At 66.5% G+C, this 227,334-nt stretch carries 198 protein-coding genes, 3 tRNA genes and 3 pseudogenes (2 of these 204 running past the window's edge); 92 read left to right on the forward strand and 112 right to left on the reverse strand.

Translation table 11 applies throughout. The features are described 5' to 3' along the window. From leuB to accD, 9 genes are all read left to right on the forward strand, one after another. Positions 1 to 944: the 3' portion of a 3-isopropylmalate dehydrogenase gene (gene leuB, locus A9976_RS16090; protein WP_012207037.1), read on the forward strand. The gene continues 127 nt to the left of window position 1, outside the view; the window shows 944 of its 1,071 coding nt (coding positions 128–1,071); its start codon lies beyond the left edge, outside the window; it ends in the stop codon at positions 942 to 944. A gap of 76 nt (positions 945 to 1,020) precedes the next feature. Next, on the forward strand, positions 1,021 to 1,233 hold the full coding sequence (locus A9976_RS16095; RefSeq protein WP_183020053.1) for a hypothetical protein: 213 nt from the start codon (positions 1,021 to 1,023) through the stop codon (positions 1,231 to 1,233). 99 nt (positions 1,234 to 1,332) lie between these two features. Continuing rightward, complete coding sequence (gene asd / locus A9976_RS16100) at positions 1,333 to 2,445, forward strand: aspartate-semialdehyde dehydrogenase (protein ID WP_013801017.1); 1,113 nt, start codon at positions 1,333 to 1,335, stop codon at positions 2,443 to 2,445. A 388-nt stretch (positions 2,446 to 2,833) separates the two neighbouring features. Then, positions 2,834 to 5,713 (forward strand): FimV/HubP family polar landmark protein, encoded by a 2,880-nt coding sequence (locus A9976_RS16105; protein ID WP_409049546.1) that lies wholly within the window; start codon positions 2,834 to 2,836, stop codon positions 5,711 to 5,713. A gap of 113 nt (positions 5,714 to 5,826) precedes the next feature. Beyond that, positions 5,827 to 6,675, forward strand: a complete 849-nt coding sequence (gene truA, locus A9976_RS16110; RefSeq protein WP_034396664.1) for a tRNA pseudouridine(38-40) synthase TruA — start codon at positions 5,827 to 5,829, stop codon at positions 6,673 to 6,675. A 32-nt stretch (positions 6,676 to 6,707) separates the two neighbouring features. Next, a complete protein-coding gene (locus A9976_RS16115) occupies positions 6,708 to 7,430 on the forward strand; it encodes a phosphoribosylanthranilate isomerase (RefSeq protein ID WP_013801014.1) in 723 nt (240 codons plus the stop codon). Beyond that, a complete protein-coding gene (gene trpB / locus A9976_RS16120; protein ID WP_183019830.1) occupies positions 7,408 to 8,664 on the forward strand; it encodes a tryptophan synthase subunit beta in 1,257 nt (418 codons plus the stop codon). The genes A9976_RS16115 and trpB overlap by 23 nt, the downstream gene beginning before the upstream one ends. Beyond that, positions 8,661 to 9,470: a tryptophan synthase subunit alpha gene (gene trpA / locus A9976_RS16125; protein WP_183019831.1), complete on the forward strand. Its 810-nt coding sequence runs from the start codon at positions 8,661 to 8,663 to the stop codon at positions 9,468 to 9,470. Before trpB ends, trpA begins: the two co-directional genes overlap by 4 nt. A gap of 65 nt (positions 9,471 to 9,535) precedes the next feature. Further along, the gene (gene accD / locus A9976_RS16130; protein ID WP_013801012.1) at positions 9,536 to 10,411 is read left to right on the forward strand and encodes an acetyl-CoA carboxylase, carboxyltransferase subunit beta; all 876 of its coding nucleotides are present in this window, start codon (positions 9,536 to 9,538) and stop codon (positions 10,409 to 10,411) included. Between the two features lie 78 nt (positions 10,412 to 10,489). Here the strand turns inward: accD and A9976_RS16135 are convergent, their stop codons facing one another. Beyond that, positions 10,490 to 11,047 carry a YggT family protein gene (locus A9976_RS16135; RefSeq protein ID WP_013801011.1) on the reverse strand — a complete coding sequence of 186 codons (558 nt, stop codon included), beginning with the start codon at positions 11,045 to 11,047 and terminating at the stop codon, positions 10,490 to 10,492. 90 nt (positions 11,048 to 11,137) lie between these two features. Here A9976_RS16135 and A9976_RS16140 point away from each other — a divergent pair, with 90 nt between their 5' ends. The 5 genes from A9976_RS16140 (at position 11,138) to A9976_RS16160 (ending at position 16,701) form a co-directional block, all read left to right on the forward strand. Next, positions 11,138 to 11,812: an LON peptidase substrate-binding domain-containing protein gene (locus tag A9976_RS16140; RefSeq protein ID WP_183019832.1), complete on the forward strand. Its 675-nt coding sequence runs from the start codon at positions 11,138 to 11,140 to the stop codon at positions 11,810 to 11,812. Positions 11,813 to 12,060: 248 nt separating this feature from the next. Then, positions 12,061 to 13,620: a lysine--tRNA ligase gene (lysS, locus tag A9976_RS16145; RefSeq protein WP_012207047.1), complete on the forward strand. Its 1,560-nt coding sequence runs from the start codon at positions 12,061 to 12,063 to the stop codon at positions 13,618 to 13,620. A gap of 92 nt (positions 13,621 to 13,712) precedes the next feature. Then, entirely contained in the window at positions 13,713 to 14,729 is a 1,017-nt protein-coding gene (locus A9976_RS16150; RefSeq protein ID WP_183019833.1) for a hypothetical protein, read from the forward strand. A gap of 110 nt (positions 14,730 to 14,839) precedes the next feature. Next, entirely contained in the window at positions 14,840 to 15,922 is a 1,083-nt protein-coding gene (locus tag A9976_RS16155) for a diguanylate cyclase domain-containing protein (protein ID WP_183019834.1), read from the forward strand. 110 nt (positions 15,923 to 16,032) lie between these two features. Further along, the gene (locus A9976_RS16160; RefSeq protein ID WP_183019835.1) at positions 16,033 to 16,701 is read left to right on the forward strand and encodes a mechanosensitive ion channel family protein; all 669 of its coding nucleotides are present in this window, start codon (positions 16,033 to 16,035) and stop codon (positions 16,699 to 16,701) included. Between the two features lie 69 nt (positions 16,702 to 16,770). On the opposite strand, the gene purT is transcribed toward A9976_RS16160, so the two are convergent. The 25 genes from purT to A9976_RS16285 all read right to left on the reverse strand — a co-directional run bounded on the left by purT (position 16,771) and on the right by A9976_RS16285 (position 39,439). Next, positions 16,771 to 17,988, reverse strand: coding sequence for a formate-dependent phosphoribosylglycinamide formyltransferase (purT, locus tag A9976_RS16165; RefSeq protein WP_183019836.1), 1,218 nt, complete (start codon positions 17,986 to 17,988; stop codon positions 16,771 to 16,773). A 110-nt stretch (positions 17,989 to 18,098) separates the two neighbouring features. Continuing rightward, positions 18,099 to 18,761, reverse strand: a complete 663-nt coding sequence (locus A9976_RS16170; protein WP_183019837.1) for an N-methyl-D-aspartate receptor NMDAR2C subunit — start codon at positions 18,759 to 18,761, stop codon at positions 18,099 to 18,101. An 18-nt stretch (positions 18,762 to 18,779) separates the two neighbouring features. Further along, positions 18,780 to 19,439, reverse strand: a complete 660-nt coding sequence (locus A9976_RS16175; protein ID WP_183019838.1) for a cold shock and DUF1294 domain-containing protein — start codon at positions 19,437 to 19,439, stop codon at positions 18,780 to 18,782. Between the two features lie 7 nt (positions 19,440 to 19,446). Continuing rightward, entirely contained in the window at positions 19,447 to 20,550 is a 1,104-nt protein-coding gene (locus tag A9976_RS16180; protein WP_183019839.1) for a 6-phosphofructokinase, read from the reverse strand. 111 nt (positions 20,551 to 20,661) lie between these two features. Beyond that, positions 20,662 to 21,753 carry a beta-N-acetylhexosaminidase gene (gene nagZ / locus A9976_RS16185; protein ID WP_183019840.1) on the reverse strand — a complete coding sequence of 364 codons (1,092 nt, stop codon included), beginning with the start codon at positions 21,751 to 21,753 and terminating at the stop codon, positions 20,662 to 20,664. A gap of 59 nt (positions 21,754 to 21,812) precedes the next feature. Continuing rightward, a complete protein-coding gene (gene acpS / locus A9976_RS16190) occupies positions 21,813 to 22,208 on the reverse strand; it encodes a holo-ACP synthase (RefSeq protein WP_013801000.1) in 396 nt (131 codons plus the stop codon). Positions 22,209 to 22,228: 20 nt separating this feature from the next. Beyond that, positions 22,229 to 23,008 (reverse strand): pyridoxine 5'-phosphate synthase, encoded by a 780-nt coding sequence (locus A9976_RS16195; protein ID WP_183019841.1) that lies wholly within the window; start codon positions 23,006 to 23,008, stop codon positions 22,229 to 22,231. Further along, positions 23,005 to 23,775, reverse strand: a complete 771-nt coding sequence (recO, locus tag A9976_RS16200) for a DNA repair protein RecO (RefSeq protein ID WP_012207058.1) — start codon at positions 23,773 to 23,775, stop codon at positions 23,005 to 23,007. Before recO ends, A9976_RS16195 begins: the two co-directional genes overlap by 4 nt. Positions 23,776 to 23,802: 27 nt before the next feature. After that, on the reverse strand, positions 23,803 to 24,837 hold the full coding sequence (era, locus tag A9976_RS16205) for a GTPase Era (protein WP_183019842.1): 1,035 nt from the start codon (positions 24,835 to 24,837) through the stop codon (positions 23,803 to 23,805). Next, positions 24,834 to 25,517 carry a ribonuclease III gene (rnc, locus tag A9976_RS16210; RefSeq protein WP_012207060.1) on the reverse strand — a complete coding sequence of 228 codons (684 nt, stop codon included), beginning with the start codon at positions 25,515 to 25,517 and terminating at the stop codon, positions 24,834 to 24,836. Before rnc ends, era begins: the two co-directional genes overlap by 4 nt. Continuing rightward, entirely contained in the window at positions 25,518 to 25,880 is a 363-nt protein-coding gene (locus tag A9976_RS16215; protein WP_183019843.1) for a DUF4845 domain-containing protein, read from the reverse strand. Positions 25,881 to 25,950: 70 nt separating this feature from the next. Then, positions 25,951 to 26,928: a signal peptidase I gene (gene lepB, locus A9976_RS16220; RefSeq protein WP_183019844.1), complete on the reverse strand. Its 978-nt coding sequence runs from the start codon at positions 26,926 to 26,928 to the stop codon at positions 25,951 to 25,953. Beyond that, positions 26,928 to 28,736: a translation elongation factor 4 gene (lepA, locus tag A9976_RS16225; RefSeq protein ID WP_183019845.1), complete on the reverse strand. Its 1,809-nt coding sequence runs from the start codon at positions 28,734 to 28,736 to the stop codon at positions 26,928 to 26,930. Before lepA ends, lepB begins: the two co-directional genes overlap by 1 nt. Before the next feature lie 427 nt (positions 28,737 to 29,163). Beyond that, positions 29,164 to 30,636 (reverse strand): DegQ family serine endoprotease, encoded by a 1,473-nt coding sequence (locus tag A9976_RS16230; protein WP_183019846.1) that lies wholly within the window; start codon positions 30,634 to 30,636, stop codon positions 29,164 to 29,166. A gap of 304 nt (positions 30,637 to 30,940) precedes the next feature. Further along, the gene (locus A9976_RS16235; RefSeq protein ID WP_183019847.1) at positions 30,941 to 31,657 is read right to left on the reverse strand and encodes a sigma-E factor negative regulatory protein; all 717 of its coding nucleotides are present in this window, start codon (positions 31,655 to 31,657) and stop codon (positions 30,941 to 30,943) included. A gap of 75 nt (positions 31,658 to 31,732) precedes the next feature. After that, entirely contained in the window at positions 31,733 to 32,362 is a 630-nt protein-coding gene (gene rpoE, locus A9976_RS16240) for an RNA polymerase sigma factor RpoE (RefSeq protein WP_043783676.1), read from the reverse strand. Positions 32,363 to 32,400: 38 nt separating this feature from the next. Beyond that, on the reverse strand, positions 32,401 to 32,922 hold the full coding sequence (locus A9976_RS16245; protein WP_183019848.1) for a hypothetical protein: 522 nt from the start codon (positions 32,920 to 32,922) through the stop codon (positions 32,401 to 32,403). 85 nt (positions 32,923 to 33,007) lie between these two features. Continuing rightward, entirely contained in the window at positions 33,008 to 34,252 is a 1,245-nt protein-coding gene (fabF, locus tag A9976_RS16250; protein WP_183019849.1) for a beta-ketoacyl-ACP synthase II, read from the reverse strand. A gap of 39 nt (positions 34,253 to 34,291) precedes the next feature. Next, positions 34,292 to 34,531: an acyl carrier protein gene (gene acpP / locus A9976_RS16255; protein ID WP_003058049.1), complete on the reverse strand. Its 240-nt coding sequence runs from the start codon at positions 34,529 to 34,531 to the stop codon at positions 34,292 to 34,294. Positions 34,532 to 34,680: 149 nt separating this feature from the next. Next, positions 34,681 to 35,427 carry a 3-oxoacyl-ACP reductase FabG gene (fabG, locus tag A9976_RS16260; RefSeq protein WP_013800993.1) on the reverse strand — a complete coding sequence of 249 codons (747 nt, stop codon included), beginning with the start codon at positions 35,425 to 35,427 and terminating at the stop codon, positions 34,681 to 34,683. Further along, positions 35,424 to 36,368 carry an ACP S-malonyltransferase gene (gene fabD, locus A9976_RS16265; RefSeq protein WP_183019850.1) on the reverse strand — a complete coding sequence of 315 codons (945 nt, stop codon included), beginning with the start codon at positions 36,366 to 36,368 and terminating at the stop codon, positions 35,424 to 35,426. The genes fabG and fabD overlap by 4 nt, the downstream gene beginning before the upstream one ends. A gap of 56 nt (positions 36,369 to 36,424) precedes the next feature. Then, positions 36,425 to 37,402, reverse strand: a complete 978-nt coding sequence (locus A9976_RS16270; RefSeq protein ID WP_012207070.1) for a beta-ketoacyl-ACP synthase III — start codon at positions 37,400 to 37,402, stop codon at positions 36,425 to 36,427. Between the two features lie 5 nt (positions 37,403 to 37,407). Further along, positions 37,408 to 38,448 (reverse strand): phosphate acyltransferase PlsX, encoded by a 1,041-nt coding sequence (plsX, locus tag A9976_RS16275; RefSeq protein WP_013800990.1) that lies wholly within the window; start codon positions 38,446 to 38,448, stop codon positions 37,408 to 37,410. 113 nt (positions 38,449 to 38,561) lie between these two features. Then, positions 38,562 to 38,744, reverse strand: a complete 183-nt coding sequence (gene rpmF / locus A9976_RS16280; protein ID WP_012207072.1) for a 50S ribosomal protein L32 — start codon at positions 38,742 to 38,744, stop codon at positions 38,562 to 38,564. Between the two features lie 137 nt (positions 38,745 to 38,881). Beyond that, positions 38,882 to 39,439 (reverse strand): DUF177 domain-containing protein, encoded by a 558-nt coding sequence (locus A9976_RS16285; protein ID WP_183019851.1) that lies wholly within the window; start codon positions 39,437 to 39,439, stop codon positions 38,882 to 38,884. Between the two features lie 25 nt (positions 39,440 to 39,464). Between A9976_RS16285 and A9976_RS16290 the strand changes: the two genes are divergently transcribed. Together A9976_RS16290 and A9976_RS16295 are read left to right on the forward strand one after the other, a co-directional pair. Then, complete coding sequence (locus A9976_RS16290) at positions 39,465 to 40,085, forward strand: Maf family nucleotide pyrophosphatase (protein WP_183019852.1); 621 nt, start codon at positions 39,465 to 39,467, stop codon at positions 40,083 to 40,085. Beyond that, entirely contained in the window at positions 40,082 to 40,873 is a 792-nt protein-coding gene (locus tag A9976_RS16295; RefSeq protein WP_183019853.1) for an SAM-dependent methyltransferase, read from the forward strand. Before A9976_RS16290 ends, A9976_RS16295 begins: the two co-directional genes overlap by 4 nt. An 85-nt stretch (positions 40,874 to 40,958) precedes the next feature. Here A9976_RS16295 and A9976_RS16300 read toward each other — a convergent pair whose 3' ends face one another. The 5 genes from A9976_RS16300 to A9976_RS16320 are packed head-to-tail and all read right to left on the reverse strand — an operon-like array spanning position 40,959 to position 44,409. Beyond that, entirely contained in the window at positions 40,959 to 42,005 is a 1,047-nt protein-coding gene (locus A9976_RS16300; RefSeq protein WP_183019854.1) for a S49 family peptidase, read from the reverse strand. Between the two features lies 1 nt (position 42,006). After that, complete coding sequence (locus tag A9976_RS16305; RefSeq protein WP_183019855.1) at positions 42,007 to 42,375, reverse strand: Rieske (2Fe-2S) protein; 369 nt, start codon at positions 42,373 to 42,375, stop codon at positions 42,007 to 42,009. A 49-nt stretch (positions 42,376 to 42,424) separates the two neighbouring features. Further along, on the reverse strand, positions 42,425 to 43,111 hold the full coding sequence (locus A9976_RS16310) for an HAD family hydrolase (RefSeq protein WP_183019856.1): 687 nt from the start codon (positions 43,109 to 43,111) through the stop codon (positions 42,425 to 42,427). Between the two features lie 24 nt (positions 43,112 to 43,135). Continuing rightward, positions 43,136 to 44,197: an RluA family pseudouridine synthase gene (locus A9976_RS16315; protein WP_183019857.1), complete on the reverse strand. Its 1,062-nt coding sequence runs from the start codon at positions 44,195 to 44,197 to the stop codon at positions 43,136 to 43,138. Beyond that, a complete protein-coding gene (locus A9976_RS16320) occupies positions 44,155 to 44,409 on the reverse strand; it encodes a hypothetical protein (RefSeq protein WP_230355005.1) in 255 nt (84 codons plus the stop codon). The genes A9976_RS16315 and A9976_RS16320 overlap by 43 nt, the downstream gene beginning before the upstream one ends. 323 nt (positions 44,410 to 44,732) lie before the next feature. Between A9976_RS16320 and A9976_RS16325 the strand changes: the two genes are divergently transcribed. From A9976_RS16325 to A9976_RS16420, 20 genes and pseudogenes are all read left to right on the forward strand, one after another. Next, positions 44,733 to 47,855 carry an Rne/Rng family ribonuclease gene (locus A9976_RS16325; RefSeq protein WP_183019858.1) on the forward strand — a complete coding sequence of 1,041 codons (3,123 nt, stop codon included), beginning with the start codon at positions 44,733 to 44,735 and terminating at the stop codon, positions 47,853 to 47,855. Positions 47,856 to 47,960: 105 nt separating this feature from the next. Further along, entirely contained in the window at positions 47,961 to 48,746 is a 786-nt protein-coding gene (gene yaaA, locus A9976_RS16330; RefSeq protein WP_183019859.1) for a peroxide stress protein YaaA, read from the forward strand. Positions 48,747 to 48,824: 78 nt separating this feature from the next. Next, entirely contained in the window at positions 48,825 to 49,709 is an 885-nt protein-coding gene (locus A9976_RS16335; protein WP_183019860.1) for a 2OG-Fe(II) oxygenase, read from the forward strand. Between the two features lie 155 nt (positions 49,710 to 49,864). Continuing rightward, a complete protein-coding gene (gene queF, locus A9976_RS16340; protein WP_183019861.1) occupies positions 49,865 to 50,713 on the forward strand; it encodes an NADPH-dependent 7-cyano-7-deazaguanine reductase QueF in 849 nt (282 codons plus the stop codon). Between the two features lie 750 nt (positions 50,714 to 51,463). Continuing rightward, complete coding sequence (locus tag A9976_RS16345) at positions 51,464 to 51,730, forward strand: Flp family type IVb pilin (RefSeq protein WP_183019862.1); 267 nt, start codon at positions 51,464 to 51,466, stop codon at positions 51,728 to 51,730. Between the two features lie 12 nt (positions 51,731 to 51,742). Further along, positions 51,743 to 53,224 (forward strand): pilus assembly protein TadG-related protein, encoded by a 1,482-nt coding sequence (locus A9976_RS16350; RefSeq protein WP_183019863.1) that lies wholly within the window; start codon positions 51,743 to 51,745, stop codon positions 53,222 to 53,224. Further along, positions 53,221 to 54,033 (forward strand): TadE/TadG family type IV pilus assembly protein, encoded by an 813-nt coding sequence (locus tag A9976_RS16355; RefSeq protein ID WP_183019864.1) that lies wholly within the window; start codon positions 53,221 to 53,223, stop codon positions 54,031 to 54,033. Before A9976_RS16350 ends, A9976_RS16355 begins: the two co-directional genes overlap by 4 nt. Positions 54,034 to 54,047: 14 nt before the next feature. Continuing rightward, on the forward strand, positions 54,048 to 54,779 hold the full coding sequence (locus tag A9976_RS16360) for a hypothetical protein (RefSeq protein WP_259649225.1): 732 nt from the start codon (positions 54,048 to 54,050) through the stop codon (positions 54,777 to 54,779). Beyond that, positions 54,776 to 54,955: a hypothetical protein gene (locus A9976_RS16365; RefSeq protein ID WP_016447814.1), complete on the forward strand. Its 180-nt coding sequence runs from the start codon at positions 54,776 to 54,778 to the stop codon at positions 54,953 to 54,955. The genes A9976_RS16360 and A9976_RS16365 overlap by 4 nt, the downstream gene beginning before the upstream one ends. A gap of 73 nt (positions 54,956 to 55,028) precedes the next feature. Further along, a complete protein-coding gene (cpaB, locus tag A9976_RS16370) occupies positions 55,029 to 55,982 on the forward strand; it encodes a Flp pilus assembly protein CpaB (RefSeq protein ID WP_259649226.1) in 954 nt (317 codons plus the stop codon). A 219-nt stretch (positions 55,983 to 56,201) separates the two neighbouring features. Continuing rightward, entirely contained in the window at positions 56,202 to 58,262 is a 2,061-nt protein-coding gene (locus A9976_RS16375) for a pilus assembly protein N-terminal domain-containing protein (protein ID WP_259649227.1), read from the forward strand. Next, a complete protein-coding gene (locus tag A9976_RS16380) occupies positions 58,259 to 60,016 on the forward strand; it encodes an ATPase, T2SS/T4P/T4SS family (RefSeq protein ID WP_183019868.1) in 1,758 nt (585 codons plus the stop codon). The genes A9976_RS16375 and A9976_RS16380 overlap by 4 nt, the downstream gene beginning before the upstream one ends. After that, positions 60,013 to 60,882: a type II secretion system F family protein gene (locus A9976_RS16385; protein ID WP_183019869.1), complete on the forward strand. Its 870-nt coding sequence runs from the start codon at positions 60,013 to 60,015 to the stop codon at positions 60,880 to 60,882. The genes A9976_RS16380 and A9976_RS16385 overlap by 4 nt, the downstream gene beginning before the upstream one ends. Before the next feature lie 10 nt (positions 60,883 to 60,892). After that, on the forward strand, positions 60,893 to 61,825 hold the full coding sequence (locus A9976_RS16390; protein ID WP_183019870.1) for a type II secretion system F family protein: 933 nt from the start codon (positions 60,893 to 60,895) through the stop codon (positions 61,823 to 61,825). Between the two features lie 5 nt (positions 61,826 to 61,830). Beyond that, complete coding sequence (locus tag A9976_RS16395) at positions 61,831 to 62,211, forward strand: DUF192 domain-containing protein (protein ID WP_259649228.1); 381 nt, start codon at positions 61,831 to 61,833, stop codon at positions 62,209 to 62,211. Between the two features lie 203 nt (positions 62,212 to 62,414). Next, positions 62,415 to 63,536: a hypothetical protein gene (locus A9976_RS16400; protein WP_259649229.1), complete on the forward strand. Its 1,122-nt coding sequence runs from the start codon at positions 62,415 to 62,417 to the stop codon at positions 63,534 to 63,536. 59 nt (positions 63,537 to 63,595) lie between these two features. After that, positions 63,596 to 64,525, forward strand: a complete 930-nt coding sequence (locus tag A9976_RS16405; RefSeq protein WP_183019872.1) for a TadE/TadG family type IV pilus assembly protein — start codon at positions 63,596 to 63,598, stop codon at positions 64,523 to 64,525. Then, positions 64,525 to 69,609 (forward strand): DUF6765 family protein, encoded by a 5,085-nt coding sequence (locus A9976_RS16410; RefSeq protein ID WP_259649230.1) that lies wholly within the window; start codon positions 64,525 to 64,527, stop codon positions 69,607 to 69,609. Before A9976_RS16405 ends, A9976_RS16410 begins: the two co-directional genes overlap by 1 nt. 656 nt (positions 69,610 to 70,265) lie before the next feature. Continuing rightward, positions 70,266 to 70,514: pseudogene (locus A9976_RS31895) on the forward strand (right-handed parallel beta-helix repeat-containing protein); the annotation flags it as partial. Between the two features lie 287 nt (positions 70,515 to 70,801). Further along, positions 70,802 to 71,662: a hypothetical protein gene (locus tag A9976_RS16420; RefSeq protein WP_183019873.1), complete on the forward strand. Its 861-nt coding sequence runs from the start codon at positions 70,802 to 70,804 to the stop codon at positions 71,660 to 71,662. Positions 71,663 to 71,745: 83 nt separating this feature from the next. On the opposite strand, the gene A9976_RS16425 is transcribed toward A9976_RS16420, so the two are convergent. The 5 genes from A9976_RS16425 to A9976_RS16445 all read right to left on the reverse strand — a co-directional run bounded on the left by A9976_RS16425 (position 71,746) and on the right by A9976_RS16445 (position 77,504). Next, positions 71,746 to 73,305 (reverse strand): methyl-accepting chemotaxis protein, encoded by a 1,560-nt coding sequence (locus A9976_RS16425; RefSeq protein ID WP_183019874.1) that lies wholly within the window; start codon positions 73,303 to 73,305, stop codon positions 71,746 to 71,748. Positions 73,306 to 73,496: 191 nt separating this feature from the next. Continuing rightward, positions 73,497 to 74,810, reverse strand: a complete 1,314-nt coding sequence (dinB, locus tag A9976_RS16430; RefSeq protein ID WP_183019875.1) for a DNA polymerase IV — start codon at positions 74,808 to 74,810, stop codon at positions 73,497 to 73,499. 20 nt (positions 74,811 to 74,830) lie between these two features. Continuing rightward, a complete protein-coding gene (locus tag A9976_RS16435; RefSeq protein WP_183019876.1) occupies positions 74,831 to 75,769 on the reverse strand; it encodes a DMT family transporter in 939 nt (312 codons plus the stop codon). Positions 75,770 to 76,054: 285 nt separating this feature from the next. Beyond that, the gene (locus A9976_RS16440; RefSeq protein ID WP_183019877.1) at positions 76,055 to 76,882 is read right to left on the reverse strand and encodes an anti-sigma factor domain-containing protein; all 828 of its coding nucleotides are present in this window, start codon (positions 76,880 to 76,882) and stop codon (positions 76,055 to 76,057) included. Between the two features lie 37 nt (positions 76,883 to 76,919). Beyond that, complete coding sequence (locus A9976_RS16445; protein ID WP_012207088.1) at positions 76,920 to 77,504, reverse strand: RNA polymerase sigma factor; 585 nt, start codon at positions 77,502 to 77,504, stop codon at positions 76,920 to 76,922. A 324-nt stretch (positions 77,505 to 77,828) separates the two neighbouring features. Between A9976_RS16445 and A9976_RS16450 the strand changes: the two genes are divergently transcribed. Beyond that, a complete protein-coding gene (locus A9976_RS16450; RefSeq protein ID WP_183019878.1) occupies positions 77,829 to 78,377 on the forward strand; it encodes a DUF3455 domain-containing protein in 549 nt (182 codons plus the stop codon). Between the two features lie 14 nt (positions 78,378 to 78,391). Here the strand turns inward: A9976_RS16450 and A9976_RS16455 are convergent, their stop codons facing one another. Beyond that, positions 78,392 to 79,252: a helix-turn-helix transcriptional regulator gene (locus A9976_RS16455; protein WP_183019879.1), complete on the reverse strand. Its 861-nt coding sequence runs from the start codon at positions 79,250 to 79,252 to the stop codon at positions 78,392 to 78,394. Between the two features lie 296 nt (positions 79,253 to 79,548). Here A9976_RS16455 and A9976_RS16460 point away from each other — a divergent pair, with 296 nt between their 5' ends. Further along, positions 79,549 to 81,249 carry a 2-isopropylmalate synthase gene (locus A9976_RS16460; RefSeq protein WP_183019880.1) on the forward strand — a complete coding sequence of 567 codons (1,701 nt, stop codon included), beginning with the start codon at positions 79,549 to 79,551 and terminating at the stop codon, positions 81,247 to 81,249. A gap of 63 nt (positions 81,250 to 81,312) precedes the next feature. Here A9976_RS16460 and A9976_RS16465 read toward each other — a convergent pair whose 3' ends face one another. Then, positions 81,313 to 82,488, reverse strand: a complete 1,176-nt coding sequence (locus A9976_RS16465) for an alpha-hydroxy acid oxidase (protein WP_183019881.1) — start codon at positions 82,486 to 82,488, stop codon at positions 81,313 to 81,315. Between the two features lie 219 nt (positions 82,489 to 82,707). Here A9976_RS16465 and A9976_RS16470 point away from each other — a divergent pair, with 219 nt between their 5' ends. Then, the gene (locus A9976_RS16470; protein ID WP_183019882.1) at positions 82,708 to 84,366 is read left to right on the forward strand and encodes an L-lactate permease; all 1,659 of its coding nucleotides are present in this window, start codon (positions 82,708 to 82,710) and stop codon (positions 84,364 to 84,366) included. Between the two features lie 155 nt (positions 84,367 to 84,521). Continuing rightward, positions 84,522 to 85,529 carry a helix-turn-helix domain-containing GNAT family N-acetyltransferase gene (locus tag A9976_RS16475; protein ID WP_183019883.1) on the forward strand — a complete coding sequence of 336 codons (1,008 nt, stop codon included), beginning with the start codon at positions 84,522 to 84,524 and terminating at the stop codon, positions 85,527 to 85,529. Between the two features lies 1 nt (position 85,530). Here A9976_RS16475 and A9976_RS16480 read toward each other — a convergent pair whose 3' ends face one another. Together A9976_RS16480 and A9976_RS16485 are read right to left on the reverse strand one after the other, a co-directional pair. After that, positions 85,531 to 86,082, reverse strand: coding sequence for a cupin domain-containing protein (locus tag A9976_RS16480; RefSeq protein WP_012207095.1), 552 nt, complete (start codon positions 86,080 to 86,082; stop codon positions 85,531 to 85,533). Positions 86,083 to 86,107: 25 nt separating this feature from the next. Then, positions 86,108 to 87,052 carry a tripartite tricarboxylate transporter substrate binding protein gene (locus A9976_RS16485; protein ID WP_012207096.1) on the reverse strand — a complete coding sequence of 315 codons (945 nt, stop codon included), beginning with the start codon at positions 87,050 to 87,052 and terminating at the stop codon, positions 86,108 to 86,110. Between the two features lie 128 nt (positions 87,053 to 87,180). Here A9976_RS16485 and A9976_RS16490 point away from each other — a divergent pair, with 128 nt between their 5' ends. Next, positions 87,181 to 87,849, forward strand: coding sequence for a TetR/AcrR family transcriptional regulator (locus A9976_RS16490; RefSeq protein WP_183019884.1), 669 nt, complete (start codon positions 87,181 to 87,183; stop codon positions 87,847 to 87,849). Positions 87,850 to 87,866: 17 nt separating this feature from the next. On the opposite strand, the gene pbpC is transcribed toward A9976_RS16490, so the two are convergent. From pbpC to A9976_RS16560, 14 genes and pseudogenes are all read right to left on the reverse strand, one after another. Beyond that, positions 87,867 to 90,203 carry a penicillin-binding protein 1C gene (pbpC, locus tag A9976_RS16495; protein WP_183019885.1) on the reverse strand — a complete coding sequence of 779 codons (2,337 nt, stop codon included), beginning with the start codon at positions 90,201 to 90,203 and terminating at the stop codon, positions 87,867 to 87,869. Between the two features lie 33 nt (positions 90,204 to 90,236). Then, positions 90,237 to 90,797 (reverse strand): HdeD family acid-resistance protein, encoded by a 561-nt coding sequence (locus A9976_RS16500; protein WP_183019886.1) that lies wholly within the window; start codon positions 90,795 to 90,797, stop codon positions 90,237 to 90,239. Positions 90,798 to 90,891: 94 nt separating this feature from the next. After that, a pseudogene (locus A9976_RS16505) lies at positions 90,892 to 91,760 on the reverse strand (endonuclease). Further along, positions 91,757 to 92,146 (reverse strand): VOC family protein, encoded by a 390-nt coding sequence (locus tag A9976_RS16510; protein WP_183019887.1) that lies wholly within the window; start codon positions 92,144 to 92,146, stop codon positions 91,757 to 91,759. Before A9976_RS16510 ends, A9976_RS16505 begins: the two are co-directional and overlap by 4 nt. 48 nt (positions 92,147 to 92,194) lie before the next feature. After that, the gene (locus A9976_RS16515; RefSeq protein ID WP_183019888.1) at positions 92,195 to 93,043 is read right to left on the reverse strand and encodes a carbohydrate ABC transporter permease; all 849 of its coding nucleotides are present in this window, start codon (positions 93,041 to 93,043) and stop codon (positions 92,195 to 92,197) included. Further along, positions 93,040 to 93,936: a carbohydrate ABC transporter permease gene (locus tag A9976_RS16520; RefSeq protein WP_183019889.1), complete on the reverse strand. Its 897-nt coding sequence runs from the start codon at positions 93,934 to 93,936 to the stop codon at positions 93,040 to 93,042. The genes A9976_RS16515 and A9976_RS16520 overlap by 4 nt, the downstream gene beginning before the upstream one ends. 21 nt (positions 93,937 to 93,957) lie before the next feature. Next, on the reverse strand, positions 93,958 to 95,253 hold the full coding sequence (locus A9976_RS16525) for an ABC transporter substrate-binding protein (protein WP_183019890.1): 1,296 nt from the start codon (positions 95,251 to 95,253) through the stop codon (positions 93,958 to 93,960). 91 nt (positions 95,254 to 95,344) lie between these two features. Next, positions 95,345 to 96,412, reverse strand: coding sequence for an ABC transporter ATP-binding protein (locus tag A9976_RS16530; RefSeq protein ID WP_183019891.1), 1,068 nt, complete (start codon positions 96,410 to 96,412; stop codon positions 95,345 to 95,347). 66 nt (positions 96,413 to 96,478) lie between these two features. Beyond that, positions 96,479 to 97,879 (reverse strand): amidase, encoded by a 1,401-nt coding sequence (locus A9976_RS16535; RefSeq protein ID WP_183019892.1) that lies wholly within the window; start codon positions 97,877 to 97,879, stop codon positions 96,479 to 96,481. A 131-nt stretch (positions 97,880 to 98,010) separates the two neighbouring features. Further along, a pseudogene (locus A9976_RS31755) lies at positions 98,011 to 98,115 on the reverse strand (helix-turn-helix domain-containing protein); the annotation flags it as partial. Positions 98,116 to 98,306: 191 nt separating this feature from the next. Next, positions 98,307 to 100,403: a BCCT family transporter gene (locus A9976_RS16545; RefSeq protein WP_183019893.1), complete on the reverse strand. Its 2,097-nt coding sequence runs from the start codon at positions 100,401 to 100,403 to the stop codon at positions 98,307 to 98,309. Positions 100,404 to 100,589: 186 nt separating this feature from the next. Then, entirely contained in the window at positions 100,590 to 100,886 is a 297-nt protein-coding gene (locus tag A9976_RS16550; RefSeq protein WP_084027320.1) for a hypothetical protein, read from the reverse strand. 39 nt (positions 100,887 to 100,925) lie between these two features. Then, positions 100,926 to 101,453: a DUF2867 domain-containing protein gene (locus A9976_RS16555; RefSeq protein ID WP_183019894.1), complete on the reverse strand. Its 528-nt coding sequence runs from the start codon at positions 101,451 to 101,453 to the stop codon at positions 100,926 to 100,928. Positions 101,454 to 101,542: 89 nt separating this feature from the next. Then, positions 101,543 to 107,605, reverse strand: a complete 6,063-nt coding sequence (locus tag A9976_RS16560; RefSeq protein ID WP_183019895.1) for an alpha-2-macroglobulin — start codon at positions 107,603 to 107,605, stop codon at positions 101,543 to 101,545. A gap of 426 nt (positions 107,606 to 108,031) precedes the next feature. Between A9976_RS16560 and A9976_RS16565 the strand changes: the two genes are divergently transcribed. Then, positions 108,032 to 109,357: a tol-pal system YbgF family protein gene (locus tag A9976_RS16565; protein ID WP_183019896.1), complete on the forward strand. Its 1,326-nt coding sequence runs from the start codon at positions 108,032 to 108,034 to the stop codon at positions 109,355 to 109,357. On the opposite strand, the gene A9976_RS16570 is transcribed toward A9976_RS16565, so the two are convergent. The 4 genes from A9976_RS16570 to A9976_RS16585 all read right to left on the reverse strand — a co-directional run bounded on the left by A9976_RS16570 (position 109,358) and on the right by A9976_RS16585 (position 114,266). After that, positions 109,358 to 110,854, reverse strand: coding sequence for a rhomboid family intramembrane serine protease (locus tag A9976_RS16570; protein ID WP_183019897.1), 1,497 nt, complete (start codon positions 110,852 to 110,854; stop codon positions 109,358 to 109,360). It abuts the gene before it with no gap. Positions 110,855 to 110,875: 21 nt separating this feature from the next. Next, a complete protein-coding gene (locus A9976_RS16575; RefSeq protein WP_183019898.1) occupies positions 110,876 to 111,874 on the reverse strand; it encodes a Bug family tripartite tricarboxylate transporter substrate binding protein in 999 nt (332 codons plus the stop codon). A gap of 25 nt (positions 111,875 to 111,899) precedes the next feature. Beyond that, positions 111,900 to 113,381, reverse strand: a complete 1,482-nt coding sequence (argH, locus tag A9976_RS16580; protein ID WP_183019899.1) for an argininosuccinate lyase — start codon at positions 113,379 to 113,381, stop codon at positions 111,900 to 111,902. A 129-nt stretch (positions 113,382 to 113,510) separates the two neighbouring features. Beyond that, entirely contained in the window at positions 113,511 to 114,266 is a 756-nt protein-coding gene (locus A9976_RS16585; protein ID WP_183019900.1) for an IclR family transcriptional regulator, read from the reverse strand. Positions 114,267 to 114,392: 126 nt separating this feature from the next. Between A9976_RS16585 and A9976_RS16590 the strand changes: the two genes are divergently transcribed. From A9976_RS16590 to A9976_RS16610, 5 genes are all read left to right on the forward strand, one after another. Further along, positions 114,393 to 115,646, forward strand: a complete 1,254-nt coding sequence (locus A9976_RS16590; RefSeq protein WP_183019901.1) for a thiolase family protein — start codon at positions 114,393 to 114,395, stop codon at positions 115,644 to 115,646. Further along, positions 115,643 to 117,163 carry a class I adenylate-forming enzyme family protein gene (locus tag A9976_RS16595; protein WP_183019902.1) on the forward strand — a complete coding sequence of 507 codons (1,521 nt, stop codon included), beginning with the start codon at positions 115,643 to 115,645 and terminating at the stop codon, positions 117,161 to 117,163. Before A9976_RS16590 ends, A9976_RS16595 begins: the two co-directional genes overlap by 4 nt. 29 nt (positions 117,164 to 117,192) lie before the next feature. Then, positions 117,193 to 118,176: a tripartite tricarboxylate transporter substrate binding protein gene (locus A9976_RS16600; RefSeq protein WP_183019903.1), complete on the forward strand. Its 984-nt coding sequence runs from the start codon at positions 117,193 to 117,195 to the stop codon at positions 118,174 to 118,176. 122 nt (positions 118,177 to 118,298) lie between these two features. Beyond that, positions 118,299 to 119,408: a histidine kinase gene (locus A9976_RS16605; protein ID WP_183019904.1), complete on the forward strand. Its 1,110-nt coding sequence runs from the start codon at positions 118,299 to 118,301 to the stop codon at positions 119,406 to 119,408. Continuing rightward, positions 119,389 to 120,150, forward strand: a complete 762-nt coding sequence (locus A9976_RS16610; RefSeq protein WP_183019905.1) for a LytTR family DNA-binding domain-containing protein — start codon at positions 119,389 to 119,391, stop codon at positions 120,148 to 120,150. The genes A9976_RS16605 and A9976_RS16610 overlap by 20 nt, the downstream gene beginning before the upstream one ends. A 157-nt stretch (positions 120,151 to 120,307) precedes the next feature. On the opposite strand, the gene A9976_RS16615 is transcribed toward A9976_RS16610, so the two are convergent. From A9976_RS16615 to A9976_RS16625, 3 genes are all read right to left on the reverse strand, one after another. Beyond that, positions 120,308 to 121,795 carry an aminotransferase class V-fold PLP-dependent enzyme gene (locus A9976_RS16615; RefSeq protein ID WP_183019906.1) on the reverse strand — a complete coding sequence of 496 codons (1,488 nt, stop codon included), beginning with the start codon at positions 121,793 to 121,795 and terminating at the stop codon, positions 120,308 to 120,310. A 27-nt stretch (positions 121,796 to 121,822) separates the two neighbouring features. Further along, positions 121,823 to 122,293 (reverse strand): Rid family detoxifying hydrolase, encoded by a 471-nt coding sequence (locus A9976_RS16620; RefSeq protein ID WP_183019907.1) that lies wholly within the window; start codon positions 122,291 to 122,293, stop codon positions 121,823 to 121,825. A gap of 232 nt (positions 122,294 to 122,525) precedes the next feature. Next, on the reverse strand, positions 122,526 to 122,738 hold the full coding sequence (locus A9976_RS16625) for a hypothetical protein (protein WP_183019908.1): 213 nt from the start codon (positions 122,736 to 122,738) through the stop codon (positions 122,526 to 122,528). Between the two features lie 212 nt (positions 122,739 to 122,950). Between A9976_RS16625 and A9976_RS16630 the strand changes: the two genes are divergently transcribed. Together A9976_RS16630 and A9976_RS16635 are read left to right on the forward strand one after the other, a co-directional pair. Then, on the forward strand, positions 122,951 to 124,363 hold the full coding sequence (locus A9976_RS16630; RefSeq protein WP_183019909.1) for a cache domain-containing protein: 1,413 nt from the start codon (positions 122,951 to 122,953) through the stop codon (positions 124,361 to 124,363). After that, complete coding sequence (locus A9976_RS16635) at positions 124,360 to 125,022, forward strand: response regulator transcription factor (protein ID WP_183019910.1); 663 nt, start codon at positions 124,360 to 124,362, stop codon at positions 125,020 to 125,022. Before A9976_RS16630 ends, A9976_RS16635 begins: the two co-directional genes overlap by 4 nt. 22 nt (positions 125,023 to 125,044) lie before the next feature. On the opposite strand, the gene A9976_RS16640 is transcribed toward A9976_RS16635, so the two are convergent. From A9976_RS16640 to polA, 3 genes are all read right to left on the reverse strand, one after another. Next, positions 125,045 to 125,860: a ZIP family metal transporter gene (locus A9976_RS16640; RefSeq protein WP_183019911.1), complete on the reverse strand. Its 816-nt coding sequence runs from the start codon at positions 125,858 to 125,860 to the stop codon at positions 125,045 to 125,047. A 346-nt stretch (positions 125,861 to 126,206) separates the two neighbouring features. Continuing rightward, the gene (locus tag A9976_RS16645) at positions 126,207 to 127,103 is read right to left on the reverse strand and encodes a dienelactone hydrolase family protein (protein WP_183019912.1); all 897 of its coding nucleotides are present in this window, start codon (positions 127,101 to 127,103) and stop codon (positions 126,207 to 126,209) included. Positions 127,104 to 127,160: 57 nt separating this feature from the next. Beyond that, a complete protein-coding gene (gene polA / locus A9976_RS16650) occupies positions 127,161 to 130,004 on the reverse strand; it encodes a DNA polymerase I (protein ID WP_183019913.1) in 2,844 nt (947 codons plus the stop codon). A gap of 72 nt (positions 130,005 to 130,076) precedes the next feature. On the opposite strand from polA, the gene A9976_RS16655 reads away from it, so the two are divergent. From A9976_RS16655 to A9976_RS16675, 5 genes are all read left to right on the forward strand, one after another. Continuing rightward, entirely contained in the window at positions 130,077 to 130,448 is a 372-nt protein-coding gene (locus A9976_RS16655; protein ID WP_013800945.1) for a hypothetical protein, read from the forward strand. A 125-nt stretch (positions 130,449 to 130,573) separates the two neighbouring features. After that, on the forward strand, positions 130,574 to 131,530 hold the full coding sequence (locus A9976_RS16660; protein ID WP_183019914.1) for a homoserine kinase: 957 nt from the start codon (positions 130,574 to 130,576) through the stop codon (positions 131,528 to 131,530). A gap of 146 nt (positions 131,531 to 131,676) precedes the next feature. Continuing rightward, positions 131,677 to 132,537 (forward strand): BPSS1780 family membrane protein, encoded by an 861-nt coding sequence (locus tag A9976_RS16665; RefSeq protein ID WP_183019915.1) that lies wholly within the window; start codon positions 131,677 to 131,679, stop codon positions 132,535 to 132,537. A 258-nt stretch (positions 132,538 to 132,795) separates the two neighbouring features. Then, a complete protein-coding gene (locus A9976_RS16670; RefSeq protein WP_183019916.1) occupies positions 132,796 to 134,748 on the forward strand; it encodes a PhoX family phosphatase in 1,953 nt (650 codons plus the stop codon). A gap of 276 nt (positions 134,749 to 135,024) precedes the next feature. Continuing rightward, positions 135,025 to 135,660, forward strand: coding sequence for a hypothetical protein (locus tag A9976_RS16675; protein ID WP_183019917.1), 636 nt, complete (start codon positions 135,025 to 135,027; stop codon positions 135,658 to 135,660). A gap of 24 nt (positions 135,661 to 135,684) precedes the next feature. Here the strand turns inward: A9976_RS16675 and A9976_RS16680 are convergent, their stop codons facing one another. Further along, a complete protein-coding gene (locus A9976_RS16680) occupies positions 135,685 to 138,162 on the reverse strand; it encodes a UvrD-helicase domain-containing protein (protein ID WP_183019918.1) in 2,478 nt (825 codons plus the stop codon). A 341-nt stretch (positions 138,163 to 138,503) separates the two neighbouring features. Here A9976_RS16680 and A9976_RS16685 point away from each other — a divergent pair, with 341 nt between their 5' ends. The 4 genes from A9976_RS16685 (at position 138,504) to A9976_RS16700 (ending at position 139,992) form a co-directional block, all read left to right on the forward strand. Then, positions 138,504 to 139,481: a GMP reductase gene (locus tag A9976_RS16685; RefSeq protein WP_183019919.1), complete on the forward strand. Its 978-nt coding sequence runs from the start codon at positions 138,504 to 138,506 to the stop codon at positions 139,479 to 139,481. Positions 139,482 to 139,663: 182 nt separating this feature from the next. Then, a tRNA-Lys gene (locus tag A9976_RS16690) sits at positions 139,664 to 139,739 on the forward strand. A gap of 55 nt (positions 139,740 to 139,794) precedes the next feature. Then, positions 139,795 to 139,870: transfer RNA gene (locus tag A9976_RS16695), tRNA-Lys, on the forward strand. A gap of 46 nt (positions 139,871 to 139,916) precedes the next feature. Further along, positions 139,917 to 139,992: transfer RNA gene (locus A9976_RS16700), tRNA-Lys, on the forward strand. A 36-nt stretch (positions 139,993 to 140,028) separates the two neighbouring features. On the opposite strand, the gene A9976_RS16705 is transcribed toward A9976_RS16700, so the two are convergent. After that, on the reverse strand, positions 140,029 to 141,027 hold the full coding sequence (locus A9976_RS16705) for a TRAP transporter substrate-binding protein (protein WP_183019920.1): 999 nt from the start codon (positions 141,025 to 141,027) through the stop codon (positions 140,029 to 140,031). A 266-nt stretch (positions 141,028 to 141,293) separates the two neighbouring features. On the opposite strand from A9976_RS16705, the gene A9976_RS16710 reads away from it, so the two are divergent. Further along, a complete protein-coding gene (locus tag A9976_RS16710) occupies positions 141,294 to 142,526 on the forward strand; it encodes a multidrug effflux MFS transporter (protein ID WP_183019921.1) in 1,233 nt (410 codons plus the stop codon). Between the two features lie 22 nt (positions 142,527 to 142,548). On the opposite strand, the gene A9976_RS16715 is transcribed toward A9976_RS16710, so the two are convergent. From A9976_RS16715 to orn, 3 genes are all read right to left on the reverse strand, one after another. Next, on the reverse strand, positions 142,549 to 144,018 hold the full coding sequence (locus A9976_RS16715; RefSeq protein WP_332259033.1) for a sensor domain-containing diguanylate cyclase: 1,470 nt from the start codon (positions 144,016 to 144,018) through the stop codon (positions 142,549 to 142,551). Positions 144,019 to 144,169: 151 nt separating this feature from the next. Beyond that, complete coding sequence (locus tag A9976_RS16720) at positions 144,170 to 146,233, reverse strand: DEAD/DEAH box helicase (protein ID WP_183019922.1); 2,064 nt, start codon at positions 146,231 to 146,233, stop codon at positions 144,170 to 144,172. Between the two features lie 325 nt (positions 146,234 to 146,558). Next, complete coding sequence (orn, locus tag A9976_RS16725) at positions 146,559 to 147,173, reverse strand: oligoribonuclease (protein WP_259649233.1); 615 nt, start codon at positions 147,171 to 147,173, stop codon at positions 146,559 to 146,561. A 30-nt stretch (positions 147,174 to 147,203) separates the two neighbouring features. Between orn and A9976_RS16730 the strand changes: the two genes are divergently transcribed. From A9976_RS16730 to rsgA, 3 genes are read left to right on the forward strand one after another with little or no spacing between them, the layout of a single operon-like run. Next, positions 147,204 to 148,505 (forward strand): M48 family metallopeptidase, encoded by a 1,302-nt coding sequence (locus A9976_RS16730; RefSeq protein WP_183019923.1) that lies wholly within the window; start codon positions 147,204 to 147,206, stop codon positions 148,503 to 148,505. Positions 148,506 to 148,521: 16 nt separating this feature from the next. Beyond that, positions 148,522 to 148,854: a 4a-hydroxytetrahydrobiopterin dehydratase gene (locus A9976_RS16735; RefSeq protein ID WP_013800932.1), complete on the forward strand. Its 333-nt coding sequence runs from the start codon at positions 148,522 to 148,524 to the stop codon at positions 148,852 to 148,854. Positions 148,855 to 148,872: 18 nt separating this feature from the next. Continuing rightward, positions 148,873 to 149,841 carry a ribosome small subunit-dependent GTPase A gene (gene rsgA / locus A9976_RS16740; RefSeq protein WP_183019924.1) on the forward strand — a complete coding sequence of 323 codons (969 nt, stop codon included), beginning with the start codon at positions 148,873 to 148,875 and terminating at the stop codon, positions 149,839 to 149,841. A gap of 89 nt (positions 149,842 to 149,930) precedes the next feature. On the opposite strand, the gene A9976_RS16745 is transcribed toward rsgA, so the two are convergent. The 6 genes from A9976_RS16745 to rpsP all read right to left on the reverse strand — a co-directional run bounded on the left by A9976_RS16745 (position 149,931) and on the right by rpsP (position 154,035). Beyond that, positions 149,931 to 150,920, reverse strand: a complete 990-nt coding sequence (locus tag A9976_RS16745; protein WP_183019925.1) for a CobD/CbiB family protein — start codon at positions 150,918 to 150,920, stop codon at positions 149,931 to 149,933. Positions 150,921 to 150,988: 68 nt separating this feature from the next. Next, a complete protein-coding gene (locus A9976_RS16750) occupies positions 150,989 to 151,717 on the reverse strand; it encodes a CoA pyrophosphatase (protein ID WP_183019926.1) in 729 nt (242 codons plus the stop codon). A gap of 87 nt (positions 151,718 to 151,804) precedes the next feature. Then, entirely contained in the window at positions 151,805 to 152,185 is a 381-nt protein-coding gene (gene rplS, locus A9976_RS16755; RefSeq protein WP_013800930.1) for a 50S ribosomal protein L19, read from the reverse strand. Positions 152,186 to 152,295: 110 nt separating this feature from the next. Beyond that, on the reverse strand, positions 152,296 to 153,066 hold the full coding sequence (gene trmD, locus A9976_RS16760) for a tRNA (guanosine(37)-N1)-methyltransferase TrmD (protein WP_183019927.1): 771 nt from the start codon (positions 153,064 to 153,066) through the stop codon (positions 152,296 to 152,298). A gap of 12 nt (positions 153,067 to 153,078) precedes the next feature. Then, positions 153,079 to 153,648, reverse strand: a complete 570-nt coding sequence (gene rimM, locus A9976_RS16765; RefSeq protein WP_183019928.1) for a ribosome maturation factor RimM — start codon at positions 153,646 to 153,648, stop codon at positions 153,079 to 153,081. A gap of 132 nt (positions 153,649 to 153,780) precedes the next feature. Then, positions 153,781 to 154,035 carry a 30S ribosomal protein S16 gene (rpsP, locus tag A9976_RS16770; protein ID WP_012207143.1) on the reverse strand — a complete coding sequence of 85 codons (255 nt, stop codon included), beginning with the start codon at positions 154,033 to 154,035 and terminating at the stop codon, positions 153,781 to 153,783. A gap of 146 nt (positions 154,036 to 154,181) precedes the next feature. Here rpsP and A9976_RS16775 point away from each other — a divergent pair, with 146 nt between their 5' ends. Both A9976_RS16775 and A9976_RS16780 read left to right on the forward strand, forming a co-directional pair. Beyond that, entirely contained in the window at positions 154,182 to 154,706 is a 525-nt protein-coding gene (locus A9976_RS16775) for a GNAT family N-acetyltransferase (protein ID WP_034364110.1), read from the forward strand. A 7-nt stretch (positions 154,707 to 154,713) separates the two neighbouring features. Then, the gene (locus A9976_RS16780; RefSeq protein WP_088163932.1) at positions 154,714 to 155,220 is read left to right on the forward strand and encodes an NINE protein; all 507 of its coding nucleotides are present in this window, start codon (positions 154,714 to 154,716) and stop codon (positions 155,218 to 155,220) included. Positions 155,221 to 155,287: 67 nt separating this feature from the next. On the opposite strand, the gene A9976_RS16785 is transcribed toward A9976_RS16780, so the two are convergent. From A9976_RS16785 to A9976_RS16815, 7 genes are all read right to left on the reverse strand, one after another. Next, complete coding sequence (locus A9976_RS16785; protein WP_012207146.1) at positions 155,288 to 156,298, reverse strand: inorganic phosphate transporter; 1,011 nt, start codon at positions 156,296 to 156,298, stop codon at positions 155,288 to 155,290. Positions 156,299 to 156,320: 22 nt separating this feature from the next. Then, complete coding sequence (locus A9976_RS16790; RefSeq protein WP_012207147.1) at positions 156,321 to 156,968, reverse strand: DUF47 domain-containing protein; 648 nt, start codon at positions 156,966 to 156,968, stop codon at positions 156,321 to 156,323. 142 nt (positions 156,969 to 157,110) lie between these two features. Further along, the gene (locus A9976_RS16795) at positions 157,111 to 157,473 is read right to left on the reverse strand and encodes a DMT family protein (protein WP_012207148.1); all 363 of its coding nucleotides are present in this window, start codon (positions 157,471 to 157,473) and stop codon (positions 157,111 to 157,113) included. A 252-nt stretch (positions 157,474 to 157,725) separates the two neighbouring features. Continuing rightward, positions 157,726 to 158,472, reverse strand: coding sequence for an ABC transporter ATP-binding protein (locus tag A9976_RS16800; protein WP_012207149.1), 747 nt, complete (start codon positions 158,470 to 158,472; stop codon positions 157,726 to 157,728). 3 nt (positions 158,473 to 158,475) lie between these two features. Next, a complete protein-coding gene (locus tag A9976_RS16805; RefSeq protein ID WP_012207150.1) occupies positions 158,476 to 159,270 on the reverse strand; it encodes an ABC transporter ATP-binding protein in 795 nt (264 codons plus the stop codon). A gap of 17 nt (positions 159,271 to 159,287) precedes the next feature. Continuing rightward, a complete protein-coding gene (locus tag A9976_RS16810) occupies positions 159,288 to 160,367 on the reverse strand; it encodes an ABC transporter permease subunit (RefSeq protein WP_013800924.1) in 1,080 nt (359 codons plus the stop codon). Between the two features lie 10 nt (positions 160,368 to 160,377). Next, entirely contained in the window at positions 160,378 to 161,307 is a 930-nt protein-coding gene (locus A9976_RS16815) for a branched-chain amino acid ABC transporter permease (protein ID WP_012207152.1), read from the reverse strand. A 305-nt stretch (positions 161,308 to 161,612) separates the two neighbouring features. On the opposite strand from A9976_RS16815, the gene A9976_RS16820 reads away from it, so the two are divergent. After that, positions 161,613 to 161,960 carry a GFA family protein gene (locus A9976_RS16820; protein ID WP_183019929.1) on the forward strand — a complete coding sequence of 116 codons (348 nt, stop codon included), beginning with the start codon at positions 161,613 to 161,615 and terminating at the stop codon, positions 161,958 to 161,960. Here the strand turns inward: A9976_RS16820 and A9976_RS16825 are convergent. After that, positions 161,939 to 162,574: a 2-hydroxychromene-2-carboxylate isomerase gene (locus tag A9976_RS16825; protein ID WP_183019930.1), complete on the reverse strand. Its 636-nt coding sequence runs from the start codon at positions 162,572 to 162,574 to the stop codon at positions 161,939 to 161,941. The genes A9976_RS16820 and A9976_RS16825 overlap by 22 nt on opposite strands. Positions 162,575 to 162,654: 80 nt before the next feature. Next, a complete protein-coding gene (locus A9976_RS16830) occupies positions 162,655 to 163,383 on the reverse strand; it encodes an SDR family oxidoreductase (RefSeq protein ID WP_183019931.1) in 729 nt (242 codons plus the stop codon). A 90-nt stretch (positions 163,384 to 163,473) separates the two neighbouring features. Here A9976_RS16830 and A9976_RS16835 point away from each other — a divergent pair, with 90 nt between their 5' ends. Then, entirely contained in the window at positions 163,474 to 163,923 is a 450-nt protein-coding gene (locus A9976_RS16835; RefSeq protein WP_183019932.1) for a helix-turn-helix domain-containing protein, read from the forward strand. A 32-nt stretch (positions 163,924 to 163,955) separates the two neighbouring features. Here the strand turns inward: A9976_RS16835 and A9976_RS16840 are convergent, their stop codons facing one another. Beyond that, positions 163,956 to 165,260 (reverse strand): replication-associated recombination protein A, encoded by a 1,305-nt coding sequence (locus A9976_RS16840; protein ID WP_012207157.1) that lies wholly within the window; start codon positions 165,258 to 165,260, stop codon positions 163,956 to 163,958. A 442-nt stretch (positions 165,261 to 165,702) separates the two neighbouring features. Here A9976_RS16840 and brnQ point away from each other — a divergent pair, with 442 nt between their 5' ends. After that, complete coding sequence (gene brnQ / locus A9976_RS16845) at positions 165,703 to 167,016, forward strand: branched-chain amino acid transport system II carrier protein (RefSeq protein ID WP_183019933.1); 1,314 nt, start codon at positions 165,703 to 165,705, stop codon at positions 167,014 to 167,016. Here brnQ and A9976_RS16850 read toward each other — a convergent pair. The 3 genes from A9976_RS16850 to A9976_RS16860 form a co-directional block, all read right to left on the reverse strand. Then, positions 167,003 to 168,529: a methyl-accepting chemotaxis protein gene (locus A9976_RS16850; protein WP_183019934.1), complete on the reverse strand. Its 1,527-nt coding sequence runs from the start codon at positions 168,527 to 168,529 to the stop codon at positions 167,003 to 167,005. The genes brnQ and A9976_RS16850 overlap by 14 nt on opposite strands. A gap of 169 nt (positions 168,530 to 168,698) precedes the next feature. Beyond that, the gene (gene lolA / locus A9976_RS16855; protein ID WP_183019935.1) at positions 168,699 to 169,334 is read right to left on the reverse strand and encodes an outer membrane lipoprotein chaperone LolA; all 636 of its coding nucleotides are present in this window, start codon (positions 169,332 to 169,334) and stop codon (positions 168,699 to 168,701) included. A gap of 29 nt (positions 169,335 to 169,363) precedes the next feature. Beyond that, positions 169,364 to 171,727 carry a DNA translocase FtsK gene (locus A9976_RS16860; protein WP_183019936.1) on the reverse strand — a complete coding sequence of 788 codons (2,364 nt, stop codon included), beginning with the start codon at positions 171,725 to 171,727 and terminating at the stop codon, positions 169,364 to 169,366. Between the two features lie 261 nt (positions 171,728 to 171,988). On the opposite strand from A9976_RS16860, the gene trxB reads away from it, so the two are divergent. The 3 genes from trxB (at position 171,989) to rpmG (ending at position 173,634) form a co-directional block, all read left to right on the forward strand. Beyond that, on the forward strand, positions 171,989 to 172,942 hold the full coding sequence (trxB, locus tag A9976_RS16865; RefSeq protein WP_034396780.1) for a thioredoxin-disulfide reductase: 954 nt from the start codon (positions 171,989 to 171,991) through the stop codon (positions 172,940 to 172,942). 267 nt (positions 172,943 to 173,209) lie between these two features. Further along, on the forward strand, positions 173,210 to 173,443 hold the full coding sequence (rpmB, locus tag A9976_RS16870) for a 50S ribosomal protein L28 (RefSeq protein WP_012207163.1): 234 nt from the start codon (positions 173,210 to 173,212) through the stop codon (positions 173,441 to 173,443). Positions 173,444 to 173,463: 20 nt separating this feature from the next. Continuing rightward, complete coding sequence (rpmG, locus tag A9976_RS16875) at positions 173,464 to 173,634, forward strand: 50S ribosomal protein L33 (protein WP_012207164.1); 171 nt, start codon at positions 173,464 to 173,466, stop codon at positions 173,632 to 173,634. A gap of 75 nt (positions 173,635 to 173,709) precedes the next feature. Here rpmG and A9976_RS16880 read toward each other — a convergent pair whose 3' ends face one another. After that, complete coding sequence (locus A9976_RS16880; RefSeq protein ID WP_183019937.1) at positions 173,710 to 175,194, reverse strand: PLP-dependent aminotransferase family protein; 1,485 nt, start codon at positions 175,192 to 175,194, stop codon at positions 173,710 to 173,712. A 212-nt stretch (positions 175,195 to 175,406) separates the two neighbouring features. On the opposite strand from A9976_RS16880, the gene A9976_RS16885 reads away from it, so the two are divergent. Beyond that, positions 175,407 to 175,775 (forward strand): hypothetical protein, encoded by a 369-nt coding sequence (locus A9976_RS16885; protein ID WP_183019938.1) that lies wholly within the window; start codon positions 175,407 to 175,409, stop codon positions 175,773 to 175,775. Here the strand turns inward: A9976_RS16885 and A9976_RS16890 are convergent. After that, positions 175,750 to 176,973 (reverse strand): fatty acid desaturase, encoded by a 1,224-nt coding sequence (locus A9976_RS16890; RefSeq protein WP_183019939.1) that lies wholly within the window; start codon positions 176,971 to 176,973, stop codon positions 175,750 to 175,752. The two genes, A9976_RS16885 and A9976_RS16890, sit on opposite strands and share 26 nt — an antisense overlap. Positions 176,974 to 177,088: 115 nt before the next feature. Next, on the reverse strand, positions 177,089 to 178,417 hold the full coding sequence (locus A9976_RS16895; protein WP_183019940.1) for an RsmB/NOP family class I SAM-dependent RNA methyltransferase: 1,329 nt from the start codon (positions 178,415 to 178,417) through the stop codon (positions 177,089 to 177,091). 92 nt (positions 178,418 to 178,509) lie between these two features. Between A9976_RS16895 and A9976_RS16900 the strand changes: the two genes are divergently transcribed. Next, on the forward strand, positions 178,510 to 178,782 hold the full coding sequence (locus tag A9976_RS16900; protein WP_183019941.1) for a DUF1653 domain-containing protein: 273 nt from the start codon (positions 178,510 to 178,512) through the stop codon (positions 178,780 to 178,782). Between the two features lie 7 nt (positions 178,783 to 178,789). Here the strand turns inward: A9976_RS16900 and purN are convergent, their stop codons facing one another. Then, on the reverse strand, positions 178,790 to 179,368 hold the full coding sequence (gene purN / locus A9976_RS16905) for a phosphoribosylglycinamide formyltransferase (protein ID WP_012207170.1): 579 nt from the start codon (positions 179,366 to 179,368) through the stop codon (positions 178,790 to 178,792). A 98-nt stretch (positions 179,369 to 179,466) separates the two neighbouring features. Between purN and A9976_RS16910 the strand changes: the two genes are divergently transcribed. From A9976_RS16910 to A9976_RS16920, 3 genes are all read left to right on the forward strand, one after another. Further along, on the forward strand, positions 179,467 to 180,150 hold the full coding sequence (locus tag A9976_RS16910) for a YceH family protein (protein ID WP_183019942.1): 684 nt from the start codon (positions 179,467 to 179,469) through the stop codon (positions 180,148 to 180,150). 114 nt (positions 180,151 to 180,264) lie between these two features. After that, positions 180,265 to 181,446, forward strand: a complete 1,182-nt coding sequence (locus tag A9976_RS16915; RefSeq protein WP_096913863.1) for an acyl-CoA dehydrogenase family protein — start codon at positions 180,265 to 180,267, stop codon at positions 181,444 to 181,446. Positions 181,447 to 181,515: 69 nt separating this feature from the next. Then, the gene (locus A9976_RS16920; RefSeq protein ID WP_183019943.1) at positions 181,516 to 182,631 is read left to right on the forward strand and encodes an acyl-CoA dehydrogenase family protein; all 1,116 of its coding nucleotides are present in this window, start codon (positions 181,516 to 181,518) and stop codon (positions 182,629 to 182,631) included. Between the two features lie 109 nt (positions 182,632 to 182,740). Here the strand turns inward: A9976_RS16920 and uraD are convergent, their stop codons facing one another. Beyond that, on the reverse strand, positions 182,741 to 183,289 hold the full coding sequence (gene uraD, locus A9976_RS16925; RefSeq protein ID WP_183019944.1) for a 2-oxo-4-hydroxy-4-carboxy-5-ureidoimidazoline decarboxylase: 549 nt from the start codon (positions 183,287 to 183,289) through the stop codon (positions 182,741 to 182,743). A gap of 79 nt (positions 183,290 to 183,368) precedes the next feature. Beyond that, complete coding sequence (locus tag A9976_RS16930; RefSeq protein WP_183019945.1) at positions 183,369 to 184,301, reverse strand: LysR family transcriptional regulator; 933 nt, start codon at positions 184,299 to 184,301, stop codon at positions 183,369 to 183,371. Between the two features lie 130 nt (positions 184,302 to 184,431). Here A9976_RS16930 and A9976_RS16935 point away from each other — a divergent pair, with 130 nt between their 5' ends. Genes A9976_RS16935 through A9976_RS16950 form a run of 4 tightly spaced genes read left to right on the forward strand, consistent with a single transcriptional unit; the run spans position 184,432 to position 187,253 of the window. Continuing rightward, complete coding sequence (locus tag A9976_RS16935) at positions 184,432 to 185,772, forward strand: MFS transporter (RefSeq protein ID WP_183019946.1); 1,341 nt, start codon at positions 184,432 to 184,434, stop codon at positions 185,770 to 185,772. A gap of 11 nt (positions 185,773 to 185,783) precedes the next feature. Further along, entirely contained in the window at positions 185,784 to 186,335 is a 552-nt protein-coding gene (locus A9976_RS16940) for a hydroxyisourate hydrolase (protein ID WP_232245728.1), read from the forward strand. 51 nt (positions 186,336 to 186,386) lie between these two features. Further along, positions 186,387 to 186,722: a hydroxyisourate hydrolase gene (gene uraH, locus A9976_RS16945; protein WP_183019947.1), complete on the forward strand. Its 336-nt coding sequence runs from the start codon at positions 186,387 to 186,389 to the stop codon at positions 186,720 to 186,722. 24 nt (positions 186,723 to 186,746) lie between these two features. After that, a complete protein-coding gene (locus A9976_RS16950; protein ID WP_183019948.1) occupies positions 186,747 to 187,253 on the forward strand; it encodes a nucleoside deaminase in 507 nt (168 codons plus the stop codon). 12 nt (positions 187,254 to 187,265) lie between these two features. On the opposite strand, the gene A9976_RS16955 is transcribed toward A9976_RS16950, so the two are convergent. The 3 genes from A9976_RS16955 to A9976_RS16965 all read right to left on the reverse strand — a co-directional run bounded on the left by A9976_RS16955 (position 187,266) and on the right by A9976_RS16965 (position 190,960). Next, on the reverse strand, positions 187,266 to 188,213 hold the full coding sequence (locus A9976_RS16955) for a bestrophin family protein (RefSeq protein WP_183019949.1): 948 nt from the start codon (positions 188,211 to 188,213) through the stop codon (positions 187,266 to 187,268). Positions 188,214 to 188,336: 123 nt separating this feature from the next. Further along, a complete protein-coding gene (locus A9976_RS16960) occupies positions 188,337 to 190,082 on the reverse strand; it encodes an IPTL-CTERM sorting domain-containing protein (protein WP_183019950.1) in 1,746 nt (581 codons plus the stop codon). 176 nt (positions 190,083 to 190,258) lie between these two features. Then, complete coding sequence (locus A9976_RS16965; protein WP_183019951.1) at positions 190,259 to 190,960, reverse strand: response regulator transcription factor; 702 nt, start codon at positions 190,958 to 190,960, stop codon at positions 190,259 to 190,261. A 168-nt stretch (positions 190,961 to 191,128) separates the two neighbouring features. Here A9976_RS16965 and A9976_RS16970 point away from each other — a divergent pair, with 168 nt between their 5' ends. The 4 genes from A9976_RS16970 to A9976_RS16985 all read left to right on the forward strand — a co-directional run bounded on the left by A9976_RS16970 (position 191,129) and on the right by A9976_RS16985 (position 198,050). Beyond that, positions 191,129 to 193,135, forward strand: coding sequence for an ATP-binding protein (locus A9976_RS16970; protein WP_183019952.1), 2,007 nt, complete (start codon positions 191,129 to 191,131; stop codon positions 193,133 to 193,135). Continuing rightward, a complete protein-coding gene (locus A9976_RS16975) occupies positions 193,123 to 195,192 on the forward strand; it encodes an ATP-binding protein (RefSeq protein ID WP_183019953.1) in 2,070 nt (689 codons plus the stop codon). Before A9976_RS16970 ends, A9976_RS16975 begins: the two co-directional genes overlap by 13 nt. A 113-nt stretch (positions 195,193 to 195,305) precedes the next feature. Next, a complete protein-coding gene (locus A9976_RS16980; protein WP_183019954.1) occupies positions 195,306 to 196,625 on the forward strand; it encodes a methyltransferase domain-containing protein in 1,320 nt (439 codons plus the stop codon). 111 nt (positions 196,626 to 196,736) lie between these two features. Continuing rightward, complete coding sequence (locus A9976_RS16985; protein ID WP_183019955.1) at positions 196,737 to 198,050, forward strand: tetratricopeptide repeat protein; 1,314 nt, start codon at positions 196,737 to 196,739, stop codon at positions 198,048 to 198,050. Positions 198,051 to 198,061: 11 nt separating this feature from the next. Here A9976_RS16985 and A9976_RS16990 read toward each other — a convergent pair whose 3' ends face one another. Beyond that, positions 198,062 to 198,619 carry an HNH endonuclease gene (locus A9976_RS16990; RefSeq protein WP_183019956.1) on the reverse strand — a complete coding sequence of 186 codons (558 nt, stop codon included), beginning with the start codon at positions 198,617 to 198,619 and terminating at the stop codon, positions 198,062 to 198,064. A gap of 157 nt (positions 198,620 to 198,776) precedes the next feature. On the opposite strand from A9976_RS16990, the gene A9976_RS16995 reads away from it, so the two are divergent. The 4 genes from A9976_RS16995 (at position 198,777) to A9976_RS17010 (ending at position 205,246) form a co-directional block, all read left to right on the forward strand. Then, positions 198,777 to 199,826 (forward strand): bifunctional riboflavin kinase/FAD synthetase, encoded by a 1,050-nt coding sequence (locus A9976_RS16995; protein WP_183019957.1) that lies wholly within the window; start codon positions 198,777 to 198,779, stop codon positions 199,824 to 199,826. Positions 199,827 to 199,931: 105 nt separating this feature from the next. Further along, positions 199,932 to 202,787, forward strand: coding sequence for an isoleucine--tRNA ligase (gene ileS, locus A9976_RS17000; protein WP_183019958.1), 2,856 nt, complete (start codon positions 199,932 to 199,934; stop codon positions 202,785 to 202,787). Between the two features lie 20 nt (positions 202,788 to 202,807). Then, positions 202,808 to 203,323 (forward strand): signal peptidase II, encoded by a 516-nt coding sequence (gene lspA / locus A9976_RS17005; protein ID WP_183019959.1) that lies wholly within the window; start codon positions 202,808 to 202,810, stop codon positions 203,321 to 203,323. A 258-nt stretch (positions 203,324 to 203,581) separates the two neighbouring features. Continuing rightward, the gene (locus tag A9976_RS17010) at positions 203,582 to 205,246 is read left to right on the forward strand and encodes a Na/Pi cotransporter family protein (RefSeq protein WP_183019960.1); all 1,665 of its coding nucleotides are present in this window, start codon (positions 203,582 to 203,584) and stop codon (positions 205,244 to 205,246) included. Positions 205,247 to 205,252: 6 nt separating this feature from the next. Here A9976_RS17010 and A9976_RS17015 read toward each other — a convergent pair whose 3' ends face one another. Further along, positions 205,253 to 206,086, reverse strand: a complete 834-nt coding sequence (locus A9976_RS17015) for an NUDIX domain-containing protein (RefSeq protein WP_183019961.1) — start codon at positions 206,084 to 206,086, stop codon at positions 205,253 to 205,255. Continuing rightward, positions 206,083 to 207,063, reverse strand: coding sequence for a quinone oxidoreductase (locus tag A9976_RS17020; protein ID WP_183019962.1), 981 nt, complete (start codon positions 207,061 to 207,063; stop codon positions 206,083 to 206,085). The genes A9976_RS17015 and A9976_RS17020 overlap by 4 nt, the downstream gene beginning before the upstream one ends. Positions 207,064 to 207,202: 139 nt before the next feature. Here A9976_RS17020 and A9976_RS17025 point away from each other — a divergent pair, with 139 nt between their 5' ends. Then, complete coding sequence (locus A9976_RS17025) at positions 207,203 to 208,114, forward strand: DMT family transporter (protein ID WP_183019963.1); 912 nt, start codon at positions 207,203 to 207,205, stop codon at positions 208,112 to 208,114. Here the strand turns inward: A9976_RS17025 and A9976_RS17030 are convergent. The 9 genes from A9976_RS17030 to A9976_RS17070 form a co-directional block, all read right to left on the reverse strand. Beyond that, positions 208,089 to 210,839 (reverse strand): EAL domain-containing protein, encoded by a 2,751-nt coding sequence (locus A9976_RS17030; protein WP_183019964.1) that lies wholly within the window; start codon positions 210,837 to 210,839, stop codon positions 208,089 to 208,091. The two genes, A9976_RS17025 and A9976_RS17030, sit on opposite strands and share 26 nt — an antisense overlap. A gap of 186 nt (positions 210,840 to 211,025) precedes the next feature. After that, positions 211,026 to 211,823 carry an SDR family oxidoreductase gene (locus A9976_RS17035; RefSeq protein WP_183019965.1) on the reverse strand — a complete coding sequence of 266 codons (798 nt, stop codon included), beginning with the start codon at positions 211,821 to 211,823 and terminating at the stop codon, positions 211,026 to 211,028. A gap of 162 nt (positions 211,824 to 211,985) precedes the next feature. Continuing rightward, the gene (locus tag A9976_RS17040) at positions 211,986 to 213,302 is read right to left on the reverse strand and encodes a DUF3422 family protein (protein ID WP_183019966.1); all 1,317 of its coding nucleotides are present in this window, start codon (positions 213,300 to 213,302) and stop codon (positions 211,986 to 211,988) included. A gap of 152 nt (positions 213,303 to 213,454) precedes the next feature. Next, positions 213,455 to 214,966, reverse strand: coding sequence for a tripartite tricarboxylate transporter permease (locus A9976_RS17045; protein WP_183019967.1), 1,512 nt, complete (start codon positions 214,964 to 214,966; stop codon positions 213,455 to 213,457). 15 nt (positions 214,967 to 214,981) lie between these two features. Further along, positions 214,982 to 215,470, reverse strand: coding sequence for a tripartite tricarboxylate transporter TctB family protein (locus A9976_RS17050; RefSeq protein ID WP_183019968.1), 489 nt, complete (start codon positions 215,468 to 215,470; stop codon positions 214,982 to 214,984). A gap of 196 nt (positions 215,471 to 215,666) precedes the next feature. Further along, the gene (locus A9976_RS17055) at positions 215,667 to 217,469 is read right to left on the reverse strand and encodes a GspE/PulE family protein (protein WP_183019969.1); all 1,803 of its coding nucleotides are present in this window, start codon (positions 217,467 to 217,469) and stop codon (positions 215,667 to 215,669) included. Positions 217,470 to 217,539: 70 nt separating this feature from the next. Continuing rightward, positions 217,540 to 218,340 (reverse strand): hypothetical protein, encoded by an 801-nt coding sequence (locus A9976_RS17060; protein WP_016445733.1) that lies wholly within the window; start codon positions 218,338 to 218,340, stop codon positions 217,540 to 217,542. 19 nt (positions 218,341 to 218,359) lie between these two features. Beyond that, complete coding sequence (locus tag A9976_RS17065; protein ID WP_183019970.1) at positions 218,360 to 218,905, reverse strand: DNA-deoxyinosine glycosylase; 546 nt, start codon at positions 218,903 to 218,905, stop codon at positions 218,360 to 218,362. A 75-nt stretch (positions 218,906 to 218,980) separates the two neighbouring features. Further along, entirely contained in the window at positions 218,981 to 219,802 is an 822-nt protein-coding gene (locus A9976_RS17070; RefSeq protein WP_183019971.1) for a TatD family hydrolase, read from the reverse strand. 213 nt (positions 219,803 to 220,015) lie between these two features. Between A9976_RS17070 and A9976_RS17075 the strand changes: the two genes are divergently transcribed. Continuing rightward, positions 220,016 to 221,482 (forward strand): methyl-accepting chemotaxis protein, encoded by a 1,467-nt coding sequence (locus tag A9976_RS17075; protein WP_183019972.1) that lies wholly within the window; start codon positions 220,016 to 220,018, stop codon positions 221,480 to 221,482. Positions 221,483 to 221,503: 21 nt separating this feature from the next. On the opposite strand, the gene lolD is transcribed toward A9976_RS17075, so the two are convergent. The 3 genes from lolD to A9976_RS17090 form a co-directional block, all read right to left on the reverse strand. After that, positions 221,504 to 222,220: a lipoprotein-releasing ABC transporter ATP-binding protein LolD gene (lolD, locus tag A9976_RS17080; protein WP_013800885.1), complete on the reverse strand. Its 717-nt coding sequence runs from the start codon at positions 222,218 to 222,220 to the stop codon at positions 221,504 to 221,506. Then, the gene (locus tag A9976_RS17085; protein WP_026062761.1) at positions 222,213 to 223,466 is read right to left on the reverse strand and encodes a lipoprotein-releasing ABC transporter permease subunit; all 1,254 of its coding nucleotides are present in this window, start codon (positions 223,464 to 223,466) and stop codon (positions 222,213 to 222,215) included. Before A9976_RS17085 ends, lolD begins: the two co-directional genes overlap by 8 nt. 61 nt (positions 223,467 to 223,527) lie before the next feature. Next, entirely contained in the window at positions 223,528 to 223,998 is a 471-nt protein-coding gene (locus A9976_RS17090; RefSeq protein WP_183020046.1) for a MarR family winged helix-turn-helix transcriptional regulator, read from the reverse strand. Positions 223,999 to 224,177: 179 nt separating this feature from the next. On the opposite strand from A9976_RS17090, the gene A9976_RS17095 reads away from it, so the two are divergent. The 3 genes from A9976_RS17095 to A9976_RS17105 all read left to right on the forward strand — a co-directional run. Continuing rightward, the gene (locus A9976_RS17095) at positions 224,178 to 225,200 is read left to right on the forward strand and encodes a tripartite tricarboxylate transporter substrate binding protein (RefSeq protein WP_183019973.1); all 1,023 of its coding nucleotides are present in this window, start codon (positions 224,178 to 224,180) and stop codon (positions 225,198 to 225,200) included. Positions 225,201 to 225,244: 44 nt separating this feature from the next. Beyond that, positions 225,245 to 226,570 carry a sulfatase gene (locus A9976_RS17100; protein ID WP_183019974.1) on the forward strand — a complete coding sequence of 442 codons (1,326 nt, stop codon included), beginning with the start codon at positions 225,245 to 225,247 and terminating at the stop codon, positions 226,568 to 226,570. Positions 226,571 to 226,636: 66 nt separating this feature from the next. After that, a protein-coding gene (locus A9976_RS17105; RefSeq protein ID WP_183019975.1) for a phosphoglycerate mutase crosses the window boundary here: on the forward strand, positions 226,637 to 227,334 show its 5' portion. 301 nt of this gene lie beyond the right edge of the window; only the first 698 of its 999 coding nucleotides appear in the window; its start codon is at positions 226,637 to 226,639; its stop codon lies off the right edge, out of view.

The following is a 227,334-nucleotide window of genomic DNA, read 5'->3' on the forward strand; positions in this document are numbered from 1 at the left end:
AAGCTGCCGGCCATCCGCTGCCCGAATCCACGCTGAAGCTGGCCATGGAGTCCGACGCCGTGCTGTTCGGCGCCGTGGGCGACTGGAAGTACGACACGCTGGACCGCCCGCTGCGCCCCGAGCAGGCCATCCTGGGCCTGCGCAAGCACATGGGCCTGTTCGCCAACTTCCGCCCGGCCATCTGCTATGCGGAACTGACCCACGCCTCCAGCCTCAAGCCCGAGCTGGTCGCGGGCCTGGACATCCTGATCATCCGCGAGCTGACCGGCGACATCTACTTCGGCCAGCCGCGCGGCCGCCGCGTGGCCACCGATGGCCACTTCCCCGGCGCCGAGGAAGCCTTCGACACCATGCGCTACTCCAAGCCCGAGATCGAGCGCATCGCCCATGTCGCCTTCCAGGCCGCGCAAAAGCGCAGCAAACGCGTGACCAGCGTGGACAAGGCCAACGTGCTGGAAACCTTCCAGTTCTGGAAGGACGTGGTCACCGAAGTGGGCCAGCAGTACCCCGATGTGCAACTGGACCACATGTACGTGGACAACGCCGCCATGCAGCTGGTCAAGGAACCCAAGCGCTTTGACGTGGTGGTCACGGGCAACATGTTCGGCGACATCCTGTCAGACGAAGCCTCCATGCTGACCGGCTCCATCGGCATGCTGCCCTCGGCATCGCTCAACTCCAGGGGCCAGGGCCTGTACGAGCCCAGCCACGGCTCGGCCCCCGACATCGCCGGCAAGGGCATTGCCAATCCGCTGGCCACCATCCTGTCGGCCGCGATGATGCTGCGCTTCTCGCTGAACCAGGAAGCCGCCGCACAGCGCATCGAAGCCGCCGTGCAAAAGGTGCTGGCCCAGGGCCTGCGCACGGCCGATATCTACAGCGAAGGCACGACCAAGGTCTCCACCCGCGAGATGGGCGATGCCGTGGTGGCCGCACTGGCCTGATGTCCATGACGGCCGCCAGCCTCCAGGCTTGCGGCCGTCCCTGTGGCGGGCAGGTGCTGCCCTGCTCTGCCACAACATGGCAAAACGTCAAAATAGACGTCTACTTTTCGCCGATTCGACGAATATATTCATCAAAACAGACATTCTCTTTCCTGGCGTATTCGCTAGAATGACGTCTCTTATGTTTGCCGCCCACCCGTTCCTCCTGCTGAACATTGCACCCGCCGCCCTGGCTGGTGCGGCTGCGCGCGCGATCACCTCCACAACCATTACGACAATCAAAGGCTGACCCAGCCCGGTTCGTCGTGCGCCCTCACCTGGCCCAGACGAGCCGGGCGACAACAGTCTTGATCAAGCACTGTTTTCACACTGAAAGGGCGTTTCAAAAATGAGCAAGCAATTGGTAGGCCTCGTCGGCTGGCGCGGCATGGTCGGCTCCGTGCTGATGGACCGCATGCAGGCAGAGGGCGACTTCGACCTGATCGAGCCCGTGTTCTTCTCCACCTCCAACGCCGGCGGCAAGGCCCCGGCCATGGCGAAGACCCACACCGAGCTGCGCAATGCCAACGACATTGCCGAGCTGTCCAAGTGCGACATCATCATCACCTGCCAGGGCGGCGACTACACCAAGGAAGTCTTCCCCCAGCTGCGCGCCTCGGGCTGGAACGGCCACTGGATCGATGCCGCGTCGTCGCTGCGCATGGAAGGCGATGCCGTCATCGTGCTCGACCCCGTCAATGAAGGCCTGATCCAGTCCAAGCTCGCCGCGGGCGGCAAGAACTGGATTGGCGGCAACTGCACCAACTCCATCCTGCTGATGGGCCTGGGCGGCCTGTTCAAGGCCGGTCTCGTGGAATGGGTCAGCTCCATGACCTACCAGGCAGCCTCCGGTGGCGGCGCCAACCACATGCGCGAACTGCTCAAGGGCATGGGCGTGGTGCACGCTGCCGTGGCCGACGAACTGGCCACGCCCGCATCCGCCATCCTGGACATCGACCGCAAGGTGGCCCAGACCATCCGCACCGACGTGCCCACCGAATTCTTCGGCGCACCGCTGGCCGGTGGCCTGATCCCCTGGATCGATGCGCAGCTGGACAACGGCCAGTCCAAGGAAGAGTGGAAGGGCCAGGCCGAGGTCAACAAGATCCTGGGCACCGAGCAGACCATCCCTGTCGACGGCCTGTGCGTGCGCATCGGCGCCATGCGCTGCCACAGCCTGGCGCTGACCCTCAAGCTCAAGAAGGACCTGCCCCTGGAAGAGCTGGAAGCCATCATCAAGTCCGGCAACCCCTGGGTGAAGTGGGTTCCCAACGACCGCGCCATCACGGTCAAGGAACTGACCCCCGCCGCCATCACCGGCGGCCTGGAAGTCGGCGTGGGCCGCGTGCGCAAGCTGAACATGGGCCCCGAATACCTGTCGGCCTTCGTGATCGGTGACCAACTGCTGTGGGGCGCCGCCGAGCCGCTGCGCCGCATGCTGCGCATCCTGCTCGCCGCCTGAGCATCGCCGGCTTGAGCCAGCACAAAAAGCGCCATGTCCCGGGCCGGGACATGGCGCTTTTTTCGGCTTTAAGCCCTGTGCAATTGGGCACAATGCCCAGGTCTCTTGTCCATTGGCTGTAGGTGGTTGCCTACAATCACCAAAGATACATTGTGTTTCTTCTCGTTGCCGTTCGACAACAACTATTGGCGTTCGCCGGCAACCAGACGCTTGCGATCCTATAGCGTGGCCGACAATGCGACCCAAGCACCTTGGTAGATGGCGTGCCATCTATCCCCGGGTAAATTTCAATTACATGTGCAAGCGCAGGCATTCCGACAATAACAATAGTGCCTGCCCAATTGCATCCACACAGGTTTGACGCTTTATGCATCGTTGGAAACTCTCTGTGCTGGCCACTGCGGCCGTCGTCTCGGTCGCACTGCCCGCCTCCGAGGCCTGGGCACTGGCTCTGGGCCGGGTGAACGTGCAATCGGCCCTGGGCGAGCCCCTGCGTGCCGAAGTCGAAATCCCCCAGATCACCGCCGCTGAAGCCGAAGGCCTGCGCGTGGGCGTGGCCTCTCCCGGCGTCTTCCGCACCCAGGGCATGGAGTACAACGCCACCGCCAGCCAGGTGCGCGTCAGCGTGCAGCGCCGCGCGGATGGCTCGGCCGTGCTGCGCCTCACAAGCACACAGCCCGTCAACGAACCCTTTGTCGATCTGGTGATCGACGCCAGCTGGGCTTCGGGCAACCTGCAGCGCAACTACACCCTGCTGCTGGACCCGCCCACCCTGCAAAAGCTCCCGCCTGCCGTGACGGCTGCAGCCCAGGCCTCGGCACCCGAGCCTGCCGCCGCGCCGCGCCGCGCAGCAGCCCCCGCCCCATCGCAAGCCGCGGCGGGCAACACCGAGGAAAGCCGCCCTGCGCCAGCAGCCCAGCGCCGTGCCGCCCCGGCGGCCCGCGAGCGCGCCGCAGCGGCCCCCGCGCCATCCGAGGCCTCCGAAGTCCGCATCAAGACCGGGGACACGGCAGGCCGCATCGCCGCCGCCCACCTGCCAGCCGGCGTTTCGCTGGACCAGATGCTGGTGGCCATGCTGCGCACCAACCCCAAGGTCTTCATCAACGGCAATGTGAACCGCATGCGCTCCGGCGCCGTGCTCACCGTGCCGGACGAAGCCACGGCCCAGGCCACCTCGCCGCGTGAAGCGCGCCAGATCGTTGCCGCCCAGTCCCGCGATTTCAACCAGTTCCGCCGCCAGTTGGCCAGCGCCGCGCCGGCCGCGCCCGTGGCATCGGCCAATCGTGAAGCATCGGGCAGCGTCCAGGCCCAGGTCGAAGACCGCAAGCCGTCCACCGCAGCGCCCGACAAGCTCACCCTGTCCAAGGGCGCCGTCAAGGGCGTGGAGGCCGACGAGCGCCTGGCCAAGCAAAAGCAGTCCGACGACCAGGCATCGCGCACGGCCGAGTTGCAGCGCAACATGTCCGAGCTGAGCCAGATCGCCGCCGCCACCAAGCCCGCCGAAGGTGCTGCTGCAGCACCTGCCTCGGCAGCCAGCGGCACGGCAAACGGCGTCGCTGTGCCGGGCGCGCCGACCGTGCCTGCAGCGCCTGAAGCTGCAGCACCCCAGACAACTCCCGCGGCCCCGGCAGCGCCTGCCGATGCAGCTGCTGCGGCCGCTGCGCCCACCGCTGCTCCAGACGCCGCAGCCAATGCCGCCGGCTCGGCAGCGCCCGCAGCAGAAACCGCGCCCGCCACACCCGCTCCAGCCGAGCCACCCAAGCCCAAGCCGGCACCCGCTCCCGCAGCACCGATCGCCGAGCCCAGCTTCATCGATACGCTGCTGGAAGATCCCGCCATCCCGCTGGCCGGTGCTGCCCTGCTGGCCCTGCTGCTGGGCTATGGCGGCTACCGCGTCATGCAGCGCCGCCGCGCCGCTGCCGCCTCCAGCGAAAGCGCCTTTGGCGACAGCCAGCTTGCAGCCGACTCCTTCTTTGGCGCCAGCGGCGGCCAACGCGTGGACACCGGCACATCGAGCCAGCTGTCAGGCACCTCCATGCATTACTCGCCCAGCCAGCTTGATGCGGGCGATGTGGACCCTGTGGCCGAAGCCGACGTCTACCTGGCCTATGGCCGCGACCTGCAGGCCGAGGAAATCCTCAAGGAAGCCCTGCGCACCGACCCCAACCGCACCGCTCTGCACCAGAAGCTGGCCGACATCTACGCCAAGCGCCACGACCGCAAGGCCTTCGAGGCCGTTGCGCAGACCCTGCATGGCCTGACCCAGGGCAAGGGCGTGGACTGGCAGCGCCTGGCCGACCAGGGCCGCATCCTGGACCCGGAAAACGCCCTCTACCAGCCTGCGGGCTCCGCGCCCCTGTCTGCTGCCGCCGTTGCCGGTGGCGCCACGGTGGCTGCTGCCGGACTGGCTGCCGCCTCGCTGGCCACCAGCCGCCCCCTGGACATGGATGTGCATCGCGAAGGCCCTGCCACCCTGCCCATGGACCTGGACATGGACCTCAACATGGACCTGCCTGGCGGCCTGGCCGATGCCAGCCTGCCGGCGCAGCACGCCAGCCCCCTGCCCGCACCGGCCCCCATGCCCAGCGAACAGGACTTCGCAGCGCTGGAGCCCACGCTGCGCGCGCCGCTGGAAGCCACGCCCTCCGCAAAGGACGACACACCTCGCATCGAGCCCCGCGTCGAGCCGCCCGTTGCATCGCTGGACATGCCCGGCTTCCAGCCCACGGCCCACGCCTCGCTGACGGACGCCCTGAACCACAGCAACGCCATGGACGACATGCGGCCGACCGAGATGCTGTCGCTGGACATGCCCGGCTCGCAGGCGACCGACAGCTTCCCGGCCACCGAGCCCTCGCCCCTGACCAGCTCCACCACGGACGACAGCCACGCCAAGACCGAGCTGCTGTCGCTGGACGCCATGGAGTTCAACCTGGAAGGGCTGAGCACGGCGACGCCTGCCCCAACACCGGCAACGCCACAGGCAGGCGGCGTGCTGGAGACGGCGGCCGAGGCCAAGCCCGAACCGGCCGAGTCGCTGGAATTCGACCTGGGCAGCCTCTCCCTGGACCTGGGCAACGACACCCCTGCCGTCGCAACCCCGCCATCGGCCCCTGAAGACCCGCTGGCCACCAAGCTCGCACTGGCCCAGGAGTTCAACGCCATCGGCGACAGTGACGGAGCCCGTACACTGATCGAGGAAGTGATCGCCGAGGCCCACGGCGATCTCAAGGCCAGGGCCCAGCGCCTGCTGGCCGAGATAGACTGAAGCCCGGCGGTGCCTGCCCAGGCGCCGCGCCGGTTTCGTGTGACAGCGTGGTGCAAGCCGCCATGGAAAACTGACAACTTGATGCACACCCAACACATGCCGGAGGCCTCGCCATGCGCGTAGCCCTCGGCGTCGCCTACAACGGCCAGCGCTACAGCGGCTGGCAAAGCCAGCTGTCTGGCAACACCATTCAAGACCATCTCGAAGCGGCCCTGGGCCGCTTTGCCGCTCAGGAGGTGCACACCCTCTGCGCGGGCCGCACCGATGCAGGCGTGCACGGTCTCATGCAGGTCGTCCACTTCGATACGCCGCTGGACAGGGCCCCGTTCTCCTGGGTCCGCGGCACCAACACTTTCCTGCCGCCGGACATTGCCGTGCAATGGGCCCAGCCCGTGCCCGATGCCTTCCATTCGCGCGCCTGCGCCACGGCAAGGCGCTATGCCTATGTGCTGCTGCAATCGCCCGTGCGTCCCAGCGTGGAGGCTGGGCGCGTGGGCTGGGTGTTCCATGCGCTCGATGGTGATGCCATGCAGGCCGCCGCCCGGCACCTGCTGGGCGAGCACGACTTCAGCTCGTTCCGCGCATCGGGCTGCCAGGCCAAATCCCCCGTCAAGACGCTGCACCGCCTGTCCATCACCCGCCGCATGGCAGGCGATGGCGCCCAGATGGCCGCAGCCAGCTCCATGCGGCCCGGCGACGCGGCCATGGAATGCTGCTACTGGCGCTTCGAGTTCGAAGGCAGCGCCTTCCTCCACCACATGGTGCGCAACATCATGGGCTGCCTGATCGCCATCGGCCAGGGCGCGTATGCGCCGCAGTGGATGCAGCAGGTACTGGACGCCCGTTCCCGCGATGCCGCCGCGCCCACCTTCTCGCCCGACGGCCTGTATTTTCTGGGCCCCGTATACGATCCTTCATGGGGCCTTCCTTCGCGCAGCCCGGCCTATGATTGGCTCCCGTGAACGGAGAAGACCTCCCCCATTCTTCAGCACCCATGCAGCGCACTCGAATCAAGATCTGCGGACTTACCCGCGAACAGGACGTGGACGCCGCCGTGGCTGCAGGCACCGATGCCGTGGGTTTTGTGCTCTACGCCCCCAGTCCGCGCGCCGTGACGGTGCAGCGCGCTGCAGAACTGGCGCGGCGCCTGCCGCCTTTCGTGACCCCGGTGCTGCTGTTCGTCAATGAAAGCGCCGCCAACGTGATGGCGGCCTGCGCCGCCATCCCGGGCGCCTGCGTGCAGTTCCACGGCGACGAGTCCCCCGAGGACTGCCTTGCCGCCACATCGGGCGGCACCCGTGCCTTCCTGCGCGCCGCACGCATTCCCCTTGGTCCCGATGCCGCGCGCTTCGACCTCGTAGAATATGCCCAGCGTTACTCGAAAGCCCAGGCCATACTGCTCGACGCCCATGTCGACGGCTATGGTGGTGGCGGAAAAGCATTCAATTGGTCACTCCTTCCACCAAACGTCGCCTCTCACCTCGTTTTGTCTGGTGGACTCACGCCTGCAAACGTGACCGATGGCATCTTGCAAGTGCGCCCGCGAGGACTCTCGCTGGCCGTTGATGTCAGTTCCGGCGTCGAGGCCGATGGTCCCGACGGCAAGCCCCTCAGGGGCATCAAGGACGCCGGCAAGATACACCGTTTCATCGCCGCCGTGCGCGCGGCCGATGACCAACTTTTGCAGACAAGCCATGTTCGAATACCAGTACCCTGACGCATCTGGCCACTTTGGCCGCTTCGGCGGCAGCTTTGCCAGCGAAACCCTGACACACGCTCTGACCGAGCTGCGCGACGCCTACGCCAAGTACCAGAACGACCCGGAATTCGTTGCCGAATTCCAGTCCGAGCTGGCCCACTTCGTCGGCCGCCCCTCGCCCGTCTACCACGCGGCACGCATGTCGCGCGAGATGGGCGGCGCGCAGATCTACCTCAAGCGCGAAGACCTCAACCACACGGGCGCGCACAAGATCAACAACGTGATCGGCCAGGCCATGCTCGCCCGGCGCATGGGCAAGCCGCGCATCATTGCCGAGACCGGCGCAGGCCAGCACGGCGTGGCCACGGCCACCATCTGCGCGCGCTACGGCCTCGAATGCATCGTCTACATGGGTGCCGAGGACGTGAAGCGCCAAAGCCCCAACGTCTACCGCATGCGCCTGCTGGGCGCCACCGTGGTGCCGGTGGAGTCGGGCAGCCGCACGCTCAAGGACGCGCTCAACGAGGCCATGCGCGACTGGGTGGCCAACGTGGACAACACCTTCTACATCATCGGCACCGTGGCCGGCCCCCATCCCTACCCGGCGATGGTGCGCGACTTCCAGAAGGTCATCGGCGAGGAGTGCCTGACGCAGATGCCCGAATTCCTGGGCGTCGACCGCCAGCCCGATGCCGTGGTCGCCTGTGTGGGCGGCGGCAGCAATGCCATGGGCATCTTCCACCCCTACATCCCGTTCGAGAACACGCGCCTGATCGGCGTGGAGGCGGCCGGCGAAGGCCTGGACAGCGGCAAGCACTCGGCTTCGCTGCAGCGCGGCAGCAGCGGCGTGCTGCACGGCAACCGCACCTTCATCCTGCAGGACGAGAACGGCCAGATCACCGAGACGCACAGCATCAGCGCCGGTCTCGACTACCCCGGCGTCGGCCCCGAGCACGCCTGGCTGCAGGAACTGGGCCGGGCCCAGTACGTGGGCATCACCGACCAGGAGGCGCTGGACGCCTTCCACTACCTGTGCCGCACCGAAGGCATCATTCCCGCCCTGGAGTCCAGCCATGCCGTGGCCTATGCCATGCAACTGGCCAAGACCATGCGCGCCGACCAGTCCATCCTCGTGAACCTGTCCGGTCGCGGCGACAAGGACATCGGCACCGTGGCCGACCTCTCGGGCGCCGATTACTACGACCGCCCCTCCATGCGCGGGCTCACGGTCAAGGGAGGAGCAGCTCAATGAGCCGCATCACCACAACTTTCGCCAAACTCCAGGAAGACGGCCGCAAGGCCCTGATCCCGTACATCACCGCGGGCTTCCCGTTCGCGGCCATCACGCCCTCGCTGATGCACGGCATGGTGGAGGCCGGCGCCGACGTGATCGAGCTGGGCGTGCCCTTCTCGGACCCCATGGCCGACGGCCCCACCATCCAGAAGGCAGGCGACCGCGCCATCGCCAATGGCGTGGGCCTGGTGCAGGTGCTGGCCTATGTGCGCGAGTTCCGCCAGAAGAACCAGACCACGCCCGTGGTGCTGATGGGCTACGCCAACCCGGTGGAGCGCTACGACCAGATCCACGGCAAGGACCGCTTCGTGGACGATGCGGCCGAGGCCGGCGTCGACGGCCTGCTCATCGTGGACTACCCGCCCGAGGAATGCGAGGCATTCGCCGCGCAACTGCGTGCGCGCGACATGGACCTCATCTTCCTGCTGGCGCCCACCTCCACCACCGAGCGCATGCAGCAGGTGGCGCGCGTGGCCAGCGGCTATGTCTACTACGTCTCGCTCAAGGGCGTGACCGGGGCGGGCACGCTCGACACGGCGGCCGTGGAAGCCATGCTGCCGCGCATCCGCGAGCATGTGAGCATTCCCGTGGGCGTGGGCTTCGGCATCCGCGACGCAGCCACGGCCCAGGCCATTGGCCGGGTGGCCGACGCGGTGGTCATCGGCAGCCGCATCATCGAGATGCTGGACGGCCAGCCCCACGAAAAAATCGTCCCCCTGACCATCGACTTCCTGCGCGGCGTGCGCAAGGCACTCGACGCGTAGGTCGCATAATGCAGCCCTTGCATGCGGCCCGGTGCCGCATGCCCTGCGCCTGAAAAGGAAACACCATGTCCTGGCTTGAAAAACTCCTGCCTGCCAAAATCCAGCAAACCAACCCCACGGATCGCCACCAGCAGATCCCCGAGGGTCTGTGGATCAAGTGCCCGAGCTGCGAGACCGTGCTCTACAAGGCCGATCTGGAGAAAAACCAGAACGTCTGCCCCAGCTGCAGCCACCATCACCGCATCGGCGCCCGCGCCCGCCTGAACCATTTCCTGGATGCCGAAGGCCGCTATGAAATCGGCCAGGAAGTCATTCCCGTCGACGCCCTGAAGTTCAAGGACAGCCGCAAGTACCCCGAGCGCCTCAAGGAAGCGCTGGAGAACACCGGCGAGACCGATGCCCTGGTCGTCATGGGCGGCGCCATCAAGAGCGTCAACGTGGTCGCAGCCTGCTTCGAGTTCGAGTTCATGGGCGGCTCCATGGGCTCCGTGGTCGGCGAGCGCTTCGTGCGTGGTGTCGAGACCGCCATCGAGCAAAAGGTCCCCTTCATCTGCTTCACCGCCACGGGCGGTGCGCGCATGCAGGAAGGCCTGCTGAGCCTGATGCAGATGGCCAAGGCCAATGCCGCGCTCACGCGCCTGGCCAAGAAGGGCCTGCCCTACATCTCGGTACTGACCGATCCCACCTTCGGGGGTGTCTCCGCCAGCTTCGCCTTCGTGGGAGACATCGTCATTGCCGAGCCCAAGACCCTGGTCGGCTTCGCCGGCCCCCGCGTGATCGAGACCACCGTGCGCGTGAAGCTGCCCGAAGGCTTCCAGCGCGCCGAGTTCCTGCAGGACAAGGGCGCCGTGGACATGATCGTGGACCGCCGCGAGCTGCGCGACCGCATCGCCGCATCGCTTGCCATGCTGCAGCGCCTGCCGGCCGACGCGGTCCAGTAAAGCCTCGCGCAGACACAAAAAAAGCCGCCGCAGGTTGATGCCTGCGGCGGCTTTTTCACGTCCGGGAAACTGGGGAAATCAGGCCAGCAGCATCAGTCCCGAGCCCTGGATATAGCCCAGCACCATCAGCGCGATCTGCAGCAGCACCAGAGCCACCAGCGCCGACAGATCGATACCTCCGATCAGCGGAACAACACGGCGGATGGGCCGCAGCATGGGCTCGGACAGGCGCTGCAGCACGCCATACATCGGCGACTGCGGCTGCACCCACGACAAGATGGCATAGATCAGCAGCACGCCCACCATGCCCGACAGCGCCACGCGCGCCAGGCCGCACAGCGCCAGCCAGGGCAGGGCAACCACGGTGGACTGTCCTCCCATCAGCAGCCACAGCAGCACGAACTGCAGCATCTGCAGCAGGAAGGCGGCGATCAGGCTGGACATATCCCAGCGTCCGGCCGGCTTGATGATGCGGCGCAGCGGCATCACGATCCAGTCGGACAGCGCAAACACCAGTTGGCCGACCGGGTTGCCGAAGGGTACGCGCTGGGCCTGCATGTACATGCGCAGCAGGCAGACGCCGGTCAACAGGCCAACGACCACGTCGAGCAAAAAGGAAACGATCTGAAAAAGCATGGCGTTGTAGGACTGCGGGAGGAAGATCGGACCACGGCCATCCGGCCTTGGCACAGCATGGGATGATAGCTGCCGCATCCCGCCCATCACATGACCGTCCCTACCGCACTGCACTCCCTGCCGCTGTTCCCCCTGGGCAGCGTCCTCTTTCCCCAAGGCCTGCTGAGCCTTCGCGTCTTCGAGGTCCGCTACCTGGACATGATCCGCAAGTGCGAGCGCACGGGCGCTCCCTTCGGCGTGGTGGCGCTGCAGGCCGGCAGCGAAGTGCGCAAGGCCGGCGCGGCCGCCGAGCAATTGCACGCCGTGGGCACGCTGGCCCGCATCGTCCGGTTGCAGCAGCCCCAGCCCGGCCTGCTGCACCTGCAGTGCGAGGGCACGCAGCGCTTTCGCCTGCAGGAGCACCGCCAGCTGCCCCACGGCCTCTGGGTGGCCGATGTGCAGATGCTGCCTGCCGATGCCGCCGTGCCCATCCCCGGCCACCTGCTCGCCACCGCCCAGGCTCTGGCCCAGGTGCTGATGCAGCTGCATGCGCGCTCCACCGACGCCGACCATGCCCGACTGCCCAGCGCCGAACAGATGGGCGACTGCGGCTGGGTGGCCAATCGCTGGACCGAACTGCTGCCCATGCCGGTCTCCATCAAACAGCAGCTGATGGCGCTGGACAGCCCGCTGGTGCGGCTGGAGCTCGTGGCCGATGTGCTGGAGCGCAGCGGCATAGGCCATGCCCAGGGCCCGGCACCCGGCTCCTCGTCCGCCGGGCACTGACGAATTGGCAGGACTGCGGCGTCATACCGCAGCGGAGTCCGGCACATTGGCAGCACTGCGCACCGAAAGCGCGCCAAAAAACTTAAAATCGCCGATTCAGCCCGCCAGCTGCGGGGCTTGCCGGTGGCATTTGCTGCCGCCGCTGCACCGTCCAGCCCCTGCCTCCTGGCTTTTTTTCGGCTTCCCCCGGCTTTTTCCCCTCCGGCTTTTTTCCGGCCCCTCGGCGTTTTGCGCTGGTGCTCATTGTCATGACCGAACACAACACCCCTTCCGCAGCGGACCAGACCGCTCCCCAGGACGAAAACCAACTCATCGCCGAGCGCCGCGAAAAACTCAAGGCCCTGCGCGAACAGGTCCGTGAACAGGGCGGCGTGGCCTTCCCCAACGACTTCAAGCCCGCCGACCGCGCCGAGGCACTGCAGCAGGCCCATGCCGACAAGAGCGCCGAGCAGCTTGACGCCGAAGCCGTGCAGGTCAGCCTGGGCGGCCGCATGATGCTCAAGCGCGTCATGGGCAAGGCCAGCTTTGCCACCATCCAGGACGGATCGCTGGGCCCCACGCACGGCCGCATCCAGCTGTACATCACGCGCGACACCGTGGGCGAAGAGGTCTATGCGGCCTTCAAGCGCTGGGACCTGGGCGACATCCTGGGCGCCGAGGGCACGCTGATGAAGACCAAGACCGGCGAGCTGTCGGTCAAGGTTCAGACGCTGCGCCTGCTCACCAAGAGCCTGCGCCCCATGCCCGACAAGTTCCACGGCATGGCCGACCTGGAGCAGAAGGTGCGCCAGCGCTACGTGGACCTGATGATGGACGAGCAGGCCCGCCGCCGCTTCATCGCACGCAGCAAGGCTGTCTCGGGCATCCGCGAATTCATGGTGGAGCACGGCTTCCTGGAAGTGGAAACGCCCATGCTGCACCCCATTCCCGGCGGTGCGAACGCCAAGCCCTTCGTCACCCACCACAATGCGCTGGACCAGGAGATGTACCTGCGCATCGCGCCCGAGCTGTACCTCAAGCGCCTGGTGGTCGGCGGCTTCGAGCGTGTGTTCGAGATCAACCGCAACTTCCGCAACGAAGGCATCTCGGTGCGCCACAACCCCGAGTTCACCATGATGGAGTTCTACGCGGCCTACTGGAACTACCGCGACCTGATGGACTACACCGAGGCCCTGGTGCGCGACGCCGCGCAAAAGGCCGTGGGCACGCTGCAGCTGACCTATGGCGGCAAGCCCGTGGACCTGTCCCAGCCTTTCCAGCGCCTGACCATTCCCGAGGCCATCGTCAAGTTCACCGAAGCCGGGGACAAGGTGGCCGACCGCGAATGGCTGACCAATGCCCTGCGCAAGCTGGGCATGACGGAAGAAAAGGACCGCCTGTCCACCCGCACCCTGGCCAGCCTGCAGGTGCTGTACTTCGAGGAAGTGGTGGAAGAAAAGCTCTGGCAGCCCACCTTCATCATGGAGCACCCCACCGAGATCTCGCCGCTGGCACGTGCCAATGACGAGCGCCCCGAGGTCACCGAGCGCTTCGAGCTGTACATCACGGGTCGCGAATTCGGCAACGGTTTCTCCGAGCTCAACGACGCCGAGGACCAGGCGGCGCGCTTCAATGCCCAGGTCCAGGCCAAGGACGGTGGCGACGACGAGGCCATGTACTTCGACCACGACTTCGTGCGTGCCCTCGAGTACGGCATGCCCCCCACGGGCGGCTGCGGCATCGGCATCGACCGCCTGATGATGCTGCTGACCGACAGCGCCAGCATCCGCGACGTGATCCTGTTCCCCGCCCTGCGCCGCGAACAGTAAAGCCCACGGCGTCCAGCGCCCGTGCGCGTTGCCGGCTCAAGCCGCCTGCGTTCCCTTGGGAGCCCGGCGGCTTTTCCCTATACTGGCTCGCCATGCACATCCCCACCTACTGGGCGCAGGCGCGCCTGCGGCATGAAAGCCGCCCCACCCACGGCATCACCGTCCAGCGCTGGGGATGGTCCGACACCAGCCAGGAAGCCGCCCAGGCCCACGCCCAGGAGCGTGCCGCCAAGGCCCTGGAAGACGCCCGCAATGCGGCGCTGCCCCCTGGCGAGCCCCGCATGGAATGGAAGAACGAGTACGCGCTCGACGGCTTCACCACCCCCATCCGCGAAGAAGTCCTGCAGCGCCGCGACGGCACGGTGATGACGCGCAACAGCTACGGCGCCCACTGCCTGAACACCGAGCGCGTGGCCATCGCCGATATCGACCTGCCCGAGCCGCCGAGCGCCGTGCGCTTTCCCGTCGTGACCCTGTTGTTGCTGGCTTCGGCCGCCATCTGGCTGGCCCGGCTGGCACCGTACAAGAACAATTCGCGGATGGTGGCCACGGCCCTGGTCGTGCTGCTGCTGTTCCTGGCCATGCGGCGCGTGCAGCGCTGGTGGGAAGCACGCCAGGCGCGCCGGCGTGCGGCCACGGACTCGCCGGCCACGCGCGCCATGGAGCGCGTCCAGGCCTTCCACCAAACCCATCCCGACTGGGGACTGCGCGTCTACGAAACACCCAAGGGCCTGCGCGTCATCGTCACGCATGCCGAATTCTCATCGGACGATCCGGCCGTCGAGCAGTGGTTCGGCGCCTTGCAGGTGGACCCGCTCTACGCCCTGCTGTGCGAGCGCCAGCGATGCTTTCGTGCGCGTGTTTCGGGCAAGCCCTGGCGCATGGGGCTGACCGGCCTGTCCACTTCGCTGCGCAGCTGGCCCGTTCCAGAAGACCGGCAACAGGAGCGCCGCCAGTGGGCACTTGCCTATGACAGGAAAGCCCAGGGCTTTGCGGCCTGCAGGCTGCTGCAGCAACTGGGCAATCCCCGTATCTGCCCAGGCGCCCAGGCCTTTGTGCAGTGGCATGACGAAGCCAGCCACGCCGGCACGGATCTGCCGCTGGCCTGACAAAGGCCCCGCACACACAATCGCACACGGAAGCGACACCAGAATTACACTGGCGCCATCCCCACGCCGCGCACTGCGCGGCCCCTTGATCCATTCCTGGTTTCGCAGCCATGAAGGCCATGCCCCCCGCCCCACCACCCCTGCCCACCGACAGCGCCGACTCCCCCGCCATCGAGCCCAGCGGAGCGCGCTTCGCCAAGCCAACGGACGAGTCCGCGCCCTTTTGCGTGCTGGTCGTGGAGGACCAGGCCTCGGTGCGCACCAGCCTGGTCAGCGAGCTGCTGCACGCGGGCGTGACCCGCGTGCTGGAGGCTGCCGATGGCCCCAGCGCCCTGGAGCTGTTCCGCGAGCAGCGTCCTGACCTGGTGCTGCTGGACATACGCCTGCCCGGCGAGGATGGCTACTGGGTAGCCCGCCAGCTGCGCGAGGCCGAGCCCGGCGAATGGACGCCCGTGATCTTCCTGTCAGGCCTGGACAACGACCTGGACGTGTGGCGCGGCATCGAGGCCGGAGGCGACGACTACCTCGTCAAGCCCGTCAAGCCCATCGTGCTCGTGGCCAAGCTGCGCGCCATGCGCCGCTTGCTGGACATGCGCAGGCGCCTGGTATCGCTGTCGGCCGAGTTGCACGAGGCCAACCAGAAGCTCAATGAAATGGTCGAGCTCGACCAGCTCACGGGCCTGGTCAACCGCCGTGGCTTCGATCGCATCCTGCATGCCGAGATCGCCTCGGCCCGCCGTGAAGGCCAGCCGCTGACATTGATGCTCTGCGACCTGGACCATTTCAAGCGCTACAACGACACCTACGGCCATGTGCATGGCGACGAATGCCTGAAACAGATCGGACGCCTGCTGCGCGAGGTCTGCGTGCGCCCGCGCGATGTGGCGGCGCGCTATGGCGGCGAGGAATTCGCGCTCATCCTGCCGCGCACGCCGCGCTCGGGCGCCATGACGTTTGCGCGCGCCGTGGGCCAGATGCTGCGCGTGCTGCGCATACGCCACCCCGATTCGCCCCATGAATCGGGTCTCACGCTGTCGGGCGGCATCACCACCTGCGTGCCCGACGAATACACCAGCGCCGAAGCCATGCTCATGCGTGCCGACCAGGCCTTGTACGCCGCCAAGGCCCAGGGGCGCGACCGATTCTTCAGCTTCGAGATGCAGATGGACACGGTGGAGCAGCGCCGCACCTGACCGCCCGGGCTTGCGCCTGCGCTTACGATCGCACCTGTATTCCGGCGGCTCCCCCTGCGCAGCCGCCAGACCTTGCCTGCAGATCCCTGTTTTTCTGAATGCCCGAAGTTATGCGTCGTTTTCAAGCACACCTGCCCGCCTGGATGCAGGAATGGCTGGAGTTCCTCATCCCCGGTGCCCAGATCCTCCTGATCATCGGGGCGGCCTGGCTGCTCAACCGCCTCGTGCGCCGGCTGATCGCACGCGCAGGCCGCCACTACGGCCTGCCGCCGGAGCTGCTGGTGCCGCTGCGCGGCGTGTTCCGCTGGATTCTCATTGCCGCCACCGTGCCACTGGTGCTGGAGCGCCTGGGCGTCTCGGCCACCGTGCTGTGGACGGCCTTCACCGGCTTTGCCACCGTGGGCGCCGTGGCCTTCTTCGCTGCCTGGAGCGTGCTGTCCAACCTGTTTTGCGCCCTGCTCATCGTCATCGTCGGGCCCTTTCGCCTGGGCGACTACATCGAGGTGCTGGACACGGCCGAAAAGCCCGGTGCCAAGGGCCGCGTGATCGACATCAACATGCTCTACACCACCTTGCAGGACGCCCATGCGCCCGATGGCTCACCCAATCTGCTGCAGATCCCCAACTCGCTGATCTTCCAGCGCGTGGTCCGGCGCTGGAAGGGGGGCCTGGGCGCGGACGGCGAGCATGCCAGCCATGGCGAGGAGGAGCGCGCCATCCGGCTGACCACGCCGCATGATGCCCAGCCCTCGCAACCTCCCATGCACACGACCAACTAAGGCCGGCACCGCATGAAAAAAGCCGCCGCCCGGCAAAGGGACGGCGGCTTCGCCATTGAGCAGCGCGCCTCAGGGCTTGCGCGGCCGGACCTTGCTGGCGGCCAGCTTGGCGTTGGTGCGCGCCTGCTCCACATCCTGGGCACGCGCCAGGGCCACGCCCATGCGGCGCTTGACGAAGCTCTCGGGCTTGCCGAACAGGCGCAGGTCCGTGGCCGGCACGGCCAGGGCCTCGTCCACGCCGTCGAACACCAGGCCTTCGGCATCCTGCCCGCCATAGATCACGGCGCTGGCGCCGGGGTTGCGCAGCGAGGCATCCACGGGCAGGCCCAGGATGGCGCGCGCATGCAGCTCGAACTCGCTTTGCCACTGCGTGGCCAGCGTGACCAGCCCCGTGTCGTGCGGGCGCGGCGAGACCTCGCTGAACCAGACCTGCTCGCCCTTGACGAACAGCTCCACGCCAAACAGGCCCAGGCCGCCCAGGTCATCGGTCACCGCCTTGGCGATGTCGCGCGACTTCTGCAGCGCGGCAGGGTGCATGGGATGGGGCTGCCAGCTTTCCACATAGTCACCGGACTGCTGGATGTGGCCGATCGGATCGCAGAAATGCGTCTGCACCTGGCCGTCCGCACCCTTGGCGCGCACCGTGAGCTGGGTGATCTCGTAGTCGAAGTCGATGAAGCCTTCGACGATCACACGGCCATGGCTCACGCGGCCGCCGGCCATGGCGTAGTCCCAGGCCTTGGCCACGTCGTCCGGGCCGTCCAGCTTGCTCTGGCCCTTGCCCGAGCTGCTCATCACGGGCTTGACCACGCAAGGGAAGCCGATGGCGGGCTGGCCATCCGTGCCGTCGATGGCGGCCTGCAGCTCCTGCTGCGAATCACAGAAGCGATAAGGGCTGGTGGCCAGGCCCAGCGTCTCGGCGGCCAGGCGGCGAATGCCTTCGCGGTCCATGGTCAGGCGCGCGGCGCGGGCCGTGGGGATCACGGTGACCACGCCTGCCGCTTCCAGCTCTTCGAGCATGGGCGTGGCAATGGCCTCGATCTCGGGCACGACCAGGTCGGGTTTCTCGGCCCCGATCAAGGCCTTGAGCTGGGCCGGATCGCTCATGGTGATGGTGCGCGCGTGGTGGGCCACCTGCTGGCCGGGCGCGTTCTCGTAGCGGTCCACGGCGATCGTCTCCACGCCCAGGCGCTGCAGCGCGATCAGCACTTCCTTGCCGAGTTCGCCGCTGCCCAGCAGCATGACTTTGGTGGCATGGGGGGAGTAAGGGGTTCCAAGGGTGGTCATCTGCGCGTCCTGTGAGCCAGGCAGAGCCTGGGCAAGATAAGAAAGAGAGGGAGGCAGGCCTGCACGGCCCGCAGCAGCCCCCGATCATAGGACGCCGACGCAGGCGCCGCCTACAAACCCAGCGCCTGCGCGAGGTTGCGCCGCGCCCGTGCCTCCAGCCGTTGCCGGAACCAGTCGGTGCAGTAGATGGCCTCGCGCTGCATGAAGCCCTGCAGCACATCGCGGCGCCTGGCGCGGTACAGCGGCAAGGGCACCCATTCGTATTCGGCCCGCACCTGCAGCTCGTATTCGGCAAACCGCAGGGGGTCGGCCGCCAGAATGCCCAGGTCGGCATCCACCAGCAGTCGGGCGTCGATTCCGGATGGCTGTGCAGCGTGGCAGGTCGCCATGATCAGACCGTGCACGCGCCCGGCTATATCGGCAGGCAGACCCTGCCCGCGCAGCACGGCGGCGGCCCAGTCGGCGCTGCGCGCCTCGTTGTCCTTGGCTTGCGTTTGGTAGACAGCGTCGTGGAACCACAGCGCCAGAGCCACCTCGCCGGGGTGCTCGGCCAGGCCCAGCGCCGGTTGCAGCAGGCCCATGGCCTCGCCCAGATGCTGCAGCGTGTGGTAGTGGCGCTGAGGCTCGCTGTAGCTTTGCAGCAGCTCGGCCAGCACAGGCTGCGGGGCGCTGGCGCCCAGTGCGGACCAGGCACTCTGCCAAGATGCCTGCCAGGTCTGCAGCGACGCATCGTTTGCGGTGGGCATTTCGGGCCGAGGTCCAGCATGGGTCATCGCCAGTTCCTTCAATTTTCAGAAGATGCCGGGCGCCAGCGCCCGCAGCGGCGCACCTGCCGATGACAGCAGCCATGCCAGCAGGCCGCAGTTGAGCACCACGGTGATCCAGAACACCAGTTGGAATGAAGCCTTGCTGGACTTGTGCCGCAGCAGCCCTTGCGCGAGCAGCGCGCCGGGCCAGCCGCACAGCAGTGCCAGCAGGTGCAGACGGCTTTCGCTGGTGCGCCAGCGGTCGTGCCTGGCGGCGGACTTGTCGAATCCATAGACCATGAAGGTCACAAAGCTTGCCGCCGCATACAGGCCGACCAGTTTCCAGGGCATGCGGCCGCTCCAGGCAACGGCCAGCAGCACGCAGAAGAAGGCAGCGGCCAGGCCCACCGCCACCGGGCCTCGCACAGGCGGCTGAGGCCGCGAAGGCATGCCGGCACGGCTTCGCCGCGCAGGCTGCGGGCGGCCGGTCCTTGACTCGCCAATGAAGGCCACATCCTGCGCGCGCCATTTTCCCTGGGCGTTGCGGCCGGGCACGTAGCTGACGCGCTCTCCTCCCTCGGGCCTGCGGCGACGATCGGTGAAGGACTTGATATGGACAAAGACCTGCGCTCCACCGCCATCGGGTTCGATGAAGCCAAAGCCCTGCTCGTCCTTCCAGCCTGTGATGCGCCCTTGCTGTCGCATGGCGGGCTCAGTGGCTGCCGGCGGTGGCCGGCTGCGAAGGCGAAGCGGGCTTGCATGGCTCACCCAGGCAAATGCCTATGTCGCGCGCCATGGTGAGCAGTCCGTGGTCCAGGGGCACGGTGCGCTGGGTGTTGGCCACGCGGGAGATTTCCACGCTTCCGATCTCGCCGCCCTGCAGCGTGACCATGCGGCCGAAGCGCCCCGACAGCACCAGTTGCGCCGCATGGTGGCCATACTGCGTGGCCAGCACGCGGTCAAAGGGCGTGGGGTCGCCGCCCCGCTGCACATGGCCCAGCACCGTGGTGCGCACCTCGCTCCTGAGGTGGGGCTGCAGGCGCTCGCGCAGCACATGGCCGACGCCGCCCAGGCGGACCGGGTCGGGGCTTTGCTCGATGCGCTCGCGCACCGTGAGGCTGGCGCCGCTTTCCTTGGCGCCCTCGCCGATGCAGATGATGGTGTAGCGCTGGCGCTGCTCGCGGCCCCGGCAGAAATCGACGATGGCCTGCAGGTCGTAGTCGATCTCGGGCAGCAGGATGACGTCGGCCGCACCGGCGATGCCGGCCTCCAGCGCCAGCCATCCGGCATGGCGCCCCATGGTCTCGACGATCATCACGCGGTGGTGGCTGTTGGCCGTGCTCTCGATGCGGCGCAGCGCCTCGGTGGCCGTGGCCACGGCGGTGTCGAAGCCAAAGCTGCGCTCGCAGTTGGCAATGTCGTTGTCTATGGTCTTGGGCACGCCCACGCAGGTCAGTCCCACCTGTTCTGCCAGGCCATGCGCCAGGCTCATGGTGCCGTCGCCGCCGATGGCCACCACCACGTCCAGGCCCAGCGCCCTGACATTGCGGCCCACATGCTCCAGCGTGGCCGCATCGCGCAGGGGGTTGGCGCTGTTGCTGGTGCCCAGGATGGTGCCGCCCACATGCAGGATGCCCGAGACCTCGTCCCAGCCCAGCGGCTTGACGCCGGGCGGGTCGAGCATCAGGCCCTCGAAGCCGTCGGCGATGCCCAGCACCTCGCACTGGCCGTGGTTGATCAGGGACTTGGTGACCGCACGGATCACCGCATTCAGGCCGGGGCAGTCGCCACCTCCGGTCAGCACGCCAACGCGCATGGGAAAACTCTCCTGTGAAACACCGGCCGACGCGCCCTTTACGACACGCTCATGCCTTTGCAAAGCCCGCCTTGGCCCCCGGAGCGGCCAGCGGCGGCGTCCTTCAATCCATCAAGGCAGCAGGTCCAGCGCCTGCAGATAGGCAGGCTGGCGCATGAGCTCGTCCCAGGGCTGGGGCACGGTCTCCGGCAGCAGGGCCACGCGGCGCGATTCGCTGTCGGCATCGGGCTGCCAGCGGCCGCTGCGCTGCGCGGCCTCCATGCCCGCCAGCAGCTCGTCCACATGCTCGCCCAGGCCCAGGCTCTGGTTGCACAGCAGCACCATGTCGCAGCCCGCCTCCAGCGCGGCCAGGGCCGCGTCGGTATAGCCGATGAGCTGGCCGTCGATGCGGCGCGCGCCCTCCATGCTCAAGTCGTCGCTGAAGATGGCGCCGTCGTAGCGCAGGCGGCTGCGCAGAATGTCCTTGAGCCACTTGGCGGAAAAACCTGCCGGGCGCTTGTCGACCTTGGGGTAGATCACATGGGCCGGCATCACGGCCGTGAGCACGCTGGACAACCAAGGATAGGGCGCGGCGTCCTCGCCCAGGATGGCGGTGAGGCTGCGGCCATCGACCGGAATGTCCACATGCGAATCGGCCTTGACGAAGCCGTGGCCGGGAAAGTGCTTGCCGCAGTTGCCCATGCCGGCCTGCAGCAGGCCGTGCATGAGGCTGCGGGCCAGCGCGGCCACCACGCGCGGGTCGCGATGGAAGCTGCGGTCGCCGATGACGCTGCTGGCACCATAGTCAAGATCCAGCACCGGGGTGAAGCTGAAATCCACGCCGCAGCCGCGCAGCTCGGTGCCCAGCACATAGCCGGCCGCCGTGGCGGCATTCATGGCGGCCAGGGCGCCGCTGCCTTCACGGTGCTTGCTGCCCTTGCCGTCGTCCATCCACATCTGGCCGAAGGCGCGCATGGGCGGCAGGTGCGTGAAGCCGTCAGCGCGAAAACGCTGCACGCGCCCGCCCTCATGGTCCACGCAGATCAGCAAATCGGGCCTGACCGCCTTGATATCGGCGCACAGCTGCACCAGCTGATCGCGGCTTTCCCAGTTGCGGGCAAAGAGGATGATGCCGCCGACCAGCGGATGCGCCAGGCGCTGGCGGTCCACATCGGTGAGTGCCTTGCCGGCGATGTCGATGATGAGGGGTGCGTGCTCGGTCATGCCGGGAGTTCCTATGAATCCTGTGGAGTCAAAAAAGCCAGCGTCACGCTGGCCGGGTGTCAGGCGCGGCGCTCTACCACGCAGAAGCTGGCGGCGTAGTCGCTCTCGTCGGTCACGGACAGGTGCACCTGCAGGTTGCGTGCCTCGAACCATTCCTTGAGCGCGCCATGCAGCACGATGGCAGGCTGGCCGCTGGGCAGTTTGACGACCTCGCAGCTGCGCCAGGTCATGGGCATGACCATGCCCATGCCTATGGCCTTGGAAAAGGCCTCCTTGGCGGAAAAGCGCGTGGCCACGAAGCGGATGCCGCGCTCGGGCCAGCGCGCGCGGCGGGCACGCCAGGTGGCCAGTTCGCCCTCGGCCAGCACCTTCTCGGCGAAACGGTCGCCATGGCGCTCCAGGCTGGCGCGGATGCGGCGCACGTCGCAGATGTCGGTACCGATGCCGTAGATCATGGATTCGCTCCGCGAAGGAATCAGGCGCCCCGGCGCGCCACCATGCCCTGGTCTATGCACTGCTGGTAGGCGCGCACGGTTTCGGCATAGCCCAGCTCCAATGCGTCGGCGATCAGCGCATGGCCGATGGAGACTTCGAGCAGGCCCGGCACGCGCGCGACGAAGGCGGCCAGGTTGTCGCGGCTGAGGTCGTGGCCGGCATTGATGCCCAGCCCGGCATCCAAAGCCGCCTGGGCCGCCGCCGCATAGGCCTGCAGCTGGGCTTCCTGGTCTGCCGTGCCCCACGCCGCCGCATAGGGCTCGGTGTACAGCTCGACCCGGTCGGCGCCCACGGCGCGCGCAGCGGCCATCTGCGCGGGCACGGGGTCCATGAACAGGCTGACGCGCACGCCCAGCTGGCGGCATTCGGCAATCAGCGGCTCCAGGCGCTCGGCGTCCTGCGGGAAGTTCCAGCCATGGTCGCTGGTGAACTGGTCCTCGCTGTCGGGCACGAAGGTGGCCTGGTGCGGGCGCGTGTCGCGGATGAAGTCCATGAGGTTCTGCGTCGGGTTGCCCTCGATGTTGAACTCCGCCTGCGGCCAGTGTTTCATCAGCGCATGCAGTTCATGGACATCCTCGCTGCGGATATGGCGCTGGTCGGGACGCGGATGGATGGTGATGCCCTGGGCACCGGCCTCCAGGCAGATGCGCGCGGCACGCGTCACGCTGGGAATGCCCAGGTGGCGCGTGTTGCGCAGCAGCGCAACCTTGTTGACATTGACCGACAGCGCCGTGCGCTGCGAAGCGTGGGAAAGATTCATAGCGATTGCAGATCCATCATCAGCTGGCGGGTGCGCAGCATGGGACTGCCGCAATGGTATTGCAGCAGGGCCCTCAGTTGGGGCTTGAGGGCCAGCGCCTGCTCGGGTTGGGCCACCACATGCAGCGTGGCATTGAAGGCCTGCCGGGCCTGCAGCGCACTTTCAATGGCCTGCCATTGCGCAGCGCCCAGCACGGCGCGCTCGCCCTGCAGCGCCGGGCGCAGGCCGCCTTCGGCCACCAGCGCATAGCGGCGGCCTTCGGCCAGCGGCGCCAGCGTGGCGCTTTCCTCATTCAAGGCGGGCAGATGGCCCAGTTCGCGCAGCAGCAGCAGCTCGAAGGTGCGCAGCACGGGCTCGATGGCATCACCGTGCTGGCCCGCCAGCACGCGCACCACGCCGGCATAGATGTCGAACAGCGCCGCATAGGGATCGTCTCGCGCCAGCAGGCGCATCAGCAGTTCGTTGAGGTACAGGCCCGACATCAGGGCGTCGCCCTGGGGCATGACATGGCCGCCCACCCACTCGGCACCCTTGAGGGTGTGGATCTCGGCATTGCCCTCGCCGCCCAGGCTGTAGCTCAGGCTCAGCGGCTGCAGCGGCAGCAGCACGGGGCGAAAGTTCGAGGTCGGTCGCTTGACGCCCTTGGCCGCCAGCGCCACGCGGCCCCGGTGCCGCGTGAAGACCTCGAGGATCAGGCTGGACTCGCTCCAGTCATAGCTGTGCAGCACATAGGCCGGCTCGTCCGAGACACGCTTGGCGCTAGCCATGGACAGAGGGCCTTGCGGGGAGGTTTCTCACTCGTAGCCGAAGGAGCGCACGCGGGCCTCGTCGTCGGCCCAGCCCGAGCGCACCTTGACCCAGACTTCGAGGAAGACCTTGGCATCCATGAGCTTTTCCAGCTCCTGGCGGGCCTCGGTGCTGATGCGCTTGAGGCGCTCGCCCTTCTCTCCGATGATCATGGCCTTGTGTCCGTCGCGCTCGACCACGATGGTCGCCGCCACGCGGATGAAGCGCTTGTGCTGCTTGCTGGCCTCTTCCTCGAACTTGTCGATGACCACCGTGGAGGTGTAGGGCAGCTCGTCGCCCGTGAAGCGGAACAGCTTCTCGCGCACGGTTTCCGAGGCGAGGAACTTCTCGCTACGGTCGGTCAGCTCGTCGGGCGCATACATCCAGTCCTGCTCGGGCAGGTATTTCTCGCAGATGCCGAACAGGCGCTCGATGTCGCCCTTGCTCTTGGCCGACATGGGCACGAACTCGGCAAACGGATGGCGCTCCTGCATGCTCTTGAGCCAGGGGGCGATCTCGGCACGGCGGCCCACGGTATCGAGCTTGTTGGCGATCAGCAGCGTGGGAATGCCGGGCTTGAACAGCGACAGCACCTTGGCATCGGCCAGCGTGAACTGGCCGGCTTCCACGACGAACAGGATCAGGTCCACGTCGCCGATGGCGCCCATCACGGTCTTGTTGAGCGACTTGTTCAGCGCCGTGCTGTGCTTGGTCTGGAAACCCGGTGTATCGACGAAGATGAACTGCGTCGCGGCGCGCGAGCGAATGCCCGTGATGCGGTGGCGCGTGGTCTGCGCCTTGCGCGAGGTGATGCTGATCTTCTGGCCCACCAGCGCATTCATCAGCGTGGACTTGCCCACATTGGGCTTGCCGACGATGGCGATCAGGCCGCAGCGCTGCGGGCCTGTCGGCACCTCGGGCGCCTGGGCTTCCTCAGGGGTGGATGCCGTGCGCGCTGCGCCGGCGCCGGGCTTGGCCGCAGCCAGCAGGGCATCGAGTTCGGCGGCGGTCTGTGCCGGCGCCGGAGGTTTGTCTTGGTTCATGCGTGTCTTGCTTTCAATAGTTCCAGCATGGCTGTGGCAGCCGTCTGCTCTGCGGCTCTGCGCGAGGCACCCGTTCCCCGGGCCTGCAGCTGCAGCTCGGCAATCGCGCAAGCCACTTCAAAGGTCTGGCGGTGGGCGGCGCCCGTGGTGGCGACCACCTCGTACTGCGGCAGCTTCATGCGCCGTCCCTGCAGCCATTCCTGCAGGGCCGTCTTCGCATCCTTTTCGGCTGCACGCATGTGGGGGTTGATGTCCACGCCTTCGAAAAGATGGTGTACCACCTTCTCGCCCGCAGCGTAGCCGGCATCCAGATAGACCGCGCCGATCAGGGCCTCGACCGCATCGGCCAGGATGGAGGGGCGTTGCTTGCCGCCCGACTTGGATTCACCCTCGCCCAGGCGCAGCAGATCGGGCAACTGCAGCCTCAGCGCGATCTGGTGCAGCGTGCCTTCCTTGACCAGGTTGGCGCGCACGCGGGACAGATCGCCCTCGGGCATGGAACTGAGCCGCTGGTAGAGCAGGCTGGAAATGGCAAGGTTCAGCACCGAGTCGCCGAGGAATTCCAGGCGCTCGTTGTTGTCTGCCGAGAAGCTGCGGTGCGTGACGGCACGCTGCAGCAATGCAGGCTCGGCAAATTGATGCTGCAGCCTCAGCTGCAGCGCATTCAGTAAGGGAGGCACCTATTGGGTCTGCTTCTTAAAACGGTAAGTCAGGTAGGCGGGGCCCACGAGATGGATCTCGCGCGAATACTCGAACCCCACCACAATGCGGTCGTTGACCTTGGTCACTTCGAGGTCCTCACCAGCGACCGACTTGATGTCGTCAATCTGGGCGGCACGGTTGAAGTTGGCTTTCACGTCTGCCACAGAAGTTCCCTCTCGGGCAGACTTGTTGGCAGCCTTGACGATGGCCTGATATTCCAGGAGGACTGGCAGGGATTGTGCGCCGACAGCCACCACGCCCACGCCCAGGGCAATCACAAACACCAGTCCCAGAAAGGACAGGCCGCGCTGGCGCGAACGCCGGTTGTTCGATGTCAACATGCTTTTTCCTCCTCCGATGCGAATCCCTCGCACATGCCCGGTCCGATCCGGGCCCCAGGCATGCACATGATCAATGGAAGCTGCCGATGCGCTTGAAATCCCCGAAGTTCATCCAGACGAAGAAAGCCCGGCCCACGATGTTCTTGTCGGGCACAAAGCCCCAGTAGCGGGAATCCAGCGAATTGTCGCGGTTGTCGCCCATCATGAAGTACTGGCCCTCCGGCACCTTGCAGGTGATGCCCTCGACGCTGTAGCGGCAGTTCTCGCGGAACTCGAAGCCGCTGGCGCCCTGGATGAAGGCGGGCACGTCCTGGTTCACGATCATGCGGTGCGGCTTGTCGCCCAGCGCCTCCTCGTACTGCTTGAAGTAGCGCATCGCATCCTTGTCGAAGAAGTCAGGCAGTGCATTGACCGGGACTTCCTTGCCATTGATCGTCAGCCGCTTGTTCAGGTAGGCGATCTCGTCGCCCGGCAGGCCCACCACCCGCTTGATGTAGTCAAGGCTGGGCTGGGGCGGGTAGCGGAACACCACCACATCGCCACGCTGCAGCGGCGTTCCCTGCGTGATCTTGGTGTTGATCACCGGCAGGCGCACGCCATAGGTGAACTTGTTCACCAGGATCAGGTCGCCCACGAGCAGCGTGGGGATCATGGAGCCCGACGGGATCTTGAACGGCTCGAACAGGAACGAGCGCAGCACGAAGACGATCGCGATCACCGGGAACAGGCCTGCCGTCCAGTCCAGCCACCAGGGCTGCATGAGGATGCGGCCCTTGGCCTCTTCCGACACCTCGATGTCGGTCTTGGCGATGCCCATGCGGTCGAGTTCTGCGCGGCGCGCCACGGCAGCCTCCTCGATGGCCACGGCAGCGCGGCGGCGGCGCGGCAGGAAGTACAACCGTTCCGCCACCCAGTACAGGCCCGTGACCACGGTGGCCAGGAACAGCAGCAGCGCGAAGTTGCCCTCGATGAAGCCTGTGTACCAGGCGCCGATATAGCCCACGAAGGCCGCGAGTACGACGGCCGTAATCCATTGCATGGCTTGCATCAATCCTCCACTTGCAGGATGGCCAGGAAGGCCTCCTGGGGCACTTCCACCGATCCGATCTGCTTCATGCGCTTCTTGCCGGCCTTTTGCTTTTCCAGCAGCTTGCGCTTGCGGGTGATGTCGCCGCCGTAGCACTTGGCCAGCACGTTCTTGCGCATGGCCTTGACGGTTTCCCGCGCGATGATGTTGGCACCGATGGCGGCCTGGATGGCCACATCGAACATCTGGCGGCTGATGATCTCGCGCATCTTGGCCACCACGGCCCGGCCGCGGTACGTGGCCTGGGAGCGGTGCACGATGATGGACAACGCATCGACCTTCTCGCCATTGAGCAGGATGTCCACCTTCACCACGTCGGAGGCGCGGTACTCCTTGAACTCATAGTCCATGGAGGCGTAGCCGCGCGACACCGACTTGAGCTTGTCGAAGAAGTCCAGCACGATTTCGCCCAGCGGCATCTCATAGGTGAGCATCACCTGGCGGCCGTGGTACTGCATGTTGATCTGCACGCCGCGCTTTTGGTTGGCCAGCGTCATCACCGGGCCCACATAGTCCTGGGGCATGTACAGGTGGACAGTGACGATGGGCTCGCGCACTTCCTCGATCCGGCCGGCATCGGGCATCTTGGACGGGTTCTCGACCTGGATGACCTCGCCATCGCCCTTGACCACTTCGTAGACCACGCTGGGCGCGGTGGTGATCAGGTCCTGGTCGAATTCGCGCTCCAGACGCTCCTGCACGATTTCCATGTGCAGCAGGCCCAGGAAGCCGCAGCGAAAGCCAAAGCCCAGCGCCTGCGAGACTTCAGGCTCGAACTGCAGGGACGAATCGTTGAGCTGCAGCTTCTCCAGCGCATCACGCAGCTGGTCGTACTCGCTGGCTTCGGTGGGATACAGGCCCGCGAACACCTGGGGCTTGATTTCCTTGAAGCCGGGCAGCGCCACGGTGGCGGGGCCCAGGTTGTTGGGAAGCTTCTTTTCCAGCGTGATGGTGTCGCCCACCTTGGCCGCCTTGAGCTCCTTGATACCGGCGATGATGTAGCCCACCTCGCCTGCGCGCAGCGCATCGCGCGGCACGTCGGCCGGGGTGAACACGCCCAGGTTGTTGGCTTCATAGGCAGCGCCCGAGGCCATCATCTTGAAGCGCTCGCCACGCTTGAGTTCACCATCGACCACGCGCACCAGCATCACGACGCCCACATAGGTGTCGAACCAGCTGTCGATGATCATGGCGCGCAGTTGGCCATTGGGATCGCCCTTGGGCGGCGGCACCTTGGCAACCACGGCCTCCAGGATCTCGTCGATGCCCATGCCGGTCTTGGCCGAGCAGGGAATGGCATCGCTGGCATCGATGCCGATGACATCCTCGATCTCGGCCTTGGCGTTGTCAGGATCGGCCTGCGGCAGATCCATCTTGTTGAGAACAGCCGTCACCTCCACGCCGAGCTCCAGCGCGGTATAGCAGTTGGCCACGGTCTGCGCCTCGACGCCCTGCGAGGCATCCACCACCAGCAGCGCTCCCTCGCAGGCCGACAGCGAACGCGAGACTTCGTACGAGAAGTCCACGTGGCCGGGCGTGTCGATGAGGTTGAGGTTGTAGACCTGGCCATCCTTGGCCTTGTACTGCAGGGCTGCGGTCTGCGCCTTGATGGTGATGCCGCGCTCTTTCTCGATATCCATCGAGTCCAGCACCTGGGCTTCCATGTCACGGTCAGCCAGGCCTCCGCAACGCTGGATGAGGCGGTCAGCCAGCGTCGACTTGCCATGGTCGATGTGCGCAATGATGGAAAAATTTCTGATGTGGTTCATCAACGAGAAGGACTGCTAGTGAAGGTGGAAAACGACAGGGCCGGCGCACAAGAAAAAAGGGCGCGTCCATGAACGACGCGCCCCGAACCAACAATCTCTGGCAACTGCGATAGTTGGGACTTTATTGTAGGCAAAAAGGGCTGAAAACCAAGCCCTGACAAGGCCTGCAAAGGTCCGGGCTTGATCTGTCACAATTATTTATCAACAGTTTATCAACAGAACCGCCGAGCCATTTCTCGCCCGTCGATCACCGGATAGTGCGGTGCTTTTGCACCGCAACAATCCCCTTTGAAAACAGGTTTCTGACGCCTTGAGCCGTCACGCTTTGGTAGGGCATTTTACCCAATGCCCCAAGGGGCATGGGCGGCTCCGGGTCAGGATTCCGAGGGTATTCCCCAGGAACCGGAAAACCGCCCTCCCCCGCAGCTCAGCGCGCCGGACGGATCAGCACGTACTGCGCCCATTCGCCACGGCGCACCAGCAGGTTCACCGGCTTGCTCTTGTCCACCTTGGCCAGCGTGGCCTCGAAGCTCTTGAGCCCCGTGATCTCGACATTGGCCAGCTGCAGGATCACGTCGCCTTCGCGCAGGCCCGCGCGTGCCGCGGCCTCGACAGCCGCCGTCACGCGCACGCCGCCCTTGATGCCCAGCTCCTTCTTCTGGGCATCCGTGAGCTCGGCCAGCGTCAGGCCCAGCGGCTGGGAAACCAGGGTGCTGCCCTTGCCGGAGGACTTTGCCTGCGGGGCGGCGCCGTCGGGCTCGACCTCGGCGATCACCATGGTCAGATCCTTGGCAGCACCGCGACGGAACACCGTGATGGTGCTGCGTGTTCCGGGCTTGGTATTGCCTACCAGGCGCGGCAGGTCAGCCACCTTGTCGATGGCCTTGCCGTCGAACTTGATGATCACGTCACCGGCCTCGACGCCCGCCTTGGCAGCGGGCGAATCCGACTCGACGGCCGAGACCAGCGCGCCCTGCGCCTTGCCCAGGCCGATGGATTCGGCAATATCCTTGGTGACCGGGCCGATCTGCACGCCAATGCGGCCTCGCGTGACCTTGCCGGTGGCGCGCAACTGGTCGCTGACACGCACGGCCTCATCGATCGGAATCGCGAAGCTGATGCCCATGAAGCCGCCGGAGCGCGAATAGATCTGGCTGTTGATGCCCACGACCTCACCGCGCATATTCAGCAACGGGCCGCCCGAGTTGCCGGGGTTGATGGCCACATCGGTCTGGATGAAGGGCAGATAGTCACCCGTGTCGCGCTGCTTGGCGCTGACAATGCCTGCAGTGACGGAGTTGTCGAGACCGAAGGGCGAACCGATGGCCATCACCCACTCGCCGACCTTGAGGCGGTTCACGTCGCCGATCTTCACGGCAGGCAGCCCAGTGGCGTCGATCTTGACCACGGCCACGTCGGTGCGCTTGTCGCTGCCGACGATCTTGGCCTTGAACTCGCGCTTGTCGGTCAGCGTGACGATGACTTCGTCAGCGCCTTCGACCACGTGGGCATTGGTCATCACAAAGCCATCGGCCGTCAGGATGAAGCCGGAGCCCACGCCGCGCGGCTGCTCCTCGTCAGGCTGCGAACGCGGCTGTGGACGCTGGCGCGGCACATTGGGCACGGGCAGGCCGAAGCGGCGGAAGAATTCGAGCATGTCCTCGTCCATGCCCAGCGCCTCGGCGGAGTTGGCCGACACCTTCTCCAGCGTGCGGATGTTGACCACGGAAGGGCCGACCTGCTCGACCAGATCGGTGAAGTCCGGCAGCCCCCGCACCACGGCGCCACTTTGCGCATGGGCGGCACTCACCGGCACCAGCATTCCTGCGCCGCCTGCAGCCAGCGCCAGAACGCCGGCCAGTGCGCAGGACTGCAGCGTCTTCCATCGAACAGTGGTCATGGTCATCCTTTCCATCTCAATCATTACGTTGCCCCGACGCCATCGCGCCAAGGCGGTTTGTTCGGACACATGGCAGCCGACTTGCTTTCGGACGAACGTCACATTCTGGCGCAGTCCTGGCGAGCATCGGCCAGACGATGGCTCAGAAGCCTGAAAGACACGGTTAGTTCCCGAATCGGCAGCATGCATGGGGCGCGAGCCGCCGTGCATGGAGCACAAATGACTGCACCCGCGTCCATTTCAATGCCGAAAGGCTGAACGCGGGTGCAAAAGAAGGCAGGAGAGCAATGCTCTCCTGTGAGATTCAGCGCTGGTTGGCGCGCGGTGCCGAGGCGAAGTTGGCGTTGCGCAGGAAGCTGGCGGGCATCTGCAACGTGGCCGGCCCACTGTATTGCGGATGCGAGGCCAGCAGCGCATCCAGGCGCGGATCGCGCAGCATCACGCTCTGCCCGTAGGGTCCGGCCACCGCCACGACCGAGGAAGACTGGGCCGTATCGCCAAGCGGGAAGTCCTGGGCATTGCCAGCCACCGCAACCGGCGCCGACGGAGCACCCGACTCAAGGGCAGCCAGGGCCCGGCCCGGCGCGGCGCCGGGACCGGCAGGCGCGCCCAGCATCACGCTCCAACCAATGGCGGCCACGGCCGCCACGGAGGCAAAGCCCGCCGCCATCTTCCAGCGGAATACCGAAGCATTGGCCGCATCGCGCAGCGGCGCGCCATTGATCACAGCCCGGTCCTGCGCCGGATGCGCGATTTGCGCCAGCTCTTCAGTAGCCACCGAGACCAGGGGACGGCGAGGCTCGTTGGCCAGTTGGGCGCGGATTCCGGAGAGCACATCGTGCCGGCTGTGATGTGCCAATTCAGGGGAACGCAGCACATCGCCCACGAGGTGGTACATGCGCCACTCCTGCTGGCCTGCATCGCTTTCCGCATAGGCCAGCACGGCCTGCAACTCTGCGGCAGAGAGTTCACCATCAGCCAATGCCGACAATTGTTCGCGCTTCGTCAGATCGTCATTCATGATCAATCACCTGCTTGTCTGCTCTGAGACCCTGTACCCAAAAAATGCGCCACCGGCAGCCACGACCCATCACGACTACCAACGCTTGCCCGACTGGCGCTCCAGCAAAGGCTTGACCCTGGCTGAAATCGCTTCCCGTGCGCGAAAAATGCGTGAGCGCACGGTGCCGATGGGGCAACCCATGGCGTTCGAGATTTCCTCGTAGCTCAGACCTTCGATTTCCCGCAACGTGACAGCTTGTCGGAGATCCTCGGGCAAAGCCTCCATGGCGGCGTTGACTGCCTGGGCAATTTCCTGGGCCGCCAGGATCGTTTCGGGCGTTTCTTCGGTGGTTAGTTCCTGGCTGACCCGGGAAGTTTCATCATCGTCATCCCCGTTGTGTAACGCGCTTTCGGTGATCAACGGCGAGCGCTTCATGTCCAGCAGCGCCTTCTTGGCGGTATTCACGGCAATGCGGTACAGCCAGGTATAGAACTGGGCATCCCCCCGAAACTGGTGCAGGGCACGATAGGCGCGGATGAAGGTTTCCTGCGCAATGTCCGGCACCAGGTCCACGTCGCGCACCATGCGGCCGATGAGGCGCTCGATGCGGCGCTGGTACTTGATGACCAGTAGCTCGAAGGCCCGCATGTCTCCTGCGTTGGTGCGCTCGACCAGAGCCAGGTCGCTATCGGCAGAAGAAGGCGGGAATTCGGGAGGCGTCATGAAATCGGTGAAGACGGGCCGCAGCGGCCCTGGCGCAGTCATTGCGCCCGTTCTGTAGGTCTGGCCGGGGAATATACAGCACGCCGCAAATCACCCCAGGTTTCCGGACTCTGCCTGCACAACAGCAGCAGCCAGCGGGAGCCGCGCCAATGCGCGGGCCCCGCCGGCACCATGGAAACCATGGGACGGACCTGCACCCACAACCACGGCCCACCATCGGCCCGCACCTGCAGCCGCACCGGCTGCGCCGCCTGGCCCGGGTCCGCCGCGCCGATCGACCACTGCACGCCATCCCAGGCGATGAAACCTTGACCCAGGCTGTGCCATCCATGCCACATGCCTGCAGCACTGACCAGGCAAACCGCAACGGCCACGGCGGCAGGCCACCACCCTGACTGGAGATTCAAGACCCATGCCCGCAAAAGCATGGCGGCCAGCAGCCAAAGCGCAAAAAGACACGCTGCGACGGTGCGCGATGGCTTCAGCGGATGGCGAACTGCGGGCGGCGCATGGCGAGACGGCATGCCTGCAGTGTCGCAAAACCGCAGCATGGCCGGCATTTATCCCGCATTCACCTTGCACATGCGTGAAATAAAAAAGCCCGCCTCCTTGCGGGGCGGGCTTTTCATGTGCGTTGCGCAGGCCTCAGATTCGCTTGAACACCAGCGTACCGTTGGTGCCTCCGAAGCCGAAGTTGTTCTTCACCGCCACCTCGATAGTCGCGTCCCGTGCCGTATTGGCGCAGTAGTCGAGATCGCACTCCGGGTCCTGGTTGTCCAGGTTGATGGTCGGAGGAATCTTTTGCTCGTGCAGTGCCAGCACGGTGAAGACGCTCTCGATGCCACCGGCACCGCCCAGCAGGTGACCTGTCATGGACTTGGTCGAACTGACAACGATGTTCTTGGCGTGATCGCCCAGAGCCGCCTTGATGGCATTCGTCTCGTTGAGGTCGCCCAGCGGCGTGGAAGTGCCGTGCGCGTTCAAATAGTCGATCTGGTCGGCATTGATGCCGGCATTTCGCAAAGCTGCCAGCATGGCGCGGCGCGGGCCGTCCATGTTGGGTGCCGTCATGTGGCCGGCGTCGGCACTCATGCCGTAGCCGCACAGTTCGGCGTAGATCTTGGCACCGCGGGCCTTGGCATGCTCGTACTCTTCCAGCACCAGCACGCCCGCGCCTTCGCCCAGCACGAAGCCGTCGCGGTCCTTGTCCCAGGGACGCGAAGCGGCCTTGGGATCATCATTGCGCGTGGACAGGGCGCGCATGGCGGCAAAGCCGCCGACGCCCAGGGGGGAGACCGTGGCTTCCGTGCCACCAGCCACCACCACATCGGCATCGCCGTATTCGATCATGCGTCCTGCCTCGCCTATGCAATGCAGCCCGGTCGTGCAGGCAGTCACCACGGCAAGATTCGGCCCCTTGAAGCCGAAGCGCATGGACACATGGCCAGCCACCATGTTGATGATGGAGGCAGGCACGAAGAACGGCGTGATGCGGCGCGGTCCGCGCGCAGCCAGTTCCGCGTGGGTGTTCTCGATCAGCGGCAAGCCGCCGATGCCCGAACCGATCACACAGCCGATGCGCGTGGCCAGATCATCCGACAAGGCCTCGCCCGTGGGCAGACCTGAGTCCTGCACGGCTTGCGCCGCAGCAGCGATGCCGTAATGGATGAAGGTGTCCATGGAGCGCGCATCCTTGGCGCTCATGTACGACTCCACATCGAATCCCTTGACCTCACCCGCAATCTTGCAGGCAAAGTTCGAGGCATCGAACTTGGTGATGAGGTCAATGCCGGACTGGCCGGCCAAAAGATTGGCCCAGGCGTCGCCCACCGTGTTACCCACGGGGGAGATGCAACCCAGGCCGGTCACGACAACGCGACGACGGCTCATGCGTAAAACCTTCTGCTGATCGCTCGGGTCAGGGCCCTATCAGGCCTTCTGGTGGGTGTTGGCGTAGTCGATGGCGTTTTGCACCGTCGTGATCTTTTCCGCGTCTTCGTCGGGGATCTCGATGCCGAATTCATCTTCCAGGGCCATCACCAGCTCCACCGTGTCCAGGGAGTCAGCACCCAGATCAGCCACGAAGGCCTTTTCGTTGGTGACTTGAGACTCTTCAACGCCGAGTTGTTCGGCAATGATTTTTTTGACACGTGCTTCGATATCGCTCATGGTTTCCCTCTGGGGGTTGTGAATGAACCCGCGATTCTAGCTGCTTCGGGCCTCAGGCCCTCTTCAGCCGGCCGTCGCGAGGAAACGGCCTCTTCGGTTGCAAGCAACGCCGGCTTCTGGCAGGGGTCTGCCCGCAGCCGCCGCAGCACTTACATGTACATGCCGCCGTTGACGTGCAATTCCTGGCCGGTGACGTATCCCGCACCCGCAGATGCGAGGTAGGCCACGGCATGGGCGATGTCGCTGGGCTGGCCCAGATCGCCCATGGCGATCTGCGATTTGAGGGCGTTCTTCTGCTCTTCGGGCAGCTCCGCCGTCATGTCGGTGGCAATGAAGCCGGGCGCCACGCAGTTGACCGTGATGCCGCGGCTGCCCAGTTCACGGGCCAGCGCACGCGTCATGCCGGCAACGCCGGCCTTGGCGGCCGCATAGTTGGCCTGGCCGGGGTTGCCGGAGGCGCCGACGACGCTGGTGATGTTGATGATGCGGCCAAAACGCTGCTTCATCATGGGCCGAATGGCCGTACGGCTGACTCGGAAAACCGCCTTGAGATTGGTGTCGATCACCGCATCCCAGTCGTCGTCCTTCATACGCATGGCCAGGGTGTCGCGTGTAATGCCGGCGTTGTTGACCAGCACATGCAGACCGCCGTCATTCTTGACGATGCTGTCGATCAGGGCATCGACGGCCGCCCCATCCGTGACATTGAGGTTCACGCCACGGCAGCCCTCATGGGCCGACAGGGCCTGGCCGATCTTTTCCGCGCCACCGTCGGTGGTGGCCGTGCCGATCACGCGGTAGCCGCGCGCTGCCAGCTCCTGGGCAATGGCAGCACCAATGCCACGCGAGGCACCCGTCACCAGGGCAACCTGGGGCTTGTTCTGGTTGTCAGTCATGCGAGGGATTCTTTCACGTCGGCCAGCGTGGCCGGATCATAGAGGGCAGCGGCCGTCAGGTCCGCGTCAATCCGCTTGGTCAGGCCCATCAGCACCTTGCCGGGACCGCATTCGACGAGATGCACGATGCCGCGCGCCTTCATGGCCTGCACGCATTCCACCCAGCGCACAGGGCCAAAGGCCTGGCGATAAAGCGCATCGCGGATGGCGTCGGCGTCTTGCTCGACCGCCACGTCGATATTGTTGAGCACGGGAATCTGCGGCGCAGCCAGCGCAGTGGCAGCCAGCGCCGCCTTGAGCTTTTCGGCCGCAGGCTTCATCAGGCTGGAATGGAACGGCGCCGACACGGGCAACGGCAGGGCGCGCTTGGCGCCTGCGGCCTTGAGGGCTTCGCAGGCCTTTTCGACAGCAGCCTTGCTGCCGGCGATCACGGTCTGCGAAGGATCGTTGAAGTTGACGGCTTCGACGACTTCGGCGCCACCCAGTGCGGCCGTGACCTCGGCGCAGCCTGCGCGCACCTTGTCGGAGTCCAGGCCCAGGATGGCCGCCATGGCGCCCGTGCCCACGGGCACGGCCTCCTGCATGGCTGCAGCACGCAGGCGCACCAGCGGGGCAGCCTGGGCCAGCGTCAGCACGCCCGAGGCGACCAGGGCGGAATACTCGCCCAGCGAATGACCTGCCACGGCATCGGGCAGCGCGCCGCCTTCGGCCTGCCACACGCGCCAGGCGGCCACACCGGCCACCAGCATCACGGGCTGGGTGTTGGTGGTGAGCGCCAGGGCTTCCTTCGGTCCTTGCTGGATCAGCTGGACGATGTTTTCACCCAGCGCCTCGGAGGCTTCGGCCAGCGTCTGCGCCACCACAGGATGGTCACCCCATCCGTCAAGCATGCCTACCGATTGCGAACCCTGGCCGGGAAAGACGAATGCAAACTTCTTCATATTTTCAAAAATAAAAGCCGCGCCATGGGAGCCTGCCGGCAGGCAGGCATCCCGCATCACATCTTGAGAAGCACCGCACCCCAGGTGAAGCCACCGCCCACGCCTTCCAGCAGCACGGTCTGCCCGGGCTTGACCTGGCCATTGCGCACGCCGTGGTCCAGCGCCAGCGGGATCGAGGCGGCCGAGGTATTGCCATGCTGGTCCACGGTCACCACCACCTTGTCCATGGACAGCTTGAGCTTGCGCGCCGTGCTTTGCATGATGCGGATGTTGGCCTGGTGAGGGATCAGCCAGTCGATATCGGCATCGGTGAGCCCGGCCTTGTCCAGCGTCGCGCGGGCGGCCTTTTCCAGCACGCCGACCGCCAGCTTGAACACGGCCTGTCCATCCATCTTCAGCAGCGGATCGCCGAGCACCTGGCCGCCGGATACATTGCCCGGCACGCAGAGGATGCCCACATGCTTGCCATCGGCATGCAGGTCGGACGCCAGGATGCCCGGCTGCTCGGACGCCTCCAGCACCACCGCGCCGGCGCCGTCGCCGAACAGCACGCAGGTCGTGCGGTCGTTGAAATCAAGGATGCGGCTGAAGACTTCGGAACCCACCACCAGCGCGCGGCTTGCGGCGCCGGACTGGATCATGGCATCGGCCACCGTGAGAGCGTAGACAAAGCCACTGCACACAGCCTGCACGTCAAAGGCCGCGCAGCCATTGGCTCCGAGCTTGTTCTGCAGGATGCAGGCCGTGGACGGGAAGACCATGTCGGGCGTCGAGGTGGCGACGATGATCAGGTCGATGTCCTGTGGCTGGCAGCCAGCGGCCTCCAGCGCCTTCTTCGACGCCTCCAGGGCCAGATCGCTGCTGGCCACGTCGGGCGCGGCAAAGTGACGGGCATGGATGCCGGTGCGCTCGACGATCCACTCGTCCGAGGTCTCTATGCCACGCTGGGCCAGTTCGGCTGCCAGATCGTGATTGGTGAGTCGGCGGGGTGGCAGGTAGCTGCCCGTGCCGGTGATGCGTGCGTAGCGTCTCATCTGTATTAGGGCGCCGACGGTCCCGATTCCGACTGCGCAGCCAGCAAAAGAGGCAGGGCTGCGGAGATGCGGGTACGGACACGGTCGAGCAGGTTGTTGCGGGCCGCATCATACGCGCGGTTCAGCGCGTGCTCGAAAGCCAAGGCATCGGCCGACCCATGGCTTTTGAACACCAGCCCGCGAAGGCCCAGCAGCGCCGCACCGTTGTGACGCCGATGGTCCACGCGATTCATCAGCGCAGTTAGCACCGGATAGGCAACGATTGCAGCCATTTTGGTGAAGATGTTGCGCTTGAACTCCTGCTTGAGGGCATTGGAGATCATGGACGCCACCCCTTCGGAAGACTTGAGGGCCACGTTGCCCACAAAGCCGTCACAGACCACGACCTGGGTCGTGCCCTTGAAGATATCGTTCCCTTCGACGTTTCCGTAGAAGTTCAGGTGACCGGCCTTGCCGGCCGCGCGCAACAGTTCGCCCGCACGCTTGATGACTTCGCTGCCCTTGATCTGCTCTTCGCCGATATTGAGCAGGCCCACCGAAGGCGCCTCTTCGTTGTTCAGCGCGGACACCAGGGCCGAGCCCATGACGGCGAACTGCAGCAGATGCTCGGCCGAGCAATCCACGTTGGCACCCAGGTCCAGCACCGTGGTTGCACCACCCTTGGCATTGGGCAATTGGGGAGCGATGGCGGGGCGATCGATACCATCCAGCGTCTTGAGCAGGTAGCGCGAGATGGCCATCAGCGCACCCGTATTTCCAGCAGACACGGCAGCAGCAGCCTGGCCATCCTTGACCTGCTGGATGGCGACGCGCATCGAGGAATCCTTCTTCCTGCGCAGCGCCACCTCGATCGGGTCATCCATGCCGACGACTTCCGAGGCCGGCACCACGCTGGCGCGCTCATGCGCAAAGCCAGCCAGCGCATCGGGCTGGCCGACCAGCAGCAGCCGGGCGTCGGAATGGGAATCGAGGAACTGGCGGCACGCCGCGAGCGTGACGCGGGGGCCGTGATCACCCCCCATGCAGTCAACGGCCAAAGTGATCATGAGCGACTGGCAAGCCTGTTGCAAGGCCTGGAAAGATAGGAACGGCCATCAGAAAAAACAAAAGCCCGCGCTACGAAAACTGTAGCCGCGGGCTCTGCGGGAACGGTCGAAGGTCAGGCTTCGGACTTGTTCTTCAGCACTTGACGGCCGCGGTACACGCCGTTGGGGCTGATGTGGTGACGCAGGTGGGTTTCACCCGTGGTGGGTTCCACGGCGATGCCAGGCACATTCAGTGCATTGTGCGAACGGTGCATACCGCGCTTGGAGGGGGACTTCTTGTTCTGCTGAACAGCCATGATGGCTCCTGTGTATCTGAAAAGGGTTGGTAAAAAACGCGATCAGCCCATTAAAGACACGAGGGGGTTTCGCGCGAAGCCCTTGATTATAGCGCAATCGCTTTTCCCGGCCTCGACCTTTTTTCCGGGCATCTCGATCAGTCTGCGGATTTGCCCACATCCAGGCCGCGAAGCACGGCGAACGGATTGGGCTTGTCCTCGATGGCCTGCTCGAAGTCCGCGTCGCTGGACTGCATGCTCACAGACTCGGGGCAGGCATCGTGACGCGGCACCACGGGCAGTTCCATGAGCAACTCGTCCTCTATGAGTTCGAGCAGATTGAACTCGCGGCTGAGCACCAGCAGGTCCTCATCGCTTTCATCGTCCTCGGACTCGGCCGTGGCTTCATCCGCAACAAAGCGAAAAGACCGATCAACCTGCAGGGTGATGGGCGCCAGGGCCAGGCAGCGCTGGCACACCATGGGCACGACGGCATCGGCCTGCAGATGCAGCCACACCTGACCGGGGCCACCGGTCTGCTCGACCAGCTCGCCGTCCGCCTGCCAGTGCACCTGGCCTTGCGTGTCACCGGCATCCGGCTGCGCATCCTGGGCCAGACGCGGGAAGACTGACAGTGTTGTCTGGTCCTGGAGATGGCCCTGCGATTGCGCGAAAGCGCGAACATCGAGGCGGGCCGCAGAAAATTCCTTGCTCATGCGGGCAGTGTAAGAGAATCCGGGCATGCAAGCTCCCCACCCCGCCTTAGCCCAGGCTCCCGGCCTGGCGCGTCCCCTGATCCTTGGCTCCACCTCACGCTACCGCCGCGAACTCCTGGAGCGGCTGCGGCTGCCATTCCAGACCGTCTCCCCGGAAGTCGATGAAACACCTCTGGCCGGAGAGACACCGCACGCGCTTTCCCTGCGCCTGGCCCTGGCCAAGGCCCGGGCCGTGGCTGCGCTGCACCCGGGCGCTGTTGTCATCGGCTCCGACCAGGTGCCCGAGCTCGATGGCCTGCCGCTGTCCAAGCCCGGCAACCATGAACGCGCCACCGAACAGTTGCGCCAGATGAGCGGGCGCCAGATGAATTTCCACACCGCCGTGAGCGTGGTCTGCCAGGAAACCGGCTTCTCCGAGACCGACGTGGTGACGGTCCAGGTGCGCTTTCGCGATCTCAACGATGCGGAAATCGAGCGCTACCTGCGCGCCGAGCAGCCTTATGACTGCGCAGGCAGCGCCAAGAGCGAGGGCCTGGGCATTGCCCTGCTCGACGCCATCGTCAGCGACGATCCCACGGCACTGATCGGCCTTCCGCTGATCCGCACATGCCAGTTGCTGCGCGCCGCAGGAGCTGTGCTGCCATGAGCGATGCCATCACCAAGCCCCTGACAGGAACGCTCTACCTGGTGCCCGCGCCGCTGGACTTCGGCTGCGATGAGCAAACGCCGCTGACGCAGGTCCTGCCCGATGGGACACTGCGCACCGCTGCGCGGCTGACCCACTGGATCTGCGAAAACGCCAAGAGCACACGCGCCTATCTCAAGCGCATCGACGCGCTGCATGCACTGGCCCAGCCCTTGCAAGCCCAGCAGATCACGGAGCTGCCGCGCGAGGCCCACAAGAAGGGGGACCATGGCGACAAGGGTGCCGCGGTCTTTGACGCCAAGCCACTGCTCGCCCCCTTGCTGGCCGGACACGACATGGGACTGGTCAGCGAGGCCGGAATGCCCGCCGTGGCCGACCCCGGCAGCTCCATCGTGCGCGCCGCGCACGATTTGGGCATACGTGTCGTGCCGCTGGTCGGACCTGTATCGCTGCTGCTGGCGCTGGCCGCCAGCGGCCTCAGCGGACAGAACTATGCCTTTGTGGGCTACCTGCCCCAGGACGCTGGCGGGCGGGTGCAGCGCATCAAGGAGCTTGAAGCCCTGGCATTGCGCCAAGGCCAGACCCAGCAGTTCATCGAGACGCCCTACCGCAACGCCGCGCTGTGGCAGGCCTTGCTGCAGACGCTGCAACCCCATACCCGTTTGGCGTTGGCCTGCGGCCTGACACTGGAGAGCGCCCGCATCGAAAGCCGGCTGGTGCGCGAATGGCGCCAGCACAAGGAAGCGCCGGACAACCGCACGCCGGTGGTGTTCTCCATCGGCCGCTGAAGCCGCCCACCAGCGAAAAAGCCCGCCTTCGATAAGAAGGCGGGCTTTTTCGTCTTGGCAGCCTGAGCGGGAACCCCCGCAAGAATCAGCGCAGAGCCGGAAGGCTGGAACGCAGTGCCTGCACCGCACCGCCGCCGAAAGCCGCGCCGAAACGCTTGGCCAGGCGCTCGGCCACGTTGTCGCGGCGCGTGTAATCCACCACCTCTTCCGCCTTGACCACTTCACGGGCCACATAGTCAAGACTGCCCAGCTTGTCGGCCAGGCCCATCTCCACCGCCTGCTGGCCGGTCCAGAACAGGCCGCTGAAAGTCTCGGGCGTCTCATGCAGGCGGTCACCACGGCCAGCCTTGACCACGTTGATGAACTGCGAGTGGATCTGGCCCAGCATCTTGTGAGCATGTTCGCGCTGCCCTTCGGACATGGGGCTGAACGGGTCCAGGAAACCCTTGTTCTCGCCAGCCGTCAGCAGGCGGCGCTCCACGCCGAGCTTTTCCATGGCGCCGGTGAAGCCGAAGCCATCCATGAGCACGCCGATGCTGCCCACGATGCTGGCCTTGTCCACAAAGATCTCATCGGCAGCGGCGGCAATGTAGTAGGCAGCCGAGGCGCAGGTTTCTTCCACCACGGCATACAGGGGCTTGTCGTACTTGCCCTTGAGCCGCACGATTTCGTCATTGATGATGCCGGCCTGCACAGGGCTGCCGCCCGGCGAGTTGATCAGCAGCACCACGGCGCGCGAGCCCGAGTCCTCGAAGGCACTGCGCATGGCGGCCACCACGAATTCCGCGCTGGCGTCGGCACCTGCGGCGATCTCGCCCTTGACCTCGACCACGGCCGTGTGCGGGGAGGAACTGGTCGTGGTCGCCGTGTCCTTGGCAAACAGCACCCACAGCACCACGAGGATGAGCGCCGTCCACAGCAGGCGGCCGAAGAGGCGCCAGCGGCGCGAGGCACGCTGCTCGTTGATGGTGGCGAAGACCAGCTTTTCCAGCACATCCCGCTCCCAGCCGCTCGATGCCGCCGCGCGCGCATCGGCAGCCGCCGCGGCGGGCGTGGCCCGGGCCCACAGGTCCGCACCCGGGGATGGGTGCGATGCGGAGCCAGGATTTTCCGGAGGTATGGGGGAAGTCATGTCAGAACTCGACGGGTTTCAGGTTATCGGCAGTATGCCAGTGCACCAACCCCGCGCTTTCGCTCAGGGAGATTTTCACAAGGCCGCCACGGCAGGGCCCGCCGGCGCAGGCGCCGCTGTCGGGCGCATAGGCCGCTCCATGGGTGGCGCACAGCAGCCAGCGCCCGGTGTCATCGAAAAAGCGGTCCGGCTGGTAGTCCATCTCCATGGCCACATGGGTGCAGCGATTCAGATAGGCATGCACCCGTCCCTCGAAGCGGATGGCGAATGCGCGGCAGGAATGACCCGCATAGACCACATCGAAGGGCACGGCATTCGCCCCCTCCTGCAGGGCCTCACTGGCGCACAGAACAATGCTCTCAACAGTCACCGGCACACCTCACAAGCATGAATCCCCGCGCTGACGCGGGCATGACGATTCAGCCATGGGCCAGCAGCCACCGATGCAAATCCGCAACACTCTGCGCCACATGCAACGGCTCCAGCACGCCAAAGCCGCCGGTGGGATGCGCGCCATAGCCCACACCCACGCTGGCACAGCCGGCATTGCGCGCCAGCTCCAGGTCATGGGTGGTGTCGCCGATCATCAGCACGTGCGCGGGCTCCACCCCGAATTCGGCCATCAACTCCTGCAGCATCAGCGGATTCGGCTTGCCGGCGGTCTCGTCCGCCGTGCGCGAGCTGTCGAACATGCCGCGCAGCTGCGGGTCCTGCAGCGCATCGTTGAGACCACGGCGGCTCTTGCCCGTGGCCACGGCCAGCAGGTGCCCTCGCTCGCGCAGCGCCGCCAGCATGGGCAGCACGCCGGCGAACAGGCTGATGTCGTCCTGGTGCCTGATGAAGTGGTGGCGGTAGCGGTTGCCCAGCTCGGGGTATTTCTCGGGCGGCACATCGGGCGCTGCACGCGCCAATGCGGGCATCAGCGCCATGCCGATCACATAGGACGCCGCCTCATCGCTGGGAGGCGTGCCCCCCACATCGGCCACGGCCGCCTGAATGCACTTGACGATCACGGCCGTGGAGTCCGACAGCGTGCCATCCCAGTCGAAGGCAATGAGATCGAAGCGGCGCGCACGGTGCATCTCGGAAGAACCAGGATTTGTCATATCTACAAGGAGTCAGAGCCGGCGTCAGCCGGCGAAACGGGCCAGTTCTTCGGGAAGCTCGGCGCGCAGCTCCACCCGCTCGCCACTGGCCGGGTGGGTGAACTGTAGCCGCCATGCATGCAGGAACATGCGTTTGAGCCCCTGTTTCTGCAGGCGTCGGTTCAGGTCGAAGTCGCCATATTTGTCATCGCCCGCAATCGGGTGCCCCTGGCTGGACAGGTGCACGCGGATCTGGTGCGTGCGCCCGGTCTTGATGGTCACCTCCAGCAGGCTCATGGCCGGCAGCCCCAGCAGGGGCTGGGGCGCCAGCGTGCTGCGAACGCGCACCAGCGTGACGGAGCGCATGCCGTCAGGATCATCGGCCGTGGTCACCCGCACGCGGCGTTCGCCGTCGGCCTGCAGGTATTTGTGCAGCGGCAGGTCAATCACCTTGTGGTTGGCCGGCCAGGTGCCCTGGACCAGGGCCAGATAGGTCTTGCCGGTCTCGCGCTCGCGGAACTGGTCCTGCAGGTGCGTCAGCGCCGAGCGCTTCTTGGCCACCAGCAAGATGCCGGATGTCTCGCGGTCGAGCCGATGCACCAGCTCCAGAAAACGGCTTTGCGGCCGCGCCTGGCGAAGTTGCTCGATGACACCAAAACTCACACCCGAGCCGCCATGCACGGCCACACCGGCGGGCTTGTCGATGGCGATCAGGTGCTCGTCTTCCAGCAGGCTGGGGAAATCCCTGGCTGGCGCTGGCCGCTCGGCCTTTTCGGCGATTTTCTCGGAAACGCGCACGGGCGGTATGCGGACGATGTCGCCGGTCGAAACGCGGGTTTCCGCACTGACGCGCCCTTTGTTGATGCGCACTTCTCCACTGCGGATGATGCGATAGACATGGGTCTTGGGAACGCCCTTGAGATGGCGTATGAGAAAGTTGTCCAAGCGCTGTCCGGCCGAATCGTCATCGACTTCGATCAGCCGCACTGCGGCAGTGGCTGCGTTCAGGGAACGGTCGTCTGCCGGTTTGCCCTCTATAATGTGTTTCACCTGTGCCGAACTATTTATAAGTGGTTGATTCTCATGGAGTTTAGTCCAAACAACCATTTCCCCGCACAGGCAGGTCGATGCCATCCGGTGTCATGCACGCGAAACAGCAGGAAAAGATGGCCTGCGAAGTTCGTCGTTGCATCGGTTGTGGCTGACGAATTGAAACACTGATACGGAATCTCAAGCTGGCAGAAGGGGTCGGACCCGGCGTCCACCGCTGCCAGCGGATCAAAAGCGAGCATGTGGATCTTTTGGGCATGGATGGTCACGCTGTGGAGCAGGAAAACGCCTGCGCCCAGGATCATTGCCGCCCCCAAGCCTCCCGCCTGCCCCGCACGTGCAGCAGCTTCGCTTGAAGCTGGACGGCGTGCCTCTCTCATCGCTCTCGTCCCCCTGCCCTTGCCCCCATTGCTGACTTGAGCCAGGTCTCAAGCATCAAGGCATCCGGCGATTCCTTTCGTTTCGACGCGTCAGTCCGGCATCTCGGCTCCCTCGCGAGCCTGTCTTTGATTACAAGTCAAAGGCGTGACGGTCTGGCAGCAGAGGCTGCACTCCGGCGCGCCCCAGAGAAAACGAATAAAGGAAACGCATCATGAAACGGATGCTCATCAACGCCACGCAGTCGGAAGAACGTCGCCTTGCCATCGTCGATGGCCAGAAGCTGCTCGACTACGAAATCGAAATCGAAGGGCGCGAGCAGCGCAAGGGCAACATCTACAAGGCCGTGGTCACGCGCGTGGAGCCCAGCCTCGAGGCCTGCTTCGTCGATTACGGCGAGGACCGCCACGGCTTCCTGCCCTTCAAGGAAATCTCCAAGCAGTATTTCGCCGAAGGCGTCTCCCCCAGCCAGGCCCGCATCAACGAAGTCATCCGCGAAGGCCAGGAACTGATCGTCCAGGTCGAGAAGGAAGAGCGCGGCAACAAGGGCGCGGCCCTGACCACCTTCATCTCGCTGGCCGGCCGCTACGTGGTGCTGATGCCCAACAACCCGCGCGGCGGTGGCGTCTCGCGCCGCATCGAGGGCGAGGACCGCGCCGAACTCAAGGAGGCGATGGACCAGCTTGAGTACCCCAAGGGCATGTCCATCATTGCGCGCACCGCCGGCATCGGCCGCACCGCGCCCGAACTGCAGTGGGACCTGAACTACCTGCTCAAGCTGTGGAACGCCATCGACGGCGCCGCCAAGTCGGCCAAGGGCGCCTTCCTGATCTACCAGGAATCGAGCCTGGTGATCCGCGCCATCCGCGACTACTTCAACGGCGACATCGGCGACATCCTCATCGACACCGACGACATCTACGAGCAGGCGCAGCAGTTCATGCAGCACGTCATGCCCGAGCATGCCGCCCGCGTCAAACGCTACCGTGACGACGCCCCGCTGTTCAGCCGCTTCCAGATCGAGCACCAGATCGAATCGGCCTACGCGCGCACCGTGACCCTGCCCTCGGGCGGCGCCATCGTCATCGACCACACCGAAGCGCTGGTCTCCATCGACGTGAACTCGGCCCGCGCCATCAAGGGCGGCGATATCGAGGAAACCGCCACCCGCACCAACCTGGAAGCCGCCGACGAAGTCGCGCGCCAGATGCGCCTGCGTGACCTGGGCGGGCTGATCGTCATCGACTTCATCGACATGGAGGAGAGCAAGAACCGCCGCGAGGTCGAGAACCGCCTGCGCGACGCGCTGCGCCAGGACCGTGCCCGCGTGCAGTTCGGCACCATCAGCAAGTTCGGCCTCATGGAAATGAGCCGCCAGCGCCTCAAGCCCGCCCTGTCCGAAGGCGCGCACATCAACTGCCCGCGCTGCGGTGGCTCCGGCCACGTGCGTGACACGGAAAGCTCGGCGCTGCAGATCCTGCGCATCATCCAGGAAGAGTCCATGAAGGACAACACGGCCGCCGTGCACTGCCAGGTGCCCGTGGAAGTGGCCAGCTTCCTGCTCAACGAAAAGCGCGGCGAGATCACCAAGATCGAACTCAAGCAGCGCGTCAACGTGATCATGGTCCCCAACAAGTCCATGGACACGCCGCACTACAAGCTCGAGCGCCTCAAGCACGACGACGCGCGCCTGGAAAGCATGGAAGCCAGCTACAAGCTGGCCGAGGAGCTGGACGCGGAAACCACGGTGACGCGCCGCTCGCAGGAGCCCACCAACAAGCAGACGCCCATGATCAAGGGCGTGCTGCCCGACATGCCGGCCCCCATCGCCGAGCCCCGTCCCGAAGGCAGCCGCAACCGCCCGGCCAACGGCCAGCAGCGCGATGCCAAGCCTGCGGCAACCGCTGCAGCGCCCGCACCGGCCGTCGCCCCCGTCGTGGTCCGCGAGCAAGGCTTCTTTGCCTGGCTCAAGAGCCTGTTCGGCTTTGGCGCGGCACCTGCGCCGGTCGCAGCGCCCGCTCCGGCCGCCGAAGCCCCCGCTCGCGAAGCACGCCGTGATGGCCGCAACGACAACCGTGGCCGCCGCAACGAACGCAATGGCGAGCGTGGCGAGCGCGCGGAGCGCAATGGCGAGCGTGCTGGCGCCCCCAATGCCGAACGCCAGGCTGGCAACGGCGACCGCAACCGCCGCAATGCCGAGCGTGGTGAGCGCACTGAACGCGGTGAACGCCCGGAGCGTGGAGAGCGCCCGGATCGCGGCGAACGCGGTGAGCGCGCCGACCGCGGCGAACGCCGTGGCCGTGGCGAACGCAGCCGTGACGGTGAAAGCCGCCAGCCGCTGGAAGCCGTGAACGCCGTGGCCGCTGTCGCCGCCGATGGCAGCACCATCGAACAGCGTCCCGAGCGCGCCCCGCGTGGCGAGCGCCAGGAGCGCGGTGAAGGCCGCCGCGAGCGTGGTGAACGTGGTGAACGCGCCGAACGCAGCGAGCGCCAGCCCCGCCAGTTCGAAGTCGCTCCCGAGACCGAAGAGAACCTGGACAACCAGGCCCAGCAACAGGACCCGTCCCTGGACAACGCTGCCCCCGCCTCCGGCGAAGAGCAGCCGCGCCAGCGCCGTTCGCGCGACCGCTATGGCCGTGACCGCCGCGAGCGTGGCGATCGCGGTGACCGTGCAGAGCGCGCACCGCGCGAAGCGGAAGGCGAAGCCGTCCAGTCCTTTGAAGCCGCCGCTCCCGAGCAGGACCAGCCTGCCCGCCGCAGCTACTTCAACGCAGCCAGCCCTGCCGCCGAAGCCCAGGCTCCTGAAGCCATGGCCGAAGCGCAAGTGCCTGCGCAGCCCGCAGCAGCTGCAGCAGCCCAAGCGGTGCAGCAACCCGTCGCGGCCCCCGCACCCGAGCAGCAGATTGCCGCTCCCGTGGCTGCGGTGACCCCCGCGCCGGTCGCACCCGCCCCCGTGGTGGCACCCGTGGCAGCACCTGCACCCGTGGCCGCACCTGCCGCAGTGGCAGTCGAGCCCGCAGCAGCCAAGGCCGTTGAAGCAACCGCCGAACGCGGCCTGCCCAAGGTCCAGGCCTACCAGTTGCCCATGTCCGAGCTGCAGGCATTGGCCGCTGCTTCGGGTCTGCAATGGGTGGGCTCCGACGCCGACAAGGTGGCAGCAGCCCAGGCGGCCATCGCCGCCGAACCGCAGCCCGAGCGCGTCGTGCGCGAGCGTCCGCCCGTGGTCGTTCTGGATGACGGCCCGCTGATCCTCGTGGAAACACGCAAGGACCTCAGCGAGCTGCAGCTGCCGTTCGAGCAGCAGCCGCCGCAGACACAGGGCGCTGCCCACGTCTGATCGCAGACGGTGACAACACAGGGGCCCTCGCGGCCCCTGTTTGTTTCTGCGGTCGCCCTCACCTCACGTCTTTCGACCCTCTCTTTCCAGGAGCCTCCGTCCGCCATGCTGTTGCTGCTCTCCCCTGCCAAATCGCTGGACTACGACACGCCACTGCCCCCGAAACTGCCGCACACGCTGCCCGCCTTCTCCGAACAGCCGCTGGAGCTGATCGAAGTGCTGCGCCGCCAATCGCCCCAGCAACTGTCGGAACTCATGGGCATCAGCGACAAGCTGGCCGCACTCAACGTGGCGCGCTACGAGGCCTTCAGCCCGCGCTTCACGGCCACCAATGCCCGTCAGGCGCTGCTGGCATTCAACGGCGATGTCTACGAGGGCCTGCAGGCTCGCAGCCTGGATGCCGAGGACCTGGACTGGGCCCAGCAGCACCTGGCCATCCTCAGCGGCCTGTACGGCGTGCTGCGCCCGCTGGACCGCATGCAGCCCTACCGCCTGGAAATGGGCACGCGGCTGGAAACCGAGCACGGCAGCAATCTCTACCAGTTCTGGGGCAGTCGCATTGCCGAGCACCTGAACCAGCGCGCGGCCCGGCAGCCGGCTGGCGAACGCGTCATCGTCAACCTGGCTTCGCAGGAATACTTCAAATCGGTAGACTTGAAGCACCTCAAGCCCCCGGTGGTGGAATGCGCATTCGAGGATTACAAGAACGGCGCCTACAAGATCATCAGCTTCCATGCCAAACGTGCGCGTGGGCTGATGGCACGATTTGCCATACAACGACGCGCTCGCAGCGCGGCTGAACTCGAAGCCTTCGATCTGGAAGGCTACGCGTTGGCGCCAGCTTCCTCGACGCCAGCGCGCCTGGTGTTCCGTCGCAAGACCGCTGACTGAGCCTCGCCGGCCACCAGCCGGCCCCGGCCTCGATGCCTTTGGAGTCCATTCACTGCGGCAAGGGCCGCACTGCACGCCATGAGCCTCAAATCCTCACCAGATTCCCAGACCGCCGCGCAGGACCTGCCCGTGGGTCTCACACCTGAACTCATGCAATGGGTGCGCGACCAGCGCGCATCCGGCATAGGGCCTGCGGTCCTGCTGCGCTCCATGCGCGACGTGGGCTGGAGCGAAGAGCTGGCAAGGCGGGCGCTGGACCTGCCCGAACAGGGCGATGCGGCGCCACCGGCCCTCGTCGTCTCGGCCTCGAGCCTGCCCGAACCGGACCTTGCCCAGGACCCCAGCAGCATCGATGTCGGCGACCGCCAGGTCCAGGTGCTGGTCAGCATGCGCAACCCGCGCATCGTGGTCTTCGGCAACCTGCTCTCGCACGAGGAGTGCGATGCCATCATCGCTGCCGCGCGCCCGCGCATGGCGCGCTCGCTCACGGTGGCCACGCAAAGCGGCGGTGAAGAGATCAATGACGACCGAACCAGCAACGGCATGTTCTTCCAGCGCGGAGAAACCGGCATCGTCAGCCAGCTGGAAGAACGCATCGCCCGCCTGTTGCGCTGGCCGCTGGACCATGGCGAAGGCCTGCAGGTGCTGCACTACGGCCCTGGCGCCGAATACAAGCCCCACCACGACTACTTCGCGCCCGGCGAACCCGGCACGCCCACCATCCTCAAGCGAGGCGGCCAGCGCGTGGGCACCCTGGTCATCTACCTGAACGAGCCCGAGCGCGGCGGCGCAACCATCTTCCCCGAAGTGCCGCTGCAAGTCGTGCCGCGCCGGGGCAATGCCGTCTTCTTCAGCTATGAGCGCCCCGACCCCTCCACACGCACCCTGCACGGCGGCGCGCCCGTGCTGGCCGGCGAGAAATGGATCGCCACCAAATGGCTGCGCGAGCGCGAATTCCACTGAAGAGCCAGCGAACCCGGGTGCACCGACCCTTATTGACCTTATATGGCCACCCATGCCTGCGGGCATGGAAATTCAGTTAGCTTCAGGGCCTTGGTCCACGCGCCCCGCGCGGACCACCCAGGCCAGACCAGCGCCGGCACGGCCGGCCCCCTTCCATGAACACTCCCGAACAATCCCAGCTGGGCAAAAGCTCCGCCTACATCGACCAGTACGACTCCTCGCTGCTGTTTCCCCTGCCGCGTGCGCCCAAGCGCGAAGAACTCGGCCTGCAGGGCAGCCAGATGCCCTTCTTCGGCGCCGACCTGTGGACGGCCTTCGAGCTGTCCTGGCTCAACCTGCGCGGCAAGCCCCAGGTAGCGCTCGTGCATTTCACGATTCCCTGCGAGACCCCCAATCTCATCGAAAGCAAGTCGTTCAAGCTCTACCTCAACAGCTTCAACAACACCCGCCTGGCCGACGCTGCCGAGGTCCAGGCACGCCTGCGCACCGACCTGGCCGAAGCGCTGTGGCGCGGCAGCGAGCAAAAGGGAAGCATCGGCGTGAAGATCATCGGCCTGGACCGCTTCGACCAGGAAATGGTGCAGGAGCTCGACGGCCTGCTGCTGGACCGGCTGGACGTGGAATGCACACAGTACCAGCCCGCCCCCGAGCTGCTGCGCGCCAACCATGAAGAAGGCCCCGTCACCGAAACCCTGGTCAGCCATCTGCTCAAGAGCAACTGCCTGGTCACGGGCCAGCCCGACTGGGGCAGCGTGCAGATCCGCTACAGCGGCGCGCAGATCGACCAGGAAGGCCTGCTGCAGTACCTGGTGAGCTTTCGCAACCACAACGAATTCCATGAGCAATGCGTAGAGCGCATCTTCATGGACATCTGGACCCGCTGCCAGCCCATCAAGCTCTCGGTCTACGCACGCTACACGCGCCGTGGCGGCCTGGACATCAACCCGTTCCGCACCAGCCATCCTGGCGCCTTGCCGGCCAACGTGCGCTCGGCGCGGCAGTAAAAGAGGCGGCCGGCCATCCTCAGGCCGGCCGTCATTTCAAACTTTTCACCGGCATGCCGACGCCGCAGCGGCATGCCCGCACTCCTGCCCATCGAGCCCCGCGCCCAGGCTCCTGTCGGCGGCCCGCACCTGAATTCTGAAAAATAGGAATCGTCCTACATCGATTCAGATTGACTTTTCAGATCACCCTATTTGGGCCTATTTCGCCTCGATTTATCTGACACGGATGGATCGTCGAAAACACGGAATTCAATAAATAGCCTGCTATTGAAATGTCAGCAAACAATCTCCACCGATGCATTCAGAAACATCGTTAGGAGTTGTCTTATAGACATGCGAGAAAAAAATTCATAGGCTTGGCGACACAAGAAATGACTTTGGGGCGCAGTGAATCGCCACCTGAAAGTCAGGCATATGCAGCACCTTTTTACTGCCAATGCCCCACGCAGAACTGTCCTGGCGCACAGCGCCAAAGCGGCAGTCAACCGCCAACCTTGAGGGAGAGACCATCAATGCATCGATTTCATTCTGCGCCTTGACGCAGTGCGCTGATGCCAAGGCCCTGTGCCTGGGCCCAGCTTATTCCCTGCGCATGCGCAATTCGGAAGAACCGCCAGCTACCGCCCTGGTGCCCGCTTCCGCCTGAATTGCGTTTTCCCTTTTCCCCGTTTTCCGTGATGCACGGCTGCAGCCCTGCGTCTGTCTACTCACGTCCCTACAGATTTATTCCACCAGCCCAGGAGCTTTTGCATGACCACCTTCAATACCTCGCCGCAATCTCGCAGGCAACGCGGCCAAGGCATGACCGAATACATCATCATCGTGGCCCTGATTGGTGTCGCAGCAATCGCCGTATATCAATACTTCGGCGAAACCATCCGCGCCCAGACTTCCGGTATTGCCAATGAAGTGGCCGGCAAGTCAGCCAAGACGGCCATCCAGGCGGCAGGCGCTGCGGCCGGCAATGCCGATGGAGAGCGCAAGGAAAAGGGCCTCGACGCCTACGAGAACAAGTAAGCGGGCCTGCCCATGTGCACCATCACCACCCTGCGTGGCGGTCGAATACGGAGGCGGGGCGGGCAACGCGGGCAGGCATTGATCTACGGCATCTTTGTCCTGATCGGTGCACTGGCCTCGCTGTTCTTTCTGTTCAACACCGGCCAGCTCTCCCAGGAAAAAACCAAGCTCGTCAGCACGGCCGATGCCGTGGCCTACAGCGCCGGCGTGATGCACGCGCGGGCGATGAATTTCACGGCCTACGGCAATCGCGCCCTGATCGCCAACGAGGTGCTGGTGGCGCAGATGGTGAGCCTGTCCTCGTGGGCGCAATACGCACAGACCCACGCGGAGAACCTGCCCACGCAGTTTCCCGAATGTGCTGACTACACCGGTTGGGGCGCATTGATCGGTGCTGCATTCCACTACAACGAGATGTACGCGATCATGTGCTACGCCACCGTGCAGTACGCGGGCCAGTACATCCAGCAGATGGCCAAGATGGTGCCGTCGCTGGCATTCGATACGGTCACAGCCGTGGAGGCCAACAAACAGGCAATACAGAAGGCGCACAACCTGCTGCACGCCCGCTCCTACCTGCAGGACATACGCAGCAGTGTGATGAAGGACGTGGCCCAGGCCAACTACGCGGGCGATGGCAGCGTAAAGGTGGAGCCCATAGGCCCCGGTGCCGCCGTAGCGCTGACCGACGACCTTGGTGGCTTCACCCAAAGCTACAGCGGCAAGGACCGAGGCCGCATGGCCAAACTGGCTGTGTATGCGGCGCATAGCGACAGATTCACCAAGGAGCGTGTCTGGACGGCCGAGGCAGAAGTGCCTGGCCCAGACGAAATCTGCATCCTCATGTGGCGCAAAAGCGAGGTGCGTCGACGCGGCGGTACCGAACTTGTCAACTACGACGAGTGGATCGCCGAAGACACCGAGTCCTTCTGGCGCGCCCAGCGAAGGGGCGGGCTCATTCCACGCTGCCGGCTCAGGGAGGAGCCCATCGCCTGGGGCGAACAGCAGGCCCACCCCGACGACCTGGACCAGGATGACTCGTCCGCCTGGCTCGGAGGCTCCCGCAACAACAGAAGGGCCTCTGCCAGAGCATCCTCCGCGCACTGGACCCACTACACCGGCCTGCCCAGCTACTACGACCTGAGCCAGCTGCAACCGGACAAGGACGACCCCACGTTGCGGTTCAGTGTGCGCCTGTCGCGGGCGCGCAGCGAATTGCGCACCTCCCATGGCGCCAGCGAAATAAGCGGCACGCCGGACAGCCGCATCAACGCCTATCAGAGCCAGGTCGCCAAAGGCGAAATGGTGGCCGTTGCCACGTCCGAAGTGTTCTTCGAGCGTCCTCTGGCTCAGCGTCAGAACCGCTATGGCGCAAGCCAGGGTCTCCCCCTGGAGCTGCCCAGCCTGTTCAACCCGTATTGGCAGGTGCGCCTGATCCACTCCCAACCCGATGTACTTGGCCAGCAGATGCGCCAGGGAGGGCTGATCCCATGAACCTCCTGAACCGCGCCCGCTACCCAAGGCGGCAGGCAGGCCAGGCCCTGGTCGAATTCCTGGCCATGGCGGCGCCCCTGCTGGGCCTGTTCCTGCTGATGCCCATGATCGGCAAGTATCAGGACATTGCCCATGCCACCCAGATGGCCAGCCGCTATGCGGCCTTCGATGCAACGGTACACAACGAAGCGGCGGGCAGCTACAAGCTGCCTACACAACTGGCAGCCGAAGTGCGCAGGCGCTACTTCAGCCGACCCGACGCACCCATCAAGACGGACGACGCGGCAGGCGACTTCGACGCACACCGCAATCCGCTGTGGACGGACCCCGCAGGCAATCCGCTGATCCCGCGCTTTTCAGACATTTCGGTCAGCTTTGGAGAAAGCCAGTCCACAGCGCACAGAGATGCCTTCACGGCCAGCCCAGACGGCGTACCCTTCAGCATAGTGCCTCTGGCGAACCACGGACGCATCGGGTTGAACGCCCCAGGCATCTACCGCGCCAACATCTCCGTGCCACTGGCCAACCTGCCCGCAGGCATCCAAAGCTACACCCCCTTCGACCAACTGGACCTGCGCGTCACACGCCACACCAGCGTGCTCATCGAGCCTTGGGCCTCGCGCTCCGTGGAGCAGACCATGGACCGGTTCGGCCGGCTGGCGCCGCTCAACAGCCTGTTCTCCCCGGTGGAGACGCTGCTGGATGTGGCCATACCGGTCTTCGAGTTGATGGAGGTGCCGGTCCCCAAGTTCGGACGCCTGGACAAGTGGCAGGACATTGTTCCGGCAGACAGGCTCAGGGCCGAATGATGACAACGGCTCGCATGCTCCGTTCCATCTGCCTGGGCCTGCTGACGCCAGGGCTCACCCATGCCTTTGCGCAGGCCAACTGGCCCGAGATCCCGCTGCCCGAACATGCCAGGAGCTACCACATCGGCCAGCAGATGGACCTGGACGGCCTGCCCATGCGGCTGACCGGCTTCGCCATACGTAGCACACCCAGGCAGACCGGCGACTGGTTTGTGCGCACCCTGGGCCAGCCCCTGATGGACGACCAGCGCGATGGCCAGCGCATTCTGGGCCGCGCCCAGGGCGAGCACTACGTCACCATCCGACTGGAGCCCACCCCCGACGGCGGCGCGCGCGGCCTTGTCGCTGTCACCCACCTGCGCGCAGCCTTGAGCGGCAAGGCCCGCAGCCAGGAGGAAAGAGCCCGATGGCGGAGCCTGCTGCCAGCTGGAACCGAGATCGCCAGCCTGCTGAACACCCAGGACGGTGGCCAGCTGTCCACCCATCTCATTGCCACGAACAGGCACGGCGAGGCGCTCAATGCGCAACGCCTCACTGCGGCGCTGCAAGAGCAGGGCTATGCACTGGAACGCCGCTTCGACGCCGCCACAGACACCAAGGCCCACGCGTTCGGCTCTGAGAACGGCGCCATCACGGTGCTGATGCGCGGCCCGGGCAAAGAGGCGACGGCCGTCATTTCCCGCAATGCGCTGGGCCTCACCAGCATCGTTCTCGTCACCAGCGTGGCGGTGGAGACCACGCCATGAAGCTTGCCCATCGCCTGCGCGGCCAGTCCTCGGTGGAGTACGCCGTGGTCTGCGCGGCCCTGGCCTTCGCGCTGGGCGTCGGCATGGTGGACAGCAACAGCGTGCTGCACCAGTTGCTGCTCGCCCTGCAGGCTGCCTACCAGAAGTTCAGCTTCGCCCTCTCCCTGCCCATTTGACCCGTCAGCCATGAACTCCGCACTCGCCCGAATCACCGCCCTGCGTCCCAACAAAACCTGGATCGCCCTTGGCATGGCACTTGCGATCGGCCTGGGCGCCGCCGTGATCGCACGCGGCTACCTGAACAGCCAGATGCAAGCCATAGAAGCGCGCGGGAAAAGCAAAACCCGGCCGCTGATCGTGGCCAAACGCGATCTCAGGAAGGGCGATCCCATCTCCAAGGAGACCGTTGCCGTGCGCGACGTTCCCCACGACTACGCGCACTCGCTGGCCATCGGCCCCGAGGATTTTTCCCGCATTGCAGGCCGCGCGCTGGCGCATGGCATGCAGCACGGCGACATCCTGCTGTGGAACCTGCTCGAAGGCGACAAGGTGCCGACCTTCTCGGCCCGCATCGAAGTAGGGCGGCGCGCCATCACCGTGCACGTGGACGAGATCAACTCCATCTCCGGCCTGCTGGAGCCGGGGGATGCCATCGACCTGATGCTCACCCTGGATCAGAAAGGCCGCAAGACCACCTTTCCACTGCTGCAGAACGTCCAGGTCATGGCCACCGGCCAGCGGTCCGTGGATGACCCCAGAAGCGGTGAGCGGCGCCAGTACTCCACGGTCACGCTGGACACCTCCCAGGCGCAGGCCCGGAGCGTGATCATCGCGCGCGAGGCGGGAAAGATCACCGCCTTGCTGCGCAACCCCAAGGACTCGGAGGTTGTCGAAGAAGACAGCGCTGCCATGGCCGCCCTGCTGGGCCTGGCAGGCGATGTTCAGTCCCCGATTCAGACAGCGGGCGCAGCGCAATCGCCGGACCGAGCCGTTCCCGTGCTCTATGGCGGACGCCGCATGGACTTCAAGCCCGAAGACCTGCTGCTGCGCCAGGACAAGGCCCACGATGCCGGCGAAGGCCCGCCCGAGGCAGCCGCAGCCCCCACGCCTGTTCAACCGGCTCCGCAAGCCGCACTGCAACCAGGCCAAGCTCCTCTTTTCCCTGCGTCCTTCCCGATGCAGCCAGGCGCGTTGCCTCGCTGATGGCGCCTCACCTGCTCCTGCCTTTTTCATCGCTCCATGCGCCTGATCCCAATGTCCATCCGTTCAGCCCACCCTGCATCCCTGTCCGCCTGCTCCAGTCCAACGCCCTTTCTCCATGCCCTGCGTTGCGGCTTCGTCCTGGCCCTGGGATGGGGTCTAGCTGGCCCCGCAACAGCCCAGACTCCAGAGGATTCAGCAGGCTCTGATCAGTCCCTCGGCATGCCGGGTGGATTCGCCCCCGTGCTGCAGGGCGTACCCAGCCGCGAGGCAGCGGCGGGCCAACCGTACCGCCCCATACAGAAACCGGACGACCAAGCTCAGGTGCCGGAAATCGAGATGTTTGTGGGCGAATCGCGCGTCTTCCCCAGCCCCGGCGTGGCGCGTATTGCCGTGGGCAATGGCCGGGTGCTGACGGCCGCCGCGCTTGACGAGCGCGAGGTCATCATCTTCGCCAACGAGGTCGGCACTTCCTCGCTGTTCGTGTGGAACGCCGACGGCCGCTACCAGCGCGTCAAGATCAACGTGGTTCGAGGCGACACCAGCCGCCATGCGCGCGAGATCGCCGCCTTCCTCAGCACCATCCCCAACGCGCGGGCCTCCATCATCGGCGACAAGGTCGTGGTCGAAGGGGACCATCTCAGCGATGTCGATCTCAAGAAGATCGAAGACCTCAGAAAGCACTACCCGCAGATCATCAACTTCACCAACCAGATCGGCTGGGAGCAGATGGTGCTCATGGACGTGAAGGTGGTCGAATTCCCGGTCAATGAGCTGCGCGAATTCGGCTTGCGCTGGACCTCCCAGGGCGGGGCCAGCATGGGAGGCATCTGGGCACCCGTGCGACACGGCAGTCAGCCCGGTCTGGTCATCGGCGTCCAGAACCCGCCGATTACCCCGGACAGCGGTGACACAGTCTCGCTGCCCCGGGGCCTGAACATCCTCACTGCCGTCAACATGGGCCTTACCGCAAGGCTGGACCTGCTGGCCCGCGACGGAAAGGCCAGCATTCTGGCCCAGCCCCAGCTGTCGGCGCGCAATGGCTCCAAGGCCGAATTCCTGGCCGGTGGCGAGTATCCGTACTCCGTGGCCACGATCTACGGCCCCATGGTCATGTTCAAGCCCTACGGCATCAAGCTGCGCATCACGCCGCGCGTGGACCGCAACGGCGTCATCAGGGCCGAGATCGACAGCGAGGTCAGCAACATCGACCCATCGTTCTCCACGCCCTCGGGGCCCGGGTTGAGCACTCGGCGCACCTTCACCGAATTCAACGTCCAGGACGGCGAGACAATGGTGCTGGCCGGCTTGCTGTCACGCAAGGGTGGCGACAACGTCGACAAGGTCCCCTTCCTGGGAGACCTGCCCGTGCTGGGTGCTCTGTTCCGGTCCCAGCGATTCCAGAACGAAGAGACCGAATTGGTGGTCTTCGTCACGCCCACGGTAATCAACAGCCGCTCGCCGGGCCTGCTGCAGCGCGTGGACGACGCCAGCGCACGCCTGAGCCAGCGCTACGGTCCCCAGCCCTACCTGACCGAACCCGGCCCTGCGCCCGAGCATCCTCCCCGGCTGGCGCCCTTGCCCGTGGCCAGCGCAAGCGCAAGCATCGCGGCGCCTGTGCAGGAACTCCCCGCGCCAGTGCGGCCCCTGCCTTCACCGGCCACCGCGACCCAGCCCGACCACTGGCCCGCCCTGCCGCACACCGGCAACCCGCTGGCCTCCGCGGCAGCAGCGGACAAGCCGCTGGTCAACCACTGGCGCGTGGTGCATGACGGGCTGGCCTTGCATGCCGAACCTAGGGCGCAAAGCGACACCCTGCTGCAACTGGGCCAAGGCAGTTTCGTGCGTGCCGCACCCGGTTCATCTGCCGACCACAACCCGTACTCCGGCTGGCGCGCGGTGGCGGTTGCAGCCCTGTCGGGCTGGGTACGCGATGAAAGCCTGCAGCCGGTCGCGCACGTTCCCGGCATGAAGCCCGCACCCGACGGACCCCATGCGCGCCAGGCGCGGCAAGGCCGGGCTCTCACGCCCCATGAATCCGGCGCCGCCACGGGCCACTCCGCACCAGGCATCTACCGCGTGGGCCTTGATGGGCTGGCCCTTCGCGTGTCCCCCGACATCAACGCCCCCGTCCTCCAGAACCTGCCCGTGGGCAGCCTTGTGCAAGTGCTACCCCAGGCCCCGCAGGCCCAGTTCTCGGCCGTGCGCATTGATGACCGGCTGGGCTGGGCCGAGACCCAGTGGCTTTCACCCCTGACCTCCGCAACCGGCAGCCCCCAATGATCGACCTTGAAATCATCCACCCCGACGGCCGGCGCCAGCCGTTGAGCGTGCCCGATATGTGCTCCATCGGCAAAGGCTCCCAGTGCGAAGTCCGCCTGGACAACTGGCGCCTTGCCAAGGAGCATGCACGCCTTTTCACCAGCCCCTCGGGCGTGCTGATCGACGACGCAGGCAGCTTCGTCGGCGTGCTGGTCAACGGTCAGCGCATCACCGCCCAATACGGCCCGCTGCAAAACGGCGACCTCATCGGCATTGGCCCGTTCCAGTTGCGCATCCTGAACAGCGGTGAAGAGCAGCAAGCCGCGCCTTTTCCTGTACCGGCCGCAGCGCATGCCGCCACCACAGCGCCCATGCAGAGCACACAGGACACGCCTCTGGCAGCGCCTGCCGACGCGCACGAGCCTGCGGCAGCCGAGCCCGGGGACGCCCACTTGCAGGCGCTGCAATTCGAATGGCGCAAGCGCCTGCACACCAAGCTCATCGACACCATGGACCTGCGCCGCCATGACGTCTCCAGCATGTCCGACGAACACCTGCGCGCCGAGGCGGACCGGCTCATCGCCAGAACGCTGCAGGACATGGACGACGAGATACCGGCCCAGCTGGACCGCAACGCGCTGCGCAGGCAGGTTCTGGACGAGGCCGTGGGACTGGGGCCGCTGGAGGAATTGCTGGCCGACGAAACGGTCAGCGAAATCATGGTAAACCGCTTCGACGAAATCTATGTCGAGCGCGCGGGGCGCCTGCAAAAGCATGCCCTGAGCTTCACCAGCGATCGCGCCGTCATGGGCGTGATCGAGCGCATCGTGGCACCGCTGGGCCGGCGCATCGACGAATCCTCGCCGATGGTCGATGCACGGCTCAAGGACGGCTCGCGCGTCAACGCCATCATCGCACCGCTGGCGCTCAAGGGCTCCACGCTGACCATCCGCAAGTTCGCCAGGCGCAAGCTCAACGCCGCCGACCTTGTGCAGTTCGGCGCGCTCAGCCCGGCCATGGCCGACTTCCTGCGCATCTGCGTGGAGGCCCGCAAGAACATCATCGTCTCGGGCGGCACGGGGTCAGGCAAGACCACGCTGCTCAACATCCTGTCCAACTTCATCCCGTCCGGCGAACGCGTGATCACCGTCGAGGACGCCGCCGAACTCAAGCTGGCCCACGAGCATTTGATCAGCCTGGAGTCGCGCCCCGCGAATGTCGAAGGCAAGGGCGGCGTGCCCATCCGAGAACTGGTACGCAACACCCTGCGCATGCGCCCGGACCGCATCGTGGTCGGCGAATGCCGCGGCGCCGAGGCGCTGGACATGCTCCAGGCCATGAACACGGGCCATGAGGGATCTCTGACCACGCTGCACGCCAACACCCCGCGCGACGGGCTCGCCCGGCTGGAGACCATGGTGCTGATGGCCGGTATGGAACTGCCCTTGGCGGCCATACGCGAGCAGATCGCCAGCGCCGTGGACATCATCGTGCAGCAGACCCGCTTTGCCTGCGGCACACGCCTGGTCACCCACATCTGCGAAGTCAGCGGCATGGAAAGCGGAAAGATCCAGCTACAGGAGCTGTTCCGCTTTGCCAACAAAGGCTATGCCGCCCAGGCCAACGGCCTGGCCAAGGTGCAGGGCCTGTTCACCGGCTGCGACGTCGTTCCCCACTTCTACGACGAACTGCGCGCCAGCGGCCATGCGCTGGACCTGGATATCTTCCGTCCGGGCTCCGAGAGCGCGGACCTGCATGCCGGAGAGCGGCCATGAGCGGGCTCTCGCCAGACACCGTCCTGGCCCTGATCACGGCCGTGGTCGCCCTCTCCGTCGGTCTGCTGACATGGCTGGCCTTGGACCTGGGAGGCTCCACGCTCAAGCGCTACCGGGCCGGCTTCACGGAGCGCGCAGGCTTTCAGGCCGCGGAATTCTTCCTCTTCATCGACCCGCGAAAACTCTTCCTGGCCAACCTGGCAGTCATGTCGCTGGGCGGCGTCCTGGTGTGGCTGGTCAGCGGCAGCCATCTGCTGGCTGTGCCCGCCTTCTTCGCGCTGGGGCTGCTGCCCCGGCTGCTGTACCGGCACATGCGCAAGCGCCGGCTGCGCAAGTTTGAAGAGCAGTTGCCCGATGCGCTGATGATGCTCAGCGGCGGCCTGCGCGCCGGTATTGGCCTGAGCAGCGCCATCGCCCAGCTTGTGGCCGAGTCCCGCCCGCCGCTGAGCCAGGAGTTCTCGCTGATGCTGCGCGAGCAGCGCCTGGGCGTATCCCTGGAACAGGCACTCAATCACCTGAGTCTGCGCGTGCCGACCCAGAGCACCGTGCTCATCACCTCGGCCATGCGCATCGCCAGCGAAACCGGAGGCAGCCTGGCCGAGACCATGGAACGCACGGCCTCCACCGTGCGCAGCCGGCTGCAAATGGAAGCCAAGATCGGCTCCCTCACCGCCCAGGGAAAACTGCAGGCCTGGGTCGTTGGCGCCCTGCCCCTCGTCCTCATGCTCATCCTCGACCGGATGGAGCCGCAAGCCATGTCCATGCTCTGGCACTCCCGCGTGGGCTGGGGGGCGCTGGCCGTTATCGCCTGCTTCGAGGCCATGGGCATCTATGTCATCCGAAAGATCGTCGCCATCGACGTCTGAAGGCCGCACCATGGACTCCAACACCGTGATACTCGCCCTGATCGCTGTGGCAGCCGGACTCAGTGCTGCCCTGGTGGCCTGGCTCCTGGGCCACTCGATGAGCAACGTTCCCGCCGAGGACCGCAGCTACAAGGATCCGCCACCACTGGCCCTGCGCATGGTCTGGTGGCCCATCCAGTGGATCAGCCACCACCTGTCGCCCCTGCTCGGAACGGGCAGGACCGCGCAATCCGTGCAACTGCGGTTGCGACAGGCGGGACTGGACTACGCGCTCAGTCCTGCGCAGTTCATCGCCAGCCGCATCGTCGGCGCCGGGGTGGCCGCGCTGGCGGCCTGGTGGCTCGTCTCCAGCTTCGACGGCCTGCCCCGGCGCGCCGATGGCGGCGCACGCCACATCGCCCTGTCCATCTATCTGCAGGCCATGGCCGCAGGTGCACTGCTGGGCTGGGCCTACCCCGCCATCTGGCTCAGGGATCGCATCGCCGTGCGCCGGCGCGAACTGCTGCGCATGCTGCCCTTCTTCCTGGACATCATCACGCTGTGCGTGGAAGCCGGCCTGAACATGCAGGGCGCCATGACCCAGGCCGTGGCCAAAGGCCCCCAGGGACTGGTGCGCGACGAATTCCAGCGCGTGCTGCGCGATATACGCGCCGGCAAGGCGCGTGCCGAAGCACTGCGCGGCATGGCCGAGCGCCTGAACGAACCGAGCGTCGCCAACTTCACCTCCGCCGTGATCCAGGCAGAGAGCATGGGCATGAACCTCGGCACCGTGCTGCGGGCACAGGCCGATCAGCGCCGCTCCGAGCGCTTCATGCGCGCGGAAAAACTCGCGATGGAAGCGCCCGTGAAGATGCTGTTTCCGCTGATCGCCTTCATCTTTCCCTGCACCTTCATCGTCTTGCTGTTCCCCATAGCGATGAAGCTGCTGAACTCGGGACTGTGATGCAGATGCCGCACTCCCCCTTCCTGGTGCGCCAGGCCTGCGGCTTCTGGCAGCGCCTTGCCGGCCTCATGGGCCAGGCCCAACCCGCCGCCCGCTGCGCATTGCTCATCGCGCGCTGCACCAGCGTGCACACCTGCTTCATGCGGCAGGCCATCGACATCGTCTACCTCGACGCACAGGGCCGCATCACTGGCCTGCGTCCAGGCGTTGCGCCCTGGCGCCTCAGCCGGGGCGAACGCGGCAGCAGGCACGTGCTGGAGATGTGCGCCGGAACCATCGCCCGCCAGGGGCTGGCACCGGGCATGCAACTGCGGCCCTGGCCCATAGAAGGCGCTCGCGCTGCATTGACCGTCTGCCTCTTCGGCCCAGGCGGACCCATGTCATAGCGCAACGACAAGGAGATACCCGGACAACGCAATTGCCAAGACGCCAACCGACGCGCAACACCCTCAGGCCCCATTCGACCTTCCTTCATGGCTTATTGAACCGCTCGACAGACATGCACCATTCATCCGCCCCCACTCCCTCAGACTGCAGCACCACGCATGCGCGCCTGGCCCATCCCCCCTCCTGGCTGCTGGCCTGTGCCATGGGCTTGGCCCTGACCGCCTGCGGCGGCGGCTCAGGCAGCGACGGGGGCGCGGGAGACCCAGGCCCCGGAGGCACCGCCAGTTCCGGCGTCTTCATCGCCCCCTCAGGCCCGCTGTGCACCAAACTCAGCAGCACGGGCAACTGTCTGCAACCCACCTCATCGGCCATTGAGGAGTCTGACCTGATCAAACTCATCACCGATCCCGATGCACAAACGTCGTTGATCGATTTCAGCGGCATGGGTGTGATCCACAACACCACACTCACCTATAGCCAACAGCCGGGCCAGGCCATCGAAAGCAGTTTCATCTACAGCTCCTACGGCATGGCAAGGCGCGACTTCCAGGTAGGGCGCAACACCTTCATCGTGCAGGGCAGGCAGTACCCGCAGGTCACGCACTACCCGGAGGAAGGCCAGAGCCACTACAAGAACATCAGCGACGATGCAGGCGTCATCTTCCTCGTAGGACCACCGGACCAGCACGAGGAAGGCATCTGGGGCACCACCTTCTCGGAAGGCCAGAACCTCAGCAAGGTCGGCCGCATGCCCAACATGCGCAGCGAAAACACCAACTGGATTTCCGCCATCAGACTGCTCACCGACCAGAGCCAGGCGCCGAGCGAGCCGACCGTGACCTATATCGGCAGTGTCAGCACGCTGGCCGGCACGGCACAACGGCTGGACCCGTACACCACCGACATACTGGACACCGGCGTCAACTACGAGGCGGAATTCAATACGGCCACGGGCAAGCTCACTGGCGTAAAGATCGACTACACAGACCCCAAAAGCCAGAGGCGCACAGTGATGGAAGTGCCAGAGCTGACGTTTGTGAACTCGCGGTTGATCCCTGACTCGCGCAGCCAACGCATCAACGTCGTGCTGGAAGGCCCTGCGAGCGACGTCCGCGCAGATGCTCCACGGCCCGACACACCCCTCACCCGGCAGGACTACACCCTCGATGGCCTCGAAGGCGAAATCACCGGCAAGCAGGCCGAGATCATCCACATCCTCGGCGCCGGCCCCCAGGGCACCATGCAATTGATGCTGATGCGCAAGGACAAGGCCGGACCGGACGTGCCCATCCACATCCCCCTGCCACACCCAAACAGGCCCTGAAGCATGGCCAGCGGGTGGATACAAGCCCGTCCGCCGGCCGCAAACCTGCAGGCATCCTCATGCGCCAGAGCACCTCATACCGCAGGCCGCGCCAGCGCGGCAGCGCCATGGTCGAGTTCACCGTGGTCGGCCCCATCATCACCCTGCTGGGGCTGGCCCTGCTGCAGTACGGCCTGGTTTTCTTCAACAAGAACCAGATCAATCACGCCAGCTTCATGGCCGCCCGCGCGGGCACCATGGCCCATGCGCGCATGGACGATATCCGTGACGCCTATCTGCGCGCCATGGTTCCGCTGTATGGCGGTGGCAGCAACAGTGACGAACTGGCGGATGCCAAGACAAAGGCCAAGGCCGACCTTGAAGGCCACCTGCGCATAGACCTCATCAACCCCACGCGCGAGAGCTTCGACGACTGGAGCGCTCCCCACCTGAAGCAGAAATACGGCGTGCGAGCCATTCCAAACGCCGGCCTGGCGCACCGGGACAAAAAAGACATAGGCAGCAAGTCGGCCCAGAGCGTTCAGGACGCCAACCTGCTCAAGATCCGCGTCACCCACGGCTACGAACTCAAGATCCCGCTGGTGCGCGGCATCTACCAGCACTACCTGCGCTGGCTAGACGACGGCAGCGACCCCTTCCACACCGAACTCATACGGCACGGTCGGCTGCCCATCGTCGCGCAGGCCACCTTGCACATGCAAAGCGACGCCATGGAAAGCGATGCCACGGTATCCATTCCCGACACAGGCAACAAGGGCAATCCGCAGGACCCAGGCCAGCCCGATACATCGGAACCCGGTGAACCGCCCGATTGCGAAACCGTGGGCTGCACCACGGTCGGGTCACCGGGGCCGGGGGGTGAGGGCGATGAAGACGACGGCGGTGATGGTGGCGATGGAACCGGAGACGGAGGAGATGGAGGCAATGGAGATGGAAACGACAACGACTGTAAAGGGGCTGACTGCCCCAACTGCACGGGAGACGCATGATGTTGAATAGACCCCACCTCACCCCCCTGCTGCGCAGCGCCCTGCTATGCATTGCCGCATTGCTGGCCCACGCCACGCCGCCCCTGGCGACTGCCGCCCCCAACCTGGGCGGCGGCTCCGGCAAATGCGACCCCACCGTGCAAAGCTGCGCCCCCGGCACGGGCGGCGGCATCGACCTCGGCGGTGGCGGTGGCGGTGGCGGCTCGGGCGGCGGCACCTGCACCCCCACGCCCGGCGGCAGCCCCTGCGGCGGCGCCGGCCCCGCCACCCAGGGCAACTCCAGCAGCACCCACCAGGGCGCCGGCAACCCCATCCACCTCATCAACGGCAACAAATACCAGCGCGAAGTGGACATGCCCGCCTTGCCCGGCGTGCTCGGCCTGGAAGTCGTGCGCCACTACAACAGCAGCTACAGCCGGGCCTACGTGCCCCCGGGCCTGCTCGGCCGCGGCTGGCTGCTCAGCTACGAGGCCCGCCTGTACGACCACTCCACCAACCTGCAGATCGTGCAGGCCGACGGCACCCGCATCATCTTCAGCAAGCTGCGCGAGCACCCCAGCCTGTGCGCCAGCGAGCAGCCGGGCAACGGCATCGTGCGCATCGAAGGCCCGGATACAAAGGGCACCAAGGAAACCAAGCCCGGCCAGGAGCGGCACTACACCTGGCAATGGATGGACGGGCGCGAGCTGCGTTTCAACCACCGGGGGCACCTGACCCGCATCAGCCTGCCCTCGGGCGAGCAGGTCCGCCTGGACTACAACGACAAGGGCAACCGCCTGCTCAAGGTCACCGACCCGCAGGGCCGCAGCCTGCGCCTGCACTACGCCAAGGCCTCGAATGAGGGCAGCTTCACCGGCGTGCAGGCCATCGACACCCCGCTGGGCCGCATCGACTACCGCCACGGCAGCGCGCCCTTGCCCGGCAGCACCCAGCCCCAGGCCAAGCTGAACGCCAGCCTCGTGCAGGTCATCCTCCCATCGGCCGATGGCCAAGCCCCGGTCCAGCGCCACTACCACTACGACGACCCGCAGCACCCCACCTTGCTCACGGGCATCAGCGTGCAGGGCCAGGGCAGCGACGGCAAGCCCATGGACGAGCGCATCGCCAGCTACGGCTACGGCGACAACGGCCGCGCCACCTTGAGCGTGCGCGGCCCGCCGGACAGCCAGCAGGAAAAAGTCACCCTGGACCTCAGCCAGCCCTGGAAGAACACCCTCACCAACAGCCTGGGCCAGCAAACCACCTACCACTACGACACCATCGGCGGGCAATGGCGATTGCTTGAAGTGCGCGGCCCGGGCTGCGCCAGCTGCGGCCCCGGCGACATGCGCTACCGGTACGACGCGCAAGGGCGCCTGACCGAAGCCACGCGGCTCGATCCCGCAGGCCACCCGCTGGAAGGCACGCGCACCGAGCTGGACCCCTTCGGCCGCCCGCTGGCCGTGTACCGCATCGCCTACACACAAGGCCAAGCCAGGGCCCCGCAGCTGCAGGTGCGCTACGGCTACGGCAAGGACCCCTGGAAGCAATACGCACCCGAACTCATCGCGCGGCCCAGCGTCGTGCCCGGGCGCGAGCACCAGATCCGCATCCGCTACAACAGCAGCCGCCAGCCGCTGCAGATCACCGAGACGGGCTTCAGCCCCCTGGACGCCCAGGGCCAGCCCGCAGGCAATGCGGACGGCGCCACGCCCATCGAACGCAGCACGCGCTACCGCTACACCGAGATCAACGGCCGCAGCGTGCTGGTGGACATCGACGGGCCGCTGCCCACCTCGCTGGCAGGCTATGACGACGGCAGCCCGGCGCAGAACGACCTCACGCGGCTGCGCTGGGACCGCAGCGGCAGCCACGTCACGCGCGTGCTGCAGCCCGATGGCACGACCGTGGCGCTGGAGCATGACCAGGCCGGGCGCATCACGACCCGCACCGAAGACGACGGCGTGCGGCGCCTTCAGCGCCAGATACGCTACAGCGCCTTGTCTGCCAACGCCCTGCAGGCAGAAGAAATCAGCACCAGCGGCTGGCTGCTCGATGCCGACGGCCAGCCCCGCGCCAGCAGCCGGCTGAGCCTGAATCCATACCGCATCCGCCACGACGCCCTGGGCCGCCCCAGCCATGCCATCGACACGGCAGGCCGCAGCACCACCTGGACCTACCAGGGCAGCACCCAGGCTCGGCTCGATGGCCTGGGCAACCGGGGCCAGATCGAGCGCGACAGCGAAGGCCGCATCAAGCGGCTGGGCCTGTACCGCGAAGGCCAGGACCTCCCCGAACGTGCGGCCTACTACGGCTGGAATGCGCAAGGGCGCCTGAGCCACCGCCTGCTGCCCGATGGGCGCCTGGACAGCTACACCTACGGCGACGCGGGCGAGTTGCTCCAGCACACCGATGGCGACGACATCCGCACGCGCTGGTTGAACAACGGCAGTCTCCATGCCAGCCTGTCGCAAGCGCCCGATGGCTGGATACGGCTGGCCCTGCAAGGCTCCTCCAGTGTGGCGACAGCACCCCAGGACATCGGACACCAAACCACTGCTTCCCAGGGAACCCAACCCGCCGAACACCGCCAGGCCCTGCACGACGACTTCGGCCGCACCGTATGGCTTCAGCTTGCCGATCATGGCCGCCAAAGCGCACGCTACAACGAAGCCGATCAATTGCGGGTGCACACCCGCGCCGACGGCAGCAGCACCCACTACCAGTACGCTCCCAGCGGGCGTCTGCTGGCCAAGACCTACGAGCCGGCGCCCGGTGCAGATCGTCGCTCTTCCTCGCAAACCCGGCTGCACTACCAGGGCCGGCTGCTGCAGACCATCGATAGCAACTGGCAGCGCGAGTCCATCGGATACGACGCCCTGGGCCGCCCCGTGGCACGCACCATTGCGCTGGCCACGCCCGACGGCCAGGCCGAACATACCTACCGCACCGCCACGCGCTATGGCCCGGACGGCTGGGTCCACAGCCGCACCCTGGCCGATGGCCGCGTGCTCGTCACCCGGCGCGGCCCCGCCAGCGAAGGCGCCAGCGTGCAAGGGCTGCAGCTGCAAAGCGCCTGGGTGGCCGGGCTGCTGCAGGCCAGCGACCACTGGCTGGGCACCGGCGCCACAGGCTTGCTCGAACGCCTGCTGCCCGCGCAGACGGTGGCTGGCGACATCGGCATCGACGCCTTCAACGGCCTGCAGCACTACACGGCAGGCAATGGCCTGGCCACCTCGCGCCAATACGACATTGCCGGGCGCCTCACGCAGCAGACCACCGGGCAAGGCACATCGCAAGGCAATGCACCCATCCTCAGCCAGCGCTACCGCTACGGCGTGGGCCCGCGCATCCGCGCCATCGAGCAGGACGGGCGACCCGCAGACGCAAACACAGAGGCCAACGCGCCAGCCGACCTGCACAAGACCGACTACCGCTACCAGGGCTTCGGCAGGCTGGTGCAGGACAACGCACCGTCAGCACCAGCGCCCGTGCAGCTCGACAGCCAGGGCCGCACCGTCCAGGACGCGCTGCACCGCTACGCCTACACCGAGGCAGGACAGCTCCAGAGCATCAGCGACCACCTGGACCGGCCCATCGCCAGCTACCGCTACAACAGCCTGGGCCAGCGCGTGGGCAAGACCGTGCACCAGGGCGACGGGCAAACGCACAGCCACTACCTGTGGCAGGACAACCGGCTCGTCGCGGAAATGGATGGCGAAGGCCGCATCACCAGCCAGTACCTGTACCTGAGCGAGGGGACTCGCACCCTGCCCATCGCCAAGCTGGAATCCGAGCACAACCGGGACAACGCCAGCGGCAAGGCGCGCATGCTGCACATCCACAACGACCACCGGGGCAGTCCGCAGGCCATGACGGACGCAGGCCAGCGCGTGGTCTGGCGTGCCCGCCAGACGCCCTGGGGAGCACCGGCCATGCATCAGGCCGGCCACACAAGCCTGCCCCGGCAGCAGGCCGTGCTCAACCTGCGCCTGCCGGGCCAGTACTTCGACGAGGAAAGCGGCCTGCACGACAACTGGCACCGCAGCTACGACCCGGCCAGCGGCCGCTACCTGCAGCCCGACCCGCTGGGCTACCCGGACGGGCCCGACGCCTACCTGTATGCCGGCGGCGACCCGCTCAACCGCATCGATCCCACCGGGCTGTACCAGGAGGACATGCACTACTACATGGTCTTCTTCCTGGCCCTGGCCGCAGGCCTGGACTACGAGCCGGCACGCATCACGGCGCTGGCTTCGCAGTACGTGGATGACAACCCTATCACCCGGCCGCTGGATGACGAAACCGTGCTCAAGACGATTGGCTCCATCTTCAAGAACAAAAGACAGCTACTGTGGTACCACTTCACGTTGTCGAACGAAAACGGCAGGACCCTCAAGCCTTATGACAACGACAACGTCAACAGCGTGGTCGGCAACCTGAGTCCCCAATTGAACAATCTGCTGGCGGCCAGTCGGCTGGGCAACCCAGAGCAGCCTTGTGCCGAGTTCCAGTTCCTTGGCGAATTCCTGCACGCCTATCTGGATACCTTCAGCCATCGTGGCAGGGACAACCGCCCCGTCGATGCGCTCACGCTGGGATTGGGCATAGGCCATGGGTTCTCAGGTTCGGAACCAGACTACACCTACAACGGCGATCCCGATTACACGGGAAATGACCCAACCGTCAATGCAAGGCATTGGAATGTGCGCGCGGATCGCACATTAGCGGGACAGAAGGCAGTTTATGAATTCCTGACTTCTTATGGAATCAAGCCTGCAATTGGTTTCGAGGAAATTGAGAGTATTCTAGTGGAGTTCAACAAGATCAGAGAAGATGGGAAAGAGTTTCCTGGAAAAACCGAATTTCTGCAAGATGCCATTAATGATTTGATCAAGAAAAAAGGATTAGATTTAACCAAAAACAGGAAGAATGAAGAAAAGATAAAAGTTATTGAATTGGATTTCAAAAAAGATGGTGCCGATGCCTACAACAAAGGGTTTGCAGAAATTAACAGAGAGAAATATCTAGGTGGTCTCACAGGTCGAGAAGAAGATTATCCAGGAGTTTGTTTGCCAAGGAGCCCTATATGCAAAGACGTCTAGCTCTAGTATTTTATACAATGGCATGCAGCATGCTTCTTAGTTGTCAAATTTCACCAAAAAACCCACGCACATTTGACGAGTGGGTCGAGAGCAGGCATCCACCTAGCGACAAAGATCCTCTACCTGTGGGGTGCAAGCCTGTGAAATATCGAGGAGGATTTCATCCGATAATAGAATATTTCAAGGGCCCTGGCCTTCATTGCGTTGTCCACGATTTTGTCCAACGAAAGGCACGTGACTTGATTGACTGGAGTGAACGGGGCTCTCCTGTCGGAACAGGAGGCCAGGGAGCAATTTTAAGTTTCTTCTTGAGCAGCAACTCCGATCTCAATTTACGAGAGCATCTTGTTTCAGGAACACCATTTAAAAACACCAGAGGTATTGGCATAACCACAGATGGAGAAATGCTTGCCCATCTCAGAGTCCACAATGGAAGAATCGAGACCCCTGGCCCCTTGGGTCTTGGTGTTGACATGGCCCCCTATACTCTTGCTCGCGATAGAATCAAAGAGTTGACAGAAGACCTGCCTGTCACAAGAAATAATGGCTGGAACAGCGAAACCAGGAAATTCAATAAAATCCCCTGGGACTACACCCCACCCACCTTCTACACCGCAGAAAACCTCCAAATCAAATCCGGCGGCCGCGCCATCATCATGGCGGGCTCCGACAACGTGGTGCGCAACAACACCATCGAGGTCGATGGCCGCACCGCCGTCTACCTGTACGGCCCGCGCTCGCTGGTGGAGGGCAATACCTTCATCGTGCACATGGACCTGCGCGACAAGGCGCCGCTGCCCGCCATCCTCAAACTCCGCGATGCCGATGGTTCCATCATCCGCAACAACCGCTTCATCGTGAAGCGCAGCGGGCTGTTCAGGAAGAAGGAAGAGGAACCCCAGGCCGGCATCAACCTGCTGGAGTCCAAGGACGTGGTGATCGAAGGCAATGTGTTCGAGCAAGTTGCATTGCCAGTGCGCAAGGATACAGCAAGTACCACGACAGAGAGCGGGAATATTTCACAAGGAAGTCCCTGATCCAATGAACGCTATCAGATTCATCAATCGTACAAGTCATCTCATCAAATGGTGCATCGCATCTAATCAAGCAAGCATCAAAAACAAACTCATCAGAAAACACCTCGCACTTATATATTCAAGAGATGAGGTGTGACTCAGAAAAGCTCACAAAGATGATCAATGCACCGCCCAGCCTCCATATTACCCCATCACTTTCACAGACCATCCAGTACCGCCCAATATTAATTCAAATTGGCGATGAAGGGAAATTAGGAATTTTGCAATTAAAGCAAAACCTTTCAATCATCTATCGCACCGAACCATTGAGTGAGATTGCATTGGCCCGTAGTATAGCCTCAAGCGCTAAAGGCTATTTTATAGGAGGACTCAAGGAAAAAGATATGCCATCCCTCCAGTATTTCAGCCATGATCTGAAGAAAAGCAAATCACTGGAAATCCAAGGCAACCGTCGAGGGGAAACCACTGCACTCTTCGAAAGTCAGGGGCGCGTGCTTGGCATCATCAACTATTACATAGATAAAACCTTTAAGCAATCTACCGGATCAGCACTGAGAGCCTATAGCGCCACAGGAAATCTATTGGTTGAAATTCCTTTGAACGGAATTGCAACCACAGGTATTGCACTCAAGGATGGGGGTTTGGCCATCAGCTACTGGTTGGGTGAGCAGTTCTATGTGGAAAAACGTTCAGAAAATTTTGGATTTCTATGGAGAACCAAGCTCCATCAACGCCAGAACGTTGCTTCCATTTTTGGCCAATTGGTAGAGGTTGGCAAAGAAATAGCCGTTGGCGTAAATGATAGGAAGCTCCTAGTGCACCGCATCAGTCAGCAAGACCAATCAGTCCATACAAGCATAGATACAGAATCAGGTGCAGTGGCATCCGGCAATGATTTCAACTACGTGCATGCTTATGGCAACGAGCTGCATATCGTCAGCGCGGACTCTCGCCTCAAGACCGACTCAGGCGCCAATCGCACCGAATTCTGTTTCATTGAAAGCCGGGATTTCTGAACTGTCCCGGCATTTCAAGGCAGCCACAGCCCAGCCCCGACCGTGGCTTGCCCCAATCCGGCACACCACACCGATCCTTCCGCTCACCGCAAAGTAAACACCTCCAGCGACCGCTCCAGCGATTGGGCGCTGGCGCGCAGCGAGCCCGCCGCGCCGGCCGATTGCTCGACCAGGGCGGCGTTTTGCTGGGTGACGGAGTCGAGCTGGGCCACGGCGTCGTTGACCTGGGCGATGCCTACGGATTGTTCGCGCGTGGCGATGCTGATCTGGTGGACCAGGTCGCTGACGCGGCCCACGGCGTCGACCATGCCGTCGATGGTGCGGCCTGCGGCGTCCATGCGGGCGTTGCCGTCGTTGATGCCGTCCACGGTGCGGTTGATGAGGCCGCTGATTTCCTTGGCGGCCGAGGCGCTGCGCTGGGCCAGGGCGCGCACTTCGCCTGCCACTACGGCAAAGCCACGGCCCTGCTCGCCTGCGCGTGCCGCTTCGACGGCGGCATTCAGGGCCAGCAGGTTGGTCTGGAAGGCAATGCTTTCGATGACGCCGATGATCTCGCCCATGCGGCGCGAGGAGCCGCGGATGTGCTCCATGGCAGCGCCCACTTCCTGGATGGCTGCGCCGCTCTTGCCGGCAACCTGGCGGCTCTGGTCGCTTTCATGGGCCATGAGCTGGGCCGTGTCGGCGGTCTGCGCCACGGTGCCTGATATCTCTTCCATCGAGGCGGCCGTCTGCTGCAGGCTGGTGGCCTGGGATTCTGTGCGCTGCGCGAGGTCGAAGCTGCCCTGGGCGATCTCGTGGGCGGTGGTGGCAAAGCCGCGCATTTCGGTGCGCACGTCGCCGACCACGGCCCGCAGGTTGATCTGGATCTGTTGCAGCCGCTGCATCAGGGCACCCATGGGGCCGCTGTAGTCGTGCTGCATGTCCGTGCCCAGCTGGCAGCTGGCAATGTCGGCGGCAAAGCCGCTGGCCTGCTCCAGGCCCGCCACGCAGCGCTGCTGGAAGCGCCACAGCACAAAGCTGCCACCCGCCAGCAAGGCGGCCAGGCGCGCACCCCAGCCGGCGGCACCCTGCCAGCCCAGCAGGTCGGGCAGCATGGCGGCCAGGCCCACGCCGCCCAGCATCAGCGCCATGCGGGCCGTCAGACCCAGGTCGCTGCGGCGGTCCCACAGGCCTGCCAGGCCCAGGCGGCGCAGTTCGCCGCCACGCAGGCGCAGGGTTTCCTGGCCGGCATCGGCCTCCGCGCGCATGCGTGCGTAAAGGGCTTCGGCGGCCTCAATCTCGGCCGCCTGGGGCTTGGTGCGCACCGACAGGTAGCCGCGCGGCCGGCCGCCTTCCATGATGGGCGTGACGTTGGCGCGCACCCAGTAGTGGTCGCCATTCTTGCGCCGGTTCTTGACCAGGGCGGTCCACGGGTAGCCATGGGCGATGGTGCGCCACATGTCCTTGAAGGCGGCGGCGGGCATGTCGGGATGGCGGATCAGGTTGTGCGGCTGGTCGATCAACTCCTCGTAGGTATAGCCGCTGACCCGCACGAAGGCCGGGTTGCAATGGGTGATCTCGCCCTTGGTGTTGGTGACGGATACCAGCAGCTCATCGCCCGGAAAGTCGTAGTTGAGCTGGCTGACGGGCAAATTCACGCGCATGGGTACCACTCCTTTGGGATGTCTCTTGTTCTTGTGAAATGGCATGGCAAAACGCTCTGAAGCCACCGGAATCCATCAAACGGAAACACAAATTCACATTTCCAAATCATCTCACAGCACGGCAACCGCAGTCTCATGCTCGGAACTGGTGCATGGTTTTACAGCGTGTGCGCCAGATTTGTGGTGATGATTCAGAACAGTTGAGGCGTAAAGGGGTCGCTGTCCGGCGCGGGCTGGGCCGGGCCCCTGAGCAGTTGCTCTCGCGCCAGCGGGTCCTGGGCCGTGGCATCCCAGTCGGCCGTGCGCACCAGGTTGCCCACGCGCACGCCCAGCAGGCGCAGCCGCCTGGCCAGCGGCACGCGCTTGAGGCACTGGCCTGCGGCGTGGCGCAGGGTGCGGGCATCGGCCATGGGAAGCTCCAGCGTGTGGTCACGCGTGGCGGTCTTGAAGTCGTCATAGCGCAGCTTGATGCCGACGGTGCGGCCCATGTAGCCCTTGCGCTGCAGGTCCTGGGCCAGGCGTTCGCACAGGTCGGTGAAGATAGCACTCAGTTCTGTCCGGTCGCGCACGGCGTGCAGGTCGCGCTCGAAGGTGGTTTCGCGGCTCATGGAGACGGGCTCGCTGTGGGTGACCACGGGCCGCTCGTCGCGTCCCCAGGACACGCCATGCAGCCAGTTGCCGTAGGCGCGGCCAAACCACTGCACGAGCTGGGGCAGGCTTTGCGTGGCCAGCTCGCCAATGGTCTGTATGCCCAGCGATTGCAGCTTGGCATCGGCCTTCGGGCCTATGCCGTTGATCTTGCGGCAGGCCAGCGGCCAGATCACGGCCTGCAGGTCGTCGGGCTGGACGATGGAGATGCCGTTGGGCTTGTTGAATTCGCTGGCCATCTTGGCCAGCAGCTTGTTGGGCGCCACGCCGATGGAGCAGGTCAGGCCCGTGGCGTCGGTGATGGTTTTCTGGATCAGCCGCGCCAGCACGCGCCCGCCCTCGCGCTGGCCACCGGGCACGTCGGTGAAGTCGATGTAGACCTCGTCCACGCCGCGGTCCTCCATCAGCGGGGCGATGGAGACGATGATCTCCTTGAACATGCGCGAGAAACGCCGCACCTCGGCGAAGTCCACGGGCAGCAGGATGGCCTGGGGGCACAGGCGCGCGGCCTTCATCATGCCCATGGCCGAGCCCACGCCGAACTGGCGCGCCGGGTAGGTGGCCGTGGTGATCACGCCCCGGCCCACGTAGTCCTTGAGGCGCGAGAACTCGTCCACGGGAATCTCGTGCAACCGGCCGGCGTAGCGTGCGTCCAGCGCCTCGTCGTGCGCGCGGCGTCCGCCGCCGATGACCACGGGCAGCCCCTTGAGCTGCGGATAGCGCAGCAGTTCCACCGAGGCATAGAAGGCGTCCATGTCCAGGTGGGCGATGCGGCGCGGGGGCGCAGCATCGGCAGGGCTGGTGGGTGTCGTGGGTGTCGTTTCAAGCACGCCGCCATTATTGCGGCAACTGTGCATTCATACAGCCCACAGGCCATTCATCCCTGGAGGCAGATCAGCACCAGGCCGAGCACCATGAGGCCCATGCCGATCATTTCCTGGCGGCTCAGGCTTTCACTGAGCACGCGGCGCGAGACGATGTAGCTGAACACCACCTCGACCATGCCCAGCGTGCGCACGGGTGCCGCGCCCTGCATGGCGTAGGCGGTGAACCAGGCCAGCGAGGCGGCCGCGCCCATGCCACCGGCCAGCAGCGAGACGCGCCAGGCGCGGAAGATGGGGCGCAGGCCCTGCGCGTGGGTGCGCGCGATCCAGGCGCCCAGGCCCAGGGTCTGCATGAGCTGGGCGATCAGCACGCCCCAGGCGCCCGAGAGCCAGGGAGATATCTCGCCCAGGCGCGCCAGTTCCACGGCACCGCCCCGGTAGCCCACGGTGGCGATGGCAAAGCAGGCACCGCAGGCCAGGCCGTAGAGCGCCGAGCGGCTGGCCCAGGCCGACAGCGACAGCATCTGCCCACGCGGCGGCAGCGACAGGATGAGCACGCCAAAGGTGGCCAGCGCCATGGCCGCCAGCGCCACGGCGGTGGGCAACTCGTGCAGGAAGATGCCGGCGAACAGGGCCACCTGCAGCACCTCGGTCTTGGACAGGGTGACGGCCACGGCGAAGTTGCGTTCCTTCATGGCCAGCAGCAGTGCCGCCGTGGCAGCGACCTGGAAGAAGGCCCCCAGCGCGATCCAGCCCAGGTAGGCCCATGAGAACCGGGGCAGCGTCCAGGCGCCATCGCCTCCCAGGTACAACGCCAGCAGGTAGATGCCGGCAAACGGCAGGCCGTACAGGAAGCGCACCAGGGTGGCCGGCAGGGTGCCGAGCTCGGCGGTCAGCGAGCGCTGGGCCGTGTTGCGCACGGTCTGGGCGGCTGCGGCGAACAGCACCACGGGCACCCACAGCCAGGTCAGGTCTTGAAGAGAAAAAGGCATGTCAGCGAAGGGGAAGGGACCGCCAGCAAGGCGCGGGCAACCAGACGCTGGCCAGCATAGCCGCCGGCCGGGCGCCAGGCACACGCGCTTGGAGAGGGCTGCCCCGCCCGGCAGCGAAACAGCAGCCCGCCAGCCAGGTTGCACGCGCGCCCTGCCCTCGCGCGCCCCTCCAGGCTGCGCTGTGCAGCAGCACGGCCCTCGCCAAAGGCGAGCAGCCATGCCCTTGGCATGTGTCGCATGCGCCGCACGCGCTGCGTGCCTGGCGTTCCTCGCGCGCCTTGCCTGCTACAGGTCGCGCCGGATCAGTGCGCCCTTGAACAGCACCGGCCCCGTGGGCCCGGTCTGGCTGGGCACACCGCCCTTGGGTTCCAGGCTGATGGCCAGGGCAGGCACGCCCTGGACCTCGGCAGCCGCGGCGGTCAGCTTGACCAGCTTGTCGCGTCCCAGCACGCCCAGCGACTGCGGCCCGCCCTGGGGCGGCAGGGCCCAAAGCTGCAGCGATTTGTCCGCGGCTTCGTGGAAGTCGCCCACGCGCTGCAGCACCAGGGTGTTCTTGCCGGGGTCGAAGGTCACGAGCATGGAGGCATCGGCCTTGTCGTCGGCCAGCACGGCCACGTACTGGATCTGGGGCGCGGCCTGCAGCGCAGCCTGGGTGGCCTGCAGCTGGTTGTTCAGCACGGCCAGCTGGCGCTCGCCGCTTTGGCGCAGGTCCTGGTGCGACCACAGCCCCAGGGCCACGGCCGCCACGGTGGCGCAGGCGCCCAGCACGGCAGCGCCGCGCCACCAGGCCAGGGCGCGGCCCACGGCGGATTCCGTGCGCCGGGCCATGCCAGGCGCATCGTCGGCGCGCCGCCGGTGCGCCTGGGCGGCGCGGGCCTTTTCGGCCTGCAGCAGGTTGTCGATACGGACCCAGACCGCATCGTCGGGGCGTACGGGGGCCTGCATTTCGGACAGGGCCGACCAGCGGCCCTGCCACAGCAGGGCGGCGGCGCGCACCGGGGCCTGGTCACGGGCCAGTTGCTCGAAGCGGCGGCGTGCCGCGCCCCGCAGCGTGCCCAGGGCGTAAGCGGCGGCCAGCCGGTCCAGCAGTTCGGGGTGTCGGGAAATATTCATGGCAAGTCCTTTGGCCGCTCAGAGCATGTCAACTGCTTCACGCATGGCGTGACAGGCAGCGGCGCAGCTGCTCCAGGCCGCGCCGTATCCAGGTCTTGACCGTGCCCAGCGGCAGTTGCAGCTGGCCCGCCAGCTCGCCATGGCTGAGGTCGCGCAGATAGGCCAGGCTGACCACCTCGCGCTGGCGACCTTCCAGCCGCTCCAGGCACTGGTACAGCGCCACGGCCTGTTCGCTGGCCTCGGCCAGTTGCAGCGGGCCCTGGCTTTCATCGTCCCCGCCGCCATGGGCCGCCAGTTGCGCCTCGTCGAACTCTTCGTTCAGGTGCAGGCGTTCGGCGCGGCGCCGGCGCAGAAAGTCCAGGGCCCGGCTGCGCACCACCAGGCCCATCCAGGCCAGCGGCGGGCTCAGCGTGCCCCGGTAGCCCGAGGCGCTGCGCCAGATGTGCAGGTAGCTGTCCTGCAGCACGTCTTCGGCCCAGTCCTTGTGTCGAAGAATGCGCAACGCCAGCCCGTACAGCCGGGACGAGGTGGCCTCGTACAGGCTGCGGAGCGCGGGCTCGTCCTGCGCTGCGATGCGGTCCAGAAGGTCCATCAGCTCTTGGTCGGTTGGTGTGGTGCCCATGCACGCATTGTGGGCGAGCGGGCGGCCCCGTGGCCCGCACTGTTGCGTGGCCGCCCGGGGGGCTTGTTCTGTCTTTCGATCGGATTCAAGGGGCATATCGGTGCTCTGACGGTGCTCTGCCGGGGGTCTGCAGAAGGTCTGGCAGGCGTCTCCCTGCTTGCACCGGCCCTCCGTGAGCAATACGCAGCGCATTGCGAACCGGATGCGGATAAATTTTTTTCCATTCAGGTGAATCCAGCCGCTGCCTTGCTGCGTATTCCCTGTGTCGCGCCCCGGACAGCGGTTCAAGGCGACATCCCTCAACCCATCGACCTGGAGAACCTCATGAGCTACATCCTCCCCCTCGGCCTGGCCACCATGGCCGCACTGTCCCTTGGCGCCTGCTCCTCCATGGACATGGGCAAGAGCCATTCCCAGTCCGACCTGCCGGCCGCCGTGCAGGTGCCAGCAGGCCACAAGGTTGCCATGGAGACGGTGGGCATAGGCCAGATCACCTATGAATGCCGCGCCAAGAAGGACCAGGCGATGGAGCAGGAATGGGCCTTTGTAGGACCCGATGCGCGCCTGACGGACCGCCAGGGCCGCGTCATCGGCCGCTACTTCGGCCCGCCAGCCACCTGGGCGCACCAGGACGGCTCCAAGGTCACGGCCACCCAGGTCGCGGTGGCGCCGTCCGGCGCGGGCAACATCCCCCTGCAACTGGTCAAGGCCGAGCCCGCCACCGGCATGGGCGCCATGCAGGGCGTGACCTATATCCAGCGCGTGGCCACGCGCGGCGGCGTGGCCCCTGCCATGGCCTGCAACAGCTCCACGCTGGGCCAGAAGCAGGTCGTGCAGTACCAGGCCGACTACATCATCTGGAAGGCCGCCTGACGCGGCCCGGCCCCCTACGGCCTGTCGCCCCTGGCCCCGAAGGCCGAGGGTGGCATGCCGAACTGGCGCCTGAAGGCCAGCGAATAGGCGCTGTGGCTTTCATAGCCGGCCTCCAGCGCCACCTGCACGATGGGCCTTCCGGCCAGCAGCGCCTGCATGGAAGACAGCAGCCGTGCGCGCTGTCGCCAGCGGCCAAAACTCATTCCCGTGGCCTGCAGGAAGTGGCGGTGGAAGGTCTTCTCGCCCATGGCCAGCCGTGCGGCCCAATCACCGGCTGTGGCAGTTGCGGCGCCTGTCGCGGCTGTGGCGGCAAGGCCATCCGCCCCGTCTCCCTCGGCCAGCGCATGGCAGACAGCGGCCATGCGCGCATCCTGCGGCCAGGGCAGGTGAAACGGCACCACGGGCGGCTGGCGCAGCTCCTGCAGCAATAGCTCGACCACCATGGATTCGCGCCGCCCCGGCGGTGCCGATGCAGGCCAGCGCGCCACCTCGCTGATGAGCTCGCGCAGCAGGGGAGAGACCTCGATCACGCAGTCCGTACCCGGCAGGTCTGCAGCAGCCTGCGCATCGACGAACAGGCTGCGCACCTGTACCGCGCCGCGCATGCGCAGGCCGTGGGGCACGCCCGAGCGCAGCCAGACGCCGCGCGTGGGCGGCACCACCCAGCGCCCGCTGCCCGCGCGCACCTCCAGCACCCCCTGCACGGCGTAGAGCAGCTGGCAGCATTCGTGGGAGTGTTCCTCCACCTCCAGCCCGGCCGGATAGTCGGCGGCCACGCCCGTGACCAGCAGCGGTGCGGCGGCCTGCAGCTCGGGCAGCCCGGCGTGGCTGCAGGGAATGGCGGCTGCCGAAGCCGGGGCATGGGTCGTTCGCATATTGTCCAGATCCATATAGAAAATGAGAAATTCTATAAAGACAGACAGGCACTCTGCCCGCAAACTGGCACCCGTTCCCTGTGATTCACCGCCATCGCACCATGCACTGCCTGCCCTCGCCTCCCCTGCTATCCCTGGCCCATGGCCGGGGTCCGGGCGCCTGCGCAGGCGCCGCATTTCGCACCGACTCTCCCTGATCCCGGCCTGGCGCAGCTTCCCCACACCGGGAAGCCAGGAGAGCGGGGCCGCCGGCCGATCCGGTGGCTGCAAACCCCAGCGTTTCCTGCGAGGCCCGCATGCTGAAGAATCCCGCGTCCAGATACCTTCCCTTCCCCGCCATCGACCTGCCCGAGCGCCAATGGCCCTCACGCCAGCTGAGCCAGGCGCCCGTGTGGCTGTCCACCGACCTGCGTGATGGCAACCAGGCCCTGTTCGAGCCCATGAACCGCGAGCGCAAGCTGCGCCTGTTCCACGAACTGGTGCGCATAGGCTTCAAGGAGATCGAGGTGGGCTTTCCCTCGGCCTCGCAGACCGACTACGGCATCGTGCGCCACCTGATCGACAACGGGCTGATCCCCGGCGACGTGACGCCCATGGTCATCACCCAGCTGCGCGAGGACCTGATCCGCGCCACGGTGGACAGCGTGGCCGGAGCGCGGCGCGCCATCGTGCACTTCTACAACGCCATTGCCCCGGCCTGGCGCGAGATCGTCTTCGGCATGGAGGTGGACGAGATCATCGCCATGGTGGAGCAGCACATCGCCCTGCTGCGCGAACTGACCGATGCCCACCCCGAGACCGAATGGGTGCTGCAGTACTCGCCCGAGACCTTCTGCATGGCCGAGCTCGACGTGTCGCTGGCCGTGTGCAACGCAGCCATCCGCGCCTGGGATGCAGGCCCCGCGCGGCCCATGATCATCAACCTGCCGACCACGGTGGAGGTGAGCACGGCCAATGTCTTCGCCGACCAGATCGAGTGGATGCACCGCCGCCTGGAACGGCGCGAGCACATCGTGCTGTCCGTGCACCCGCACAACGACCGGGGCACGGGCGTGGCCTGCGCCGAGCAGGCGCTGCTGGCCGGGGCCCAGCGCGTGGAAGGCTGCCTGTTCGGCAACGGCGAGCGCAGCGGCAACCTCGATGTGGTGACGCTGGCGCTCAACCTCTACACGCAGGGCATCGCGCCGGGACTGGACTTCTCGGACATCGCCGCCGTGGCGCGCATTGCGGAGGAATGCACGGCCCTGCCCATCCACCCGCGCCACCCCTATGTGGGCGACCTGGTGTTCACGGCGTTCTCGGGCTCGCACCAGGACGCCATCGCCAAGGGCTTTGCGGCGCAGCGGCCCGATGCGCCCTGGCGCGTTCCCTACCTGCCCATCGACCCGCAGGACCTGGGCCGCACCTACGACAGCATCGTTCGCGTCAACAGCCAGTCGGGCAAGGGCGGCATTGCCTTTTTGCTGCAGCGCGACCATGGCGTGACCATGCCGCGCCGCATGCAGGTGGAGTTCAGCGCCGTGGTGCAAAAACAGGCGGACGCCTGCGAGGCCGAGCTGGCCAGCGACGACCTGTGGAAGCTGTTCGAGGCCACCTACCTCGCACCCCTGCAGCTTCCCTGGCACTACCGCAGCCACCACCTGTTCGACAGCGCCCAGGGCCAGGGCATTGCGCTGGAAGTGGTCCGGCCAGACGGCGTTCGGCTGCAGCTGTATGGCGAAGGCAGCGGCCCCATCGATGCCGTGGCAGCCGCCATCGGCCAGCACCTGGGCGTGGCGCTGCGCATTGACCACTACGAAGAGCGCAGCCTGGGCCAGGGCGCCGGGGCCACGGCGCTGGCCATCGTCGAGGCCGCCCTGCCCGGCGTGGCGGGCACGCGCTTCGGTGCGGGGCGCCATGCCAACATCGTGACCGCGTCCATCCTGGCCGTGCTGCATGCGGCGGGCCGGCTGGTGGCGGCGCAGCCGGAAAGCCGGCGCGTACCTGCCCAAGCCTGAGGCGCAGCCTGAAAGGAAAAAGGACCGCCGAGGCGGTCCTTTTCTCGTGCCGCTTTTGCCGGTTCAGCGCACGGCGCCCGGATAGGTTCCGGGCAGCAGGATGCTGCGGTCCACGGTATCGATCTGCGTATGGCCGCAGAAGGCCATCGTGGTCTCCAGCTCCTTCTGGATGATCTGCAGTGCACGCGTCACGCCGTCCTGGCCGTAGGCGCCCAGGCCGTAGAGGAAGCTGCGGCCGATCATGGTGCCCTGGGCGCCCAGGGCACGCGCCTTGAGCACGTCCTGGCCGCTGCGGATGCCGCCGTCCATCCAGACCTCGATGTCCTTGCCCGCCGCCTCGGCAATGCCGGGCAGCGCCTCGATGGACGAGGGTGCGCCGTCGAGCTGGCGGCCGCCGTGGTTGCTGACGATGAGCGCATCGGCGCCGCTGTCGGCCGCCAGTCGCGCGTCCTCGGCGTCCATGACGCCCTTGAGGATGAGCTTGCCGCCCCAGAGCTTCTTGATGCGCTCCACATCGCCCCAGTTCAGGCTGGGGTCGAATTGGCTGGCGGTCCACGACGACAGCGAACTCATGTCGGCCACGCCATCCACATGGCCGACGATGTTGCCGAAGGTACGGCGCTTGGTGCCCAGCATGCCCAGGCACCAGTGCGGCTTGGTCGCCAGGTTGGCCAGGTTGCGCAGCGTGGGCTTCGGTGGCGTGGACAGGCCGTTCTTGATGTCCTTGTGGCGCTGGCCCAGGATCTGCAGGTCCAGCGTCAGCACCAGGGCCGAGCAGTTGGCGGCACGGGCACGCTCGATCAGGCGCTCCATGAACCGGCGGTCGCGCATCACATAGAGCTGGAACCAGAACGGATGGCGCCCCGTGTGCTCGGCAATGTCCTCGATGGAGCAGATGCTCATGGTGGACAGCGTGAACGGAATGCCGAAGGCCTGGGCCGCGCGCGCGCCCAGGATCTCGCCATCGGCATGCTGCATGCCGGTCAGGCCCGTGGGCGCAATGGCCACGGGCATGGCCACCTGCTGGCCGATCATGGTGGTACGCGTGCTGCGCCCCTCCATGTTCACGGCCACGCGCTGGCGCAGCTTGATCTTCTGGAAGTCGTCCTCGTTGGCGCGGTAGGTGCCCTGGGTATAGGAGCCCGAGTCGGCGTAGTCATAGAACATGCGCGGCACGCGGCGCTGGGCCACGACGCGCAGGTCTTCGATGCAGGTGATTTTGGAAAGATCGGTGGACACGTTTTCTGGCTTTCTGGAACCCGCATGCCGCGGGACTGCCGAGCATGGTAGTGCGCAGGGCGCATTCCAGTCACCCGTTCGGGTTTGAAGTGATTTGTGCACCGATTGAAATTTTCTCTCGCCCCGCCCAACCGAGGGCTAACGCTAGTGTGCCAACCAGCCATGAGAGCGACGATGCGCCCCGCACAACATCCTAAAAACTCTTCAGGAGACGCTTCTATGGTTTGGCAGCAGGTCTACGACCCTCTTTCCAACATGTGGCTGTCCACACTGCTCGCGGCCATCCCGGTCGTGGTGATGCTGGTGGGATTGGGCTTTTTGCACATGAAGGCCCACCTGGCGGCCGGCGCCGGGCTGATTGCGGCGCTGGTGATCGCGGTCTTCGTCTACAACATGCCGGCAGGCATGGCCGGGCGCGCGGCGCTGTTCGGCGGCTTCACGGGGCTGCTGCCCATCGGCTGGATCGTCCTGAACATCATCTTCCTGCACCAGCTGACCGAGAAGAACGGCAGCTTCAAGATCCTGCAGGACTCCATTGCCGGCATCACCGAGGACAGGCGCATACAGCTGCTGCTGATCGCCTTCGCCTTCGGCGCCTTCTTCGAGGGCGCGGCCGGCTTCGGCACGCCCGTGGCCGTGACCGCGGCCATCCTGATCGGCCTGGGCTTTTCGCCGCTGGCCGCCTCGGGCCTGTCGCTGATCGCCAATACCGCGCCCGTGGCCTTCGGCGCGCTGGGCACGCCGGTGATCACGCTGGCCAAGGTGCACGGCTACGACCTGATGGAGGTCACGGCCATGGTCGGCCGCCAGCTGCCATTCTTCTCGGTGCTGGTGCCGTTCTGGCTGATCTGGGCCTTTGCCGGGCGCAAGGCCATGATGGAGATCTGGCCCATCATTTTGGTGACCGGCGTGTCCTTCGCCATTCCGCAGTACCTGGTGTCCAACTTCATCGGCCCCGAGCTGGTGGACATCATCGCGGCCATCGTCTCCATGGTCTGCACGGTGGGCTTCCTGCGCATGTGGCAGCCCAGGACCATCTGGCGCTCGACCTCGCTCAAGGGCCATGAGAACAGCGGCGGCGAAGCCCAGGCGCCCCGCGCCGTGACCCAGCACCCGCGCGCCGACGTGATCCGCGCCTGGACGCCCTGGGCCATCCTCACGGTCTTCGTCTTCATCTGGGGCCTGCCCTCGGTCAAGGCCGCGCTCAACGGCCTGTTCGCGCCCGCCTTTCCCATGGAAGGCCTGCACAACCTGATCGAGAAGGTGCCGCCCGTCGTGCGCCAGCCCACCAAGGAAGGCGCCATCTACACGCTGAACCTGCTGTCGGCCACGGGCACGGGCATCCTGCTGTCGGCCATCGTGGGCGGCCTGGTCATGAAGTACAACCCCGTGCAGCTGGTCAGCCAGTTCGTGCGCACCCTCTGGCTGGTGCGCTATTCGCTGATCACCATCGTGCTGATGCTGGCCCTGGGCACGCTGACGCGCTATTCGGGCACGGACACCACGCTGGGCCTGGCCTTCGCCAACACGGGCGTGTTCTACCCCTTCTTCGGCACCCTGATGGGCTGGCTGGGCGTGGCGCTGACGGGTTCGGACACGGCATCGAACGTGCTGTTCGGCGGCATGCAGAAGGTGGCGGCCGAGCAGCTGGGCCTGTCGCCCAACCTCATGGGCGCGGCCAACAGCTCGGGCGGGGTGATGGGCAAGATGATCGATGCGCAGTCCATCGTCGTCGCCTCCACAGCCACGCGCTGGTTCAACCATGAGGGCGACATCCTGCGCTACGTGTTCTTCCACTCCGTCGCCCTGGCCTGCCTGATGGGCATCTTCGTGACGCTGCAGGCCTATGTCTGGCCGTTCCGCCTGATGGTCAATTGAGCCCTGCGCATCTGCGCCAGGCCCCAGCCGCCCGCATGCACCGGGCGGCTTTTTTACGCCAGGGGAACGCATCGCTGCATCAACAGATGCGCAGCCGCATTTATGGTTGTACCATGCAACCATATTCAAACCCTGCACGGCCCCAAGGAGCACCCATGCCGCAGCACGATCTTTCCCTGGTGGATGGCATCCGCGCCGCCTCGCGCCTGATGGTGCGCGAGCTGGGCTTCATGCAGGCCACGCTGGCGGCCACGGACTATCCGCCCTCGGCCGTGCATGCCATCCTGGAGATCGGCGCACAGGGGCACATGGCGGCCTCGCAGCTGGCCCAGGCGCTGGGCCTGGAGAAATCCAGCGTCAGCCGCATGGTGCGCAAGCTGGTGGAGGCAGGCGAGCTGAAGGAAGCCGCCGATGGCGAGGACGGCCGCGTCAAGCAGCTGGCCCTGACTGCCAAGGGCCGGCACACGCTGGCCGCCATCGAGGCCTTCGGGCGCCAGCAGGTGACGGCGGCGCTGGACCGCATGCAGGCGCCGCAGCAGCAGGCCGTCTCCCAAGGGCTGGCCCTGTACGCCCGGGCGCTGCAGGCGCACCGGCAGGAGGAGCCCATGCCCCAGCCCCAGCCCGTACCCGCGCAGATACAGGTCCTGCCCGGATACCGGCCCGGCTGCCTGGGCCGCATCGTGGACATGCATGCGCGCTTCTATGCGCGCCACGCAGGTTTCGGCGTCTTCTTCGAAAGCCGCGTGGCCAGCGGCCTGGCCGAGTTCGCGGGCCGGCTGGACAAGCCCTGCAACCAGCTGTGGACGGCGCTGGACGGCGACCGCATCGTGGGCTCCGTGGCCATCGATGGAGAGGACCTGGGCAAGCACCCCGAGGACCGCCAGGCGCATCTGCGCTGGTTCATCCTGGAAGACGGCCTGCGCGGCGCCGGCACGGGGCGCCAGCTGCTGCAGCAGGCCCTGGCGTTCTGCGACCAGCAGGCCTTCGAGGCCACCCAGCTGTGGACCTTCCGGGGCCTGGATGCAGCACGCCGGCTCTACGAATCGTCAGGCTTCACCCTGGCCGAGGAATGGCCGGGCCAGCAATGGGGCGAGACCGTGATCGAGCAGCGCTTCGTGCGGCCACGCCCTGCCGTGGCGGCATGGGCAGGCGAGGCCCCCTGAGTCAGGAGCCCTGCTCGCCCGCCACCAGCACGAAGGCAATGCGCGCAGGCCGGCCCGAGCGGTTGGCCCAGGCATGGTTGGTGCCGCGCTGTATGAGCACGTCACCGGCGCGCAGCACGGTTTCCTGGCGGTCCAGGATGGCGACCAGCTCGCCCTCCAGCATCAGCGCGTAGTCCACGGTATCCGTGCGGTGCATGCCCGGATGCTCGCCGGGCTGCACGTTGCGGTGGGCGTCGCCGTACATGCGTGTAAAGGTGGCATGCAGGGCGCGCGCCAGCTCCTGCGGATCGGCAGGTTCGGGCGGAATGTCCAGGATGCGCAGCACCGTGCCATAGGGCGGCGGTGCCACGCCCTGGTGGATGGCAATGGTGTCGGGCGCATTGATCTGCGCGGGTGAGGCATCGGTGCGCCACAGGTTGGTGATGCGGTAGCCGGGGCGTTCCTCGACCAGGCGCACGGCGGGCGAGGCGCCGTCCTCGGCAATGAAGGAGCGGCCCTGTGCGTCGTTGGCCGTGATCACGCGGCGGATGGGGGGCAGGCTGGAATCGGTCATGGATGGAGAGATGGCGGAAAGGAGGTCACTGCGCATGGCGTTCGGCCGCTGCGCCCTGTTTGCGGAATTCGTCGTGGATGCGCCGGTCCCACTGGCGGCGATCCTGGTGGAAGACCACCTGGTCGCCGCGCTGTGCCACCTGCCTGACGGCATCGGACCGCGCGGCGGCGGCGCAGGCGGCGTCCAGCCGGCCCAGCACCGCCTCGGGCACGCCACGCGGCACGAACAGGCCCGCAAACGATTCCTCCTGCACCGCCATGCCCAGCTCCTTGAAGGTAGGCACCTCGGGGAAGGCCGGGTGGCGGCGTTCCGAGGCCACGGCCAGCAGGCGCAGCTTTCCCGCGCGTATCTGGGGCGCAGCCGAGGCCGCGATGCTGCTGACGAAGTCCAGCCGCCCGGCCAGCAATTCCTGTATCGAGCCGGCATCGCCCTTGTAGGGCACATGCACGAGCTTGAGGCCCTGGTCGCGCTCCAGCTGGTCCATGGCCAGGAAGGGCGCCGAGTTCGGTCCCGGCGATCCGTAGCTCAGCGAGCCTTTTTTCGCCGCAGCCACCAGCTCGCCTATCGTCTTGAAAGGGCTGTCTGCGCGCACGCTGACGCCCAGGATGTTCTCCGTCACGCCGCACAGCGGCTGCACGCTGTCGGGCCCCAGCTTCAGGCCCTTGACGTAGTGGGGCTGCACGGTGATGGGGGTCATGGGCGTGAAGGCCAGCGTCAGCCCGTCGGCCGGCGCCTGGGCCAGCACATTCATGCCGATCACGCCCGAGCCCCCGTCGCGCGAGACCACGACCACGCTCTGGCCCAGCTGCTTGCGGAACTCCTCTGCCAACGTACGTGCCATCACATCGGTGGAGCTGCCCGCCGCCCAGGGGTTGATGAGGGTCAGCGGCCGCGACGGGAACGGCTCCTGCGCGGTGGCCAGGGTGCAGCCCAGCGCCATCAGGGCGCCGAGCCACTTGCGGGTGGTCATGCTGTGTCTCCTTGTCGTTGTGTGATGGCTGCGCATGTTAATTCAGTCAGTCGACTGAATCAATCCATGCCACCACCATGCCATGGTTTGGTGCGGCAATGGCCTGGCGCTGTCTATGATCCGCAGCCATGATGTCCAGCACCGATGACACCGCAGCCGAGGAACCCCGCGCCCAGGCCCGCGAACGCCTTCTGCAAGCCGCCGAGCAGCTGTTTGCACGCCATGGCTACGCGGGCACGTCGCTGCGCGCCGTCATGGCGCTGGCCGAGGTGGACACGGGCGCCATCCACTACCACTTCCGCAACAAGCTAGGCCTGCTCAAGGCCTTGTTCGAGCAGCGCGTGATGGCCGTCAACGGACAGCGCCATGCGCTGCTGCAAAGGCTGGAGCAGCAGTCGCCGCAGCCCGCCGTGGAGGACATTCTTCGGGCCTTCATCGCCCCTGCGCTGCGCGCCGCCCACAGCGAGGGCGAGGCCGACTTCAACCGCGTCACGGCCCTGTGCTCGGTCGATCCCGACCAGGCAGTCAGGGAAGTGGTGTTTGCCGCCTACGACGAGGCTGCCAAGCGCTTTGCGGCCCTGCTGCGCCAGGCTCTGCCGCAGCTGTCGCAGCACGATTTCCAGTGGCGCCTGGAATGCATGTACGGCGCCATGATGTACATCCGTTCCGACAACGGCCGAGTCAGCCGCATGCTGGGCGGCGGCCACCGCGCCGACCCCGTGGAGCATGTGATCGACGAGCTGGTGGCCTTCACTGCGGCGGGCTTCCGCGCGGCGGGCATCCGCGCGGCGCAATGATCACTGCCAGCGCCTGATCAGCGCCCGCCCGCGCGCGAAGCCACCACGCCGGCGCCGCGCACCTCCACCTGCACGCTGTCCAGCACCTGCCCCTTGGCATCGACCAGCTCCAGCCGGTGGCGGCCGGGCCAGGGCATCCAGGCGGCGGCTGCACCCCGGCCGATCTCCTTGGGCGGCGGCTCGGCCGCGCCGGGCGGGGCGGCGCTGACCATGCGCCAGCGCAGGCTGGCGTCCTGCCATTCCTGCGTGGCGGCCGTGCCCGAGGGCCGGGCCGACAGCTGCACGCGCTGGCGGTCCGGCGGAATGTCGGGGTCCAGCGCGAGGATGGTGCCGTTGGCCGGGCGCGCAATGCGCACGGGCGAGGCTGCCGAAGTCCCGCGTGTTGATGCGGATGCGGCAGGCAGGCCGCTGCCCGCCATGGCGAACAGGCTCTGCTGCGTGCCCGCCACGAACCACTCGCTGCGCGCGCTCTCCAGCGGCAGGCCCGAGGCATCGGGGCCGAAGCGCACCGCCTGCTGCAGCACGCCCGCCGGCGCCTTGGGCGCGCGGCTGGGTGTGCGGGCATGCAGGAAACCCATCACCGCGGCCCAGACAGGTGCCGCGCCGCTGGTGCCGCTGACCGAGTGCATGGCCTCGCCGCGCGCATTGCCCACCCACACGCCCACGGTGTAGCGCTGCGACCAGCCCACGGCCCAGTTGTCGCGCATGTCCTTGCTGGTGCCGGTCTTGACGGCCGACCAGAAGCGCGTGGCCAGCACGCTGTCCGTGCCGAAGGTGGGCGCGCGCGCCATGGGATCGGACAGGATGTCGCCCACGATGAAGGCCGCGCGTGCGTCGATGGCCTGCACGGCGGCACCGGCCTTGGCCTGGGTCTTCGACACGGCAGCCGGAGCGGGGGCCGGGGCTGCTGCCCAGCGCACGGGCGTCAGTTGCCCGCCGTTGGCCAGGGCGCGATAGGCATTGGTCAGTTGCAGCAGTGGCACCTCGGCGCTGCCCAGCGCCAGGCTGAAGCCGTGGTAGCCGCCGCTTTCGCGCAGGGGCAGGCCCAGGCGCTGCAGTTGCGAGAAGAAGGCATCGGGCGTGACCATGACCAGGGTGCGCACGGCCGGCACGTTGAGCGACGACGCCAGCGCCGTGCGGGCCGAGACCCAGCCCTTGAAGCGCCGGTCGTAGTTCTGCGGGATGTAGAGCCCGTTCTGCGTGGGAATGTGGGCCGATGAATCCTCGATCAGCGAGGCCGCCGTCAGCCGCCGCTCGGCAATCGCCTGGGCATAGAGAAAGGGCTTGAGCGTGGAGCCGGGCTGGCGCATGGCCGTGACGCCGTCCACCTCGGCCGCCTGGCTCAATTCGCCCGACGAGCCCACCCAGGCCAGCACCTCGCCCGTGGCGTTGTCCAGCACGACGATGGCGCCGTCCTCCACGTTGCGGCCCTGCAGCTCGCGCAATTGCTGCTGCAGGCTTTGCACGGCAAAGCGCTGCACGGGCGCGCTCAGCGTGGAGCGTACGCGGGCCTGGCCCCTGGACTGCGGCTCGGCCAGCAGGCGGCGCGCCAGATGCGGGGCCTGGCCTTCGCTGGCCGCCCACTGCCGGCGCAGCAGCACGCTGGCGGTGAGCAATTCCATGGCCGTGCAATCGCGCGCCGCCGCGTCCTCGGGCGCCAGCGACTGCAGCACGCCGCAGGCGCGCCGGCCCACGCGCTCGGGCGAGGCGTTGGGGGCGCGCACCAGGGCGGCGGCAATGGCGGCCTCGCGCGCGTCCAGCCCGTGCGCGGCCTTGCCGAACAGGGTGCGCGACAGCGCATCGATGCCCACGATCTCTCCCCGGAAGGGCACCAGGTTCAGGTAGGCCTCCAGGATCTGGTCCTTGCGCCAGCGCCGGTCCAGCACCTGGGCCGAGACGGTCTGGCCCAGTTTCTGCACCACGCTGCGCCCGCCCGGACCCTGGCGCCAGTCGCCGTCCAGCAGGCCAGCCAGCTGCATGGTGATGGTGCTGGCGCCGCGCGTGCGCTGGTTCCAGAGGTTGCCCCAGGCGGCGGCGGACACGGCCGCCCAGTCCACGCCGCTGTGTTCGTAGAAGCGCTTGTCCTCGCTGACGACCAGAGCCGTGCGCAGCGCGGGCGAGATGTCGGCCAGGGCCACCCAGTCGCCACGGCGCACGCTGGCGTCGGTGCGCTGGCGCTGCAGCACCTCACCCTCGCGCGAGAGCAGTTCGGTCTCGGAGGAGCGGTGGCCTTCGCGAACCTCGGAAAAGCTGGGCAGCGCCTGGGCGGCACCTGCCGCCGCGAACAGCAGCGCGGCCGCCAGGGCCGCGCGGGGAAGGCGCATGAAGGGAGAAGGTCGCCGGGATTCGATCATGGAGCCGGCATTGTCCGCCTTTGCACCCGCAGCTCAGGAAGAATGGCGTATGCCCTTCTTGAGCTTGAAGGACAACAGCACCATGAGCACGCCGAAGATCACCGCATAGGTGGCCAGCACCCAGAGCATGGCCATCATGCCCGCGCCCGGCTGGGCCAGCACGAAGGCGCCGAACAGCACGGACAGCACGCCGCCCAGGATCAGCAGCCACTCGCCCGTGATCTCTTTGCGCAGCCGCACGGCCGCCACGATCTGCAGCAGGCCCGTGACCAGGGCCCAGGCGCCGATGTACAGCGTCATCACCAGGGCCGTGACGCCGGGCGCGACCACGGTGAGCACGCCCACCACCACGCCGGCCAGGCCCCACAGCAGCAGCACCCACCAGTGGCGCATCTGGTCGCGGCCCTGGATGGCCGAGTACACGCCCAGCAGGCCATCGACGAAGGTGAAGGCGCCGAAGGTCAGCACCAGCGCCGCCAGCGATACCGTCGGCTGCACCCAGGTCAGCACGCCGAAGGCGATGGCGACCAGGCCGCGCAGCAGCAGCACCCACCAGGTGCGGTGAAGAATCGTGGACAGCGGATTGGGGCTCATGGATGCTCCTTCAAGACAGTCCCCATGACCTTGGAGCAGGGCCGCGTCACTGTCTGTAGGTCAAGGCCGGCTTGGCGTCGGACCCTGACCTGGATCAATCCAGCTGCAGCAGCACGGGCTGGTGGTCCGAGAGCCTTGTGTCGCTGTCCACGGCCCAGCCACGCACATGGCCGCGCAGGCTGTCGCTGACCCAGGCGAAATCGCAGGCGCCGGGCTCGGGGCCCCACTGGCGGTCGAACAATCGGAAGGTGGGCGGCTGGGGCTGGTCCGGGTGCAGCACGCTCCAGCTGTTGTGCCACTGGCCGGCGCTCAGGGCGCCTTGCTCGCCGGCCGCCCAGGGGGCGGACAGGCCGGCGTATTCGTCCTCGTGCGGCTCGAAGTTGAAGTCGCCGCAGAGCACGGCATGCGGCGTGTGCGGCTTGGTCTGCTGGGGCGAGCCGTCGCTGGCGGGCTGGGGCGGCGCCTCGGCCTGGCCCAGGGCCTCGATCTGCAGGGAACGCAGCGCCAGCGCCTGGGCCATGCGCTGGCGGCGCGAGAAATATTCGAGGTGGTGCTCATCACCCGCACGGGGCCCAGCGCGGCATCCATCACCGTGGCCGCCGTGCAGCAGCGCGGCATGCTGCGCACGCCGCCGTCGTGCGGATACGGCAGACGGTGGTGGGCCAGCTGCAGCACCGGCAGGCGCGTGGCCACCAGGTTGCCAAAGCGCTGCCGGCCCACGGCCGTGAACTCGTCCACGGCGGCGCCGAAGAAGAGCTTCCAGCCTTCGGGCAGGGCCTGGCGGATCTGCTCCACCTGGTCGCCGGGCGCGCCCTGCAGGCCGGGATAGTGGATGGCGATTTCCTGCAGGCACAGCACGTCGATATCGGCCATGGACAGCGCATGCGCCACGATGCGCTCCGGGTCCACGCGGCCGTCCAGGCCCAGGCACCATTGGGTGTTCCAGGTGAGGATCTGCATCATGCGGGCAGCGGCTCGCGCAGCTGGAACAGGTTGCCTTCGGGGTCCATGGCGTTGCAGACGCGAAAGCCCGGCCCCTGCCAGGACTGCTCCCACAGCTGGCCGCCATGGGCGATGACCAGGGGGCGCACGGCCGCGAAGCTGGTCACGTTGGCAAAGAACTTGAGGGCCACGTTCTCGCGCGGCTGGGGTGGCTCGGTGATGGTGATGTGCCGCGCAATCGCCTCGGGAATGGCGTGCAGCACCAGTTGCAGGTCCGGCGACTGCAGCACCATGAGCTCGCTCGTGTGGTGCAGCATGCGCATGGCCAGCACCTCCATGTAGAACAGCGCCAGCCGGTCAGGCTGCTTGGCGTAGATGAACAGACCTGCGGATGCGGGACCGGACATGGTGGACCTCGGGGTGAAAGGCTGGGACAAGGAACTTTAGCACCGCCCTCACTTGATCCCCGCACGCATGAAGCTCTGCACGAACTGGCGCTGGAACAGCACGAAGGCCACCAGCAGCGGGCCCGAGCTCATCAGCGTGGCGGCCGTGATGGTGGCCCATTCCACGCCCGACTCCACGCTGGAGAACACCTGCAGCCCCACCGTGAGCGGGCGCGCCTGCACGCTGTTGGTGATGATCAGCGGCCACAGGAAGTTGTTCCAGTGAAAGCTCACCGACACCAGCGCAAACGCCAGGTACACGGGCCGCGCCAGCGGCACGTAGACGCGCCACAGGATCTGCAGGGTGCTGGCGCCCTCCACCCGCGCGGCCTCGTCCAGTTCCCGGGGAATGCCCAGGAAGGTCTGGCGCAGCAAAAAGATCGCAAAGGCCGATGCGAAGTACGGCAGGCCGATGCCCAGCAGCGTATCGACGGCGCCCAGGCGCGACAGGGTCTGGTAGTTCGCCACCAGCAGGATGTCCGGCATGATCATCAGCTGCACCAGCACCAGGGCAAAGGCCAGGCCCTGGCCACGAAAGCGGTAGCGTGCAAAGGCATAGGCGGCCAGCGTGCCCAGCACCAGCTGGGCCGCCAAAATCATGGCCACCAGCACGGCCGTGTTCAGGAAATAGCGCGCAAAGGGCGCGGCCTGCCAGGCACGGCGAAAGTTCTCCAGCGTCCAGGGCGCGGCCAGGTCGAAGCGTGCCGAGTATTCGGGCGGATGGAAGGCCGTCCAGAACGCATAGGCCAGCGGCAGTATCCACAGCAGGGCCAGCAGCCAGGCGGCCAGCGTGTCCAGCCAGGTGGCTCCGTACAGCGCGGGCGGCGCATGGCGCGGGGCAATGGGTGCGGCGCTCATTGGTAGTGCACCTTTTTGTCGAGCACGAAGAACTGCAGCAGCGCCACGGCCGCCAGCACGGCGACCAGCACCACGGTGATGGCGGCCGCATAGCCCGTGTCCCAGAATTTGAAGCCCACTTCGTACAGGTGATAGAGCAGCAGCGTGGAGGCGTTGTCCGGCCCGCCGCGCGTGAGGATGAAGAGATGGTCCACCAGGCGAAAGGCATTGATCACCGCATTGACCAGCACGAACAGCGTGGTCGGCATCAGCAGCGGCCACTGCACGCGGCGCAGGAAGTACCAGCGCGAGGCCCCCTCGATGGCCGCCGCCTCCTTGAGGCTGGGGTTGAGGGTCTGCAGCGCGGCCAGGTAGAAGATCATGAAAAAGCCCGCCTCCTTCCACACCGCCACCACGGTCACGCAGGCCAGCGCCGTGGACGGGTCGCCCAGCCAGTTGTGCGCGGGAAGGCCCAGTGCGCCGCGCAGCTGCTCCAGCAGCCCGTACTGCGGCGTGTAGAAGAACAGCCAGATGTTGGCCACGGCAATCATGGGCAGCACCGTGGGCGTGAAATACGCCATGCGCACGAAGGCGCGGCCGGCCAGCCTCTCGTTGACCCACAGCGCCATGGCCAGCGCCAGCGCCATGGACAGCGGAATCGTGGCCGCCGCAAACCACAGGTTGTTGCGCACGGCCTGCCAGAACACCGGGTCGTCGGCCATGACGGCGTAGTTCTCCAGCCCCACCCACGGCCCCGGCTGGCCGCCGCGCGGCGTGGCATGCAGGCTGTCGATCAGCGTGGCCACGGCCGGCCAGTGCGTGAAGGCCACCAGCAGCACCAGCGCCGGCAGCAGCATCAGCCAGGCATGGACGGCCTGGCGGCCGCGGACAAGGGAGGCGGGAGCGGAGCTCATGCGGTCAGCGGCACTGCGCCATCACTTGTAGCGGCGCAGGATGCGGTCTGCTTCCCTTTGCGCATCCTGCAGGGCCTGGGCCGAGGTCTTGCTGCCGTTGAGGGCGGCCTGCACGGCGTCGTTCAGCACCTTGGTCACGCGCTGGTTCTCATGCGTGGAGAACTCGGCCACCGATACCGGCAACTGGTCGCGCGCCACCAGGGCCTGCGGGAAGTCCTGGCCGTACTTCTTGAGCGCGGGCGTGTCATAGGCGGCGGGCGAGACGGCCACGTAGCCGCTGTCCATGCTCCACTGCGCGGCCAGCGGGGGCTGGGTGACCCACTTCATGAACTGGAAGGCCGCCTCCTGCTGCTCCCGGGGCGCCTTCTTGAAGAGGTAGAAGTTGCCGCCGCCCGTGGGCGAGCCCTTGCGCACATTGCCTGCGATCTGGCCCACGCCGAAGTCGAATTTGGCATTGGCGCGGATATTGGTCAGGTTGCCCGTGGTGGTGACGATGATGGCGGCCTTCTTTTCCATGAAGTCCTTGGGCGTCGTGCCCCACTCCACCACGCCGGCCGGGTGCACGCCTTCCTTGACCAGGCCCACCCAGAAGTCCAGCGCCTCCACTACCTTGGGGCTGTCCAGCGTGACCTGGATGCCGGACTCGTTGGCCAGCAGCACGTCATTGGGCGTGGTCAGCGTCTGCAGCATCCAGTAGGCAAAGCCCGTGGACGGGATCTGGATGCCGTACTGCACGACCTTGCCGCTGGCGTCCTTCTTCGTCAGCCTGTGCGCGGCTTCCTTGAGTTCCTTCCAGTTCTGCGGCGCCTTGTTCGGGTCCAGGCCGGCTTCCTTGAAAGCTTCCTTGTTGTAGTACATGACCACGGTGGAACGCTGGAAGGGCACGCCCCAGGTCTTGCCGCCCGCCTGGCTGTTGGCCATGAAGGCCGGGTAGAAGCCCTTGAGCCAGGCCCGGTCGGCATCGGTCTTCACGAAGTCGTCGATGGGGGCGATGGCGTCCTCGTCGATCAGCGTGAACATGTCGGTGGACAGCAGCACCGAGCTGGCCGGCGGCTTGCCCGACTTGTGGGCCGTCAGCGCCTTGACGATGGTCTCCTGGTAGGTGCCCGCATAGACGGGCGTGATCCGGTACTGCGGATGGGCCTTGTTGAACTCGGCCGCATAGCCGTCGATCACCTTGGTGATGGGGCCGCCCACGGCCACGGGGTAGTAGAACGGCACCTCCAGCGGCGTCTGCGCGCTTGCGGTGTTCAGCAGGCCCGTGGCGGCCAGGGCGGCAGCGGCTGCGAGGGTTTTGAGGAAGGCATGGCGTTGCATGGCGGACTCTCCTGGAAGGTGCTTAGGATGCGAAAGCCGGAACGGCTGAAACGGTGGAACTGCGGAGGAAGATAGGAGCGGTGCCACGGCATCAGGCCATGCAGCGCCGCCCCTTTTCGTCAAAGAAATGCGTGGCCTCGCGCGCCCAGCGCAGGCCCACGAGCTGGCCCGGCTGCAGGCCGCCGAGCTGGCTGCCAGCGGTGCGCACCATCAGTTGTTCGCTGCCCACGCGGCAGCGCAGCACCAGGTCGGCGCCCAGGTATTCGAGGCTTTCGATGTCGGCAGCGACCACGGGGCCGCTGCCGACATCGCCATGGAGCGACAGGCGCATGTCCTCGGGCCTGACGCCCAGCCAGCGCGCCTGGGCCGGCTGCTGCAGGCCGGCGGGCGCGGCGCTGGCATGGCTGCCCGCGATGTGCAGGCCATCGAGGCGCGCGATGTTCATGGCCGGCGTGCCGATGAAGCGCGCGGCAAAGGTGGTGGCGGGCCGGCTGTAGATCTCCTGGGGCGCGGCGCACTGCTCCACGCGCCCCTGGCTGAGCAGCACCACCTGGTCGGCCATGCCCATGGCCTCGGCCTGGTCGTGCGTGACATAGACCACGGTCAGGCCCAGGCGCCGCTGCAGCTGGCGCAGCTCGGTGCGCATTTCCTGGCGCAGCTGGGCGTCGAGGTTGGACAGCGGCTCATCCATCAGGCAGACCCGGGCGCGGGCCACCAGGGCGCGGCCCAGCGCCACGCGCTGCTGCTGGCCGCCCGACAGCTGGCCGGGCCTGCGTGCCAGCAGCGCGTCCAGGCCCAGCAGCGCGGCGGCCTCGTCGATGCGCCGGCACGCCTCGGCCGCCGGGACCTTGCGCACGGACAGGCCGAAGCCGATGTTCTGCGCCACCGTCAGGTGCGGGAACAGCGCGTAGTTCTGGAACACCATGGCAATGCCGCGCCGAGCGGGCGGCAGCTGGGTGACGTCCTGGCCATCGATGCGCACGCGGCCCGAGGTGGCGCTTTCCAGGCCCGCGATGATGCGCAGCGTGGTGGACTTGCCGCAGCCCGAGGGACCGAGCAGCACGCAAAAGGATCCGGGTTCAATGCGCAGATCCAGGGCCTGCAGTGCCGTGGTGCCACCCCAGGACTTGGCGACACCTTCCATCTCGATCAAGGACATCACGCCAGTCTAGGAAGGCTGTGTGACAGGCCCGTGTCGCGCCACCGGACTGGCGGCTCAGGCGGCTCAGGCAGCAGGGTGCCGTCTGTGCCAGTCCGTGGCCTGCTGGAACGCCCAGCCCGCGCGCACCAGCAGGTCTTCGCGGAAGTCGGGGGCCACGAACTGGAAGGCCACGGGCGCGCCCTCAGGCGTGCGTCCGCCGGGCAGCGTGATCGTGGGGCTGCCCGTGAGGTCGAAGGGGCAGGTGTAGCGCAGCATGCCCGAGAACAGCTCGGCATCGGAGCCGAAATGCGCCATGCGTTGCAGCGTGGGGGCCGCAAAGGCCGTGGCGGGGACCAGCAGCAGGTCCACCTGCGCGAAGAGTGCACGCACCCGGCCCGTGAAGTCCGCGCGGCGCAGCAGCAGCCGCTGGTAGTCGGTGGCGGACAGGCCCAGCCCCAGGTCGATCAGCCCGGCGAGCCCGGGGCCATAGGCCTCGCGCCGTGCAGGGAAAGTGGCGCCGTGCGCCACGGCGGTCTCCACCGCGCACAGCGCCGGCCAGTCCTCCACCGCCTGGGTGGCATCGGGAAAGCGGACCTCCTGCACGCTGGCCCCCAGGCGCTGCGCCACCGCCAGGGCCTGCTCCACCGCCTGGCGGGAGGGGGCATCCACGCCGTCCAGTGCCCATTGCCGGTCCATGCCCAGGCGCAGGCCGGAGAATCCGCGCGTCATCATGGCCAGATAGTCGGGCACGCTGCACTGGCTGGCCGTAGGGTCCAGCGGGTCCGCCCCGGCGATGGCCGCGAGCATGGCTGCGGCATCGGCAGCACTGCGCGCCATCGGGCCTATGTGGTCCAGGGACGCGGCCAATTCGAAGGCGCCGTGGCGGCTCACCCTGCCCCAGGTGGGCTTGAGCCCCGTGATGCCGTTGGCGGCCGATGGAAAGCGGATGGAGCCCCCGGTGTCCGTGCCCAGCGATCCGAAGCACAGCCCCGCCGCCGTGGCCACGCCCGAGCCGCTGGACGAGGCCCCGGGCCACAGCTGGGCGCCCCAGGGGTTGACGGGGGCAGTGATCTCGGGATGGTGGTCGGCGAAGGCGCCTTCGGTCTGCTGCAGCTTGCCCAGGATGACGGCGCCGGCCTCGCGCAGCCTGCGCACCACGGTGGCATCTTCCGTGGGGCGATGGTCGCGGTGCAGCGTCATTCCATGCGTGGTGGGGACGCCCCGGGTCCACAGCAGGTCCTTGAGCGCCAGCGGCACGCCGTGCAGCGCACCGCGGTGGCGGCCCTGCGCGATCTCGGCGTCGGCGCGACGCGCGTCCTCCAGCGCCTGCTGCGCCATCACCGTCACGTAGCTGTGCAGCCGCGCATCCACGGCCTCGATGCGCGCCAGCATGTGGCGGGTCACCTCTTCCGAGGAAATGCGGCGGGACTGGATCTCGCGCCCCACCTCCAGCAGTTCGAGATGGTGCAGTTCGCTGTCGTTCATGGCATGTCTCCCGGCGCCCGGCTCCGGGGCGCCACCGTTGTTGCACTGGAAAAGCCGCACGGGACGCACGGCAGCCCCATGCTAGGGAGCCGGCAGCCCCGACGCTTGTTCGTGAGGGACAGCGACCTTGCTCAGGCGGCCAGCAGGCTGCGGGGCGTGCAGCCGAAAGCCTTGCGGAAGGCTCGGCTGAAGTGCGCCGCATCGGAGAACCCATGCGCGAAGGCCGCCTCGGTCACGCTGTCCGCCGGGATGCCGTGGCGGCAGACCACCTCGTGCCAGTAGTCGAAACGATGGCGTGGCTCCTGCGAATGGGTAGAGTATTCGAGCTGCATGGCAGCGCCCAGTATCCGCAGGCGGCCGCCGGCTGGCACCCCGGTCTTTACCCAAAGGCACGGGGTGCCGCGACGGCGGCACTGCGCAGCACGGCTCAGCTGTGGCCCGGAGCCCGGTTCAGCAGATGCGTGCGCTGGTCGGCGCTCAGCGACAGGTAGCGCTCGTAGTGGCGCAGGATGTCGGCGATGACTTCCTCGCTGCGCAGGTACTGGATATCGTGGCCCAGGCGACCGTCCTCGAAGAAGGTGATGGGCTCGTAGACATGGCGCCGCTCCTGCTCGCTGGCCGCCTCGCTCACCAGGAAGGTGGGCACCGTGCGGCGCGTGGCGCGCACGCCGTAGACGAAGTCGCGCAGCGAGGGATCGGGCACGGTCAGGCGCACGGCGCCCTCGCCGTCCAGGTCCTCGGTGACCACGGCCTGCACGCCGCGCCTTTGCATCTCGGCGGCCACCTCGTTCATGGCCGGCAGCACCACGCCGGCCAGGAACCTGCGCACATCGGCGCGCGAGGGCTGGTGCACGATCTGCTCCAGGCGCTTGCGCCAGTGCTGGCCGCTCCAGAAGCTGGTGGCCGGGGCCAGGTCGGGCGAGAAGTGCGCGCGGTCGGCCTGCAGCCCGCGCCACAGCCCGTAGCACAGGGCCAGCATGATGACGGCCACCGGCAGGGCCGCCACCAGGGTCATGGCCTGCAGCGCCTTGAGGCCGCCGGCCAGCATCAGCACCATGGCCGTCACGCCCAGCACGGCAGCCCAGAACAGCCGCTGCCAGACCGGCGAACGCGCATGGCCGCGCGAGGCGATGTTGTCCACCACGAAGGCCCCGGAGTCCGCCGAGGTGACGAAGAACACCGCGATCAGCACGATGGTGAGCCAGGCCACGGGCTTGAACCAGGGCAGGTACTCGAAGAAGCGGAACAGCAGCGCATCCACGTTCGAGGCCGTCTGCCCCAACGCGCCCATGGCCACGTGGGTGTCTATCCAGATGGCGCTGTTGCCGAAGGCCGTCATCCACAGCAGGTTGAAGGCCGTGGGCACCAGCAGCACGCCGGTCACGAACTGGCGGATGGTGCGCCCGCGCGAGATGCGTGCGATGAACATGCCCACGAAGGGCGACCAGGAGATCCACCAGGCCCAGTAGAGGATGGTCCAGCCGCCGAACCAGCCTTCCTGGCTGGGCGGCTCGTAGGCGAAGGTGCGGAACGACAGCTGGACCAGGCCAGACAGGTAGTTGCCGATGTTCTCGCTCAGCGCCTCGAACAGGAAGACCGTGGGCCCGGCCACGATGACGAAGGCCAGCAGGATGAAGGCCAGCACGAGATTGAACTCGCTCAGGCGCCGCACGCCCTTGTCCAGGCCCGAGACGGCCGACAGCCCGGCCAGGCAGACCACGATGACGATGACCGAGATGCGGAACAGCGCCGTGGAGGTGTCCCAGCCCGTCACCGTATGCAGGCCGGCGGCCAGCTGCAGCGCGCCATAGCCCAGCGTGGTGGCGATACCCGCGATGGTGCCCACCAGCGCGAAGGCATCCACGCTGTGACCGATGGGGCCGTTGATGCGCTTGCCCAGCAGCGGATACAGGCCCGAGCGCATGGTCAGCGGCAGGTTGTAGCGAAAGCCGAAGTACGCCAGCACCAGGCCCATGGTCCCGTAGACGGCCCAGGCATGGAAGCCCCAGTGGAAGAAGGTGGACTGCAGCGCCTCGCGCGCGGCAGCCGGCGTGGAAGGCACGGCCGTGGGCGGCTTGAGGAAATGCTGCAGCGGCTCGCCGACACCGAAGTACATCAGGCCGATGCCCATGCCGGCGGCGAACAGCATGGCGGTCCAGGAGATGAAGCTGAACTCGGGCTCCGCATCATCGGGACCCAGGCGGATATCACCGAAACGGCTGGACGCGACGAAGATCAGAAAGACCAGGAACAGCGTGACCGAGACGGCATAGAACCAGTCCATGTGCCCCACCACCCAGGCCTGGGCGCTGGAGAACAGCCGGTCGGCGCTGTCGGGCATGAGGCCGCAGTACAGCAGCAGCAGGCCCAGCACCAGCAGGGAAGGAATGACGACGGGGCCGGAGAACGTGATGCGCGGTGCAGGCTCGGCTGGCGATGGTGTGGCCGTTTGCGGCGCATCCGGTGGCGCAGCCGCCGGTGGCGCGGGTGGCGCCGGTCGGGGATCGGTGGTCGTGTCTGGCATATACCCTCTCTCTTGTGATCAATGGTGTGCCCGGGAACCGATTCGCAATGGTGGCGGCCCTGCCCTTGTGGGGTGGGCCGCGTTCCCTGCTCGGGGGATGTCCGCCGGGCAAAGGCCGCAAGTATGCAAGGGCGGCGTGGAAGCAGGCGTCGGACGCCAACGCCAAAGGCTTCCGATTTGCTGACTTCAGGGCCGACGCCCCAGCACGCTGCTCCAGCGCGCCAGCGCAGCCAGTACGGCGGGCCAGAACACGGTATTGGCAATGTCGTGCAGGCTGGCGCCCCAGCGCCAATACCCCAGGCTCGCGATATCGTCGCGCATGTCCAGCAGCTCGCCCGTCATGGCCACCGCCAGGGCCGCCAGGAGGGGCGTCCAGCTGCCCAGGGGTCTGCGCAGCACGGCGCAGGCGGCCAGCGCCACCGTCAGGCCCACGTAGATATGCAAGGCGTCCTTGGACAGCCCCGAGGCACCCACGACGGCCATTTTGATGGCCTGGACAGCCGACGGCTCCATCCGCAGCTTTCAGCCGGCCAGCCTGGCCACCACGGCCGGGGCGATGACGCGGTGCGCCGGCGTCACGCCCAGCATGTAGATGCGGCCCAAGGCATTGTGCACATGGACCACGGTGGACATGGCGGCGGTGAAGGTGCCGGACGGCGCGCCCTCGGGGCCGGGCAGCCGCATGAGGGAGACCTGCACGTCCAGGTGCCGGTCGCTGTCGCCCAGCACCACTTCGCTGTCGCTCAGGGCATGGACACGGAAGATGCCGGCGCGGTCGCCCACGCGGTAGCTCGATGGCTGGCGCTGCGCATCGACGCCGCTGAGCGTGCCCAGGTCCTTGATGCCGAAGGGCGCCACCACGCGGTTGCGCAGGCGCATCAGAAAGTCGATCCAGCCCGGCGTGCGGCCCACGCAGCGCAGGTACAGCGCCATGGGACTGCTGCCGTCGTCCGGCAATTGCAGCTGGTAGCTGTCGTGGAAATAGGCGGTCTTGAGGCGGTCCTGCAGGGCGCTGCCCGCGGGAACCGGAGAGAGAATGACTTGTGCCATGGAGCGGAGGGTGATGAAAAAAGGGGGCGGTCCTGCAGCCATCATAGGCCGCAGGGCCGCCCCCTTGTCAGGGCGCCATCAACGCTGCATCAGCGCTTGTCGCTCACCTTGATGCGGGCGTTGGGAACCTCGCCGAACATCTCGGGCGCATACAGCGCCTCCACCCGCGTGGGCGGCAGCGCGAAGTCGCCGGCATTGTTCAGCCGCACGGTGTACTCCACGCGCGTATTGCCCTTGGGCAGGTACTGGTAGTAGGCGCGGTAGGCCTCGAAGCTGCGCTCTTCATAGGCCAGCCAGCCCGAGCCTTCGGCGCGCTCGCCGCCCGAGGCGATCTCCGAGTCGCGCCCCAGACCACCGCCCAGGATGGTGGCGCCCGTGGGCACGGGGTCGGTGATGGCCACCCAGGTCATGTCGGTGCGGGCCTGTACCTCCAGCGTGACGCGCAGCACGTCGCCGCGCGAGTACTGGCCTGCGGGCAGGCTCTTGTCGGCCTGCTCCACGGGCTTGACCGTGCGCGTGACGGTGTAGCCGGCACTGAACGGCGCCTTCAGCTGCACGGCCGCCACCGACTGCAGCGTGAGCCAGGGCTTGCCGGTGCCCTGCTGGGTCACCGTCAGCTGGCCCTTGCGGGCATCACCCACCGCGCTCCAGGGCAGGAACATGGTGTTGTTGCGCAGGCCGCCGACCACCGTGGTCGCGCCGAAGCTGGACGCCTGGTGGGCCGCGCCCTCGGTGTCGCTGGCGCGCATGCGCGTGACCTGGCTCCACTCCACGCGGGCCTGGGACGCGCCCAAAGCCGCCTGGGTGGCGCCCGTCACGGGCGTGGCCTCGAACTGCTGCGAGAAGCGCTGCAGTGCCAGCGCGCCCCACAGGTTGGCCGTGGTCGTGCCCCAGGCGCCGTTGCTCTGGCGCGAGATGAAGCCGTTGGCCAGGCGCGGCAGCTCTTCCTTCCACGTCGGGTCGTCCATGTTGACCAGCATCAGGCGGGCCAGGTTGACCTCGGGGCCCTGCATCAGCCACCACCACTGGTCGTCCTGCTCGTTGCTGAAGGCCACGCGCGTGCCCTGGTAGCTCAGGCGGGCGCGCAGGATCTGCTGGGCCTGGGCCAGCTGCTGTTCGCGCTGGGGCAGCTCGCGCATGTGCTTGAGCAGGGCCACCCAGTCGATGACGGCATGCGTGGGCCAGTCGTTGGGCGCGATGGTGATGCTGTCGAGCATGCGCGGATTGGCGCGGCCCGCCAGCGCCAGCGCCTGGATGGCGGCCAGCTTGCGCATGTCCAGATCCTTGCGCGGGCTCCAGAAGCTGCGCTGGATGCGGCCTTCGACGAAGGCGATCAGGCCGTTTTCCATGCGCTCGCGCTCGGCCGCCGGCAGCACGAAGCGCTTGTCCACGCCCTGCGCCAGTGCCGAGAGGTTGAGCAGGTGGGCCGTCAGCGTATCGCTGCCGCGGGCCGCACGGCCCGAACCGTCGCCTGCCAGCGGGAAGTAGCTGGCCAGGCCGTCGCTGTCCAGGTAGCTGGGCAGTTGGCCCATGGTGGACTGCCACAGCGTGGCGTCGCTCATGCCCACGGCCTTGCTGGTGACCTGCTCCAGGCAGCTGTAGGGATAGCGCGCCCACCAGTCGCGCACGCCCGGCAGGCCTTCGGCCAGCTTGGGCGCCAGCGACATGCGCAGGCCGCCGCGGCCGGCCAGCGCATCGGCCGGCAGTTGCACGGGCAGGTTGATGCTGCCATCGACCTGCATCAGCGTGCCCTGCTGCACCGTGAGCGGCACGGCCGGGATGATGCGCTGGCTGACCTTCAGCCTGTCGCTGGCCGGCTTGTCACCGCCTGCGGTGTCGCGGGCCTCGATCTCCCAGATCAGCGCCTCTGCGCGCGTCTGGCCCAGCTGGGCCGGCGCCGTGACGTTCCAGGCCACCTCGCGCGCCTCGCCCGCGGGAATCTCCACGGTCTGCGCTGCCAGCTCCAGCAGCGTGGCACGCGGTGTGACCTGCACCTTCATGGCCTTGGCCGAGGTGTTGCGCAGCGTGACCATGGCACGGAACTGGTCCTCCTCGCGCACCAGCGGCGGCAGGCCGCTGATGATCTGCAGGTCCTGGGCCGTGCGGATGGGCGCCTGGCCCGTGCCGAACAGCGCCACGCCATGGTCGGCCACCGCCACCACCTGGAAGGTGGTCAGCGAGTCGTTGAGCGGCACGCTGACCTGGGCCTTGCCCTGGGCATCGAGCACCACGCTCGGATTCCACAGCAGCAGCGTCTCGAACAGCTCGCGCGTCTGGCTGCGGCCACCGCCGCCGCCAGCGGCCACGGCCTTGCGGCCGTAGTGGCGCCTGCCGATCACCTCCATCTGCGCGGTCGATGTCTGCACGCCCCACTCGCGGCGGCGCAGCATGGCGTCGGCCAGCTGCCAGCTGGTATTGGGCATGAGCTCCAGCAGGGCCTGGTCCACGACCGCCAGCGCCACCTCGGCGCCAGCGGCGGGCTTGCCGTCGGGCAGCGTGGCGCTGATGGTGAGCTTGGCGGTGCCGCGCACCTGGTAGCTGGCCTGGTCGGCCGTGACCTTGACGTCGATGCGATGGGCCTTGGTGCCCACGCGGATCTCGGCCATGCCCAGGCGGTAGGCGGGCTTGGACAGGTCGACCAGGGCCGTGGGCGCGATGTACTCCTTGCCCTCGTGCCAGAAGGCGTTCCACCACTCGCGCGGCGCCTTGAAGCCCCAGGTGAAGAAGCTGTACCAGGGCACCTCGCGCAGTCGCCCGCGCAGGGCCAGCACGCTCACGTAGACGTTGGGGCCCCAGTCGGGCTGGACCTTCAGCTCCACGGTAGGGTTCTGGCCATTGAGCTGCATGACCTGGGTGCTGACGATGCCTTCGCGCTCCACGGCGACCAGGGCCGTCGCATAGCGGAAGGGCATGCGCACCTGGAAGCGCGCGGTCTCGCCAGGCTCGTAGCTGCGCTTTTCGGGCAGCACGTCCATGCGGTCATGGTCCTCGCCGCCGAACCACAGTTCGCCCTGGCGCGTGACCCAGACGCTGGAGGCGGCCTGGGCGGGCCGGCCATCCTTGTCGGAGGCGGTGACGATCAGCTCCACCTCGCCGGGCTGCGACAGCTGGGCTTCGCACTGCACCATGCCCTGGGCATCGCTGTTGCCCGTGCATACCGTGCCCATGGACTTGAGCGTGGTCTGGTTGTCGTAGCTGTAAAAGCCCCCCACCAGGCGCTTGCGGCTGCTGGTGGTGACGCGGGAGATGGCCTCGACCTTGACCGGCACGCCGGCCTGGGGCTTGCCGTCCACGCCCAGGGCCAGCGCCTGGAACTGCAGCTTGCGGCCCGTGGTGATCCAGCTTTCGGCGCGCACGCCGGCCACGATGGCCGCGGGCCACAGCATCTGCGTGCTGCGCAGGGTCTGCACCTCGCCGTTGGGATCGGCATAGGTGGCCTCGATCAGCAGCTCGCGCGGCTCGCGCAGCTTGGGCAGGTTCTCGATCTTGAGCTTGCCCAGTCCTTCACGGTCCAGCGTCACGGGCAGCTTGTCGGCCACCACCTTGCTGTCCTGGGAGGCCGTGGCCTCCTCGTCATCGCTCTGGCCCGTGTCCTGGGCGCTGCGCGGTGCCGAGAAGCTGAAGCCCTGCCAGTCGCTGCGGTCCATCCAGGTGGAACGCACCAGGGCGGACACGCGCACCGGCAGGTTGGCGGCCGGGCCGCCGGAGACGTAGTTCACCTGCACCTGCACCGGCAGGCTGGAGACGCCGACCAGGGCCTGCTTGCCTTCGGGGCCCACACGGCCTTCGAGCACGGGCAGGCGGAATTCCTCGACACGGAAGCTGCCCGTGCCGAAGCGGTTGTTGCGCCCGCGCGAGCCGTTGCCATCGCCGCGCAGCTCCACGGAATACGAACCGAGCTTGGCGCCCTTGGGCACGGAGAAGCTGTTTTCCGCGCTCAGGCCGCCGGTGCCCGTGGAACGCCACTGCAGCGGCTGCGTGTACTGCTGGCCGCTGCCTTCATGGGTGATGACCAGTTGCGTGGGCCGCTGCTCGGGCAGCGCAAAGCCGCCCTGCCCCTGGCCGATGCCGGTCTGGGTGCGCATCAGGTGCTTCATGGACACGGTCTCGCCGGCGCGCAGCAGCGTGCGGTCGAAGATGGTGTGGGCCACCTCGTCGCGCTGGGCGCTGCGGCTGGTGGGCACGTTGAAGCGCCAGGACTCGATGCCGCGCTGCCAGTCGCTCCAGGTGAAGGCCAGCTCCTGCTGGCCGTCCTTGCCCTGGGCGCGTGCGCTGACGAAGTAGGCAGGCGAGCGGTAGCCGACACCGCCCGTGCACTGGGGCGGCTCGGGCGACAGGCCGTCCAGGCGCGCCACGCCACTGGCGTCGGTGGTGGCCGAGGTCAGCACCTTGCCATTGCAGTCGGAGACCTGGATCTTGGCATTGGCCACGGCCTGGCCCTTGTCCAGCGTGGTCACCCAGGCGGCCGCGTTCTCGCGCCCGAGCTTGAAGTGCACGGACAGGTTGGTCACCAGGGCCGAGGTGCGCACATACATGCTGCGCGCCGAGCCGTAGCGCTCATCGAGCAGCGACTGGCCCAGCAGCGGCGAGGCGATCTCGACCACGTGAAAGCCCGGCGTGAGCGGGATGCCCACCACCTCGAAGGGGCGCGGATCGCCCTTGACGGGCTTGGGCAGCTCCAGCGTCTTGACGTCGCCCTGGCCGGCCAGCAGCGACAGCATGCGCGTCTGCACATAGTCGCGGTTTTCGTTGTCGATCACGGGCGGCAGCGGGCCCTTGATGTCGCGAGAGGCGCGCTTGCGGTCCATGTCGGAGGACTCGTAGTCGGCCACGCGGCGCATCCAGGCGATGATCTCGGCATCGCTGCCGGGCTGCTTGGTGCTCACGCGGCTGGCGTCCAGGGACCTGGTGGCCAGCTCGGACTCCACATTGCGCAGCGTCACGGGCAGCAGGGCCGGGCCGTCCGGGCCTTCGGCATAGCGCTCGACGATGCCGAAGGGCGAGGCCGCGAACTTGGCCAGCGGCGGCAGCGCGCCCGTGGCCACCTGCAGCGGGAACATGTCGCCATTGCTCAGGCTGCGGCCTGCCGCGTCCTTGAACTGCGGCGGCAGCTCCACCGTGTAGCGCGCCTGGGCCTGCATGGTGGGCGGGAAGCTCAGGTTCTGCACCAGCGAATCCTCGCCGAGCTTTTCGCCGTATTCGCCGTCGATCACGGGCGCCACCTTGGAGGCGCCGCTGCTCAGGCGAATGCCCTCGGCCAGCTTGCGCGGCACGGGGGCATTGAAGCTCAGGCGCATGGGGCGGATCGGCAGGCAGGCGGCCTGGGCGTTCTCGCGCTCGCAACTGAACTCGGCCGCGAAGGGCTCGCGCACGCGGTACTCGAAGCGCTTGTCCTGGCGGCTGGCCACGCCGTTGGGCGTGGCAATGCCGGCACCGAAGACCAGCTTCATGGTCGTGCCCGCCGTCAGCCGGCGGTTGCAGCCCAGCGTGGCGTACTGCAGCGGGTTCTTGGCGGCGGCCTTGTCCCAGCCGCGGTGCTTGAGCAGCTCGTCGCGCTCCTTGCCCTCGATCAGGCGCACGGGAATGCGCTCTCCCACGCCTTCGGCCGTGCACCACATGTGCTGCTGCAGGCTTTGCACGGTGGCCGGGCCCGACAGGCGCAGCGCGAAGTACTGCTCCTCGTCGATCTGTTCATAGGTGTCGGGCGCCATGTCCAGCACGGCCGGGCCGCCGGTCTGGAACTGGTAGCTGGCAGCGCCCGTCACGGCCGTGCCCGCAGGCGACTTGTAGCCGGCCACCAACTGGGCCGTGCAGCGCACGCCGGGCGGCAGGGCCTGCTTGAAGTCGAACACCCATTCGCGGTCGCTATTCCAGCGGCCCGTGCCCTGGGTGGCCGCCGCATCGCTGCAGCTGAGCGTGACCGGCGCGGCCGCCTTGGGGTCGCCAAAGCGCACGGCCGTGCCATCGAACTGCACCACCACCTGCTCGACCTTGGCCACCTCGCCCTGCGGGCTGAACTGGCGCACGCCCACGGCCTGCGCCGTCAGCGCCACCGATCCCAGCAGCAGCCCCAACCCCCACCGGCCCCAGGGCCGGCTGTGCGCCGGAGCCCCCTGCAACCCACTGATCGCTTTCGTGCGAAGCACCCCCATGGCAATCCCTTCTGTCGGACTCAGATGGCCCGCTGTTTTCTTGGAATGAGCAGGCTTTCAGCACTGCGATGCGAGCTGCCCGCATGACACGCTGCAAATGCAAATGAAAAACCCTGCGCTGCAGGCAGGGCTCGGCGGCAAGGGCTGGAACAAGGCGCTGGCCTGTCGCCCGCATGCACCGAATGCAGGGCCGCATCCGCTGCGGCTGAAAACCACTGCGCAGGATGATACCGGCCCGCATCCGCTGCAGGCCCTGCTGCGGGTGCCCGGAACCGGGTCTGCGGTGTATCCATCTGTAAGACATCGGCGCATCAACACGTCATATCCGTGCGATCACAGGGCTCACCTCCCACCACAGGCCCCGTCAGACTACATACAGCGTGCTACCTATACTGCGCGGATACAACACAGGGAGAGAGTCCGTCCATGAAGCCGAACCACGTTGCCGTGCCTCAGCCGTTCTGGCACCGGATCAACCAGTTCTTCGCCTTTCCGTTCCAGTCACAGCCGCTGGGCTATGCGCTGCTGCTGTCGCTGGGCAGCCTGCTGTTCAAGGCGCTGTTCTTCCTGCCCGCACCCCTGGCCATCGGGCTGGTGCAGATCGGTATCCTGCTGGCCGCCAGCCGCTATGGTTTCAAGGTGGCAGCGCTGGGTTCGCAGGGCATATCGCGCGCTGCGGACTATCCTCGCCACCTGGACCCGGACTGGACCCATCTGCCCTGGAAACTGTTCGCCATTTTGGTGGTGCACGGCATCATCGTCGGATGGTGTGCGCGGGTGAGCCTGGGCATGGCGCAGCTGGCCCTGCTGCTGCTGTCCTTTTTGCTGCCGGCCAGCATCATCGTGCTGGTGCAGACGACGGGCTTTTTCTCCGCACTCAATCCGCTGCTGATCCTGGACACGGTGCGCATCATCGGCAAGCCCTATGCGCTGCTGTGCTTTTTTCTGTTCCTGTTGAGCAGCGGTGCGCAGATCGCCATGTCACTGCTGCTGCCGGTGTTCAGCGGGCTGATCCTGCTGCCGCTGTTCAACTTCGCCATGATCTATTTCGGCTGGGTCATGGCCAGCCTGCTGGGCTATGTGATGTACCAGCACCATGAGGCTCTGGGCATCGACGCCGTGCCCCAGGCAGACAGCGGGCCCGACGGGGCGCCTGCGCGCACGCCCGAACAGATCGCCCGCCAGCAGCTGGACGAGGACGTGGCCGAGCACGTGGCCGCTGGCGACCTGGCCGCCGCGCTGGGCCTGGCCTACGAGGACCAGCGCACCCACCCCGACGACACGCATGCCCAGCGCCGCTACCACCGCTTGCTGCTGCTGTCGGACAAGACGGCCACGCTGCTGGACCACGGCCGGCGCTTCATCGCCCTGCTGCTGCGCCAGGGCCAGACCACCGAGGCGCTCAAGGTGTTCCAGGCCTGCCGCGCCAAGGAAGCGAGCTTTGCGCTGGACGATGCCGACCAGACACTGGCCCTGGCGCGCAGCACCTGGCGCGCGGGGGATGCACAGGCGACGCTGACCCTGATCTCGGGCTTCGACAAACGCTTCAAGGGCCATGCCGCCGTGCCCCATGCCTATGAACTGGCGGCGCGCCTGATGCTGCAGGGCTTCGGGCGCCGGGACATGGCCCAGGGCATCCTGGCCACGCTGCAGGCGCGCCATCCCGACAGCGAGGCCACGCAGGAGGTGCGGTGGCTGCTGCGTGACCCGGAACCGGAACAGGGACCGGACCCGCGCCTGGCCCCGCACTGATCACGCCGTGGCCTGGGACCGGGCCTGCCGGTCGAGCAACAGCCGGGTCACGGCCTCATCGGGCGCCCAGCGCTGCAGTTGTGGCAGCCAGGCGCGGGCGCGCTGTGCCAGCCCCTGCTGCAGCAGGCCGTTGACCAGCAGGCACAGCGTCTCGCCCAGGCCCGGCTGGCCGGGTGCTGCCTGCAGCAGCGCGTGGCACAGCTTCTCGGCATCGTCGAACGCACGGGCACGCGTGAAGCGGCGCACCAGCCTGGCCATGTCCTCGGGCGCGATCCTGGCGCCTGGGCGGGCCAGGTCCAGGTAGATGCGGTAGCTGGCGTGCTGCCAGGCCAGGGTGGCGGTATCACGGGCCGGCAGCCTGAAGATGCGCCGGGCCGCACGGTGGAAGTCCTCGCTGGCAGGCACATAGCGGGCTGCGGCAAACCAGGCGCGCAGCACCTCGGTGTCGGCAGGCCGCAGCTGGGCTGCGGCGCGCCAGGCGCGCAGGGCGCCCTCCATGTCCAGCGCCTGGCCCAGGCGTCGCGCGTTGGCGACATGTGCGTCGAAGCCATCGTCCGGCGCCGAATGGCGGCCCGCCAACGCCGCCCGTGGCTTGCGGCGCAGATGCAGGGCCATCAGGGCTGCGCCTGTGAGCAGGCCGCCCAGGTGGGCCATGTAGTCCACGCCCCGACCGCTGAAGAAGTGCTGCAGCACTTCATTCGCAATCCAGGCCGGCAACAGGATTAGGGCCGGTGCCGTGACGTAGTTGAAGTAGAAGAACAACTGGTAGAAAAAGCGGATGCGCCGCAGCCGGTACATGACGGCGTACATGCCCATCAGCGCTGCGACCGCGCCCGAAGCGCCCAGCCCGTGAGCATAGACGCCCGCACCCCCATGGACCCAGGAGGACAGCAGCGAAGCCCCGACAGCCCCCAGCAGATAGAACAGCAGATAGGTGGCCCGCCCCAGTGCCAGCTCCACCGAAAAGCCGAACATGAAGAGAAACAGCATATTGCCGACCAGATGGCCCGTGCTGGCATGCAGGAAGGCCGACGTGATCCAGGTCACCGGGCGCAGCGGCGCGTCCTCGCCATAGTCCTGCGCCCAGCGCGTGGTGAAGGGCGGCGGCTGCAAGGCCTCGTAGCGGCTGCGGTCCGTCTGCCACTGCCCGTGCAGAGGATCGCTGGCCACAACGATCTGGCCGCTGCGCAGCAGCGCCAGGAAGGCGGGCTCCTGCTCCATGCGCTGCAGCAGCGGCTCGACCAGGCCCTTTTTCTGCAGCACCTTCGCCTGCTTGGCAATGGGCGAATCCGTGCGCTCCAGCCAGTCCACGAAGCGCGGCAACTCGATGCCCGGCAGCGCGCTGGCGGCATAGAACTGCGCCGCCGCCTGCTGGGCGCGCTCCTCGGAACGCTGCGGCCCGAAGAACACCAGCACGTTCACGAGGATGATCAGCAGCGTCATCCACGGCGGATTGCTCCAGCGGGGCCGGTCCTCCAGCGGAATCGCGTAGAACATGCGGGACCGCTGGACGCGCGCTTACTGAGGCTGGAAGCCGCTGGTCCGGATGATGCGTTTCCAGACCTGGGTATAGGCCTGCTCGCGCTCGGCCAACTGTGCGGGCGGCATATGGCCCACGGTCAGGCCCAGGGCGGTGAGCTGCTCGTGCACATCGGGCTGCTTGAGCACGGCGGCCACGGCGGCGGAGAAGCGGTCGACGAAGGCCTGGGGCGTGCCGCGCGGCGCGTAGATGCCGTAGTAGGGCGTGTCCTCGAAGCCCTTGACACCCTGCTCGGCCAGCGTGGGCACTTCGGGCATGGTGGCCTGGCGGCGCGTGCCCAGCACGCCGATCACGCGCAGCTTGCCGGCCTTGTGGTTTTCCATCAGGTCCTGCACCGAGGCGATGCCGGCAGGAATCTGGTTGCCCAGCATGTCGGCCAGCATGGGCGCGCTGCCCCGGTAGGGCGCGGCCACCAGGTCCAGCTTGTAGTGCTCGGCCAGCAGCCTGACCAGGAATTCCGGCGTGGAGGCCGGCGCGGGAATGCCGATGCTGCCGCGCTTTGCGCCCTGGCGCACCCACTCCACATACTCGGCGAGGTTGTGCGCCGGCGTGTTGGCGGAGACCGCCAGCGCGTTCACGAAGGTGGCAAAGCCGGCCACGGGAACGAAGTCATGGGCAGGGTCGAAACCCGGCTTCTTCACCACCTGGGGCAGGATGGAGATGGTGTGGTCGTGCGTGAGGAACAGCGTGTGGCCGTCGGCCGCAGCCGCCTTGAGCTGCTGCGCCGCGATCTGCCCGCCCGCGCCAGGGCGGTTGTCCACCAGCACCGTGGTGCCCAGCACGTCCTTGAGCCGGTCGGCCAGCAGGCGCGCGATGGCATCCGTGCCGCCGCCCGGCGGAAAGCCCACCAGGATGCGTATGGCCTGCCCGGGCTGTGCCCAGGCCAGCGGAGCCAGGGCCGACGAGGCGGCAACGGCTGTCACTGCGCCGGCAGCGCGCAGCGCCCCGGTCAGCAGTTGGCGGCGGGAGGATGTCATGGCGTGGCTCCGGCGAACGGGGGGATCAGCCCAGGCGTGCGTTCAGGCGTGCATTCAAGCGCGCCTGGTGGCCAGCGAGCTGCTTGCGCACCTGGGCCGGCGCCGTGCCGCCCAGTGTGTTGCGCGCATTGAGCGAGCCTTCCAGGCTGAGCGCTTCGAAGACATCGGCCTCGATGCCGGGGTTGAAGGCCTGCAGTTCGGCCAGTGGCAGCTCGGTCAGGTCCACGCCCTTTTGCGAGGCCAGCTTGACGGCATGGGCCACGGTCTCGTGCGCATCGCGGAAGGGCAGGCCCTTCTTGACCAGGTAGTCGGCCAGGTCGGTGGCCGTGGCGTAGCCCTTGAGCGCGGCGGCGCGCATGGCTTCGGCGTTGACGGTGATGCCGCCCTTCTTGCCGCCCGTGGCCGGGTCGGCCTGGCCGCCGATCATCTCGGCGAAGATGCGCAGCGTGTCCTTCAGGGTGTCCACCGTGTCGAACAGCGGCTCCTTGTCTTCCTGGTTGTCCTTGTTGTAGGCCAGGGGCTGGCCCTTCATCAGGGTGATCAGGCCCATCAGGTGGCCGACCACGCGGCCGGTCTTGCCGCGTGCCAGCTCGGGCACGTCGGGGTTCTTCTTCTGCGGCATGATCGACGAGCCCGTGGTGAAGCGGTCGGCGATGCGGATGAAGCCGAAGTTCTGGCTCATCCAGATGATCAGCTCTTCCGACAGGCGGCTCACGTGCACCATGCACAGGCTGGCGGCCGAGGTGAATTCGATGGCGAAGTCGCGGTCGCTGACGCCGTCCAGCGAGTTCTGGCAGACGCCTTCCATGCCCAGGGTGCGGGCCACGCGCTCGCGGTCCAGCGGGTAGGTGGTGCCGGCCAGGGCGGCGCTGCCCAGCGGCAGCACGTTGACGCGGCGGCGCAGGTCCAGCATGCGCTCGGCGTCGCGCTTGAACATTTCCACATAGGCCAGCAGATGGTGGGCGAAGCTCACGGGCTGGGCCACCTGCAGGTGGGTGAAGCCGGGCAGGATCACGTCCACGTTCTTCTCGGCCACTTCGACCAGGGACAGCTGCAGCTCGCCCAGCAGGCCCTCGATGAGGTCGATCTCGCCGCGCAGCCACAGGCGCACGTCGGTGGCCACCTGGTCATTGCGGCTGCGGCCTGTGTGCAGGCGCTTGCCGGCGTCGCCGACCAGCTGGGTCAGGCGGGCCTCGATGTTCAGGTGCACGTCTTCCAGGTCGAGCTTCCACTCGAACTGGCCGGACTCGATCTCCTGCGTGATCTGCGCCATGCCCTTGCGGATGGACTCGTGGTCGGCGGCGGCGATGATGCCCTTGGCCGCCAGCATCTCGGCATGCGCCAGGCTGCCCGTGATGTCGGCCTGCCACAGGCGCTTGTCGAAGAACACGCTGGAGGTATAGCGCTTGACCAGATCGCTCATCGGCTCCTCAAAGAGGGCGGACCAGGCCTGGGCCTTGGTGTCGAGCTGGTTGTGCGAGGCGGACGTTGGTTGATTGGCAGACATGTGAGGGCGACGGGCGTCGAAAAACCGCGGACGGCAACGCGGCCGCGCAAAGCAGGAAACCTGGATTCTATCGGTCCGCACCAGGCCGACGCGTCCAGGGGCCTGTTCAGGCGGGCATGGGGTGCTCCCCTAGAGGCCCCCGGCCCCATGCCGCGCCATCAGCGCGCGCATGCGGCGCGCCACCTGCTCCTGGCGTTCGCGGCCCATGCGCTGCTTGATCGAAGCCACGCTGATGCCGCCGACGATGTTGCCCAGCGGATCGCGCAACGCCACGCCCACGCCCACGACGCCCGAGACGGCATAGTTGCCGATCACCGCATGCCCGGCACTGCGGGCCTGCCGGACCATGTCGCGCAGGGCCGAATCGGTCAGGTTGCGGTAGTAGGCCAGCCGGTCCCGGTTGGCGCGGATCAGGGCCTCGGCATCGCGCGCGGGCATTTGCGCCAGCATGGCCAGCCCTCCTGCGCCCACGCCTATGGGCTGGCGGTGCCCGACGCTGACGGCCAGCGCCTGGATCATGTAGGTGCCGATGGCGCGCGCAATGCACAAGGTATCGAAACCGCTTTGCACCACCAGGAAGGTGGCATCGCCCGTGTCCTGGGCAATCTGCTCGAGCAGCGGCCCGTAGGTTTCCTGGATGGGCGCCTCATGGGCGGCCGCCTTCGCCAGTTGCCCGCAGTACCGGCCCAGCACGTAGCGCTTGCCCGTCTCCTGCTGGCCCACCAGCCCCTCCCGCACCAGACTGGCCAGCAGCCGGTGGACGGTGGGAGGCTCCAACCCGCTGAGTTGCACCAGATCCGTCAGCCGGACCCCCGACGGATGGTGAGCCGCCACGAGCTTGAGCAGCTCGACCCCGCGTTCCAGCGTTTGCGTTCCGTGTGCCATTTTCCAAATGCTGGAAGTTTGTGGTTGAACCAGCGACAAATTCTATTCTTGCCTTCAGGCGGAATGGCAAGTCGGGCATCAAGGCTTCCACATTCTGGAAGAAAACCCAAGGAGACAGGAAGGCATATGGAAGTTTTCATCGCAGGCATTGCGCACACCCGGCTGGGCCGGCATCCGGACCAATCGGTCAAGCAGCTGACGCGCGAGGCCGTGACGGCGGCGCTGGCCGATGCGGGCCTGTCGCAGGGCGACATGGATGCAGCCTGGTTCGCCAACGTGCGCCAGGGACAGATGGAGGGGCAGAACTCCATCCGCGGCCAGTGCGCCCTGACGGCCATGGGCTTTGGCGGCCTGCCGATCTTCAACGTCGAGAACGCCTGCGCCAGCTCCAGCTCGGCGCTGTACCTGGCCTATGCCGCAGTCAAGGCGGGACTGCACGACGTGGTGCTGGTGGCGGGAACGGAGAAGATGTACTACCCGGAAAAGCGCCAGGCCATGATGGAAGCCTTCTTCGGGGGCACGGATGTCCATGATATGCAGGGCACCTGGGATGCGCTGCAGCACCTGGGGGCGGGCGTGGGGCCGGCCACGGCCGGGGGCGGCGACTGGCGCCAGCAGAGCTTCTTCATGGACGTGTATGCCTCGCTCGCCCGCATGCACATGAAGATGTACGGGACGACGCAGGCGCATTTCGCGCATGCGGCCGCGAAGAACCACGGGCATTCGGCGCTGAACCCGCTGGCACAGTACCGCACGCCCATGAGCGTGCAGGACGTGCTCGATACACCGCCCATCGCCTGGCCTCTGACCCGGGCCATGTGCGCGCCGATCTCCGACGGTGCCGCGGCCGCCGTGGTGTGCAGCGAACGGGCGCTTGACAGGATCGCCCGCGCCCGCGCGGTGCGCATCCGGGGCATGGGTGTGTCCAGCGCCACGCACCGGCCCGCCGAGGCGCTGGCAGCCCATTGCGTCAGCCTTGCGGCCGGGCGTGCCTACGGCGCTGCGGGCATTTCGGCCGGCCAGATCGATGTCGTGGAAGTGCACGATGCCTCGAGCTTCGCCGAGATCCTGCAGATCGAGAACCTGGGCCTGTGCGCGCGCGGCGAAGGCGGCCCCTACACGGCCAGCGGCGCCACCACCCTGGGCGGCGAGTGCCCGGTCAACGTCTCGGGAGGCCTGGTCTCCAAGGGGCATCCAATCGCCGCCACGGGCCTCATACAGCTGCATGAGCTGGTCACGCAGCTGCGCGGGGAAGCCGGCGCGCGCCAGGTGCGCGGCGCCCGGATCGCGGTGGCCGAGAACGGCGGCGGTTTCCTGCGCGTCGAGGATGCGGCCGCCGTGGTCACCGTCCTCGACAACCCCTGGGAAGGCCGCCCATGACGCCCATAGACTTCCTCTGGGCCGGCGTGCGCCGACAGCCCGACGCCGATGCCGCCATCGAGCTGGCCGCCGACGGCTCCATCGCCGGGCGCCTGAGCCATGGCGACCTGGCCCGGCAGGTCCATGCCGCGGCCGCAGCCCTGCAGCGAGTCTCGGGCCGCGCCCGCCCGACCGTGGCGCTCGCCAGCCACAACAGCCTGGCCATGCTGGTGTGCATTCTCGCCACCTACCACTGCCGCGGCGTGCTGGTGCCGCTCACACCCGGCAATCCCCAGCCCGAGCTGCGCCAGCAGATGGACACGGCCCGGCCCGACCTGGTCGTGCTGGATGGCAGCGCCCGCGAACTGGCCCGGGGCCTGGACATTCCCGTGATCCATCTGGCTCCCGTCCCCGGACAGACGCCGGAGTTCGCGCAATGCCAGGGCCTGCAAACCCGGATCGAGGAGGCCGGCGGCGAAGACACCATGGCCATCAAGTTCACGGGAGGCTCCTCGGGACGTCCCAAGGCCGTGCTGCAGTCGGTGCGCTGCCTGAACACCATGGTCTCCTCGCTCATGCAGGTGTTCGGGTTCACACCGGACGAGCGCTTCGTGCTCGGCCCGCCGATGACGCACGGCGCGGGCACCTTCGTGCTGCCCGTGCTCGCGGCCGGGGGCTGCCTGGTCATCATGGACGGAGCCAAGGCCGACCGGCTGCTGGATGCGCTGCACGCGCACCAGGCCACGGGCTGCTGGGTACCGCCCACCCTGCTCTACCAGTTGCTGGACCTGCAGGCCGAACGGCCACGTCCCCTGCCCGGGCTGCGCAACCTGCTGTATGGCGGGGCCGGCGCCACCTTGCAGAGGCTGCGCCAGGCGCGGACCCTGCTGGGGCCGGTGGTGGGCGTCACCTACGGGCTGACAGAGGCACCGGTGATCATCGCCGGCATGCCCGGCCATGCCGGCGCCGATGACGCCAGGCTGGGCAGTGCCGGCCGCGCGGGGCCACTGACGCGGCTGGCCGTCATGGACAGGGACGGCCGGCTCTGCCCGCCGTTCGAGTCCGGCGAGATCGTGGCCCGGGGCGACCTGCTGATGAGCGGCTACCTCGGCATGCCAGAGGAGACAGAGGCGGTGCTGTCCGACGGCTGGCTGCGCACGGGCGATGTCGGCCACCTCGACGACCAGGGCTACCTGTTCATCAAGGGCCGGTCCAAGGACGTCGTCATCTCGGGCGGCTTCAACGTCTACCCCGGCGATGTCGAGGAGGCGCTGTCCCAGCACGCAGACGTCGCCGAAAGCGTGGTCTTCGGGATTCCCGATGCCCATTGGGGCGAACGCGTGGAGGCGGCGGTGGAACTGCGCCAGGGGCGCCAGGCCAGCGCCGAGGAACTGCGCAGCCATGTGCGCGCGAAGCTGGGCGCGGTACGCACGCCCAAGGCCATCCACATCGTGGAGCAGTTGCCGCGCAATACCCTGGGCAAGGTGCAAAAGCGCCAGCTCAGGAATGAATTCATCCAGAAATACAGCGCGCCATGAAGCCGCTGGCACCCGCAGGAGACCAAGACATGCAAAAGCGCACCCTCATCCAGACAGGCCTGGCCATGCTGGCCGGCGGACTGCTCGCCGCCAGCCCCGCGGCGCAGGCCCAGGACTACCCCGCCAGGCCCATCAAGTTCATCGTGGGCTTTCCCCCGGGCGGCTCCACGGACCTGGTCACGCGCATCGTCGCGGCGCAGATGTCCGAGACGCTCAGGCAGCCCATCGTGGTGGAAAACCGGCCTGGCGCGGGAGGCAACATCGCCTCGCAGTTCGTCGCGGGCTCAGCGCCCGACGGCTACACCATCTACCTGGGCACCCTGGCCACCCACGGCATCAACCCGGTGCTGCAGAAGAACCTGCCCTTCGACCATATCAAGGGCTTCACCATGATCAGCCAGATCGGCTACTACACCAACCTGGTGCTGGTGAATCCCTCCACGCCCGCCAAAACCCTGGGCGAGTGGATCAGCCTGGCGCGCAAGGCGCAACAGCCCATGAACTATGGCTCGCCGGGACCGGGCACCTCCCCCCACCTGACCGGCGAGTACTTCCGGATCCTGACCGGCGTGGACCTGACCCACGTGCCCTACAAGGGCAGCGCGCCCGCGCTCACCGATCTGGTCGGAGGCCAGCTCGACGTGATGTTCGACAACCTGCCTTCCGCGCTCGGCCTCGTGCAGTCGGGCAAGCTCAGGCCGCTGGCCATCACTTCGCGCGAGCGCGTCGCCCAGTTGCCCGAGGTTCCCACGGCCATCGAATCGGGGCTGCCCGACATGGTGGTCGATGCCTGGGTGGGCGTCATGGCACCGGCGGGACTGCCCCAGCCGATCCTGGACAGCCTGCACAAGGCCATCGTCTCCAGCGTGAACACGCCGCAGGTCCGCAGCCGACTGCAGGAGCGTGGCGTCACCATCCGCACCTCCACGCCCGCCGAGTTCCTGGCCTACGTGAAGTCGGAGAACGAAAAATGGGCCAGGGTGGTGCGCATCTCCGGAGCCCAGGGCAACTGACGCCTTGCCCGGCCAGGGGCGGCACGGGGCGCCGGGCGCTGGCCAGTGCGCCGGCGCATGACCATAATCCGGGGCATGCGGCCCGTGGGCCGCGCCCATCCTGTCCGACCGCCAGCCCGCACGTGCCGCCTTCACCACCGACCGCCCCGCCGCCGGCCACCCCGCCGCCATACGCCCCGCACCCGGCGCTGGTCTTCGACGCCTGCAACGTCGGCGTGGTGCTGCGCGCCGTGCTCTTCGTGCAGGCCGTGGCGGCCACGGCTGCGATGTTCGGCGCCGACTCGCCCCTGCAGTGGCTGGAGAACATGGCCCTGCTGACCGGCGCCAGCCTGCCCGGCACCCTGGTCTGGCTGGTGGCCGCCTGCCTGCTCAAGCACCCGCTGCAGCGCCTGCCCTCCACCGGGCAGTATGCGGCCGGCGTGCTGCTGGGCATGGCGGCCGGGCTGTATGCCTGCGCCATGCTGCAACTGGCCGGCGGCACCAGCGCACCCTGGCTGGCCAGTGCCATGTCCGGCGGACTGCTGGCGGCCCTGCTGGTGGCCGCCCTGGTGCTGCGCGCACGCGGCCACACCCCCGCCGACACGCAGGCGCGGCTGGCCGAGCTGCAGTCGCGCATACGACCGCATTTCCTGTTCAACACGCTCAACAGCGCCATCGCCCTGGTGCGCGCCGAGCCCGCCAAGGCCGAGGCCCTGCTGGAAGACCTCAGCGACCTGTTCCGCTACGCGCTGGCCGAGCCGCACAGCACGACCACGCTGGCCGAGGAGATCGAGCTGGCCCAGCGCTACCTGGCCATCGAGCAGGTGCGCTTCGGCGACCGGCTGCAGGTGCGCTGGCAACTGGACCCCGGCGCCCATGGCGCCCTGCTGCCGCCCTTGCTGCTGCAGCCCCTGGTGGAGAACGCCATACGCCATGGCGTGGAGCCCAGCGCGCGCGGCGGCAAGCTGCAGGTGCGCACCGAGCGCCGTGGCGATCTGGTGGAGGTGCGCATCACCAACACCCTGCCCACCGAGACCGATTCCGCCAGCGCAGCTGGCACACGCGGCAACGGCATTGCGCTGGCCAATGTGCGCGCCCGGCTGTCGCTGCTGCACGACCTGCAGGCCCACCTCACGGCGCGCACGCTCAAGGGCCATTTCGTGGTGCGCATCAGCCTGCCGCTGGCTGCGCCTGCCAGCCCTCCCACGAAGACCGTATCGAAGAAGAAGGACCATGCACATCCTGATCGTTGACGACGAAGCCCTGGCCCGCGCGCGGCTGCGCACCCTGCTGGCCGATGTGCAAGCCTGCACGGGCAGCGGCCCGCACCAGGTCAGCGAGGCGGCGGACGCGCGCCAGGCCATGGCCGTGCTGCAGTCACCGGGCCCGCGCGCCGTGGAACTGGCGCTGCTGGACATCCACATGCCGGGCCAGGACGGCCTGGCCCTGGCGCACGCACTGCGCCGCCTGCCGCTGCCGCCCGCCGTGGTCTTCGTCACCGCCCATGCCGGCCATGCGGTCGAGGCCTTCGACCTGGACGCCGCCGACTACCTGACCAAGCCTGTGCGGCGCGAGCGCCTGCAGCAGGCCCTGGCCAAGGCTGCACGCACGGCGGTGCACCAGACGGCAGAGCGCGACAGCGGCCCCGTGCTGCTGATACAGGACCGGGGCACCACCGTGCGCCTGCCCCTGTCCGAAGTGCTCTACCTCAAGGCCGAACAGAAGTACGTGACCGTGCGCACCGTGGGCCGCAGCTACATCCTCGACGGCGCCCTGGCCGACCTGGAAACCCGCCACGCCGACCACCTGCTGCGCGTGCACCGCAACGCACTTGTCGCCCGCAGCGCCCTGCGCAGCCTGGAGCGCCACGACGACCCCACCGAAGGCGAAGGCTGGGCCCTGCGCCTGCACGGCATCCCCGAACTGCTCATGGTCTCGCGCCGCCAGCTCCCCCAGGTCCGCGCCGCCATCCGCGACGAAGGACAGCCCGGCTGACGATGAAAGGCTGCGGACAGCGCTCCGCGCCAGAAAGCACGCCCCCAACACAAGCATGGCCCAACGCGAGGGACACCGAGCAAGGGCCGCCCCGCAGCGAGGGTGTCGTCCCCCTCCGCGAAGCGAGAAGGGGGTAGCCGCGAAGCGGCTCAGGGGGTCAAGCCATCTTTCTAGACAAATCCCACATCGCATCCACCAGCAGATCGATGTCCCGCGCGTCATGCCACAGGTGCGTGGAGACGCGCACGCCGTAGTGCTCTGCCGCCGCGCCGATCACGGGGAAGTTGGAGTTGCGGATCACGAAGCCCTGCGGATAGTCGCTGAGCATGCGCGCCACGAAGGTCGATGACTTGGTCCCGTTCATCACGTCGTCCTTGTTCTGGAACGGGTTGAAGCAGGTCAGCGCCGACAGCAGCTTGGGATCGTCCTTGGGCGAGTACAGCGAGTCCACGCCCCAGCGCTCGACGATCTTTTCCTTGAGGTAGGACGACAGCGTCAGGTCATAGGTCTCGATCTTCTTGCGGCCGATGCTGTCCCACTGCGAGCAGGCCTGGGCCAGCGCCAGGAACATGGGCGTGTGCACGCTGCCGCAGGAGGTGACCGAGGCGGCGATGTCGTAGGTCTCCTTGGCCGTGGTCGTGCGCTCCAGCGCCGGGTAGGCACTGGTGTGCACCGGGTACCACTTGGGCAGGGGCAGCGGGTTGGAGGCGCGCATCTTGTTGCGGATGATGAGGATGCCCGTCGAGCCCGGGCCGCACTGCCACTTGTGGCCCGCGCCGGACATGAAGTCCATGCCCAGCTCCGCATAGTTGTAGGCCATCATGCCCGGCAGGTGGGCGCCGTCCACGATGCTGATCAGGCCATGCGCCTTGACCACGCCCATCAGGTCGGCAATGGGCAGCATGGTGCCGGTCTTGTAGGTGGGAGAGGACCACATCATGGCGCGCACACGCTTGCCCTGGGCCTTGAGCGCGCGGATGCGCTCGTCGAACAGGTTCACGTAGGTGGCGGCCGTCTGGTTGTTGCCCACGGGCAGGGCAATGCGCGAGACCTCGATGCCGTAGCGGTCCTGGGCGATCTTCAGGGGCGTGTCGCCGCCGCCGTGCTCGTGGTTGGTGGTGACCACCACGTCGCCGCGCTGCCAGTCGATGCCCAGGATGGCGTGGCACATGCCCGAGGAGGTATTGGCCGAGAAGGCCAGTTCGTCGGCATCCACGCCAAAGCCCGGCGCCACCTGCTTGCGCAGGTCCAGCAGATTGCTGTAGCCGTTGCCCGAGTCGGCAGCCTTCTTGCGGTTTTCGGTATCGAACACATCGAGCACCAGCTTGGGCATGGAGCCGGCCGTGCCGATGTTCATGTAGGTCTTCTCGGGCTTGAGGATGAACATGTTCTGCACGTCCGTCCAGAACGCCTCGTCGCGCATGAGCTGCTCGCGCAGGGCCTCGGCCGAGGTCTGGGCGTTGCTGCTGCCGCAGGCGGCCAGCAGCGGCCCCAGCGTGGCCACGCCGGTGCCGTAGCCCAGCATGCGCAGGAAGTCGCGGCGCTTGGAAGTCCAGCGCGCGGGATAGCCGGATTCGCCGGCGGCCGCAGTGGCGGTCAGGGATGTGGCCTGCTCGGCCGCGATCTGGGGGTGTCGTGCGTTCATGCGGTCCTCCTGTCGTTGCGCAAGCGGTCAGCGGCGGCCGACGATGGCCGAGATTTCGATCTTCACATCGCGCGGCAGGCGCGCCACTTCCACCGTGGCCCGAGCGGGGGCGCCGGTCTTGAAGTACTCGCCATAGACCTTGTTCATGGCGGCGAACTCGTTGAGGTCCTTCATGAAGACCGAGGTCGAGAGCACATCCTCATAGCCCAGGCCCTGGGACTTGAGCTTGGCGCCGATGTGGTCGAGCACGGCGCGCGTCTGCTCTTCGATGGTGGCGCCCTGGATGGCCGTGCCCTGTGCGTTCAGCGGCAGCACGCCCGAGAAGTAGATGGTGTTGCCATGCGCCACCATCTGCGAGTACGGGCCGATGGCCGGGTAGATCTGCGTGGTGGACAGCACCTCGCGCTTGTTGGGCGCAGCGCAACCCACCAGCGCCGCGGCCGTCACCACCACCCCGCATGCCAGCGCCACGCGCCGCAGGTTCATTCGAATATCCATGGTATTGCCCTTCTCAAAAAAAATACAAGCTGCCACTGCCGTGCCACGCATTACTGCATCGGCACCCTGGAAACACTTTGTCACCACTAACCCACTCATCAGAGCTGACCTGAATCACCGATACAAAATGATTCAAACTCGTGATTTCACGGAGAAATTCTAGGCATGGATCAGGAGCATTCGATAATGAATTTTCCCCTACGCACCACTACGCAAACGGACCCACGCAGTGCTACGCAGCGCTTCGACATTCTTTAAAAACAAAGGCTTGGCATGGAATCTGCTGATCTACCACCGGCACATCAGGCATCAGAGGTACGGCGCACCACAATACGGCAAAACGATTATCCAAAACCCCAAAAAGGGGAGTACGCACCAAGAAATGGCATCTCGCCTCTCCAGTATTCACGGGATATTTCTTTCGCGCCCGAAAATCATTTTCCATGGTGTTTTCCTTGGGATATTCAAACGTCTTTTCACGCGCGCGTGAATCCGCGTGAATCCGCATGGATATACAAGGCGCACAGGCCACTGGGAAATACGGCGCCCGCCATTCAAAGGCCGCCACCCTGGCGCCGGCGGCATGCGCGCAAGCCCTGTTGACAAGGCCCGGCCCCTGGGCGGAAAAGATCGTCGGTGCACCCCACACAGGCTCCCATGCAACTTCCGCTGAAACTTGCACTTCTGTCGATTGCCGCCATCGCGCTCGCCCTGGGCCTGGTCGCGGCGACCGTGCAGCACCAGACCCTGGAACTGGCCCACCAGGAACGGGAACTGGTCGAGACCGCCTACCTGCACAGCAAGGAGACGGAGCTGCGCCACTACGTCCAGCTGGCGACCACGGCGCTGACGCGCATCAAGTCCAGCGGCGAGGAGCAATCCTTGCAGCGGCGCCAGGCGCTGGAGATGCTGTCGCGCATGCAGTTCGGCGAGGACGGCTACTTCTTCGTCTACGACGAACACGGCAACGTGCTGCTGGATGCGCGCCAGATGGGCCTGTCGGGCGTGGACCTGTGCGATCCCAATAGCCCGGGCGGCGCAGGACCCGCAAGGATCATCCTGGACGCCGCGCGCAGCGGCGGCGGCCTGGTGCGCTACCAGTGGCAAAAACCGTCATCGCTGCGTACCGAGGCCAAGCTCGCCTACGTGGCCACGGTGCCCGAATGGGGCTGGTCGCTGGGCACGGGCCTGTACCTGGACGATGTGGAGCAGGCGCTGCGCCAGATCGACGAAAGCGCCCAGGCCAACATCGCGGCCACGCGCTGGCGCATCTTCGGCATTGCGGCGCTGTGCATCGTGCTCATCGGCGTGGCCGGGCTGGTCTTCAATCTCAGCGATCACCGCGTGTCCAGCAACAAGCTGCAGCGGCTGGCCCAGCGCGTGGTGCATTCGCAGGAAGAGGAACGCACGCGCGTGGCGCGCGACCTGCATGACGGCGTGGTGCAGGTGCTGGTCTCCTCCAAGTTCCTGCTGGAGACGGCCCAGGCCCAGCTCAGGCGGCTGGCCGCGCAGGACCCGGCCACGGCCCAGCGCATGGTGGACCAGGGCCTGGAGCAGCTCAATCACGCGCTGGTGGAGATACGGCGTGTCTCCCACGGCCTGCGCCCCGCCCTGCTGGACGACCTGGGCCTGGCCCCGGCCCTGGCGCTGATGAGCCAGCAAATGCAGGCCGAGGACGGCCTGCGCATGCAATTCGGCTGCCGCGGCGAGACCCGCTTTCTGCCGCCCAGCCACGCCACGGCCCTGTTCCGCGTGGCCCAGGAGGCCGTGACGAATGCGCAAAACCATGCCCAGGCCACGCGCATCGATGTCAGCCTGCACTTTCAGCGCCGCCGCGTGGTGCTGCAGGTCAGCGACGACGGGCAGGGCTTCGACATGCGCCGCGTGCAGCGCGACCGCCAGGGCGGCATCGGCCTGCGCAACATGCGCGAGCGCATCGAAGGCCTGGGCGGCCACCTGTCCATCAGTTCGGGGCGCCGGGGCACCCGGCTGGTCGCCGTGCTCTACCGCGATGGCGGCATGCCGCTGTCTCCCTCACCGGAATTCGAACTCCAACGGGCCGCTGCATGAACCCCATGATCCGCATCCTCCTGGTGGACGACCACCCTCTCGTGCGCGACGGCGTGTCCATGCGCCTGCAGGCCACGGACCATATCCGCGTGGTGGGCGAGGCCGCCAGCGTGGACCAGGCCCTGCCGCTGGCCCGTGCGCTGTCGCCCGACCTGGTGGTCACCGACATCCGCATGCCGGGCGCCAGCGGCATCGACCTGGCCGCACTGTTCCGCGATCAATTCCCGCTGGTGCGCGTGCTGGTGCTGTCCATGCATGAGGACCCCGAATACGTGCGCCGCGCCGTGGCGCTGGGCGCGCGCGGCTATGTGCTCAAGGACGCGCCTGCGCAGCAGCTCATCGAGGCCATAGACCAGGTCTACGCCGGCGGACTGTATTTCAGCCCAGGCCTGCAGCCCGTGGCTGAGGACGACGGCGATGCGGCCGGGCCCCGGCGCGCCCTCACTCCGCGCGAGGCCAGCGTGCTGCAGTGGATTTCGGAGGGCCGCTCCAACAAGGAAATCGCAGCGCTCATGGGCACCTCGGTGCGCACCGTGGAAACCCACCGGCTGCACCTGCGCCGCAAGCTGCGCATCGACGGCCATGCGGCCTTCATCAAGTACGCGGTGGATTACGCCGACCTGCTGGGGCCGGCACCCCAGGAGGCCCGCGCAAGCTAGGGCCCGCGCCTCCACATCCGCTTCAGTGCGCGTGCGCCGCGCGGCTGACCACGGTGACCAGCACGATGCCCAGAATCAGCCAGCCCACCTGAGCCATGGTCTCGCGTGCGCTCAGGCGCTTTTGCAGCTGGGGAATCAGGTCGGCCAGCGCCACGTAGATGAAGCTGCTGGAGGCCACGGCCAGGAAGTACGGCAGCAGTTCCTGCAGCTGTCCCACCAGGAAATAGCCGCCAATGCCGCCCAGCGTGGTCACGGCCCCGGCCATGGACACCTTGATCAGCGCCACGCGCCGGTTGGAACTGGACTGGCGCAGCACCACGATGTCGCCCATGTGGTGCGGCACCTCGTGGGCCAGCACCGACACCGCCGCAATCAGCCCCAGGCGCATGTCGGCCATGAAGGCGGAGGCGATCAGCACGCCATCGCCGAAGCAGTGCACGCTGTCGCCGGTCAGCACCGCCCAGCCGCCGTGGCGGTGGCCGTGGTGGTGTTCGTGGGAATGGCCATGGTCGTGATCGTGGGGGTCGTGCTCATGGGCCGGCGGCGCGCCATGCTCATGCCCGTGGTGCCACAGCTCGGCCTTGGACAGCAGGAAAAAGAACACCAGGCCCACCAGCAGCGTCACGAACAGGTCATGCGCCCCGGCCTCGCTCTCGAAGGCTTCGGGCAACAGGTGCATGAAGGCCGTGGCCAGCAGCGCGCCCGCCGCCAGGCTCAACAGCCGCTGCGGCATCATGCCCGGCGAGCGATTGCCTCCCAGCCCCATCAACAACGCGGCCACCCAGACGCTGCCAATACCGGCGGCCAGGGTGGCCAGAATGATTGCTACCAATGTCATAGCGATTTGTGCTTCAACCGTATGCCCTTGCAGGCGAAACCCGCGAATTCTCGCAGAAAGACGGGTCCCATCGCAGCCGTGGCCTGCGATCCCATGAAGAAAGCAGGCCACGGTGTCGGGTGCCCTCGGTTTCAGCCTACAGAAGCTGTCAAGCCCCCCTGCGCGAATAAAGTTGAAAGCTAGTCAGCAATACCTTAAAAACTGGCGCGTCCTCACACCAGGGACACCGAGGAAGGGCCTACGCCGGCCGCGCCGCCCCGCACCGAGGGTGTCGCCGGTTGCCCGGACGCCCCCCTCCCGCGAAGCGAGAGAGGGCGCCGTGCAACGGGGGAAGCGGCGCAGCCGCTCAGGGGGTCACCCCATGCTTATTGAACCAGGCCAGCATTTTTTGCCAGCCGTCGCGTGCAGCCTGCTCGCGGTAGCTGGGCCGGTAGTCGGCATGGAAGGCGTGTGGCGCCTCCGGGTAGATCACGAACTCCGAGGCCTTGGCCGCTGCCGAGCCCTGCTTGAGCGCCTCGCGCATGCGCTCCACGGATTCCAGCGGAATGCCCGTGTCCTGCCCGCCATACAGGCCCAGCACCGGCGCCTTGAGGCTGGAGACCAGCTCCAGCGGATGGCGTGGCTGCAGCGCCGTCTTGGCGCCTTCCAGCCGGCCGTACCAGGCCACGCCGGCCTTGACCGGGCCATGGGCCGCATACAGCCAGGTGATGCGCCCGCCCCAGCAAAAGCCCGTGATGGCCACGCGTGCCGTATCGCCACCCTGGGTGCCGGCCCATTGCACGGCGCCGTCCAGGTCGGCCATGACCTGCTCGTCGGGCACCTTGGAGACCAGCTCGCTCATGAGCTTGGCGATGTCGCCATAGGTCTTGGGATCGCCCTGGCGCGCATACAGATCGGGGGCGATGGCCAGGTAGCCGGCACGCGCCAGGCGGCGGCAGGTGTCGGCAATGTATTCGTGCACGCCGAAGATCTCGGAGATCACCAGCACCACCGGCACATTCTTCTTGCCCGCGGGTGCGGCGCGGTAGGCAGGCACCTTGAAGCCGTTCACGGTGAAATGCACCTCGCCGGCCGTCAGTCCGTCGGCCGGCGTGGAGATGGCGGTCTGCGCCATCAGCGGCGTGGCCGCTGCAGCATAACCCAGGCCCAGGGCGGTCTGCAATGCCAGGCGCCGCGTGGGCCCCTCTTCGCTGCTGCGCCCCGGAACCAGGGCCTTCAGGTCTTGCTGCTGATCATCGCGCATGCATCTCTCCTTGGTGGTGGTTGAGAACCGGCCAAGTCTACGATGCCTGCGTGAAGCTCAATGCGCCTTGTCCCAGTTGGGTCCCAGACCCACTTCAGCAAGCAAGGGAACCTTCAGATCCGCCACGCCGGCCATCAGGCGCGGGATCTCGGTGCGTACCCAGTCCGACTCGCCTTCGGGCAGCTCGAACACCAGTTCGTCGTGCACCTGCATGATGACGCGGACCTCGGACTGTCTGGCATCGAGTTCGGCCTGCACCGCCACCATGGCCTTCTTGATCAGGTCGGCTGCCGTGCCCTGCATGGGCGCGTTGATGGCCTGGCGTTCGGCCGCCTTCTTGCGCGGGCCGCTGCCGCCGTTGATGTCCACCAGGTACAGGCGGCGGCCGAAGACGGTTTCCACGTAGCCATGGTCGCGCGCGAATTCCACCGTCTCGTCCATGTAGCGCTTGACGCCCGGATAGCGCTGGAAATAGCGGTCGATATAGGCGGCCGCAGCCTTGGTCTCTATGCCCAGGTTCTTGGCCAGGCCAAAGCTGCTCATGCCGTAGATCAGCCCGAAGTTGATGACCTTGGCATAGCGGCGCTGCTCGCTGCTGACCTGCTCCAGCTCCACGTTGAAGACTTCCGATGCCGTGGCGCGGTGCACGTCCCGGCCTTCGTGGAAGGCGCGCAGCAGCGATTCGTCGCCCGACAGGTGGGCCATGATGCGCAGCTCGATCTGCGAGTAGTCGGCGCTGGCGATCACATGGCCGGGCGCGGCAATGAAGGCCTCTCGCACGCGCCGGCCCTCGGGCGTGCGGATAGGGATGTTCTGCAGGTTGGGGTCGTTGCTGGACAGGCGCCCCGTCACGGCCACGGCCTGGGCGTAGTGCGTGTGCACGCGGCCCGTGCGCGGCAGCGCCAGCTGCGCCAGCTTGTCGGTATAGGTGCCCTTGAGCTTGGACAGGCTGCGGTGCTCCAGCAGCTTTGCGGGCAACGGATAGTCCTCGGCCAGCTTCTCCAGCACCTCTTCGTCGGTGCTGCGTGCGCCGGTGGCCGTCTTCTTGACCACGGGCATGCCCAGCTTGTCGAAGAAGATTTCGCCCAGCTGCTTGGGGCTGGCCAGGTTGAAGGGCTGGCCCGCGATGTCGTAGGCCTCCTGCTCCAGCTGCACGATGCGCTGGCCCAGGTCGTTGCTCTGCCTGGCCAGCGTGGCGGCATCGATGAGCACGCCGTTGCGCTCTATGCGGAACAGGGCCTCGCTGGTGGCGATCTCCAGCTCGTACACGCCGCGCAGGCCGTCGTTGGCCTGCAGCTGCGGCCACAGCACGCGGTGCACGTCCAGGGTCTGGTCGGCATCCTCGCAGGCATAGGCGGCAGCCTTGTCCACGGGCACCTGGGCGAACGGGATCTGGTGGGCGCCCTTGCCGCACAGGTCTTCATAGCTGATGCCCGTGCGGTTGGTGTGGCGCAGCGCCAGGCTGGCCAGGCCGTGCGGGCGGTGCACTTCCAGCACATAGCTTTGCAGCATGGTGTCGTGCACATAGCCGTGCACCTCGATGCCGGCATTGGCGAACACATGGCGGTCGTACTTGACGTGCTGGCCCAGCTTGGGCCGGGCCGCATCTTCCAGCCAGGGCTTGAGGCGCTGCAGCACCTCGTCGGCCGGCAGCTGCTCAGGGGCGTCGGGGCCCGCATGGCGCAGCGGGATATAGGCAGCGGCGCCGGGCTCCACGCTCAGCGAGATGCCGACGATCTCGGCACGCATCTCGTCCAACGAGGTGGTTTCGGTATCCAGGGCCGTGAGCTGGGCGGCGCTGATCTTGGCCAGCCACTGGTCGAACGCTTCCCAGGTCAGCACCACGTCGTAGTCCAGCGGGCGCTGCTGGGCGGCCTCGGCCTCGGTGGTGGCGTCGTCGGACTCGGCCTGCTCTTCGGCAAACATGTCGCCCGTGGCCTGGTCGGCACGCGGCTTGGCCGCTGGCTTGCGGCCGGCCTTGACGGCTTCCAGCGCATCGGGCTCGGGCGCGGCACCGCCGAGCATGCGCGCCAGGCCCTTGAAGCCGTAGCGCTCATAGAAGTCGCGCAGCGGCGCGGTATCGGGCTCGCGCGGCGCCAGCGCGTCGAGCACCGGCAGGGTGGGCACTTCGGCGCTCAGGTCGCAGTCGGTCTTCATGGTGACCAGCTGGCGGCTCAGCGCCAGCTGGCCCGAGGCGATGGCATCGCGCAGGTTCTGGCCGGCCACGCCCTTGATGCCGTCGGCCGCAGCAATCAGGCCGTCGAGCGAGCCGTGCTCGGCCAGCCACTTGACGGCCGTCTTGGGGCCCACCTTGGACACGCCGGGCACGTTGTCCACGGCATCGCCGACCAGGGCCTGGTAGTCGATCATCTGCGTGGGCGGCACGCCGAACTCGGCCGTCACGCCGGCCACGTCGCGGCGCTTGCCGCTCATGGTGTCCATCACCATGATGTGGGAGTCCACCAGCTGGGACAGGTCCTTGTCGCCACTGGAGATCACCACGTTCACGCCCTGGGCGGCGGCCGTCTTGGCCAGGGTGCCGATCACATCGTCGGCCTCCACGCCCTGGATGGCCAGCACGGGCCAGCCCAGCAGGCGCACCACTTCATGGATGGGCTCGATCTGCGAGCGCAGATCGTCAGGCATGGGCGAGCGGTGCGCCTTGTATTCGGGGTAGAGCGTGTCGCGGAAGGTAGGTCCGCTGGTATCGAACACGCAGACCGCGTAGTCGGCCGCCACGTCCTTCCTGATCGCCTGGAGCATGTTGATCATGCCGCGGATGGCGCCTGTGGCGGGGCTTTCCGGGTTGCCGGGCTCGGCGCGCAGGTCCGGCATGGCGTGGTAGGCGCGGTAGAGATAGCTGGAGCCGTCGATCAGCACCAGGGTCTTGGAATTGCTCATGCGCCGATTGTGCACGCGCCGGCAGGGTGACAGGGCGGGACAGCGCCCGCAGCAAGTCCTACAATGGAGCCCATGCGCGCCGCTCCACTTTTCATCTTCCTGACCCTGGCCGCCAGCTCCGTGCTGGCCCAGAACCCCACGCCTGCCCCGGCTGCCTCCACCGCTCCTGCGGCGGCGACCGAGCAGACCGCGCCGGACACGGCCAAGCCCGAGGGCCGCGACCGAACCAACCAGCGCGTGGAACACATCCATGTGGAAGATGGCGGCAGCCGCGTTGACGAGCTGCGCGTGGGCGGCCAGACCCGCAGCATCACCGTGCAGCCCAAGGTCGGCGACATGCCTTCTTATGAAGTGCAGTCCAACGACGGCGCCCGTTCCTCGCGCAACCGCGGCGACGGCGATGGCACCAACGGCACGCGCGTCTGGAACCTCAAGAAGTTCTGATCCTCACCGGACTGTCCGGGCTCCCGGCCCGGCGGCATCCCACGGGGCAGCACCTGACGGCGCTGCCCTTTTTCCATATCTGAAGTCAACGATTTCCGCCGAGCCGCGAAGGCCGGAACAGCAACATGGCCGTTTTCACCGAAGTCTCCGAAAAAGACGCACGCGAGCTGCTGCGCCGCATGACCCTGGGTTCCTTCAAGGAGCTGCGCGGCATCCAGGGCGGCATAGAGAACACCAACTACTTTCTCACCACCGAGCAGGGCGAGTGGGTGCTGACGCTGTTCGAGCGCCTGACGGCCGAGCAACTGCCCTTCTACCTGTACCTGATGAAGCATCTGGCGCAGGCCGGCATTCCCGTGCCCGACCCGCAGGCCGAGACGCGCAGCGGCGACATCCTGCTGAGCGTGTGCGGCAAGCCGGCCTCCATCGTCAACCGCCTGCCCGGCAAGAGCGAGCTGGCGCCCCAGCCCGCGCACTGCGCCGCCGTGGGCGAGATGCTGGCGCGCATGCACCTGGCCGGACGCGACTACGATCGCCAGCAGCCCAACCTGCGCAGCCTGCCCTGGTGGAACGAGACCGTGCCCACGGTCATCCCGCACATCGACGCACCCACCGCCGACCTGCTGCGCTCCGAGCTGGCCTTCCAGAACCATGTGGCCGCCTCGCCGGCCTATGCGGCACTGCCGCGCGGCCCCGTGCACGCCGACCTGTTCCGCGACAACGTGATGTTCGATGGCGAGCGCCTGACCGGCTTCTTCGACTTCTACTTCGCAGGCGTGGACAGCTGGCTGTTCGACCTGGCCGTGTGCCTCAACGACTGGTGCATCGAACACGCCACCGGCGCCCATGACGCCACCAAGGCCAAGGCCATGATCGACGCCTACCAGTCGGTGCGCCCCTTGAGCGCCGCCGAGCGCGAGCTGTTCAACCCCATGCTGCGCGCGGGCGCGCTGCGCTTTTGGATTTCCCGCCTGTGGGATTTCCACCTGCCGCGCGAGGCCTCCATGCTCGTTCCCCACGACCCCACCCATTTCGAGCGCGTGCTGCGCCAGCGCCTGGCCCACCCCGTGGCGCTGGACTGACGTCCGAAGACCGCCACAGCGCGGCTGACAGAGGGCTTTGCGGTCCACGGGCCGCGCGTCCTCGGGTACAGTCCCCGTTCGGGCGCCAGCGGCGCGGCCCATGCCAGAGGCCATGCCCCATCCAGGCGCCCCGACTTCCTCACCCCATGAAACTTCTCATCGTTCCCGCCCGTACCGGCCTGCAATGGGTGCAGCAGGGCATCCGCACCTTCCGCCAGCAGCCGCTGGCACTGGCAGCGCTGTTCTTTCTGTCGATGGCGGCCATGTCGCTGGTCACGGTGCTGCCGCTGATCGGCCCCGTGATCGCGCTGGGCCTGCTGCCGGCCACCTCGCTGGCCATGATGGTGGCGGCGGCCGAGGCATCGCACGGGCGTGCGCCCACGCCGGCCCTGCTGCTGGTGGCCTTTCGCACCGGGCGCCAGCGCCTGAACTCCATGCTCACGCTGGGCGCCATGTATGCGGCAGGCTTCCTGCTGATCATGGGCCTGTCCATGCTGGTGGACGACGGCCAGTTTGCCAACGTCTACCTGGGCGGCGAGCCGCTGACGCGCGAGATCGCCGAGTCGCCCGACTTCCAGGCCGCCATGTGGCTGAGCATGGGCTTGTACCTGCCGCTGTCCCTGCTGTTCTGGCACGCGCCGGGGCTGGTGCACTGGCACAACGTGCCCCCGGTCAAGGCCGTGTTCTTCAGCCTGGTGGCCTGTGTGCGCAACATCGGCGCGCTGGTGGTCTTCGGCCTGAGCTGGATGGGCGTGTTCATCGTGGCCGGCATCGTGATGGCCCTGATCTCGGCCGTGCTGGCCCAGGTGCTGGGCAGCATTGCCAACGGCCTGATGATCGGCACGGCCATGCTGCTGGCCGCCATGTTCTTCACCTCCATCGTCTTCACCTTCCGCGACTGCTTTGCAGCGCCCGATGAAAGCGATGGCAGCGACGCCATTGGCACCGAGCCGCCTGCGCCGCCTGCGCCGCCTGCGCCGCCTGCGCCGCCCGGACTGTCCGGCTGAGCGCCACGCCACTGCAACCCCAAAGCCCCTTTTCAAGGGGCTTTTTCTTTGGTTTTCTTGACTGGCCGTATCGCCCGGCACCCCTCGCCTGCCGGCTGTCATATGACGCTGTCACGGTTTCGTCATGCGGGTGCCATCGCTCTGTCATACCGGCTGCCTAGCATGCCGTGCGGATGTCAAGCCAGCGAGTGCGCGGCGGCATCCCGGCCCATCCCGCCCCCGATGGGTTGACGCTGACAAACCCATAACGGAAGCCCCATGTCCCAATCCACGATGCTCTCCCGCCGCAAGGCGCTGCAATTCCTGACCGGCGCCCCCTTGCTGCCGCTCGGCTCCGCCGTGTCCGCCACCGGCCTGCTGACCGCCTGCGGCGGCGGCGACGACGGCCCCGCGAAGAACTACGTGGCGGCCAGCTTCACCTCCATGGCCGCGCCCACGCTGGCCAACCCCCAGGCCATGGCCAGGATGACCGTGGCCTCGCAGCTGAAGGTGCAGTACAGCGACAACAGCGAGCAGAGCTTCGAGCTGGGCTACCAGCCGTTCTTCGTGACCGGCGATGAAGTGTCCGACGGCAAGGGCGGCAAGATCCTGGCCGGCGGCTACTACGACATCAACAACAACAAGATCATCGACCGCACCGTGGCCGGCAGCGAGCGCCACTTCTTCTCCGATTCGCCCGACGGCACCTCGCTGCTGACCGTGCCCAATGCCAAGGTGGATGGCGTCAAGGGCAAGCCCGTGTTCGCCGTGGTGCAGTTCGAATACACCACCTGGGCGCAGGACGGCAAGACCGACATGTACGGCAAGCTGCCCTCGCCCATTGCCGTGCTGACGCTGGACCAGGATCAGACCACCGGCAAGCTCAGCCTGGTCAAGTACCACAACGTGGACACCTCCAAGGTGCACGGCCTGTGGATCACCTGCGGCGCCAGCCTGTCGCCCTGGGGCACCCACCTGTCCAGCGAAGAGTACGAGCCCGACGCCTTCGCCACCGGCAATGCGCAGCTGCAGGCCTTCAGCCAGAACCTGTATGGCGACCAGAACAGGGCCAACCCCTACCACTACGGCCACATGCCCGAAGTGACGGTCAACGTGGACGGCACCGCCAGCATCAAGAAGCATTTCTGCATGGGCCGCATCTCGCACGAACTGGTCCAGGTCATGCCCGACCAGCGCACGGCGCTGATGGGCGACGATGCCACCAACAGCGGCTACTTCGTCTTCGTGGCCGACAAGGAAAAGGACCTGTCCTCGGGTTCGCTGTACGTGGCCAAGGTGGGTGCGGGCTTTTCCATCGACCCGGCATCGGGCAGCGCCGCCGCGCTGACCTGGATCAAGCTGGGTTCGGCCACCAGCGCCGAGATCGAGCAACTGGCCAACACGCTCAAGCCCACGGACATCATGACCGTGGCCAAGACCGATCCGGGCGACGCCAGCTACACCAGGATCACGGCCAACGGCAAGGTCGAGTGGATCAAGATCAACCCCGGCATGGACAAGGCCGCCGCCTTCCTGGAAACCCACCGCTACGCCGCCTTCAAGGGCGCGAGCATGGGCTTCACCAAGATGGAGGGCACGACCGTCAACGCCAAGGACAAGGTCGCCTACTCGGCCCTGCAGAACTGCGAAAAGTCCATGGTGGCCGGTGATGCGCTGAACGTGGCCGGCAACGGCGTGTCCATCCCCAAGCAGCTCAAGGCCGGCGCCGTGATGGCACTGAACCTGCGCGGCGGCCAGAAGGACACGGCAGGCGCCGCCATCAACAGCGAGTGGATGCCCGTGGACACCAAGGCCCTGCTGGCCGGCGAGGACATCAGCGCCGACGCGCTGGGCAACACCGGCAACCCGAACAAGATCTGCAACCCCGACAACCTCAAGTTCTCGGAGAAGATGCGCACCCTGTTCATCGGCGAGGACAGCGGCCAGCACGTGAACAACTTCCTGTGGGCCTACAACATCGACACCAAGCAGCTGTCGCGCCTGATGTCGATTCCCGCAGGCGGCGAATCCACGGGCCTGCATGCCGTGGACGAGATCAACGGCTGGACCTACATCATGAGCAACTTCCAGCACGCCGGTGACTGGGGCGCCATCCACAACGTGGTCAAGCCCACGCTGGACCCGCTGATCAGCGCCAACTACCGCGGCAAGTTCGGCGCCGCCGTCGGCTACCTGACCGGCACCGCTGCCCAGCCCAAGCTGTCGGCCTGACCGCCGCCACGGCGCCCCGCCGCCCTGCGGCGGATGGCGCAGCAACACAAAGGCCATGGATTTCCATGGCCTTTTTGCATGCCTGCGCCGCGACTCCATGGATGTCATGACCCCGACTCTTAGCGTGCAAAACAAGAGTCATTCTCACCTGGTCGCTATAATTTCTGATGCACCGCGAGGCCCATCACCGGGCATTGCGCCCCATTCAGCCCCGCCCGGACCCCAGCCTTCAAGGCCCGGCTGGCGGACGCAGAACCACACCACAGGAGAGACTCCATGAACCCAGCTTCCCGCATCCTTCGCAGCACGGCCTGCGCATGGCTGGCAGCCGCTGCCGCCCTGGCAGTGCCGGCCGCACATGCCGACTATCTCTGGCTGCAGCAGGACGCAGGACAGGCCCGGGCCTATGCCGGAGAACTGCGCAAGCCGCTGGAACAGCTGCCGGCCCTGGAAGATGCCAAGCAGGTCCTGCCCGACGGCAAGAGCCTTCCCCTGAAGGCCGACGCCAATCATTTCACCGTGGACGCAGGCCAGGGCGATGTGCGCATCGCCGCCACGCGCCCCGGCGCCAATGGCGTGCTGACCTACTACCAGGCCCGTTTCGGCCGCAACGACACCAAGGCCGTGAACGACCTGGAGTTGGTGCCGACCACGGCGGGCGGCGATACGTTCCAGCTGGTGTTCAAGGGCCGCAAGGTCGCGGCCAGCCAGGTCAACGTGCAGACCAGCGAGGGCTGGTACCGCACGCTCACGCCATCGCAGGACGGCACGGTGAGCTTCAAGCCCTACTTCCCGGGCCTGTACGTGCTGGAGGTGACGGCGCGCGTGGACAACGGCTCGGTCACGCTGGACGGCAAGAAATACACCGACGTGCGCCACACCACGACGCTGAGCTTCGAAGTCAGGCCCTGAGCGCCGCGCGCGGCAGCGCGCGCCTCACTCCACGACCGTGAGCTTGGCAATGGACAGCGCCAGCCACTTCGTGCCGTGGCGCCCAAAGCTGACCTGGGCGCGCGCGTCGTCGCCCGTGCCCTCCAGGGCCAGCACCTTGCCTTCGCCGAACTTGTTGTGGAACACGTCCAGGCCCACGCGCAGGCCGTGGCCCGGAGCGGCCTTTTGCGGCGGCACGGGCGGGCTGGCGAAGACCTCGCTGCGCCAGCCTTCGGCCTTGTTGCCGAAGCCGCCGCGATCGCGTGAACCATAGCCGCCACCACCACCACTACCGCCGCCACCGGGCCGGGGCGCGTAGCTGCCAAAGCCGCCATGCTTGGGGGTGATCCACTTGAGCGCCTCATCGGGCAGCTCGTCGAAGAAGCGGCTCTTGACGTTGTAGCGCGTCTGCCCGTGCAGCATGCGCGTCTGCGAATGGCTCAGGTACAGGCGCTTGCGCGCGCGGGTGATGGCCACATAGGCCAGGCGGCGCTCTTCCTCCAGGCCGCCGCGGTCCATCATGGCGTTCTCGTGCGGGAACAGGCCCTCTTCCACGCCGCCGATGAAGACGGCATCGAACTCCAGCCCCTTGGAGGCATGCACGGTCATCAGCTGCACGGCGTCCTGGCCGGCCTGGGCCTGGTTGTCGCCGGCCTCCAGCGCCGCGTGCGTCAGGAAGGCAGCCAGCGGCGACAGCGTCTCGCCGGTATCGGCATCCACCATGCCGGCCACGGTGCCGGCCGGCGGCGTGAGCGGCGTGTCCAGCAGCGGCAGCGCAGGGTCCAGGCCCTGGCTGGCCGGGCTTTGCGTCAGCGCCCTGGCGCCGTCGTGCTCGTCCAGCGGCAGGGCCACGGCATCGCGGCCAAAGCCTTCCTGGGTGACAAAGCTCTCGGCCGCGTTCACGAGTTCCTGCAGGTTCTCGATGCGGTCGGCGCCTTCCTTTTCGTTGCGGTAGTGCTCGAGCAGGCCGCTTTCTTCCTCGATGGCCTCGATGATCTCGCGCAGGGTGCGACCCTGGGTCTGCTCGCGCAGCACGTCGATCTTGGCGACAAAGCCTGCGAGCTTGGTGCCCGGCGCGCCCGGCACCGCCGAGACGGCATCGTGCAGCGAGCAGCCCGCGCTGCGCGCCGCATCCTGCAGCGTCTCCACGCTACGCGCGCCTATGCCGCGCGGCGGGAAGTTCACCACGCGCAGAAAGCTGGTGTCGTCGTGCGGGTTCTCCAGCAGGCGCAGGTAGGCCAGCGCATGCTTGATTTCGGCGCGCTCGAAAAAGCGCAGGCCGCCGTACACGCGGTAGGCAATGGCGGCATTGAACAGCTGCGATTCGATCACCCGGCTTTGCGCATTGCTGCGGTAGAGCACGGCGATTTCCTGGCGCTGCCAGCCGTCCTTTTTCACGAGCTGCTGGATTTCCTCGACCATCCACTGCGCCTCGGCCATGTCGGTGGGCGCCTCGTAGATGCGCACGGGCTCGCCCGGGCCCTGGGTGGTGCGCAGGTTCTTGCCCAGGCGCTGGCTGTTGTGGCTGATGAGCGCGTTGGCGCAGTCGAGGATATTGCTGTAGGAACGGTAGTTCTGCTCCAGCTTGATCTGCTGGCGCACGTCGAACTCGCGCACGAAGTCCTGCATGTTGCCCACGCGCGCACCGCGAAAGGCGTAGATGCTCTGGTCGTCGTCGCCCACGGCGATCACGCTGCCCGTGGCCTGCAGGCGGCCATCCACCATGTCGCCCGCCAGCTGCTTGAGCCACTGGTACTGCAGCTTGTTGGTGTCCTGGAACTCATCGACCATGATGTGGCGAAAGCGCCGCTGGTAGTGGGCGCGCAGCGCGGCGTCGTCGCGCAGCAGCTCGTAGGAGCGCAGCATCAGCTCGCCGAAATCGACCACGCCCTCGCGCTGGCACTGCTCCTCGTAGAGCTGGTAGATCTCGACCTTCTTGCGCGTATCGGGATCATTCGCCACCACGTCGCCGGGGCGCATGCCCTCTTCCTTGCAGCCGGCAATGAAGTACTGCAGCTGCTTGGGCGGGAAGCGCTCGTCGTCCACGTTGAACTGCTTGCACAGGCGCTTGACGGCCGACAGCTGGTCCTGCGTGTCCAGGATCTGGAAGGTGGACGACAGCCCTGCCGCCTGGTGGTGGGCGCGCAGCAGCCGGTTGCACAGGCCGTGGAAGGTGCCTATCCACATGCCGCGCACGTTGTAGGGCAGCATGGCCGACAGGCGGGCCAGCATCTCCTTGGCCGCCTTGTTGGTGAAGGTCACGGCCAGGATGGAGCCCGGCGTGGCCTGGCCCGTCTGCAGCAGCCAGGCGATGCGCGTGGTCAGCACCCGCGTCTTGCCCGAGCCCGCGCCGGCCAGAATCAGCGCGTGGCCGGCCGGAAGCGTGACGGCAGCAAGCTGCTCCTCATTGAGGTTGGCCAGCAAAGGGGAGTTGGGGGCGGGCGCGGCACCGGAGGTGCCGTCGAGCAGATCGATCGGAAACATCCTGGCATTGTAGAAAGCAGCTCGCTCCCCAGGGAAACCGATGCCGCATTTCCCGCAATAGGCCCGCAATCGGCCCGCAATCGGCACACGCAGCGCTCCCTTGCAGGCCCATAACGCCATCCCTATAACCGCTATATCGACAGGGAGCCCAGGCCCGCCGCCGGCAACGTATAGAATCAATCACCGGGCCCAAGTTTCTTGCGGTCCGGTTTTTTGTGCCCGGGCCACAGCCGCCCTGGCGACGCGGCCCGCCCGCGCCGCCCGCAAGACCGGCCTCCAAGCCAAGCGCCCCATCGCGGAGGGATGTTCCTGCCGCGACCTTTCATGGAGCTTGGAATCAAATGGAAATCTTCGACTACGACAACATCCTGCTGCTGCCGCGCAAGTGCCGCGTGGAAAGCCGCTCGGAGTGTGATGCCAGCGTGGAGCTGGGCGGTCGGTCCTTCCGCATCCCGGCCGTGCCGGCCAACATGAAGACGGTGGTGGATGAGAGCATCTGCACCTGGCTTGCCCAGAACGGCTACTTCTATGTGATGCACCGCTTTGACCTGGACAACGTGCAGTTCGTGCGCGAGATGCAGGGCAAGGGCTGCTTCGCCTCCATTTCGCTGGGCGTCAAGCAGCCCGACTACGAAACGGTGGACCGCTTCGTCGCCGAAGGCCTGTGCCCCGAATACATCACCATCGACATTGCCCACGGCCATGCCGACAGCGTGAAGAACATGATCGGCTACCTCAAGGAAAAGCTGCCCAGGTCCTTCGTGATCGCCGGCAACGTGGGCACGCCCGAAGCCGTGATCGACCTGGAGAACTGGGGCGCTGACGCCACCAAGGTAGGCATCGGCCCCGGCAAGGTCTGCATCACCAAGCTCAAGACGGGCTTTGGCACGGGCGGCTGGCAGCTGTCGGCGCTCAAGTGGTGCGCGCGCGTGGCGACCAAGCCCATCATTGCCGATGGCGGCATCCGCAGCCACGGCGACATCGCCAAGAGCGTGCGCTTTGGCGCCACCATGGTGATGATCGGCTCGCTGTTCGCGGGCCACGAGGAATCGCCAGGCCAGACCGTCGAGGAAAATGGCCAGCGCTTCAAGGAGTACTACGGCTCGGCCTCGGACTTCAACAAGGGCGAGTACAAGCACGTGGAGGGCAAGCGCATCCTCGAACCCGTCAAGGGCCCTCTGGCCAACACCCTGATCGAGATGGAGCAGGACGTGCAAAGCTCGATCAGCTACTCCGGCGGCAAGAAGTTGATGGACATCCGCAAGGTCAACTACGTGATCCTGGGCGGTGACAACGCAGGCGAACATCTGCTGATGTAGGCGCACTGCGCGCCAGCACCCAAAGGCGGCCTCGGCCGCCTTTTTTGCGGCGGCACACAGGGTGGCAGGCGGGCCCGGCTCAGCGCCGCCACGGCATGAACTAAAAATTTGGCGCTTCTTCCTGCAAGCACACAAAAAATGCCGCATAATTGCGGTCTCGTTTGCAGCGCAGACTTGTTTTGGGGCTCTTAGCTCAGCTGGTAGAGCAGCGGACTCTTAATCCGTTGGTCGAGTGTTCGAATCACTCAGGGCCCACCAAAAATTCCTTTTCAGCCTGGATCCGTCCAGGCTGATTCCTTCGGAATACCCGAGGGGGCTCTTAGCTCAGCTGGTAGAGCAGCGGACTCTTAATCCGTTGGTCGAGTGTTCGAATCACTCAGGGCCCACCAAGAATTTTTTTGCCTGATTCCATCAGGCATCCACGCAGGAATACGTGGGCTCTTAGCTCAGCTGGTAGAGCAGCGGACTCTTAATCCGTTGGTCGAGTGTTCGAATCACTCAGGGCCCACCATCAATACCCGGAACAAGGCACTCGGCGCGACGGCGCTCAGTGCCTTTTCTTGTTGTATTCCATCAGCACAGACATATTGCTGCTGCCCGCCTTGGCCACCCACTCCCGGCCAAAGCGCTCGCCCATCAAGTCCAGCATGCGGCGCAGGTCCGCCGATGGCGCGGCCACGGACATCTTGTTGTCGACAAGAACCTTCTTGCCCAGCTCATCAGCCTGCTGGGCCAGCGCCCAGCCTTCCTTCTCGGCCAGCACGGCGGCGCGGCTGATGGCCTGGCGTTCGGGCTCGGCAAACCCCTTCCAGGCGAGTTCGCTGACGCACAACATGTTCTTGGGAATCCAGGCCTTGATGTCCAGAAACACCTTCATGGTCTTCCAGGCCTGGCTATCGGCACCCGTGGTGCTGGACGAGATCATGGCGTCGAGACTCCCCTGCTCCAGCACCGTACCGAGATCACCCGCGCCAATCACCACCGGCTGAGCACCCCAGAGTTCAGCCAGCCGCTTGGTCGCATCGCTTTGCACGCGCAGCTTCAGGCCCTTGAGATCCACGATGCTGTCGACCGGACGCCGGCAGAACAGGCCCTGCGCCGGCCAAGGCACGGCAAACAGCAGCCGCACGCCCTGCTGGGCCAGCAAGAACTCCTGCAGCACGGGACGGGTCAGTTGCCACAGGCGCGCAGCCTCGTCAAAGCCACGCACCATGAAAGGCAACGAGTCCATGGCCAGCAGCGGATGGATATCCGCACAGGACGACATCAGCACTTCGCCAAACTGGATGTCATTGCGCCTGAGCGCAGGCAGCACCTGCGCCATGGGCTTGAGCGCCGAGTTGGACATCACCTCGATCTCCAGCGATTGCCGGGTGTCGGCACCCACGCGTGCCGCAAAGCTGCGCAGGTTCTGCGTGTGAAAGATGCCATCGCCATAGGCCGCCGAGAGCTGCAGTCGGCGGCCCTTGGACCAGGCCGCTGCGGCAGTCAGTTGCAACGCGGCCGTAGCCAGACCCGATATCAACGTGCGGCGAGAAACAGTCATGGAAGATCCTTGGCGAAAGCGCCTTGGACCATGCCCTCCACCCCACGGCGGACTCCTGCATGCCGGCGCAAAAGATAAATTCTATCGATGTTTATATCATTTAGATACAAACTATCAATCCACTCCATCGCCCAGATCATTCGCCAAGCCATCCGTCACACCGGATTCCAGCCAAGCCGCTACAGTGTCACCCTGCCGCAGGCGCAAGTGCGCGCGGCCTTTTCCTGCGCCTGCGGCCGCCCGCAACGCACAACCGCCTCGCCTGCATGCCACAAAATGTTTCCCCGCTATGGCAGGGCCCGCGCTGGGCCCTGGCCGTCCTGCTTGCCATCCTCGGCATGCTGGGGCCGTTCTCGATCGACACCTATATCCCCGCCTTCTCCGGCATCGCACAGGCCCTGAACGCCACGCCGCTGCAGATGCAGCAGACGCTGTCGGCCTATCTGTTCGGCTTTGCCTTCATGAACCTTTTCCACGGTGCCCTGGCCGACAGTTTCGGCCGCCGCCCCGTGGTGCTGTGGGGACTGGCCGTGTTCACGCTGGCATCGGCAGGCTGCGCGCTGTCGCAGAACATCACGCAGCTGGTGCTGTTCCGCGCGTTGCAGGGCCTGTCCACGGGTGCCGGCATCGTGGTGTCGCGCGCCGTGGTGCGCGACCTGTTTCCACCTGCCCAGGCCCAGCGCGTGATGGCGCAGATCACCATCTTCTTTGGCATCGCGCCAGCCCTGGCCCCGGTGATGGGCGGGTGGCTGTTCATACACCTTGGCTGGGCGGCAGTGTTCTGGTTCCTGACCCTGGTGGGCGTGCTGCTGTGGGGCATCAACTGGCGATTCCTGCCGGAATCCCTGCCCGAAGCGCAGCGCCAGCCCTTCCGCTTCAAGCCTCTGATGCAGGGCTACAAGGAGCTGTGCAGCGATCCGCGCTTCGTGCTGCTGGCCTTTGCCAGCGGCGTGCCGTTCAACGGCATGTTTCTGTATGTGCTGTCGGCGCCCGCCTTCCTGGGCGATCTGCTGCACCTGCAGCCGCAGCAGTTCTTCTGGTTCTTCGTGATCTCGATCTCGGGAATCATGGGCGGCGCCTGGGTGAGCGGCCGCCTGGCCGGGCGCATTCCGCCCAAGCACCAGATCCGCCATGGCTTTCTGATCATGTTCGTCGTGTCCATCATCAACCTGGTCGCCAACCTGATCTGGCCTGCCCACGTGAGCTGGGCGCTGATTCCCGTGGGCGTGTTCGCCTTCGGCTGGGCCATGATGGTGCCCGTGGTCACGCTGCTGGTGCTGGACATCCACCCGGAGCGGCGCGGCCTGGCCTCATCGCTGCAGGCCGTGGTCGGCTCCACGGCCAATGGCATCGTGGCCGGCATGATTGCACCGCTGGTGATGCATTCGACCGTGCTGCTGGCCCTGGGCTCGATCAGCATGATGCTGATCGGGCTGGCGTCCTGGATCTACCTGCACCACCGCTGGCCCGAAATCGGGCGGCACGCCTCGGAGGCCTGACAGGCACTGCGGTGCAAGACCGCTAAGCGCCGCCCGCGCGGCGGTCCAGCATTCTTTCCTTGTAGTAGCGCGCCTTTTCGGCATACATGGCCTGGTCGGCGCGCGAGACGGTGGCCTCGACCTGGCTGCCCGAATCGCAGCAGGCCACGCCCATGGACAGGCTGACCGCCTGGCCCGGATAGAACTGGTTGTTGAGCTCCAGCAGCGAGAGGATGCGCTCCTTGATCGCCTCGGCGCCGCGCTCGTCCGAAGCCGGCAAAAGCACCATGAATTCGTCGCCGCCTATGCGCGCCGCGCAGGCTGGCGCATCCACGGCCTTGGTCAGCACTTCGCCCACGCGGCGCAGCATGTCGTCGCCTGCGGCATGGCCATGCTCGTCATTGGCCTCCTTGAGGCCATTCATGTCGATGGCAATCACCGCCAGCGGCCAGGGCCCCTTGCGCGCCAGGCGATTGAGTTCCTCGATATAGAAGGCGCGATTGCGCAACTGGGTCAGCACATCGTGCTTGCCCAGGTATTCGAGGTAGGCCTCGGCCTTCTTGCGCGCCGTGATGTCCACCAGCGACAGCAGCACCAGCCCCCAGTCGTCGGCATGGCCATCGAGCACGGCCAGCTGCATGTGGATGTGCAGCGCGTCGCCTGACAGGGCGTAGTTCACCACTTCGCGGTGCTGCACGAGCTTGCCGCTCCACAGGTCCTGCAGCTGATCGGCAAAGGAGTCGATCATCTCGTCACGGAAGATGCGGCCCAGCCGGCTCAGCAGTTGCAGCTTGTCGGTGGCGCCGAACATGCGCAGCGTCTGGCGGTTCACGTCCACGACGCGAATCTCCTGCATGCAGCGCGAGACGAATTCCGGGTGCACCTTGAGGAAGGTGGCGAAGTCGCTGATGCCCTGGGCGCGCACATCGTCGAGCAGGCGCTTGATGGCGCTGAAATCCTCGACCCACAGCGATACGGGCGAGTACTCGAACAGGTCGCGCGAGTACTGTTCGCTGCGGTGCAGCTGGCGCGCGCTGCGCATCTCGGCCGTCACGTCTTCCAGCGACACCAGCACGCAGTCCCAGAGATTTTCATGGCCGGGCAGGATGCGGCCACGGATCTGCACATCGAGCCGCCGCCCGTCCAGCGTGTAATTGGCGGTGCGGTTGGCAAAGCTCAGAGAGCCCTGCCACAGATCCTCCAGCTCGCAGGCCAGGCCCGCGTGCATGTCATCGCGGAACACCTGGCCCAGGCTGGCAAGAAAGGTCTGCTGGTCACTGGCGCCGAACAGGTCCAGCGTGCGCTGGTTGACGCGCACCACCTTGAGCGCCGCGCTGCACTGCTGCAGTGCCTGGGGGTGGGCGAGGAAATGTGCCTGCAGATCGGTCACGCCCTGTGCACGCCACTGGTCTAGCAACTGCTTGAGCGCGCTGTAGTCCTCCAGCCATAGCGAGACGGGGGCCAGCTCGAACATGTGTTCAAAATCCACACTGGACGCGATCAAAGACTCCACAGGGCACCTCCGCGCCGCGATTATGGCAGTCACAGAGCCCGCCAGACAGCAGGTTCTGCACCATCAAGGGCAGGCCGCACCACGCGAGGACGCAGATGGCCGAAAAAAAACCGGCCCCGAAGGGCCGGTCTGCATGCAATGCCGAGATCGATCAGCGCACGACGCGCTTGCGATCACCGCCCTGGGGCGAGTAAGGCTTGGGAGCGCTCTTGCCGAAGGCAGGACGGCGCTCGCCGCCGCCGAAGCCGCCACGGGATTCGCCACCGCCAAAGCCGCGCGACTCGCCGGATGCACCACGGAAGCCGCCTTCGCGGGGAGCGCCGTCACGGCGATCGCCGCCACGCGGAGCACCACGGTCGCCGCTGAAGCCACGGCCTTCACCGCCACGGCCAAAGCCGCCTTCGCGCGGGGCCTGGCTGTAGCCGCCTTCACGCGGAGCCTGGCTATAGCCGCCTTCACGCTGACCTTGGCCCTGGCCGAAGCCGCCTTCGCGCTGGCCACCGCCGAAGCCACCGAAGCCAGCCTTGCGGCCATAGCCTTCGGAATCACGGCGTGCGCCGAAGCCACGATCGCCACCGCGATCACCGAAGCTGCGCTCGCGATCGCCGCCAAAGCCACGATCACCACCGAAACCGCCACGGCCACCGCCGCCGGCACCGCGGCGATCGCCGCCACGGCTTTCAAAACCACCGCCGCCACGACGGCCGCCACGGCCTTCGTTGCTGCTGGGTGCGCGCTGTGCGGGTTCCAGGCCAGGAATCACTTCGGCCTTGAATTGCTGGCGGCTGTAGGCCTCGATATCGAAAATGCGACGACGGTCACGGAATTCCGCGAACGTGACGGCCACACCTTCGCGACCGGCACGGCCCGTGCGGCCGATACGGTGGGTGTAGTCCTCCGCCTTCATGGGCAGGCCGTAGTTGAAGACGTGGGTGATGGTGGGCACGTCAATGCCGCGTGCCGCCACATCGGTAGCCACCAGCACCTGCACCTGACCGCTGCGCAGCGCCATCAGGCGGCGGTTGCGCAGGCCCTGGCTCAGGGCGCCGTGCAGTGCCACGGCGGAGAAGCCGTCTTGCTGCAGGTCATTGGCCAGGCCGTCGCACTCGACCTGGGTCGATGCGAAAACGATGGCCTGGTTGATCGTGGTGTCGCGCAGCCAGTGGTCCAGCAGCTTGCGCTTGTGCTGGGAGTTGTCGGCCCAGAACAGCACTTGCTTGATGCTGGCGTGCTTTTCCTGGGGCGTGTCGATGGTGACCTTCTTCACGCCGGAGCCGCCGTCATGCATCACGCGCATGGCCAGTTGCTGGATGCGGGGCGCGAAGGTGGCGCTGAACATCATGGTCTGCTTGCGCTGTGCCGTCAGGTCGTTGACTTCGGCCAGATCGTCCGAGAAGCCCAGGTCCAGCATGCGGTCGGCTTCGTCCACCACCAGGAACTGAACCTGGTCGAGCTTGATCTGCATCGAGCGCTGCAGGTCCAGCAAACGGCCGGGAGTGGCCACCACGAGGTTGGCGTTCTGCAGCTTGGCGATCTGCAGCTGGTAGGGCATGCCGCCCACCACGTTGGCGATGCGGATGCCGCGGCAGTGCTTGACCAGCTCGATGGCGTCATGCGCCACCTGCTGTGCCAGCTCGCGCGTGGGGCACAGGATCAGGGCGCCGGGAACGGCTGCCTTGAAGTTGCGGGGATTCGTGGGGTCCTTGCGCTTGTTGCGCTTGGGCGTGGGCTGGCCGCTGGCCGTTGCTTCGGCGCACTGGCGGTCATATTCGGCGCGGATGGCGGCTTCTTCGTCGGCCTTTTGCTGGATCAGCGTGTGCAGCACGGGCAGCAGGAAGGCTGCGGTCTTGCCCGAGCCGGTCTGGCTGGACACCATCAGGTCGATGAAGGCCTGGTCATCACTGCCCATGGCCAGGGGAATGGCTTGCGCCTGCACGGCCGTGGGCTGGGTGTAGCCCAGATCGGCAACGGCGCGGACCAGCTCTTCAGCCAGGCCCAGCTCGATGAAGGCATTGGGCAGTTCGGGGGCTGCTTCAACGGCCTCGGCGCCTTCGGCGATTTCGGCGATTTCCACGACTTCGGCGGCGGCCAGGGATTCGGCGGCCTGCTCGGCGCTGGCAACGGCGGCGTTCAGCACGGAAGATGCTTCAGCGGCGGAAGCAAAAGAAGAATCGGCAGCGGCAATGATGCCCTGCTCTTGAGAGATATCGTTCATGAATGGCTCTAACGAAAAGCACGCGCAGTCAGCGATCTGGCACGCTTTTCTCGACGGTTGGGTCAACATCCACCGTCAGACTTAACCGGCCCTTCGCAAAAGGGCGGATGGGCATTTTCGGCTGGTCCGAAACCGATGGTCCCGCCATCCATGAAAGCCTTCATGGTGGTCTATGGACACCGACCGCAGACACACAGCGCAGGGGGCCCTTGTGTGATGGAGATGTGCAAATTGCCCCTTGTTGATGGGGGCAAGCTGGAGATTGTCGCACTCCCCGGGTTTTCCCGCAAGCCCCTGGCACAAAAAATGACCGGCGCCGCCAGATTCAGACGTTCAGCAGGCGCGCGCGGTAGTGCGCCAGCTCATCGATGGACTCGTGCACATCGGCCAGTGCCGTGTGGCGCTGGGCCTTCTTGAAGGAGGCATAGGCGTCGGGCTTCCAGCGCCTGGCCAGTTCCTTGAGGGTGCTGACATCGACATTGCGGTAGTGGAAGAAGTTGTTGAGCCTGGGCATGTAGCGCTCCATGAAGCGCCTGTCCTGCCCGATGCTGTTGCCGCACAGCGGGGCCTTGGCCTTGGGAACGTACTGCGAGAGGAACTTGATCAGCGCAGCCTCCGCATCGGCCTCGCTGGTGGTCGATGCCTTGACGCGATCGATCAGGCCGCTCCTGCCGTGCGTGCCCTTGTTCCAGGCATCCATGCCATCGAGCAGCGCATCTGCCTGATGGATGGCAAATACCGGCCCTTCGATGCGAATGGCCAGGTCCGGACTGGTGACGACCACGGCGATCTCGATGATGCGATCGGTATCGGGCTGCAGCCCGGTCATCTCGCAGTCGAGCCAGACAAGGTTGAGATCGGATTTGGCCAGGGTGATGGGCGTGCCGGGTTCGGCGGGGACGGGAATGCAAGCGCTGGCGGCTTCGGAGGCTTCGGACATGGCCCAAATTGTCGCCTACACTGCGGCCACATGGCCTTCAACCCCGATTTTTCCTCGACGCTGTCCCTGCTGTTTGCCGCCGCCGTGCTGGCCCAGTGGCTGCTGCGCGCCTGGCTGGCCTCGCGCCAGGTCCGCCATGTGGCACGCCATCGGTCCGAGGTGCCTGAGGCCTTTGCGCAACGCATCAGCCTCGCGGCCCATCAGAAGGCCGCCGACTACACGCTGGCCAAGGCCCGCATCGCCCTGATCGAGATGACGCTGGGCGCCGTGGTGCTGCTCGCATGGACGCTGCTGGGCGGGCTCGACGCGCTCAACCAGTGGCTGCTGGAACTGATGGGCCCCGGCCTGTGGCAGCAACTGGCACTGCTGGCCGGCTTTGCCCTGATCTCCGCACTGGTGGAGCTGCCGCTGTCGCTCTACCAGACCTTTGTGCTGGAGCAGCGCTTTGGATTCAACCAGATGACGCTGCGGCTGTGGCTGACTGATGCCATCAAGTCCACCGCCATGGGCACGGCCATCGGCCTTCCACTGGCGGCCCTGATCCTGTGGCTCATGGGATCGGCCGGCGACCTGTGGTGGCTGTGGGCCTGGGCCGTGTGGACGGCGTTCAACCTGCTGCTGATGTGGATCTTCCCGACCTTCATCGCACCACTGTTCAACAAGTTCGAACCCCTGGCCGAGGGCACGCTCAAGGAGCGCGTTAGCGCGCTGATGCAGCGCTGCGGCTTCACGGCCAAAGGCCTGTTCGTGATGGACGGCAGCCGCCGCTCGGCCCATGCCAATGCCTATTTCACGGGCTTCGGCCATTCCAAGCGCGTGGTGTTCTTCGACACCTTGCTCAAGCAGCTCGACGCCGACGAGGTGGAGGCCGTGCTCGCGCACGAGCTGGGCCACTTCAAGCACCGCCACATCCTCAAGCGCATGCTGCTGATGTTCGCCGCCAGCCTGGCCGGCTTCGCACTGCTGGGCTGGCTGTCGCAGCAGCTGTGGTTCTACCTGGGCCTGGGCGTGCGCCCGGGTCTGGACCTCGCACTGGGCCATGGCGGGATAGGCGCCGGCAACGAGGCCGTGGCACTGCTGCTGTTCCTGCTGGCCGTGCCGGTGTTCAGCTTCTTCGTCACCCCGCTGTTCTCGGCCCTGTCGCGCCGCGACGAGTTCGAAGCCGATGCCTATGCCATGCAACAGGCCAGCGGCGCCCATCTGGCCTCGGCACTTCTCAAGCTGTACGAGGACAATGCTTCAACGCTCACGCCCGATCCCTGGTACGTGGGCTTTTACTACTCGCATCCGCCCGCCCTCGCCCGGCTGGCGCGCATGCCTTCTCCGACCTGAACCTTTCACATCCACCATGAGCACACAACGCTTGCAACAACAGGACTGGTCCACCCAGCAGCGCCGCGCGCTGACGCCGGACGAATTGCGCACCGCACTGGCGGACCTGCCGGGGTGGCAGCTCGATGGCGATGCCATCGCCAAGAGCTACGCCTTTGCCAATTACTACGAGACCATGGCCTTCGTGAACGCGCTGGCCCTGATCGCCCACCAGCAAGACCACCATCCCGACCTGACCGTGAGCTACGGTCGTTGCGGTGTGCGCCTGAACACGCATGACGTGAACGGCATCTCGTCCACCGACATCGAGTGCGCCCGCCGCATCGATGCGCTGCTGGAGCGTCCATGAATCCCACCCCGGCATCCCATGGCTGAGCGCTCCGCATTGCGAGAAGGCCTGGTCGTCTCCAGCCATGGCCGCCACTGCGTGGTCGAGACCGAAGAAGGCGCACGCCACATCTGCCATCCGCGCGGCAAGAAGAGCCAGACCGTGGTCGGCGACCGCGTGCGCTGGCAATTGCCACCCGCCGGCCAGGGCGAGGAGGGCACCATAGAGAAGGTGCTGGAACGGCGCAACCTGTTCTACCGCCAGGACGAGATACGCACCAAGTCCTTTGCGGCCAACATCGACCAGGTGCTGATCCTGATCGCGGCCGAGCCGGTGTTCTCCGAAAGCCAGCTGGCCCGTGCCCTCATCACCGCCGAAGCCACCCACATCAAGCCCCTGATCGCCCTGAACAAGCGCGATCTGGCCGAACCCTTCGCCGATGCCTGGGAGCGCCTGAAGCCCTATCGCGAGATGTACCTGGGCCAGGAAACGCCGCACTACGAGGTGCTGTCGCTGTCGCTGGCCAACGAAGGCGAGGCCGACCGGCAATTGCTGATGCAACACCTCAAGGGCAAGGCCACCTTGGTCCTGGGCCCGTCCGGCTCGGGCAAAAGCACCTTGATCAACCTGCTGGTGCCCGGCGCGCGCGCGGCCACCAACGAGATCTCGCAGGCGCTGAACTCCGGCAAGCACACGACCACCACCACCAGCTGGTACTGGATGGACGAAGAGCGCACCACGGCGCTGATCGACTCACCGGGCTTCCAGGAATTCGGCCTGCGCCACATAGAGCCCACGGACCTGCCCCGCTGCATGCCCGACATCGGCGCCCATGCGCAGGAATGCAAGTTCTACAACTGCACCCACCTGCACGAGCCGGGCTGCGCCGTCATGCCGCGCGTGGAAGACGAGGAAACCGGAATGGATGCCGACCACGACATCAGCGCCAACCGGTACTACATCTACGCCGAACTGTTCGATGAATTGAGCCAGGCGCACAAGTACTGAGCTCCTCAAAACAACGACCCGGCTGCATCAGGAAGGGCGGGCTGCTGCCTGGCAAGACAGGCAGGGCTTCGCCTCCTGCGGCGCAGCGATCAGCCCAGCAAACGCGCCAGCGACAGCAGGGCCAGCAGCAGCAGCCAGACAACGACCGAGCGCCAGACCAGGCCGACCACGCTGCGCAGATGGCCGATCTCGGGCTCTCGGCCCGGCGTGGCTTCGCTGTCCACATCGAGATCGATCTCCTCGCCGTCGTCGCGCGTCACCGAGATACCTTCGCGGCGCTTGAGCGCCTCGCCGCCCAGGCGCACGTTGATGGCACCAGAGGTGGCGGCCAGGATCACGCCATCGTTGTCGTTGGGAAAGCGCTGGGCATGGAAGCGCCAGCCCTCGATGGCCTCCTCGAAGCTGCCGACCACGGCAAAGGACAACGCCGTCAACCGTGCAGGCAACCAGTCGATCACGGTCCAGGCCAGCCGGGAGGTGTGCTGCAACTGGGGACTGACCTGGGTGCCCCCCACCAGGCCCTTGCGCGACCAGGAGCGCGACAGATGCTCCGTCATGCGGTAGAACACGGCGCCGAGCGGACCCAGCCCCAGCGCTGCCAGCGCAGAGAACCAGAACAGAACGCCAAACACATGGCGATGCGCGGCCAGCACCGAGTACTCGATCACATGGCGCACGACCTCGCTGCGCGGCACCTCGCTGGCATCGACCTGCTGCCAGTGAGCGAGCGCCTCGCGCGCCGCATACTCGTCGCCTGCATCCAGCGCATCGCGGATGCGTGTGAAGTGGTGGCTGAACTGGCGAAAGCCCAGCGTCACATAGAGAACGGCCACATTCCAGACCATGGCCAGCGGCCAGCCCACACCCCACAGCAGCAGCAGATAGATGCCCATCACCAGCACACACGGCAGTGCCACCGCCACGGTCCAGGCCAGCCAGCCATGGTGTGCCTGGCCGGCATCGAAGTTGCGGCGCACCGAAACCGTCCAGGCCCTGTAGCCTGTGTGCACGAGATTGGCCGGCGTCAAGGGGCGCGCCTGCTCGATCAGCAAGGCGATCAGAATGGCAAAGAAACTCATCCGGCCATCATACTGGCGCATGCAGACAGGTCAGTGACCCCGGGGTGGCGCAGCCCCCGTTCCGGGCATCAGGCCGACAGGAATCGGTAAAGATTTCGCAGCATGCCGGCCGTGGCGCCCCAGATGTAGCGCTGGCGATCGCCATCCTGGTAGGGCATGGCAAACCATTCGCGCGGCACGCCGTTCCAGACCATGGAGTGGCGCTCATGGTTGGCAGGATCGAGCAGGAAGGCCAGCGGCACCTCGAACACATCCGCCACTTCGTAGGGATTGGGATTGAGGTGCGCCCGGGGATCGACCAGGGCCACCACCGGCGTGATCAGGAAGGCCGTGCCCGTGATGTAGATGGGCAGCGTGCCCAGCACTTGCACATCGCTGGAGGCCAGTCCGACTTCCTCATGCGCCTCGCGCAGGGCCGTGGCCTGGGCAGAGGCATCCTCCGGATCGCGCTTGCCGCCCGGAAATGCCACCTGCCCCGAATGCGTGGACAGGTGGGCCGTGCGCTCGGTCAGCAGCACCGTGGGTTCGGGGCGCAGCACGATGGGCACGAGCACGGCGGCATCGGTGGGCTGGCGATCGCTGAAGCGCTTCTCGCGCACCACCTCGGGAGCCCACTGCGGCGGCAGCGCAAAGCGCTGGCGCAGGGCCTCGGGCGTGCGGGCTTCGGGGGGCACGGCAGGCAGGTGGCTGTCCTTGCCAATCAGTTGCGCCATGCGCGGGTCGGCGATCGACGGCACGGCTGCGGGCGCTGGGCCGCCGGTCGGCACGGGAATGGCGGTATCGGGCTGTGAGGACACGAATGAAGGGCTGTGATGGGAGACGGCCGGACAACAAAAAAGCCGCTACAGGCGACTGTAGCGGCTTTCCAGCTGTGACGCAGGTGCTTAGGCTTCGGCAGAAACCTTGACACGCGACGGCAGCTTTTCCTTGATGCGGGCCGACTTGCCGCTGCGCTCGCGCAGGTAGTACAGCTTGGCACGACGCACATCACCGCGACGCTTGACTTCGATGCCGGCGATCAGGGGCGAGTAGGTCTGGAACGTACGCTCCACGCCTTCACCGCTGGAGATCTTGCGCACGGTGAAGCCGCTGTTCAGGCCACGGTTGCGCTTGGCGATCACCACGCCTTCGTAAGCCTGCACGCGCTTGCGGCTGCCTTCGACCACGTTCACGCTCACGATGACGGTGTCACCGGGGGCGAACTGGGGGATGGTCTTGTTCAGACGGGCGATTTCCTCTTGCTCGAGGATCTGGATCAGATTCATGGTCAACATCCAATCGATCTTGTCCGCGCCAGGATTGGCAAGCGCCGGGATTGGCGCCATGGCTGCTTTGTTCGTAGCAGCGGCCGGATAGAGGATCGAAGAATCGCGGATTATAGCCCGGAGACGTTTTTTGCCAAAAACCCCTCGTCCTTGGCGTTGAGCAGGCCCTGGGCGCGCGCCTGCTCTATCAGCTCGGGCCGGTGCCTGGCCGTGATGGACAGGCGCTGGTCGCGGCGCCAGCGCTCGATCTGCGCGTGGTGGCCGGACAACAGTGGCGCCGGCACTTCCCGCCCTTCCCAGACTTCGGGACGGGTGTAGTGCGGGCAATCGAGCAGGCCGTCGAGCGCCGGATTGAAGCTGTCCTGCTGGAAACTACCTTCGTCATTGAGCACGCCGGGCTGCAGCCGTGCGACGGCATCCAGCAGGGCCATGGCAGCGATCTCGCCGCCAGAAAGAACGAAGTCGCCCAGGCTCAACTGGTGCGTGACATGGGCATCGATGAAGCGCTGGTCCAGGCCCTCGTAGCGGCCGCACAGCAAGATTGCGCCCTGCCCCTGCGCCCAGTCGGCCACCACGGCATGGCGCAGCGTGGTGCCGATCGGCGAGAACAGCACCACGGGAGCCGGCTCGGGCTCGCCGGCCTCGCGGCGCGCCTGCCGGGCCGCCTCCAGGCAGCGCTGCAGCGGCTCGGCCATCATCACCATGCCGGGGCCGCCGCCAAAGGGGCGATCGTCCACGCGCCGGTAGTTGCCCTGGGCATGGTCTCGCGGATTCCACAGGTGCACGCCGACCTGGCCCGAGGCATAGGCTCGGCGCGTGACGCCGCTTTCAAGAAACGGCGTGAACAGCTCGGGGAACAGCGTGATGATGTCGAAGCGCATGGAGGTCGGCGATCAATAGTCGGGCTGCCAGTCGGCAACGATGGTCTTGCCCGGCAGATCCACCTTGTCCACATAGGCATCGACGAAGGGAATCATGCGCTCGCGCTCCTTGCCATCCTCTTCATAGGCCAGCACCAGCACGGTCTGCGGGCCGGTGGACAGCAGGTCGCGGACGACGCCCAGGGCCACGCCCTCGCGGTTGACCACGGACAGGCCCAGCAGATCGACCCAGTAATACTCGCCATCTTCGGGCTGCGGGAAATCGCTGCGCGCCACGAAGATGCGCGCGCCACGCAGGGCCTCGGCGGTATTGCGGTCGTTCACGGCAGGCGATGTGGCGACGACGGAATCGGAGTGGACGCGCGCCTGCTTGACCGGCAGCAGCACCGTACCGGTGAACTGCCGCGCACCCTTCTCGGGGGGCTGCAGATACCACTGCTTTGCGGTGAACAGGGCCTCGGGGTCGGCGCTGAAGGCGGCCACCTTGAACCAGCCCTTGATGCCCCAGGCATCGGCGATGCGCCCGACCTCCACGGCATCGGCGGGCAGTACGCTGGCTTCGAGTTCAGGCATGTGGCTCATGGCAGTCGGTAGGCAGTAGATGGACAGTCGATGCAGATCGTTGCAGATTCCTGCAAGGCGATCCGGAGGGGAAAACAAAAACGGGCTCCGTCAGACAAGCCAACGGAACCCGATTTCAGAAGGGATGCTGAATTAGGCAGCAGTCTTCTGGGTGGCCTGCTTGATCAGGCGCTCTGCGGTCTCGGAAGCCTGCGCGCCAACGCCCTTCCAGTAGTTCACGCGGTCCAGAGCGACGCGCAGACCCTCTTCGCCGCCACGGGCGTTGGGGTTGTAGAAGCCCAGGCGTTCGATGAACGAACCATCGCGGCGCACGCGCTTGTCGGCGGCAACGATGTTGTAGAACGGACGGGCCTTGGAACCGCCGCGAGAGAGTCGAATGACGACCATGATTTTCCTTCGGGTGGGCGCAGCCACCACACAATTAACTAGACAATGAATGGCTGCACATGTTTTGCGGCGTTTGAGACACGCGACATGGCCACCCGGCCAGCGACACGCCGTAAAACCAGCGATTATATCCAACTTCCCTTTCCATGCCTACCATTCGCTCAAGCCTGGACGGCGATCTCGCCGCCATCACCGCCATTTACCGCCACCACGTGCTGCACGGCACGGGCACGTTCGAGACCGATCCCCCTGCCGAATCGGACATGGCCACGCGCCGCGCGGACGTGCTGGCCAAGGGCCTGCCCTATCTGGTCGCCGTGGACGAACAGGGCCAGGTGCTGGGCTTTGCCTATGCCAACTGGTTCAAGCCGCGCCCGGCCTATCGCTTCTCCGCCGAGGACTCCATCTACGTGCATGACGCGGCGCGCGGCCAGGGCGTGGGCCGACTGCTGCTCGATGCGCTGTCGCGCGAATGCGAGGCGGCCGGCGTGCGCAAGCTGCTGGCGGTGATCGGTGACTCGGCCAATGCCGGCTCCATCGGCGTGCACCGCGCCGCGGGCTTCACCCCGGCGGGCACGCTGAGCTCCATGGGATGGAAGTTCGGCCGCTGGCTGGACATCGTCCTCATGGAGAAGACCCTGGGAGACGGCAACCGCAGTTCGCCCGAATAATGGGTGCATGAACCGACCCAGCACGCCTTTGCCTCAGCCCGCTCAAGCACAGCAGGGGGCTGCGCGCTCCAAAAGCAAGACCCTGACGACCTGGCTGGCCTTTGTCGGCGGGCCGCTGGGGCTGCACCGCTTCTACCTGCATGGCTTCGGCGACTGGCTGGGCTGGCTGCTGCCCGTGCCCACGGCGCTGGGCGTGTACGGCATCGAGCGCGTCCAGCAACTGGGGCAGGACGACCAGCTCAGCTGGCTGCTGATTCCGCTGCTGGGCTTCACCATCGCCGGCTGCGCGCTGCGCGCCATCCTCTACGGGCTGACCGACACCGAAGCCTGGAACCGGCGCCACAACCCCGGCGTTGACTTGCAGGCGCAGGCCGGGCGCACGGGCTGGTCAACCATCTTTGCGATTGCGCTGTCCCTGATGCTGGGCGCCGCCGTGCTCATGGCCAGCATTGCCTACAGCTTCCAGCACTACTTCGAGCACCAGGTGGAGGAAGCGCGCAAGATTTCCCAGTGATGCGCAATGCCTCTCCTAAAAAGAAAGACCGCCATTGGCGGTCTTTCTTTTTGGCGATGGCTCTAGCTCAGTACAGCTGGAGACTGATCCAGTAGGCAATGGAAGCCACGAAGGCGCTGGCAGGAATCGTCAGCACCCAGGCCCAGACGATGTTGCCTGCCACACCCCAGCGCACGGCGCTGGCACGCTGGGTGGAGCCCACGCCGACGATGGCACCCGTGATGGTGTGCGTGGTCGAGACCGGCACGCCCAGGAAGGTCGCGAAGAACAGCGTCAGCGCGCCACCGCTTTCGGCGCAAAAGCCTCCCACGGGCTTGAGCTTGGTGATCTTCTGGCCCATGGTCTTGACGATGCGCCATCCGCCGAACATGGTGCCCAGGCCGATGGCCAGGTAGCAGCTGACGATGGTCCACAGCGGCGGCTCCGCATCGCCGGCATTGGCATAGCCGGTGGCGATCAGCAGCAGCCAGATGATGCCGATGGTCTTTTGCGCATCATTGCCGCCGTGGCCCAGGCTGTAGGCGCCGGCGGAGACCAGCTGCAGCCGGCGGAACCAGCGGTCCACCCGGTTGGGAGCGGCGCGGCGGCAGATCCAGGCCACCAGCACCATCATCAGCGAGCCCAGCAGGTAGCCCAGCAGCGGCGAGACGAAGATGAAGGCCACGGTCTTCCAGATGCCGCTGGCGATCAGTGCGCCCGCGCCGGCCTTGGCGATCACGGCGCCCACGATGCCGCCGATCAGCGCATGCGAGGAGCTGCTGGGGATGCCGTAGTGCCAGGTGATCACGTTCCAGGCAATGGCGCCGACCAGGGCGCCGAAGACCACGTGCGTGTCCACGATGCCGGGCTGGACGATCCCCTTGCCCACGGTGGCCGCCACGCTGAGGTGGAAGACAAAGACCGCCACCACGTTGAAGAAGGCCGCGAAGGCCACGGCCTGCGTGGGCTTGAGCACGCCCGTGGAGACCACGGTGGCGATCGAGTTGGCAGCATCGTGGAAGCCGTTCATGAAGTCGAACAGCAGGGCCAGCACCACCAGCAGGATCACGACCCACAGGGCCGCTTGTACGGATTCCATAACGAAACGACTCCGCGAGGGCTCAGGAATTCTCGAGGACGATGCCCTCGATCAGGTTGGCCACGTCCTCGCAGCGGTCGGTCACCGTCTCCAGCAGCTCGTAGATGGCCTTGAGCTTGATGACTTCGCGCACATCGGGCTCTTCGCGGAACAGCTTGCTCATGGCCGAGCGCATCACGCGGTCGGCATCCGATTCGAGGCGGTCGATTTCCTCGCAGGTCTTCATCGCCGCGTCCACCACCGATGGATCGGAGATGCGCGACAGCAGCTTGACCGCATCGCGCAGCCGCTCGCAGCAGCGCACGCACAGGTCGGTCAGGCGCGTGATCTCATCCGTCATGTGGCGCACGTCGTACAGCGCCATGGTCTCGGCCGAGTCCTGGATCAGGTCGGCCACGTCGTCCATGGTGTTGATCAGCGAGTGGATGTGCTCGCGGTCCAGCGGCGTGATGAAGGTCTTGTGCAGCGCCTTGGTGACGTCATGCGTCACGCGGTCGGCGGCACGCTCGGCGTTGTTCACGTCCTCGTTGTACTTCTCGCGAAGATGAGGATCGTTGTAGTTGGCGACAAGCTGCGAGAAGGCATGCGCGGCATCGACGATGCGGTCGGCATGCTGGTTGAACATCTCGAAGAAATTGCCTTCGCGTGGCAATAGTTTGCCAAAAAGCATGAATGCTCCTTACCGGGAAAAGTGGGAACCAGGCGACTCACTGCGTCACATTGCGGATGCTTGGCATGGCTTCCCGGCTTGAACGGGGCGAAGTGTACTCTTGAGTCCCAAGCGCGTTTTTGCGCGTCGGCGCGCCGCCTTGTCAGCCGCTGCGAAAAATAAAATACACCGCGCCCACCATGCACAGGCCGGCCCAGAGGAAGTCCCATTTGAGGGGCTGGTTCAGGTAGAGCACGGCAAAAGGCGCGAACACCGACAGCGTGATCACCTCCTGGATGATCTTGAGCTGCGCCACGCTGAACTGCGTGTGGCCTATGCGGTTGGCGGGCACCTGCAGCAGGTACTCGAACAGCGCAATGCCCCAGCTGACAAGGGCTGCCACGTACCAGGGCGACGAGGCGTGGTTCTTCAGGTGCCCATACCAGGCAAACGTCATGAAGACATTGCTCATGGCCAGCAGGACCACGGTCTGCAGCCCGACGGGGATGTGTTGGAGCCAGTTCATGCGAGGTGCGCCCGGGTGCTGGAAGGCCTGAATTATCGCGCCCGCAGCGCCAGAAGCTGGATTTTCGATTTCTTTCCAAAAATTGCCTTTTTGCGCGAATTCTCTCGAAAAACCTGCTTCATCGCACAGATACGCAATATTTCGCATCGATTGGCATTCGATGAATCTTCATCAAATCGTCATATTTTTGCCATATCCCGTCGATGGCACGGGACATTCCAGCAACCTGTGCGCAGGCGGCAGCCCCGCAGCTCACTCGCCCAGGTAGGCGGCCCGCACGCGCGGATCGCTGAGCAGGGTCTGGCCGGGCCCGGTCATGGTGATCAGGCCGGACTCCATCACATAGCCGCGGTCGGCCAGCGCCAGCGCACGGCTGGCGTTCTGCTCGACCAGCACCAGCGTCACGCCCAGCGCATGCACATCGCGCACCACCTCGAAGATCTTGTCCACCATGATGGGCGACAGGCCCATGGAGGGCTCGTCCAGCAGCAGCACCTTGGGCTGGCTCATCAGCGCGCGCGCCATGGCCAGCATCTGCTGCTCGCCACCCGACATGGTGCCGGCCAGCTGGTCGCGGCGCTCCTTCAGGCGCGGGAAGATGCCGAACATGCGCTCGATGTCGGCGGCAATGCCGGCCTTGTCGTTGCGCGTGTAGGCGCCCATGAGCAGATTCTCGGTGATGGTCATGCGCGCGAACACGCCGCGCCCCTCCGGCACCATGACCAGGCCCTGGGCCACCAGATCCCAGGCGCCCACGTTGCGGATGCTGCGGCCCAGGTAGTGCACGTCGCCGTCCGCCATCTGCAGGCTGCGCGTGACGGCCTTCATGGTCGTGGTCTTGCCCGCACCGTTGGAGCCGATCAGCGAGACCAGCTCGCCCTGGCGGACCTCGAAGTCCACGCCCTTGACGGCCTGTATGCCCCCATAGGCCACCTTCAGTCCCTGGACCTTCAACAGCACCGGCGCGGACACGCCCTTGTCTTGCACTTGCTCACCCATGGTTCAGTGTCCTCCGGTGCCCAGATAGGCTTCGATCACCTTGTCGTTCTTCTGCACCTCGGCCGGCGTGCCTTCGGCGATGGGCTTGCCATAGTCCAGCACGGTGACGCGATCGCACAGGCCCATGACCAGCTTCACATCGTGCTCGATCAGCAAGATGGTGCGCTGGTCCCGGCGGATGCGGTCGATCAGCTCGCGCAGCTGCACTTTCTCGGTGGCGTTCATGCCGGCGGCAGGCTCGTCCAGCGCGATCAGTTGCGGGTCGGTGGCCAGCGCCCGCGCGATCTCCAGCCGGCGCTGGTCGCCGTAGCTCAGCGTGCGGGCCTTGAAGTCGGCGTATTTGGAAATCCCCACGTAGTCCAGCAGTTCACGGGCCCGCGCGCGGATCGCGGCTTCCTCGGCCTTGAAGCCTGGCGTGCGGAACACCGCGCCGATCAGGCCCGAATGCGTGCGCACATGGCGCCCGACCATCACGTTCTCCAGCGCCGTCATCTCGGCAAACAGCCGGATGTTCTGGAAGGTGCGCGCAATGCCGGCCTTGGCCACCTTGTGTACGGCCGAGGGCTCGTAGGCCTTGCCGGCCAGCTCGAAGCTGCCGCTGTCGGGCGTGTACAGGCCCGTGATCACGTTGAAGAAAGTGGTCTTGCCCGCGCCGTTGGGACCGATCAGGCCGTAGACCTGGCCCCGGCCGATGGTCATGCCCACATCGGACAGGGCCTGCAGTCCGCCAAAGCGCTTGGAAATGCCCGAAACCCTGAGCACCGGGGAGGTGGAGCCGTTGTCTGCCGTGTTCGCCATCTGCGTTGTCTCCATGCTCAGGACTGGTGCGGCAGGTTCTTGCCATGCTCGGGCGACGGCCACAGGCCGCGCGGACGCATCAGCATGATGACGATCATGGCCAGCGCGATCAGCAACTGGCGCAGGATGGAGGCGTCAAGCCGCCCGTCGGTCATCTGCTGCAAGGGACCGGCCACATAGCGCAGCACCTCTGGCAGGGCCGACAGCAGCACCGCCCCCAGGATCACGCCCGGCAAATGGCCCAGGCCGCCCAGCACCACCATGGCCACGATCATGATGGACTCCATGAGGCTGAACGACTCGGGCGAGACGAAGCCCTGGAAGGCCGCGAACATGGCGCCCGAGACACCACCGAAGGAAGCGCCCATGCCGAAGGCCAGCAGCTTCATGTTGCGCGTGTTGATGCCCATGGCCTTGGCGGCGATCTCGTCCTCGCGGATGGCCATCCAGGCACGGCCGATGCGCGAGTCCTGCAGGCGCCAGCAGATCACGATGCTGACCAGCACCAGGAAGAGGAACAGGTAGTAGTACAGCGTGACCGAGCTGATGTCGTAGCCGAAGATCTCCTGGCGCTTGGCCAGGTCCAGGCCCAGAATTTTCACCGAGTCGATCTGGCCTATGCCCTTGGGGCCGTTGGTGATGTTGACCGGCTGGTCCAGGTTGTTCATGAAGATGCGGATGATCTCGCCGAAGCCCAGCGTGACGATGGCCAGGTAGTCCCCGCGCAGCTTGAGCACCGGGATGCCCAGCAGTATTCCCGTGATGCCCGCCAGCAGCGCCGCCAGCGGTATCACCAGCCAGATGGAGGTATGCAGCCCGTCAGGGAACATGGCGGCAAAGCCCTCGAAGGTCTCCGCCAGATGCGGCGAGGCCATCAGCGCGAACATGTAGGCGCCCACGGCGTAGAACGCCACGTAGCCCAGGTCCAGCAGGCCTGCATAGCCCACCACCACGTTCAGGCCCAGTGCCAGCAGCACATAGAGCAGGGCCAGGTCGGCGATGCGCACCCAGGCATTGCCGAAGTACTGCAGCACCAGCGGCAGCACCATCAGCGCCAGGCCGCCCAGAATCCATTGCACGGTCTTCTTGCTGTTCATGCGGGTCTCCTCAGGCGCGGTCGGCCACACGCTCACCCAGCAGGCCCGAGGGGCGCAGCGTCAGGATGATGATGAGCACGATGAAGGCGAAGATGTCGGTGTAGTGGCTGCCCAATACGCCACCCGTGAGGTCGCCGATGTAGCCCGAGCCTATGGACTCGATCAGCCCCAGCAGCATGGCGCCGACCACGGCACCGGCCAGGTTGCCGATGCCGCCGAACACGGCCGCCGTGAAGGCCTTGAGCCCCGGCAGAAAGCCCATGGTGTGGTGGGCCGTGCCGTAGTTGGAGGCGTACATGATGCCCGCGATGGCCGCCAGCACGGCGCCGATGATGAAGGTGGCCGAGATCACCACGTCGGGCTTGACGCCCATCAAGGCCGCCACGCGCGGATTCTCGGCCGTGGCCCGCATGGCGCGCCCGAGCTTGGTGTAGTTGACCAGATAGGTCAGCGATGCCAGCGCGATCGCCGTGACCACCAGCACCAGGATCTGGGTGGGCGTGATCACCGCCGTGCCGATCTCGAAGGGCGTGCTCGGCAGCAGCGTGGGATAGGCCTTGTAGTTGGGCTTCCAGATGATCATGGCCAGCGTCTGCAGCAGCAGCGAGACACCGATGGCCGTGATCAGCGGCGCCAGGCGCGGGCTGCTGCGCAGGCGGCGGTAGGCCACTTTCTCGATCACGAAATTCAGTGCCGCGGCCACCACGCAGGCGATCACGGTCGCCAGCAGCAGGATCAGCCAGCCCGGCGCACCGGGCATGGCCTCCTGCATCAGGCCTATGCAGCTCCAGCTGGTCAGCGCGCCGACCATGAGCACCTCGCCATGGGCGAAGTTGATGAGCTGGATGATGCCGTACACCATGGTGTAGCCCAGGGCGATCAGGGCGTACATGCTGCCCAGGACCAATCCGTTGATGACCTGCTGAAGCAGTATGTCCATATGCGCTCTCCCCTTTAGTCCAGGATGGAGACATTCAGCGTGCCTCGCATCCAAACGAACGGAGCCAGCAATGCCATGGTGGTGGAAGCTCTCCCGCCGCATCCTGGCTTGTGGCCCGGAAACCGCAGGGGATTGGCGATTCTAGGCACCCCCTGGCGGCCTGCAACGCCTTGTTGCAGCGGGGTTTCCCGAGGCTTTACAAGCCACGTGCTCTTATGTAGCACTGCAGCAATTTGCCGTAGCCAGCATGAACTCCTACCATCAACGGCAGTGCCGCCAGCCCGCGGCGGCCACGGAGAACCCCGATGAAATACCACGGCAGCTGCCACTGCGGCGGCATCGCTTTCGATGTGGAAGGCGAACTCACCCAGGCCATGGCCTGCAATTGCTCCATCTGCTCGCGCAAGGGCGCCCTCATGTGGTTCGTGCCCCGCGAACAGCTGCAACTGAGCACGCCCGAGGAGCAGATGCGCACCTACACCTTCCACCGGCACCTGATCCAGCACCGCTTCTGCCCGACCTGCGGCATCCATCCGTTCGGCGAGGCCATCGACCCCCAGGGCCGGCACATGGCGGCCGTCAACGTGCGCTGCCTGGAAGGCGTGGACCCCGAGGCGCTGCGCACCACGCGCTACGACGGGCGATCGGCCTGAGGCTGGCTGCAGGCCCGCAGCGCTTGCTCCTCCACATCGCGCAGGCGGTCCTTGCCGAAGTAGATCTCGTCGCCAACAAAAAAGGTGGGCGATCCGAAAGCGCCACGGTGGAAGGCCTGCTCGGTATTTGCCAGCAGCCTGGCCTTGACCTCGGGCGTCTGGCTTGCGGCGATCAGGGCCGGGGCGTCCAGGCCCGCCCCGGACAGCTCGGTGCCGATCACCTGGGCATCGTCCATCTTGCAGCCCTTCTCCCACATGCTGGAGAACACCGCATCCACATAGCGCTCGAAGCAGCCCAGGCCCTGCGCCGCCACGGCCCCGCGCATGATTTGCAGGGTGTTGACGGGAAAGTGCGGATTCATCCGGAAGCGCGTGAGCCCATGGCTTTGCACGAAACGCTGCAGTTCCAGCGCCTCATAGGCGCGCTTGTTGGGAATATCGGCATTCGCCTCGGCCGGCGAGCGGTTGTTGGCCAGCTTGAACAGGCCGCCCAGCAGGACCGGCACATAGTCGAAGCGTATGCCGCTGCGCGCCTCGATTGCGGGGATGACCTGGTGGCAGAGATAGGCGTTGGGGCTGCCGAAGTCGAAGAGGAATTGCACGTTGGGGTTCATGGCGCGGCCTGCATCAAATGGGATGGAGCATCGAAGCGAAGGGGCTGAAGGGGCTGAAGGTGCGGAAAGGGCTGAAGGGCCTACCAGGACTCCATCCAGGGGCGGATTTCGGTTTCATGCGTCCAGGCATCGCGCGGCTGCTGGTGCAGTTGCCAGTAGAGGTCGGCGATGTGGTCGGGATTGAGGATGCCGTCCTGCTGCTTGAGGGCATAGCGCTCGGGAAAATTGGTCCGGATGAACTCCGTGTCGATGGCGCCGTCGATCACGGGATGGGCCACATGGATGCCCTTGGGCCAGAGCTCGCGCGCCATGCTCTGGGCCAGCGCACGCAGGCCGTGCTTGGCACCGGCAAACGCCGCAAAGCCCTCGCGCCCGCGCAGGCTGGCCGTGGCACCCGTGAAGAGGATGGTGCCCCGGCCGCGCGGCAGCATCACCCTGGCCGCCTCCCGCCCCATCAGGAAGCCGGCGAAGCACGCCATCTCCCAGACCTTGAAGTAGACGCGCGCCGTGGTCTCGGTGATGCCGAAGCGCACGTTGGCGCCGATGTTGAAGACGGCGACCTCGATGGGTGCGATCTCGGCCTCGATCTTCTGCACCAGGGCCACCATTTCCTCTTCCTTGCGCGCGTCGCTGCCAAAACCATGGGCCTGGCCACCGGCGGCGCGGATCTGTTCGACCAGGGGCTGGAGCTTGTCCGCGTCGCGGCGCGTGACGCAGGCGATATAGCCCTCGCGCGCAAAACGCCGGGCGATGGCGCCGCCCGTGGCGTCGCCAGCGCCGATCACGAGAATGGCTTTCTTGTCGGTCATGGGATCTCCGTGAATGATTGGTCAGTTCATTTTTTGAACCCAATGCACGGTAGGTTTAAAATCAGAACCCGTCAAGCGGGGAACTGCCCAATGAAATGGAACGAACTGGAAGAGGAGCGCTGCTCCATCGCACGCACGGTCTCGGTCATCGGCGACCGCTGGACACTGCTGGTGCTGCGCGACTGCTTTCTGGGCGTACGCCGCTTCGATGAATTCCTGGGACGCCTGGGCATTTCACGCCCCATGCTGTCGGACAGGTTGGCCAGGCTGGTCGAGGCAGGCGTGCTCAAGAAGGTGGCCTACCAGGAGGCGCCCATGCGGCATGAGTACCGTCTCACGCCCAAGGGGCTGGACCTGCATCCGGTGGTCATGGCCATCGTGCACTGGGGTGATGTACACATGTCCGGCGAGCAAGGCCGGCCCCTGCTGCACCGGCATACGGTGTGCGGCCACACGTTCGACCCCCTGGTCGTCTGCTCGGAGTGCCACGCCCCCCTGCACGCGCGGGACGTGGCGGTGGAGCCCGGCCCGGGCGCCTAGTCCCGGCACCGGCCCGCCCTCACCGGCTTCGGCTATGCGCCGCCAGCCTCTTCGTCCCACTTGCGCAGCACGGCCAGCTTCTCGCCGATCTTGATTTCCAGGCCCCGGGGCACGGGCTGGTACCAGCCCGGCTCAGCAATGCCCTCGGGCAGGTAGGTCTCGCCGGCCGCGTAGGCGTTGGGCTCATCGTGCGCGTAGCGGTATTCATGGCCGTAGCCCAGCTCCTTCATGAGCTTGGTGGGCGCGTTGCGCAGGTGCACGGGCACCTCGCGGCTCCTGTCCTGCTTCACGAAGGCCCGGGCCTTGTTGTAGGCGTTGTAGCCGGCGTTGCTCTTGGCGGCCATGGCCAGGTAGATGACGGCCTGGCCCAGCGCCAGCTCGCCCTCGGGGCTGCCCAGGCGCTCATAGGTCAGGGCCGCGTCGTTGGCGATCTGCATGGCGCGCGGGTCGGCCAGGCCGATGTCCTCCCAGGCCATGCGCACGATGCGCCGCGACAGGTAGCGCGCATCGGCCCCGCCATCGAGCATGCGCGTGAGCCAGTAGAGCGCGGCATCGGGATGAGAGCCGCGCACGGACTTGTGCAGGGCCGAGATCTGGTCGTAGAAGTTGTCGCCGCCCTTGTCGAAGCGCCTGGCATTCAAGGTCAGCGCGTTCTGCACGAACTCGGCATCGATCCGCGTGACGCCCGCAGCGCCGGCCGCCGTCTGGCATTGCTCCAGCAGGTTCAGGAAGCGCCGGGCATCGCCATCGGCATAGCCGACGATGGTGTCGCGCGCCAGGTCGTCGAACTCCAGGCCGCCCAGGGCCTTTTCCTGCGCCCGCAGCAGCAGTTGCCTGAGTTCATCGTCGGTCAGCGACTGCAGCACATAGACCTGAGCGCGCGACAGCAGGGCCGAGTTCACCTCGAAGGACGGGTTTTCCGTGGTGGCGCCGATGAAGGTCACCAGCCCGCTTTCCGCATAGGGCAGCAGCGCATCCTGCTGGGACTTGTTGAAGCGATGGATCTCGTCCACGAAGAGGATGGTGTGCCGGCCCATGGCCAGGTTCTGCTGCGCCTGCTCCATGGCCGCGCGGATGTCCTTGACCCCGGAGAACACCGCAGACAGGGCGATGAACTCGCACTTGAAGGCCGTGGCCGTGAGCCGGGCCAGCGTGGTCTTGCCCACGCCGGGCGGCCCCCAGAAGATCATGGAGTGCGGCTTGCCCGACTGGAAGGCCAGGCGCAGCGGCTTGCCCTCGCCCAGCAGATGGGACTGGCCCACGACCTCGTCCAGGGTCTTGGGCCGCAGGGCTTCGGCCAGTGGTGCGGAGGGCTCCTGGGTGAACAGATCAGCCATGGGCCAGCTCCGTCGCAGGCAGCGCCGCGCAGAAGGCGTTCGGCAGCCCATGTGCCGGATTCGCTGCCGAGGGGAACAGATGCAGTTGCAAAACCATGACGCCATTGTCCACGCCATGGCGGCAGCGGGTGCGCCAGCCCCTGATGCCTGTACCTGGCCGCGGGGGATGAAGCCATGGATCGCCAGCCGGTAGCCTGGCCATCGCCTGCAGGCATGTCACTCACATGACAGGAATGGTTTGCATGCATCTCATCAAGAGCAATCACTGACATTTTTCACCCGCTTCGGGCCACCGCCCTAAAATGCTGCCCTTTGCGGAGCCGGCCGCGCGGCATGCGCGGCCATCGGGCCTGCGCCATTGCTGCCCCATCGCTCCGCGCCTCCCACCGTTTCCGGAACTGCCTGCCATGCGGCAAGGCAGGACCTTTTCATTTCTGCATCCATGCAAACACTCAAGACCCGGGACCTTATCGCCCTAGGCTTCATGACCTTTGCGCTGTTCCTCGGCGCGGGCAACATCATCTTTCCGCCCATGGTCGGCCAGGGCGCCGGCGAGCACGCGGCCGCTGCGGCCACGGGCTTTCTGCTGACGGGCGTGGGCCTGCCGTTGCTCACCGTGGTGGCGCTGGCGCGCGTGGGCGGCGGGCTCGATGCGCTGACCTCGCCCGTGGGCCGCAAGGCGGGCATGGTGCTGGGCCTGCTGATCTATCTCATCCTCGGCCCGCTGTTTGCCACGCCGCGCACGGCCACCGTGTCGTTCGAGATGGGCTTTGCGCCCTTCGTGGGCCATAGCAGCACTGCGCTGTTCATCTACTCGGCGGTGTACTTTGTGCTGGTCATGGGCCTGTCCCTGTTCCCCGGCAAGCTGATCGACACCATCGGCAAGCTGATCACGCCGGTGCTGATCCTGGCCCTGGTGGTGCTGGGTGCCGCCGCCGTGCTGCTGCCGGCCGGTGCCGCCACCAGCGCCAGCGGCGACTACCTGGTCGCGCCCCTGACCGAAGGGTTTCTGGAGGGCTACCAGACCATGGACGCGCTGGGCGCCCTGGCCTTCGGCATCGTCATCGTCAACGCCATCCGGGACCGGGGCATCTCCCACCCCGGGCTGCAGACGCGCTACGCCATCATCGCGGGCGTGATCGCGGCCGTGGGCCTGGGCCTGGTGTACCTGTCGCTGATCCATCTGGGCGCCACCAGCCAGTCCATCGCCCCGCAGGCGCAGACCGGCGTGCTCATCCTCACGCGCTATGTGGATCACACCTTCGGCCCCATCGGCAGCCTGCTGCTGGCGGTGGTGATTTCCCTGGCCTGCCTGACCACGGCCGTGGGCCTGGTCAGCGCCTGTGGCGCCTACTTCAGCGAGATGCTGCGCCTGCCCTACCGCGCGGTGGTGGTGGCCATTGGCCTGGCGTGCATCCTGGTGTCCAACCAGGGCCTGGCCCAGCTGATCGCCCTGTCCGGCCCCGTGCTGGTGGGCATTTATCCGCTGGCCATCGCCCTGGTGGTGTTGAGCCTGCTGTCAGGCCTGTGGCGCAATGCGCAGCGCGTGTTCGCGCCGGTGCTGGCCGTGGCCCTGGTGTTTGGCCTCATCGATGCGGCCAAGGCGGCCGGCTGGCAGGACTGGCTGCCCGCCTTCCTGAACAGCCTGCCGGGCAACGGCATGGGCTGGGCCCTGCCCGTGGCAGCCACCCTGGTGCTGGCGGCGCTCCACGACCGGCTGCGCCCGGCCCCGGCCACCGCGTTCAGGCCGTCCTGAAACGCGCCATGAGTTCGACCAGCTGATGGGCCTGCTTGCGCAGGCTCTCGGCGGCCGAACTGGTCTGCTCCACCAGCGCGGCGTTCTGCTGGGTCCCCTCCTCGATGCGGACGATGGCGCTGTTGACGTGGCTCACGCCCGCGCTCTGTTCGCCGCTGGAGTGGCTGATGGCGCCGATCATGCGCGAGACCTTGGCAATCACCTCCTGCACCGAGGCCATGGTCGCACCCGCGCTGTCCACCTCCTCGGCACCCAGGGCCACGCGCTGGGCGTTGGCCTGGATCAGGTCACGGATTTCCCGCGCCGCGCCCGAACTGCGCTGGGCCAGCGTGCGGACCTCGGCGGCGACCACGGCAAAGCCCCGGCCCTGTTCTCCGGCCCGTGCGGCCTCCACGGCCGCATTGAGCGCAAGAATATTGGTCTGGAACGCGATGCCGTCGATCACCTCGATGATGCTGACCACGCGCTCGGATGCATCCTGGATGCTGCGCATGGTGCCCACGACGGCCGAGATGGCATCGCCGCCGCGCGTGGCGATGTCGCTGGCCGTGGAGGCCAGGACGTTGGCCTTCTCCGCATGGTCCGCATTGCCGCGCACGGTGGAGTCGAGCTGGTCCATGGACGAAGCCGTCATCTGCAGGGCCGATGCCTGCTGCTCGGTGCGCTGGGCCAGGTCGCTGTTGCCGGCCGCGATCTGCGAGCTGGCGGATGCCACCTGCTCCGCATTGCCGCGCACTTCCACGACGATACTGCGCAGCTGCTCCTGCATGGCGCCCAGCGCCCGCAGCAGCTGGCCCAGTTCGTCGCGCCCGCCGCTCGCTATGGCATTGGTCAGATGGCCCTGGGCCACCTTCTCGGCCAGCTGGACCGCGCTGCGCAGCGGTGCCACCACGGCACGGGTGATGAGCCAGCCAATGGCCACGCCGGCCACGGCCGCCACCAGCATCAGCACCAGGCTCAGCTCCGTGGCATGCTTGCCGCTGCTGTAGGCATCGTCGGCCACCGCCTTGCTCTGCGCCGCAATGCCGGCCTTGAGCTGGGACAGCAGCTCGGCCGGCTCGCGGTCCACGCCGCGCACGGCCATGTCGCCCACGGAAGGGTCGAAGCCCGTGGCCTCGAATTTGTCCAGCCCCACGCGGTAGCCTTCGGCCATCTTGCGGTGCTGCGCCACAAAGCCCTGGGCGATCTCGCGCAGCGAGGCATCGTCCACCAGGGCCAGCAAGGCTGCGGTCTTGTCCTGCACGGCGCGCTCATCGGCCAGAAAGCCCTTCCAGTGCTGCTCGCGCAGCGCGTTGTCCGAGCCGCGCAGCAGCACGTTCTTCCATTCCTGGACCTGGGTTTTGAAGTGGCCTTCCACCTCGGCGGCAAGGCGTTCCGCCGCCATGTGGCGCTGGACATCGCCGTGAAAGACGCCGAGGGATCGATGGGCCGACCAGAGTCCGAAGAATCCGGCAGCGAGGGTGAATAGCAGCGCCATGGCAATGGCGAGCGGCAACTTGCGACTGAGGTTCATAAAGGCATGCGAGAGCCGGCCAGCATGTCCTCGGAGGGACGTCGAAACAATCGCTGGCCGCAGGCCGCCATTGTCTCGACGATATTAGGCAAAACCATTACAAAACCTCACAAACTGCGCACTGCAGCCTGCGACTGGCCTGAAGGGTTGCCCCGCGCGGCAGCGCGGCTTACTGCTTGAGCACGTCGGCGCCCGCTGGCACCTTGAACTCGAAAGTCGAGGCCGGCAGGGACGCCTGGGTCTGCAGCCGGCTGAAGCGGATCAGCGAACGCTGGCCAAAGCTGTCAAGGATGTCCAGCGCCGAAAGCTGGCCATCGGCCGCAAAGCCCACGCGCACGCTCTTGAGCTGGCCGTTCTTGTCCTTGGGGCTGGCCTGGACCCATTGCAGGCCATCCTGCTCGGGCGCGGACTGCAGATCGAAGTCGGCGCTCAACGCCTTGAGATCGTTGGCCGACGCCAGGATGGCGGCCGGCGTGCTGCCCAGGGCCTGGGCCTGGGGGCGCTGCGTGACCTGGTTGAGGTCGGCGTCATAGAGCCACAGCGTCTTGCCGTCGGCGACGATGGTCTGCTCGAACGGCTTGGTGTAGACGAACCTGAATTTGCCGGGACGCTGGAATTCGAATTGGCCGCTGGAGTTCTTGGTGCGCGGCGGCTGGCCGTCCTTGGACGGGGCCGTGACGGCCTGGGTGAATTCGGCGCGGCCGGCCTGGGAATTCTTCATGAAGGCTTCCAGGCTCTTGAGGCCGTCGGCCCACGAGGCCGTCGCGCTTGCCGCGATCACAACTGCAGTCAACAGACGTTTCATTCTTTCTCCATGATTGCGGGGTGGCGGGCTCATTCCCCGGCGCGCGCGGGCACCAGCACTTCGCGCTGCCCGCTGGCCGTGAGACCGCTGACCAGGCCCGCCTTTTCCATATCTTCCAGCAGCCGCGCCGAGCGGTTGTAACCAATCCTGAGCTTGCGCTGCACATACGAGATGCTGGCCTTGCGGTCCTTGAGGACCACTTCCACGGCCTGGTCGTACATGGGATCCTTCTCGCCGCTGCCGCCGTCGCCGGACTCCGAGCCGAACTCGCTGTCGCCCTCGGCCGTGCCGCCTTCGAGCACGCCTTCGATGTAGTCTGCCTCGCCCTGCTCCTTGAGGTAGCCCACCACGCGGTGCACTTCCTCGTCCGACACGAAGGCGCCGTGCACGCGCACGGGCAGGCCCGTGCCGCTGGCCATGTAGAGCATGTCGCCCATGCCCAGCAGGGATTCGGCGCCCATCTGGTCAAGCACGGTGCGGCTGTCGATCTTGCTGCTGACCTGGAAGGCGATGCGCGTGGGGATGTTGGCCTTGATCAGGCCGGTGATCACGTCCACGCTGGGGCGCTGGGTGGCCAGGATCAGATGGATGCCGGCCGCGCGAGCCTTCTGGGCCAGGCGCGCGATCAGCTCCTCGATCTTCTTGCCGACCACCATCATCAGGTCGGCCAGCTCGTCGATGACGATGACGATGTGCGGCAGGCGCTGCAGCGGCTCGGGCTCCTCGGGCGTGAGGCTGAAGGGGTTGGGAATGGATTCCTCGCGCGCCTTGGCCTCGTCGATCTTGACGTTGTAGCCCGCCAGGTTGCGCACGCCCAGCTTGCTCATGAGCTTGTAGCGGCGCTCCATCTCGGCCACGCACCAGTTCAGGCCGTTGGCGGCCTGCTTCATGTCGGTGACCACGGGGCACAGCAGGTGCGGAATGCCTTCGTAGACCGACATTTCCAGCATCTTGGGGTCGATCATCAGCAGGCGCACATCGCGGGCCTCGGCCTTGTACAGCAGCGACAGGATCATGGCGTTGATCCCCACCGACTTGCCCGAGCCCGTGGTGCCGGCCACCAGCACGTGCGGCATCTTGGCCAGATCGGCCACGACCGGATTGCCCACGATGTCCTTGCCCAGGCCCATGGTCAGCATGCTCTTGGCGTCGTGGTAGACCTGCGAGCCCAGCACCTCGGACAGGCGGATGGACTGGCGCTTGGCATTGGGCAGCTCCAGCGCCATGAAATTCTTGCCGGGAATCGTCTCGATCACGCGGATGGACACCAGGGACAGCGAACGCGCCAGATCCTTGGCCAGGTTCACGATCTGCGAGCCCTTGACGCCGGTGGCCGGCTCGATCTCGTAGCGCGTGATCACGGGGCCGGGCATGGCGGCCACCACATGCACATCGACGCCAAAGTCCTTGAGGCGCTTTTCGATCAGCCGGCTGGTCATCTCCAGCGTCTCGGGCGAGACGCTTTCCTGGCGCTGCTGCGCCGCATCGAGCAGGTCCACCTGGGGCAGCTTGCTGTCGGGCAGTTCGGAGAACAGGGGCTTCTGGCGCTCCTTGACCACGCGCACGCTGGGGGCCGCAGCCTCTTGCAACACGGGCTCGATGATCTGCACGGGCTGCGGGTGCTGCACGGCGCTTTCCGTGCGCTCCTCCTGCACCACTTCCTCGCGCTCGCGCGCAGCGCGGCGGCCTGCGGCTTCGTCCCGGGCCTTTTCACGGCGCGCAAAAAGAAAGAGCACCCAGCCGTCCAGGCGTGCGCCCATGGATTCGGCCAGATGACCCCAGGAAAAGCGGAACACCATGGCCAGGCCGATCACGGCCACGCAGATTCCGATCAGGCCCGAGCCCATGAAGCCCAGCCACTGCAGGCTGTGGTACCCCAGCATGTAACCGAAGACGCCGCCGGCCGGGCCGGGCAGCACGCTCTCGAAGCGGTACAGGCGCGTCCACTCCAGTGCGCAGCTCGCACCCAGCAGCAGCAGCAGCCCGCCCCAAAAACGCAGGCGCCGGCGCCACAGGGGCGGCAGTGGCACACCGTCGCGCGGCACGCCGCCGCGCAGCCAGCGCGCAAAGGAAGACAGCCAGGTCTGCAGCGAGGCCAGCACCAGCCACCAGACCGACATGCCGAAACCGAAATAACAGGCGTCGGCCAGCCAGGCTCCGACGCGGCCCATCCAGTTGGCGACCAGGCGCGCGTGTCCCGCCCCGGAGGTGGACCACGCTGGATCCTGGGGCGAGTAGCTGAGCATGGAGGCAAGCCAGAACACCAGGGCCAGCAGCCCCGCCAGCAGCAGCATTTCGTGGCCGAAGCGCGCCACCATGCCGGGGCGCGCCGCAGACCTGGATTTGCCCTTGGCGGATGTGGAAGCGTTCAGAGCGTTCAATGAGTAAGTCATACGCAGGCGGGAGCTTACCCCAGCCCCCTCGGACTGGCCGCAAAAACAGCCAGGGCGACCCGCTAGCGTAATGCAAGCACTTGCAACAGAGCATGACGCCGCCGCATGACGGCGCCACGTCGATCATTTTTGACAATCCGGGCCATTGATCCATATGGCAACGGGAACCTGACTGCGGAGCGATACTCCACTGCTCTGCCCGATGTATCTTTTTTTCTGCACGCCGACTGCCGGCGTGCGCCTTTTTCAAGAACTGCATCCATGTCTTCTACGCAACACGCCAAAGTCCTGATCCTCGGCTCCGGCCCTGCCGGCTACACGGCCGCCATCTATGCCGCGCGCGCCAACCTCAACCCGCTGCTGGTGACCGGCATGGCCCAGGGCGGCCAGCTGATGACGACGACCGAGGTGGACAACTGGCCTGCAGACGTGAACGGCGTGCAGGGCCCCGAGCTGATGCAGCGCTTCCTGGAGCACGCAGAGCGCTTCAAGACCCAGGTGGTGTTCGACCACATCCACAGCGTCGATTTCTCCAAGCGCCCCTTCACGCTGACCGGCGACTCCGGCACCTATACCTGCGACAGCCTGATCATCGCCACCGGCGCCTCGGCCAAGTACCTGGGCCTGCCCTCCGAAGAGGCCTTCATGGGCCGCGGCGTCTCCGGCTGCGCCACCTGCGACGGTTTCTTCTACCGCGAGCAGCCCGTGTGCGTGGTCGGCGGCGGCAACACGGCCGTCGAGGAAGCCCTGTACCTGTCCAACATCGCCAGCAAGGTCACCCTGGTGCACCGCCGCGACAAGTTCAAGGCCGAGCCCATCCTCGTGGACAAGCTCATGGACAAGGTCCGGGCCGGCAAGATCGAACTCAAGACCCACTTCGTGCTCGAAGAGGTGCTGGGCGACCAGTCCGGCGTGACCGGCATCCGCATCAAGAGCACCCAGGACGGCCATGCCGAGGACATCCAGCTGCAGGGCTGCTTCATCGCCATCGGCCATGCGCCCAATACCGAGATCTTCAAGGGCCACCTGGAGATGGACGAGACCGGCTACATCATCACCCAGGGCGGCCTCAAGGGCTTTGCCACGCAGACCAGCGTGCCCGGCGTGTTCGCGGCCGGCGACGTGCAGGACCATGTCTACCGCCAGGCCATCACCAGCGCCGGCACGGGCTGCATGGCCGCGCTGGACGCCCAGCGCTTCCTCGAACAGGAATAAGCAGGACGCCACCCTGCCCGCCCTGCTCTCCCGCAGGGCGGCAAAAGCCCCTGGCTCCAGCCGTGTTTGGCTGGCCCAGGGGCTTTTCTCATGGAGACGCTATAATCCGTGGCTTTGCTGAATTTGAAGCGTGCCTTGCTTGCATGGCCAGGACACTTTCAGCATGGGGTTACCGCCACCCTTTATGGCGAGGTGAGGTTGCCGGCAGGCCATGCAGCAAATGCAGGGCATCAGCGTCGGCGGCTGTACAACTATCGGAGTGTCCTCATGGCACGCGTATGTGAAGTAACGGGCAAGAAGCCCATGGTGGGAAACAATGTTTCCCACGCCAACAACAAGACCAAGCGTCGTTTCCTGCCCAACCTGCAATACCGCCGTTTCTGGGTTGAGAGCGAAAACCGTTGGGTGCGCCTGCGCGTTTCCAGCGCTGCTCTGCGCCTGATCGACAAGAACGGTATCGACTCCGTGCTCGCAGACCTGCGTGCCCGTGGCCAAGCCTAAATCCCTCAAGGAGAAACACCATGGCTGCTAAAGGCGGACGCGAAAAGATCAAGCTGGAATCCACTGCAGGAACCGGCCACTTCTACACCACGACCAAGAACAAGAAGACAATGCCCGAGAAGATGGCGATCATGAAGTTTGATCCCAAGGCTCGCAAGCACGTCACGTACAAGGAAATCAAGCTGAAGTAATTCAGCCTGTTCCCGGTACCGACAAGAACCGCCCGGCGCAAGCCCGGCGGTTTTTTTGCGTCCGTTTTATGCCAGTCACCCGCTACGCACCGGCTGGCCCAGCTGCGCACAGGCCATGGCACCCAGCTCGCGGCAGGCCTGCTCGACCACGGCATCCACCGGCAGGGTGCAGCCCAGGCGCATGCAGTGCTCGTAGCGCCCCGAGTTCGAGAACATGCTGCCCGGCGCCGTGCGGATGCCGCGCGCCAGCGCCTCGGTGAAAAGGCCGGAAGTGGAGACACCGGCCGGAAACTCCAGCCACAGGCTGAGCCCGCCGGGCGGCAGGCTCAGCCGCGTGCCCAGCGGGAAAAACCGCGCCACCAGCTGCGCCATGCCTTCACGCTGGCGCCGCAACTGCTGCTTGAGGCGCTGCAGATTGCGCAGATGCGCGGGCGAGCCCACGCAGGCGGCCGCCAGCAACTGGGCCAGGGTCTGGGTGCCCCGGCTGCGCGCGAACTTGAGCATCTGCACCCGGCCATGCCACTGGCCGGCGTTCATCCAGCCCTGGCGCAGGCCCGGCGCCATGCTCTTGTTGAAGGCCTCGCAATAGATCACCTGGCCCGGCAGGCGATCCCAGGCCTTGATGGGGCGCACGGGCTGGCTGCTTTCCACGAACAGGCCGTAGGAGTCGTCCTCGATCAGCGCCACGCCGTGGGCGGTACACAGCTCGACCAGCCTGGCCTTGTGTTCATCGGGAATGCGCGTACCCAGCGGCATCTGCAGCTCGGGCACGACCACCACGGCCTTCAGGCGCGGCTGGGTCTGCAGGGCCAGCTCCAGCGCCTCGATGGACAGGCCGGTGCGCGGGCTGCAGGGAATCTCCAGCGCCTGCATCTGCAAGGACTCCACCACCTGCAGCAGACCGTAGTAGGTCGGCGACTCCACGGCCACCACGTCGCCGGGCGAGGCCACGGCGGCCAGCGCCAGGCTCACGGCCTCGGAATTGCCCGTGGTCGCCAGCACATCGGCCGGTGCGACATGGATGCCCGCCGCCAACGCTCGCCGCGCCATGGCGCGCTGGAAATCAGGGTGGCTGCCCATCATGGAGCGCCCCAGCACCAACAGGTCGGGCTGCTCGCGCAGCAGCCGGGCGGCGGTCTGGTTCAGGTAGCCGCGATCGAACAGTTCGGGCGGCGGCGTGGCACCGCCCAGGTCCACGCGCACGTCGGCCTGGCGGCCGCGCTCCAGCATGAGCGAGATGTGCTCATTGATGCCCGCAAAGTGCTGTTGTGGCAACGGCTGCACGGGCTGGCTCAGATCCGGCTCGCTGGCGGGCGCCAGGCCTGCCGGCCGGGCATCGCGCACGAAGTAGCCCACGCGCGGGCGGGCTTCAAGCTGGCCCAGGTCTTCCAGATGCCGCAGCGTCTGCAGCGCCGTGGACAGGCTGACCTCATGGCGGCGCATCAGCTCGCGCACGGAAGGCATGCGCTCGCCCGCCTTGAGCGTGCCCAGTTCCATGGCCAGGCTGTAGTCGGCCGCCAGGCGGCGGTACAGGGTCGGGGAGGCGCTGGCAAGGGTCATGGAGCAGATGGAGAACGAATCGGGGACGAGCGGACTTGCCCGCGATCTTGCCGCAAGGCACTGTTACGCAACAGATACAGATCCATCGACCACAAAGCAGAACAGATCCACCGCCATCTGCACTGCTGCGATGCAACAAGCCGCGGGCTGTGCCTGTGCCGATGAGGGCCGCGTGCCTACGCTTGAGGGCCTGGAATCACAGGACACAGACCATGCACAACGCCGATACCCGCTCCTTCGAACTGCGCCATCTTGCTCCCGGCAGCGATCTGCACCTGCATGTGCAAGAGGGCAGTGAACTGTTCTGCCGCCACGGCCCGCTGGAAATCACCGCCCCGCAACAGGCCTGGGCGGATGGGGTGCCCGCGCCGGCCCTCAGGCTGCAGCCGGGCCAGGGCTGGCGTGCGGGCGCCGATCTGCAGATACGGGTCAGCTCCTTGTCCCAGGCCATGGCAAGCCTGGAGCTGCGGCCGAGCCCCACAGCAAAAAGCCGCATCGCCTCCGAAGAGGGGATGCGGCCCCGGGCATGGTCGGTGGCCGGCTGGCTTCGCGGCCTCAGGCGTGGGCAGCGCGCAGCTTGACGGAAAACTCCTTGAGCGCGGCAATGCCGCTGGCCTCGGCGCGATGGCACCAGGCCTGCAGATGGGCCGTCAGTTGCTCGCGCGACAGCGAGGTGTTCAGCCACAGCTGGCGCAGCTCCTCGCGCATGACCAGCATCTGGTCGAGCACGGGGTGGGCGGCGCGCGCCTGGGCCAGCTGTCCCTGCGCCTGGGCGGGCACCTTGTCGGCATCGCGGTGCAGCCAGCGGCGCGCCGTCTTGAGCAGGGACAGCTCGGCCTGCCGGGCCTTGCGCTGCTTGAGCGCATCGAGCTCGAACTGCACGGCGGCGCGCACGCCGCGCGCATAGCGGGCCATGACCTCGTAGCGGTTGGCGATCACGGCCTCCAGCGTCTTTTCGTCGGCCACGGGCTTGACGGCGCCCATGACCAGCCGCGGCGCCGTTTTCTTGACCTTGGCCCAGCCCAGCCTCTGCATGGCGCTGATGTAGACCCAGCCCACGTCGAACTCATAGCGCTTGACCGAGAACTTCGCCGAGGTCGGGTAGGTATGGTGGTTGTTGTGCAGTTCCTCGCCGCCAATGATCAGGCCCCAGGGCACGAGGTTGGTGCTGGCATCCTGGGCCTCGAAGTTGCGGTAGCCCCAGAAATGGCCCAGGCCGTTGACCACGCCGGCAGCCCAGAACGGAATCCAGGCCATCTGCACGGCCCAGATCGTCAGCCCGATGGCACCGAACAGCAGCACGTTGATGATCAGCATCAGCGAAGGGCCCCAGATCGAATGCCGGCTGTAGAGATGGCGCTCGATCCAGTCGTCGGGCGTGCCGTGGCCGAACTTCCTGAGTGTCTCGGCGTTCTTCGCCTCTTCGCGGTACAGCTCCGCACCCTGGCGCATCACGGTGTCCAGGCCACGTGTCTGCGGGCTGTGGGGGTCTTCCTCGGTTTCGCACCTGGCGTGGTGCTTGCGGTGGATGGCCACCCACTGCCTGGTGACCATGCCCGTGCCCAGCCACAGCCAGAAACGGAAGAAGTGCGAAGGAATCGGCCCCAGGTCCAGCGAGCGGTGGGCCTGGCAGCGGTGCAGGAAGATGGTGACGCCCGCAATGGTGATGTGGGTGGTGACCAGGGCGTACAGCAGCAGCTGCCACCACGACAGCTGCCACAGGCCATGGGCCATCCAATCCACGGCGAGGTTCCAAACCGATCCGAAATCCAGCGACATAACCGAAGCCTTTGGCAAGGCGGCGCCCAGTGGCGCCGATGCCTCAATTTTAGGCGATGCGCCTACAAAGGCATTCGGCAATCTCCTGCGATTTACAGCTTATTGCGTCTGCAAGTTACGGCTTCCGGGTCCAAACGGCGGCAAAAAAGCCATCCGTCTCATGGCGCTGCGGCCACAGGCGCAGGTACTGCGTGCCGGTCTCGCCGCCGCTGCACAGCGCATCGCCCTGCTCCACCTTGAGCTGGGCCAGCAGTTCGCAGGCATCCATGGCCACGAAGTCAGGGTGCTCCGCCGCAAAGGCCTCGGCGATGGCTTCGTTTTCCTGGGGCAGGACCGAACAGGTGGCATAGACCAGGCGCCCACCCGGCTTGACCAGGCGCGCCGCACTGGCCAGGATGGCCGCCTGCTTTTGCGTGAGCTCCTCGATGGCCTTGGCCGACTGGCGCCACTTGAGGTCGGGATTGCGGCGCAGCGTGCCCAGGCCCGAGCAGGGCGCATCGACCAGCACGCGGTCGATCTTGCCGGCCAGGCGCTTGACGCGGTCGTCGCGCTCATGGGCGATGGCCGCAGGGTGCACATTCGACAGGCCCGAGCGCGCCAGGCGCGGCTTCAGGGCTTCGAGCCGGTGGCCGGACACATCGAAGGCGTACAGGCGCCCCGTGCTGCGCATGGACGCGCCAATGGCCAGGGTCTTGCCGCCTGCGCCGGCGCAGAAATCGACCACCATTTCGCCGCGCTTGGCGTCCAGCATCAGCGCCAGCAGCTGGGAGCCTTCATCCTGCACCTCGATGGCGCCGCGCGTGAAGGCGTCCAGCCGGGCCAGCGCGGGCTTGCCCTGCACGCGCAGGCCCCAGGGCGAGTACGGCGTGGCTTCGGCGACGATGCCGGCATCGGCCAGTTCCTTTTGCACATCGGCACGCTTGGCATTGAGCGCATTGACGCGCAGATCCAGCGGCGCGGCCTGCTCCATGCTCTGGGCAAAGGCCCAGAAATCCTCGCCCAGCTGCTGCTTGAGCGGCGCGACCAGCCACTCGGGAAGGTTGTGGCGGTGCGGCTCCATCAGCTCATCGGGGCGCACGGCATCGCAGGCGTCCAGCCATTGCAGCTCCTGGGGGGACAGCGCTGCGCGCGCAAAGCCGAGCGCCTCCTTGACGCCCTGCTCGGACTTGCCGGCCACGCGGGCCAGGGCTTCCTGGCTGTGGGCAAAGCCCAGGATGGCCAGCCTGCGCTCGCGCGAGCCGCTGCCAGAACGCGCCAGGCTCTCAAAAAGCAGCTTCTTGCGCAGCACGGTGTAGGCGGTTTCGGCCAGCGCTGCACGCTCGCGCGGGCCCAGGTTGCGGTTTTCACGGAAAAAGCGTGACACCACGGCGTCGGCCGGGTGTTCGAAAGTCAGGGTGCGCTTGACCAGTTCGGCGCAGGCGTCGAGAAGCTGTTTGGGATGCATGGGCGCGATTGTCCCACTGCCTTGCAAATCCGAGAGGGCCGCAGGTCGGAACCCGGAGCAACGCCGGGCCGGCACAGCTACCATGGCGCCCCATGACCGATGACGACCTGCCCCCTCTGATCACCACGCCCCCGGGCCTGTACCGCCACTACAAGGGCGCACCCTACGAAGTGCTTGCCACCGTGCGCCACAGCGAAACGCGCGAGTCCATGACGCTGTACCGCGCGCTCTATGGCGAGCGCGGCCTGTGGGTGCGTCCGGCCGCCATGTTCAATGAAACCGTGGTCATCGACGGCGTGGAGCAGCCCCGCTTTGCACGCTGCCCCGAAGTGGAGCAGCAGGCCTTTCAGAGCGAAGGCCTTTGAGCAGGCCCTAGCCCCGCATCAGCTGCGCCACGGCGCGCGGGTAGATGAGGTGCTCCTGCACCAGCACGCGCGCGGCCAGCGCCTGGGCTGTGTCGCCGGGCAGCACGGGCACCACGGCCTGCTCCAGGATGGGGCCCACATCCAGCTCGGCCGTCACGCGGTGCACGGTACAGCCGGCAAAGCGGCAGCCTGCATCGATGGCGCGCTGGTGCGTGTGCAGGCCCGTGAAGGCGGGCAGCAGCGAGGGATGGATGTTGATCATGCGTCCCTCGTAATGCGCCACGAAGCCCGGCGTGAGGATGCGCATGAAGCCGGCCAGCACGATCAGCGAAGGCGCGTGGCGGTCGATCACCTGGGCCAGCTCGGCATCAAACGCCTCGCGGCTGGGAAACGGGCGGTGGTCCAGCACCTCGGTGGCAATGCCTTGCTCGCGCGCGAAAACAAGGCCCGAAGCCTCGGCCTTGTTGCTGACCACGGCGGCCACGCGGGCGCCGTAACGCCGCGCCCAGTCCTGTTGCTGCGAAGCACGCACAATGGCAGCCATGTTCGAGCCGCCGCCCGAGATCAGGATCACGATATTTTTCATGGGCGGCGATTGTCGCACCGCAGGCCGCGCGGCCTGCGCCAGCCCCGGCAAGGCCCATGGCCCTGCCGGGCCTTGTCACTTCTTCCGCCCAGACCCCCATGCCATTCGATCCCCGTTCCACCCCCCTGACCGCTGTCGAAGCCCGCGTGCTGGCCACCCTGATGGAGAAGGCGCGCACCGTGCCCGACAGCTACCCGCTCACGCTCAACGCGCTGGTCACGGGCTGCAACCAGAAAAGCAGCCGTGATCCGGTGATGGAAGTCAGCGAAGGCGAGGCCCAGGAAGCGCTGGACAGCCTGCGCCTGCGCACCATGTCCGTACAGATCAGCAGCGCGCGCGCCACGCGCTGGGAGCACAACTTCCCGCGCGGCGTGGGAGTGCCCGACCAGAGTGCCGTGCTGCTGTCCCTGCTGATGCTGCGCGGCCCGCAGACGGCGGGCGAGCTGCGCATCAACTCCGAGCGCTGGCACCGCTTTGCCGACATCTCATCGGTCGAAGCCTTCCTGGAAGAGCTGCGCGAACGCAGCGAGGAAAAAGGCGGCCCGCTGGTCGTGCTGCTGCCACGCGCGCCTGGCGCACGCGAGCAGCGCTGGGCCCATCTGCTGTGCGGCCCCGTGGACGTGAACGCCATGGCACAGCCCGCCGCTGCAGCAGGCGCACGCGGCGATGCCCTGGCCCAGCGCGTGGTCGATCTCGAAGCCCAGGTACAGCAATTGCAGGCACGTCTTGCGCATGTCTATGCACAGTTGGGGCTGGAGGAGGAGCCCGGCCAATCGAGCTGATCGCCTGCGCTCAGGCAGCCCCGGCATCAGGGATTGCCATAGGTTGTCACGCCCTGGACAGTCCAAAAAAGAACGTGCGTGCTACAAAAGCCGGGATTGAAGGAGACACAGTCCATGGACCTGGCATTTACCCCTGAAGAACAGTCCTTTCGCGAGGAAGTCCGCGCCTGGGTGCGGGCCAACCTGCCCCAGGACATTGCGCACAAGGTGCGCCATTCGCTGCGCCTGACGCGCGACGACCTGCAGAACTGGGCCAAGATTCTTGGCAAAAAGGGCTGGCTGGGCTACGGCTGGCCCAAGCAGTTCGGCGGCCCCGGCTGGAGCGCCGTGCAAAAGCATCTGTTCGAGGAGGAATGCGCCCTGGCCTGCGCCCCGCGCATCATTCCCTTCGGCCCCGTGATGGTGGCGCCCGTGATCATGGCCTACGGCTCGCCCGAGCAGCAGCAGCGCTTTCTGCCGGGCATTGCCAGCGGCGAAGTCTGGTGGAGCCAGGGCTACTCGGAGCCCGGCTCGGGCTCGGATCTGGCCAGCCTCAAGACCCGCGCCGAGCGCGTGGGCGACAAGTACATCGTCAATGGCCAGAAGACCTGGACCACGCTGGGTCAGTACGGCGAGTGGATCTTCTGCCTGGTGCGCACCAGCAACGAGGGCAAGCCCCAGACCGGCATCAGCTTCCTGCTGGTGGACATGAAGAGCCCCGGCGTGACCGTGCGTCCCATCAAGCTGCTCGACGGCGAGTGCGAGGTCAACGAGGTCTTCTTCGACAACGTCGAGGTGCCGGCCGAGAATCTGATCGGCGAGGAAAACAAGGGCTGGACCTACGCCAAGCACCTGTTGAGCCATGAGCGCACCAACATCGCCGACGTGAACCGTGCCAAGCGCGAGCTGGAGCGCCTCAAGCGCATCGCCAAGGCCGAGGGCGTCTACGAAGACCAGCGTTTCCGTGACGAGATCGCCAAGCTCGAAGTCGATGTGGTGGCGCTGGAAATGCTGGTGCTGCGCGTGCTGTCGGCCGAGAAATCGGGCAAGAACCCGCTGGACATCGCCGGCCTGCTCAAGATCAAGGGCAGCGAGATCCAGCAGCGCTACTCCGAGTTGATGATGCAGGCCGCCGGCCCCTTCAGCCTGCCCTTCATCGAAGAGGCCATGGAAGCCGGCTGGCAGGGCGACTTCCCCGGCGGCGTGGTGGACAACGCACCGCTGGCATCGACGTACTTCAACATGCGCAAGACGACGATCTACGGCGGCTCCAACGAGGTGCAAAGAAACATCGTCGCTCAGACGGTGCTGGGCTGATTTTGGCTGGAGTTTCGCTGAACCCGGAAGTGCGCCGGACGCGCTTCGATCAGCTTCGGGAGACAGAAAATGGACTTTGATTTTTCGGATGACCAGCAGCAACTGCGCGACGCCGTGCGCCGCTGGGTGGACAAGGGCTATACCTTCGAGCGCCGCCGCTCCATCGTCGAGGCGGGCGGTTTTTCGCGCGAGGTCTGGGGCGAGCTGGCCGAACTGGGCCTGACGGCCCTGACCGTGCCCGAGGAGCACGGCGGCCTGGGCCTGGGCGCCACCGACGTGATGGTGGTGATGGAGGAATTGGGCCGTGGCCTGGTGATGGAGCCGCTGGCGCAGGCCTTCGTGGCAGCCGGCGTGCTCGGCAAGCATGCCGACGCCACCGTGGCCGGCCAGTGGCTGCCGCGCGTGGCCAGCGGCGAGGCCCTGGTCGTGCTGGCACACCAGGAGCGCCAGGCCCGCTACCGCCTCGATGTCTGTGCAGCCAAGGCCAGCAAAAGCGGCAGCGGCTACACGGTGGATGCCACCAAGAGCGTGGTTCCCGCAGGCGATGCGGCCGACGCCTTCCTGGTGCCGGCCCAGCTGGACGGCAAGATCGCCCTCTTCCTGGTGGAGCGCGGCGCCAGCGGCGTCAGCACCCAGGGCTACCGTACCCAGGACGGCAGCCGCGCGGCCGAACTGCGCTGCCAGGCGGCCCCGGCCACGCTGGTGGCGGCCGATGGCCTGGCCGCCCTCACGCTGGCCCAGGACGCCGCCAACGCCGCGCTGTGCGCCGAAGGCGTGGGCGCCATGGAGCAGACGCTGAAGCTCACCACCGAGTACATGAACCAGCGCAAGCAGTTCAACACGGTGATCGCCAGCTTCCAGGCCCTGCGCCACCGCGTGGCCGACATGAAGATGCAGCTGGAGCTGGCCCGCTCCATGAGCTACTACGCCAGCCTCAAGATGAACACGCCCGAGGCCGAACGCCACGTGGCCATTGCGCGCGCCAAGGTCCAGCTGGGCCAATCGCTGCGTTTTGTCGGCCAGCAGTCGGTCCAGCTGCACGGCGGCATCGGCGTGACCGACGAGTACGCGGGCAGCCACTACTTCAAGCGCCTGACGCAGATGGAGATGACGGGCGGTGACACCCTGCATCACCTGGGCATCGTCTCCGCGAAGATGCAGGACACGGCAGGCGTGTTTGCCTGAGGTCTGACCTCACCGCAGCGCAGCGCACCAGGCCCCGCAGAAAACTGCGGGGCTTTTTCATCGCCGGGCAGCGGACCTTGCGCAGCAAGGGGAGCGTGGGAGCCATTTTTCATTCCACCAAGGCCGTGTCCGCACCAACGCGCTGCGCCAGCCTCAGGCCGCTGATGAAGCCGATCTGGCGCAGCGCCTCGGCGAATTCCTGCTCCGTCTCGCGCTCGGTACGCGATGCCAGTTCGGCAAACAGGCCGGCGCGCGTGTAGTGCCGCACGCAGGCGATGAACGGAAAGCCGTGGCGACTGCGGTAGCTGCGGTTCAGCCGCGCCAGCAGCTCGGCCTGCTCGCTGGGCAGCTCGCCCAGGCCCGCGCTCTGTTGCTCCTGCAGGGAGTCGCTGGTCAGCGTGCCCGAATGCACCGCGCCCGCAGACAGCTCGGGATGGCCGCAGAGAAATTGCACCACCTGATCGAGCGGACGGGAGCGCACGGCCATCAGCATGCTGCGGTGCAGGGCCTCGACGCTGGCAAAGGGCCGCTGGCGCTGTGCCGTTTCAGCGACCCAGGGCGCGTACTCGAAGACCTCGGCCAGCGCGGCGACAAAGGCCTGGGGCGCCATGGCGTTGAGTTCGGAAAGAGAGGGGCTGGAGGGGGTGGTCGTGGTCATGGCGCCAGTGTAGAAAGCGCCTCGCGCGCCACACAGTGGCGCGCTGTTATAGCCCGTATAGCAGGTTGTGCGGACTGGGTCAGGCGGGCAGCACCAGCGCCTGGGCAGCCGTGCCCAGCAGGCCGCGCAGCCAGGCATGGGATGCGCTGCGGTGCTGCGATGAATGCCACAGCTGGCAAAAGCGCATGCTGCCCGCCGCCATGGGCAGGGGCGCGATGGCCAGCGGCAGACGCCTCGCATGCCAGGCCGCGAAGTGACGGCTGGTGGTCAGCAGCAGATCGGTGCCCACCAGCATGTCGGGCGCCAGGCCGAAGTAGGAGCACTGCACGCGCCGGTCGCGGCTCACTCGCATGGTGCCCAGGCTGGACTCGACAACGCCGCGCTGGTCGCGCGAATACGGGGTGAACACCACGTGGGCGGCCTGCAGATAGCGCTCCACGGTCAGCTGGCCCGGCGCCGCCAGCGGATGGCCTGCGTCCATGAGGCAGACCACCTCGTCCTCCAGCAGGGTGGACATGTGCAGGTGTTCGGGCGGGCTGGGCCAGTTGCCGATGACGATGTCCACTTCCCCGTTTTGCAGCGCCTGCTCGTAGTCGAACTGCGGGCCCAGCGGCAACACGACCAGGCGGGCACCGGGTGCCTGCTCGCGCAACAACTGCACGGCGCGTGTGAAGAACGGCGGCGCCAGGTAGTCGGGCGTGGCAAGGGTGAAGCTCAGCTGGGTGGTCTCGGGCGCGAACTCGCGGCCCGATTCCAGCAGGCCGTCGATCAGGCCCAGCGCGGGCCGCGCCTGCTCCGCAGCCTGCAGGGCCCGGGCCGTGGGCACCATGTGGTTCTTGTCGCGCACCAGCAGCGGGTCGCCGAAGACCACGCGCAGCCGCCGCAGCGCCGCGCTGATGGCTGGCTGGGACTGGTTCAGCCGTATGGCCGTGCGCGACACGCTTTGCTCGCTGATCAGGGTGCACAGCACGCGCAGCAGATAGGTGTCGAAGGGGTCGTCACTGCGCGACAAGCGGGCACCTCACAGGGATATGCAATCTGATATGCGGCCTATAGCAGCGGCCTAGTTTCGCACAAGGCCGCGACTGGCGACCATGCAGGCGTCCACACCCATACAACGATTCGGAGACAAGGACCCTGCCATGAGTGCACCCACCGTGCCGCTGAGCGGCACCGCCACCGCCGTCGATCAGGTCGACGCCACCTATTCGAAGATCTCCTGGCGCCTGCTGCCCTTTCTGGGCGTGCTGTGGGTGCTGGCCTGGCTGGACCGCGTGAACATCGGCTTCGCCAAGCTGCAGATGCTCGACGACCTGCGCTTCAGCGAAGCCGTCTACGGGCTGGGCGCCGGCATCTTCTTCCTTGGCTACTTCCTTTTCGAGGTGCCCTCCAACATGCTGCTGCAAAGGATTGGCGCCAAGAAGACGGTGATGCGCATCACCATCGGCTGGGGCCTGATCTGCATGCTGCAGGCATGGGTCAGCACGCCGGCGCAGTTCTACATCCTGCGTTTCCTGCTGGGTGCGTTCGAGGCGGGCTTCTACCCCGGCGTCATCCTCTACCTGACCTACTGGTATCCGTCCAAGCGCCGGGCCAAGGCCTTCGGCACCTTCATGTCGGCATCGGCCATCGCCGGCGTGCTGGGCGGCCCGCTGGCCGGCGCCATCATGACCGGCACGGCCGGCCTGCACGGCATGCATGGCTGGCAGTGGCTGTTCATCATCGAAGGCATTCCCTCGGTGCTGGCCGGCGTGGTGGCCTATTTCTACATGACCGACCGGCCAGAGCAGGCCCGCTGGCTCAGCGATGCCGAGCGCGCCATCGTGCGCGAGCAGCTGGAGATCGACCACCGCGCCCAGGGCGAGCGGGACAGCGACTGGCGCACGCTGTTCGGCAACCCCAAGGTCTGGCTGCTGATCGCCGTGTTCTTCTGCCTGCTGTGTGCCAATTCGACGCTGACCTTCTGGATTCCCACCGTGATCCGCGAGGCGGGCTTTCAGTCGCCCATGCAGGTCGGCTGGATTGCCGGTGCGGCCTATCTGCTGGGCGCCGCCGGCATGGTCTTCAACGGCCGCCATTCGGACCACAGCGGCGAGGTGCGCTGGCACTTTGCCGGCTCGGCGCTGCTCGGCGCCGCCGGCATGCTGGCCCTGGCGGTGACCATGGGCAGGGACAGCATTCCCGTGCTGCTGGCTCTCACGGCCATGGTGCTGGCCCTGGTGGGCACCATGAGCGCCATCCCCGTGTTCTGGCAAATGCCCAACATGCTGCTGAGCGGCGGCGCAGCCGCCGTGGGCGTGGCGCTGATCAACTCGGTGGCCAATCTGGCGGGCTTTGGCGCGCCCTACCTGATGGGACTGATCAAGACCGCCACGGGCAAGGTGGCACCAGGCCTGTACCTGGTGGCCGTCATCGAAGTGCTGGCAGCCGTGCTGGCCATCGTCTTCATCGCACGCATGCAGCAGCGCAGCAACCGCCTTTGAGGAGACATGACATGAGCAAGAACATGAACATGAACATGGACAGCCATTCGTCCGCCCCGAGGGCACCGGAACGCCGCCGGTTTGCGCTGGGCAGCCTGGCCGTGGGCGCATCGGCCCTGACGGGTGTCTGTGGCTCCAGCGAGGCACAGCCTGCTGCCGCCCTGCCCGCGCCGGCCCAGGCCTCTGGCCCCATCGTCCTGCACGGCGCCAGCCCACGGCTGACCATGCATGCCATAGACACCTTCCACGGCATGGCGGCCACGGGCCTGCGCATCGACTTCTCGCGCTTCGACGGCCAGGACTTCGTTCTGCTGCGCAGCTTCACGGTCAATGCCAATGGCCGCGCGGACGAGCCGCTGCTGGTGGACGACAGCTACCGCGCAGGCCGCTACGAGATGCTGCTGCACGTGGACGACTACTTTGCGCGCAAGGGCGCGCAGCTGCCGCGCCCGGCCTTTCTGTCCAAGGTGCCGGTGCGCTTTCAGATCGTGAACACGGCCGAGCGCATCCATCTGCCCATCCAGTTCGGCCCGTGGAGCTACACGTACTCGCGCGGCAGCTGACTGGCCCGCACGCAAATACCGCACTCCGACGAAAGCGACGAAAGGCAAGCCATGGCAGGCATCAGCACCCATGTACTCAATCTCACCACTGGCCGGCCCGTGGCCGGCATGCAGGTGGAGCTCTATGACATTGCGCAGACGCCGGCGCAGCGCATCACCAGCGCGCGAACCAATGCCGACGGCCGCACCGACGCGCCCATGCTGCCCGCTCAGCAGGCCCGCACCGGGCAGTTCGAGCTGCGCTTCCAGGTGGGCGAGCACTTCAAGGCCGCCGACGGTCTGACGGACGAGGTGCTGGTTCGCTTTTCCATCTTCGATGCAGCCCAGCACTACCACGTGCCCATGCTGTGTTCGCCGTGGTTCTTCACGACCTACCGCGGCAGCTGATTCATTGACAAGGAGAACGACCCTATGAACGACCGCAACCAGGCCCCGGCCTCCCACGACGAGCATGACCGATACCTGCTCGAGTCCATACGGCTGGCCATGGGCAATGTGCACCGCGAACATCCGACCTGGCCCTTTGGCGCCGTGCTGGTGAAAGACGGCAAGGTGCTGGCCCGCTCCGTGAACGAGGTGGAGGCGCTGTGCGACCCCAGCGCCCATGCCGAAATGCAGGCCCTGCGCGCAGGAGCCAAGGCGCAGGGCAGCACCGACCTCGGCGGCGCCGTCATGTATGCCAGCGGCTATCCCTGCACCATGTGCTACACGGCCATGCTGCTGGCCGGCGTGAAGCAGGTCTATGTGGCCTATTCCAACGAGGATGGCGAGCCCTACGACCTGTCGGCCGCACGCGGCTATGAGGAGCTGGCCAGACCGCAGGCGCAGCGCGAACTGCAACTGGTGCAGCGCCGCGTGCGCGATCAGGGCGAAGACCTCTATGAAGCCTGGCGGCAGGCCACGACGGCCCGCGCCTGAGCAGCCTCCACCTCAGGTCAGCCGATAGTCCACCGGCCTGAGCGGCGCGGGCAGATCCGTCTCGCCCAGCGTGCGGCCCAGGCTGATCTCGATGGAGCGGCAGATGGTGTCCAGCGGCAGGTCATTGCTCTCCAGGCCGAAGGGCTCTTCGAGTTCGTCGCCCAGCGCGTCCAGTCCGTAGAAGGTATAGGCCACGATGGCCACGACAAAGGGCGTCATGAACCCGGTCGTGTCCACCAGGCCGAACGGCAGCAGAAAGCAGTACATATAGGCCGTGCGGTGCAGCAGCAGCGCATACGAGAACGGCATGGGCGTGTTGCGTATGCGCTCGCACGAGGCGGCGGCGGCCGTCATGCGCGTGAAGGTCTTGTCCATGGAGGCCGCCAGGCAGGGGTCCATCTCGCCACGGCGCACGCACTGCGCCAGATCACGGCCCATGGACATCATCAGCGCGTCGCAGCGCTGCTCCAACGGAATGGCCTGGAGCTGGCGCCATTCCTCGTCCACCAGCCAGCGGCCGGCCGCCGCATCGCCAGGCAGGCCACGCAGTTGCGCCCGCAGCAGGTGAGCGAAGGCAATCGCCCGGTGCACCATGCGCACGCGCACATCGCTGTCGCGCCGGCGCGGGTCGGGAAGGGTCTCGATGGAGATGAGGCTCTGGCACTGGCGCGCCAGCGTGCGCGCGCAGATCACCATCTCGCCCCAGAGCTTGCGGCCTTCCCAGTAGCGGTCATAGGCGGTGTTGTTGCGAAAGCCCAGAAAGATGGCCAGCGGCAGGCCGATCAGCGTGAAAGGGATGGGCGTCACCGTGATCTTGACGTCGAACAGGTTGCCATGCACCAGGGTGATGATGGCGGCGAACACGATGTTCACGAGCAGCGTGACCTGGATACGCTGGAGCACCGAGCCCCGCAGAATCAGAAACAGCCTGAGGCCGGCGGGGCGATCACGGACGATCATGGGGATATCGCTAGGTACAAACCCGTATTCGATCACACATTGAGCAAGTCAATTGGCTGCGGCCACGCCCAGATGAAAAAAAAGGCGCCCCGAAGGGCGCCCTGTGTCACGACCGACTGCCGGTCACAGCGGGTTGGCGCGGCGGCGGCGCGCCATGCCCCAGCCCATGATGCCCATCAGGCCGGACATCAGGATCAGGCCCCATTCGGAGAGCGTGGGGATGGAGGCCGGGCCCGCAGGGGACGCAATCACCACAGGAGACGCCGCCGCCTGGTTGTTGGCAGGAGTCACGTCGTTGTCCGCGCCCGTGGTGACCTGTACGTTGGAAGTGCCTGGAGCCGTCGGCGTGCCGGAGACCGGGCAGATCACCGTCTGGCCTGCAGCGACGGCATCGCCCTGGGTCCAGTCCACACCATTCACCTTGCACTGACCCACGGCAACCCCCGGCGGCAGGCCGGTCACGCTGCAGATCGCATTGTTCGCAGTGACGGCGCCCTGGTTGGTGCAGGAGAACGAAGCCGTCGGCGGATAGGGCACGCCCACCGTGCCCTTGGGCGGCAGTCCGCTCGGGTCCGTGGTCATGTCGCTGGAGGCCGTGGCGTCCAGCAGGTTGGTCTGCACCATGGCTCCGAGCAGCGTGGCAACACCGTCGCCGCCAATGACATAGTTGCCGTTGTTGATCTGGTCCGTGGGCGTTCCGGCCGGCACCTTCACAGTCATCGTGAAACTGAGTGTCTCGCCCTTCTTCAGCAACGGGACGGAGCAAGACGCTGGCGCCGTGGGCCCTGAGACAGGTCCCACGCAATATCCCTTCGTATCCTGCAAAGAAACAAAGGTAGTCGAGTTGCCAGCGCTGTCCTGAGGCATGGAAGGCGTTACCACGACGTTGCTCACGTCGGCATCGCTGCTGTTCGTGTAGGTGTAGGTGTAGGTAATCTCAGTGGCGTCATTCCTGGGGGCACTCACCGGCCCCGATGCCGTGATCCACAGGCCCTTGGGCAAGGCCGTGGTGAAGTTGTCGACATATAGGTGGCCGGAATGACCGCCCGGGCTGCAGCCAGCGGCAATGGCTTCGAGCCGCACCTTGTCTCCTATGCGCAGCACCTCGTTGCCCGGTGCGACGTCATAGGCCTGCGGCTCCGTGAACATCAGGGTCTCGCCGCCCTTATCGGTGAAGGTCTTCCAGGCCACACCCGCCTGCCCGCCATAGTGGTACTTGAAAAACAACTCTTTGGGCGTACCCAATGTCGTGTTCGACTGCACATCGTAGGTCTTCACCAACGAGATCGCGAAGTACGGGCGCTCATTGGGAGCGTGGTTGGAGTCATGCAGCACAGGCGCTGCGATGAAGCGGATGTGGATCTTTCCGTCCTTGTCCACGTCGTCGGCCGTCAGAGTGACTTCCTGCTGGATGGAACTCACCGACTGGATCTGCTTGCTGAAACCGACGGGTGGATTGACACTGCGAGGAATCTTGCTGTCCGTCAGATTGATACGCGCAGAGTTCATGGCTCGGATTGGCAGCATCAGCTCAGGCATGCCGGGGGGGGTCGATTGCCACAGCAGGTCGTGCACGGTCGCCTCCGGAGCGTCCGGAACCACCTGGTTGAGGGGGTCCATGCTCGCAGTCGCTGGCTGGCGCTGCAGGTCCGCGAGCTTCTGGGGGTTAGTTGTGGCTGTCGCCGTCGTTCCATCGTTCGTCCAGATACCCTGGGTCCAGCCGGTGAAATCCTTGGCTTCGAAGTCGCCGTTCACGAACCCCGCATGTGCACACAGGCTGGACAACAGAGCACAGCCCACAGCCCATCTGCCGGTCCTCCTCCACGCCCCGCCATGAGGCGCGGGCTGCAAGGCATTCAATTGCTTCATGGAATCCCCTTCTTCTAGTCGAGTGGTGCCAATGCACCGTTGCACAAATCAAGAACAACTTGCGTTCTCCGGTGGGGCATGCGAAGGCGCGGTTTCCCAAAAAAAGGACGAACGAATCCCTCACGTGCCAACGGCCGTGTTCAAAAACGCTGGGAAGACGGAAAAGTGGCGGGCGCTTAAGGCACGAACACCAGCCCTCGGCCGAACACTGCCCTCACCGGCAGGGCCAGCCCAGAGATATCCAGGGTCTTGCGGCGCAGCCGCGTCAGCTGCGATTCGATGCGGTGGAAGCCGTCATCCACATCGGCGTAGCCCATGGTCTCGATCAAGGTCTGCTTGGCCACCATGGTTCCGGGGGTGGCCATCAGGCAGCCGAGCAATTCCAGCTCGCGACTGGTCAGGGCGATGATCTGGTGGTTGGGTGCGACCATGCAGGCCGACAGGGGGTCAAGGCGCCAGGTCAGGAAGGGCGCCGGCGCCCGGGCTGGCTGGCCGGTGTTGCGGCGCAGCTGTGAGCGGATGCCGGCCACCAGCTCGTTCATGTCGGTGGGCTTGACGAAATACTGCAGGGCGCCGGCATTGAGGCCGGCGATGCGGCTGTCCAGGTCCCCGCGCGCCGTGAGCACCACGACGGGAATTTCCTGCTCGGCCAGGCGCTTGACCAGGCTCAGGCCGTCCTCGCCGGGCAAGCCCAGGTCGACAACGACCAGATCAGCCTTCTCACGCAGTAGCTTTATGTAGAAGTCTTCTGCAGAATCCGTGCCCCAGGCATGCAGGCCAGACTTTGTCAAAAAACGACACACATTGATACGAATATCCTCGTCATCCTCTACGACGGCGACAGTGAACTCGATCGATGGCTCTAGTGTCTGCTGCATGATGTTTGCCTATTGGTGCGCGGATTTTCATTGGGGCGAACGTCCGCCGCCATGCACGAACACTCTCGAATGCTCACAGTTCCGAGAAACACACAAAAATTTACGTTTATTGCATGGATCACGGTCTCACTCGGGCTGCTTGCATTTTTCGTGCTGAGCCCGGCGTCCATGCCCCCCCCTGACAAGGGACTGCGTCTTGGCAAGGACCTGCCCATGCAAGTGCTTGCCGATGCGGGCCGCAGCATGACCATTGAACAGGTCGCGGCCCTGCCCGATGATGCCTTCGAAACCCGGCGCACGCCTCTGAACGAGGGCTATACCCGCCAGGCTTACTGGGTGAGGATCGCCACGCCCGCCCTTGCGCCCGCAAGCGGGCTGGCCGACAACGATGCGCTGTGGCTGGAGATCACGCCCACCTATCTGGACAGGGTCACGCTCTACCAGCAGGCGCACGGCCTGTGGCAGGCGAGGGAAAGCGGTGACACCGTGCCCATGGCTCAGCGCATCCATGTGCGCCAGCTGGTGTTTCCACTGCGCTCTGGCCAGCCCTTTGTGCTGCGCATCGAGACCAGCAGCGCCATGCAGCTGTACGCCACGGTCTGGCGCAGCACGGGGCTGATGGCCTGGTTGTCCAGCGTGGAATGGGCCTCGGGCGTACATCAGGGTGTGAACCTGGTGCTGACCCTGCTGATCGCGGGCGCGGCCCTGGCCCTGCGCATGCGCAGCCTGATGGCAATGACCTTGCTGGCCTTCGTGGTGCTGACCCACAACGCCAATGTGCGCGGCTATGCCCAGCTGTGGCTGCCCGAGCCCTGGGCGCCGCATGCCGATCTATGGGTCAGCGTGGGCGTCTTCCTGCTGCCCGCCGCCTTTGCCTGGCAGGCACGCGAGACCTTGACGCGCGGCACGGCATGGCGCCGCATAGATCGCATGCTGGTGCTGCTGACCGTGGCGCCGCTGCTGGCCGTGCTCAGCATACCGACGGGGCACTACACGCAATGGGCCTGGCTGGGTGTCAGCGTGCCCTGGATGGCCAGTCTGCTGAGTGCGCTGGTAGCCTGGCAGAACCTGTTCCGCCAGGGGCCCAGCATCGTCAACCTGCTAGTGCTGATTCCCTACACGCTGCACACGGTCATGGGCATCCACGTGGCTGCGGCCTATACGGGACTGGTGTCTTCCGACATCGAGGCAGGCATGTACTGGCAGCTGGAATCGCTGCTGCTGTACATCCTCATCATCATTGCCGTGGGCGCCAGCCTGGTCGAGAAATTCCAGAACTCCATGGACAGGCAGGCGCAGCTGGTGGAGTCGCTGGCCCGGTCGGAACATGCACTGGAAGGACGGGTGCGCACACGCACGGCGGAGTTGCTGCATGCGCAAAACGCGCTGCAGGCCGCACTGCATGGCGAGCGCACCCTGCGGCTGGAGCAGCGTCAGTTCTTCAACATGGTCAACCATGAATTCCGCACGCCGCTGGCCGTGGTGGACAGCGCCGCCACCGAGCAACTGACCTTTCCGTCCACCGACATCGATTCCCAGCTGGAACGCGCAGCCCAGATCCGCCGCGCCTGCAGGCGCCTCACGGCCCTGGTGGACAACTGTCTGGTCAGCGACCGCCTGGACGCGGCTGCGTTCCGACTGCAGCTCGACCGGGTCCCCGTGATGGACTTGATCGACGATGCCGTGCAGCTCGTGCATTGGTCGCGCCGTCACCATCTGAAGCTGGAGACTGCCGGTGTCCCCGCTTCCTGGAAGTGCGATCCCACGCTGGTGCGCATTGCCCTGTCCAACCTGGTGGACAACGCCGTGAAATACGCCCAGGCCGGAGAGATCGCCGTGCGCGCCCGCATGGACGAGCAAGCTCGCCTGGAACTCACTGTCAGCGACGAAGGCCCGGGCCTTGCACCCGAACTGGCGCAGCGCATCTTCGAGCTGCACGAGCGTGGAGAACGCGCGGACCAGACCCGAGGCTTCGGCCTGGGGCTGTGGGTGGCACGGCGCGTGGCCCGGATGCATGGCGGCGATGTGCAGGTCACGCCAGCCCCGGGCGGCGGCACCTGCTTCACGCTGACGCTGCCCAGCCACATTCCCGGAGACAGCGGCCTTGCCACGGAGGCCACGCCCTGCGTTTCGCCCCCCTCGCCGACCTTGCCCCCCTCGCCATGCGTATCCTGAATCTGCTGCGCGTACTGAACCGGCTGGCGCTGCCGGGCTGGCTGGTGTTTTCGCTGCTCCTGGTGGTCTGCTTCATCCTCAGCCCGGCCTGGCAATCCCTGCCCGCCAAGCGCCTGCAGTTGGGCACGGACCTGCCCATGCTGGCGCTTGTCGATGCACAGGGCAGCCTCACCATCGACCAGGTGGCCGCCCTGCCGGACACGGACTTCACCCTGCTCGATACACCGCTGAACAAGGGCTATACGCGCGATGTGTATTGGCTCAAGGTGCAGGTGCCTTACATCGCAGCTGGCAAGGCAGACCCCGAGCACGATCCGCTGTGGCTGGAAATCCTGCCCAGTTATCTGGACCGCGTTGTGCTCTACCAGCACGTGGACGGCGCATGGCGCATGCGCAGCAGCGGCGATATGGCCAGCGACGAACCGCGCGTGCATGTTCGGCAGCTGGTGTTTCCGCTGTACTCGGGCCAGCCCTTCATCCTGCGCGTGCAAACCTCCAGCCCCATGCAGCTGGACGCCACGATCTGGCGCAGCAGCGGCCTGTTGACGCAGTTCTCTGCCGTGGAATGGGCCTCGGGCATCCATCAGGGCATCAACCTCATGCTGGCCCTGCTGATCATCGGCGCGGCCCTGGCCCTGCGCCTGCGCAATCTGGCCGCCATGGCCGTGGCCGCCATCGCCGTGCTGATCCACGGAGCCAGCGACCGGGGCTACCTGCAGATCTGGCTGCCTGAGCATCTCGCCTCCTGGGGCCATCTGTGCGTCAGCCTGGGCACCTTGATGCTGCCCGCCGCTCTGGCCTGGCAGATGCGCGAACTGCTGACCCGCGACACGCGCTGGCGGCGCATGGACCGGGCCTTGCTCGTCCTGGGAATCATCCCGCTGCTGTGCCTTCCCAGCATTCCGCTGGGCCGCTATCAGGATTGGGCCTGGATAGGGGTGGGCGCGCCCTGGGCCATCAGCGCGCTGTTTGCCGTGGTGGCCTGGAGCAACCTGCTGCGCGAGCGTGCCAGTCTGGTCCATGTGCTGATGGTGGTTCCCAGCACCATGTACGGGCTGATGGGCCTGTATGTGACGGCGGCCTATGTCGGCCTGGCCAGCCTGCCCACCATAGAGACCAGCGTGTTCTGGCAGCTCAACACCTTGCTGGTCAACATCGTGATCACCGTGGCTGTCGGCGCCAGTCTGATCCAGAAATTCCGCGACTCCATGGCACGCCAGGCACAGCTGCTCGAGTCCCTTGCCAAGTCCGAGCATGCGCTGGAGGAGCGTGTACGCCTGCGCACGGCCGAGCTGTTGCGCGCACAGAACGCGCTGCAGGCAGCGCTGCACAGCGAACGCAGGCTGCGGCTAGAGCAGCGCCAGTTCTTCAATATGGTCAACCATGAATTCCGCACGCCGCTGGCCGTGGTGGACAGCGCGGCCACCGAGCAGTTGTCCTTTCCCTCGTCCGACATCGACTCCCAGCTGGAGCGCGCCGCCCAGATCCGGCGTGCCTGCAGGCGCCTGACGACCCTGGTGGACAACTGCCTGATCAGCGACCGCCTGGATGCCCCGGCCTTCCGGCTGCAGCTACACAAGGCTCCCGTCTTGGAGCTGGTGGACGACGCCGTGCAGCTCGTTCACTGGTCGCGCCGCCACCATCTGCGCCTGGACAGCGCCCACGCGCCCGCCACCTGGGAGTGCGACTCCACACTCATCCGCATCGCCCTGTCCAACCTCGTGGACAACGCCGTGAAATACGCCAAGGCCGGAGAGATCGCCGTACGCGTACGCACCGACGAACACGACCAGCTCGAACTCACCGTCAGCGACCACGGCCCTGGCCTTGCGCCCGAGCTGGCACAGCGCATCTTCGAGCGTTTCGAACGCGGCCACCGCTCCGACCAGGCCCGCGGCTTCGGCCTGGGCCTGTGGGTCGCCCGGCGCATTGCACGCTTGCACGGCGGCGACATACAGGCAGCGCCATCAGCGCAGGGCGGCACCAGCTTCACGCTCACGCTGCCGCCGCGCCTCCTGCCTTCACCACAGGCCAAGACCTTGCCGGCATCGACTTGAAACATGGCTGGGCGAAGAATCCACGATAATGAAAAGTTCGCCACTGGCGTGGCCGCCAAGCGGCTGCACAATGATGGCCTCGCCACCCTTTGGCCAATTTCACCATTCTGTCCATGAGCGCAATTTCCATTCCCGCCGATATCAACCGCAAGCATCTGGAAACGGCTCGCCGGCAAATCGAACAAGGCGACCTTGAAAAGGCCGCCCAAACTCTGAACAAAGCCCTCCGTCAGATGCCAAACGACGCTCGCGTCTTCATGCTTGGCGCATTGATGGCGGAGAAGGCGGGCAATTTCAAAAAAGCAGAGGAAGCGTTTGAGCGCTGCAACGAGCTTGCCCCCGCCTGGGCCCCGGGCCTGCTGGAGAGCGCGCTGTATCGTGCGCGTCGTGACCAATTCATGCCCGCAATTGAGCTGGCGGAAAAAGTGGCGCGCATCGAGCCCAACAATCCTCGCGTTCTTGCAGGCGTAGTTGACATCGCTCATCGGGCAGGGAACCTGTCCATGGCCATCAAACATCTGCGACGAGGTCTCCAGCTGTTTCCCGGCGACGCGATGCTGCGCCAGTATCTCGCCAATGATCTGAGCAGCGTGGGTGAGCATGCTGAAGCGGGCCAAATCTGGGATTCTTTGGTTCAAGAGCATCCCGACCAGTCTTCGCTCAGATATGGGCGCATAAAAGCCAGCGTCGCGCGAGGAGAGCCTGCGACGGTCTTGGAAGACATCGAGCTGCTGCAGGAGAAATTTCCCGAGGACACCACGCTTGCCTACTATGCTGAGCTGGCTCGAGGCGAGACGCCTCAGCATCAGCCCGTAGAGCTGCATCGAACAATGTTTGATGGAATGGCCCAGAACTTCGATACACATCTGGTTCGGGAGCTTGGCTACCAACTGCCCAAGCGCGTTGCAGACCAGCTGATCCAGCGCCATCCGAGCAAAGACTTCAATCTGCTTGATCTTGGCTGCGGCACTGGACTGCTCGGTGTTTGCCTTGCGCCCATGCAAGGCTTTCTGATTGGTGTGGACAGTTCGGTCAAGATGATTGAGCAGGCGGCCAAGCACAACGTCTATGACCGTTTTCATACCGTTGGCGTACTGGATGCCCTGAGCCACACACCAGACCAGGAATACGATGTAATCACCTGCCTTGACGTACTCACCTACGTCGGCGATGTGAATGAAGTCATCCCAAATGCAGCACGCATTCTCAAGATGGGGGGGGAGTTCATCTTCTCCTGCGAAACCGCACCCGAAAGTGGTCCAGACTTGGTGCTGCAACCCACCCAACGGTACGCCCACAAGCGCAGTCACGTCGAAGCCCTTTGCCAGAAAGCAGGCCTCCTCGTATCCACAGAGGAGTTGGTACTGCGACAAGAAGGTGACCATCCAGTGGCCGGCTTTGTCGTAACAGCCACCAAGACCGCGCAAGCATAGCCTCACACAGGAAGTCCATGCATCACCTCATCGACTTCCATACTCATTCCTAGGTATGCGACCCAAATCGCTTCTTCGTCGCGTTGATTCCTATTTCACCCACGTGTTTCCATGAGCACTTCGCCCAACGATCCCAACCTGTCACTCTTGGCAAGGGCCCGCACCTTGATCAATAAGGACGAACTGCAAGAAGCAGCCCTTGTTCTCAATCAAGCCCGCGCACAGGCACCCAATGACCCACGCGTCTTCATGATGGCTGGTCTGATGGCAGAAAAGGCCGGGAACATCACGGGCGCCTTCCAGCTCATGTTCCGCGGGATCCAAATGGCACCCAAGTGGGCGCCAGGTTTGGTAGAACTCGCTCAGCTAAATGCGCGTCAGGGCCAGTTCACTGAGGCAAAAGAAGCGGCAGAGCGAGCGGCAAAGCTTGCACCTCAGGATTTCCAGATGCTTGGAGATCTGGTGCAGACGGCCTACCTTGTGCACGATACCGCACTGGCAGCCCGCTACCTGCGCCGCATGCTTGCCCTGCAACCTGATGAAACCAACCTGCAGAGGCAACTGGCCAACTGCTTGAGCAAGCAAGGCCAGCATGCTGAAGCATTTGAGCTATGGAACACGACAATTGCGCGAAACCCCAGGGACGCAGAAGCTCTGCTTGGGCGCGCGCGCACATCGCTTGCAGTTGGCCAATTTGAGCAAGCAATCGCTGACACAGATGCCCTGCTAGAACTGGAGCCGGGGAGCACGATCTATGCATACTATGCTGCCCGAGCCAGAGGCCAGACTCCGGAACAACAGCCGATCGAATTGAACCAAGAGATTTTTGATGGCGCGGCCAAAGAGTTTGACCATCTGCTGGTAAACGCTCTTAAGTACCAATTGCCCAAGCAGATTGCATCAAAGTTGCTTGCGACCCACCCCGATAAAAAATTCAATCTGCTGGATCTGGGCTGTGGTACAGGTCTGCTGGGAGCAAGCTTGGGACGCATTGCAGGACAGCTGGACGGTATCGATATATCCCAGAAGATGATCGAACAGGCACAACGCCTGAAGCTCTACGATCATTTGCAAACCATAGATCTGGACGGTGCATTGAATGCTGCCCCAGAAGCTTTCTACAACGTCATCACGGCGCTGGATGTATTGGTCTACGCTGGCAATCCAAGCTCCGCCATCTCCAACTCGGAACGTCTTCTGCTCCCGGCTGGCCAATTAATCCTTTCATGCGAGACAGCGCCCGAAGAAGGCCCGAATCTGGTGTTAAGCCCCGTGACTGAACGCTACGCTCACAAGCTCAGCCACGTCGAAAAACTGTGCCGAGACGCCAATTTCGAGAGCGTGGAAACAGAGCACACTACGCTGCGCTACGAAAAGGGCGAGCCCGTCAAGGGCTTTGTGATTTACGCCCGCAAACGCGGCTGACACATGGGCCGCTAGGCAAGCAATCGTGACGATTTCGGCACATGGGCGATCAAAAACTCCATCTGATCGGCCAGGATCCGCCGGTTGCGCAGGATGAAGTCCTCCCAGAGGCTGGGTATATAGGGCGTATAGAGCAGCGGCATGCGCGCCTGCTCGGGCGTTCGGGCACCCTTGCGGTGGTTGCAGGAGCGGCAGGCCGTCACCAGGTTCATCCACTGGTGGCCTCCCCCTGCGGAGATGGGCACGATGTGCTCGCGCGTGAGGTCGTTTTCGTGGAACAAGCGGCCGCAATAGGCGCAGATGCAGCGGTCGCGTGCAAACAGCTTGCCATTGGTCAAGCCGGGCTGCAGGCTGTGCGGATTGATGGAAGGCGCACCGCGCGTGCCGATGATGCTGTTGATGTGGATGACCGACTGGCAGCCCGTGACGGCATTGTGGCCACCGCGGAAACAGGCGACCTCTCCGCCGGACTCCCAGCGCACATCGTCCGCCGCGTAATGCAGCGCCGCCTGCTCCAGAGTGATCCAGGATTGGGGCAGCCCTTGGGCCGACAGCTTCAAGACCTTCACGACACGCCTCCTCTGACACCAAGGTGAACGGGAATGCAGCCAGTGCACAGGGCCTGCAAGGCAGGCCTTATCGAGGCAATATACTCTGTTTCCATGTCGGATTGACAGCCTGCGCTGGCTGCGCGCGTGCCAGCCGCTATTGAAAACAAAGCGTCCCATGAAGATTTTTCGAGGCTTCAACCATCCAGGGCGGGAATCGACCTGTGCCGTGACCATCGGCAATTTCGATGGTGTTCACCGCGGCCACCAGGCCATGCTGGCTCTGCTGTCCGCCGAGGCGGCGCAGCGAGGCGTGCCCACCTGCGTGCTGACCTTCGAGCCCCATCCGCGCGACTACTTCGCCCAGACCCTGGGACGGCCTGAAATCGCTCCGGCGCGCATAGGTACGTTGCGCGACAAGCTGTCGGAGCTGGAACGCTGCGGCGTGGACCAGACCGTGGTGCTGCCCTTCAACCAGACGCTGGCCAGCCAGTCCCCGCAGGCCTTCATCGACGAAGTGCTGGTGGCGGGCCTTGGCGCGAAATACGTGCTGGTTGGCGACGACTTCCGCTTCGGTGCCCAGCGTGCAGGCGACTACGCCATGCTGGATGCTGCAGGCCAGCGCCAGGGCTTTGACGTGGCCCGCATGAACAGCTACGAGGTGCACGGCCTGCGCGTGTCCAGCACCCATGTGCGCGCAGCCCTGGCCGAGGGGCGCATGCAGGACGCCGCGCGGCTGCTGGGCCATCCCTACACCATCTCCGGCCATGTGGTGCACGGCCGCAAGCTGGGCCGCAGCCTGGCCGAAAGCCGCCAGGGCGCGGGCGACGGCTTTCGCACGCTGAACCTGCGCTTCAACCACTGGAAGCCTGCGGCCAGCGGCATCTTCGCCGTGCTGGTCCATGGCCTGAATGAACGACCGCTGCGCGGCGTGGCCAACCTCGGCGTGCGCCCTTCCCTGGACCCGACGGATGTCAACGGCGGGCGCGTCCTGCTGGAGACGCATTGCCTCGATTGGCCCGGCGCGCCGGGAGGCGAAGAGGCCTACGGTAAAATCATCCGCGTGGAACTTCTGCACAAACTGCACGACGAGTTGAAGTACGACAGTCTCGACGCCCTCACCGCCGGCATCGCCAAGGACTGCGATGACGCGCGCGCGTTCTTCGCGACCATCCACACGCCCATCTACACCGAGACCCGTCGCCAGACCACGCGCGACCGAATTTGACGCTCTCCGTCACCTGCCCGGGCGCGGGTGCGCACCAGGCTTTCCTCCCCTTTTTCCGTGCCTGGACCAGACGGTCCGGGCTCTGGCCTGCTTTCAAGGTTCTCCATGTCTGATTCGAAAGTCTCTCCCAACGCCAATGCGGGCTATCGCGCCACGCTGAACATGCCCGACACGCCCTTCCCCATGCGCGGCGACCTGCCCAAGCGCGAGCCGGGCTGGGTCCAGGAATGGGAGGACAAGGGGCTCTACAAGAAGCTGCGCGACGCGCGCCACGGTGCGCCCAAGTTCATCCTGCATGACGGCCCGCCCTACGCCAACGGCAAGATCCACATCGGCCATGCGGTGAACAAGGCGCTCAAGGACATGATCGTCAAGAGCCGCCAGCTCGAAGGCTTCGACGCTTTGTACGTGCCTGGCTGGGACTGCCACGGCCTGCCCATCGAGAACGCCATCGAAAAGCTGCATGGCCGCAACCTGCCGCGCGACGAGATGCAGGCCAAGAGCCGCGCCTTCGCTACCGAGCAGATCGCCCAGCAGATGGTGGATTTCAAGCGCCTGGGCGTGCTCGGCGACTGGGACCATCCCTACAAGACCATGAACTACGCCAACGAGGCCGCCGAGCTGCGCGCCCTGAAACGCGTCATGGAGCGTGGCTTCGTCTACCGCGGCCTCAAGCCCGTGTACTGGTGCTTTGACTGCGGCTCCTCGCTGGCCGAGTTCGAGATCGAGTATGCCGACAAGCAAAGCCAGACGCTGGACGTGATGTTCCCCACGGCCGAGCCGGACAGGCTGGCGACCGCCTTCGGCCTGCCCTCGCTGGCCAAGCCCGCCTTCATCGTCATCTGGACGACGACGGCCTGGACCATCCCCGCCAACCAGGCCCTCAATGTCAACCCCGAGCTGGAATACAGCCTGGTGGATACCGAGCGCGGCCTGCTGATCGTGGCCTCGGCCCTGGTCGAGAAATGCCTGGCACGCTGGAAGCTCGAAGGCCAGGTCATCGCCACAGCCGTGGGCAGGAAGCTGGACCACCTGCAGTTCAAGCACCCGCTGGCCGATATGGACAAGGGCTTCGACCGCGTCTCGCCCGTGTTCCTGGCCGACTACGCCACGGCCGATGACGGCACCGGCATCGTGCACTCGGCACCCGCCTATGGCGTGGACGACTTCAACAGCTGCATGAACAACGGCATGGCGCGCGAAGACATCCTGAGCCCCGTGCAGGGCAACGGCGTGTACGCACCCGAGCTGCCGCTGTTCGGCGGCCAGCACATCTGGAAGGCCACGCCCGTCATCATCGACGCGCTCAAGCTGGCCGGCCGCCTGATGGACACCAAGACCATCACCCACAGCTACCCGCATTGCTGGCGCCACAAGACGCCCGTGATCTACCGCGCCGCAGCCCAGTGGTTCATCCGCATGGACGAGGGCGAGGGCGTGTTCACCAAGCCCGGCGACAAGCCCGCGCAGACGCTGCGCCAGATCGCGCTGGAAGCCATCGAGCACACCCAGTTCTACCCGGAAAACGGCAAGACCCGCCTGCGCGACATGATCGCCGGCCGCCCCGACTGGTGCATCTCGCGCCAGCGCAGCTGGGGCGTGCCCCTGCCCTTCTTCCTGCACAAGGACAGCGGCGAGCTGCACCCGCGCACCATGGAGATCATCGACCAGGCGGCTGCCATGGTCGAGCAGGGAGGCATCGAGGCCTGGAGCCGCGTGACGGCCGAGGACATCCTGGGCGCCGAGGAAGCCGTGCGCTACACCAAGAGCACCGACATCCTCGAAGTCTGGTTCGACTCCGGCTCCACCTTCTGGCACGTGATGCGCGGCACGCACGCCGACATGCACCACGACCAGGGCCCCGAGGCCGACCTCTACCTGGAAGGCCATGACCAGCACCGCGGCTGGTTCCATTCGTCGCTGCTGCTGGCCTCGGCCATCTTCGGTCGCGCGCCCTACCGCGGCCTGCTGACGCACGGCTTCACCGTGGACGGCCAGGGCAAGAAGATGTCCAAGTCGCTGGGCAACACCGTCGCCCCGCAGGACGTGAGCAACAAGATGGGCGCCGAGATCATCCGCCTGTGGGTGGCCTCGACCGACTACTCGGGCGACCTGGGCATCGACGACAAGATCCTGGCCCGCGTGGTGGATGCCTACCGCCGCATCCGCAACACGCTGCGCTTCCTGCTGGCCAACGTCAGCGACTTCGACGCTGCGCAGGACTCGGTTCCCACCGAAGAGCTGCTGGAGATCGACCGCTGGGCCCTGGCCCGCGCGGCCCAGTTCCAGGCCGAGCTGCTGGCCCACTACAAGGTCTACGAATTCCACCCCGTGGTGGCCAAGCTGCAGTTGTTCTGCTCGGAGGACCTGGGCGGCTTCTACCTGGACGTGCTCAAGGACCGCCTGTACACCAGCGCGCCCAAGAGCCTGGCACGCCGCAGCGCCCAGACCGCCCTGCACCAGATCACGCATGCCATGCTGCGCTGGATGGCGCCCTTCCTGTCCTTCACGGCCGAAGAGGCCTGGAAGGTCTTCGGCGACAGCGAGTCCATCTTCCTGGAGACCTACACCGACCTGCCGGCCGGTGACGAGGCCCTGCTGGCCAAGTGGGCGCGCCTGCGCGAGATCCGCGACGTGGTGAACAAGGACATCGAGGCCGTGCGCACCGAAGGCCGTGTCGGCTCCTCGCTGCAGGCCGAAGTCAGTGTCTCGGCCCAGCCCGAAGACCTGGCCCTGCTGCAAAGCCTGGGCGACGACCTGAAGTTCGTCTTCATCACCTCGGCGGCCGAGGCCCTGGCGGGCGAGGCGCTGCAGGCCGCCGTCACGCCCAGCAGCCATGCCAAGTGCGACCGCTGCTGGCACTACCGTGCCGACGTGGGCATCAACCCCGAGCACCCCAGCCTGTGCGGCCGTTGCGACAGCAACCTGCACGGTGCTGGCGAAGAGCGCCACAAGGCGTAATCAACCCCTGAGGCGCTGCCATGACCCCTACCTTTGCTGCGGTCCCCGAATCCCGCAACATCCGCATCTGGCCCTGGCTGGCCTGGTCGCTGGCCATCATCGCCATCGACCAGCTCACCAAGCAGTGGATCCTTGGTGCCTACCAGCTGGGCGACTGGACGCCGATCACGGGCTTCTTCAACATCGTGCGGGCCCACAACACGGGCGCTGCCTTCTCGTTCCTGGCCGGAGCGGGCGGCTGGCAGCGCTGGCTGTTCGTGGGCATCGGCGTGGCGGCCACGCTGCTCATCGTCTGGCAGTTGCGCAAGCATCCGGGGCAGAAGCTGTTTTGCTTCTCGCTGGCCAGCATCCTGGGCGGCGCCATCGGCAACGTGGTGGACCGCCTGCAGCACGGCTACGTGGTGGACTTCTTGGACTTCTACTGGGGCCGTTCGCACTTTCCGGCCTTCAACGCCGCCGACATCGCCATCAGCGTGGGCGCAGCCCTGCTGATCCTGGACGAGGTGCTGCGCGCACGGCGAGCCAAAAGCACCTGATCCCCGCCGGGACGCAAGCCACGACAGCCAGCCCCTCCTGCGAGGGGCTTTTTCATGGAGGCTGCCGCCAACTGCGCGCCGACGGGTTTTCCCTTCGGGTTTTCCTGAGTGCGTTTTTGGTCAACTGAAATTCTTTTTGATTCGTTTTATTTCTACAATTTTCCTTATTTCGCACCAAACTGTGCGCTCATGCGGCCGACTCTCCTGCGCGCAAGCGGGGACCGGGGTTATATTGGTCCGCTTCTCCGCTCACAGCACATGAAGCACTTACTCAATCTACTGGCCGCCATCGCCCTGCTGGTCTGGGGCACGCACATGGTCCGCACCGGCGTGCTGCGGGTGTTCGGCGCCAACCTGCGCGACCTGCTCGCCCACAGCATGAGCAACCGTTTCTCGGCTGCGCTGTCGGGCCTGGGAGTGACTGCGCTGGTGCAGTCGAGCACCGCCACCTCGCTGATGACCTCGGCCTTCGTGGGCCAGGGCCTGATCTCGCTGCCGGCCGCGCTGGCCGTGATGCGCGGCGCCGACGTGGGCACGGCGCTGATGGCCGTGCTGTTCTCCACCGACCTGTCCTGGCTGTCGCCGCTGTTCATCTTCGTGGGCGTGGTGCTGTTCATCACCCGCCAGGACACCACGGCCGGGCGCATAGGCCGCGTGCTGATCGGCCTGGGCGTGATGCTGCTGGCCCTGCGCCTGGTGGTCGAGGCCACCGAGCCGCTGCTGGAAGCCCCCGCCGTGCGCACCCTGCTGGGCTCGGTCACCAGCGATATCTTCATGGAGCTGCTGCTGGGCGCCCTGCTGGCCGTCATGGCCTATTCCAGCCTGGCCATCGTGCTGCTGATCGCGGCCATGGCCAGCTCGGGGGCGATTCCCATGGAAGTGGCGCTGGGCCTGACGCTGGGCGCCAATATCGGCAGCGGCCTGGTGGCCGTGCTGACCACGGCCAAGTCCAGTACCGAAGTGCGCCAGGTCACGATCGGCAACATGCTGTTCAAGATCATGGGGGTGGCCATCGTCGCGCCCTTCCTGGGGCTGTGGGCCACCTATGTGATGCCGCTGATCGACGGCAAGGGCCAGAACATCGTGCTGTTCCACCTGGCCTTCAACATCTTCAACAGCCTGTGCTTCATCGGCCTGACGCAGACCGTGGCGCGCTGGGTGACGGCCCTGCTGCCCAAGCCGGAGGCCAGCGCCACCAGCCTGCTGCGCCCGCGCCACCTGGATCCCTCGGCGCTGAGCACGCCGTCGCTGGCCATTTCCTGCGCCGCGCGCGAGGCCCTGCACCAGGCCGACATGGTCGAGTCCATGCTGATCGGCATGCAGCGCGTGCTGGAGACCGACGACCTCAAGCTGTCCCAGGAGCTGCGCGAGCTTGAAGGCACGGTGGACGATCTGTACTCGGCCATCAAGTACTACATGACCAAGATCTCGCGCGCCGAACTCGACGAGCGCGAGGGCCAGCGCTGGACGGAAATCATCAGCTTCACCATCAACATGGAGCAGATCGGCGACATCATCGAGCGCGTGCTGCTGGACATCGAGGACAAGAAGATCAAGAAGGGCCGCCAGTTCTCCGAGGCCGGCACGCAGGAGATCCGCGAGCTGCTGCACCACCTGCTGGACAACCTGCGCCTGGCCATGAGCGTGTTCCTCAACGGCAATGTGCGCGAGGCGCAGAAGCTGCTGGAGGAAAAGGCGCGTTTCCGCGACCTGGAGCTGGCCTACTCGGCCACCCACCTGGCGCGCCTGTCCGACAACACCGTCTCCAGCATAGAGACCAGCTCGCTGCACATCGACCTGATCAGCGACCTCAAGCGCATCAACTCGCTGCTGTGCTCGGTGGCCTACCCCATCCTCGAATCGGCCGGCGCCCTGGCGCCCAGCCGGCTCAAGGAATCGGCACTGAACAAGACGGCGCGCTGAAGCGGCTCACCAGCCCAGCCAGGCCGCCAGCACCTGGGCGGCCTCGGGCGTGAAGCGGCCCTGCAGCAGCCAATCGACGAGCTGGTCGCGCTCGATCAGCGCAAAGGCCTGGACCTCGCCATCCCGGTTGCCGGGCTCCAGCGCCGGCGGCACGGTGGCGCTGAACCAGTCGATGCGCTCGCGCATGAAGCCCCGGCCCTCGGCCTCGTCGCTGGGGCGCTCGAACAGCACATGGCCGCCATGGCGCAGGCCCTGCAGCTCGGCCACGCGCAGGCCGGCCTCTTCCCAGGTTTCACGCTCCACGGCCTCGGCCACGGTATCGCACGCGGCCACCATGCCGCCCATCAGCGTGTCCCACATGCCGGGGTTGGTGGGCTTGTTGTCGGCGCGCTGCTGCACCCAGATGCGGCCATCGACTGTCTCGCCCACCAGATGCACGGCCTGGGTGGCAATGCCCAGCGGGCGCACGGCACCGCGCTCCACAGTGGCAATGCGCTGGCCCTGGACGTTGCACACGGCCAGTTGCTCATCGCGCCAGGGGCCGCTGTGGCCCGTGGCACGCAGCACCCGGGCCAGGGCGTTGAGCAGGACCGTGGCATCGCCCTGGCCTTGCAGATGCCATTGGCCGGCCTGCAGGCGCAGTGCCACGCCGTGGGCACGCATCACATCGTCCGGCAGCAGCGCGGCCAGGCCGTCTTCCAGCGAACCTGTCTCCTGCCCCGCCACCAGCAACGGCCGGCGCGGCTGCAGCGCGGGCTGGCGCGTGTCGGCGCGCAGGCGGCACAGCCAGGCCTTCACGGCCGGGTCGGCCGGATCAGTCAGGCGCTTTTGCACACTCATGGCAGCAGGATGGTCGAGCCGGTGGTCTTGCGCGCCTCAAGGTCCAGGTGGGCCTGGCGCACCTCGGCCAGCGGATAGCGCTGGTCGATATGGATCTTCACGGCACCGCTTTCCACCACGGCGAACAGATCGTCGGCCATGGCCTGGGTGGCCTCGCGGCTGGTAATGTGGGAGAACAGGGTCTGGCGCGTCACATACAGCGACTTGGCCGCCAGCACGGCAGGAGCGAAAGGCGCCACGGGGCCCGAGGCGTTGCCGAAGCTCACCAACAGGCCGAAGCGCCGCAGGCAGGCCAGCGAGCCTTCCCATGTGTCCTTGCCCACGCTGTCGTAGACCACCTTCACACCCTGGCCACCGGTGATCTCCTGCACGCGCTCGGCGAAGTTCTCGCTGCGGTAGTTGATGGCATGGGCTGCACCGTTGGCCAGGGCCAGCGCGCACTTCTCGTCCGAGCCCGCGGTGGCGATGAGCTGCAGGCCCAGGGCCCTGGCCCATTGGCAGGCGATCAGGCCCACGCCACCGGCCGCCGCATGGAACAGCACGGCATCGCCCGGTGCCAGGCCCTCGACCGGAATGCATTTCTTGAGCAGGTACTGCGCGGTCAGGCCCTTGAGCATCATGGCAGCGGCCGTCTCGAACGCAATGGCATCGGGCAGGCGGCACACGCACATGGCGGGCATGACGCGCACTTCGCTGTAGCTGCCCGGCGGATTGCTGGCATAGGCCACGCGATCGCCCACGCCCAGGTGCTGCACGCCGGCCCCCACGGCTTCGACCACGCCTGCGCCTTCCATGCCCAGGCTCAGGGGCATGGGCAGCGAGTACAGGCCGGAGCGCTGGTAGACATCGATGAAGTTGAGGCCCACCGCATGGTGGCGTATGCGTACCTCGCCCGGCCCGGGCTCGCCCACGGCGACCTGCACCAGTTCCAGGACTTCGGGGCCGCCGTTGCGGCGGATCTGCACTGCAATACCCATGGGAGCACTCCTGCAAAAAGCGACAAGAGCGGCATCGTGCCATGTTTCGGGAGGCCACGCGCAAGACGCTGCCCCGGGTCCGCACAGGACTGGCACAAGGCCGGCCAAGTGCGTTCGCAGCACCTATAGTGACGGGCCTATGAGCCACACGAGCCCGCCGCTGAAGCTGTCCACCGCCGCCATCCTGACGCTGCCTCCCCTGCTGTGGGCCGGCAACGCCATCGTGGGCCGCATGGTCCATGACCTGATCTCGCCGTTCGCGCTGAACTTCCTGCGCTGGGCCATTGCCTTTGTCCTGCTTGTGCCGCTGGCAGGATGGACACTGGGCCGCCACAGCGGCACCTGGAGCCACTGGCGCCAGTTCGCCATGCTGGGCCTGCTGGGCATCGGCTGCTACAACGCGTTGCTGTATCTGGCGCTCAAGACCTCGACGCCGCTGAACGTCACCCTGGTCAGCTCCAGCATGCCGGTGTGGATGCTGGCCCTGGGCCGCATTGTCTGGGGCATTCCCGTCAGCCCGCGCCAGATGGCGGGCGCACTGCTGTCGGTGCTGGGCGTGGCCGTGGTGCTGTCGCGCGGAGATCCCGAGCTGCTGCTGCATCTGCAGCTCGTGCCCGGCGATCTGTTCATGGTGCTGGCCACCATGGTCTGGGCCCTCTACACCTGGTTGCTGTCCAAGGCGCAGGTACCGCAGCGGCTGCGCTCGGACTGGGCAGGCTTTTTGCTGGCCCAGATGGTCTTCGGCCTGGTCTGGTCCGGCCTGTTCACCGGCGGCGAGATGGCCATGGGCCAGTTCCACATTCAGTGGGGCTGGCCGCTGGCCGGGGCACTGCTGTTCATCGCCCTGGGACCGGCCATCCTGGCCTACCGTTTCTGGGGACTGGGCGTACAGCGCAGCAGCCCGGCCGTGGCGGGCTTCTTCGGCAATCTGATCCCGCTGTTCACCGCCCTGCTGTCGATCGCGCTGCTGGGCGAAGCGCCGCGCCTGTACCACGGGCTGGCGTTCGCACTCATCGTGGGCGGCATCATGGTGTCTTCGCGCCGGGGATAGCCTTGGACAGGCCGTGCGCCGCGGTGCGCACGGGCACCTTGGCCAGCAGTTGCTCGAACGCGCGTATGGGAACGGGCGGGCTGAACAGATAGCCCTGGAAGTACTCGCAGCCGTAGTGCGCGAGCAGGGCGCGCTGCTCCAGGGTCTCCACGCCTTCGGCGATCACATCCAGGTTCAGGTTGCGCGCCATGCCGATGATGGTCTGCACGATCACGTCATCGGTATGGCGCATGCCCAGGTGGCGCACGAAGGACTGGTCGATCTTGAGCTGGTTCAGCGGCAGCTGGGTGAGATAGGTCAGCGAGGAGTGCCCGGTGCCGAAGTCGTCCATGGAAAAGCACACGCCATGGCTGCGCAGCTGCTTCATCTTGTCGATGGACTCCTGCACGTTCTCGATCACCAGCGACTCGGTCAGCTCCAGCTTGAGCAGATGGGGCGCAATGCCGGCATTGCGCACCTGCTCGATGACCTGGGAGGCAAAGTCCTGGTGCCGGAACTGGCGGGCACTGACATTCACGGCCACCTGCAGATGGCGCAGCCGCGCATCCTTTTGCCAGATCGCCAGTTGCTCGCAGGCCGTGCGCACCACCCACATGCCCAGCGGCACGATGATCTCGCTTTCCTCGGCCACTGCAATGAACATGCCGGGAGGCACCAGGCCGCGTTCGGGATGGCGCCAGCGCAGCAGGGCTTCGGCGCCTATGACCTCGCCGGCCAGCGTGAACTGGGGCTGGTAGTGCAGCTCGAACTGGGACTGCGCCAGTGCCTGGCGCAGGTCGCCCTCCATGCGCACGCGCTGGTGGATCTCCACCTGCATCTGCGGATCGAAGAAACACAGGCCGCTGCCGTTGCGCGCCTTGATCTGGTACATGGCGATATCGGCCTGCTTGAGCAACTCGGCCGCCGACTGCGGCTGGCGGCCGAACAGCGTGGCGCCAATGCTGCAGGCGCTGCGGTGCAGGTGGGCGCCAAGCACATAGGACTGGTTGAGCCGCGCCAGGATCTTCTCGCCGATGCGCTGGGCCAGCGTGGCCGCCTCGGCAGGCTCGTGCGACAGTTCGCAGAGCATGACCACGAACTCGTCGCCGCCCAGGCGCGCCACCGTGTCCGAAGATCGCACGGCGCTGCGCAGCCGGTGCGCCACCTGCTGCAGCAGCTGGTCGCCCACTTCGTGGCCCAGCGTGTCGTTGAGCATCTTGAACTGGTCCAGGTCCAGGAACAGCAGCGCCCCGGTCCAGCCTTCGCGTGCGGCCAGCACCGTGGCCTGGGCCAGCCGGTCCAGCAGCAGGCGGCGATTGGGCAGGCTGGTCAGCGGATCGTAGAAGGCCAGGCTCTCGATCTCGGCCGTGGCCAGCCGGATATCGGTGACATCGTTGTAGGTGATGACCACGCCGTCCTCGGCGGCCAGCCGTGCCGTCATCTGGACAAAGCGGCCGCTGGGCAGTTGCTGCTCAAAGGGCACGCCGGGCCGCAGCACCAGCTGGCGGTGCAGGTCCTTGACCTCGTCGGCCTGCGCCGGCGCCGCCACCAGGCCCACGGCACTGGGGCAGGAATCGAGCAGCGATTGCAGGGGCCGCCCAGGCTCCAGCTGGTCCGCGTGCCAGGGGAACATTTCCTCGTAGCAGCGGTTCCAGCGCAGCACGCGCTGCTGCGAATCCAGCAGCAAAAAGCCGCTGACCATGCTGTCCAGCGCCTGGTCCAGCCACTGCTCGGAACGCTGGGCCTGGCGCCGCGCGGCATGCAGGCGGTCCATGTAGCGGTGTACGGTCCAACCCAGCACGGCCAGCAGTACGCCGAAGATCATCACGGCCAGCACCATCAGCCAGGCAGCCACGCGCCAGCCTGCCAGCACGGAGGACATGGGCAGGCTGGCCGTGATCCACAGATGCTCCTTGGGCAGCGGATGGGCAGCCACCAGCGCGGGCACGCGGCTCAGGCGCGCGGCCATGTGCATGACGCCGCTGGACGGCAGCTGCGACGTCGTCGGCAGCAGCCGCACAGCTGCGGCATCGCCATACTGGGGCATGGACAGCAGCAGCTCGCCGCTGCCCTGCTCCAGCGTGACCTCCAGGCCGTCCAGCACACCGCCCTGGGCCAGCACGGCGCCCAGCGCCGCAGCCGGCACCTGCATCAGCACATAGCCGCCCTGCTCTGCCCGACTCAGGGGGCGCACAAGATACAGCATGCGCTCGCCACCCGGCACCTGCGGTGCGATGGCGGGCGGACTTGCCAGCAATTCAGAGCGGCTTTGGCCCGCCAGGCGCTCCCAGACCTGGGCAGGCAGGTCGATGGCGGGGCCATCGCCCGAAGCGGCCAGTTCCCGGCCCTGGATATCGTGCACCGAGGCGCGCTGCGCCAGCGTGTTCTGCCGCACCATGGTGTGCAGCATTTCCTGCAGTTGCGGCTGCGAGGCCGATGCGGGGTTGCGCGAACCCAGCAGCTCGTCCACGCCCAGCGCCAGGGCATCCAGGGATTCCAGACTGCGGCTGATGGCCGCCTCGGTGCCCAGCACAAAGCGCACAAGGCGCAGCGAGGCCTCTTCCTGCGCCGTGGTCCGCATGCCGCTGAGCAGCCAGACCATGGCGGCCGCCAGGGCCACCGTCAGCAGCACCAGCATCAGCGCCAGGGTATGTCGCATGCCCGCAGGGCTTGCAGCCCCTGCCGGGCTGGGCGCGCGGACGGAGTCGGCCGCCGTCCAGTCCGTCTGATGGGGCTGGCCCGTCATCTCCGGGCTCCCTGCATGGGGGGCGGCATGGGCAGGCTGCGGCAAGGCCGCTCGCCACGATGCAGGAACAGGACTGTCAAGGCTGCACCTGCCCATGGCCCGCCAGGCACTGCGCAGCCATGCAAGGGACCATTTCCCGGGCCTTGCCGGCCCTGGACCCGTTCATGGAGGCAGTGCACCGGCGCATCAGAAGGTTCCTGCGTACAGGCCGCCGTCGGGCAGGATGTTCTGACCCGTCATGTAGCCTGCGTGCGCGCTGCACAGGAAGGCGCAGATGGCGCCGAATTCATCGGGCGTGCCGAAGCGGCGGGCCGGCACCTGGGATTGCTGCACCAGGCGCACATCGTCCGGGCTCTTGCCGCTCTTGTTGGCGGCGGCCGTGAAGGTGGTGCGCAGGCGATCGGTGTCGAACTTGCCGGGCAGCAGGTTGTTGATGGTCACGCCCTTGGCCGCGATGCCGCTGCGCGCCAGGCCAGCCACAAAGCCTGTGAGGCCGCTGCGCGCGCCATTGGACAGGCCCAGGATGTCGATGGGCGCCTTCACGGCGCTGGAGGTGATGTTGACGATGCGGCCGAATCCGCGCGCCGCCATGCCGTCCACCGTGGCCTTGATCAGCTCGATGGGCGTGAGCATGTTGGCGTCCACCGCCTTGAGCCAGGCCGCGCGGTCCCAGTCGCGGAAATCACCGGGCGGCGGGCCGCCGGCATTGGTCACGACGATGTCGAAATCCACGCCCGGGCCACCGGCTGCCGACAGCACGGCGGCGCGGCCTTCCTCGGTGGTGATGTCGGCCGCCACGGCGAGCACCTTCATCTGCGGCGCCAGGGCCGCGAGGCTGGCCGCAGCCTCCTGCAGGGCCTCGGGATTGCGCGCATTGATCACCAGGTTCACGCCCTCTTGAGCCAGCGCCTTGGCACAGCCAAAGCCCAGGCCCTTGCTGGCGCCACATACCAGGGCCCACTTGCCCGCGATTCCCAGATCCATGTCTCACTCCTGAACAAACAAAACCTTGCTCGTTCCTTGCAGAACGGCAGCGCACATTGTGCGCGAGGCTTCGATGCTTTCACGCCAAACCTGTGAAAACGTGAAAACGCCGGTGCAGGGGCGCACAGGCGCATGGGCGGGCTGCGGGGGAGCGGGCTTCCTTCAGTGCGTGCCGGTCCCGTGCTGGCCACGGAACAGCCTGTGGTGCAGCCTGCGCAGCGACCACCATACGCCCAGCGCCACCACGGGAATGGCGACGGCGGCCGTGCTCTCCGGCGACCAGGGCCAACCCAGCGTCTTGGCGCCCTTGGCCAGATAGCTGATCAGGCCCGTGAAGTAGTAGGTGATGGCGGCCACGGACAGGCCTTCCACCGTGGACTGCAACTTCAACTGCATGTCCTGGCGCTGGTTCATGGCGCCCAGCAACTGCTGGCTGCTTTGCTGCTGCTCGATCTCCACCCGTGTCCGCAGCAGGCTGCTGACGCGCGAGACGCGCTCGGACAGTGCGTTCTGCCGCCGCGCCGCCCATTCGCAGGTGCTGCGCGCCGGCGTCAGGCGCCGGTCCATGAACTCGCGGATGGTCTGTATGCCGTCGATGCGCGATTCCTGGATGTCCTGAATGCGCTTGTCCACCAGTTCGAAATAGGCCGCGCTGGCGGAAAAGCGCGAATGCGTGGTGGCGTATTCGCTCTCCACCTGCCCGGCCAGGCGTGTCAGCCGGTCCAGCAGTGCCGGCTCGGCATCGCGGTCGGCAAGACGGATGGAATGGGCCAGGGCCGCCAGATCCCGCTCGGCCGTGGCCAGCACGGCGGCGGCCTGTCGGGCGGCAGGCAGGCCCAGCAGGGCCGCCATGCGGTAGGTCTCGATCTCCAGCAGCCGCTGCACCAGCCGCCCCAGGCGGCGTGGCGACAATGACTCGCCGGCCAGCAGCAGCATGCGCGAGAAGCCATCGGCATGGATGGCGAAGTCGGTGTAGACCTTGCCCGCATCGCCGGCCACGCGCGCACCCACCAGCGTGTCTTCCTGCAGCAGGTGGCGCACCAGATGCGGCTCATTGATCGCCCGCTCCTGCAAGGCCCACAGGTGCAGGCCGCTCAGGCACTGGCCGGGCAAGGCAGCCAGCCAGTCGTGCGGCACGTAGTCGATGGCGGCCTCAGGCTCACTCACATCGTCCATGCCGGCCTGCGACATGGGCTTGCTGAAGGTCCAGCAGACGAACTCCGTGTGCAGTTCCCAGCGCAGGTGAAAGGCGCCCAGGTCGATCAGCACATGCGTGGTCGCCGCATCGGGCGGCGGCAGGTGGTGGTTGCGCAGCAGGGTGGCCACATGGGCGCGGCTGGCCTCGCGCTGGGCCGCATCGGTGAGCATCACTACGTGGGTGATGGCCAGCGGCGCCAGCATCTCCTCGGCGGGGCGGGCGTGGATCTCGTTGTGCAGCAGCACGCGCTGCGGGTGCTGGGATGACAGTAGTGGGGACATCGGAACCTCGAAAGACTGCGCGCTATTGTGCAGTCACGGGCGCGTCGGCTCCCAGGCATCCGGGATCGACAGCTTTCCACCAGGATCGCTTGTTGACCAAAAAAAACGGCCCCGAGGGGCCGTCAAGCAACATGGTTGCAACGCTGAGGCGATCAATCCTCTACGAATGCTTCTTCGCGCTTGTTCTTCACTGCAGGCATCAGCACCACCACCAGCAGCACCACGGCGGCGAGCAGCAGGCCGGCCGAGATCGGACGGGTCACGAACACGCTCCAGTCGCCACGCGACAGCAGCAGCGCACGGCGCAGGTTCTCTTCCATCATCGGGCCCAGGATGAAGCCCAGCAGCAAGGGAGCCGGCTCGGTGCCCAGCTTGTGGAACACATAGCCCACGAAGCCGAAGATACCCACCATCCACACGTCCCAGGTGTTGTTGTTGGTACCGTACACGCCGATCGCGCAGAACAGCACGATGGACGGGAACAGCCAGCGGTAGGGCACGGTCAGCAGCTTGATCCAGACGCCGATCAGCGGCAGGTTCAGGATGATCAGCATCAGGTTGCCGATCCACATCGAGGCGATCAGTCCCCAGAACAGCTCGGGGTTGCTGGTCATCACCTGCGGGCCCGGCTGGATGTTGTGGATGGTCATCGCGCCCACCATCAGTGCCATCACGGCGTTGGGCGGAATGCCCAGCGTCAGCAGCGGGATGAAGGAGGTCTGCGAACCGGCGTTGTTGGCCGACTCGGGAGCGCACACGCCACGGATGTTGCCTTGACCGAAGGGAACTTCGCCCGGCTTGAGCTTGGTCTTCTTCTCGATCGTGTAGGCAGCAAAGGCCGACAGCATGGCACCGCCACCGGGCAGGATGCCCAGGGCAGAACCCAGGGCCGTGCCGCGCAGCATGGCAGGCAGCATGCGCTTGAAGTCTTCGGCGGTGGGCATCAGGCCCGTGACCTTGGCGGCGAACACTTCGCGCTCGTCTTCAGGCTTGGACAGGTTGGCAATGATTTCGCCGTAGCCGAACACACCCATGGCGATCACGACGAAGTCGATACCGTCGGTCAGTTCGGGAATGTCGAAGCTGTAGCGGGCCACACCGGAGTTCACGTCGGTGCCGACCATGCCCAGCAGCAGGCCCAGCACGATCATCGCAATGGCCTTGAGCAGCGAGCCCGAAGCCAGCACCACGGCGCCGATCAGGCCCAGGGTCATCAGCGAGAAGTACTCGGCAGGGCCGAACTTGAAGGCGACTTCCGTTAGCGGAGGCGCGAAGGCGGCCAGGATCACGGTGCCCACGCAGCCTGCGAAGAACGAGCCTATGCCTGCGGCAGCGAGAGCGGGTCCCGCTCGCCCCTTTCTGGCCATCTGGTAGCCGTCGATCACGGTCACCACGGACGAGGACTCACCAGGCAGGTTCACCAAGATGGCGGTGGTCGAGCCACCGTACTGCGCGCCGTAGTAGATACCGGCCAGCATGATCAGCGCCGCCACCGGAGGCAGGGCGTAGGTCGCCGGCAGCAGCATGGCGATCGTTGCCACGGGGCCGATGCCTGGAAGCACGCCGATGAGCGTACCGAGCAGACAGCCGACGAAGCAGTAGATCAGGTTCTGGAAAGTGAAGGCGACGCCGAAGCCGGTCGCCAGGTTCTGAAAAAGTTCCACGGACGATGCTCCTGCTTAGCCGGTGATGAAGCTGGGCCAGACGGGGAACTGCAGATTCAGTGCCCACACGAAGGCCACATAGCTGCCCACAGCAAGGACGGTGGACAGAATTGCCACTTCCTTGAAGTTGAAGCCATGGCCGCCCAGGCTGGCGATGAACACCAGCGCGTAGATGGCGACGATCAGACCGAACTGGGGAATGCCCAGGTTGGGAACGCCGACCAGCAGGATGCCGAAGGCAAAGTTCGCGGCCAGGATGAAGAACACCTGTTTCCACGCCCACTTGCCGATCTTGTCACCGCCCGAGGGACCCTTGGTCAGGCCTGTGAAGCAGATGGCCGTGCCCAGAATGGACATCAGCACACCCAGGATCAGCGGGAAGTAGCCCGGGCCCATGCGGGCACCGGTGCCGACGGTGTAGTTGGTTGCGCCGATCGCAAAAGCGAGGCCGATAACCAAAAACATCACGCCGGAAAAAAAGTCTTTCTGACTCTTGATTTTCACGAGAATGTCTCCTTACGGAATCACGACCCGGCGATTTTGCGTTCAGAAAAACTGTGTCCGAATGTGGATTCCACCTACAAAGGGCATACCCTCATGTCCTACCCGCATGAAGAAAAAAGGGTGCCAGCGAAGAGCAGGCCATCCATGGGCAGCAACGATCTGCACAAGAGCAGGCACTTACGTTTTCATGCGCAAATCAGCCCAGCAGGGGCGTGCTGGCCATGACCTCTTGCAGCGTGGTCACGCCTTCGGCCACGCGCAGGGCCCCGGCCAGGCGCAGCGGACGCATGCCGTCCTGCACGGCCTGGCGGCGCAGCGCATCCATGGACGGCGAGGTGTGGATCTGCTGCTTGAGCGCCTCGCTCACGGTCAGCAGCTCGTACAGGCCCATGCGCCCGCGAAAGCCCGTCATGCGGCAATCCACGCAGCCCACGGGCTTGTAGGGCTGGTAGCTGCCTGACAGTTTCCAGGGCCGCACTGCCTCGGCCAGCGTGGCGGCCGAAGTCTCCTCGTCGCGCTGCTTGCATTGCGGGCACAGCGTGCGCACCAGGCGCTGGGCCAGCACGCCCAGCAGCGTGGCGTTGATCAGGTAGGGCGGCACGCCCAGCTCCATCAGCCGGCTCACGGCGCTAGGCGCATCGTTGGTGTGCAGCGTTGAGAACACCAGGTGGCCGGTCAGCGCGGCCTGCACGGCCATCTCGGCCGTGGCCAGGTCACGGATTTCGCCCACCATGATGATGTCCGGGTCCTGGCGCATCAGCGAACGCAGTCCCTCGGTGAAGCCGAAGTCCAGCTGCGTCTGCACCTGGGTCTGGTTGAAGCTGGGCTCGATCATTTCGATCGGGTCCTCCACGGTGCTGACATTGACCGCCTCCGTGGCCACGCGCTTGAGCGTGGAGTACAGCGTGGTGGTCTTGCCCGAACCCGTGGGCCCGGTCACGAGGATGATGCCGTGCGGGCGGCGCACCAGCTCGTTCCAGCGCTGGGCGTCATGGCTGGTGAAGCCCAGTGCATCCAGGTCCTTGACCGTGTTGTCGGGATCGAAGATCCGCATCACCAGCTTCTCGCCAAAGGCCGTGGGCAGCGTGGACAGGCGCATTTCCACCTCATCACCGCGCGGGTTGCGGGTCTTGATGCGGCCATCCTGCGGGCGGCGCTTCTCCACCACGTCCATGCGCCCCAGCAGCTTCACGCGCGAGACCATGGCATTGAGCACGCCCATGGGCACCTGGTAGACGGGGTGCAGCACGCCGTCGATGCGAAAGCGGATCACGCCCTGCTCGCGCCGGGGCTCCATGTGGATGTCGCTGGCGCGCTGGTCGAAGGCGTATTGCCACAGCCAGTCCACCACGCGCACCACGCCCTGGTCGTTGGCATCGAGCTGCTTGCTGCTGTTGCCCAGCTCCACCAGTTGCTCGAAGCTGGCCGCGCTGGCCGCACCGCCGGCCTTCTCGGCAGCGCGCACCGACTTGGCCAAGGCGAAGAATTCGCCCGTATAGCGCTTGAGGTCCAGCGGGCTGGCCAGCACGCGGCGCACCTTGCGGCGCGCCTGGCGCTCGACCTCGGCCACCCAGTCATCGATGAAGGGCTCGGCCGTGGCCACCACCACTTCCTGCGGCGACACCTGCACGGGCAGCACCTTGTGGCGCTCGGCATAGCTGGCGCTCATGATCTCGCCGACGCGGCCCGCATCCACACGCAGCGGGTCGATGCGCAGGTAGGCCAGGCCGCTGCGGGTTGCCAGGTACTGGGTCAGTTCCTCGATGTCCAACGCACGCCCGTCGCTGGCGCGGGCCATGCCCACATTGGCCAGCCGGACCAGCGGGTGCTGGGTGCTCTCGGCCTGCGAGCAGCGCGCCACGGTGCGCTGGGCCTCTTCGGCCGTGATCACGCCATCGGCCAGCAGCCATTGCACCAGTCTGCGCCAGTCCAGGGGCCCCGAAGGATTGCTTGCAACAACGGCGAGTCTGGACTGTGCGGTGGAGATCGGATCGGACATGGCGTTGGGCCGGAAGCTGAACTGCGCCCTATGGTAAGCCTGGCGGCCGCCCTGCCCGGCCAGCCCCGCTCTACCAGGGCCGCACGAAGATCTTGGGCCAGCGCGTGGTGGGCAGGTCCCAGCGGGCCTGCACCTGGGCGCTGGCAGCCTGCAGCGCTGCGGGGTCGAGCGCGCGCGGCGTGCGCTGGGCCAGCACCACGGTGTTGCCCTCGCGCGTGGGGCGGAAGGCCCACATGGCCTCTTCGCCAAAGGCTTCGGCCATGCGCGCCAGGCTGCGCTCGTAGCTGGAGGTGCGGCCGAACAGGTTGACGGTCATGATGCCGTCCTCGGTCAGCAGATTGCGGCAGTCGGCATAGAACTCGGCGCTGTCCAGCACGGGCGCGGCCGCATCGTGGTCGTAGAGATCCACGGCCAGCGCATCGACCGTGCCCAGCCACTGGCTCTTGCGGATTTCCTGGGCCGCATCGGCCAGCACCACGCGCAGCGTGTCGCTGTCGGGCGGCAGCTTGAACCAGCTGCGGCACACGGCCAGCACCTGCGGGTTCAGCTCGATGGCCGTGGTGCGCATGCGCAGCTTCTTGTGGCAGAACTTGGTGATGGCGGCCGCGCCCAGGCCCAACTGCATGGCATGGCGGCCGGCCACGCTGGCGGGCTCCATGAACAGCAGCCAGCCCATCATGCGCTGCACGTATTCGAGCTCGATCTCGAACGGCTCGCGTATGCGCATGGAGCCCTGGATCCAGGGCGTGCCCAGGTGCAGGTGGCGCACATCGCCATCGTCGGAGACGCTGACTTCGGGCAGCTCGGCGTCTGCGGCGTTGGCGGGAGAGGAAGGGGCGGCCTTGGCGGCGCCACGGGTCTTGCGTATCACGTCGAAAAAATAGAAAGATTCAGAGCAGTTGATGGAGGGCCAGCGCCTCGCGCCAGGCCTGCACCTTGCGCTCGAAACGCCAGCTCGCGTTGGCCGGGCTGGTCGATGGCAGCTTCACGGCGGCCAGGCCCAGGGCCTGCGTGCGGCCTGCGTGCTTGTAGCTCTCGCCACCGTTGTGAAGGGCCAGCGCCAGCTGCGGGCAATGCGTGCGCAGCGCCACGAAATCATTCACCTCGGCAGCGCGTATGGCGCTGTCCAGGCTGCCTTCGCGCTCGCAGCTGGCATACACATCCCACAGGCCCAGGCCGCGGGCCAGCAGCCATTCGCAGCGGCCCGCATAGTCGTCGCGGCCGGGCTGCGGATGCCCGGGCCACAGGGCCTGGAGCAAGGGCCAGAACTGGTTTTGCGGATGGGCATAGTACTGCTGCAGCTGCAGCGATCGCAGGCCCGGAAAGCTGCCCAGCACCAGGGCCCGGGTCCGCGCATCGGCCACCGGCGCCAGGCCCTGCCAGCGCGGGGCGCCCTGGGGCGGCAGGTCGGAAACGGTCAAGGACATGGCCGGCATTGTCGCCCAGCGCCCGCCGGGCTGCTGGCAGCGGGCGGCAAGACCGCTCAGGTTCAGGTTCCGCTCAAGCCTGGCTCAGGCCATGGCGGGCAGCCCGCGCAGCGCGGCACGCGCGTTGCGGCCCGTGGCCTCGGCCAGGGCCTGGGGCGTGATGCCGCGCAACCGCGCAATCACGTCCGCAATGCGTGCCAGCTCGGCCGGCGTGTTGCGGCCCTGGGCCTGGCCCTGGGCACGCTGCCCGGCCGTGGTGTAGAGCCAGTGCGGCGGAATGTCGGGGGCATCGGTTTCCAGCACCAGCGCATCCAGCGGCAGGGCGGCTGCCAGCTCGCGCAGCCTGAGCGCGCGGTCATAGGTCACGGCGCCGCCGAAGCCCAGCTTGAACCCCAGGTCGGTGAAGGCCTGGGCCTGCTGCACGCTGCCGTTGAAGGCATGGGCAATGCCGCCCGCCACAGGCCGCGCGCGCAGGGTCTTGAGCAGCCGGTCGCTGGATTTGCGCACATGCAGGATGACGGGCAGGTCGAACTCGCGCGCCAGCGCGATCTGCTGCTCGTAGAACCAGATCTGCCGGTCCGCATCCAGCCCGGGCACGAAGAAGTCCAGTCCGATCTCGCCCACGGCCACCAGTTGCGCATCGCCGCGCAGCCGCGCCAGCGTCTCGCGCAATGCGGCAATGTCCTGCTCGCGGGCGTTGGGCGTGTACAGCGGATGGATGCCCAGCGCATAGCTGTCACCATGGCGCCGCGCCAGCGCCACCACCGTGTCCCAGTGCTCGCGCGCCACGGCCGGAATCACCAGATGCGCAACGCCGGCCTCGGTCGCCTGCGCGCGCATGGCATCGCGGTCGGCATCGAATTCAGGGGCATCGAGGTGGCAATGGGTATCTATCCAGGCGGGCATGGCCGCATCATGCCACCGGCCTGCGCCAGGCCCGCCAGAGACAGGCAATGCGAAAAACAAGGGCAAACCCTGAGCTTATTGCGAGCTGGCTCCGTTTGACAAAATCAATACCCGAAACACTTGGCGGTCCATATAAATACATAAAGAAACATTTAACCCTCGCGTCGAGCTTTCGCAACACCGGCAGGCATTCTTTGGAGAGAGGAATTTCCCATGAAGCGCTCAGCATGGAGTCGGATCCTGGACCTGGGTGGCGCACGCCGCCAGGTGGAACTGGATGGCCAGTTGGCAGCCATCCACAAGTCCCAGGCCGTGATCGAGTTCGATTTGCAGGGCCATGTGCTGGCCGCCAACCAGAACTTCCTGGACACCATGGGCTATGAGGAAGGCGAGGTCATCGGCCAGCACCACCGCATGTTCGTGGACCACCAGATGAGCGAGTCGCCCGAGTACGCCGCGTTCTGGCAGCGCCTGGGCAGCGGCATCCACGACGCGGGCCGCTACCGCCGCATTGCCAGGGACGGGCGCGATGTCTGGCTGCAGGCCAGCTACAACCCCATCTTCGATCGCCATGGCCGGCCCTTCAAGGTGGTGAAGTACGCCACCGACATCACGGAGCAGCAGCGCCGCAACGCCGATGCCGAAGGCCAGCTGGCGGCCATCTCCAAGGTGCAGGCCATCATCGAGTTCGACCTGCAGGGCCATATCCTGCATGCCAACCGCCTGTTCCTGCAGGCCATGGGCTACACGCTGGACGAGGTCGTCGGACGGCACCACAGCATGTTCGTCCAGCCCCACGAGAGCCAGAGTGCCGAATATGCGCAGTTCTGGCGCAAGCTGGCCGGCGGCCAGCACGATGCGGGCCAGTACCTGCGTATCGGCAAGCACGGCCGCCAGGTCTGGATCGAGGCCAGCTACAACCCCATCCTCGACGCCGATGGCCGACCGTTCAAGGTGGTCAAGTACGCCCGCGACATCACGCGCCGCTTCACTGCCGCGCAGACCTTGGGCGAGGCCATGCAGGGCCTGAGCGAAAGCGCCGAGCACGCAGGGCAGGCCAACGAACTGGCCCGCCAGGCCTGCTTGGTGGCCGAGCAGGGCGGGCGCACGGTGCACGAGGTGATGGGCACCATGGAGTCCATCAGCGCCAGCTCGCGCAAGATCAGCGACATCATCGGCGTGATGGACGGCATCGCCTTCCAGACCAACATCCTCGCGCTCAACGCTGCCGTGGAGGCGGCCCGTGCAGGCGAGCAGGGCCGGGGCTTTGCCGTGGTGGCGGGCGAGGTGCGGGCGCTGGCACAGAACAGCGCCGCTGCGGCCAAGGAGATCAAGCAGCTCATCCACACCTCGGTGGAGCAGGTCGCACTGGGCGCCAACCAGGTGCGCCAGGCCGGCGGCACCATGCAGGAGATCGTGGACTCCTCGCACCAGGTCACGGCCATCATGGGCGATGTGGTGCAGGCGTCCATGGCCCAGTCGGCGCGGCTGCGCGAGGTGACGGCCGACCTGACGGCGCAGAGCGCGGCCGTCGCGGATGCATCCAGGGAACAGGTGCAGCGCAAGCCGCTGCCGGCATCCATCGTTCCCGCTGCGCCGCAGATCAAGTCGGCCCCGGCAGCGGCCGTGCTTCCCGTAGGCGCCCAGCGCCTGCCGGGCACCTTGCTGCGCATGGCCTGAGTCCAGACCCAGGCCTGCCGGTCAGGCCAATTGGCCCTGCACCAGGCGCACCATGCGGTCGCAGCGCGCCGCGAGTTGCTCGTCGTGGGTGACCATGACGAAGGCCGTGCCATGGCTGCGCGCCAGCTCCAGCATCAGGCGGAACACGGTGTCGGCCGTACTGCGGTCCAGGTTGCCGGTGGGCTCGTCGGCCAGCACGCAGGCCGGCTGCGTGACCAGGGCGCGGGCAATGGCCACGCGTTGGCGCTCGCCCCCCGACAGTTCGGCCGGACGGTGCAGCATGCGTTCGCCCAGGCCCACGGCGGCCAGCATGCGTGCGGCGCGCTCCATGCACTCGGCCCTGTCGTCGCGGCGTATGCGCAGCGGCATGGCCACGTTGTCCTGGGCGCTGAATTCGGGCAGCAGATGGTGGAACTGGTAGATGAAGCCCAGGTGCCTGTTGCGCAGCGCGCCCTGCTTCTGGGCGCTGAGTTCATGCAGGGGCTCGCCCTTGAGGGTGACGCTGCCGCTGGTGGGAGCGTCCAGCCCGCCCAGCAGGTGCAGCAGCGTGCTCTTGCCCGAGCCCGAGGCGCCGACGATGGCCAGCGTCTCGCCCGCGCGCACCTGAAGGTCCACGCCGGCCAGCACCTGCACGTTGAGCCGGCCCTCGGCAAAGCGCTTGGTCAGGCCGCGCGCATCCAGGACCACGGCGCCCTGCTGGGACACTTCGAAACCGGGCATCACATTCACTTCATTCATAGCGCAGCGCCTCGGCGGGGTTCACGCGGCTGGCGCGCCAGCTGGGATAGATGGTGGCGACAAAGGCCAGCACCAGGGAGATCACGGCGATGGGCATGATGTCGCTGTACTGCGGATCGCTGGGCATCTTGCTGATCAGGTAGATGTCCTTGGGCAGGAAGTTGGCGTGCAGCAGGCGCTCGATGGCCGGCACGATGACATCGATGTTGAACGCAATGCCCAGGCCCAGCAGCAGGCCCGCGAAGGTGCCGATGACGCCCACCATTGCGCCCTGCACCATGAAGATGCCCATGATGCTGGACGGCGAGGCGCCCAGCGTGCGCAGGATGGCGATGTCGGCGCGCTTGTCGGTCACCGTCATCACCAGCGTGGACACGAGGTTGAACGCGGCCACGGCGACGATGAGCGTGAGGATGATGAACATCATGCGTTTTTCCAGCTGCACGGCCGCGAACCAGGTGCGGTTCTGCTGGGTCCAGTCGCGGATCAGCAGGCGGTCGGTGATGGTGTGGGCCAGCTCCATGGCCACGCGCGGCGCTTCGTGCAGGTCCTTGAGCTTCAGTCGGATGCCGGTCGGCCCTTCCAGGCGGAACAGGCGCTGCGCATCCTCGTAATGCATCATCACCAGGGCCGAGTCGTATTCGTAGTGGCCGGAGTCGAAGGTGCCGGCCACATGCATCTGCTTGAGGCGCGGCACCACGCCGGCCGGCGTGACCTGGCCGCCCGGGGCGATCAGCGTGACCATGTCGCCCTGGCGCACGCCCAGCGAGCGCGCCAGCTCCACGCCCAGCACCACGTTGAACTCGCCGGGCACCAGGCGCTTGAGCACCTCGGCATTGGTGGCGGCCACGTCGGTGACCTCGCCCTCGCGCGCCGGATCGATGCCGCGCACCAGGGTGCCCTTCATGTCCTCGCCACGCGCCAGCAGCGCCTGGGCCGCGACGAACGGGGCGGCGCCCAGCACGTCAGGGTTGGCGCGCGCCTCGCGCATGGTGCGCTCCAGATCGGGCAGCGCCGCGCCCTGGGGCGCGAAGATCTCGATGTGCGAGACCACGCTGAGCATGCGGTCGCGCACTTCCTTCTGGAAGCCGTTCATCACGCTGAGCACGATGATCAGCGCCGCCACACCGAGGGCGATGCCGAGCATGGAGACGCCGGAGATGAACGAGATGAAGCCGTTGCGTCGCGTGGCACGCCCCGCCCGGGTGTAGCGCCAGCCGACGGCCAGTTCGTAGGGAAATTGCATGGGCATGCATTGTGTCATCGCCCGCAGGCCCTGCATGGCGGCAGGCTTTGCCGTCGGCGTGTCAGCGCCGGTGCCGTCCGCGGTCCACACGCGGCAGGGCGTCGTAGCGGCCCTCCGCCTCCAGCGTCAGCGCATGGCGCTGCAGCCTGGCCAGCAAGGTATCGAATTGTGCGAGTTCCTCGTCGCTGAGCACGGACACCAGGTCCAGGTGGATCTGGGCCATGCGCGGCAGGATCAGGCCGTACATGCGCCGCCCCTCGGCCGTCAGCGACACGGCCACGCGGCGGCGGTCGCCGGGCATGGGGCTGCGCCGCACCCAGCCCTTTTCCTCCAGTCCGCTGAGGGCGCGCGAGGTGCGTGCGCGGTCCAGCTGCGCGCGTTCGGCCAGCTCCGACGACAGCAGGCCCTCGTTGGCGGCCACCGTGGCCATCACGCCCCACTCGCGGCGCGTGATGCCGAAATGCGCCTCGCACATGCGCATGGCCACGCCGCCCGCCGCGCCGAAGTAGCGGTTGATGCGAAACAGCAGCATCTGCTGGATGGAGGAGGGAGCGGGGCGGGTATTCACGGGGAACAGTTGATTAGATCAATTGCTGCGGGGACTTCTACAGTGGCCCCGTCCGGAAAGGAGACAACGGGAGCCACCGTCCGGAGCCGGCCTGGGGATTCTCGCAAAGCCCGGCGCCCCCGCAGCGCAGAAAGTTCGCCACCATGTTTTCCCTGTTCCAAGCCACCCATGCCACCCATGCCTTGCGCAGCCCGCTGCTGCGGGCCGGCCTGGCCCTTCTGCTGGGCCTGGGCTCCGGCGCCGGCGCCCGGGCCGATGCGGCCGCCGATGCCGCGGCCTGGCCCGCCAAACCCGTGCGCATCGTCGTCGCCTTCGCGCCCGCTGGCGCCGCCGACATCCTGGCGCGCAGCCTGGGCGAGGTGCTGCAGCGTGAACTCAAACAGCCCTTCGTCGTGGACAACCGGCCCGGCGCGGGCGGCAACATCGGCACCGACAACGCGGCCAAGGCGCCCGGCGACGGCTATACGCTGCTGGTCGGCATAGACACGACCTTCACCGTCAATCCCTTCATCTACAAGAGCATGCCCTTCAAGGGCACGGACCTGCGTCCCGTGATGATGATTGCCTCGCAGGGAATGGTGGTGGCCGTCAACCCGCGCACCGGCCTCAGGACCCTGGACCAGTTCATCGCCCAGGGCAAGAGAAGCGGCCTGACGCTGGGCTCGGCCGGCTACGGCACGCCGGGCCACCTGGCCTCGGCCATCCTGACCCATGCCACGGGCGCCAAGGTCAGCCACGTGCCCTACAAGGGCAACGCCCCGGCCAGCACGGCCGTGCTGGCCGGCGAGGTGGACGGCGGCATCATCAGCTCCTCGGCCATGCTGGGCCAGGTGGCGGCCGGCAAGGTCGTGCCGCTGGCCGTGACCACGCGCCAGCGCAACCCGCTGGTGCCCGGCGTGCCCACCGTGGGCGAGCTGGGCCACAAGGATCTGGAGCAGGAAGTGCTGTTCGCCCTATGGGTGCCTGCCGCCACGCCCGAGCCCCTGGCCGCAAGAATCCAGTCCGCGCTGGAAAAGGCCATGAAGGATCCGGCCCTGCGCGAGCGCATGCGCGCCAACGACCTGTTCTACGAAGGCCTGACCGGCCAGGCCGCCGCCGAACGCATACAGGCGCTGGCCGACCGCTACCGGACCGTGATCCAGTCCACCGGAATGAAGATGGAATGAGCGCCGCCGCTTCCCGCCCACGCCCCTGCACAGAACGCATTTCCATGTCCCGTCCCAACATCCTCTTCATCGTGGCCGACGACCTCGGCTATGCCGACCTCGGCTGCTACGGCGGCCGCGCGGCCGACTTCGGAGCGGTGTCTCCCGTGCTCGACCGCCTGGCCGCCGGCGGCCTCAGGCTCACCCAGGGCTATGCCAACTCGCCCGTGTGCTCTCCCACGCGCTTTGCCCTGGCCACGGCGCGCTACCAGTACCGCCTGCGCGGTGCGGCCGAGGAGCCCATCAACAGCAAGACACGCGGCACGCCGCTGGGCGAGAAGCTGGGCCTGCCGCCGGACATGCCCACCGTCGCCTCCATGCTCAGGGATGCGGGCTACCGCACGGCGCTGATCGGCAAATGGCACCTGGGCTACCCGCCGCACTTCGGCCCGCTGCGCTCGGGCTACGAGGAATACTTCGGCCCCATGTCGGGCGGCGTGGACTACTTCACCCACCTGAGCAGTTCGGGCCAGCACGATCTGTGGGTGGGCGAGGAGGAACACCATGACGAGGGCTACCTGACCGACCTGCTGTCGCAGCGCAGCGTGGACTTCGTCCACCGCATGGCCCAAGGCGATGCACCCTTCTTCCTCAGCCTGCACTACACGGCGCCGCACTGGCCCTGGGAAACGCGCGATGACCGCAGCACGGCCGAGGCGCTGGGCGCGGGCATTGCCCACCTGGACGGCGGCAACATCCACCAGTACCGCCGCATGATCCACCACATGGACGAAGGCATAGGCTGGATCGTCGAGGCGCTGCGCGCCAACGGGCAGCTGGACAACACCCTCATCGTCTTCACCAGCGACAACGGCGGCGAACGCTTCTCCGACAACTGGCCCCTGGTCGGCGGCAAGATGGACCTGACCGAGGGCGGCATACGCGTGCCCTGGATCGCGCACTGGCCGGCCGTGATCGCGCCGGGCCGCAGCAGCCCCCAGCACTGCATGAGCATGGACTGGTCGGCCACGGTGCTGGATGCCGCCGGCGTGCAGGCGCCAGAGGACCATGCGCTGGACGGCATCTCGCTGCTGCCCGTGCTGCGCGCCGAAGATGCCGAATTCCCGCGCACCCTGCACTGGCGCATGAAGCACCGCGGCCAACGTGCCCTGCGCGATGGCGACTGGAAATACCTGCGCGTGGACGGCATCGACTACCTGTTCGACCTTGCGGCCGACGAGCGCGAGCGCGCCAACCAGGCAGCGCGCGCGCCCGAGCGTCTGGCCGCCATGCGCAGCGCCTGGGAAGACTGGGACCAGGGCATGCCGCCCATCCCCGAGGACGCCACGGTCAGCCTGGTCTCTTCAGCCCGGGACATGCCCCAGCGCTGAACCGCGCTCCAAGGGGAAAAACGAAGGCGCCGGCACTGCGGCACCCCATGCCCGACAATAGCGGCCATGCTTTTGACCGCGCCCCTGGTGTCCTCCACCCAAGCCCCGCTGGGGGAAACGACCGAATGGATCATTCCCTATGCCGGCGGTCCGTCCTCGGATGCAGCGGATGACGCGGCCGTCGCGGCCGTCTGGGGCGGACTGGAGCTGCCCCATCTCCAATCCCTGCTGGCGCTGATGCAGCCCGCGCCCGCACAGACCGGCACGGAGATGGATTTTTCTCCCCCCCACGAACGCGCCCTGGCGCGCTCGCTGGGCCTGCCCGATGCGCCGGGCCGGATTGCCTGGGCCGCCTGGCAGGCCGGTGAGACGGCGCAGGCCTGCGCCTATGTCACGCCCTGCCACTGGCACATAGGCGCAGACCAGGTCCACCAGAGCGATCCCGCCACCACACCCCTCAGCGATGAGGAATCACGCCAGCTGCTGGCCCTGCTGGCGCCCTGGTTCGCTGACGACGGCATCGTGCTGGAGTACCAGCAGCCGCAGCGCTGGCTGGCGCGCGGTGCGCTGTTCGATGGCCTGGCCACGGCCTCCATGGACCGCGTCATCGGCCGCGACGTGCGGCCCTGGCTGCCCGATGCGCAGCAGGCGCGCGCCCTGCACCGCCTGCAAAGCGAGGTGCAGATGCTGCTCTACACCCATGTTTTCAACGACGCCCGCGCCGCGCGCGGCCAGGTGCCCATCAACGCCTTCTGGGTCCACGG

This window comes from Delftia sp. UME58 (assembly GCF_014170385.1).
Lineage (GTDB): Bacteria > Pseudomonadota > Gammaproteobacteria > Burkholderiales > Burkholderiaceae_C > Comamonas > Comamonas acidovorans.

What these genes read in the sequence shown, in the direction of transcription:
- A9976_RS16095 (WP_183020053.1), top strand. Translation starts at nt 1,021, where the DNA reads ATGGCAAAACGTCAAAATAGACGTCTACTTTTCGCCGATTCGACGAAT.
- asd (WP_013801017.1), top strand. Translation starts at nt 1,333, where the DNA reads ATGAGCAAGCAATTGGTAGGCCTCGTCGGCTGGCGCGGCATGGTCGGC.
- truA (WP_034396664.1), top strand. Translation starts at nt 5,827, where the DNA reads ATGCGCGTAGCCCTCGGCGTCGCCTACAACGGCCAGCGCTACAGCGGC.
- A9976_RS16115 (WP_013801014.1), top strand. Translation starts at nt 6,708, where the DNA reads ATGCAGCGCACTCGAATCAAGATCTGCGGACTTACCCGCGAACAGGAC.
- trpB (WP_183019830.1), top strand. Translation starts at nt 7,408, where the DNA reads ATGTTCGAATACCAGTACCCTGACGCATCTGGCCACTTTGGCCGCTTC.
- trpA (WP_183019831.1), top strand. Translation starts at nt 8,661, where the DNA reads ATGAGCCGCATCACCACAACTTTCGCCAAACTCCAGGAAGACGGCCGC.
- accD (WP_013801012.1), top strand. Translation starts at nt 9,536, where the DNA reads ATGTCCTGGCTTGAAAAACTCCTGCCTGCCAAAATCCAGCAAACCAAC.
- A9976_RS16135 (WP_013801011.1), bottom strand. Translation starts at nt 11,047, where the DNA reads ATGCTTTTTCAGATCGTTTCCTTTTTGCTCGACGTGGTCGTTGGCCTG.
- A9976_RS16140 (WP_183019832.1), top strand. Translation starts at nt 11,138, where the DNA reads ATGACCGTCCCTACCGCACTGCACTCCCTGCCGCTGTTCCCCCTGGGC.
- lysS (WP_012207047.1), top strand. Translation starts at nt 12,061, where the DNA reads ATGACCGAACACAACACCCCTTCCGCAGCGGACCAGACCGCTCCCCAG.
- A9976_RS16150 (WP_183019833.1), top strand. Translation starts at nt 13,713, where the DNA reads ATGCACATCCCCACCTACTGGGCGCAGGCGCGCCTGCGGCATGAAAGC.
- A9976_RS16155 (WP_183019834.1), top strand. Translation starts at nt 14,840, where the DNA reads ATGAAGGCCATGCCCCCCGCCCCACCACCCCTGCCCACCGACAGCGCC.
- A9976_RS16160 (WP_183019835.1), top strand. Translation starts at nt 16,033, where the DNA reads ATGCGTCGTTTTCAAGCACACCTGCCCGCCTGGATGCAGGAATGGCTG.
- purT (WP_183019836.1), bottom strand. Translation starts at nt 17,988, where the DNA reads ATGACCACCCTTGGAACCCCTTACTCCCCCCATGCCACCAAAGTCATG.
- A9976_RS16170 (WP_183019837.1), bottom strand. Translation starts at nt 18,761, where the DNA reads ATGACCCATGCTGGACCTCGGCCCGAAATGCCCACCGCAAACGATGCG.
- A9976_RS16175 (WP_183019838.1), bottom strand. Translation starts at nt 19,439, where the DNA reads ATGCGACAGCAAGGGCGCATCACAGGCTGGAAGGACGAGCAGGGCTTT.
- A9976_RS16180 (WP_183019839.1), bottom strand. Translation starts at nt 20,550, where the DNA reads ATGCGCGTTGGCGTGCTGACCGGAGGTGGCGACTGCCCCGGCCTGAAT.
- nagZ (WP_183019840.1), bottom strand. Translation starts at nt 21,753, where the DNA reads ATGACCGAGCACGCACCCCTCATCATCGACATCGCCGGCAAGGCACTC.
- acpS (WP_013801000.1), bottom strand. Translation starts at nt 22,208, where the DNA reads ATGATCTACGGCATCGGTACCGACATCTGCGACGTGCGCCGCATCCGC.
- A9976_RS16195 (WP_183019841.1), bottom strand. Translation starts at nt 23,008, where the DNA reads ATGAATCTTTCCCACGCTTCGCAGCGCACGGCGCTGTCGGTCAATGTC.
- recO (WP_012207058.1), bottom strand. Translation starts at nt 23,775, where the DNA reads ATGGCTAGCGCCAAGCGTGTCTCGGACGAGCCGGCCTATGTGCTGCAC.
- era (WP_183019842.1), bottom strand. Translation starts at nt 24,837, where the DNA reads ATGAACCAAGACAAACCTCCGGCGCCGGCACAGACCGCCGCCGAACTC.
- A9976_RS16215 (WP_183019843.1), bottom strand. Translation starts at nt 25,880, where the DNA reads ATGTTGACATCGAACAACCGGCGTTCGCGCCAGCGCGGCCTGTCCTTT.
- lepB (WP_183019844.1), bottom strand. Translation starts at nt 26,928, where the DNA reads ATGCAAGCCATGCAATGGATTACGGCCGTCGTACTCGCGGCCTTCGTG.
- lepA (WP_183019845.1), bottom strand. Translation starts at nt 28,736, where the DNA reads ATGAACCACATCAGAAATTTTTCCATCATTGCGCACATCGACCATGGC.
- A9976_RS16230 (WP_183019846.1), bottom strand. Translation starts at nt 30,636, where the DNA reads ATGACCACTGTTCGATGGAAGACGCTGCAGTCCTGCGCACTGGCCGGC.
- A9976_RS16235 (WP_183019847.1), bottom strand. Translation starts at nt 31,657, where the DNA reads ATGAATGACGATCTGACGAAGCGCGAACAATTGTCGGCATTGGCTGAT.
- rpoE (WP_043783676.1), bottom strand. Translation starts at nt 32,362, where the DNA reads ATGACGCCTCCCGAATTCCCGCCTTCTTCTGCCGATAGCGACCTGGCT.
- A9976_RS16245 (WP_183019848.1), bottom strand. Translation starts at nt 32,922, where the DNA reads ATGCCGGCCATGCTGCGGTTTTGCGACACTGCAGGCATGCCGTCTCGC.
- fabF (WP_183019849.1), bottom strand. Translation starts at nt 34,252, where the DNA reads ATGAGCCGTCGTCGCGTTGTCGTGACCGGCCTGGGTTGCATCTCCCCC.
- acpP (WP_003058049.1), bottom strand. Translation starts at nt 34,531, where the DNA reads ATGAGCGATATCGAAGCACGTGTCAAAAAAATCATTGCCGAACAACTC.
- fabG (WP_013800993.1), bottom strand. Translation starts at nt 35,427, where the DNA reads ATGACTGACAACCAGAACAAGCCCCAGGTTGCCCTGGTGACGGGTGCC.
- fabD (WP_183019850.1), bottom strand. Translation starts at nt 36,368, where the DNA reads ATGAAGAAGTTTGCATTCGTCTTTCCCGGCCAGGGTTCGCAATCGGTA.
- A9976_RS16270 (WP_012207070.1), bottom strand. Translation starts at nt 37,402, where the DNA reads ATGAGACGCTACGCACGCATCACCGGCACGGGCAGCTACCTGCCACCC.
- plsX (WP_013800990.1), bottom strand. Translation starts at nt 38,448, where the DNA reads ATGATCACTTTGGCCGTTGACTGCATGGGGGGTGATCACGGCCCCCGC.
- rpmF (WP_012207072.1), bottom strand. Translation starts at nt 38,744, where the DNA reads ATGGCTGTTCAGCAGAACAAGAAGTCCCCCTCCAAGCGCGGTATGCAC.
- A9976_RS16285 (WP_183019851.1), bottom strand. Translation starts at nt 39,439, where the DNA reads ATGAGCAAGGAATTTTCTGCGGCCCGCCTCGATGTTCGCGCTTTCGCG.
- A9976_RS16290 (WP_183019852.1), top strand. Translation starts at nt 39,465, where the DNA reads ATGCAAGCTCCCCACCCCGCCTTAGCCCAGGCTCCCGGCCTGGCGCGT.
- A9976_RS16295 (WP_183019853.1), top strand. Translation starts at nt 40,082, where the DNA reads ATGAGCGATGCCATCACCAAGCCCCTGACAGGAACGCTCTACCTGGTG.
- A9976_RS16300 (WP_183019854.1), bottom strand. Translation starts at nt 42,005, where the DNA reads ATGACTTCCCCCATACCTCCGGAAAATCCTGGCTCCGCATCGCACCCA.
- A9976_RS16310 (WP_183019856.1), bottom strand. Translation starts at nt 43,111, where the DNA reads ATGACAAATCCTGGTTCTTCCGAGATGCACCGTGCGCGCCGCTTCGAT.
- A9976_RS16315 (WP_183019857.1), bottom strand. Translation starts at nt 44,197, where the DNA reads ATGGTTGTTTGGACTAAACTCCATGAGAATCAACCACTTATAAATAGT.
- A9976_RS16325 (WP_183019858.1), top strand. Translation starts at nt 44,733, where the DNA reads ATGAAACGGATGCTCATCAACGCCACGCAGTCGGAAGAACGTCGCCTT.
- yaaA (WP_183019859.1), top strand. Translation starts at nt 47,961, where the DNA reads ATGCTGTTGCTGCTCTCCCCTGCCAAATCGCTGGACTACGACACGCCA.
- A9976_RS16335 (WP_183019860.1), top strand. Translation starts at nt 48,825, where the DNA reads ATGAGCCTCAAATCCTCACCAGATTCCCAGACCGCCGCGCAGGACCTG.
- queF (WP_183019861.1), top strand. Translation starts at nt 49,865, where the DNA reads ATGAACACTCCCGAACAATCCCAGCTGGGCAAAAGCTCCGCCTACATC.
- A9976_RS16345 (WP_183019862.1), top strand. Translation starts at nt 51,464, where the DNA reads ATGACCACCTTCAATACCTCGCCGCAATCTCGCAGGCAACGCGGCCAA.
- A9976_RS16350 (WP_183019863.1), top strand. Translation starts at nt 51,743, where the DNA reads ATGTGCACCATCACCACCCTGCGTGGCGGTCGAATACGGAGGCGGGGC.
- A9976_RS16355 (WP_183019864.1), top strand. Translation starts at nt 53,221, where the DNA reads ATGAACCTCCTGAACCGCGCCCGCTACCCAAGGCGGCAGGCAGGCCAG.
- A9976_RS16360 (WP_259649225.1), top strand. Translation starts at nt 54,048, where the DNA reads ATGCTCCGTTCCATCTGCCTGGGCCTGCTGACGCCAGGGCTCACCCAT.
- A9976_RS16365 (WP_016447814.1), top strand. Translation starts at nt 54,776, where the DNA reads ATGAAGCTTGCCCATCGCCTGCGCGGCCAGTCCTCGGTGGAGTACGCC.
- cpaB (WP_259649226.1), top strand. Translation starts at nt 55,029, where the DNA reads ATGGCACTTGCGATCGGCCTGGGCGCCGCCGTGATCGCACGCGGCTAC.
- A9976_RS16375 (WP_259649227.1), top strand. Translation starts at nt 56,202, where the DNA reads ATGCCGGGTGGATTCGCCCCCGTGCTGCAGGGCGTACCCAGCCGCGAG.
- A9976_RS16380 (WP_183019868.1), top strand. Translation starts at nt 58,259, where the DNA reads ATGATCGACCTTGAAATCATCCACCCCGACGGCCGGCGCCAGCCGTTG.
- A9976_RS16385 (WP_183019869.1), top strand. Translation starts at nt 60,013, where the DNA reads ATGAGCGGGCTCTCGCCAGACACCGTCCTGGCCCTGATCACGGCCGTG.
- A9976_RS16390 (WP_183019870.1), top strand. Translation starts at nt 60,893, where the DNA reads ATGGACTCCAACACCGTGATACTCGCCCTGATCGCTGTGGCAGCCGGA.
- A9976_RS16395 (WP_259649228.1), top strand. Translation starts at nt 61,831, where the DNA reads ATGCCGCACTCCCCCTTCCTGGTGCGCCAGGCCTGCGGCTTCTGGCAG.
- A9976_RS16400 (WP_259649229.1), top strand. Translation starts at nt 62,415, where the DNA reads ATGGGCTTGGCCCTGACCGCCTGCGGCGGCGGCTCAGGCAGCGACGGG.
- A9976_RS16405 (WP_183019872.1), top strand. Translation starts at nt 63,596, where the DNA reads ATGCGCCAGAGCACCTCATACCGCAGGCCGCGCCAGCGCGGCAGCGCC.
- A9976_RS16410 (WP_259649230.1), top strand. Translation starts at nt 64,525, where the DNA reads ATGTTGAATAGACCCCACCTCACCCCCCTGCTGCGCAGCGCCCTGCTA.
- A9976_RS16420 (WP_183019873.1), top strand. Translation starts at nt 70,802, where the DNA reads ATGATCAATGCACCGCCCAGCCTCCATATTACCCCATCACTTTCACAG.
- A9976_RS16425 (WP_183019874.1), bottom strand. Translation starts at nt 73,305, where the DNA reads ATGCGCGTGAATTTGCCCGTCAGCCAGCTCAACTACGACTTTCCGGGC.
- dinB (WP_183019875.1), bottom strand. Translation starts at nt 74,810, where the DNA reads ATGCACAGTTGCCGCAATAATGGCGGCGTGCTTGAAACGACACCCACG.
- A9976_RS16435 (WP_183019876.1), bottom strand. Translation starts at nt 75,769, where the DNA reads ATGCCTTTTTCTCTTCAAGACCTGACCTGGCTGTGGGTGCCCGTGGTG.
- A9976_RS16440 (WP_183019877.1), bottom strand. Translation starts at nt 76,882, where the DNA reads ATGAATATTTCCCGACACCCCGAACTGCTGGACCGGCTGGCCGCCGCT.
- A9976_RS16445 (WP_012207088.1), bottom strand. Translation starts at nt 77,504, where the DNA reads ATGGGCACCACACCAACCGACCAAGAGCTGATGGACCTTCTGGACCGC.
- A9976_RS16450 (WP_183019878.1), top strand. Translation starts at nt 77,829, where the DNA reads ATGAGCTACATCCTCCCCCTCGGCCTGGCCACCATGGCCGCACTGTCC.
- A9976_RS16455 (WP_183019879.1), bottom strand. Translation starts at nt 79,252, where the DNA reads ATGCGAACGACCCATGCCCCGGCTTCGGCAGCCGCCATTCCCTGCAGC.
- A9976_RS16460 (WP_183019880.1), top strand. Translation starts at nt 79,549, where the DNA reads ATGCTGAAGAATCCCGCGTCCAGATACCTTCCCTTCCCCGCCATCGAC.
- A9976_RS16470 (WP_183019882.1), top strand. Translation starts at nt 82,708, where the DNA reads ATGGTTTGGCAGCAGGTCTACGACCCTCTTTCCAACATGTGGCTGTCC.
- A9976_RS16475 (WP_183019883.1), top strand. Translation starts at nt 84,522, where the DNA reads ATGCCGCAGCACGATCTTTCCCTGGTGGATGGCATCCGCGCCGCCTCG.
- A9976_RS16480 (WP_012207095.1), bottom strand. Translation starts at nt 86,082, where the DNA reads ATGACCGATTCCAGCCTGCCCCCCATCCGCCGCGTGATCACGGCCAAC.
- A9976_RS16485 (WP_012207096.1), bottom strand. Translation starts at nt 87,052, where the DNA reads ATGACCACCCGCAAGTGGCTCGGCGCCCTGATGGCGCTGGGCTGCACC.
- A9976_RS16490 (WP_183019884.1), top strand. Translation starts at nt 87,181, where the DNA reads ATGATGTCCAGCACCGATGACACCGCAGCCGAGGAACCCCGCGCCCAG.
- pbpC (WP_183019885.1), bottom strand. Translation starts at nt 90,203, where the DNA reads ATGATCGAATCCCGGCGACCTTCTCCCTTCATGCGCCTTCCCCGCGCG.
- A9976_RS16500 (WP_183019886.1), bottom strand. Translation starts at nt 90,797, where the DNA reads ATGAGCCCCAATCCGCTGTCCACGATTCTTCACCGCACCTGGTGGGTG.
- A9976_RS16510 (WP_183019887.1), bottom strand. Translation starts at nt 92,146, where the DNA reads ATGTCCGGTCCCGCATCCGCAGGTCTGTTCATCTACGCCAAGCAGCCT.
- A9976_RS16515 (WP_183019888.1), bottom strand. Translation starts at nt 93,043, where the DNA reads ATGAGCGCCGCACCCATTGCCCCGCGCCATGCGCCGCCCGCGCTGTAC.
- A9976_RS16520 (WP_183019889.1), bottom strand. Translation starts at nt 93,936, where the DNA reads ATGAGCTCCGCTCCCGCCTCCCTTGTCCGCGGCCGCCAGGCCGTCCAT.
- A9976_RS16525 (WP_183019890.1), bottom strand. Translation starts at nt 95,253, where the DNA reads ATGCAACGCCATGCCTTCCTCAAAACCCTCGCAGCCGCTGCCGCCCTG.
- A9976_RS16530 (WP_183019891.1), bottom strand. Translation starts at nt 96,412, where the DNA reads ATGTCCTTGATCGAGATGGAAGGTGTCGCCAAGTCCTGGGGTGGCACC.
- A9976_RS16535 (WP_183019892.1), bottom strand. Translation starts at nt 97,879, where the DNA reads ATGAACGACAGCGAACTGCACCATCTCGAACTGCTGGAGGTGGGGCGC.
- A9976_RS16545 (WP_183019893.1), bottom strand. Translation starts at nt 100,403, where the DNA reads ATGCCAGACACGACCACCGATCCCCGACCGGCGCCACCCGCGCCACCG.
- A9976_RS16550 (WP_084027320.1), bottom strand. Translation starts at nt 100,886, where the DNA reads ATGGCCGTCGTGGGTGCCTCGGGGCTGTCCAAGGACGCCTTGCATATC.
- A9976_RS16555 (WP_183019894.1), bottom strand. Translation starts at nt 101,453, where the DNA reads ATGGCACAAGTCATTCTCTCTCCGGTTCCCGCGGGCAGCGCCCTGCAG.
- A9976_RS16560 (WP_183019895.1), bottom strand. Translation starts at nt 107,605, where the DNA reads ATGGGGGTGCTTCGCACGAAAGCGATCAGTGGGTTGCAGGGGGCTCCG.
- A9976_RS16565 (WP_183019896.1), top strand. Translation starts at nt 108,032, where the DNA reads ATGAAGCCGAACCACGTTGCCGTGCCTCAGCCGTTCTGGCACCGGATC.
- A9976_RS16570 (WP_183019897.1), bottom strand. Translation starts at nt 110,854, where the DNA reads ATGTTCTACGCGATTCCGCTGGAGGACCGGCCCCGCTGGAGCAATCCG.
- A9976_RS16575 (WP_183019898.1), bottom strand. Translation starts at nt 111,874, where the DNA reads ATGACATCCTCCCGCCGCCAACTGCTGACCGGGGCGCTGCGCGCTGCC.
- argH (WP_183019899.1), bottom strand. Translation starts at nt 113,381, where the DNA reads ATGTCTGCCAATCAACCAACGTCCGCCTCGCACAACCAGCTCGACACC.
- A9976_RS16585 (WP_183019900.1), bottom strand. Translation starts at nt 114,266, where the DNA reads ATGGCACACGGAACGCAAACGCTGGAACGCGGGGTCGAGCTGCTCAAG.
- A9976_RS16590 (WP_183019901.1), top strand. Translation starts at nt 114,393, where the DNA reads ATGGAAGTTTTCATCGCAGGCATTGCGCACACCCGGCTGGGCCGGCAT.
- A9976_RS16595 (WP_183019902.1), top strand. Translation starts at nt 115,643, where the DNA reads ATGACGCCCATAGACTTCCTCTGGGCCGGCGTGCGCCGACAGCCCGAC.
- A9976_RS16600 (WP_183019903.1), top strand. Translation starts at nt 117,193, where the DNA reads ATGCAAAAGCGCACCCTCATCCAGACAGGCCTGGCCATGCTGGCCGGC.
- A9976_RS16610 (WP_183019905.1), top strand. Translation starts at nt 119,389, where the DNA reads ATGCACATCCTGATCGTTGACGACGAAGCCCTGGCCCGCGCGCGGCTG.
- A9976_RS16615 (WP_183019906.1), bottom strand. Translation starts at nt 121,795, where the DNA reads ATGAACGCACGACACCCCCAGATCGCGGCCGAGCAGGCCACATCCCTG.
- A9976_RS16620 (WP_183019907.1), bottom strand. Translation starts at nt 122,293, where the DNA reads ATGGATATTCGAATGAACCTGCGGCGCGTGGCGCTGGCATGCGGGGTG.
- A9976_RS16625 (WP_183019908.1), bottom strand. Translation starts at nt 122,738, where the DNA reads ATGGAAAATGATTTTCGGGCGCGAAAGAAATATCCCGTGAATACTGGA.
- A9976_RS16630 (WP_183019909.1), top strand. Translation starts at nt 122,951, where the DNA reads ATGCAACTTCCGCTGAAACTTGCACTTCTGTCGATTGCCGCCATCGCG.
- A9976_RS16635 (WP_183019910.1), top strand. Translation starts at nt 124,360, where the DNA reads ATGAACCCCATGATCCGCATCCTCCTGGTGGACGACCACCCTCTCGTG.
- A9976_RS16640 (WP_183019911.1), bottom strand. Translation starts at nt 125,860, where the DNA reads ATGACATTGGTAGCAATCATTCTGGCCACCCTGGCCGCCGGTATTGGC.
- A9976_RS16645 (WP_183019912.1), bottom strand. Translation starts at nt 127,103, where the DNA reads ATGCGCGATGATCAGCAGCAAGACCTGAAGGCCCTGGTTCCGGGGCGC.
- polA (WP_183019913.1), bottom strand. Translation starts at nt 130,004, where the DNA reads ATGAGCAATTCCAAGACCCTGGTGCTGATCGACGGCTCCAGCTATCTC.
- A9976_RS16655 (WP_013800945.1), top strand. Translation starts at nt 130,077, where the DNA reads ATGCGCGCCGCTCCACTTTTCATCTTCCTGACCCTGGCCGCCAGCTCC.
- A9976_RS16660 (WP_183019914.1), top strand. Translation starts at nt 130,574, where the DNA reads ATGGCCGTTTTCACCGAAGTCTCCGAAAAAGACGCACGCGAGCTGCTG.
- A9976_RS16665 (WP_183019915.1), top strand. Translation starts at nt 131,677, where the DNA reads ATGAAACTTCTCATCGTTCCCGCCCGTACCGGCCTGCAATGGGTGCAG.
- A9976_RS16670 (WP_183019916.1), top strand. Translation starts at nt 132,796, where the DNA reads ATGTCCCAATCCACGATGCTCTCCCGCCGCAAGGCGCTGCAATTCCTG.
- A9976_RS16675 (WP_183019917.1), top strand. Translation starts at nt 135,025, where the DNA reads ATGAACCCAGCTTCCCGCATCCTTCGCAGCACGGCCTGCGCATGGCTG.
- A9976_RS16680 (WP_183019918.1), bottom strand. Translation starts at nt 138,162, where the DNA reads ATGTTTCCGATCGATCTGCTCGACGGCACCTCCGGTGCCGCGCCCGCC.
- A9976_RS16685 (WP_183019919.1), top strand. Translation starts at nt 138,504, where the DNA reads ATGGAAATCTTCGACTACGACAACATCCTGCTGCTGCCGCGCAAGTGC.
- A9976_RS16705 (WP_183019920.1), bottom strand. Translation starts at nt 141,027, where the DNA reads ATGACTGTTTCTCGCCGCACGTTGATATCGGGTCTGGCTACGGCCGCG.
- A9976_RS16710 (WP_183019921.1), top strand. Translation starts at nt 141,294, where the DNA reads ATGCCACAAAATGTTTCCCCGCTATGGCAGGGCCCGCGCTGGGCCCTG.
- A9976_RS16720 (WP_183019922.1), bottom strand. Translation starts at nt 146,233, where the DNA reads ATGAACGATATCTCTCAAGAGCAGGGCATCATTGCCGCTGCCGATTCT.
- orn (WP_259649233.1), bottom strand. Translation starts at nt 147,173, where the DNA reads ATGTCCGAAGCCTCCGAAGCCGCCAGCGCTTGCATTCCCGTCCCCGCC.
- A9976_RS16730 (WP_183019923.1), top strand. Translation starts at nt 147,204, where the DNA reads ATGGCCTTCAACCCCGATTTTTCCTCGACGCTGTCCCTGCTGTTTGCC.
- A9976_RS16735 (WP_013800932.1), top strand. Translation starts at nt 148,522, where the DNA reads ATGAGCACACAACGCTTGCAACAACAGGACTGGTCCACCCAGCAGCGC.
- rsgA (WP_183019924.1), top strand. Translation starts at nt 148,873, where the DNA reads ATGGCTGAGCGCTCCGCATTGCGAGAAGGCCTGGTCGTCTCCAGCCAT.
- A9976_RS16745 (WP_183019925.1), bottom strand. Translation starts at nt 150,920, where the DNA reads ATGAGTTTCTTTGCCATTCTGATCGCCTTGCTGATCGAGCAGGCGCGC.
- rplS (WP_013800930.1), bottom strand. Translation starts at nt 152,185, where the DNA reads ATGAATCTGATCCAGATCCTCGAGCAAGAGGAAATCGCCCGTCTGAAC.
- trmD (WP_183019927.1), bottom strand. Translation starts at nt 153,066, where the DNA reads ATGCGCTTCGACATCATCACGCTGTTCCCCGAGCTGTTCACGCCGTTT.
- rimM (WP_183019928.1), bottom strand. Translation starts at nt 153,648, where the DNA reads ATGAGCCACATGCCTGAACTCGAAGCCAGCGTACTGCCCGCCGATGCC.
- rpsP (WP_012207143.1), bottom strand. Translation starts at nt 154,035, where the DNA reads ATGGTCGTCATTCGACTCTCTCGCGGCGGTTCCAAGGCCCGTCCGTTC.
- A9976_RS16775 (WP_034364110.1), top strand. Translation starts at nt 154,182, where the DNA reads ATGCCTACCATTCGCTCAAGCCTGGACGGCGATCTCGCCGCCATCACC.
- A9976_RS16780 (WP_088163932.1), top strand. Translation starts at nt 154,714, where the DNA reads ATGAACCGACCCAGCACGCCTTTGCCTCAGCCCGCTCAAGCACAGCAG.
- A9976_RS16785 (WP_012207146.1), bottom strand. Translation starts at nt 156,298, where the DNA reads ATGGAATCCGTACAAGCGGCCCTGTGGGTCGTGATCCTGCTGGTGGTG.
- A9976_RS16790 (WP_012207147.1), bottom strand. Translation starts at nt 156,968, where the DNA reads ATGCTTTTTGGCAAACTATTGCCACGCGAAGGCAATTTCTTCGAGATG.
- A9976_RS16795 (WP_012207148.1), bottom strand. Translation starts at nt 157,473, where the DNA reads ATGAACTGGCTCCAACACATCCCCGTCGGGCTGCAGACCGTGGTCCTG.
- A9976_RS16800 (WP_012207149.1), bottom strand. Translation starts at nt 158,472, where the DNA reads ATGGGTGAGCAAGTGCAAGACAAGGGCGTGTCCGCGCCGGTGCTGTTG.
- A9976_RS16805 (WP_012207150.1), bottom strand. Translation starts at nt 159,270, where the DNA reads ATGGCGAACACGGCAGACAACGGCTCCACCTCCCCGGTGCTCAGGGTT.
- A9976_RS16810 (WP_013800924.1), bottom strand. Translation starts at nt 160,367, where the DNA reads ATGAACAGCAAGAAGACCGTGCAATGGATTCTGGGCGGCCTGGCGCTG.
- A9976_RS16815 (WP_012207152.1), bottom strand. Translation starts at nt 161,307, where the DNA reads ATGGACATACTGCTTCAGCAGGTCATCAACGGATTGGTCCTGGGCAGC.
- A9976_RS16820 (WP_183019929.1), top strand. Translation starts at nt 161,613, where the DNA reads ATGAAATACCACGGCAGCTGCCACTGCGGCGGCATCGCTTTCGATGTG.
- A9976_RS16825 (WP_183019930.1), bottom strand. Translation starts at nt 162,574, where the DNA reads ATGAACCCCAACGTGCAATTCCTCTTCGACTTCGGCAGCCCCAACGCC.
- A9976_RS16830 (WP_183019931.1), bottom strand. Translation starts at nt 163,383, where the DNA reads ATGACCGACAAGAAAGCCATTCTCGTGATCGGCGCTGGCGACGCCACG.
- A9976_RS16835 (WP_183019932.1), top strand. Translation starts at nt 163,474, where the DNA reads ATGAAATGGAACGAACTGGAAGAGGAGCGCTGCTCCATCGCACGCACG.
- A9976_RS16840 (WP_012207157.1), bottom strand. Translation starts at nt 165,260, where the DNA reads ATGGCTGATCTGTTCACCCAGGAGCCCTCCGCACCACTGGCCGAAGCC.
- brnQ (WP_183019933.1), top strand. Translation starts at nt 165,703, where the DNA reads ATGCAAACACTCAAGACCCGGGACCTTATCGCCCTAGGCTTCATGACC.
- A9976_RS16850 (WP_183019934.1), bottom strand. Translation starts at nt 168,529, where the DNA reads ATGAACCTCAGTCGCAAGTTGCCGCTCGCCATTGCCATGGCGCTGCTA.
- lolA (WP_183019935.1), bottom strand. Translation starts at nt 169,334, where the DNA reads ATGAAACGTCTGTTGACTGCAGTTGTGATCGCGGCAAGCGCGACGGCC.
- A9976_RS16860 (WP_183019936.1), bottom strand. Translation starts at nt 171,727, where the DNA reads ATGACTTACTCATTGAACGCTCTGAACGCTTCCACATCCGCCAAGGGC.
- trxB (WP_034396780.1), top strand. Translation starts at nt 171,989, where the DNA reads ATGTCTTCTACGCAACACGCCAAAGTCCTGATCCTCGGCTCCGGCCCT.
- rpmB (WP_012207163.1), top strand. Translation starts at nt 173,210, where the DNA reads ATGGCACGCGTATGTGAAGTAACGGGCAAGAAGCCCATGGTGGGAAAC.
- rpmG (WP_012207164.1), top strand. Translation starts at nt 173,464, where the DNA reads ATGGCTGCTAAAGGCGGACGCGAAAAGATCAAGCTGGAATCCACTGCA.
- A9976_RS16880 (WP_183019937.1), bottom strand. Translation starts at nt 175,194, where the DNA reads ATGACCCTTGCCAGCGCCTCCCCGACCCTGTACCGCCGCCTGGCGGCC.
- A9976_RS16885 (WP_183019938.1), top strand. Translation starts at nt 175,407, where the DNA reads ATGCACAACGCCGATACCCGCTCCTTCGAACTGCGCCATCTTGCTCCC.
- A9976_RS16890 (WP_183019939.1), bottom strand. Translation starts at nt 176,973, where the DNA reads ATGTCGCTGGATTTCGGATCGGTTTGGAACCTCGCCGTGGATTGGATG.
- A9976_RS16895 (WP_183019940.1), bottom strand. Translation starts at nt 178,417, where the DNA reads ATGCATCCCAAACAGCTTCTCGACGCCTGCGCCGAACTGGTCAAGCGC.
- A9976_RS16900 (WP_183019941.1), top strand. Translation starts at nt 178,510, where the DNA reads ATGACCGATGACGACCTGCCCCCTCTGATCACCACGCCCCCGGGCCTG.
- purN (WP_012207170.1), bottom strand. Translation starts at nt 179,368, where the DNA reads ATGAAAAATATCGTGATCCTGATCTCGGGCGGCGGCTCGAACATGGCT.
- A9976_RS16910 (WP_183019942.1), top strand. Translation starts at nt 179,467, where the DNA reads ATGCCATTCGATCCCCGTTCCACCCCCCTGACCGCTGTCGAAGCCCGC.
- A9976_RS16915 (WP_096913863.1), top strand. Translation starts at nt 180,265, where the DNA reads ATGGACCTGGCATTTACCCCTGAAGAACAGTCCTTTCGCGAGGAAGTC.
- A9976_RS16920 (WP_183019943.1), top strand. Translation starts at nt 181,516, where the DNA reads ATGGACTTTGATTTTTCGGATGACCAGCAGCAACTGCGCGACGCCGTG.
- uraD (WP_183019944.1), bottom strand. Translation starts at nt 183,289, where the DNA reads ATGACCACGACCACCCCCTCCAGCCCCTCTCTTTCCGAACTCAACGCC.
- A9976_RS16935 (WP_183019946.1), top strand. Translation starts at nt 184,432, where the DNA reads ATGAGTGCACCCACCGTGCCGCTGAGCGGCACCGCCACCGCCGTCGAT.
- A9976_RS16940 (WP_232245728.1), top strand. Translation starts at nt 185,784, where the DNA reads ATGAGCAAGAACATGAACATGAACATGGACAGCCATTCGTCCGCCCCG.
- uraH (WP_183019947.1), top strand. Translation starts at nt 186,387, where the DNA reads ATGGCAGGCATCAGCACCCATGTACTCAATCTCACCACTGGCCGGCCC.
- A9976_RS16950 (WP_183019948.1), top strand. Translation starts at nt 186,747, where the DNA reads ATGAACGACCGCAACCAGGCCCCGGCCTCCCACGACGAGCATGACCGA.
- A9976_RS16955 (WP_183019949.1), bottom strand. Translation starts at nt 188,213, where the DNA reads ATGATCGTCCGTGATCGCCCCGCCGGCCTCAGGCTGTTTCTGATTCTG.
- A9976_RS16960 (WP_183019950.1), bottom strand. Translation starts at nt 190,082, where the DNA reads ATGAAGCAATTGAATGCCTTGCAGCCCGCGCCTCATGGCGGGGCGTGG.
- A9976_RS16965 (WP_183019951.1), bottom strand. Translation starts at nt 190,960, where the DNA reads ATGCAGCAGACACTAGAGCCATCGATCGAGTTCACTGTCGCCGTCGTA.
- A9976_RS16970 (WP_183019952.1), top strand. Translation starts at nt 191,129, where the DNA reads ATGCCCCCCCCTGACAAGGGACTGCGTCTTGGCAAGGACCTGCCCATG.
- A9976_RS16975 (WP_183019953.1), top strand. Translation starts at nt 193,123, where the DNA reads ATGCGTATCCTGAATCTGCTGCGCGTACTGAACCGGCTGGCGCTGCCG.
- A9976_RS16980 (WP_183019954.1), top strand. Translation starts at nt 195,306, where the DNA reads ATGAGCGCAATTTCCATTCCCGCCGATATCAACCGCAAGCATCTGGAA.
- A9976_RS16985 (WP_183019955.1), top strand. Translation starts at nt 196,737, where the DNA reads ATGAGCACTTCGCCCAACGATCCCAACCTGTCACTCTTGGCAAGGGCC.
- A9976_RS16995 (WP_183019957.1), top strand. Translation starts at nt 198,777, where the DNA reads ATGAAGATTTTTCGAGGCTTCAACCATCCAGGGCGGGAATCGACCTGT.
- ileS (WP_183019958.1), top strand. Translation starts at nt 199,932, where the DNA reads ATGTCTGATTCGAAAGTCTCTCCCAACGCCAATGCGGGCTATCGCGCC.
- lspA (WP_183019959.1), top strand. Translation starts at nt 202,808, where the DNA reads ATGACCCCTACCTTTGCTGCGGTCCCCGAATCCCGCAACATCCGCATC.
- A9976_RS17010 (WP_183019960.1), top strand. Translation starts at nt 203,582, where the DNA reads ATGAAGCACTTACTCAATCTACTGGCCGCCATCGCCCTGCTGGTCTGG.
- A9976_RS17015 (WP_183019961.1), bottom strand. Translation starts at nt 206,086, where the DNA reads ATGAGTGTGCAAAAGCGCCTGACTGATCCGGCCGACCCGGCCGTGAAG.
- A9976_RS17020 (WP_183019962.1), bottom strand. Translation starts at nt 207,063, where the DNA reads ATGGGTATTGCAGTGCAGATCCGCCGCAACGGCGGCCCCGAAGTCCTG.
- A9976_RS17025 (WP_183019963.1), top strand. Translation starts at nt 207,203, where the DNA reads ATGAGCCACACGAGCCCGCCGCTGAAGCTGTCCACCGCCGCCATCCTG.
- A9976_RS17030 (WP_183019964.1), bottom strand. Translation starts at nt 210,839, where the DNA reads ATGACGGGCCAGCCCCATCAGACGGACTGGACGGCGGCCGACTCCGTC.
- A9976_RS17035 (WP_183019965.1), bottom strand. Translation starts at nt 211,823, where the DNA reads ATGGATCTGGGAATCGCGGGCAAGTGGGCCCTGGTATGTGGCGCCAGC.
- A9976_RS17040 (WP_183019966.1), bottom strand. Translation starts at nt 213,302, where the DNA reads ATGTCCCCACTACTGTCATCCCAGCACCCGCAGCGCGTGCTGCTGCAC.
- A9976_RS17055 (WP_183019969.1), bottom strand. Translation starts at nt 217,469, where the DNA reads ATGTCCGATCCGATCTCCACCGCACAGTCCAGACTCGCCGTTGTTGCA.
- A9976_RS17065 (WP_183019970.1), bottom strand. Translation starts at nt 218,905, where the DNA reads ATGCCGGCCATGTCCTTGACCGTTTCCGACCTGCCGCCCCAGGGCGCC.
- A9976_RS17070 (WP_183019971.1), bottom strand. Translation starts at nt 219,802, where the DNA reads ATGCCCGCCTGGATAGATACCCATTGCCACCTCGATGCCCCTGAATTC.
- A9976_RS17075 (WP_183019972.1), top strand. Translation starts at nt 220,016, where the DNA reads ATGAAGCGCTCAGCATGGAGTCGGATCCTGGACCTGGGTGGCGCACGC.
- lolD (WP_013800885.1), bottom strand. Translation starts at nt 222,220, where the DNA reads ATGAATGAAGTGAATGTGATGCCCGGTTTCGAAGTGTCCCAGCAGGGC.
- A9976_RS17085 (WP_026062761.1), bottom strand. Translation starts at nt 223,466, where the DNA reads ATGCAATTTCCCTACGAACTGGCCGTCGGCTGGCGCTACACCCGGGCG.
- A9976_RS17090 (WP_183020046.1), bottom strand. Translation starts at nt 223,998, where the DNA reads ATGCTGCTGTTTCGCATCAACCGCTACTTCGGCGCGGCGGGCGGCGTG.
- A9976_RS17095 (WP_183019973.1), top strand. Translation starts at nt 224,178, where the DNA reads ATGTTTTCCCTGTTCCAAGCCACCCATGCCACCCATGCCTTGCGCAGC.
- A9976_RS17100 (WP_183019974.1), top strand. Translation starts at nt 225,245, where the DNA reads ATGTCCCGTCCCAACATCCTCTTCATCGTGGCCGACGACCTCGGCTAT.